This is a genomic window from Mycobacterium sp. SMC-11, from assembly GCF_046250095.1.
Lineage (GTDB): Bacteria > Actinomycetota > Actinomycetes > Mycobacteriales > Mycobacteriaceae > Mycobacterium > Mycobacterium heraklionense_A.
In genome coordinates this window covers 3,259,147-3,484,174 of sequence record NZ_CP176430.1, presented here as the reverse complement: position 1 = coordinate 3,484,174, position 225,028 = coordinate 3,259,147, and the positions used below count along the sequence as shown (strand labels likewise).

The window sequence follows — 225,028 nt, the reverse complement described above, 5'->3', positions numbered from 1 at the left end:
GTTGATGCCGATGCTTACCAGCTCCGTGATCCGTCGAAGCCGCGCAAGATCGTCATCGCTGTAGCGACGCGTCCCACCCGCGGTGCGCGCCGGGGTGAGCAGGCCGCGGCTCTCGTAGAGCCTCAAGGTCTGCGGTCCGATACCCGACAACTCGGCCGCCACCGAGATGCCGTATACCCCAAGCCCGGATCGGGCATTCATCTCGTCGACCACTGTGCATCCGTTTCCACTCGTCGAAAAATCTCTCGTGCACCCTCTTGCAGGAACCTACCACCGGTGCTATATAAAAATCTATGCCGACAGACATAGATGATCTGTCGCAGATCTAGGAGGTGGAGATGATGTTGATGCGTACCGACCCGTTCCGTGATCTCGACCGCTGGACCCAGCAGGTACTGGGCACCGCGGCGCGGCCGGCGGTCATGCCGATGGATGCCTGGCGTGACGGCGACCAGTTCATCGTCGAGTTCGACCTACCCGGCGTGGCAGAGGATTCCCTGGATCTCGATGTCGAACGCAATGTGCTGACGGTGCATGCCGAACGTCCGGGGCTGGATCAAAGTCGCGAGATGGTGTCTGCCGAGCGGCCCCGCGGTGTGTTCAGCCGCCAGCTGTTCCTCGGTGACAATCTGGACGCCGGCCAGATCCAGGCCAGTTATCAAGACGGGGTGCTGAGGCTGGTAATTCCGGTCGCCGAGAAGGCGAAGCCCCGGCGGATCAAGATCGCCAGCAGCCACGGCGAACGGGCCATTAACGCCTGATTGCGAGAGGCCGGGCGGCGGCCTGCTAACCGGTGAAGGAGGTGTGCGCGATGACCACCGACACTTTGACCGCGGAGGCGCTCGACGAGGCGGAGAGCGTTGTGCGCGCCGAATGGCTGCGCCTGTTGACCGCCGCAGTGCCTGGCCGCTGGACCGCGGTATCCACCGACATGCCCGTCGCCCGGCCTCGCCCCCCGAAGCTCCTCTTATGCGGCGCCGCGTGCGAGCCGCGTGATGCCTCGTTGCCGTCCGGCCGCCGACATCGGTCGGCCACGCGGCGGCGCACCAGGAGAGTATGGCCGACGCAGCGGTCCCCTCCGCGACGCAGCCGGGCGGTGAATCGTGCGTCGCTCACAGCTATCCGACGATTGTGAGTGTGTTCGACGCAGACCGGGGACTGCGCGCGCATCGCCACGTAGGTGGCAGCGAAATACGCTGAGCCGCACACGATGTCACCGCGGATGTCGACGGGGCCACGCTGCCGTCACTGCTCTCTCCGGCAGCGGGCCTCGCCGGCCTGACCGACGGCGATCAGCACGCCTTACGTCGTCGTCTCGATGCGGATGTTGGCGAACTCCAGCAGGTTGACCAGCCGGTGCACGACTGCTCGGTCGCTGCGCAGTAAGGCCCTTCGGCCGTGGGCGGCGCAGTAACGGTCGAGCAGGCAGAGCTGCCGGTGACCGACGAATTCCAGTTCCCGCGCATCGATCTCGAGGGTGTCGTGCGACAGCAGCGGCAGGACCCGCTGCAGGGTGGTCAGGAACAGCGGCTCGCTGGCGGCGTCGAGTGTGCCGGCCAGTGCGATCGCGTTGCGCCCAGCGGGCTGCGCATACAGTTGAAACGGCACCGAACCAGGTCCGGCCGCCGGGTGCAGGCACAACAAGCCGGCTGCGGCGTCACCAAGTTCGGCCACGTTGTAGCCGCACATCACCGCAACCGGCAGGGTCGAGATTCGCCGATCACCGAGGAATTCCAGAGCCGCCTGCGCGTCGCGCTGTGCGGGTGTGCGCACCACCGGCGTGACGTCGATGACGATACGTAATCCGCTGTAGCCGTCAGCGACCGCGGCGACTGCAGCCGTCGCATAACGCTCGGTCATACGCTCGGCGTCGACGACCCCACCTTGGAACAGGAAGTGCTCCGGCACGGTCTTGACGTGTACCTCGCGGGCGTCGTTTCCGAGGCCGGCCGCGGCCAAGGCGGCCCGCATCGTGGCGGGGTCGTCCGCGCCGACATAGCCGACGCGTTGGTCGAGGTTCAATCCATCCGCGACGTATTCCGCAGCGCGGAACAGGAACTCCCCGGGATCCCGGTATTCCCAGCCGATGTGGCCGAACTCGCCCGACCGGTCCGCCCGATACGCCCTCATCACGCCGACTTCCTCATCCGTAGATGCGCTTGCACCGTGGTTCCGCTCGCCGCGGTGTGAATGCGTACCAGGTCGGCGGTCGCGTTGACCACGAACAGTCCGCATCCGTGGTCGTAGTCGCTGATAAGCGGCCGCCGCCCGGCCAGTCGATCGGTCAAGCGGCCGGCATTGCGTACCTGACAGATCAATTGGTCGCCCGCTGCCCACAGCAGCAGCGTGCACGGGCCCCGGCCATGCTGCAGGCTGTTGGATGCCAGCTCGTTGACGACCAACTGCAGATCTGCGACATCGGCGGCGGCGAAACCGAACCAGCGGGCGTACTTGGCGGCGAACTGACGCGCGCCGGCCAGATCGGTCAGTCGGTGCAAGGTGCAGCTTGCCGCCGTAGCACTGCCCGGCAGTGGCTCGTTGTAGCGCTCCCACGCGGCGTCGGGAGCGAAGCCGGAACTGGTGCGCTCCGGGTACCCGGAATGCCCCAGGCTCGGATGCGTGATCTCGGCGTCGACGAGCATATCGGAGTCCAGATGCGTTGCGTCGTAAGGGCAGAGCATGGTGAGGTCTCGACCGGTGAACGCCTCGTTGACCAACGCCTCATGTTGCACGCAGGCCGGGTACTCCAGGTTGGACCGGCCGCTCCAGATCGGCTCGCTGACCATCCGTATCGGTCCCGAAGGGTGTCGGGCTGCAAACGCCCCCAGCACACCACCCAGAATGTGAGCGGGGTTGCGCCCGACCTGGGTCATATCGGACAGGCTCGCCGACTCGGCTGCGCCGGCCGGCAGGGCATTGCGCACTAGCGAGAGGTTTGGTTCTGGCACCGCCACCAGGATCGGGAGACCGGCGGCCACGGCATCGGCGACGTAGGGCACCAGGTAGTCGAGATAATCCTGTGGGGAGCGGTAAAACAGCGCGATATGCCTGAAGGAGCCGCGATCAGCGTCGGCGGCGACAGTCATCGAGTGTGCCCCTGTCATCCAACGCGCCGAGCTGCCTCGACCCCGACTGTGCGAGGCGCGGTCCCAATGTTTGCGCTATCCCGCAGGTTGGCATCAATACCAGTAACGCCGACCCGCGACCGGACGACCGACGGCGCCCAGAATCCACAGTGCGGCGCCGACGATCAGCAGAATGACGCCGATCGTCCAGAGGATGTTGATCTTGAAAATGAGCGCCAGAATAAGCAGGATCACTCCGAGGGCAATCATCACCAATCCCTTCTAGACAATCAAACCGACCGCACCAAGCGAAGAAGGTTGCGGTAAATGACAATCGGACACAACCGGGTTGAACCCGAGGTAGTTCAATGGGCCCGCCAATGTGGTGACAGCGATGGTTCCGGCAGTTGCGCAACTCGTTTGACTGCCGTGGAAATAGTCGCGCTGCCATGCCGCAAAGACGCCGATCAGCAGCCAGATCAGCACAATCGTCCCGGCCAATCCACCGAATCGCATCCGTCCTCCATTCATCTGTACCCCGATCAATTCCCCGTTCGACCGCTGTCGAAACCTGGCAGACCTCACGCGAGCCGGGCGATGTTTGACCGCGAAGGCGGCGGGGTACTGCCGGGATTCGGCGGAACATCGGCGAACGAACGGGGGCGCAGATGATGTTGCTGGAAACCGGCGAATCCGGTGTGCGGGCGGGCAGTCACGCGGAGTGGATCGGCGAAGCCGGTGACATTGTCGATCGGATGCTCCGCAACGTCGCGCATGGCCGCTTCGAAAGATCACTATCGGCGATGACGGCGTTCGCCGCGATCGTCACGACCGCCGAGATCTATCTCGAGCATTACAAGGCCGGCTTCGGCAACAAGTGGATGTGGAGCCCGGTCCTGGTTACACCGCCGGTGGTGGTCGCCGGGATCGGTGGGGTGTTCTCGCGCCGCTGGGCCAAGCGCTGGCTGCCGTTGACCGCAGGGGTGTACGCCGCCAACGGCCTGCTGGGGGAGTACCTGCACGCTCGCGGGGTGTCGCGTAAGCCCGGCGGCTGGAAGATGGCGTCCTACAACGTTCCGATGGGGCCGCCGATCGCAGCGCCCGGCCTGATGGCGATGGTCGGCGGGATGGGTTTGCTGGCCGCGGTGCTGCGCCGCGAACGCTGAGGGGCCGGCAGCCATGGCCGACACCTCCCGCCCCGACCACCTGCCGAACTTACGGGCCGATCGCCAACCGCCGCATCCGTCGCGGCTGCCCCGGCAACGCCGCGGCGTCACGCCGCAGATGATCGGGCGCTATCCAGACTTCGACGTGCTCGCGTCCAAGGACCGCTGGGATGAGGCCACCAGGAAAGTGGTGCTGGCCCGGCTGCAGCCGCCGGGTCCGCTGCGGTTCTTCGCCGCGGCAGAGGAGCCCACCCTGCGGGCATTCTGTGACATCGTGCTGGCACAAGACGCCGAACCGCGGGTTCCGGTAGCCGAATTCGTCGATGCCAAACTGGCCGACGGTCAGCTGGACGGCTACCAGTACGCCGATATGCCCGACGATCGGGACACCTGGCGTCTGGTGTTGCGCGGCTTGGACGAAGCCGCCGGGCAGCGGTACGGCAAGGCGTCGTTCGCTCAAGCCGAGATCCCCACCCAACTGGCTCTGGTCGACCAGTTCTCGCGAGGCCGATTACAGGGCGGCGCCTGGTCGCGGCTGAACGAGACTCGAGCATGGTCGGTGTGTATGCGGATGACCCTGTCGGCGTTCTACTCCCATCCCTGGGCGTGGAACGAGATCGGCTTCGGCGGCCCGGCCTACCCGCGCGGTTTCATGCGATTGGGCGGTCCGAGCGGTCCGGCGGCGGTGCGTGAGCCGTTCGAAACCCGCGGTGCCATCGACAAAGACCCGGTTGAACTGGTGCAAGAAGAGGATTCGTAGTGGGCGACTTCTGGCGCGGCCTGCTCAAAGGATCGCTGGGCCCACCCGACAACGACTCGCGGTTCCTGCTGGACGTGCAGTCGCGGGAGCTGCCCGGCGAGAAGACGATGCGCCGGTATGCAATCGATGACGAGGTCGACCTGGTGGTCATCGGCGCCGGAGCCGGGGGATCGGTGCTGGCGCAGCGACTGGCACGGGCCGGCTGGCGCACCGTGATCATTGAGGCAGGACCGTTCTGGCATCCCGACACCGACTGGGTCTCCGACGAAGCCGGAGCGCATCCGCTGTACTGGACGCAGAAGCGCATTATCGGCGGCGACGACCCGATCGAGTTGGGCAAGAACAATTCCGGTCGGGGCGTCGGTGGCTCGATGGTGCATTACGCCGGTTACTGTCCACGCTTTCACCCGAGCGATTTGCGGACATTCAGCCTTGACGGCGTCGGTGCGGACTGGCCGATCGCCTACGAGGACATTCGTCGTCACTACGAAGTACTCGAGGCCGAATTGCCGGTCGCGGGGCAGAACTGGCCTTGGGGGTATCCGCACCGTTACCCGTCGTCGCCGCACCCGATCTCCGGTGCCGCGTCCAAGCTGTGGGAAGGCGCCCGCAATCTGGGTATCGAGATGCGGGTGGGTCCGGTCGGAATCGTCAACGGCACCTTCGGAAACCGCCCGCACTGTATCTACCGTGGCTACTGCTTGCAGGGCTGCAAGGTCAACGCCAAGGCCAGTCCGTACGTCACCCACCTGCCCGACGCGCTGGCACACGGTGTGGAGATCCGTGCGGACTGCATGGCCTCGCGCATTGAACTCGACGACACCGGAGCGGCGCGTGGCGTGGTCTACTACGACAACAACGGTGCCGAGAACCTGCAGCGCGCAAAGGTCGTGGCGGTCGCCGGGTACTCGATCGAAACCCCACGGCTGCTGTTGAATTCGACCAGCCCGCGGTTCCCGCACGGGCTGGGGAACAACTCCGATCAGGTCGGCCGCTACGTCATGGTCCAAGGCGCTGCGCAGACCGCGGGCCGATGGCCGCAGGAGCTGCGGATGTATAAGGCCCCGCCGCCGCAGGTGACCAGCGAGCAGTTCTACGAAACCGACACCGCCCGAGGATTCGCCCGCGGATTCTCCATCCAGACCGTGTCGCCGCTGCCGATCGGCTGGTCGGAGCACGTGCTCGCCGACGGACACTGGGGCCGAGCGATGCGCGAATATATGCGCGACTACAACCACTGGAGCACGATCGGCGTGCTCAACGAACTGCTTCCCCTCCCGAACAACAGGATCACCCTGGCCGACGAAGTCGATGGCTACGGGATCCCGGTGGCCCGAATGGACTACACCCGCTGTGACAACGACAAGGCCAATATGGCCTACTCGACCCGGGTGATCACCGACATCCTGCATGCGGCTGGCGCCCAGGACGTATTGACCATCCAGCGCTACGCCCATCTGATCGGCGGCGCTCGGATGGGCACTGCGCCGGAGAACTCGGTCGTCGATGCTGACCACCGGGTGTGGGGGGTGCCCAACCTGTTCATCTCGGACGGCTCGGTCTGCCCGACGCAGGGATCTGCCAACCCGGCGCTGACCATCATGGCGCTGGCTTCTCGGCTCGCCGAACGTCTTGCCGGCAAGCGCATCTCGCAGAAGGGAGCCCAGATATGACACAGACCGTTGTCGCCACCGGAGCCAGTGCGGGGATCGGCCGGGCCGTCGCGCAGTTGTACGGCAAACGTGGCGCCAATGTCGCCCTGCTCGCGCGCGGTGAAGCAGGCCTGCGCGGCGCGGCGCGTGATGTCGAAGAGGCCGGGGGCACCGCGCTGCCCATTCCCACCGACGTCGCCGACCCCGATGCGGTGGCGGCCGCCGCCGATCGTGTCGAGGCCGAATTCGGGCCGATCGACACCTGGATCAACGTTGCCTTCGCATCGGTCTTCGCGCCGTTCACCGAGATCGGGCCCGCGGAGTTCAAACGCGTGACCGAGGTCTGCTATCTCGGATTCGTCTACGGCACCATGGCGGCGTTGGCCCGAATGAAACCCCGCGACCACGGCACGATCGTCCAGGTGGGCTCAGCACTGGGGGAGCGGGCGATCCCGCTGCAGTCGGCGTACTGCGGCGCGAAGCACGCCGTCAACGGCTTCACCGAATCGGTGCGTTGCGAGCTGCTGCACGACGGCTCGAAGGTCAACATCACGCTCGTCCAGATGCCGGCGGTCAATACGCCGCAGTTCTCCTGGGTGCTGTCCCGGCTTCCCCGCCACCCGCAACCGGTGCCACCGATCTACCAGCCGCAGCTGGTGGCCAAGGCGGTGTTGCGGGCCGCCGACCATCCCCGACGCAAGCAGTACTGGGTGGGCGAGAGCACCGTAGCCACCTTGCTGGCTCAGCGCTTCGCGGCGCCATTGCTCGATCGCTACTTGGCCCGCACCGGCTACGACTCGCAGCAGACCGGCGAGCGGGTCGATGGCGACAAGCCGTACAACCTCTGGCAACCGCTCGACGAACGGCCGGGCAGCGACCACGGTGCGTGCGGGGCGTTCGACGACTCCTCGCACGCGCACAGCCCGCAGATCTGGGCGTCCCGGCACCCTGGACTGGTCGCCGGCGCCGCGACCGCCCTGGGGATGGCCGGAGCCGGCGTACTGGCTGCGCGGCGGCCGCGATGACCCGCACCCGTTGAGCTGCCTCACAAGATCGGCTTACCGCCGGTGACAGCTACCCGAGCCCCGGAGATGTAGCTGGCTTCGTCGGAGGCAAGCAGCACGTAGACAGAGGCCAGCTCGGCCGGCTGGCCGGCGCGACCCAGCGGCACGTTCTCACCGAACGATGCCACTGCGTCCGGTGGCAGGGTTGAGGGAATCAGTGGGGTCCAGATAGGACCCGGAGCCACGCTGTTCACCCGAATACCTCGGTCGCCGAGGAGTTGAGCGAGACTCGCCGAGAAGTTCGCGATTGCCGCCTTTGTCGCCGCATACGGCGCGAGCGTCGGGTTCGGGGTGTCGGAGTTGACCGAGGAACTGCCGATGATCGACGCGCCGGCGCTCATGTGCGGCAACGCCGCCTTGGTCAGATAGAAATAGGCCCCGACGTTGAGCCGGAACGTGTGATCCCACTCCTCGTCGCTGATCTCTTCGATGGTGTTGTGCGTCATCTGGTAGGCGGCATTGCTGACCAGCACATCGATGCTGCCGAACTCGTGTGCGGCGCAGTTGATGACCTCCCGGCAGTGCTGCGGGTCAGACAGATCCCCACGCACCAGAACGCATGTGCGCCCAGCCTCTTCGACGTAGCGGGCGACGTCTCGTGCGTCGTCATCCTCGTCGAGGTAGGCGATGAGGACATCGGCGCCCTCGCGGGCGAAGGCGATCGCGACGGCGCGCCCGATACCGCTGTCGCCGCCGGTGATGACCGCTTTCTTGCCGGCCAGTCTGCCCGCACCCCGGTAGCTGGTCTCGCCGCAGTCGGGAACCGGCTCCATCTCCGTTTGGCGTCCGGGTGGGCGTTGTTGTTGTTCAGGAAATCCCATCAGCAGATCCCGTACGCCTCAGGTACCGGGCGGCGGCCCGGCCGTCTGGGTGTCCGGGTCGTCGTCGGCGGGCGGCTCCGGGTCGCGCCACTCTTCGACTCGGCTGGACCGGTTGCCCTGCAGCGTGCCGCGCAGTTCGGCCTTGAGACGGTCATCGTCGCGTGGGCTGTGTTTCGCACTCTGTCGTTCCATCAGTGGGTCACCTCCTGTGGCTTGTCACTAGCAGCGCCTACCCGCAGGAGGAGTCAGGTAACCCTCGGTTGGACAGGAAGGCGCTGTGCGGTTGCGGGTCTAGGAACGGTTTCCGGCGGGTATGCGGAGGAGGACGACGAAAGGATGCCGGCGATGGCTGGGAGAAAAGGCCAGAAGGCCGAGGCGGACGTCGAAGCCGACGCCCACCAGGCGTGGTCGCGTGCCGGCAAGGCCGAAGACGGTACCTATGTCGGGCGTACCAGCCCCGATGATGCCTTCGATGTCGGCGAAACCGGCGCCGAAGCCAGAAGCGACGACACCTGACGACATCGAGGGGTTTGACGCCCGGGCGCGATGGCTAACCTCCGCCCATCATGGCTTCGGATACAGCAGGTGCCGGGATCGTTGTCGGTGTCGATGGGTCGTCGGCATCGCGGGCCGCCGTGCGATGGGGAGCCCAGGAGGCCCAGCGCCGCGCGCTACCGCTGACCCTGGTGCACGCGGCGTCGACCCAGTTGTCTCCCCTGATGGCCCGATGGATCGTGTTCGGTCAACATGAATTACCGCACCGGCGCGTCCAGCGGATCGTCGATGACGCCGTTGGAGTCGCCACCCACAGCGCTTCGGATGGTGCGCCCGCGCAGCTGAACACGAAAGTGGAGTTCGCCGATCCGGTTGACGCGCTCGAGGGATTGTCCCGGCAAGCCGAGCTGGTTGTCGTCGGATCGAGCGGCCGTTGGCGGCTGCGGCACCTGTTGTTCGGCTCGGTCGGCTCGGAGCTGACGCCGCGCTGCCACTGCCCACTGGCTGTCCTGAACGAGGACGACCTGGCGATGCAGCAGCCCCTAGACGCCTCAGACGCCGCGGCACAGGGCGACCCGACGGGCTGGTGACCGGCTCTCCGCTCAGGCCGGGGCCGCCGGCTGCGGGTAGCGCAGCACCGCCGCAACGCCGTCGGTCGGGTCCACCGCCGCCTCCGCCGTCACGACATCCGCACCGATCGCGATCGCTCCCCAGGGCAGTGCCTCGTCGGCACGCAGCGTATGTGCCGGTGCGGCACCGTAGTCGGAGAGCATGTCCGGGTTCGCTGCGGTGACCGTCAGCCCCGCGTCGGCGACCACTGTCGCATCGCCGATGTCGCCGACGATCAGCGTCTCCACCGCACCTTGGCTCAGCCCGGCGCATACCGCCGGCAGACCTTGCGCTGCCAGGCCGGACCCTCGGCCCGATTCGGCGGTGAACCGTTCTACCGCGGCTTGGATGACGGCGAGTTGGCGTCGCAGACATTCGGCTTCGATGGCGTCCTGGATCTCGCTCGGGTCATGCCGACTGTGTCGGGCCCCGATCCCCAGCTCTGTGGTCAGGCCTGCGACCCGCTTCGGCAAAGCCTCCAGCAGCGCCGAGCGAGCTTGCACCTCGCCGACCACGAACACGAGTTCGGGCCCCTCGGCGAGTTCGGCTACCCGGGCGGCGACGGCGCGGACATTCTTGCGGGCGGCCTCCTGAGCGTGCGGCTGCGGATCACCGTATCCCGGGGTTTCGGCACCGGCGGCCTTGTGGACCGGATAGCCGCCGCCGTCAACGGTTTCCGTGCGCAGCGCTCCGCCGGCGTGCACGGTGATGTCGGCACCGGTTTGGTCAACCTCGGCCAATACGTAGTTCGGGTACTCGAAGCCGTGCTCGAAGACCGGGATGAGGTAGGGAAGCTGCGACAGTCGGACCGTTGTGGCGGTGGGAGCCTGCAGATGCTCGTTGAGCAGCACACCGTCAGGGCAGGCGATCACCGCACGACCACTCTTGCCGACCGGCGGGCGCAAATCCATGACGGCGCGTTCGATATCACTGATGATCTGCTTGCCGACGCCCTGACGAGTGAGATCCTCGCTGACCTTGCGCCAGGTCAGTTCGAGTTTGGGGGCCGCGTCCTCGGTGTCGTGTGAATCCTCGAAGTACACCGAGATGAATGGGGCACGGCCGGTGAGCAATTGACGGAAACGTTCGGCATTCACGAGTATCCGGGTTGCCCGATCGGCGGAACGACAAACGTGGACGCACCCGAAATGGTTGCTCAGCCGTTTCAGGGGGTAACCAACCCCGATCGCAGTCGCTGATTGGAGGTCTCATGCCCAAGACGACGAAGAGCGGCACCGCCAAACGCGGCGAGTTGCCCAGCACGCTGCAGCGCTCCGGCGCCAAGGCGCAACGCACCTTCGCCAAAGCGCACGATGCCGCCGCCAAGGAATACGGCAGCGAGCAACGTGCGCACCGGGTCGCCTATGCGGCGCTCAAGCACAGTTTCGAGAAGGTCGGCGACCATTGGGAGCCCAAAAAGAAGCGCGGCCCGTCGGATAAGCGCGCGGCCGGGGGCGGCCCGAACAACTCCGGACCGTCCGCGGAGGGCGTCGATGCCAACGCCAGCAAGCAGCATCTGCTGGACGTCGCCCGCCGGCTGGACATTCATGGACGCTCGACGATGCGGAAATCCGAACTGGTCACGGCGATCAAGAAACACAACCGCCGTGTCCGCGGTAAATAGCCGGCTCGCAAGAGCCTTCGGCGAAACGCTACGTGACGCTGACTGCGCGGACCGCCCAAGAGCAGCTGGCCGAGGCAGTGTGTACGGTGAACGCCGCCCAGCATGTACCTGGTGACTACGTGGCGTGGATGTTCGCAGCGCTTGCCGTGCTGGCTGCCGCTATCGGATTACCGCTGACCTGATACACGGTGTAAGGCGCGCGGATCAACGGCCGGGCCACATTGCGTACCGCCACGCCACCGGCGGTGCGGCCCTTCTCGGTTCCGGCGTGGGCATGGCCGTGCACAGCCAGGTCCGCTCCGGCGTCGTCGATAGCCTCGGCCAGCAGGCATGAGCCCAGAAACGGATAGATCTCCGGCGGCTCGCCGTACAGCGTGTCGGCGACGGGGGAGTAGTGCAGCAGCGCGATCCGATAGTCAGTGCGCAGCGCGCGCAGGCCGTCACGCAGCTGGTCGGACGCAGTTTGAGTGGCGCCGACGAACGCCTTCATCTCCGGCTCGCCGAAGGCCGTCGCGCATCTGCCGGCGAAGCCGCCGCCGAATCCCTTCACGCCGGCGACGCCCACCCGCTGCTGCTGCACGTGCACGGTGTGGATCTCGCCCTCCAGCACGGCGATCCCGGCGTCGCGCAAGGCCGCGGTGATCTCGTGCTGCTGATTCTGGTGGTAGTCGTGGTTGCCGAGCACGCACACCACCGGTACCGGGCAATCGCTGAGCTCGTCGGCGACCACCTGGCCCTCGGCGGCGGTCCCGTGCCGGGTCAGGTCCCCGGCGACCACCAGCATGTCGGCCCGGGCATCGATATCGTGCCAGTGCATAGTGCCGCGCGAGTCTTCGCCCAGATGAATGTCGCCGACGGCCGCAACCCGAATCACCCGGTCACCTGCTCCGCGGGTTCGAACAGCTGCACCACTTCGATCTCGTTGAACACGTTGCGCGGACCGACGATGCGCCGCACAGCCGATTCGATCGTGGCTCGGCGTTGCGGGCCGTTGACCGACCCGGTCAGCCACACCGAGTCGTCGTCGATCTCGATCCCGATCCCCAGCTCGCCGATCTCGGGGTCTTCGGCGAGCCTCCGGCGCACGACGGCGACCAGATGGGCGGGCGGCTGCGGCTGGGCGGTGTGGTCGTCTTCGACGATCGACAGCCCACACAACAGGTGCCAGAAGGCCTCGGCGAACGGGGAGTTCCGCAGCCGCCGGCGCACCTGCGGCCACTCCACCTGTTCGCCCAGGATTCGCGCGACAATAAGAAGCTCAGCGAAATCGCAACGGTGACAGTCCAACACCGCAAGCTTCTGCACCATCAGATCCGTGGCGGTGATGACCCGAACGATCACCGAACCGACTTGGATCGGCGGTGCGCTGGCGATGGTGTCGGCGCTGATCGGGATCTCGCCGAGGTGATGGATCAGGTCCACCAGCACCTCGCCGTCGAAGACCTTGAGCAGCCAGTCTTCCGGCGGCTGCACACGTGACATGCCGGCCTCGGCGAGCACTATCGCCGCCCGCTCGGCTTCGGAGGGCTCGACGAGCAGGTCGATGTCGTGGTGGGAGTGCGGCCCGCCGCGGGCATATACCGCCGCGCCGCCGGCCAGGGCGAACGGCACGTCGGCGCGATGCAGCGCACCGACTGCCCGGGTCAGGGTGCTCAGGAACGTGGACTCATCCATGCGCGCCCCGCCCGTTGGCCAGGCCGGCGATCGGCGTCTGATCCAGGTGCTCCAGCAGATCCTCGGCGTTGTCGAAAACTACCGCCGCACCGGCCGTTTCCAATTCGGCGCGGGAGACGCCGCCGCTGAGCAGGCCGATGCCGGGAACTCCGGCGCGCACGCACGCCTGGGCATCCCAGACCGCGTCGCCCACAAAGACGGCGCGATCCGCCGTTGCGCCGACCCGGTCCAGTGCTATCTCGATGATGTCCGGATTCGGCTTCGCGACGTCCACATCGGCCGAAGAGGTGACCGCCGCGACAAGGTCGTCGCAGCCGAGCGCCTTGCGCAGCACCGCCAACTCGTCCTCGGGTGCCGAGGTGGCCAGCACCACCGGAAGATCAAGAGCGGCTATGTGTTCCAACAGTTTGCGGGCGCCCGGTAGCGGCGACAGCAAGTCCGATGACTGCAGGTAGTACTGCGAATGCAGGTCTTTTAGTCGCCGGCGGATGCCGTCGGGTGCGTCGTCGGACAGCAGGCGTACCAACTCGGATCCGTCCATTCCGATGGCACGGTGGATCCGCCACGACTCCACCTCGTGGCGTAGCTCGGCGAACGCACGCCGCCAGGCGTGCACGTGCAGGTAGTTCGAATCGACCAGGGTGCCGTCGACGTCGAACAACACAGCCGATTGGGCGCTCACGCTCTTCCCCTCTCGCTCGCGGACGGTCCTGGCCGTTTGCGGATGACCCGCCTGGGATACCCACCCAGGGACTTCCCAAATACCGACGAGAGGAAAAGCGGTGGCTACCGAGGACCGTGACGGCAAGCAGCGACAACTCGACGATTACCGGGTCGACCGGCAGTCTGGATACCTCACAACTCAGCAGGGGGTGCGCGTCGACCACACCGACGACGCTCTGACTGTCGGGGAGCGTGGGCCGACACTGCTGGAGGACTTCCACGCCCGGGAGAAGATCACCCACTTCGACCACGAGCGGATTCCCGAGCGGGTGGTGCATGCCCGCGGGGCGGGAGCCTACGGCTATTTCGAGCCCTATGACGACTCGCTCGCGCAGTACACCGCGGCGCGATTTCTGACTACACCGGGCACCAAGACTCCGGTGTTCGTGCGGTTCTCCACCGTGGCCGGCTCGCGCGGTTCGGCCGACACCGTGCGTGACGTACGCGGGTTCGCCACCAAGTTCTACACCGAGGCGGGCAACTACGACCTGGTGGGCAACAACTTTCCGGTGTTCTTCATCCAGGACGGCATCAAGTTCCCTGATTTCGTGCATGCGGTGAAACCCGAGCCGGACAACGAGATTCCGCAGGCCCAGTCCGCTCACGACACGCTGTGGGACTTCGTCTCGCTGCAGCCCGAGACGCTGCACGCCATCATGTGGCTGATGTCGGACCGCGCCCTGCCGCGCAGCTACCGGATGATGCAGGGCTTCGGCGTGCACACCTTCCGCTTCGTGAACACCAGCGGCGAAGGGACGTTCGTGAAGTTCCACTGGAAGCCGAAGCTGGGCGTGCACTCGCTGATCTGGGACGAGTGCCAGAAGATCGCCGGCAAGGACCCCGACTTCAACCGACGCGACCTGTGGGACGCCATCGAGGCCGGGCAATTCCCGGAATGGGAACTCGGGGTCCAGCTGGTCGCCGAAGCCGACGAGTTCAAGTTCGACTTCGACCTGCTGGACGCCACCAAAATCATTCCCGAAGAACAGGTTCCGGTGCGCCCGGTCGGCAAGATGGTGCTCAATCGCAACCCGGAGAATTTCTTCGCCGAAACCGAGCAGGTGGCGTTCCACACCGCCAACGTCGTACCGGGAATCGACTTCACCAACGACCCGCTGCTGCAGTTCCGCAACTTCTCCTACCTGGACACGCAGTTGATCCGGCTCGGCGGGCCGAACTTCGCTCAGCTGCCGGTCAACCGGCCGGTGGCGCAGGTGCGCAACAACCAGCACGACGGCTACAGTCAACACGCGATTCCGCAGGGGAAGTCCAGCTACTTCAAGAACTCGTTGGGTGGTGGCTGCCCAGCCTTGGCGGACGAGGGCGTGTTCCGGCACTACACCGAGAAGCTGGACGGGGCCAAGATCCGCAAGCGCGCCGCGAGCTTCGAGAACCACTACGGCCAGGCACGGATGTTCTATCGAAGCATGACCGAGCCCGAGGCGAAGCACATCGTCGCCGCCTACGCCTTTGAACTGGGGAAATGTGAACATGTCGAGATTCGGCAGCGCGCCGTCGAACAGCTGAGCCTGGTCGACCATGACCTGGCGCGCCAGGTGGCCGAGAAGCTGGGCCTGGCCGCACCCGAGGAGCAAGCCGTCGCCGAGGTGCCGCTGTCACCGGCGCTCTCGCAGTTGAGTGATGCCGGTACCCCCGCCGGCGAACGTGCGCCCGGCATCGAAAGCCGCAAGATCGCAGTGCTGGCCGCCGACGGGGTGGACGTGGTGGGCGTGGAACGGTTCGTCGCGGCGATGCGGGAACGCGGCGCGATCGCCGAAGTGCTGGCGCCCATCGCCGGCGGCGAACTGGCCGGGGGCTCCGGTGGGCGGTTAAGTGTCGACCGAGCCTTCACGACGATGGCGTCGGTGCTCTACGACGCGGTGGTGGTGCCGTGCGGGCCAGAGGCCGTGCAAACACTGTCCGGTGACGGTTATGCGATGCACTTCGTCGCGGAGGCCTACAAGCACCTCAAGGTGATCGGGGCGTTCGGTGCCGGTGTCAACCTGTTGCCCAAGGCCGGTGTGTCCGAGCCGCCGGCCGAAGACACCGCGGTCGTCGTCGCCTCCGGGGTGGTGACGACGACGGCCGCGGCTGATGACTTGAATGACGAGTTCTTCGACGCATTCGCCGCCGCACTCGCCGGGCACCGTGCCTGGAACCGCTCCGCCGACGCGGTACCGGCCTAGATTCCTAGATCACGGCACCAGGCGCAGCGGCCGACCGGACCGCTGCACCTCGGCCAACGCGTCCGCCAGCGAGTCCACCAGTGGAAGTCGCGAGTGGGGGTCGCAGATCCGCAGCAAGGTAGACAGCGCGGGACTCGGGACCACCTTCAGTTTGGTCTGCGCGCTGGAACACTGCGTGGTGATCGACTGAAGAGCTGAAAACCCGCTGGTCCCAATGAATGTCAGTTCAGAGAGATCCACCACCAGCCACTCGCAGCACTCGGCGCAACGCTTGGCGTAGTCCGCGAATGGGTTGGCGTTCGCCGCGTCGATCTCGCCATTCACGGCAACGACGGCTCCGGTGCGACCCCAATGAACTGTGAACTTGGCGGTGTGGTTGCGCCAAACTTGAGTGGCTTCCGTTGCAGGAGTGGCGAATGCGTTCTGAGTAACCTTGCTGATCGTCATGTTGTGGCTCCATCAGTCGACGAATCGTGCTGTTGGATCACGTCAACGTAATCACTTCCGGGGCTGCGTTTACGCGGTGACGTTTCACTGCGGCTGTGAACTCAACCGGAGGAGTCAGACGTTACCGAGAACCGCTTCAATCGGTAAAGGGGTGACTGACAATTTCTGGAAAATCCCAGTGAAACCTTAATTTTCAGATTGTGAGCAGCGAGGAACGTCCCGCTGACCAGGCCGAAATCATGACGTCGGAGAGCCGATTTTCCACAGCGCCGAGAGCTCGGATACCGAATACGACATCGGTCTCCAAATGCGGATTGCGGTCCAACAGGTCACCGATCACGTCGTGGCGCACCACCTGTTCGTGTACCGCGTCGGCCTCGACATGCTCGGCGTAGAACGCCACGCACGGTTCCGGGGCACCCATCCGTCGCAGCGCCGCGACCAGGCGGCTCGAGCCCGGAGGGGAGGTGATCTCGGTGCCCGCGAAGTGTCCGGCGGCCGCTCCCCGCCATCGGCGATGCAGCCCGAACAGCGACATCAGATTCACCACCGCCAGCGACTCGGCAGGGACAACATCGAGATAGGCGAGGTAACCGGCATCCAGCCCGGCCGCGATGAGCAGGTCGGCGAAGAGCTGCTGGTGCACCCGCGGACCCCGCCCGGCGCCGTACTCGTCGAATTCGACCGCGACAAACGACGCTTTGGCCTGGCCGGTCAGGCGCGGGATGATCCAGGCGTGCGGATCGCCCTCCTTGAGGTGGTACAGCGACCGGTGGACGAAGTACTCGCGGGCCTGCTCCCAGCTGCCGTGATCGCGCAGGTACCACGAGGGTCCGTCGCCGTGCACGGGCTCGGTTGCCGCGGCATCCATTTCGGCATCGGCCGTCGCGTGGGGCGGTATCACTCCGACATCGCGACGCACGCGGTCGAGGAACGCGTGTTCGAGTTGCGTGCGTAGTCCCAACAGGTTGACGTCCCACTCCCAGCCGGGGTCAACATCGGCGAACCCGCGGTAATGCAACTCGTAGCAGAGGTAGAGCGCCAGTTGCAGGTCACGGCCGTATGGGTCGGTGTCGGTGGTCGGAGGGAAGGGCTCAGGGGCCGCGCCGGCAGGTCGACGCAAGAGCCCGCAGACGCTCGTAGACAACGGCCCGCACGCGGCGGGCAGGCGAGGTTCGGTGTGGATCGTTGCGGTGGGCACGCTTGCGGATACCCGCCACCTCGGCTGCTCCAAACGGCGCCGCGCCGTTTCGGTGATCGGCCGTTGGGTATTCCGGCAGCATGACACGCTTCGGCTATACCTTGATGACCGAGCAGAGCGGGCCCGCAGAGTTGGTCGGCTACGCCGTTGCCGCCGAGGAACGCGGTTTCGACTTCGCAGTGTGCAGCGATCATTTCTCGCCGTGGCTGGTGTCGCAGGGTCACGCTCCCAATGCGTGGGCGCTGCTGGGCGCGGTCGCGCACGCCACCCAAGAGATAGGTCTGTACAGCTACGTCACCTGTCCGACGATGCGGTATCACCCGGCGATCGTGGCCCAGCAGGCGGCCACCGTACAGATCCTCGCCGAGGGGCGGTTCACCCTGGGCTTGGGCAGCGGGGAGAACCTCAACGAACACATCGTGACGGGAGCGGGGTGGCCGAACGTGGCGCGCAGGCAGGCCATGCTCGGCGAAGCCATCAAGATCATCCGCGAGCTGCTGATGGGGGAGACGGTCGACCACGACGGCGACTATTTTCAAGTCGACCAGGCACGGTTGTGGGACCTGCCGGACATCCCCGTCGCGTTGGCCGTGGCCATGTCGGGGCCCAAGGGTGTCGACAGATTCGCCGCGGCTGCCGATCACCTGATCGCGGTGCAGCCCGACCGCGATCTGGTCCACTCCTGGCATACCGCACGGCAGGCGGCCGGGTTGGCGGGCGGGCGAATCATCGGGCAGCTACCGGTGTGCTGGGATCCCGACCGGGATCAGGCAATACAGCGCGCCCACCGGCAGTTTCGCTGGTTCGGCGGCGGCTGGTCGGTCAATTCTGAGCTGCCGACACCGGCTGCGTTCGCGGCTGCCACCCGCTACGTGCAGCCGCGCGACGTTGCCGGGGCCATACCCTGCGGGCCGGAACTGGACCCAATCGTCGACGCCGTCGGCGCCTACCGAGATGCCGGCTTCACCGACATCGCGCTGATCCAGATCGGCGGGGAGACCCAGGAGGCCTTCCTCAAGGAGGCCGCGGAGCCGCTGCTGGCGGCGCTGCGCGACTTCCCCTAGCGGCGATTGCGAGCGCGGCGGAGCCGGGCGTGGCAGGTCGCCGCCATCTGCGTAGCGGTGATTGCGAGCGCGGCGGAGCCGGGCGTGGCAGGTCGCCGCCATCTGCGCAGCGGGTTTCGGGTCGCAGCGCCGAGGGTACAAGGGGCCCCATGAGCGACATCAGCGACACCGATGAGGGAATCGATCAGAGGCGTACGACCCAGCCGCGGGCCGGACTGGTGTTCAAGGACCGCCGTGAGTTGCCGGGATTGGCCATGCTGTTGATGGCGGCACTGGCACTGGTGGGCTTCATGAGCGCTGCCGCGCAGCACGACGCCGGGTGGACGCTCGGCTTCGGGATCGCGGTCCTAGCGTTGGCGGTCGGCGGCTTGACCTGGGTTTTCGTCGGGCGAAGCCGCACCACCCACGCCGGCCATCACCGGCGTCAGACCTAGCGCGCCCGCAGCGAACCGGGACACCGCCTGTGCCCCGGTCATTGCTGCCTCGCTATTACCTGTACCTGGCCGGTGCCGACTGGCGATCTCGCCCGAGGCGGGATTGAGTGTCACCTCGGCCAACAGTTCGCCCGTCGTCGGCTCGCAGACCGCCCAGAGATAGCGCGAGTCGTCGGCCCAGCCGGATTCCGCCTTCGCGACGTAGTCCGGGTCGGTCTCACCGAGGTCGGCCAGGGTCACACGGTCGTCTATACGATCGTCGGCCCGTGGTATCCGCAGATACCACGGGCCGGCGTTGATCTCGACGGGTTCTATGGCTACTACTTGATCTCGCAGAGCACGGTGCCCTGCGTGATGGCCGATCCGGCCTCGGCCGACAGGCCGGTGATGACACCGTCCTTGTGCGCGGTGACCGGGTTCTCCATCTTCATGGCCTCCAGGACGACAACCAGGTCACCGGCGGCGACCTCCTGGCCCTCCTCGACGGCCACCTTCACCACGGTGCCCTGCATCGGTGCGGTGACAGCGTCACCGGACGCCGCCGCGCCGCCGTGCGCGCCACGCTTGCGGGCCTTGGGCTTCTTGCGGATGGCGCCAGCGGCACCGCCGGCACCGCCGCCCAGCGCCAGGTCACCCGGCAGCGACACCTCCAGGCGCCGGCCGCCGACCTCGACGACCACCTTCTGCCGCGGCTGGACGTCGTCCTCGTCGAGCGGCTCACCGCCGGTGAAGGGCTCGATGTTGTTCTCGAACTCGGTCTCGATCCAGCGGGTGTGGACCGTGAAGCCGTTCTCGTCGCCGACAAAGGCCGGGTCGCGAACCACCACGCGGTCGAACGGGATGACCGTGGCCAGCCCCTCCACATGGAACTCGTCCAGGGCGCGCCGGGCACGCTCGAGCGCCTCGGTGCGCGTCGCGCCGGTGACGATCAGCTTGGCCAGCATCGAGTCGAACTGGCCGCCGATCACCGAACCGGTCTCCACACCGGAGTCCATCCGGATGCCGGGGCCGGTCGGCGGGTCGAAGCGGGTGACCGGGCCGGGGGCCGGCAGGAAGCCACGACCGGCGTCCTCGCCGTTGATGCGGAACTCGATCGAGTGGCCGCGCGGCTCGGGGTCCTCGGTGAGGTCCAGCGTCTCGCCGTTGGCGATCCGGAACTGCTCACGCACCAGGTCGATGCCCGAGGTCTCCTCGGTGACCGGGTGTTCCACCTGCAGACGGGTGTTGACCTCCAAGAAGCTGATAAGGCCGTCCTGGCCGACCAGGTACTCCACGGTGCCGGCGCCGTAGTAACCGGCCTCCTTGCAGATCCGCTTGGCGGACTCGTGGATCTCCTTGCGCTGCGCGTCGGTCAGGAACGGCGCGGGGGCCTCCTCGACCAGCTTCTGGAAGCGGCGCTGCAGCGAGCAGTCGCGAGTACCCGCGACGACGACGTTGCCGTGCTGGTCGGCGATGACCTGAGCCTCGACGTGGCGCGGCTTGTCCAGGTAACGCTCCACGAAGCACTCGCCGCGACCGAAGGCCGCAATCGCCTCGCGGGTGGCCGACTCGAACAGCTCGGGAATCTCTTCGAGTGTGCGCGCCACCTTCATGCCGCGGCCGCCACCGCCGAACGCGGCCTTGATGGCTACCGGCACACCGTGCTCCTTGGCGAACGCCACCACCTCGTCGGCGTCCTTGACCGGGTCCGGGGTGCCGGGCACCAGGGGAGCCTTGGCGCGGGCAGCGATGTGGCGCGCGGTGACCTTGTCGCCGAGGTCGCGGATCGACTGCGGGCTCGGCCCGATCCAGATCAACCCGGCGTCGATCACGGCCTGGGCGAAGTCGGCGTTCTCGGAGAGGAAGCCGTACCCGGGGTGAATCGCGTTGGCGCCCGACTGGGCCGCGGCGTCGAGGATCTTCTCGAACACCAAGTAGGACTCGGCCGAGGTCTGCCCACCCAGGGCGAAAGCCTCATCGGCGAGCCGGACGTGGGGTGCGTCGGCGTCGGGTTCGGCGTACACGGCCACGCTGGCCAATCCGGCGTCGCGCGCGGCGCGGATCACCCGGACTGCGATCTCCCCGCGGTTGGCGACGAGCACCTTGGAGATCTTCGAGCTGGCATGGTTCGCCACTGGCCCTCCTGATGGCATGTATAAGAAATGTCTTTAAGAATCTAGCTTCAGGCAGTGTAAAGCGCGACCGCTGAACCTGTTCCAGTGCCCCTTACGCGGCGCGTAAATGCCGCTTGATGCGGGTCAACATGGCCGACATACCCCGTAGTCGCAGGGGGCTGATCAGTGCGGCGAGCCCGAGCTGTGACGCGAAATCCTCCGGCACGTCCAGGATGACGTCGGCCGGTTCGCCGTCGAGACCGGCGGCCCAGATCGATGCGAAGCCGCGCGTCGTCGGCGCCTCTGGAGGCGCGCTGAAATACAGCCGCACCCGTTGCGGGTCGGCGGCATCGACATGCATGAACAACGGCGACTGGCACTCGGGTACCGGTTCCATGGCCGATTCGGTCAGCTCTTCGGGCAGTTCGGGCAGTTCGTCGGCGAATTCGATCAGCAGCTTGAGCTTGTCCTGGCCTTCGACTTCGGCGAAGTCGGACACCACCTGCGCCAATCCCTGCGGCAGGCTCATCAGCTGGCTCAGGCCGCCCCGGCCCCTGGGGCCGGACCGGGTTCGGGTCCGTCGACGATGGGCACGCGCACGGTGTTGCCCCACTCAGTCCAGGAACCGTCGTAGTTGCGGACGTCCTCGAGGCCGAGCAGATGGGTCAGAACGAACCAGGTGTGGCTGGAGCGTTCCCCGATGCGGCAGTAGGCGATCGGCTTGTCGTCGGGCTTGAGAAAGGCGTAGAGCGCCTCGAGCTCCTCGCGCTTGCGGAACCGGCCGGCGTCGTCGGCAGCCTTGCTCCATGGCACTGAGACCGCAGTGGGGATGTGGCCCCCGCGCAGCACACCCTCCTCCGGGTATTCCGGCATGTGGGTGCGTTCGCCGGTGTATTCCTGCGGCGAGCGCACGTCGATCAGCGGCACCTGGCCGATGTTGGCCAGTACGTCGTCCTTGTAAGCCCGGATGGGGGCGTCGTTGCGCTTGACGACGGGGTAGCCGGTCGTGGTCTTCGACGGCACGTCGAGGGTGGTTTCGCGGCCCGAGGACACCCACAGGTCGCGCCCGCCGTCGAGCAGCCGCACGTCTTCGTGTCCGAACAGGGTGAACACCCACAACGCGTAGGCGGCCCACCAGTTGGACTTGTCGCCGTAGATCACCACGGTGTCGTCGCGGGAGATGCCCTTGCGGTTCATCAGGTCGGCGAACTGCTCGCCGGTGATGTAGTCGCGGACCGGGGAATCGTTGAGATCGGTGACCCAGTCGATCTTGACCGCGGTGGGAATGTGGCCGATGTCGTAGAGCAAGACATCCTCGTCGGACTCCACCACGACGAGGCCGGGTGTGCCCAGATTTCCCGCGAGCCAGTCGGCTGTCACCAACCGTTCCGGGTGAGCGTAGGACTGCAGGGCGGGGCTGGGGTCGGCAGGCACTGGCACGAAACCGAGCCTACCGGGCGGTAACCGTTGTGCCACTCCCATGGCCGGAAATCCTGTGACTTCAGCTGCGCGAGACCTGGCTCAGGTGACCGGGTTGGCCGCCCACAGCGCTGCGACCGAGACTCCGGCTGGGCGCAGCAGCCGACGCAGCATGGGCAGGCTGATACCGATGACACTGGAGGGATCGCCGTCGACGCCGTCGACGAACCAGCCCCCCAAGCCATCCAGGGTGAATCCGCCGGCGACCCGCAATGGCTCGCCGCTGGCCAGATAGGCCTCCAGGTCATCGTCATCCGGTCGGCCGAACCGCACTGTGGTGACGGCCGTTTCGGTGATCTGATGGGTGATCTCGTTGTCGCGCAACCGGATCAGGCTGTGGCCGGTGTGGAGCTGCCCGGAATTCCCGGCCATCTCGCGCCAGCGGATGCGGGCCTCATCGACCGTCGGAGGCTTGCCGCACAACTTGCCGTCGATGTAGAGCATTGAATCACAGCCGATCACAACGCAATCGGTGCTTACCGGTGGCTGCAACGTGGAGGCAACATGGTCCGCTTTAGCGGCGGCCAGGGCGCCGGTCACGGCATCCGGGGACGCAGTAGCGGGCAGACCGGCCATCACGGCGTCCTCGTCGACACCGGAGACCACCACCAACGGGTCGATCCCGGCGCCGCGCAGGACGGCCAACCGGCCGGAGGAGGCCGAGCCGAGGACCAGCCTCGTCACCGGCTGGTCACCGGCGCATGTGGGTGCGTTCCAGCAGGGTGATCCGCTGCCAGCTGAACAGCGGAAGCCGCAGCTTGTCGACCGGGTGGCCCCACAGATTGCGGTCCCGCGTGCCGGATTCGGCGCTGCCGCCGCCCGCCGTGCCGAGCACCGCGACCAACGCCGCGATCTCGGCGTCGGTGGGGTTGCCCCGCAACACCTTGATGAGTGGCTCGGCCGCCACAGGAGTCTCCTCGACCGCGGTGGTCGCTTCGTTCTCTTCGCTCACAAGCTCGCTCGTGCCGCTCACAGGGGAATGTTTCCGTGCTTCTTGGGCAGCGGCTGGACGATCTTGCGTTCCAGCAGTCGCAGCGACGTGGCGATGTAGCCGCGGGTGTGCGACGGCGGGATCACCGCGTCGACGTAGCCCCGCTCCGCGGCGACGTAGGGGTTCACCAGCGTGTCCTCGTACTCCTGCTGGAGCTGCAGGCGCAGCGCGTCGACGTCGTCGCCGTTCTTCGAGGCCTCGTTGAGCTGCTGGCGGTAGACGAACCCGACCGCGCCGGAGGCGCCCATCACCGCGATCTGGGCCGTCGGCCAGGCCACGTTGACGTCAGCGCCCATCTCCTTGGACCCCATGACGCAGTACGCGCCGCCGTAGGCCTTGCGGGTGATGACGGTGATCTTGGCGACGGTGGCCTCACCGTAGGCGTAGAGCAGCTTGGCGCCGCGCCGGATGATGCCGTTGTATTCCTGCTCGGTACCGGGCAAGAAGCCGGGTACGTCGACCAGCAGCACGATCGGGATGTTGAAGCAGTCACAGGTCCGGATGAACCGGGCGGCCTTCTCCGAGGCGTTGATGTCCAGGCAGCCGGCGAACTGGGTCGGCTGGTTGGCCACGATGCCGACGGTGCGGCCCTCCACGCGACCGAAGCCGACGATGATGTTCTGCGCGTAACCGGCCTGGACTTCCAGGAACTCGTCGTCGTCGAGGATCCGGGTGATGACCTCGTGCATGTCGTACGGCTGGTTCGGCGAGTCCGGGATCAGCGTGTCGAGCTCGAGGTCCTCTGCGGTGAGGTTGTCCTCGATGGCGCCCTCGGCGGCCGGCACCGGGAAGTGCGGCGGGTCGGCGTAGTTGTTCGGCGGCAGGTAGCTCAGCAGGTCGCGGACGTAGTCCAGCGCGTCCTGCTCGCCGGAGGCGACGTAGTGCGCGGTGCCGGACTTACCCATGTGGGTGTGTGCCCCGCCGAGCTCCTCCTGAGTGACCTCCTCGCCGGTGACGGTCTTGATCACGTCGGGGCCGGTGATGAACATCTGGGAGGTCTGGTCGACCATCACGATGAAGTCGGTCAGGGCGGGGGAGTACACGTGGCCGCCGGCCGCCGCGCCCATGATCAGCGAGATCTGCGGGATCACGCCCGAGGCCAGGATGTTGTTGTGGAAGATCTTGCTGTACAGGCCCAGCGAGACCACACCCTCTTGGATGCGGGCACCAGCGCCGTCGTTGATCCCGATCAGCGGCCGGCCGGTCTTCATGGCCAGCTCTTGGACCTTGACGATCTTCTCGCCGTAGACCTCGCCGAGGCTGCCGCCGAACACGGTGGCGTCCTGGCTGAAGATGCAGACCTCGCGGCCGTCGATGGTGCCGTAGCCGGTCACCACACCGTCGCCGAGCGGACGCTTGTCGGCCAGGCCGAAGTTGGTGCTGCGGTGCTTGGCCAGCGCGTCGAGCTCGACGAAAGAGCCCTCGTCAAGCAGGGCGTAGACCCGTTCCCGAGCGGTCAGCTTGCCCTTGGCATGCACCTTCTCGACCGCGGCCTCACCGACCGGGTGCAGGGTCTCCTCGGTCCGACGCTTGAGGTCGGCGAGCTTGCCCGCAGTGGTGTGGATGTCGACGACATGCTCGGCTTGCGCCTCTACGTGGGCCTCACCGGAGTGCTCAGTAACACTGGTCATAAGAAATGATCTTAAAGTGCGGGCCATCGGATCGCCCGACCGGACCGGTTAAGGAACGTCGTCGCCGTCTGGGCCGTCGGTGTCGATCGCCGCCTGTGAGGGCGTGCCCTTCACACAGGGGGCGGGGTCATTCGGGTTGCACATTCCGGGTGCGGCCCAGTGGGCCAACACCGCGTCCCACGTGGCGCGGGCTTGCGGACCCAGGAATCCTTTGATGGGGGTCATACCGTCACGGTCCTGGTTACCCAGCGCCACACCACGATGTTGGCGCGCTGGTCGTCGCTGTAGTTGCCGTCGGGGTGCAGGTAGTCGTTGCGTCGAAGACTTGGACGACCTCGTCGCGATTGTTCGAACGCATGTACTAAAGAGTAGCTCCGGGGTCCGACAGGTCGCAGAAAGTATCCACAGCCAAAACGGCTGTGACGCAAGTGAATGCAGTGACGCAGCCTCATTCAGGCGCCGGATCAGGCGGCTGCGGTGCCGGGCTCGGGCGGTTCGGTGACTTCCTTGACGAAATCGCCGAGGTAGCGGATCGCCCGTCGCCCCTCGGGCAGTACATCGGCCGCCAACGGGAAGTCGTGAACCTGGCCCTCCCACAAATGCAGATCGCAACGCACACCGGCCGTGTCCAGCCGCTGCGCCATGGCTTCGGCGTCGGGCAACAGCAGCTCGTCGGTGCTTGCGTGGATGGCGACCGGCGGCAGCAACGACAGGTCGGCATCCATCGGCGACGCGGCGCGGGCGCGAAGCAGGTATCGGGTGAAAGCCATCAGCGCCTCGCACGGGAACATCGCACAACGCCGGGCGTTGCGGTGCTGAAGCTTTGCGGTGGGATCTGCATCGGTGAATGGTGAAACCGTCGCTATACCAGCAGGTTTCACTAGATCGGACTGCGCGGCCGCCAGGGCGGTCATGAAGGCCAGGTATCCGCCCGCGGAATCACCGGCGATCACGATCTGGTCCGGGTCGTAGCCACGGCGAAGCAGCCAGCGCAGCCCGCTCAGGCCGTCGTCGACGGCATCAGCGATCCGATGTGCGGGCAACATCCGGTAATCGATGTTGAGAACGCTGGCATCGGCCGCTCGGGACAATCGAGTTACCAGTGAACGATGCGTGTTGAGCCCGCAGGTCAAAAACGCCCCGCCATGTAGATAGAGGATGGCCCGCTGCCTCGAGGCGCCGGCTGCCTGAACCTGTTCGGCGACACAGTAACCCAGGCGAAATCGCTCGACGCGCGCTGCCTGCCGGTGCGGCACCAAACCGGCCAGTCGATCGACCGATGCGAGCGGCCACGCTAAGTCCGGCCGAACTGCCCACGCGCGCACCAGGTTCTTGACGACGAATCGACTGGCCAACGACACAGCGACCGATTGTGCGCTGTGGCGGCGGTGAATTCGCCTCGTCAACAATCCCCCGGTGACCATGTCGATCACCTCCTCCATCCATTCGGTTACCCGTGCGTCGGGCGTTTCAACCGGTGTGGCTGCAGCGCTGGTGAGTAAGCTGACGAAATGAGTCTTGCGCCACGGCCGCCCCTGGATGTGACCGCTCTACGGGGCGGCCTGACCGGGCCGAACGGGCCGTGGCGCGTCGTCGATGTCGTCGAGGACACCGGTTCCACCAACGCCGACCTGCTGGCCCGCGCCGCCGCGGGAGAAGACATCGCCGACGCGGTGCTGCTGGCCGAGCACCAGACCGCCGGCCGCGGACGTCACGGTCGACACTGGAGCGCCCCGGCGCGCAGCCAGCTCTCACTGTCGGTGGGGGTCGCCGCAGACACCGTGCCGACCTCGGGTTGGGGTTGGCTGACTCTGGCCACCGGTGTCGCGGTCGCCGATGCGATCGCCGAAGTTTCGGGCCTGCAGGTCGGCCTGAAATGGCCCAACGATGTCATCGCCGGTGACGGCAAGCTCGCCGGAATTCTGGCCGAGGTGGCCGCTCCGAAGCAGGTGATCGTGGTAGGGCTCGGGCTCAACGTGACCATGACCGCCGAGGAGGCCCCGGATCCGGCGGCCGTCTCACTGGCCATGCTCGGAGCTACGGTGGTTGACCGAAACCTCTGGGCCGACAAGGTTCTTCGTCACCTCGCGGATCGGGTCGCGGCCTGGCGGGCGGCGGGCGGAGCCGACGACGCACTGGTGTCGGCCTACCGGCGGCACAGCTGCACCCTGGGGGCCCAGGTGCGCGCCGACATACCCGGCGGCCAACGCGTGGAGGGGGTCGCCGAGGCCATCGACGACACCGGCCGCCTGGTGATCAACACCGGGGATGGCACCGTCACGGTGTCGGCCGGTGACGTCACCCGACTCCGGCCGACCGGTTAGGGCCCGGCAGTGGGTTACCCGGAGAACGTGCTCGCCGAGGACGAGCAGCTGGTGTTGCACCGGCACCCGCACGTCAAACGCCTGATTCTGCCGGTGCTGGCGCTGTTGCTGGTCACCGCCTGCGCCGCGTTCGCCGCTGGGTTCGTCAACACGCGGGCCTGGGATCCGACTGCCAAGAACGTCGTCTTCGGGGTGATCTGGGCGATCTGGCTGGTGGTATTCGGCTGGCTGACTCTCTGGCCGTTCCTGAGTTGGCTGACCACGCATTTTGTGGTCACCGACCGACGCGTGATGTTTCGGCACGGGTTGTTGACCCGCAGCGGCATCGACATCGGCTTGGCGCGGATCAACAGCGTGGAGTTCGTACATGGGTTCATCGACCGGATCTTGCGAACCGGGACGCTGATCATCGAGTCGGCGTCACAGGAACCGTTGGAGTTCTACGACATTCCGCGCGTGGAGCAGGTCCACACGCTCCTCTATCACGAGGTTTTCGACAGACCGTCCGGCGGCGGTTGATGACGGGCCGGACGCCGGAACAGCGTCACCACGCCGGTGTCCGGGCCGCCCTCCAGGGCGTCTTCGATCGCCTCGGCGAGCGCGCCGGTCTCGATCGTCGCATCGAGCGCGGCGTCGGTGCTGCGGGCGAATTCGTCGGGGAAGACCCAGCGGCGAAACGCCCAGAACCGGAACGCCATCTGCAGCAGATTGCCGATGATGTAGGCCGAGACGAAGTCCGAGAGGTTCTCGATGGTCAACGACACCATGGGCGCCCGCAGCCCAAGCACGTAGCTGGAGAACCACAACGGCGCCATGGACAACACCACGCCGACGCCGCTGACCCCGAAGAACAGCAGCGCCTCGTGGTGCCGTTCCCGGCCGCCGCGGTCCTTGAAGCTCCACTCCCGGTTGAGGATGTAGGAGGCGATCACCGCGACGATCCCCGAGATGACCTTGGCCGTGACCGGCTTGGGCGACAGGATCGTGAGCTTGAGCGTGTAGAACAGCGCGGAGTCGATCAGGAATGTGGTCGCGCCGACGATGGCGAACTTGATCAGCTCATGATGGCGTTCGGCCAGCGGACGGATCACCCGCGGCAGGCGGGCAATCGTGGCGTCGGTAAAAGACACAAGTTGCCAGTGTACGGACTCGGCCCCATCCGCGCCTAACGACTGCATAACGACCTCGCGGGCACCACGGCAGCGACCCGCGCACTTGTGATCGGCGGGTGCCGACGTGACACGATATTGGCCGTGTCGAACCCCCCAACCACTACGCCGCCCGCAGGCGGACGCAGCCCCCAGGTCACCATGGTGGGCGGCGGTCAGCTGGCGCGGATGACTCATCAGGCCGCGATCGCGCTAGGGCAGCGGCTGCGCGTGCTGGCTGCGGCGGCCGACGAGCCGGCCGCCCAGGTCACCCCGGACGTGGTGATCGGATCGCACACCGACCTCGATGACCTGCGCCGGGCGGCCGCCGGTGCCACCGTGCTCACCTTCGATCACGAGCACGTCCCGGGTGAGCTGCTGGAACAGCTGATCGCCGAGGGCGTCAACGTCGCGCCGCCGCCGGCGGCGTTGCTGCACGCCCAGGACAAGCTGGTGATGCGCCGCAAGCTGGCGGAGCTGGGAGCGCCGGTGCCGCGGTTCGCTGCGATCGAGACGCCCGAGGATCTCGATGACTTCGCCGCCCTGACCGGTGGCCCGATGGTGGTGAAGGCGGCCCGGGGCGGCTACGACGGGCGCGGGGTGTCCATCGTCGACGACGTGGCCCAGGCCCGGGCGGTCGTTGCCGACTACCTGGCCGCAGGGGTGCCGGTACTGGTCGAAGAGCGGGTCGCGATGCGCCGCGAACTCTCGGCGCTGGTGGCCCGGTCACCGTTCGGCCAGGGCGCGGCATGGCCGGTGGTCGAGACCGTGCAGGAAGACGGAATCTGCGTGACGGTGATCGCGCCCGCACCCGATCTGTCGGACGAATCCGCAGCTGCTGCACAACAATTGGCGCTTCGGTTGGCCGATGAACTGGGCGTGGTCGGGGTGCTGGCGGTCGAGCTATTCGAAAGCGTCGACGGGCAGGTGCTGGTCAACGAGCTGGCGATGCGACCGCACAACTCGGGGCACTGGACCATGGACGGCGCGGCCACCAGCCAGTTCGAACAGCATCTACGTGCGGTGCTGGACTATCCGCTCGGTGCCACCACACCGGTGGCGGCGGTGACCGTGATGGCCAATGTCCTGGGCGCCCCGCAAACGCCGACGATGACCATGGACGAGCGGCTACACCACCTGTTCGCGCGCTATCCAGATGCCCGAGTCCACCTCTACGGCAAGGACGAACGACCCGGCCGCAAGATCGGCCACATCAACCTCCTGGGTGAGGACACCAAGGACTTGGCGAACCTGCGCGAGCGGGCCGAAAGCGCGGCACACTGGTTGTCGCACGGGGAATGGAGCGATGGATGGGATCCGCATGAGTGAGCACAAGCCCGGACCCCGGGTCGGCGTGATCATGGGCAGTGACAGCGACTGGTCGGTGATGGAAGAAGCGGCCCTGGCGCTGGCTGAGTTCGAGATCCCGTTCGAGGTCGGGGTGGTCTCGGCGCACCGCACCCCGCAACGGATGTTCGACTACGCCCGCGACGCCGCCGGCCGCGGTATCGAGGTGATCATCGCCGGGGCGGGCGGTGCCGCGCACCTGCCCGGGATGGTGGCTTCGGCCACACCGCTGCCGGTGATCGGGGTGCCCGTTCCGCTGGCCCGCCTGGACGGCATGGATTCTTTGCTGTCAATCGTGCAGATGCCAGCCGGTGTGCCCGTGGCCACCGTTTCTATCGGCGGCGCGCGCAATGCGGGTTTGCTCGCAGTGCGTATTCTGGGCTCATCCGACGCCGCGCTGCGGGCCCGTATGGAGGCCTTTCAGGACCAGCTGGCGCAGAGCGTGCTTGCGAAGGACGCGATGCTTCAAGGTAAAGTTACCGGCGAGTAGCTTAGGAGGCTGAGATGGCTGGGTGGGCCGGGAATCCCTCGTTTGATCTGTTCAAGTTGCCCGAGGAGCATGATGAGTTGCGGGCGGCGATTCGGGCGTTGGCGGAGAAGGAGATCGCTCCGTACGCCAAGGATGTCGATGAGCAGGCCCGGTTCCCTGAAGAGGCTTTGGCGGCGCTGAACGCCTCGGGTTTTAACGCGGTGCACGTCCCGGAGGAGTATGGCGGTCAGGGTGCGGATTCGGTTGCCGCCTGCATTGTGATCGAAGAGGTCGCGCGGGTGTGTGCGTCGTCGTCGTTGATTCCGGCGGTGAACAAGTTGGGCACGATGGGGTTGATCTTGTCGGGTTCTGATGAGCTCAAGGCGCAGGTGCTGCCGGGCTTGGCGGCCGGTGAGGTGATGGCCTCGTATGCGTTGAGTGAGCGGGAGGCCGGCAGTGACGCTGCGGCGATGCGCACTCGCGCTAAGGCTGATGGGGATGACTGGATTCTCAATGGCTCCAAGTGCTGGATCACCAACGGTGGTAAATCCAGCTGGTACACGGTGATGGCGGTGACCGACCCCGACTTGGATGCCAACGGGATCTCGGCGTTCATGGTCCACATCGACGACGAGGGCTTCACCATCGGGCCTAAGGAGCACAAGCTCGGGATTAAGGGTTCGCCGACTACTGAGTTGTATTTCGAGAATTGCCGTATTCCGGGGGATCGGATCATTGGTGAGCCCGGTACGGGGTTTAAGACGGCGTTGCGGACGTTGGATCACACGCGTCCGACGATTGGTGCGCAGGCGGTTGGTATTGCGCAGGGTGCGTTGGATGCGGCGATTGAGTACACCAAGGATCGTAAGCAGTTCGGGAAGAACATCGCCACGTTCCAGGGTGTGCAGTTCATGCTCGCCGATATGGCGATGAAGCTGGAGGCTGCGCGGTTGATGGTGTATTCGGCGGCGGCGCGTGCCGAGCGTGGGGAGACCGGGTTGGGTTTCATCTCCGCGGCCAGCAAGTGTTTTGCCTCGGATGTGGCGATGGAGGTCACCACTGATGCGGTGCAGTTGTTCGGTGGGGCGGGCTACACCACGGATTTCCCGGTGGAGCGGATGATGCGTGATGCCAAGATCACCCAGATCTATGAGGGCACCAACCAGATCCAGCGCGTCGTCATGAGCCGACACCTCCTGCGCTGACGCGGGCGATGACAAACCGGATCGACATCGTCCGCGCGGCGCGGCATGCGTTCATCGACACGGTCGACGGGCTCACGGACGCTGAATTCGATCACGGCACCACCCTGTGCGCCCAATGGTCGCCGCGTGACGTGCTGGCCCACCTGATCGGTACCTCCGAGATCGGCAGATACCTGCGCGCACCGTGGCGGCTGCACAAGATCAACGCCGAAGTCGTCGCGGCGGGACGTGGCCGCGACCGGGCCGAATTGATCGCCGCGGCCCGGCGCTGGGCGCAGGTACCCGATCGCGCGGTGGCCGGGCTGCTGCTCGGCGACTTGGCGATGCATCACCAGGACGTGCTGCGCGGGCTAGGGCGTAGCCGCGAGATCCCGCCGGTTGAAGAGGCCGCGATCCTGGCCGAGGGAGTGAGCCTGACCGTGCAGAAGCTGCAGCCGACCCTGCTCCGGTATCGGGTCGAACCCACCAACGGGATCGGCCGGCCCCGTGGCCGCGGCACCGTTGTCCGCGGCACCGCAGAAGCGCTGGGTCTGTGGCTCGGCGGCCGCAACATATCCGATGTCGAGATCGGCTGAAGCCGTTCGCGCGCATCGGTGAACGCACGAATGCGACAGCCCTAAGATTGGCAATCGGCGCTGTCCGCCCCACCTAGGAGAGGCTTCATGCCAGGACTTCTTCCCGACGTCGACCCCGACGGATTGCTGGAGTACTCCGTCGTCTACACCGACCGGGCCATCAACCACATGTCCGCACGCTTCCAGGACGTCATGAACGACGTCTCGGCAATGCTGCGCGAGGTGTACCACGCCGACGCGGCGGTCGTGGTGCCCGGCAACGGAACGTGCGGCATGGAAGCGGTCGCACGCCAATTCGCCAACGACGCTGACGTGCTCGTCGTCCGCAACGGGTTCTTCAGCTACCGGTGGAGTCAGATCCTCGCGACCGGCCGCATCACCGACCGCGTCACCGTGCTCAAGGCCCGCCCGACCGGTGACGGCGACCAGGCGCCCTTCGCTCCCGCGCCCATCGAGGAGGTCGAGGAGGCGATCACGCGGATCCGGCCGGCGGTGGTGTGCGTGCCGCACGTGGAAACCGCCAGCGGAATCCTGCTGCCCGACGACTACCTGACGCGCATTGGCACGGCGACGGCTGCGGTCGGCGGCCTGTTCGTCCTGGACTGCATCGCCTCCGGCGTGGTCTGGGCGGACATGGCGGCCCTCGGGGTGGACGTACTGGTGACCGCGCCACAGAAGGACTGGAGTGCCGCGCCCGGCTGTGCCATGGTCGGCCTGTCCAACCGCGCCCTGGAGGCCATGGAGCGCACCCAGAGCACCAGCTTCGCGCTGGACCTGAAGAAGTGGCGCGAGATCATGGTGGCCTACGAGAACGGTGGCCACGCCTACCACGCGACCATGCCGACCGGCGTGATCAGCAGCCTTCGCGACGCCATGGCCGAGACCCGCGACCGCGGCTTCGGCGCCGTGCGCGAGCAGCAGTTCGCGCTGGGGCGCAAGGTTCGTGCGCTGCTGGCCGAACGCGGCTTCCCCAGCGTGGCCGCACCGGGCTTCGAAGCACCCGGCGTGGTGGTCAGCTACACCACCGACCCCGACATCCGCACCGGGCGAAAGTTTCTGGCCCAGGGCCTTCAGACCGCAGCGGGAGTCCCGCTGCAATGCGATGAGCCGGCGACGTTCAGCACCTTCCGGATTGGGCTGTTCGGTCTGGACAAGTTAGCCGATATCGAGGGAACGGTGGCGCGACTGAGCTCCGCGATCGACCGGATCGCCTTGGCCTGAGCCGATGTCAGAAGGTAACGCCGGAACGTCGAGCATCTACCTCGCCGCCGCCGAGGGCGGCTCCGGCAAGTCCGTGCTCGCGCTGGGCCTGCTGCACCTGCTGGCCGCGTCATCGACGCGGGTGGGCGTCTTCCGGCCGGTCGTACGATCGCTGGACCAGCCCGACGGGCAACTCGAACTGCTGCTCGCCCATGCCACCGCCAGCATCGACGACCACAGTGCCTGCCGGGGCGTGACCTATCAACAGGTGTTCGCCGACCGTGAGGCGGCGCTGGGCGAGATCGTCGCGCGATTCCACGAAGTCGCCCGGCACTGCGACACCGTACTGGTAGTCGGCAGCGACTACACCGACGTCGTCAACCCGAGCGAGTTGAGCTTCAACGCCCGCGTCGCGGTGAACCTGGGGGCGCCACTGGTGCTGGCGATCAACGGCCACAACCGCGACGCGCAGGCCGTCGCCGACATCACCGAGCGCTGCCTGACCGAGGTGGCCGCGGTACACGCCCATCCGGCAGCGGTGATCGCCAACCGTTGCGACCCGGACCGGCTGGCCGAAGTCACCCAGGCGATTTCGGTGCGTCTGGCCGGCGCAGACGTTTCGGCGTTCGCTGTTCCGGAGGTGGCGCTGCTGTCGGCGCCGACCATGGCCGAACTCTGCACGGCACTGGAGGGCACCGTCTACAGCGGTGACCCGGAGTTGCTGCGCCGCGAGGCGCTCAGCGTGATGGTCGGTGGCATGACCGCCGAGAACATTCTCGATCGACTGTCCGAGGGGCAGGTCGTGATCGTGCCGGCCGACCGCTCCGACGTACTGCTGGCCTTGGTGAACGCCCATGAGGCACAAGGCTTCCCATCCCTGGCGGGAATCATCCTCAACGGGGGCCTGCTGCCGCACCCGGCCATCGACAAATTGGTGAAAGGGCTGCGGCCCACGCTGCCGCTGATCGCCACCAGCCACCGCACCTACGACACCGCCGAAAAGGTGTCACACACCGGCTCGCGGATCACCGTCGGTGCATTGCGCAAAATCGACACCGCGCTTGCCCTGGTCGCCGAGCACATCGACGGCGCCGAGCTGGCCGAGCGAATCCGGGTGCCGGCGTCGACCGTGATCACCCCGCAGATGTTCGAGTACCGGCTACTGGAACGGGCCCGAGCCGACCGGCGGCACATCGTGCTGCCGGAAGCAACCGACGACCGGATCCTGTTGGCAGCCGGGCGGTTGCTGTCCCGCGGGATCGTCGACCTGACCCTGCTCGGCGTGGAAGGCGCGGTGCGTCAGCGCGGCGCTGAGCTGGGCGTGGACCTGGACGCCGCGCGGGTGATCGACCCCGAGACCAGTGACCTGCGGGACACCTTCGGCGCCGAATACGCCCGGCTGCGCGCGCACAAGGGCGTCACCGAGGACCGTGCCCGCGAGATCATGCGCGACATCTCCTATTTCGGCACCATGATGGTGCACCTGGGAATCGCCGACGGAATGGTGTCGGGTGCGGTGCACACCACGGCGCACACCATCCGGCCGGCGTTCGAGATCATCCGCACCGCGCCCGGGGTGTCCACGGTGTCCAGTGTGTTCCTGATGTGCCTGTCCGACCGGGTACTGGCCTACGGCGACTGCGCGGTGGTACCCGATCCGACCGTCGAGCAACTCGCCGACATCGCCATCTCCTCGGCGGCCACCGCGGCCGCGTTCGGCATCGACCCCCGAGTCGCGCTGCTGTCCTACTCGACCGGTGAGTCCGGTTCCGGAGCCGGCGTGGACAAGGTCCGTGCCGCAACGCAATTGGTGCACGAGCGTCGCCCCGATCTGCTCGCCGACGGTCCGATCCAATACGACGCCGCGGTCGACGCGGGAGTCGCGGCGGCCAAGATGCCGGACTCGCCGGTGGCGGGGCGGGCCACCGTACTGGTGTTCCCCGACCTCAACACCGGCAACAACACCTACAAGGCGGTGCAACGCAGTGCCGGTGCGATCGCAATCGGTCCGGTGCTGCAGGGACTGGCCAAGCCCGTCAACGACCTGTCCCGCGGGGCGCTGGTCGACGACATCGTCTACACCGTGGCCATCACCGCCATCCAGGCGCAGGGAGTGACTCAATGACCACAACCGCACCCGGTTTGGTGCTGGTGCTCAACTCCGGCTCGTCATCGATCAAGTTCCAGTTGGTCGATCCGGTGGCCGGGACCGCCTTGCTGTCCGGGCTGGTGGAGCAGATCGGCGAGCCGGACAGTCCGGTGGCCGACCATGCCGCCGGGTTGCATCAGATCCACCGGCAGCTCGTCGACTCCGGCATTGACCTGGCTGCCGTCCGCGCCGTGGGGCACCGGGTGGTGCACGGCGGCAAACTGTTCCACGCGCCCACCCTGATCACCGATGATGTGGTGGCCGAGGTGGCACGGCTATCTGAGCTCGCACCACTGCACAATCCGGCCAACGTGATCGGGATCGCGGTGGCCCGCAATGATTTTCCCGACGTACCCCATGTAGCGGTGTTCGACACCAGCTTCTTCCACTCCTTGCCGGCGGCCGCCGCCAGTTATGCCATCGATCGTGACGTTGCCGCCCGATACGGCATCCACCGCTACGGATTCCATGGCACCTCACACGAATACGTCTCCGGTGAGGTCGCCGCCGTACTGGGCCGTGACCCCGGCGAGCTAAACATCATCGTGCTGCACCTGGGCAACGGCGCTTCGGCGTCGGCAGTGCGCGGCGGCAAGGCGGTCGAGACCTCGATGGGTCTGACCCCGCTGGAGGGCCTGGTGATGGGGACCCGCAGCGGTGACATCGACCCGGGCGTGCTGTTCCACCTCAACCGCACCGCCGGGATGGGTGTCGATGAGCTCGACGAGTTGCTGAACCGCCGCTCTGGGCTCAAAGGGCTGTCCGGGGTCAACGACTTTCGGGAGCTGCTGGAGCAGCGGGAGGCCGGCGGCGCGCTGGGTGAGGCCGCCGGGCTGGCCTACGACGTCTACATTCACCGGCTGCGCAAATACGTCGGCGCCTACCTGGCCGTGCTGGGCCGCGTCGATGCCATCGCCTTCACCGCTGGGGTGGGGGAGAACGCGCCCAGCGTGCGCGTGGACTCGCTGGCCGGCCTGGACGGGCTGGGCATCGTCGTGGACCCCGAACGCAACCGCACCGGCAAGGGCGCCCGAATCATCTCGGCCGACGGATCGCGCACCACGGTCTTGGTGGTTCCCACCAATGAAGAGTTGGCGATCGCGCGGGCGGCCTGGCAGTTCGTGTGAGCGTCGGCCGCGATCTGGATCCGGTGACCCCGCTGTGGCGGGCCGCGCAGGTGTTCCGGCTGCTCAGTTGCCTGTACGCGCTGGGATTTCAGCTCGCGATCAACGACGACCTGCGCCGGCCGGGGCTGGCCTGGGCGCTGTTCGCGGTGCTGATCGGCTACAGCGGCCTGTGCGCGGTCGGCTATCTGCGCGGATTCGCCCGTCGGCCGGGATGGGTGATCGCCGAGATCGGTGTGGTGGTAGCCCTGATGCTCTCCACCGAGGTGGTCGCCTCCCGGCAGTGGGAACTGGACAACCAGACCTGGCCGACGACCCTGTGGGCCAGCAACGCCACCATCTCGGCTGCCCTGCAGTTCGGTTCGACCGGCGGCATGGCGACCGCGGCCGTGGTGACCGCGGCCAGCGCTTTCGTCAAGGGCTACGTCAGCCTGAACTTCGGCCGCAACGCCACCATGATCGTCGAGCTGGCGCTTGGCCTGGCGGTCGGCATGGCTGCGCAGACGGCGCGGCGGGCCCACGACGACCTGCAGCGGGCTACCCGGCTGGCCGCCGCCACCGAGGAACGCGAGCGGCTGTCGCGGCACGTCCACGACGGTGTCATCCAGGTGTTGGCGCTGGTCACCCGAAAGGGGCGCGAAATCGGCGGAGCGGCAGCCGAGTTGGCTGAACTGGCCGGCGAGCAGGAACGCGCGCTGCGCCGGCTGGTGAGTTCCCCGAACGTGACCCCGAACGATGAAGCCACCGATCTTCGGGCGCTGCTGAGCCGTCGCGCGGACGATCGGGTGTCGCTGAGCCTGCCCGGCACTCCTGTGCTGCTGGACCAGCGCACGGCCGCCGAGCTCGACGCCGCCGTCGGCAATGCCCTGGACAATGTGCGGGCGCACGCCGGTACGCACGCCCGAGCCTTTGTGCTCTGCGAAGACCTGGGCGCGACGGTGACCGTCAGCGTGCGCGATGACGGTGTTGGCATCGCCGCCGGGCGGCTGGAAGAGGCTGCGCGCCAAGGACATGTCGGGGTGTCGAAGTCGATCGTCGGCCGGCTGGCGGCACTGGGTGGCAGCGCCGAGTTGCACACCGCGGCCGGGGAGGGAACCGAATGGGAACTCAGTATCCGACGGTGATGGTGGTCGACGACCATCCGATCTGGCGGGACGCCGTCGCCCGCGACCTGGCCGATTCCGGCTTCAGCGTGGTCGCCACCGCCGACGGGGTGGGCGCGGCGCGGCGCCGCGCCGCAGCCGTGAAACCCGACGTGGTGCTGATGGACATGCGCCTGGCAGACGGCGACGGGGTGGCCGCGACCACCGCGGTGCTCGAGGTCTCCCCGGCATCTCGGGTGCTGGTGCTGTCGGCCTCCGACGAACGTGACGACGTGCTGCAGGCGGTCAAAGCCGGCGCGATCGGTTATCTGGTCAAAAGCGCCTCACGAGAAGAGTTGACCGCTGCGGTGCACGCCACCGCAGCCGGCCGCGCGGTGTTCACTCCGGGACTGGCCGGGCTGGTACTGGGCGAATACCGGCGCCTGGAGCGCAGCCCGGACGCTGGGCCCGCCACCCCCGCACTGACCGAGCGGGAGACCGAAGTGCTGCGGTACGTCGCCAAGGGCCTGTCCGCCAAGCAGATTGCCGAACGGCTCTGTCTGAGCCATCGCACCGTCGAAAACCATGTCCAGGCGACATTCCGCAAGTTGCAGGTCGCCAACCGGGTGGAGCTGACCCGCTACGCCATCGAACACGGGCTGGACAGCTGACCGCCGAAATCGAGTAGTCCTACTCATCCGATTCGTGCCCGCAATGCGGCATCGTTGCTCGGGTGACCGAACCACATGCCGTACTGCACCGCCTTACCGCGGAATGCCACGCCTTGTCGTGGCAGCTCTACCGGGTCTCGACTGAACTTGCCGAACTGGACCGGGCGCTGCACACCCCGGCGCCCCAGATCGTCCCAACTGCACAGATGGCCCCAGCGGTTCTGCCGGTGCGGCCGGCCCCGCCGACCGTGGAACCGAAACCTGTTACCGGGGAGGGCGACTCGGGTTGGATCGGCAAAGTACTGGCCGTCGCGGGAGTCGCGGTGACGCTGGTCGGCGTGGTGCTGCTGCTGGTGATGGCCGCCCAAGCCGGCATCCTGGGCCCGCAGATCCGGGTGGCCGGTGGGTTCGTGCTCTCGGCCCTGCTGGTCGGTGCGGCATGCCGACTGCACAACCGGCCGGGCGGACGCACCGGGGCCATCGCGTTGGCAGCCACCGGAATCGCCGCGGCCTACCTGGACATCATCGCGATCACCGCCTACTACCAGTGGGTGCCCGCAGCCGTCGGGCTGGTGGTCGCGGCCACGGCCGGCGGGGCCGGCCTGGCACTGGCGCGGCGCTGGAATTCCGAACACCTCGGGGTGCTGGTGCTGGTCCCGCTGATCGGTCTGGCCCCGATCGTCACCGGCGACGTCGACCTGCTGCTGATCGGATTCCTGCTGGCACTGTCGGCGGCGGCGCTGCCGGTGCAGCTGGGCAAGGACTGGACCGGGATGTTCGCGGCCCGCATCGCGGCTGCCACGCTGCCCCTGCTGGTGGCGCTGGTCGGCATCGGCGGCGATGGCTGGCTGGTCGGCGGTGCCTGCGCCGTGGGCGCGCTGCTGGCCGTCGTCAGTGGGCTGATGGTGCTGGCGACCACCACCAGGCCGGCTGCGATCGCGCTGCTGACCGCCGCCGGAACCCTCCCAGTGTTGGCGGCCGGGGCCGCGGTGGACCCCGTGCCCGCCACCGTGCTGGCGGCGACGCTGTCGGTCATCATGCTCGCGATCGTCGGAGCTCATCGGGCACTGCCGCCGGTCGTCGTCCAGATCTTCTCGGCGCTGTCCGCGGTCGCCGCGCTGATCGCGGTGACCACGGCATTGCACGGCTCAGTGCTGGCCCCGGTGCTGCTGGCTATGGCCGTCGTCGTCGGGGTCGCCGGTCGGACCGTTGGCGTGGCCCGTTGGGTCGCAGCAGGATTCGGATTCGCGGGGGCGATCGTCTACCTGCACTACGCATCGCCGGACAACCTGATCAGCGCGACGGCGATGTCGAGCGCAGACACGGTGTCCACGCTGATCGCCAGCCTGCTGGCGATCGCGCTGGTGGTCGTCATGGCACGCGCATACGCGGGCGCCCCCAACACGAACCCCGCGAATACGCCGGTCCTGGCCGTGGTCGGCGGGGCGCTGAGCGGCTACGCCGTCACCGCGTTCACGGTCACCGCGGGTGTCGCGATCGGTGGAACCGGCGGTGGGTTCCTGACCGGCCACATGGTGGCCACCCTGTGCTGGATCGTGATGGCGGCGGTCCTGTTGCGCTACGCGTTGCGCCTCGACGACCGCGGCGCCCGCACCTGGGCGATCACCGCCGGCCTGGCGCTGACGGCAGCCGCCACCGCGAAGCTGTTCCTGTTCGATCTGGGCACCCTCGACGGCATGTTCCGGGTCGCGGCGTTCATCGCCGCGGGGCTGCTGCTGCTGGGAATGGGCACCGGCTACGCCCGCAGCCTGGCGCAGCAGGACGAGAGGTAACCGACGATGACCACCCTGCTGGGCTTCCCCAACCCCACCGAGCTGGCCGCGGCCACACCGGCCGGGCGCGATCGCGCCCTGGACGTCATGCGCATCAGCGCGCTGATCGGCGTCGTCGTCGGCCACACCGTGATGGCCACCAGCATCATCCGCGACGGCGTGCTGATTTGGGACAATCTCTTGACGGCCACACCCGCGCTGGCGTGGCTGACCTGGGTCTTCCAGGTCATGCCGCTGTTCTTCTTCGCCGGTGCCGCCGCGTGCCTGACCACGTGGCGCCCGGGCGGCGAATGGGGCGGCTGGCTGATGAAACGCTGCACCCGTTTGTTCCGGCCGGTCTTCTTCTATCTCGGGTTCTGGGTCGCCGCCCTGGCGGTGCTGCGCCCGCTGCTGCCGCAGCACGTCTACGAACCGGTTGCCGGCGTCAGTATTCAACTGCTGTGGTTTCTCGGTGCCTACGTGCTGGTGCTGGCCGCGATGCCGTTGCTGTACCGGATCACCACCGCCGGAACGCTGTTCGCTGGTGTCGCCGCGGTCTATGCGGCGATCGGCGTGGTCGACGCACTACGACTGCAGCACCCGGCGCTGGCGCCGATCGGCTATCTCAACCTCGCCGTCTGGCTCATCCCAGCCATGTTCGGTGTCGCCTACCGGCGAGCACTGGTGCCGCGGCATAAGGCGCTGGCGATCGCGGTGTTGATGGTGGCGATCGACGTGGTGCTGGTGCGGTTCGGGCCCTACCAACTGAGCATGGTCGGCACCGGCGACCACCAGTTGTCCAACACCAGCCCGCCGTCCCTGCTGCTGGCCGGGCACGCGATCGCCATGAGCGCGCTGGCGATCTGCGCCGCGCCGGCGATCACCCGATGGGCGCACCGGCCCCGGGTCTGGTGGTTGACCGCGGTAGGAAACTCCGGGGCGATGACGCTGTACCTGTGGCATATCCCGGTGCTGCTGGGTGTGCACCTGGTCTTCGACCAGCTGGGCTGGGCCCGCTACCCGGGTCAGCCGAATTTCGTCGCCATCAGCGTCGCGCAGTTGATCATCGTGGCTTCCGCAGTAGCGCTGTTGTTCGTGGTGTTGCGGCCGCTGGAGAACAATCCGCTGCCCGGTTGGGACGCGCCGGTCTCGGCGGCACGGCGCCGTGGCACCGCCGCAGGTCTGCTGCTGATGACGGCCGGAGCGGCAACGCTGGTCGCGATCAAATGGGGTCTCAAAGACGACGGGCTGATCTGCGTCGCGGTCATGCTGGTCGCGCTGATCGGTGCTCGGCTGCTGGTCTGCCGGGCCGGCACGCCGTCGTCGCACACCCGGTCGCGGTCCTGACTCGGCGGCGGGGGAGTACCGGTCGCAGCGCATCCGCCCGTACCAGGCCCGCTCGCGGCGGGCCGCGGTACAGTGTCGTCCTGTGAAATTCGGCCGATCAATTGTGCTGCCGGCCCTGCTGGCTGTTGGCGCACTGACGGTTTCGGCCTGTGGCGGCGGCTCGGATCAATTGGTGTCCGCCGAGGACCCGGCGGCAGGAGTGAACTGCGGGGGCAAGCAGGAGTTGCATGCCGGCGGCTCGACCGTCCAGGCCAACGCGATCGAGCAGTTCGCTTACGCCTATTCCCGGGCCTGTCCCGGGCAGGCGCTGGTCTACGACGCCAACGGCTCCGCCACCGGTGTCGATGACTTCATCGCCAACGAGATCGACCTGGCCGGCTCCGAGGTGGCCATGGACGCCGCCAAGTCGCAGCCGGAACGGGCCGCGGAGCGGTGCGGCTCGCCGGCCTGGGACCTGCCGCTGGTGTTCGGTCCGATCGCCGTCACCTATCACATCAACGGGGTGAACAGCCTCAGCCTGGACGGGCCCACCCTGGCGAAGATCTTCAACGGCAGCATCGGCAGCTGGGACAACCCCGCGATCAAGGCGCTCAACGCCGGCGTCGCGCTGCCCGCACTTCCCATCCACGTGGTGTATCGCAGCGACCGGTCACCAAGCACCGCGACTTTCCAGAAGTACCTCGACGTTGCCTCAGACGGATCCTGGTACGCCGGCGGCGGCGACATGTTCAACGGCGGCATCGGCGAAGGCGCCACCGGCAACAACGGTGCCGCGGCGGTGCTGCAGACCACCGACGGATCCATCACCTACAACGAATGGTCGTTCGCGGTCGGCAAACAGCTGCCCATGGCCCAGATCGTCACCGCGGCCGGCTCGGCACCGGTGGCGATCTCCGCCGAATCGGTCGGCAAGACGATCGCCGGGGCGAAATTCGTGTCCGACGCCAACCCCGACAACGACCTGGTACTGGATACGGCGTCGCTCTACCGGCCGGCCGAACACGGCGCCTACCCGATCGTGTCGGCGACCTACCAGATGGTCTGCTCGAAATACCCCGACGCCGCCACCGGCACGGCCGTCAAGGCGTTCCTGCAGGCTGCGATCGGTCCAGGCCAGGACGGGCTGGACCAGTACGGCTTCATTCCTCTGCCGCCGTCCTTCAAAACCAGGCTCCAGACTGCGGTCAACGCGATCTCGTGACTATTTGCGGCGTCGGCGCCGGTTAGTCTGGTAGCCAATCTTTCGCCGCAGTGCGCGGCACTGTGGTCGAAGGGAGCGTCGTCGGTGAACAATCCCGAGCCGGGTTTGCGGACCGGATCGCGGTTCGGCCCCTATCAATTGGGGCGGTTGCTCGGCTACGGCGTCGTCGGTGAGGTCTACCGGGCCGAGGACACCCGCAACGACGAGACGGTGGCGCTCAAGCTGATCTCCGAGTCGCTCTCTGCCGACGAGGCGTTCCGTGGCCGACTGGAGGACGAGGCAGAAGCCGCCGGGCAGTTGACCGAGCCCCATGTGGTGCCGATCCGCGCCTACGGCGAGATCGACGAGGTGCTCTACCTCGAGACCGGTCTGATCGACGGCACCGACCTGGCCACCGCCTTGGCCGACGGAGGTCCCCTGAGCCCGCCGCGGGCGGTGGCCATCGTGCGGCAGGTGGCCGCGGCCCTGGACGCGGCCCACAACGCCTACGTCGTCCACCGCGACGTCAAACCCGACAACATCCTGCTCACCGAGGACGACCTGGCTTATCTGATGGACTTCGGGGTTGCCGCGGCCATCGCCGAACCGGGCGTGCGGGCCAAGCCGGCGGTCGGAACCCTGCGCTATATGGCGCCCGAGCGTCTGACCGGCGAGCAGGTCACACACCTCGCCGACATCTACTCGCTGGCCGCTGTGTTGGCCGAGGCACTCAGCGGGGTATGCCCGTTCTCGGCGGAGACCCTCGACGAGGCGATCGAAGAACGCCGCACCGCCGAGCCTCCGCAACCGAGCAAGCTGCGCCCGGGGCGCGTTCCGGCGGCCATCGACGCGGTGCTGGCCCGCGGGCTGGCCCGCAAACCCGAGGAGCGTTACAGCAGCGCCGGTGAGCTCGCCGCCGCTGCCTACCAGGCGCTGACCGAGCCCGAACGCCACCAGGTGTCCCGGATCCTGCGGCGCGGCGAACCCGCACTGCACCTGCCCGGCGGCCTGGAACCCGAGCCCAGATCCGAGGGCCGAGGTGGCGGCGCAGCGTCGGCCGGCGTGAGCCGGGCCGGATGGGCGCCGACCGACATCGGATTCGGTGCCGCCTTGGGCACCGGTCTGGGCGGCCCGCCCCCGGCGCCGTTCCCGATGTCACCGCTGCTACGCAACGACCTGCAGACTCCGACCACGGTCATGCCCACCCCGTCTCGACGGTGGCGGCTGCCCCGCAAGCCGGTGCTGGTGGCGGCCGCGGCGGTTGCCGCGGTCACCGTCGTCGCCGGCATCGGGCACGTGGTGTCGGAGCCCTCGTCGGCGACGCCGGTGGCGGCACCCCCGCAGGACGTGCTGCCGTTCACCGACCTGGACTTCCGGCTCTCGCCGGGTGGGGTGGCGCTGGACGGCGACGGCAACGTCTACGTCAGCAGTGAAGGCATCCACGGCCGGGTGGTGCGCCTGGCCGCCGACTCGGCCGCCTCGACGGTGGTGCCCTTCAGCGACCAGTACCAGCCGCGCGGCGTGGCGGTCGACGGCATCGGCAACGTGTACTTCTCCGATGTCAACAATCGGGTGGTCAAGCTCGGCGCGGACTCCGAGACGCACACGGTGCTGCCGTTCGCCGGCCTGGACGACCCCGACGGGGTGGCGGTGGACTCCGACGGCGGCAACGTCTATGTCGCCGACCGCGGCAACGACGTGGTGCTGCGCCTGGACACCGTCACCAACACGCAGACCACGGTGCCGTTTGTCGGCCTCAACAAGCCCGACGGGGTGGCAGTCGACTCCGCCGGCAATGTCTACGTCACCGACACCGCCAACAACCGGGTGCTCAAGCTGGTGGCCGCCTCGGGCGAACAGGTGGTGCTGCCCTTCGCCGGGATCGTCGCCCCGTGGGGTATCGCGGTGGACGAAGCCGGCGACGTGTACGTCACCGAGCACAACCGCAACAAGGTCGTGAAGCTGGCTGCCGGGGCCGCGATCCCGGTGGTACTGCCGTTCACCGGACTCAACGCCCCGTTGGACGTCGCCGTGGACAAACGCGGCAATGTCTACGTCGCCGACCGCGGTAACGACCGCGTCGTCAAGGTGGTCTCCAACAGCTGAGTGGCGCCTGAGGCGCCGGCGCTGTGACGGCTGCCTCACCGAAACGCCAGGTAACATTTTTTGCGTGGACAGTAGCGTCGTGGGCCCCGCAGCGGGCGTCGCCAATCCGGTGATCGACGCCCCGGGCACCACCATCGGGCACCACGACCACGATCACGATCACAGCGGGCATGCCCACGGCGTTCCCGTCGTTCGCGATGCGGGTTGGCACCGCGCAGCGACCTGGGCTCGTCGGCTGGCCTGGGTAAGCCTGGTCCTGGTGGGAATCGAAGGCGTGGTGGGCCTGTGGCAGGGCCTGGCCGCCGGTTCGATCGCCCTGACCGGCTGGGCGCTGGGTGCTATTCCCGAGGCGCTGGCCGGGGCCGTGGTGATCTGGCGATTCACCGGTGCCCGCACACTGTCCGAGACGGCGGAGCGACGCGCGCAGATCGGCGTGGCGATCTCGTTCTGGATCAACGCCCCCTATATCGCCGCGGAATCGATACGCCACTTCGTCGGCGACCACCGCAGCGAAGGCAGCGCCATCGGCATCGCGGTCACCGCTGCGGCCGTGCTGGTGATGCCGATGCTGGGCCGGGCCCAGCGCCGGCTCGGCACGCGGCTCGGCTCGGCGGCGACCGTCGGTGAGGGAGTGCAGAACTATCTGTGTGCGATCCAGGCCGCCGCGGTTTTGGTCGGTCTGACTCTCACCACTCAGTGGTCCGGCGGTTGGTGGCTTGACCCGCTGATCGGTCTAGGGGTGGCCGCCGTTTCGGTGTGGCAGGGCTTCCGCTCCTGGCGCGGCGAGGGCTGTGGCTGTTAACGGCTGCTAACGGGCTATTGCGCCTACCGACGCTAAGTCCCGACTGCCCTGGAGCTGGTGGTGGTGCTCGACAGGAACAGTCGGGACCTCGACAGATTACGGCACAGACGGCACGGACGCCATCGGCGTCGCCGCCTCGACGCCCAGCCGGTAGCGAATCAACCGCGAGCTGTTGGCGACGACGGCCACCGACGACGCGTTGTGCAGGATCGCCGCGAGCACCGGTGACAGTGCTCCGCCGGCGCCGATCAACAGGCCGGCGGCGTTGACCGCGATCGACATGCCGTAGTTCTGCCGGATCACCTCAACGGCACGTCCGCCCAGGTCCCGGACGTCGAGCAGCCGGCGCAGGTCGTCGTTGGCCAAGGCGACATCGGCGGTCTCCACCGCAACGTCGGTACCGGCCAGGCCCATCGCGATCCCGATGTCCGCAGCGGCCAATGCCGGTGCGTCGTTGACGCCGTCACCGACCATGCCCACCACGTAGCCCTCGTCCTGCAGTCCGCGGACCACCTGCAGCTTGTCCTCCGGCAGCACCTCGGCTCGCCATTCGTCGATGCCGAGTTCGGCCGCCACCGCTGCCGCGGTCTCCGGGTGATCGCCGGTAAGCATAACGATGCGGCGAACACCCTTGGCGCGCAACGCCTCAAGCACCTCGCGTGATTCTGGTCGTACCTCGTCACGCAGACTGATCAACCCGACCAGGGTGCCGTCGACTGCCAGCAGCAGCGGGGTCTCGGCCTGCGCGCGCAGCTTGTTGACCCAGTCCGCCGCCTTCTTGGAGATGCGAACCTTCTCCGAGCGCAACAGGTTCGGGCTGCCCAGCAGCAGGGTGCGGCCGTCGGCCCAGGTGCGGATGCCCAACCCCACCAGGACCTCGCACTCCTCATGCGGCGGGATACTGATGTGACGTTCTTCGGTGGACCGAATCACCGCTTCGGCCAGTGGGTGACGCGAATGCAGCTCCGAGCTAGCGGCATAGGCGAGCACCTGTTCGGGCTGCCAATCCTTGTGGATGGCAACGATATTGGTCACCACCGGACGGCCCACTGTCAGCGTGCCGGTCTTGTCGAACACGATCGCTTCCACCCGGCCGGCCTGCTCCAGATGCGAGCCGCCCTTGATCAGGATGCCGCGCCGGGCGCCGTTGCCGATCGCCGCACTGATCGCGGTCGGCGTGGCCAGCCCCACCGCGCACGGGCAGGCGATCAACAGCATCGTCATCGCGCGGCGGACATCGCCGGTGAGCACCAAGGTGATCGCCGACAGGATGAACGAGGCCGGTACGAAGCGCCGCGAGAAGTTCTCGCCGACGGTCTGGATCGGTGCGCGGTCGTGCTGGGCCTCCTCGACGCGGCTGATGATGCGGCCGATCACGGTCTGGTTTCCCACCGCGGTGGCCCGGACCACCACTCGGCCGCGCACCACTACCGACCCGGCATGCACTCGCGTCCCGGCGATCACGCTGACCGGCAGGGTCTCGCCGGTGATGGCCGATTGGTCCACGATTGCTTCGCCGTCGATGACCTCGCCGTCGACCGGGATCGCCACGTGGTCGTGGATGATCACCTCATCGCCGATCTGCACTGTGTCGATGGGCACCTGCACTTCGGTACCGTCGGGCAGCCGGACCCAGGCGGTGTCCTGGTTGCCGCGCAACAGATCCGAGATGGCACGGCGGGTGCGGCGCAGCGTCAGATCCTGCAGGTACTCACCGATATTGAGCAGCCACAGCACGGTCAGCGCGACCACGTTCTCCCGAAGCACCAGGCTCGCCACGGTCGCGGCGGTCACCAGTGCGTCGGTGCCGGCCTTACCGGACCGAATCGAGCGCAGTGCCCCCCGCAGGAAGGGGTAACCCATGAAGACCGTGGCGCCGGTCGCGACGAGCTGACCGCTGGGGCCCAGCAGCGGCGGCCGGGCGAAGACGTAGCGGCGCATCCCCAGCAGTGCCAGCGCCGCGCCGCCGATCACCATGCGCAGCACGTCGGTGTTGCTGACGTCGGCCGAGCGCGGCGTGCGGGCGGGGATCAACTCGGCGGCGACGGTGGCCGCAGATGCGATCGCCGCGAGGATCTCCGCGGTGTCACTGCGTTTGGGGGAGTACCAGACCACGACCGAGCCGGTACGCGGATAGGCGTGCACGGTACGTACCCCGTTGACGCGGCCGGCGGCCTCTTCGGCGGCCACCGCACGCCGTGAATCGCCACGGACCCAGGCGACCTGCACCCGCATCCGGCCGGCGGCATCGGAGATGACCGTCAACTCGTCGTCGCCGGCCGGCACGGTCGCTATGGCGCCGCTGCCGTTCATCGCTGCGCTCCCCATCGTCGGCGCCGGGTGGTCAGTGGTCGTGGTCGTGCGCGACGGCCGCTGCCGGCGGGGTGGATTCCTCGCCGATGCGCTCGCGAGCCTCGGCGACCACGTCGGCCACCTTCAGTCGTGCCGACTCGGCGACCTCTTCGGCTCGCCGGGTTCCGCGCAGGCTCCACTCGGTGGCCGTCACCGCCGCCTCATGCAGCGGGGCCTTCGCCAGTGCCCGGCGGGCTACTTCGTAGGCGCTTACCCCGACCAGTCCGGTGAACACCGTCGACGCCGCTTTCACCAGCAATCCCTGCACTGCCATGAGTCATCTCCTCTTTCGTCCGGCGGGTTCTTGCGGGCAAGAGTATCAGCATATAAGCATTTATGCATGTATCGCCGTATGGCGATTTCGGCGCGGTTGCGCCCGCTGTGCGGGAACAATCGCGCCGAAATCGCGTCAATCCAGGTTTCGGGTGACCTTCTCGCTGGTCCGGCGGCGCTCCTGCAGGTCGGGGTCGGGGTTGGTGACCTGCACCAGGGACGCTCCCACGGCGAACACGGTCAGCATGTTCTCGATCAGCGCGGTCGGGTTGTTCCAGTCCTTGGTCGACCACGCCCGGTCCGACGATGTCAGTCCCAGCGCTGCCGCGCACTTTTCGCACGCCGCCAGCACGTCGTCGGCCGACGAGCCGGCCAGGGCGGGGCCGGGGGCGCGTTCGGCGATGATCTGGTCGCCGTGCACCCGCACCGCGGTCGCGTAGTCGGTGACGCCCACCGGCAGGTCGGGAGCCGGCCGGCCGAACGGGTCCAGCGACAGCACCACCACCTCGCCGCCGGTGGTGGCCACCGCCGCGTCGGCCTCGTCGAGCCGCTCGGCGGTGCACAGCGCGATGTCGGCATCACCGTCCGGCGCTTCCAGCAGCACCTCGGCCCCGATCCACCAGGCGCCGAACAGCACCGCCGCCGTCTGCCAGTGCGCGGGCAACAAGACCGCGATGCGACTGCCGGCTGCAGCACCCAGCTCGTCGCGCAGCAGGTTGCCGGTCTTGGCCGCCCAATTCGCCAGCGTCGCCGCGGACAGTTCGATGCGCTCGGCGGAAGCGTCGTCGTAATAGGTGATCCGTGGCCCCACCGGGTCGGCGCGCATCATCGGATCAAGGATCGCCGAGCTGAGGTTGATCACCGCAGCGACGTTAGTTCACGCACTGCGGATCGTTGGAACCCGCGGTCAGAATCGGTGGCGCAACCGGGATTTGGGGCGCCTCGTCGTCGTCGTAGCTGGAGATGCCGGCCGCCTGCGCACTGCTGCCGCCGGAGCCCATGCCCGATCCGGGCCCGGTGTAGTCGTTGGCCAGCACGACGCGCACCGAACCGGTGGGGACCGACTCGTTGGACACCACCGGCAATCCGCCCAGATCCCTGGCCACCGCCAGTGCGCCGGGGTCGTCGGCCGAGGCGGCCTGCACCTGGCTGGTGGGCACGTGCCCGGACTCGTTGTTGCCGACCGATCCGGTGCCGAACCCCTTGGCGTTGAGCACCCCGGAGACCGCGGCGGCCAAGCCGTTGATGTCGGTGTCGTTGAGCACGCTGGCGGTGGTCTGTTCCGGGTTGTAGGCCAGCAGCTCGGTCTTGCCCTCGTCCTGATCGTGCAGCAGCCCCGCGACCCAGTCGGCCACCTGGCCGGGGTCGACGCGCACCACGCTCTGCATACCGTCGTCGCTCCAGCCCGACTCCTCGAGCACCGGGATGGTGGCGAACGCCACTTTGCCCGCGGCCAGATCTTGGGCCTTGGTGACAAAGTCGATCACGTCCCAGCCCGCCGACAGCACCACCGACCGCTGTACCGCGGCCTGCAGCCGCGACAGGGTGCCGGGGCTGGACAGGGTCTTGCCGGAGATGACTTGGTGCGCCAGCGACGCCATCACCGTCTGCTGGCGCCGGACCCGGTCCAGGTCCCCGTGCGGGAGTTCGTGGCGCTGCCGCACGAAGCTCAGTGCCTGGGCGCCGCCGAGTCGCTGCCAGCCGGCCGGGAAGTCCGCGCCGGAGAGTTCCTCGTACACCGGTTCCTTGAGGCAGACGTCCACGCCGCCGAGGGCATCGGTGATCAGCGCGAACCCGAGCAGTCCGATTTCGGCGTAATGGTCGACGGTGACGCCGGTCAGATCGGCCACCGTCTTGATCAGGGCCTCGCGGCCCGCCTCGGTACCGCGCGCCTGCGCCTGGATCGGGTCCATCCCGGATGCGACGAGCGCGTCGGCGGTCTCCAGCCGGGTGGCTCCGTACACGCCGTTGATCTTGGTCTTGTCCAGCCCGGGTGCCGCCACGTAGGAGTCGCGGGGGATCGAGATCGCGGTGGCCGACTTCCCGTTGTTGGGAATCCGGACCAGGATGATCGTGTCGGTGTTGGTGGCCTCGTCGTCGCCGACGCGCAGCGCGGCCAGCTCCTCCGGCGTCAGCGGATTGCCGTGAGCGTCGGTGCGGCTGTCCATCCCGACCAGCAGGATGTCGACCGCGCCGTCGGATCCGCCGTTGCCCAGCGCCAGGGACGAGACGTGGAAGATGCCGTCCTCGAACGACCGGACTTGGCTCCAGGCCACCCCGGTGCCCAGGACGATGGCGACGGCTGCCACGGTGGCAATCACACGAATCACACGTTGCGCAGGCATCACTTCAGATTACTTGCGTAACTGCTGTATCGGCGGTAGCCGACTGCGGCGTGCCAGACCGGCGGTTCAGCGAGGCTCGACGGAGGAGAGGTGAAGCTGGGGCCGCCGCATTGGGTCGGCGGTTCAGCGAGGCTCGACGGAGGAGAGGTGAAGTTGGGACCGCCGCATAAGCTCGACGCTCATGCGGATTGTGATCACCGGCGCCGGCGGCCAAGTCGGCACTTTTCTGAGCTCCCGCGCCGCCGAGACAGGCCATGACGTGCTGGCCCTGACCTCGGCGCAGTGCGACATCACCGATGCCGCCGCGGTCGACGCCGTCGACTTGCGGGCCGGGGACGTGCTGGTCAACTGTGCGGCCTACACCCAGGTCGACGCCGCCGAGAACGACCCCGAGCGTGCCCACGCCGTCAACGCCGCCGGGCCGGGCCACCTGGCGGCCGCCTGCGCGCGGGCCGGGGCCCGGCTGATCCACATCTCCACCGACTACGTCTTCGACGGCGACTTCGGCGGCGCCCCGCCGCGCCCGTACGAAGTGGGCGATGCCACCCGGCCGCTGTCCGTCTACGGCGCTACCAAACTTGCCGGTGAGAACGCGGTGCTGGCGGCCTCTCCGGATGCTCTGGTGGTGCGCACCGCGTGGGTCTACACCGGCGCCGCCGGCGGCTCCGACTTCGCCGCGGTGATGCGCGAAAAGGCCGCGGGCGACGGGGACGTGCAGGTGGTCGATGACCAGATCGGGTCCCCGACTTATGTCGGCGATCTCGTCGATGCGCTGCTGGTCCTGGCCCATGCCCGGCCCAGCGCTCGGGTGTTGCATGCCGCCAATGCCGGGGCCGCCAGCCGGTACGAACAGGCCCGGGCGGTGTTCGCCGCGGTCGGGGCCGACCCGGACCGGGTACGGCCGGTCAGCAGTGCCGCGCACCCGCGCCCGGCGGCCCGGCCCGCCTACTCCGCGTTGTCGGGCGCCGAGTCGGCGCGGGCCGGCCTGGCACCGCTGCGCCGGTGGAGCGATGCACTGTCCGCCGCCTTGGCCAGATAACCTCTACGCCGTGAGTGAGGCCCTACCGGTGGTGACGGTGACCTATTCGCCGGGTTGGCATCTGGACCGATTCCTGGCATCGCTGTCGCTGGCGACCGACCGCCCGGTGCGGGTGGTGATGGCCGACAACGGATCCACCGACGGTGCACCGGAGGAAGCCGCGGAGCGCTACCCCAACGTGCAGCTGCTGCATACCGGGTCCAACCTGGGCTACGGCGGAGCGGTCAACGCCGGGGTGGCCCTGCTGGACTCCGAGGGCGGCGAACGCAGCGAATTTCTCATCGTGGCCAACCCCGACGTGCAGTGGGGTCCGGGCAGCATCGAAGCGCTGCTGGACGCGGCCGCCCGTTGGCCGCAGGCGGCGACGCTGGGTCCGCTGATCCGGGAACCGGACGGCTCGGTGTACCCCTCGGCCCGCCACCTGCCCAGCCTGATCCGCGGCGGCATGCACGCCGTGGTCGGTCCGGTGTGGCCCAACAATCCCTGGACCCGCGCTTATCGGCAGGAACGGCTGGAACCCAGCGAGCGGCCGGTCGGGTGGCTCTCGGGAGCCTGCCTGCTGGTGCGCCGGGCCGCGTTCGACGCGATCGGCGGCTTCGACGAGCGCTACTTCCTCTATATGGAAGACGTCGACCTGGGGGACCGGCTAGGCAAGGCCGGCTGGCTCAACGTCTACGTGCCCTCGGCCGAGGTGTTGCACCAGAAGGGCCACGCCACCGGCAAGGACCCCGCGCGCAACCTGGCCGCCCACCACCGCAGCACCTATACCTACCTCGCCGACCGGCACACCGGCTGGTGGCGGGCCCCGCTGCGCTGGAGCATGCGGGGCGCGCTGGCGGTGCGCTCACACTTGGCGGTGCGCAACGCCCGCCGCACCTTGACGAAGGGACACCCGTGACACTGAGCCAAGTCGACGCGGTGGTCCTCGTCGGTGGCAAGGGGACCCGGCTGCGGCCGCTGACCCTATCGGCGCCCAAGCCGATGCTGCCGACCGCGGGTCTGCCCTTCCTGACGCACCTGCTGTCGCGGATCGCCGCCGCCGGCATCGAGCACGTCATCCTCAGCACGTCGTATAAGCCGGAGGTGTTCGCCGAGGAGTTCGGCGACGGCTCCGCGCTGGGCCTGCAGATCGACTACGTGACCGAGCAGGAGCCGCTGGGCACCGGCGGTGGTATCGCCAACGTCGCACCCAAGCTGCGCCATGACACCGCGATGGTGTTCAACGGTGACGTGTTGTCCGGGGCTGATCTGACCGAGTTGCACGCGTACCACCGCGAGCAGGGCGCCGACGCGACCCTGCACCTGGTCCGCGTCGGCGACCCGCGTGCCTTCGGCTGCGTGCCCACCGACGACGGACGGGTCACCGCATTCCTGGAGAAGACCGAGGACCCGCCGACCGACCAGATCAACGCCGGTTGCTACGTGCTGTCCCGCGACGTCATCGACCGCATCCCGCGCGGGCGCCCGGTGTCGGTGGAGCGCGAGGTGTTTCCGGCGCTGCTGGCAGACGGTGTGAAGGTCTGCGGATACGTCGACACCAGCTACTGGCGCGACATGGGCACCCCGGAGGATTTCGTGCGCGGGTCCGCGGACCTGGTGCGCGGCATCGCGCCGTCACCGGCGTTGGGCGGCCGGCGCGGCGAGGCGCTGGTGCACGACGGTGCCTCGGTGGCGCCGGGGGCGGTCCTGATCGGCGGAACCGTGGTGGGCCGGGGCGCCGAGATCGGCCCGGGCGCCCGCCTCGATGGCGCGGTGATCTTCGACGGGGTGAAAGTCGAGGCCGGCAGTGTGATCGAACGCTCGATCATCGGGTTCGGCGCCCGGATCGGGCCGCGGGCGCTGATCCGCGACGGGGTGATCGGCGACGGCGCCGACATCGGGGCCCGCTGCGAGCTGCTGCGCGGGGCTCGGGTGTGGCCCGGGGTGTCGATCCCCGACTGCGGAATCCGCTACTCCAGCGACGTCTGAGCCGGTTCCCGGCTGACTCTGCGCTCAGGGCGCACCCTTCTCGCACTTTTCCGCCATAGACGCAGAGTCAACGGTGGATAGTCGTAGTCATGTTCACCAAGGTCCTCGTCGCGTGCCTGGCAGCGGTAGCCATGGCGCCGTCGGCAGCTGCCGATCCGCTTGACCCGATTCCCGGTAACGGCGTCTATCAGGTCGGCACCGATATCGCCCCTGGCCTGTATCACACTGGCGGTTCGGGTTCGGCCTTCGGCGTATGGATCAACAACGTACCGACGCAAGAGTCGATGTGTTCGTGGTTCACCTACAGCACACCCGATGCGGCCAAGGACCATGTGGTCCAGACGAATACGTCCATCGGTCCGATGTACGCGAGCATTCCCGTCACGGTCAAGGCCTTCGAGTCGCAGAACTGCCAGCCCTGGACGCGGGTCACCGACTCCCAATGAGCCCGCGGGCAGGGCTACCTGACCGCCCGCGCCACCAGGTGCGCCAGCGCGTCGTCGGCGTCCGGCGGTAGCGCGTCCACCGGCCACCAGCGCAGGGCAAGCGACTCGTCGCTGATTCCGATCTGTGCATCCGCGGGCGCATGCGCCACGAACTGCAGGTCTAGGTGCCGGGTCGGCACACCCAGCGAGCAGGTCACCGGATGCACGTGCACGGCCGCCAGCGCCGGATCCATTCGCAGGCCGGTGATGCCGGATTCCTCGGTGGCCTCGCGCAGCGCGGCCGCGACGATGTCGGCGTCGGTGTCCTCGCAGTGCCCGCCGAGCTGCAGCCAGCGGCCCACCCGCGGGTGCAGCGTGAGCAGCGCGCGCTCACCGGTGTGGTCGAGCACCAGGGTAGATGCGGTGATGTGGCCGGGAACGCATTCGCGCCGGCAGGCGTCGGGGCGGGCAGCCAGAAACGCCAGCATCGCATGCCGCAGCGAGTCCTGCGCCGAATCGGGTGCGGCCCAAGCGCTCAGCGCTGCGACAGCGGAGTCGTGCAGACTCATCGCCGCACCAGCATATCGCCGACGTCGGCCGGTGCACGGGGCTCGGGCGGTTCGGTGGGGTAGCCGATTGCGATGGCGCCCAAGGGTTCCCAGTCGGGCGGCAGATCCAGTTCGGTGCGGACCAGCTCGGGGGTGAAGATGGTCGAACCGATCCAGCAGCTGCCCACGCCGCGTACCGCCAGCGCCACCAACAGGCCCTGGACGGCGGCGCCGACGGCGACCGTGAACATGGTGTGCTCGGCGGCGGTGCGGACGGAGTCGGGGTAGTGGTGGGCGCCATCGGGCACCATGATCGGGATAACGACTTCGGGTGCGTCATAAAGGATCTGCCCACGCGAGACTCGGGCCTCAATGGCCTCGGGGGTTTTACCGTCGCCGGTCAGATCGGATCGCCACTGCTGCGCCATGGCATCGAGCAGCCGAGTGCGCACGCTCGGGGTCTGCAGCCACACGAACCGGACCGGGCGGGTGTGATGTGGCGCCGGGGCGGTCAGCGCCTCGGCCATGGCGTCGGTGATCAGTTGCGCCGGAACGGGTTCCGCGGCGAAGTTGCGCACGGAGCGGCGCAGCAGTTGAGCCTGCCCGCGCCCCACCTCGATGGCCTCCGCGGTGCCCAGCCAGAACAGGTCCTCGGAGCCGGAACGCACCAATGCGGCTGCGGTGGAACCGTTGTCGGGGCTGGCGACACCACGCACCACCGCCACCGGGACGTCGGTGAGCTTGCCCTTGACCAGGTCGGCGGCCGCGGCGAGTTCGTCAGCGACGGCGACCTCGGTGACCACCAGTTCGTTGCCGTGCCGGTCGACGGACCCGGCGTAGCCGTTGAGAACGGACAGTCCCGACGCGCCGATCGCGACGTCGATCTGGCCGTTGCGCCAGGCGCGGCCCATGGTGTCGGTGATCAGCACTGCCACGCTGACGCCTAGACGTTCGGCCAGTCCGGCGCGCAACGCGGCGGCGCTGCCGTCGGGATCGACAGGTAACAGCGCGAGTTCGTCGGAGCCGACGTTGGAGCCGTCCACACCGGCGGCGGCCTGCACCAGTCCGAGGCGATTCTCGGTGATCCAGGTACGGCCCTTGCGGGCCAGTACGCGTACCGCCTCGGCCTCGACCAGTTGGCGGCGCAGCGCATCACGTGCCTCGGCGTCGTGTGGCGCCGGCACGATGCGGCCTTCGCACTTGGACACCACCTTGCTGGTGACGACCACGATGTCCCCGTCGGCCAGCCACGGTGCGGCGTCGGCCAGCGCGGCCGCGAGATCGTCGCCGGGCCGAAATTCGGCCAAGCCAGTCACCGGCAGGATCTCGACCTTGGCGGCGCTGCCGTGCTCGGTCATCGCACTCCCGCGAGATCCAGTCCGGTGCGGACCATTTCGGCGGTGGCCGCCGGATCGGTCATCAGCAGCGGGGCGGCGCGGACGGTCACGCCGGCGATGTCGGGGCCATCAGGGGTGTCGAGGGACTCGCCCTCGTGCACCAGCCAGTAGTCCAGGATCCCGGTTCCGCTGCGGGCGCCGTAGTGCTCGCCGACGGCCCGGGAGGTCGAATCCAGTCCGATCACGCTCAAGCAGACGTCGGCCATGCCGCGCAACGGCTTTCCAGCGATGATCGGGGAGTAGCCGACGACCGGTGCCGCAGTGGAGCGCAGCGCCGCGCGGACACCCGGAACCGCCAGGATGGCGCCGATGCTGACCACCGGATTGGAGGGGGCCAGCAGCACGATGTCGGCGCCGGTGATGGCGTCGACGACTTCGGGTGTGGCCGTGGCCTTCTCTGCGCCCACGAAGCCGAACCCGTGGGTGGGAACCTGGGCGCGGTAGCGCACCCACCACTCCTGGAAGTGAATCGCGCGCTGGGTGTCGTCGGTTGGATCGGTGATGACGACGTGGGTTTCGCAGCTGTCGTTGGTGACCGGCAGCAGTCGCGCTCCCGGTTGCCAGCGCTCGCACAGCGCCGAGGTCACCTCGGTCAGCGGATAACCGGCGCGCAGCGACTGGGTGCGGACCAGGTGGGTGGCCAGGTCGCGGTCGCCGAGGCCGAACCAGTCCGGCTGCATCCCGTAGTGGGCCAACTCCTCCATGGCATGCCAGGTCTCGTCGCGGTGACCCCAGCCGCGCTCGGCATCCACGCCGCCGCCGAGGGTGTACATGCAGGTGTCCAGATCGGGGCAGATGCGCACCCCGTGCATCCAGGCATCGTCGCCGACATTGACGACCGCGGTCAGTTCGTGTGCGTCGGCCCCGTTGCCAGCTGGGGATTCGGCGAATTGGCCCAGACCCAGTAGTTTCTGGACGCCGAGCAGGAACCGGGCGCCGCCGACCCCACCGACGAGAACGGTGACCTTCACAGCGCACGACAGTACCTTTGGCGCCGCTGCGGCCGGTGTGGCGGACCGGCGTCGTCGCGGTATCGGGGGGCGCGGTAAGACACGCCGAGGGGCGAGTGTGGGGTAGATGACACGGACTCGCCGGTCTCGGACACGTTGGAAATCGATCACGGGATGGTAAGGAATTTGGCCGATCAGCTTGACCGGGCTGATCAACCCGTGTCTAATCACACTAGTGTCATTTCCCGGTTGGCCAGCCGATTTCGGTGTCGCAGACCGAGATTCGATCACATGTTCGAATCGGGATGGTCAATATCTTCCGATTCGGCCGACATATCAGGATCGCGCTACAGGTGAGGAGGCGGAGCATGTCCTATGAGCACCTTTGGGGCGTGATGGGGGGAGCACCGCACGCCGGTGCCGAAATGGCTGAAATGGCTGGGCCGAGCGGGTTGGAGGCGATGCCCAGTCGCCCACATCTGAGTCTGGTTCCCGCGCCCGAGGACTACGACGAGTTCGACCCGTTCGACCCCGCGACAGCCACCAATGAGCAGTGGCAGGACCGCGCCCTGTGCTCGCAGACCGACCCCGAGGCGTTCTTCCCGGAGAAGGGCGGCTCGACTCGGGAGGCCAAGAAGATCTGCCAGCGTTGTGCGGTTCGCAGCGAGTGCCTGGAGTACGCCTTGGCTCACGACGAGCGCTTCGGTATCTGGGGTGGGCTTTCCGAGCGTGAGCGCCGCCGCCTCAAGCGCGGCATCATCTGAGTAAAGGGCTAGTCGTCGATCGTCGGGTCGATGACGGCGGGCTCGACATCCAAGTAGGTGGCGACTTGAGCCACCAGAATCTCGTGCAATAAATCACCGAGTTCTGTGCTGTCGTTTGCGCGTTGCTCGATCGGCTTGCGGAACAGCAAGATTCGGGCGCGTGTCGGGTTTCCCCGAACATCCACCCCGGCCGGAATCAACCGGGCCAGCGGAATTGGCCCGTCCGCGACCACCTCTGGGGGCCACTGCACACTATCGGGATCCTTGGCGGCGATCCGCGGGATCTCATCGACGGCGACGTCCAGGGCCGTCAACCGTTGCTTCCAGCGTTGTTCGATGGGCTCGTAGGCCTCCAGCACGGCCATGTCGAACCGTTCGGCGCGGGTGCGCCATCCCGGCACGGTGGGCGGCAACAGCGGCCCGCGGGTTTCGCGGCCGCGCCAGCGGCGACGCGTGGCGATCACGCTGACGATGGTAACGGTTGTGCATAGGGTGCCGGCGCCTTGCGCGTGTCCGGCGCTGCGGGGGCGAGCGGCCACGATAGCCTCACGGGCGTGAACGTTCCTCGTCGTTGCTGCCGGCCAGGGTGTCCGCACTATGCGGTGGCGACGCTGACGTTCGTCTACTCGGACTCCACCGCCGTGGTCGGCCCGCTGGCGACTGCCGCTGAGCCGCATTCCTGGGACCTGTGCTTCAACCATGCGGGCCGGATCACCGCCCCGCGCGGTTGGGAACTGGTCCGCCACCCCGGCCCCTGGGTTTCGCCTGAAGAGGATGACCTGATCGCGCTTGCCGAGGCGGTTCGTGAGCGCGAATCCGGGCGGGCTGCCCCGGCCAACGGGTGGTACCCACAGGCCAATCCAGGCGACGCCCCGACCCGCGGAGCGCCCACCGCCGGACCCGGTGGTGGTGTGCTGGCACCGCCCGGTCCGCCCGGGAAGACCAATGGTCGACGCCGTGGCCACCTGCGTGTGTTGCCAGACCCTTCGGACTGATCGCGGGTTCCGGGCTAGGCTTGAGCGTCAAGAGTCCACTGCGTCAGGAGCCCTGTCCATGTCTCGGCCCGCTGCGGCTGTCCACCGTGTGATCAAGGCGTACGACGTACGCGGCCTGGTCGGTTCGGAGATCGATGAAACCCTCGTCACCGAGGTCGGGTCCTCGTTTGCCCGGCTGATGGCCGAGGAAGGTGCCCGCCAGGTGGTGATCGGCCACGACATGCGGGACAGTTCGCCACTGCTGTCTGCGGCGTTCGCCGAGGGCGTGGTTGCCCGCGGCCTGGATGTGGTCCGGATCGGGCTGGCGTCGACCGACCAGCTCTATTTCGCCTCCGGGGCGCTGGACTGCCCGGGCGCGATGTTCACCGCCAGCCACAACCCGGCCGCCTACAACGGCATCAAGCTCTGCCGCGCCGGTGCCAAGCCGGTGGGCGCCGACACCGGCCTGGGCCGAATCCGCGATGAGCTGATCGCCGGGGTCGACCCGGCCGGCGACGGCCAAGGATCGCGCGGCAGCATCACCGACCGCGACGTGCTGGCCGACTATGCCGCATTCCTGCACTCCTTGGTGGATATCTCCGGCCTGCGGCCGCTGCGCGTGGCCGTCGACGCCGGCAACGGCATGGCGGGCCACACCGCACCGGCGGTGTTCGGATCGGTCGGCGCGATCACGCTGCTGCCGCTGTATTTCGAGCTGGACGGCAACTTCCCCAACCACGAGGCCAACCCGCTGGATCCGGCAAACCTGGTGGATCTGCAGGCATTCGTAAGCGAGCAAGGCGCCGATATTGGCCTGGCCTTCGACGGCGATGCCGACCGGTGCTTCGTGGTCGACGAGCGCGGTGAGCCGGTCTCGCCGTCGGCGGTGACCGGCCTGGTGGCGGCCCGCGAATTGGCCCGCGAGCCCGGTGCGACGGTGATCCACAACCTGATCACCTCGCATGCGGTGCCGGAACTGGTCGCCGAGCGCGGCGGCACACCGCTGCGGTCGCGGGTCGGGCACTCCTACATCAAGGCGCTGATGGCCGAGACCGGGGCAATCTTCGGCGGGGAGCACTCGGCGCACTACTACTTCCGGGATTTCTGGGGCGCCGACTCGGGCATGCTGGCCGCCCTGCACGTACTGGCCGCGCTCGGTGAACAACAGCGGCCGCTGTCGGAGCTGACCGCCGACTACCAGCGCTACGCGGCATCGGGTGAGATCAACTTCACGGTCGCCGACGCGCAGGCCTGCGTGGATGCGGTGGTCGGGTCTTTCGGTGACCAGGTGTCGTCGGTGGACCACCTCGACGGCGTGACCGTCGACCTGGGTTCGGGCAGCTGGTTCAACCTGCGCAGCTCCAACACCGAGCCGCTGCTGCGGCTCAACGTCGAGGCGCCCGACGCCGCCGCGGTGGACGCGGTGGTGGCCCGGGTCGCCGCGCAGATCGAGACCGTCACCGCCGCGGAGAAGTCCCGTCCGTGACCGCGTTCTCCGGCTCCTTCTCCACCGTCGACCTCGATGACACCGAGGCCCTGCTGGCGGCTGACCGCGACGGCGCACTGTGGGCCGCATCGATGGCCGGCGCGCAGGTCCGCGCGACCGCCGCGACGGTCGATGAGGGGGCCTTGGACGCTGTCCGCAGCGAGAGCCGTGACTACCCGCCGCGGACGATCATCTGGCTGTCCACCCGCGGCACCGCGGCCACGGCCGGGGGCCTGCTTAACGCCGTCCGCGGCGATTCGGCGCGCGCACCGCTGGTGCTGGCGGCCGAGGTGCCGTCCTGGATCGGATCGCTGGACGTCCTGATCGTCGCGGGCGACGACCCGGGTGACCCGGCGCTGGTCGCTGCGGCCGCGGCCGGGGTACGTCGCGGTGCGCGGGTCGTGGTTGTCGCGCCCTACGAGGGGCCACTGCGTGACGCCACCGCCGGCCGCGTCGCCGTGCTGGAACCGCGAATCGCTGTCTCGGCGGAGTTCGGCCTGCCGCGCTACCTGGCCGCCGGGTTGGCCATCCTCGACGCCCTGGAGGGTGCGGCCGCACCGACCGACTTGGGGGCGCTGGCCGACGAGCTCGACGCCGAGGCGCTGCGCGACAGTGCCGCGCGTGAGCTGTTCACCAACCCGGCGAAGATGCTGGCCGACCGCATCGTCGGCCGCGACGTTGCGTTGACCGGTGACTGCGCGGCGACCCTGGCGCTGGCGCGGCACGGCAGCGCGGCGATGCTGCGGATCGGTCGGACCACAGTGGCGGCGACCGGGTTGGCCGACGCGGTGAGCGTGCTGCGGGCGCAGTCCGCCGGTGGCCGCGATGTCGCCGACATCTTTCACGACGAGCAGATCGATGGCCCGGCCGCCGACCGGTTGCGGGTACTGGCCCTGACGCTGGCCGCCGAACGGACCGTGGTGGCGGCCCGCATCAACGGCCTCCACGATGTGGACCTGATCGCAGCCGGGGATGTGCCGGTGGCACCGGGTGCCTCGGAGGAAACCGCAAGCCCAACGGAGGCGTTGTCGCCGAGCGGCCCGGCGCGGGCCGAAGAGCAGCTTGCGGTATTGGCCGTGCGGTTGGAGATGGCCGCCGCCTACGTGAGACTTTTGCGGGGTTGACGGGAACAGTGGAACAACTACGCGGTGCGATACGGACCTACGCCTGGGGCTCGAGGACCGCTATCGCCGAGTTCACCGGTCGGCCCGTTCCGGCTGCGCATCCCGAGGCCGAACTCTGGCTGGGGGCACATCCGGGGGATCCGGCCTGCCTGGAGACCGACACCGGCGAGGTGTCGTTGCTCAACGTTTTGACCCATGACCCGGAGGGCCAGCTGGGCCCGGTGGCTCAGGCGCGCTTCGGTGACCGGCTGCCGTTTCTGGTCAAGGTGCTGGCCGCCGACGAGCCGCTGTCGCTGCAGGCCCACCCCAGTGCCATGCAGGCGATCGAGGGCTACGAGCGCGAGGAGCGGCTCGGCGTCCCGGTGTCCTCGCCGATCCGCAACTACCGCGACACCAGCCACAAGCCCGAACTGTTGGTGGCGCTGCAGCCGTTCGAGGCGCTGGCGGGCTTCCGGCCGGTGGCGCGCACCATCGAGCTGCTGAGGGCGCTGGCAGTATCCGATCTGGACCCGTTCATCGACCTGCTCGGCGGCCAGTCCGGCAACGGTCAGTCCGATGTGCAGTCCGACGCCGATGGACTGCGGGCGCTGTTCACCACGTGGATCACCGCGCCCCAACCCGATCTGGACGTGTTGGTGCCCGCCGTGCTGGAAGGGGCCATCCAGTACCTCAGTTCTGAGGCCGGCGAGTTCTCTGCCGAGGCCAAGACGGTGCTCGAGCTGGGGGAGCGGTATCCCGGGGATGCCGGTGTCCTAGCTTCGCTGCTGCTCAACCGGATCAGCCTGGCACCGGGGGAGGCCATCTTCGTATCGGCCGGAAACCTGCACACCTACCTCCATGGCGTAGGTCTGGAGGTGATGGCCAACTCCGACAACGTGCTGCGTGGCGGGCTGACCCCCAAGCACGTCGACGTCCCCGAGTTGCTGCGGGTGCTGGATTTCACCCCCACCACCGAGGAAGCGTTGCGGCCGGCCACCTATGCCGAGGGACTCGAGGTGGTCTACCAGACGCCCGCCGAGGAATTCGCGCTGTCGCGACTCACGCTCGACGGCGTCCACCTGGGACACGAGGTGGACGCGCCGGCGCGCCATGACGGTCCGCAGATTCTGCTGTGCACCGAGGGCTCAATCACCGTGCACGCCAAGTCCAAGTCGCTGACGCTGCACCGAGGGGAGTCGGCCTGGGTGCCCTGCGACGACGGGCCGATCCGGCTGCTCGCCCAGAAGCCAGCCGCCCTGTTCCGGGCGACGATAGGACTGTGAGTGTCGTCCTCGGGTAGTACCAAGGCCATCGTCGCGGCCTTGGCGGCCAACGGCGGGATCGCGGTGGCGAAGTTCACCGGTTACCTGATCACCGGTAGCGCCGCCATGCTCGCCGAGGCCGTGCACTCGGTGGTCGACACCTCCAACCAGGCGCTGCTGCTGTTCGGCCAGCGCGCCGCCGCCAAGGCACCCGATGCGCTGCATCCCTTCGGGCACGGCCGCAGCCGCTACTTTTGGTCGTTCGTGGTGGCGCTGGTGCTGTTCAGCCTGGGCTCGATGTTCGCGCTGTACGAGGGCTACGAAAAGGTTCGCCACCCGGTCGAGCTGAGTTCCCCGCTGGTGGCGATAGCGATCCTGCTGGTTGCTATCGGCTTGGAGACCTACAGTTTTCGCACCGCAATACGCGAGTCGCGCCCGCTCAAGGGCGAGGGCAGCTGGTGGCGGTTCCTGCGCACCTCGCGTAATCCGGAGCTGCCGGTGGTCCTGCTCGAGGACGCCGCGGCGCTGATTGGCTTGGCACTGGCGCTGATCGGGGTCGGGCTGAGCGTGGTCACCGGAAACCCGGTGTGGGACGGTGTGGGAACCCTGGGCATCAGTGCGCTGCTGGGAGCGGTCGCCGTCTTCCTGATGGTGGAGATGCATAGCCTGCTGATCGGCGAGGGCGCCACCGCCGCCGAGGATCAGGCCATTCGTGCGGCGCTGGAGGGAACAAAGAACGTCACCCGCCTGATCCACATCCGCACCCAGTACCTGGGCCCGGACGAGATGCTGGTGGGGGCCAAGATCGCCGTGGTTCCGAGCCTCGATCTGGCCGGAGTCGCGGCCACCATCGATGCCGCCGAAGCCAATATCCGTGCGGCTGTGCCCACGGCGCTGGTCATCTATCTCGAGCCGGACCTGGACCGGACGCCTGTGCCACACTCGGTGGACCAGAAAGGTTGATCGCTTTGTCCAAACTTTCCTTTCCGCAGCTCACCGCCGCCTGCCAGGCCGGCGGCGGCAGCACCCTGACCGTGTCCACCGAGCTGGCGCCGGCCGGGGGACCGCACGCCGCGGTCAGCCCGGCTCCCCGCGCCGGGCGTTCAGCGTCGGCCGTAGAGACCCGGCTGATCGACGGGGAACCGACTGCGACGGTGCTCATCGATGACAACCAGAGCCAGGTCCAGCGCGTGGAAGCCGCGATCCTGCAGGGCATCCACGCCCAGCATCCGCTGCTGAGCCGGGTGCCGCGGATGGAGGTCTCCTACGAGGGCGGCCGGTTGGTCTACACCGATCTCGAACTGCCGCAACGCATTTTCGACGGGCACTTTCTCACCGGCTCCATCGACGGCAAGCCCGCGATCGCACACCCGGCCTACCGCGTGGCCCGAGAGAGCACACCGGACAACGCCCGTGCATTGTTGGAACTGAGCCCCGGCAGTCTGATCTTCGGTGCGATCGACGCCGCCCTGGGCACCGGTCAAAGCCGTTTCCGCGGAGTGCTGTCCGGTGAGATCATCGGCGTACTCGTCGACGGTGCATCGGCCGATTCCCGTGCGGTGTCCGACACCGGAGTGTGCTGCAGCCGGATTATTCGCACCCAGGTGCTCAGCTTCGCCGCACTGCGGCAGCTGCGGTTCGACTGCGGCCCCGCCGGCGACGAGGCGGGCCGCATCCTGCTGGCCGCCTACGCGCTGGCTGGGCTGGCGCGTTCCAACGCCGAACTGAGCATCCGGGCCAACTGCGACCTGGTGGAAACCGGCCCCACCACGCTCAAACTCGATGCCCGCGATGGGGAATTCGTCGAGTTGGCCGCGTTGTCGATCGCCGAGGCCGACGAGCTGCTGGAGCGGGCTCTGGTGGAGGCCTACCGGGAGGCCGACATCACCTGGCGCGGTCAGGTGCTGCACGTCACCGGTAACTCCGCGGCCTACACCGCCGCCCAGAACGGCGGAGCGCCGCAGGACACACCGGTCGTGCATGCGCCCCGGCGGTTTCGGTTGCCGCACTTCATCGAGAGTCGGCTGACCACGCCGAACTGAGGCGGGCCTGTTTGGCTCCGATGAAGCCGGGTACCGACACAGGTGTCAGAGCGGCGAGCGCTCGGCTGAGACGTCCCAGCCGAGCGCTTGCGCATTGCTTCATTTCTGATGTCAGTGGTCGTGGTCGTGGTCGTGGTCGTGGTCGTGGTCGTGGTCGTGGTCGTGGTCGTGGTCGTGGTCGTGCGGGTGGCCGGTTCCCCCGGCGCCCCCTGTGCCGCCGGTGATGCCGTCGGCTGCCGCGCCGGCCTGACCGGTCTGGCCCGCCAAACCGCCGGACGCACCGCCGGTGCCGCCGGTACCGCCAGCACCGCCAGGTACGAGGATGTTGTCGTTCTGGTGCAGGACGCCGTTGCCACCGCTGCCGCCCGCCCCGCCGTCGCCGCCGGCTCCGTGGGAGTTGATGTTGTCCCCGCCGTGACCACCCGCGCCGCCCTTGCCGCCGGCCCCGTAGGCCAGGGTGTGGTCCGGCAGCGTGACGCTTCGGCCATCAGAGTCGCCGCCATTGCCGCCGACGCCACCGCGACCACCGTCACCGGTGTTGCTAGCACCACCGGATCCGCCAGCGCCGCCATCACCGCCGGAGTGGCTGCCGTCGCCTCCGCTACCGCCAGTGCCACCCGTGCCGCCGAGCCCGCTGTCGCCGGTCCCGCCGTTGCCGCCGACGCCGCCCTCGCCGCCGATGATCCCGCTGCCGCCGGCGCCGCCGCTGCCGCCAGCGCCGCCGACACTGCCAGCGCCTCCGTTGCCGCCGACGCCGCCCGCAGCGCCATTGGAGATGAAGTCGGCACCATCCACAGCACTATCGCCACCGGCGCCGCCATTACCACCGGCGCCGCCGACACCGGCGTTGCCACCGCTGCCCATGATCCATCCGCCGTTACCGCCGCCTCCGCCGGAACCGCCGTTTCCGCCGGCGCCGCCGACTTGGGCCAGCTGGCCGTTGGCGCCCGCGCTGCCGTTCCCGCCGACACCGCCGGCACCACCGGCACCGCCACTGCCGAAGAGCAACGCACTGCCTCCCGCCCCACCGGCGGCACCGATGCTGCCGTTGAGACCATCGGCGAGCGTGCCGCTCCAACCCGCACCGCCCGCACCGCCCGCACCGCCGTCGCCGAGAAGCCAGCCACCGGCGCCACCGGCGCCGCCGGCAGTGGCCTCGATCAGGGTGCTGCCACCGTAGTAGCCAGCCTCCAACCCAGCGCCGCCGACGCCGCCATTGCCGATCAGACCGGCGTTGCCGCCCGCCCCGGCTGTGGTGAGCAGATTGTCAATGTAGGTGGCGTCGCTGCCGGCGCCACCATTGCCGTAGAGGAACCCGCCGTCGCCGAGGTCGCCAATGCCGGGTAGCCAGCCGAATAGCGAGGTGTTGCTACCGGTAAAGCCATCGATCCCGTCTCCGACCAATAACCGACCGAAAACGGCCTCGTAGAGTCCGAAACCATTGATCAGATCGGTGATGAAGTCGCTCAGGCCTGCGTCGGCGGGGCCGGCCGTATCGACCGATGCAGCGCTGACATCGAGAAAATCCACCAGCCAGTCGATATCGGCGTGCGCGCTCGGTGCAGCCGCCACCGGTCCCAGGCCGAACGCCAAGAATGCGCTGACTGCGCTGCCGGCACCGAGAACACGACGGCGCTCCCGGATCCGCTGCCGAGCCTGGTCACGACTACTCATGTGTACTCCTTCATTTGCGTTGTATCCGAAGCCAAATCGGGCGGCCGAAAGAAGCGTTCATTGACTGCAGGCGGCATGTGCTGGGCGCGGGGGCGCCAGATCAGGGTTTTGTCCTTCGAACGCTTCGAGCAACCTGTGCCAGAACTTATCGATAATGAAAATCATTGTCAATAAGAGATGAGGGGGTGCTCCGAGCATGTTCGAACGCCCGCGCGCTACGGGGCGTGAGTCCAGGCGGCCTGGGCTTAGCTGCAATCGCCACTGCGCCCGGTATCGGCCGAAACCGTTGGAGGGGCGTGCTATTCGGCGCTGGCCACGGCGAACTGAGTCACCGGGATTCGGCGACGGATTCCCAGAAGGATGTCAGGGCCGCCGCGCCACGCACCGGATCCTGGGTCATCCACCAGTGGCCAAGCCCGTCGAGCACTTCGGTATGCGCGCCGGACCGGTGCGCCGCGCGTCGCCGGATCTCCTCGGATCCGACATAGGGGTCGCCGGTGGCCAGTAGGGAAAGGCCCGGACGGGCACGCGCGCGCTCCAGCCCGCCGCCGGTTTGCGCCATCGCGCCGGGGCCTTCCACCGAGCGGTACAGCAGCAGGGTTGCCCGCCCCATCTCCGGGCCCTGCGCCTGCGCCATCGACTTGGCGATATCTGTCGGCAGCGTGGCCGACCACAGCGCGGTTCGGTCTGCCACTGTCCCGCCGAGCATGTTGGCGACCAGCCGTTCGCCCTTTCCGGAGGTGCGCCAGATTTGGGCGGTCTCGGGCCAGACGTAGTCCGGGTCGAACACACCGATGATGTCGGTGGTCCAACTGCGCACCAGCTCGGGGCGATGCATCGCCAGATTGACGACATGGACGCCGCCCCAGTCGTGCCCGACAAGGTCGATCGGCTCATCCGGACCGCCGAGGGCTTCGAGCTCACTTTCGAGCCAGTCGCGGTAGGCCAGGTAGCTCGCTGAGAAGTGTTGCGGCAGTGGGGCACCGAATCCCGGCGGTGACAGCCGTACGACATCTCGACGGTCGAGGGCATCGACCAGTGGGTCCCAGATCGCATCCGATTCCGGGTTGCCGTGCACCAGCACTACCGACATGAGCGAGTTCAGCCAGGCAGCTCGATGGCGGCGAAGTTCACCGTCGCGGTGGCCGCCAGCTGATCGTCGTCGCCTCGGTAGATGTCGACCTGGGCCACCACCGAACGCCGGCCGGTACGCAGGATGGACGCGACGGCCCGGGCCGGCCCGACCTTGATCGGCCGCAGGTAGCGGATGAACAGATCCGTCGTAGCAATGCCGTTGCCGAACTGCGTGCTGCGCGCGGCGAGCTGTCCGGCCGCCACGTCGGCCATGGTGGCGATCAATCCGCCCTGCAGCCCGCCGGACGTGTTGACCACCCGTTCGTCGACCGGCATCTGCAGTGTCAGCGTGCCGTCGGCCGACGGCACCTCCTGCAGACCGAGTTGGTCGAACAACTCCCGGATCGATTGCGGCGCGGTCATGGCGTCGGCTCGCCCGCCTCGTCCCAGGCCCGCAGCAAGGTGCACAGAATCTCTTCGGCGCGGCCCAATCCCGCCAGGTGGCTCTCCCCGGGAATCGGGTAGAGCCGGGCGTCGGGAAGCAGCGCCACCACGTGCTTGCCGTGCGAGAACGGGACGATGTGGTCGGCGTCGCCATGCCACCAGTGCACCGGCACCTTGATGTCGGCGAGCCGGAAGCCCCAGGGACGGGCGAACAGAATGGCATCGGCGATCGGGGCGGCGAGCTGCTTGCGGGAGCCGTTGAGCAGGTCATCGAGGAACATCGCCTTGAACTCGGGGCGAGACAGCATCTCGCGGTCGCCCTCGGGGGAGAGCCGCGCGTAGAGCTCCAGCGCCGGCGACGCGACCGGCCGGATCATTCGGATCAGTCCGGCGGCCAGCACGCTGATCGGTCGCCCGGCGTGGTCGAGTACCGGCTCGGCGAGCCGGGCCAGCCGCATCAGGTTGCTGTCGATGGCCTCGGGGCCTACCGCCGGGGCGACGCCGCCCAGCACGCCGGCCGCCACCACCCGCTTGGGCATGGCCGCCGCGCACGCCAGCGTGTAGGGGCCGCCGCCGGAGAGTCCGATGACCGCCATCTTGTCGATCCCGAGCGTGTCGGCAACGGTGCGCAGGTCGTCTGCGAACTGAGAAACCGTCTCGTACTGGAAGGGGGTCGAGGAACCGATGCCGGGCCGGTCCACCCCGATCAGGCGGATGTTAGCTTCGGTGGCGTACAGCCGTGCCTCGACGGGAATCTGCCGGCGGGCGCCGGGTGTGCCATGCAACCAGAACATCGCCCGGCCCTGTGGGGCACCGAATTCGGCGAAGCCGAGCTGACGGTCCTCGCCGACGGCGATGTTCCCCTCCATCTGAGGACGGGCGATGTCATAAGCCATGCTCGGAGTCTGGCACGTGCCCAGCAGCCGGGACACCCCAGGTCGCGGGCTCGGTCATCGGCATCGACATATCGGTGGGCTGCGTGCGGCCGCGCAACGTCGCCGAACCGTAGTGCGCCCAGCGCGCCCGCTCGTCGTGGTCGGCGCGTTCCAGTGCGGTCGCCGAACACAACACCCGGGCCGGGACGCCCTTAGCGCGGTCGGCCAGCCGCGCGGCCTCGTTGACGGCGTCGCCGACCACCGTGTACTCGTAGCGGTTTTCGCTGCCGATGTTGCCGGCGAACACCGGCCCCGCCGACACCCCGATCCCGAAATCCACCAACGGCAGCCGGCGAAGCCGGGCGATCAGGCTGCGAGCCGTGGCCAGCGCAGCCGTGGCCGCGTGAACGGAGGGGACCGGAGCGCCGAACACCGCCAGTGCCGCGTCGCCTTGAAACTTGTTGATCGAACCGCGCTGTGCGTCGACGGCGTCCACCACGATGCGGAAGAAGTCGTTGAGCACGCCGGCGACCTCGTCGGGCGGATGGGTGGCCGCCAGTTCGGTGGAGCCCACCAGATCGATGAACAGGATCGCCGCCTCTTGGACCGAGCCGGCGAGCGCGAGATCCTGCTCGACGGCCAGCCGGGCGACATCGGAGCCGACGTGGCGACCGAACAGGTCCTGGAGCCGGTCGCGTTCGGCAAGGCCGGCCACCATGCGATTGAATCCGGTTTGCAGCCGCCCGATCTCGGACTGTTCGTAGACGCCGACCGACGTGGTCATCTCGCCGCGCTCGACCCGGGCCATCGCGTTGACGACTTCGCCGACCGGGTCGGAGATCGATCGGGACACCAGGATCATGGCGCGCACCCCGAGCAGCACCGCCACCACGCACAGCACCAGCACCGGAATCTCCACCGACGAGTCCGGGTCGATGATCCAGCCCATCTGCCGGCAGACGATGAGCGCGATGATGGCCGCCGAGGGCATCGCACAGGTGATGAACCACATGGTCACCAGGCGGGCCAGTACGCCGGGGGCGGTCGCGCGGACGTCGGACCCCTGCCAGGCCGCGGCCACGATCGGCCGGAAGGTGCGTTGGGTGAACAACATGCTGGTGCTCAGCGATGCGGTGCCCCCGAACACGATGATCGTGCCGAGCAGCACGATCAGGCCCATGTTGTGGGAGTGGATCGCGGCCATGCCGATCGCCCCGCCGATCAGCCACGTTCCGAGCACTATCACCGACTGCCGGCGCAGGATGTTGATGGCCGAGCGGCGTTGCCCGCGGTCGGGCGGCGCTCCTGCGGTGTACCAGCGCACGGACGGCGCGATGCTGGCGCTGCCCGCGGCGACGACGGACAACGTCCCCAGCGTTACCAGTACCGCCACCAGCACCAGGTTGGGCACCGACAGCAAGGTGGAGTCGGTCAGTGGGGTTTCACCGTTGAGCGAAACCACCACCGCGATCGCCTCGGCGCTGGTCAGCAGGTGGGCGAAGGCCAGTCCGGCCGCGTAGTCGCGAACGCGGACAGCGGTACGCGGCCGCGCGCCTGCGCCCGAACCTGCAGTCGTCATCGCGGTCGTGCCCATCCCTGAGTGCGTTGTGCACTCAAGTTATACGGATCTGCGGGATGACGAGGGGCAAGCGCTAACCTGACGACGGTGAAACGCATCCCTTACGCCGAGGCCTCCCGGGCGCTGCTGCGCGACTCGGTGCTCGACGCGATGCGGGAACTGCTGACCCGGCGGGACTGGTCATCGATCACGCTGGCCGCGGTGGCCGAGGCGGCGGGGGTCAGCAGGCAGACCATCTACAACGAATTCGGCTCGCGCCAGGGATTGGCGCAGGGCTATGCGATCAGGCTGGCCGACCGCCTGGTCGACGCCGTGGACCGGGCCATGTCCAACAATGTCGGCGACATCCACGCCGCGTTCTTGGAGGGGTTCCGGTCCTTCTTCTCCGATTCGGCCGCCGACCCGCTGGTGATCTCGTTGCTGACCGGGGCCGCCAAGCCGGACCTGCTGCAGATCATCACCACCGACAGCGGCCCGATCATCGCCCGCAGCTCAGCGCGGCTGACGTCGTCGTTCATGCACAGCTGGGTCAAGGTCAGCGAGGACGACGCCGGAATCCTGGCCCGGGCCGTCGTGCGGCTGGCCATGAGCTATGTCTCCATGCCGCCCGAAGCCGACCACGACGTGGCTGCCGACTTGGCGCGACTGTTCACCCCCGCGGCACAGACCTACGGCGTCGTCGACGCGGAATGACCCGGCCGAGCAGACTTTGGCCTGCGCCGGTAGCTTGTAGCGGAGCCAATTCACCGAACCTAACGGGGGCGTACTGATGAGTTTGACCGCGGACAGCCGCAACGGCATCGACTACAAGGTCGCTGACCTGTCGCTGGCCGATTTCGGCCGCAAGGAGATCCGGCTGGCTGAGCACGAGATGCCGGGCCTGATGGCGTTGCGTCACGAGTACCACGGGGTCAACCCGCTCAAGGGCGCCCGTATCACCGGTTCGCTGCACATGACCATCCAGACCGCGGTGCTCATCGAGACCTTGGTCGACCTCGGTGCCGAGGTCCGTTGGGCGTCGTGCAACATCTTCTCCACCCAGGACCATGCCGCCGCGGCGGTCGTCGTCGGGCCGCACGGCACCGTCGAGGAGCCCAAGGGCACCCCGGTCTTCGCCTGGAAGGGCGAGTCGCTGGAGGAGTACTGGTGGTGCGCTGAGCAGGCCCTGACCTGGGACGGCGAGCCGGCCAACATGATCCTCGACGACGGCGGCGACGCCACCATGATGGTGCTGCGTGGCGCCCAGTACGAGAAGGCCGGCGTGGTTCCGCCCGCCGAGGAGGGCGACTCCCACGAGTGGAAGGTCTTCCTGGGCACGCTGCGCGAGCGCTTCGAGACCGACAAGACCAAGTGGACCAAGATCGCCGAGTCGGTCAAGGGTGTCACCGAGGAGACCACCACCGGCGTACTGCGCCTGTACCAACTGGCCGCCGCCGGTGAGCTGGTGTTCCCGGCGATCAACGTCAACGACTCGGTCACCAAGTCCAAGTTCGACAACAAGTACGGCTGCCGGCACTCCCTGATCGACGGCATCAACCGTGGCACCGACGCGCTGATCGGCGGCAAGAAGGCCCTGGTCTGCGGCTACGGCGACGTGGGCAAGGGCAGCGCGGAGTCCCTCAAGGGCCAGGGCGCGCGGGTGACCGTGACCGAGATCGACCCGATCAACGCGCTGCAGGCGCTGATGGAGGGCTACGACGTCCAGACCGTCGAGCAGGCCATCGGCGACGCCGACATCGTGATCACCACGACCGGCAACAAGGACATCATCACCCTCGAGCACATGAAGGCGATGAAGAACCAGGCCATCCTGGGCAACATCGGTCACTTCGACAACGAGATCGACATGGCCGCCCTGGAGACCTCCGGCGCCGTGCGCGACAACGTCAAGCCGCAGGTCGACGTCTGGACCTTCCCCGACACCGGCAAGTCGATCATCGTGCTGTCCGAGGGCCGGCTGCTCAACCTGGGCAACGCCACCGGCCACCCGTCGTTCGTGATGAGCAACAGCTTCTCCAACCAGGTGATCGCTCAGATCGAGCTGTGGACCAAGGGCGACGAGTACGACAACGAGGTCTACCGGCTGCCCAAGCACCTGGACGAGAAGGTGGCCCGCATCCACGTCGAGGCCCTGGGCGGCACGCTGACCAAGCTGACCAAGGACCAGGCCGAGTACATCGGCGTCGACGTCGAAGGCCCGTACAAGCCGGACCACTACCGGTACTGATCTCTCCGCCGAGCAGTCGTGAAAGCCCCCATTTCCGCGCGAAATTGGGGGCTTTCGCGACTGCTCGCGGGGGTGGGTGAGCCCGTACCGTGCTGATCGCGATCGAAGGCGTTGACGGCGCCGGCAAGAACACCCTGGCCCAAGGGTTGCGCACGGCCTTCGAGGGGGCCGGCCAGTCGGTGGCCACGTTGGCATTCCCGCGCTATGGCGTCTCGGTGATCGCCGATGTGGCCGCCGAGGCGCTGCACGGACAGCACGGCGATCTGGCCGACTCGGTGTATGCGATGGCGATGTTGTTCGCGCTGGACCGCGCCGGCGCCAAGGACGAGATCGACACGCTGTGCCGCGGAAACGACGTGGTGATCCTGGACCGGTACGTCGCCTCCAGCGCCGCCTACAGCGCCGCCCGGCTGCACCAGGACGCCGACGGAGAGATGGTGGGCTGGGTGCGCCGGCTGGAATTCGGGCGGCTCGCGCTGCCTGCTCCGGACTGGCAGGTGCTGCTCGACGTGCCCACCGAACTCGCCGCGCAACGGGCCCGGCACCGCGAGGCGCACGACGCCACGCGTTCCCGGGACAGCTACGAGCGCGACGACGGCCTGCAGCGCCGCACCGGCGAGGTGTATCGAGGGTTGGCCCACGCCGGGTTTGCTGGACGCTGGCAGGTAGTCGGCCCGACGGTCGATGCGGCTGCTCTGGCGGCCGAAATGCGCGGGTAACTCTGCGAAACGCGCGTGTGATAGCCACGTTTTGTCACGTTCTGGTGACACCATGTACGCCATGAGGCAAAGGATTCTTGTCGTCGACGACGACGCGTCGCTGGCCGAGATGCTCACCATCGTGTTGCGTGGGGAGGGTTTCGACACCGCGGTCGTCGGTGACGGCACCCAGGCGCTCACCGCGGTGCACGAGCTTCGGCCCGATCTGGTGCTGCTGGACCTGATGTTGCCCGGCATGAACGGCATCGACGTCTGTCGGGTGCTGCGCAAGGACTCCGGTGTCCCGATCGTGATGCTCACCGCCAAGACCGACACCGTCGACGTGGTGCTCGGGCTGGAGTCGGGCGCCGATGACTACATCATGAAGCCGTTCAAGCCCAAGGAGCTGGTGGCCAGGGTGCGGGCCCGGCTGCGCCGCAACGACGACGAGCCGGCCGAGATGCTCTCGATTGCCGACATCGACATCGACGTGCCGGCGCACAAGGTGAGCCGGGGCGGTGAGCAGATCTCCCTGACGCCGCTGGAGTTCGACCTGCTGGTGGCGCTGGCACGCAAACCGCGGCAGGTGTTTACTCGTGAGGTGCTTCTCGAACAGGTCTGGGGATACCGCCATCCGGCGGACACCCGACTGGTGAACGTGCACGTCCAGCGCCTGCGGGCCAAGGTGGAGCAAGACCCGGAGAACCCGACTGTGGTGCTGACCGTCCGAGGAGTGGGTTACAAGGCCGGACCTCCGTGATCCCCACCGGGGAGCGGCGGAAGTGATCTTCAGCTCCAAACGGCGCCCCCGGCGGTCGGGTCCACTGCTGCTCGGTGTGAACACCCTGCGCCGCGCGGTGCAGGTCGCCTGGCGTCGTTCGCTGCAACTGCGGGTTGTGGTGCTCACGCTGGGCATGTCGGCGGTGGTGATCTTGGGTCTGGGTTTCGTGTTGACCAGCCAGATCACCGACCGGGTGCTCGACGTCAAGGTCCGGGCGGCCACCGAGCAGATCGTGCGGGCGCGGGTCACCGCCGGTGGGATCGTCGGCGGTGAGGAGGCTCGTTCGCTGACGTCGAGTCTGCAGCTGGCTCGCAACACGCTGATGTCCAAGACCGACCCGGCTGCCGGCAGCGGCACGGCGGGCGCGTTCGACGCGGTCCTGGTGGTGCCCGGCGAAGGGCCGCGCGCGGCGACTACTGCCGGACCGGTGGATCAGGTTCCGGCCGCGCTGCGGGAATTCGTCAAGGCCGGTCAGGTCAGCTACCAGTACGCGACCGTGCACGTCGAAGGCTTTTCGGGTCCGGCGCTGGTGATCGGGACACCGACGACGTCGCGGATCACCAACCTGGAGCTGTATCTGATCTATCCGCTGGGCACCGAACGCAACACGATCAGCATGGTGCGCGGCACGATCGCCACCGGCGGCCTAGTGCTGCTGGTGCTGCTGGCGGGTATCGCTTTGCTGGTGTCGCGGCAGGTGGTGCTTCCGGTGCGGTCGGCTTCGCGGATCGCCGAGCGGTTCGCCGAGGGCCATCTGTCCGAACGGATGCCGGTGCGCGGCGAAGACGACATGGCCCGGCTGGCGGTGTCGTTCAACGACATGGCCGAGAGCCTCTCGCGTGAGATCACCCAGCTCGAGGAGTTCGGCAACCTGCAGCGCCGGTTCACCTCCGACGTCAGCCACGAACTGCGCACCCCGTTGACCACCGTGCGGATGGCCGCCGACCTGATCCACGATCACAGCGAAGACCTCGAGCCGTCGCTGCGGCGCTCGACGGAACTGCTGGTCAGCGAGCTGGACCGGTTCGAGTCCCTGCTCAACGACCTGCTGGAGATCTCGCGGCACGACGCCGGTGTGGCCGAATTGTCCGTGGAGTCGGTGGACCTGCGTTCGACGGTCAACAGTGCCCTGGAGAACGTGGGGCACTTGGCGGCCGACGCCGACGTCCAGCTCAAGGTGGATATGCCCGGCGATCAGGTGATCGCCGAGGTCGATCCGCGCCGGGTCGAGCGCATCCTGCGCAACCTGATCGCCAACGCCATCGACCACGCCGAGCACAAGCCGGTGGTGATTCGGATGGCCGCCGACGAGGACACGGTGGCCGTCACGGTGCGCGACCACGGCGTGGGCTTGCGACCGGGCGAGGAGAAACTGGTGTTCAGTCGGTTCTGGCGCGCCGACCCGTCTCGGGTGCGGCGCTCCGGTGGGACCGGACTGGGTCTGGCGATCAGTGTGGAGGACGCCCGGCTACACCAGGGCCGGCTGGAGGCCTGGGGCGAGCCGGGCAAGGGGGCCTGCTTCCGGCTCACCCTGCCGCTGGTGCGCGGACACAAGGTCACCACCAGCCCGCTGCCGATGAAGCCGGTGAGCGCCGCCGAGCGTCGGGAGCGTCGCCAGCGGGCCCGCGAGCACGCCGAGAGGATCGGATGATGCGCCGCAACAGGATCGCGACGCGGATGCTGGCCCTGGCAGGGACGGCGGCGCTGGTCGGCGCGCTGGCGGGGTGCGCCGGGGTGCCCAGCACGTCGGCGCCGCAGGCGATTGGCACGGTGGAGGCGCCGCCGCCGTCGGTGCTGCCCAAGCCCACCCCGGGGATGGATCCCGATGTGCTGCTGCGGGAATTCCTCAAGGCGACCGCCGATCCGGCCAACCGGCACCGCGCGGCGCGGCAGTTCCTCACCCAGGAGGCCTCTGACTCCTGGGACGACGCCGGTAGCGCGTTGCTGATCGACAACGTGGTGTTCGTCGAGACGCGCAGTGCCGGCCGGGTCGCGGTCACGATGCGCGCCGACATGCTGGGGTCGCTGTCGGACATGGGGGTGTTCGAGACCGCTGAGGGCGCCCTGCCGGCCCCGGAGCCGATCGAACTGCTCAAGACCTCCGACGGTTGGCGCATCGACCGGCTGCCCAACGGGGTGTTCCTGGACTGGCAGCAGTTCCAGGCGACCTACAAGCGCAACACGCTCTACTTCGTAGACCCGACCGGCAAGACGGTGGTTCCCGATCCCCGCTACGTGGCGGTGTCCGATCCTGACCAGTTGGCGACCGAATTGGTGTCCAAGCTGATCGCCGGCCCCCGTCCGGAGATGGCGGGGGTGCGCAATCTGCTGTCGCCGCCAGTGCGACTGCGCGGGCCGGTGACTCGCGCCGACGGGGGCAAGAGCGGGGTCGGCCGCGGCTACGGTGGCGCGAAGATCGATCTGGACAGTTTGTCGGCCACCGACCCGAACACCAGAAAATTACTTGCCGCGCAACTCATCTGGACGCTCGCCCGAGCTGATATCAAGGGTCCCTACGTGATCGACGCCGATGGTGCGGCGCTCGACGACAGGTTCCCCGACGGGTGGACCACCTCGGATGTGGCCACCACCGATCCGGGCGCCTCCGACGGGGCCGGTGCGGGAATACATGCGCTGGTGGGTGGTTCGCTGCTGGTGTTGGACGGCCAGCAGGCCAACCGGGTGCCGGGCGCATTCGGCCGCGAGCCCGATCAGGAGTCGTGCGCGCTGTCGCGCAATGGCCGCCAGGTGGCCTCGGTAGTGGTGCACCCCGGTGACCCGGAGGCCACCCTGTGGATCGGTGATCTCGGCGGCGAGGCGGTACAGGCGGCCGAGGGGCACACCCTGTCGCGGCCCAGCTGGTCGTTGGACGAAGCCGTGTGGGTGGTGGTCGACGGCAACAACGTGCTGCGCGCCATCCAGGAAGTCGCAACGGGCCGCCCGGCCCGGATCCCGGTGGACTCCGGCGCGGTCTCCGCGCGGTTCCCCGGGCCGATCAGCGAGCTGCAACTGTCTCGCGACGGCACCCGGGCAGCCATGGTGATCGGCGGACAGGTGATCCTGGCCGGCGTCGAACAGATGCCGGGCGGCCAGTTCGTGCTGCACTACCCGCGCCGGCTGGGCTTCGGGCTCGGCTCCTCGGCGGTGTCGCTGAGCTGGCGCACCGGCGACGACATCGTGGTGAGCCGATCCGATCCCAAACATCCGGTGTCCTACGTCAACATCGACGGGGTCAACTCCGATGCGCCCAACGGCAACCTTCAGCTGCCGGTGTCGACGATCGTCGCCGACCCGTCCACGGTCTACGTGGCCGATCCGCGCGGCGTGCTCGCGCTGTCGTCCGCGGCGGCCGAGGACGAGCAGAGCTGGTCGCCGCTGGGGCCGTTCATGGTGGCCGGCGCGCTGCCGGTACTGCCGGGCTGAGCGACAGAACCCCCGCGCCCCGCCTCTCATCGCCCGCCCGCATCGCGCAGGCAGGGCCAGAAGTCCCGAGTCAACGGCGCAGTTGCGGGTCTTCATGCCCTGGTCGGACCGCCGGCATGCGGAGGATCGTGAATAGCGCAAGGTCCTCTTGGGCTCAGCGGAAATCGGGCTCGGGGCCGCCAGAAGAAAGGGGCCGGACCGTGGATGAACAGCCTGCGGGCTACCCGGACGCCGCGGCGGTTCGGGAGACCATTCGAACCGCGTTAATACTGGCAGCCCGAGCGCCATCGGTGCACAACTCCCAACCATGGCGCTGGCGGGTGGACCCGGCGCCGTCGGCGCCCCGGCTGGACCTGTACGTCGAGCCCGATCTGCAGCTGCGCAGCGTCGACCCCGACGGCCGCGGAATGATCTTGAGCTGCGGCGCGGCATTGCACCACTGCGTGGTGGCATTCGCCGCGTTGGGGCAGCAGGTCAAGGTCCATCGGTTGCCCGACCCGGCACAGCCTGACCTGTTGGCCTCGATCGAGCTGGGCCCGCCTTGCCCGCAACCCGATCTCTGCCAGGTCGATGTCGCGCTGGCGGCGGCGATCCCGCGCCGGCGCACCGACCGCCGTAACTTCAGCGGCTGGCCGGTGGCCGGCGCCGACATCGCATTGATGGGCGCGCGTGCCGCCCGGTCGGGCGTGATGCTGCGCCGGGTCGACGCCCTGGACCGGCTCAACGCGGTGGTGGCCCGCGCGGTGTTCGAGCACCGCACCGACTACGACTACCTCGCCGAGTTGGCGACCTGGAGCGGGCGCTACGGGTCGGTGGCCGGCGTTCCGGCGCACAGTGTTCCGGCGCCGGATGCCGGCGCCCCGATTCCGGGCCGGTTCTTCGCCGGGCCGGCACTGGCCCAGCCGCCCGGTGCCGTCCCGGCCGAGGACCGTGCCGTGATGCTGGCGCTGGGCACCGAGACCGACGACCGGCTGGCGCAGCTGCGATCCGGTGAGGCCACCAGCGTGGTGCTGCTGACCGCGACCGCGTTGGGGCTGGCCAGCTGCCCGGTCACCGAGCCGCTGGAGATCGCCGAAACCCGCGCCGCCGTGCGCCGCGACGTCTTCGGAACCAGCGGTTATCCGCAGATGCTGCTGCGGGTCGGCTGGGCGCCGATCAATGCCGATCCGCTGCCGGCAACCCCGCGGCGCTTCCTCAACGACACCGTCCAGTGGCTGGCCGCCGACACCCGCAAGGCCCAACCGCGAGAAGCTGACGGGCTGGCCCTTTACGCCTGAGCCGCACCGGCGATTACGACACCAGGGGAGCGGACCAGCGCAGCACCGTCCCGCCACCGGGGGCCGATGTGACGCTGAAGGTTCCGCCGGCCTGCTCCGCGCGCTGCCGCAGGTTGGCCAGGCCGCTGCGGTTGACCACCTCGGGCAGCCCGCGGCCGTTGTCGGTGACCTCGATGCTCAGGTCGTCTTCGACCTTGATCTGCACGGTCACCGCGGTGGCGCCCGAATGCCGGACCGTATTGCTGACCGCCTCGGCGACCACCGCCTCGGCGTGATCGGCCAGACCCGGCTCCACCACCGACAGCGGGCCGACGAACTGCACGGTGGTGTGCAGTCCCGATCCGGAGAACTGGGCCACCGCGTTGTCCAGTCGCTGCCGCAACGGTGTTGCCGCGGAGGCGACGCCGTGCAGGTCGAAGATCGTGGTGCGGATCTCGCCGATGATTCCCTGCAGGTCGTCGACCGCGTCGGAGAGCCGGTGCTGCACCGCGGCGTCCCGGCTGCGTGGAATGGTGCCCTGCAGGGACAGTCCCACGGCGAAGAGTCGTTGGATCACATGGTCGTGCAGGTCGCGGGCGATCCTGTCCCGGTCGGTGACCACGTCGAGTTCGTGCATGCGGCGCTGGGTGGTGGCCAGCTGCCAGGCCAGCGCAGCCTGGTCGGCGAACGCAGCCATCATGTCGAGTTGCTCGGTGTTGAACGGGGGCGTGGTGCTGTGCCGCATCACCACGACTACGCCGGCCACCGCGTCGGCGGCACGCAGCGGAAGTATCAGGGCGGGCCCGGCCGCACGCACACCGCTCAACGTCAGCTGGTCGACTCGGTGCGGCTCCCGCTTCGAGAAGGCCTCGCCGACGGGGGAGCCGGTCACCGGGAGGGTTTCCCCGGACAGGCAAGCCATTGTCGGCCCGATGGTTTCGACCACCAGGAGCTCGCTGATATCCGCTTCGGCGGCGTCCTCGTCCAGCGGGATGGCCACCAGCGCCGACTCGGCACCGGTGAGCTTGCTGGCCTCCTCGGCGATCAGCCGGAACACCGTGGAGGGGTCGGTTCCCGACAGCAGTTCGGTCGCGATGTAGTGGGTGGATTCGATCCAGGACTGCCGCGCCTTGGCCTGGGCGTACAACCGGGCGTTGGCGATCGCGATCCCGGCGGCGGCGGCCAGCGCCTGAACCAGCACCTCGTCGTCTTCGCTGAATGGCTGCCCGTTGGCCTTCTCGGCGAGGTACAGATTGCCCACGACCTCGCCGCGCACGCCCACCGGCACGCCGAGGAACGTCCGCATCACTGGATGGTGGGGCGGAAAACCTATGGCGGCAGGATGTTTGGAGAGGTCGTCCAGTCGCAGGGTTTGGGGTTCGTCGATCAGCAGACCGACCACCCCCACCTGCTGGGGCAGCCGGCCGATCTTGACGAACGTCTCGTCGTCGATGCCTTCGTAGACGAACTGCTGCATTCGGCGGTGGCGGTCGTGTACTTCCAGCGCACCGTATTGGGCCTCGACCAGATTGGTGGCGGTCTGCACGATGGTGCGCAGGGTTTCGTCGAGTTCCAAGCCCGAGGTGACGGCCAGCATCGCTGCCAGCAGCCCGTCGAGGCGGTCGCGGCCCTCCACGATCTGCTGGACCCGGTCTTGCACACCGACCAGCAGTTCGCGCAACTGCAAATGAGAAAGTTTGTCGCGCAGCGGGTTCGGGCCTTCCTCGGATGCGTCGTCAGTCATTCCGTGCGCGCTCGAGTTTGGTGGCGAAGACCGCCGCTTGGGTACGACGCTCCATGCCCAGTTTGGCCAAAAGCCGTGACACGTAGTTCTTGACGGTCTTCTCCGCCAGGAACATCCGGTCGGCGATCTGCTTGTTGGTCAGTCCTTCGGCAAGCAGACTCAGCAGTGTCCGTTCCTGTTCGGACAGACCCGACAGCGGATCGGGTTTGGCGGCGGCGCCGCGCAGTTTGGCCATCAGGGCTGCCGCGGCACGGTTGTCGAGCAGCGAGCGCCCGGCGCCGACTTCCTTGACCGCGTTGGCCAGCTCCATGCCTTTGATGTCCTTGACGATGTAGCCGCTGGCGCCGGCCAGGATGGCGTCGAGCATCGCCTCGTCGGAGGTGAAGGAGGTCAGGATCAGGCAGCGTAGTTCGGGCATTCGCGACAGCAGGTCGCGGCAGAGTTCGATGCCGTTGCCGTCCGGCAGCCGGACATCGAGCACGGCGACGTCCGGAGACAGCACCGGAATGCGGGCCATGGCTTCGGCCACCGAACCGGCCTCACCGACCACCTCCAGTTCGGGATCGGCGCCCAGTAGATCGATCAGGCCACGCCGCACCACCTCGTGATCGTCTACCAGAAAGACCCTGACCACATCGCGTCCTCTCACCCGAAGCCGTCGTCGCGGCGCGCACGCAGGCACTGCCCACGGTAGCGGCGCCGTCCGCGGATTCCCAGGGCCCAAAGCCCCGATCCGGGCACGGGTCGCTCATCGGGCCTGAATTACGCTTCATGCCACTCGGCCCGGACGTAGGAGATCCCAGTGGACGCCTCTGCCCTCAACGCGTTGTTCGACCTGACCGGACGCACCGCCATCGTGACCGGCGGCACGCGCGGCATCGGACTGTCGGTCGCGCACGGGCTGGCCGCGGCCGGCGCCAACGTGGTGGTGGCCAGCCGCAAGCCCGACGCGTGCGAGCAGGCCGCCGAGCAGCTGCGCCAGGCCGGCGCGCAGGCCATCGGGGTGCCGACCCATCTCGGTGACGGCGCGGCGATCGAGGCGCTGGTCGATGCCACAGTCGAGCGGTTCGGCGGAGTCGACATCGTCATCAACAACGCCGCCAACGCGCTGGCGCTGCCGTTGGGCGAGATCACCCCGGAGGCGTTGAACAAGTCGTTCGCGGTCAATCTGCAGGGGCCGGTCTTCCTGGTTCAGGCGGCGCTACCGCACCTTCGCAAGAGCGAGCACGCCGCGATCGTCAACGTGGTGTCGGCCGGCGCCTTCGTCTATTCGCCGGCGACGTCGATGTACTCGGCCGCCAAGGCCGCACTGGTTTCCTTCACCCGGTCCATGGCTGCAGAGTTGGCGTCATCGCGGATCCGGGTCAACGCGATCGCCCCCGGACCGGTCAACACAGACATGGTGCGTAACAACCCGCCGGAGTTCATCGCAGCACTGCAGGCTGCCACGCTGCAGCAGCGCATTGCCGAACCCGACGAAATGGTCGGTCCGATACTGCTTCTCGTCTCCGACGCGGGCAGTTACATCACCGGCCAGACCATCCACGCCGACGGCGGGATGGTCGCGCGGTAGTCGGCGGCGTCGGTCAGGTGTTCCGCTTGGCGGCGCGCAGCGCCTCGGCCGCGCCGCCCAAGAACGGGGTGATGATGTCCACCGGCAGCGGGAACACCACGGTGGAATTCTGGTCGGCCCCGAGCTCCAAAAGGGTTTGCAGGTAACGCAGTTGCAGCGAGGCCGGGTTCTGCGAAAGCCGCTCGGCGGCCTGGCTGAGTTCCTCGGAGGCCTGTAGCTCGCCCCGCGCGTTGATCACCTTCGCCCGGCGCTCGCGCTCGGCCTCGGCCTCGCGGGCCATCGCCCGTTGCATCGACTCGGGGATCTCCACGTCCTTGATCTCGACCACCCGCACCTGGACGCCCCACGGCTCGGTCTGCTTGTCGATGATCGTGCGCAGGTCGGCGTTGAGATCGTCGCGGTGCGCCAGCAGCGTGTCCAGATCCGCTCGCCCCAACAGGGAGCGCAGCGTGGTCTGGGCGATCTGCGAGGTGGCCACGGCGTAGTTCTCCACCTCCATGATCGCCTTGAGCGGGTCGGTGACCTGGAACATCACCACGGCGTTGACCCGGGCCGGAACATTGTCGCGCGTGATCACCTCCTGCGGGGGAATAGTCAGGGTGACCACCCGTTGATCGACCCGAATCATTTTGTCCACCAAGGGGAACAGGAACTTCAGTCCTGGCTGGTAGAGCGGGCGGGCATGGCCCATCCGGAACACCACACCGCGTTCGTACTCGCGCACCACATTCAGCGCAAAATATGCCAGCACGGCAAGTGCCACGATGGCCAGCGCCAGCACGGTTATCAAACCCTCACTCACTTGAGCTGCTGCCTCCTGCTCGACGCGTCGTCGGAAAAGCTGCCCCACCGGGTGGAGTACCGGTCGATCGCGGCCTCGACCTTCAATGCCTGATCTTCGGCGACAGATCGGTGCGGCCGGTCATCGGGGGCGTTACTAGGGGTGTTCCACAGGTGCCGCAGCAGGGGATAGCCGCCGGCCGCCACTACGGCGATAGCCGCGGTCAACACCAACACGTCGGCGGCCGAGTGGTTTACGAACAACGTCGCCGCCGGCAGGATGATCCCGAAACCCGCTACCGCGCAAGCGATGCCTCGGTGAAACCGGCCGGTTTCCGAGTGCGGCCACGGGTCAACCGCCCGGCTGATCTCCCGGCCGTGGGGCGACGTGGTGCAGGTCCGCTTGACCGGGCAGGAGTTGCAGACCGACGGCGTCGCCCGGTACCGCATCACGCGATTGTCCGGGTCGAACGAGGTGGGCCAGAGCCACTGATCCTGCGGGCACTTCCACGCGTCATGGTCGTCGTGGTAGACGAACTTGCCGGTGCGCCACTGTGCGGCGCGTTCGGAGGTCCGCTGCGCCATCCGGTCGAAGCCCCAGGCGAAAGCCAGCAACAGCAGCGCGTAGCCGGCAACCAGCCATACCCATGTCGCCGGCCCGGTCATGCTCAGTCCTTGCCTGCGGCTGCGGAGTCTGCCTGGACCTCGACGTAGAGCGGGTTCTCCGGCAATTCGTCGACCGTCTCACCGGAGCGGAAGTTGCGCAGCGCAATCCAGGCGATCCAGACGAACGGCACCACACCGGCGCCGATCAGGATCGCGTCACCGGGCAGGCGCATCCATTCCAGCAGCGCATTGCCGGGCTGGGTGATGTAACCCAGCGAACGCGCTTCGAAGTAGCCCGCGTTCACCGAGTGGAACAACTGCAGCACGCCCAGCGGCAACAGGGTGACGAACACCATCCATGCCAGGCCGATGTTCATGCCCCAGAACGAGATCCGGGCCAACTTGTTCGGCCACTTGTCCGCCGGGATGACGTAGCGGAAGGCGAACATCGCCAGGGCGACCGCGAGCATGCCGTAGACCCCGAACATCGCGGCGTGTGCGTGGTTGGCGGTCAGTGCGGTGCCGATCTCGTAGTAGGACACCACCGGCAGGTTGATCAGGAACCCGAAGATGCCTGCGCCCAGGAAGTTCCAGAACCCCACGGCAACCAGGAACATCACCGCCCAGCGGGCTGGGAAGTTGTTCTGCTCACCGGCTTCCTGACGGGCGCCCAGTTGCAGGAAGGCCCAGGCCTCCACGGTCAGGAACGTCAGCGGGATGACCTCGGCGGCCGAGAAGAACGCGCCCAGTGCCATGTGCTCTACCGGTGTGCCGGAGAAGTACAGGTGGTGCATGGTGCCGATCACGCCGCCGGCGGAGTACAAGATGATGTCGAGGAAGATGACCAGCAGTGCGACGCGCTCACGGACCACCCCGAGCTGGACGAAGATGTAGGCCACCATCGCGGTGGTGAACAGCTCCAGGAAGTCCTCCACCCATAGGTGCACCATCCAGAACCGCCAGAAGTCGGCGACCGAGAAGTGCGTCTCGCTGCCGGCCAGCAGGCTGGCCGCGTAGAACGTGGGGATGGCCAGCCCGGTGAAGAAGAACATCCAGGGCAGGTTCATCTTCGAGGTGGTGGCCAGCTTCGCGCGCATGCCACGCCAGATGATGACGATCCACAAGAACAGGCCGACGATCAGCAGCACCTGGAAGAGGCGCGGCAGGTCCAGGAACTCCCACTGCTGGGACAACAGGGTGCCCGGCTTGATTACCCCGAAGATCGACAGTGCCTCGAAGGCCAGTGAGCCGAACACCACCACGGCCAGCGCGCCCAGCAATCCGTACACCAGGACTGACTGCTTGCCGGGTTCGCGGCGGGTGATGAAGGGCACCAGGAAGATTCCGCCGGCCAAGAACGCCGCCGCGGTCCAGAACAGTGACAGCTGCAGGTGCCACGTTCGAGCCAGGTTGTAGGGGAGGACCTTCGCGAGGTCGATCCCGTAGAACTCCGACAGATCCGCTCGGTAGTGCTCGACGGCGCCGCCGAGCAGGACTTGGGCCAAGAACAGCACCGCGACCACGGCGAAGATCCAGATTGCGGCGCGCTGCGAGCGGGTCAGCGGCACCTCGCCGGGCTGGCGGAAGTGCAGCTTGGTCATCTCCGTGCCGTGCCAGCCGATGTTCTGGCTCCAGCGACCGTAGACGGTGAACATGATGCCGATGCCGCCCAACAGCATGATCAGCGACAGCACCGACCACACCACCACCGATCCGGTGGGCCCGTTGTCGACGCGCGGCTCCGAGGGCCAGTTGTTGGTGTAGCTGTAGTTGTGGCCGGGCCGATCGGCGGCCGACGCCCACGCGGTCCAGGCGAAGAACGAGGTCAGATCGCGGATCTCACCGGGCTCGGTGATCATGTGCGGCAGCAGGCCGTATTTGGTGGAGGCTTCGCCGAAGTAGCCGGCGTAGTGCTCCTCGATGTCGTTGAACGCCTGGGCCTGTTTGTCGGTGAACACCAGTGTCTTGGTGTCCGCGTTATAGCGGTTGGTCCGGAACTCGGCGACCACGTCGTCGTGCGGGTTCGCCACGCCCTGCGCCTTGAACTGATCGGCGACGTCTTCGGTGGCCAGCCGCAGATATTCGGCGGTGTAGTCCGGGCCCAGGTAGGCGCCGTGGCCCAGCACCGAGCCGTACTGCATGAGGCCGCGGGCCTGAAAGAGTTGCTGGCCGCGGGTGATGTCGGCACCGGTGAACAGCTGTTGGCCGGATTCGGTAACGACCTTGTCCGGCATCGGCATTGACGCCGTGTACGTGCGATAGGCCAGGATGCCCATCACCAGGAAACCGAAGATCATGACCAGGGCCACGCCCTGCGCCCAGCCCTTGCCGACCAGCGCCTCGGCACGGCCGGATTCGGTGGTGGGCGCGCCCACCTGTGTCGCATCGGTGCTCATGGACGGGACGCTAACAGTATCGAGGATGAAAATTCGCGAAACTGTTAGTGCCCACACGATTTTGGGGTCTGGCGTTAGTTTCTCTGTTGACTAAATGCCCCTTGACGCCGAGGTACGACATACCGTAGTAGCGGTCCGCTGTGCGGGCCGGAAAGGACACCGCCATGCCCCGACTCCGCGAGATCCCGCGCGCCGAAGTGACCGACGAGCAGATCTTGTTCTTCTATGACCGACTGTTCGGCGCGGGCGTAGATCCCGAGTGCTCTGAAGCTCCCGCCGGCCACCGCACCATCCACGGGACACCGGGGGACTGGTGGACGGTGTTCGCCCAGGCGCCACAGGTGTTCTCCCACGCCGTGCGCGGATTCGCCCTGTACCGCAACGCCTCGCTGGATCCGCTGCTGCGCGAGCTCGGTCAGGCCCGCGCCGGCTATGCCCGCGGCAGCCAGTTCGTCTTCTCCCAGCACTGCAAACAGATGCGGTCGCTGGGCATGCCCGAGGAGAAGATCGCCGCGTTGCCGTCCTGGCAGGTCAGTGACCTCTTCTCCGGGCTCGAGCGCGCGGTGCTGGCCTACACCGATGCCCTGGTCTACGACGGCGGCCGGGTGGCCGACGAGATCTTTGCGGTGCTGCAGGCACACCTGTCCGACCGCGAAATCATGGAGCTGACCTACATCACCTGCATGTATGACATGCATGCAACCATCTGCCGTGCGCTGCGGCTGGAGTTCGACGACCGCCCGGAGCCGATCGCCGAGGTCCAGGTGCCCGAGGGCGTCGCGGTGGCCGACCTGTCGGCGGACCTGGCCGGGGACTGACCGGGGACTGTCACACCCCGGGGGCAGCATCGGTGTGTGCTTGACGCGGTGCTTCCCCTGCAGTGCGGTGGCTGCGGTACACCCGGGACCCGATGGTGCGCCGTCTGCGCCGCACAGCTGGCGGTCGGGCCCGACGCACCGCGGGTGATCGCCCCGCGGCTGGATCCGCAGGTCCCGGTGTTCGCACTGGGCCGCTACGCCGGGGCCCGCCGGCAGGCGATTGTCGCGGTCAAGGAACGCGGCCGCAGCGACCTCGTCGCTCCGCTGGCATCGGCATTGGGGGCGGCGCTGCAGCGGCTGTTGTGCTGGCAGATGGTGGACCTGCCGCTGACCATCATCCCGGCGCCCACCCGCCGCAGCGCCGCGCGACGGCGCGGCGGCGACCCGGTCACGCGCATGGCCGCGGCGGTCGCCGCGTGCCATCTCGGTGTGACGGTCGCGCCGGCCCTGCGGATGCGGGCGCTGACCCGCGACTCGGTCGGTCTGGGCAGCGCCGCCCGGGAACGCAACATCGCCGGCCGAGTCCTGCTGCGCCGGGGTGGGCTGGCGCAGCTCTCCGCAGCGGGCGATGTCCTGATCGTTGACGACGTCGTGACCACCGGGGCCACTCTGGCCGAGTCGGCGCGGGTGCTGCGTCAGGCCCGGGTGCCGGTTTCTGCCGCGCTCGTAATCGCATCGGTATGAGACGGGTGTCAAATGGGTGCGCCAAACCGGTGGCATGTATCCGGCGGCATGGCTACGGTCGTCATCAAGGGCCGGGGGACCTTGAAGGAACGTGGTCGAGACGACAGGAGAGTGTCGAGCATGGCAAATCAATTTGTCGAAACCAGCGCGGCGTCAGTCGACGTGGAGGAGCGGCCCGATCAGTCGGGCGCCGAGATTGTGGTCAAGGGCCGTAACGTCGAGATTCCAGACCATTTCCGGGTTTACGTCGCGCAGAAGCTGGCCCGCGTGGAGCGGTTGGACCGCTCGATTCGCCTGTTCGATGTCGAGCTCAAGCACGCCAATAATCGACGCCAGCGAAAATCCTGCCAGCAGATCGACATCACCGCGCACGGTCGCGGACCGGTGGTCCGTGGGGAGGCGCGCGCCGACAGTTTCTATGCCGCATTCGAGGCCGCGATCGACCGACTGGAGAGCCGACTGCGCCGCGACAAGGGCCGTCGCAACGTGTCCTACGGCGACAAGACGCCGCTGTCGGTAGCGGAGGCCACCGGTGTCACCAACTTGGACCCGGAGTTCCTCGCCGCCGCATTCAACCGGGACGGCACCGCAGAACCCGACCACCGCGAGGCGATCGCGCACAGTGATGGACACGAGCATGAGCCTGGCCAGATCGTGCGCACCAAAGAACACACCGCGACGCCAATGTCGGTCGACGACGCGCTCTACGAGATGGAGCTCGTCGGCCACGATTTCTTCCTGTTCCAGGACAAGGAGACCGACCAGGCGTCGGTGGTCTACCGACGGCACGCCTACGACTACGGCTTGATTCGTCTGGTCTGAGCACTGCCTTCAGGGGCTGCGTTGGCGGCGCATTGCCGCCCTTGGCAACGGTGTCACCTACCATGGGTGACGCTCGTAATGCCGAAGACTGAGTAGGGGACATAGCCGTGCTGTCCAAGTTGCTGCGTTTTGGTGAAGGCCGCATGGTCAAACGGCTCCGAAAGGTCGCGGACTACATCGACACCCTCTCCGGGGACGTCGAAGCGCTCACCGACGCGGAGCTGCGGGCCAAGACCGACGAATTCCGTCAGCGGCACGCCGACGGCGAATCCCTCGACGACCTGCTGCCCGAGGCTTTCGCGGTAGCCCGTGAGGCGGCGTGGCGGGTGTTGACCCAGCGGCCGTTCCACGTGCAGTTGATGGGTGGCGCGGCGCTGCACTACGGCAACGTCGCCGAGATGAAGACCGGTGAGGGCAAGACCCTGACCTGTGTGCTTCCGGCCTACCTCAACGCGATCTCCGGCAAGGGCGTGCACGTCGTCACGGTCAATGACTACCTGGCCAAACGCGACAGCGAGTGGATGGGCCGTGTGCACCGCTTCCTCGGCCTGGAGGTCGGGGTGATCCTGTCGCAGATGACCCCGGACGAACGGCGCGTGGCCTACAACGCCGATGTCACCTACGGCACCAACAATGAGTTCGGCTTCGACTACCTGCGCGACAACATGGCGCACTCGCTCGAACAGCTGGTGCAGCGCCCGCACAACTTCGCCATCGTCGACGAGGTCGACTCCATCCTGATCGACGAAGCCCGCACCCCGTTGATCATCTCCGGGCCTGCTGACGGCAGCTCCAACTGGTACTCCGAGTTCGCCCGGATCGTGCCGCTGATGGAGAAGGACGTCCACTACGAAGTGGACCTGCGCAAGCGCACCATCGGTGTGCACGAGCTCGGGGTGGAGTTCGTCGAGGATCAGCTGGGCATCGAGAACCTCTACGAGGCCGCGAACTCCCCGCTGGTCAGCTACCTCAACAACGCGCTGAAGGCCAAGGAGCTGTTCAACCGCGACAAGGACTACATCGTCCGCAACGGCGAGGTCTTCATCGTCGATGAGTTCACCGGCCGCGTGCTGGTGGGTCGGCGCTACAACGAGGGCATGCACCAGGCCATCGAGGCCAAGGAGCGGGTGGAGATCAAGGCCGAGAACCAGACCCTGGCCACCATCACCCTGCAGAACTACTTCCGGCTCTACGACAAGCTCGCCGGCATGACCGGCACCGCCGAGACTGAAGCTGCCGAGCTGCACGAGATCTACAAGCTGGGCGTGGTGCCGATCCCGACGAACAAGCCGATGGCGCGCATCGACCAGATCGACCTCATCTACAAGACCGAGGAGGCCAAGTTCCTCGCGGTCGTCGACGACGTCGCCGAGCGTTACGAAAAGGGCCAGCCGGTGCTGATCGGCACCACCAGCGTGGAGCGCTCGGAGTATCTGTCCAAGCAGCTGACCAAGCGTCGCGTCCCGCACAACGTCCTCAACGCCAAGCAGCATGAGCGCGAGGCGCACATCATCGCCGAGGCGGGCCGGCGCGGCGCCGTCACGGTGGCCACCAACATGGCCGGCCGCGGTACCGACATCGTGCTCGGCGGCAACGTCGACTTCCTGGCCGACCAGCGGCTGCGCGGTCAGGGCCTGGACCCGGTCGAGACCCCGGACGAGTACGAGGCCGCCTGGGACGCGGCGCTGCGCGAGATCAAGGCGGAGGCGGCCGCCGAGGCCGAGGAAGTGATCGAGGCCGGCGGTCTTTACGTGCTGGGCACCGAGCGGCACGAGTCGCGGCGTATCGACAACCAGCTGCGTGGTCGTTCCGGCCGCCAAGGTGACCCGGGCGAGTCACGGTTCTACCTGTCGCTGGGCGACGAGCTGATGCGACGGTTCAACGGTGCGGCACTGGAGTCCCTGCTGACCCGACTGAACCTGCCCGACGACGTGCCGATCGAGGCCAAGATGGTCACCCGGGCGATCAAGAGCGCCCAGACCCAGGTCGAGCAGCAGAACTTCGAGATCCGCAAGAACGTCCTGAAGTACGACGAGGTGATGAACCAGCAGCGCAAGGTGATCTACGCCGAGCGCCGCCGCATCCTCGACGGCGAGAACCTGGCCGAGCAGGCCCACGACATGCTCGTCGATGTGATCACCGCCTACGTCGACGGCGCCACCGCCGAGGGCTACGCCGAAGACTGGGACCTCGAGCAGCTATGGACGGCGCTGAAGACCCTGTACCCGGTGGGGATCGACTATCACGAACTGCTGCACGCCGATGACGTCGGCGAGGCTGATGATCTGACTCGCGAGGAACTGCTCGAAGCGCTGCTGGCCGACGCTGAGAACTCCTACGCGGCGCGGGAGGCCCAGGTCGATGAGACCGCCGGGGCCGGCGCTATGCGCGAGCTGGAACGCGGTGTGCTGCTGAGCGTGCTGGACCGCAAGTGGCGCGAGCACCTCTACGAGATGGACTACCTCAAGGAGGGCATCGGACTGCGGGCGATGGCGCAGCGTGACCCACTGGTCGAGTACCAGCGGGAAGGCTTCGACATGTTCCGCGGCATGCTCGACGGGCTCAAGGAGGAGTCGGTCGGCTTCCTGTTCAACGTCGCCGTCGAGGCCGTCCCGAAGCAGACGGTGGCACCGGTGGATGCCCCCGAGGGGCTGGCGGAGTTCGGGTTGCGCGCCAAGGGAATCGACGGCGCCAACGGTGCTGACGGCGCCGACGGTGCGGCCGGGCTGACGTATTCGGGCCCCGACGAGGACGGCTCCGCGCAGGTGCAGCGCTCGCGCGACCTGCAACCCGCGGGAGCGACATCGCGCCGGGAGCGGCGCGAGGCGGCCCGCCGCGAAGGCCGGGGTTCCCGGCTGCCGAAGGTGCCGCGCAAGAGCTGAGGCGCTAAGCCCTCAGGCCGATAGCGCCGACCCGGCGCTAGCCGATGTGCAGGGCGACGATCCGCCAAGCCGGGCCTTTTCCGCCGATGGCGGGGCCGGGGATGGACTCGACGCGGCAGGCCAGTGCATGCGTACGTCGTCCGCGCCGGTAGGTGCCGAAAACCTCCACCGCGCTGGCCGGTTCAGCTGAACCTGCCGGTTGCACGCGTATCCGCTGCAGGGTGGCCGGCTCAACCCGGCCTGCCGGTGGCGCCGGGCGAGCCGACACCACCGAGTCGGCCAGCCCGGTGGCAAGCAGCGGATGCAGATGCGTCGACGGGCGGCGCCCGTCCACCACTTCCAGGACCCGGCGCAGCGCGGCGTCGGCGAACACCGCGGCCGACCGCAGCGGTGCCGGTAACACCTTGCGTGCGGGCCGATCGGGTCGCGTCCTGGGGGGATGCCCGGGGCGCGGCCGGACCGACGGCGCCGACCCCGGTGGGTGCGCGGGCCGACTCGGCATGGCCGGGCGGGCCGGCGGTTCGTAGTCGAGCATCGGCGCGACGGCCGAGCGCGGGGGTGAAGTGGGATCGATGGGCACGGCAGCTCTCCAAGGTCGGTCCGGGCGGCGGGCCTGCTGGAGAGTGGCAGGGCGTGTGCGGCGATCATCGCACAATCGCGGCTCCGGCGTATCCGCGTGCGGCGCCGCCCAGTGGCGGGCTACCGTGAGCGGCAGTGTTTTTCTCCGATCCGGGGCTGGTGCGGTGCCCGGCCGGATCGAGCCAGCAGGGAGGACGGGCCACGATGGTGAACCGGCTATCGGCGTCGGAAGCCTCTTTCTACCGGCTGGAGAACACCACGACGCCGATGTATGTGCAGTCGCTGTTCATTCTGCGGAACCCGCGGGGCGGGCTGGGCTACGACAAACTGTTGGAGACCATCGAGCAGCGCTTGCCGCAGATCCCGCGCTACCGGCAGACGATCCGCGAAGTCACCATGAGCCTGGCCCGCCCGGTCTGGGTGGACGACCATGGGTTCGATATCACCTACCACGTAAGGCATCTCGCGGTACCGTCACCTGGAAGCGATCGCCAGCTGCACGAGCTGATCGCACGGTTGGGTCAACAACCGCTGGATCGGTCTCGGCCGCTGTGGGCGACCTATCTGATCGAGGGGCTGGCCGACAACCGGATCGCCATCTACGTCAAGTCTCATCAAGCGCTGGTCCACGGCATGGCGGCGCCGGCGTTGGGGCACGTCCTGGTCGACCGGACGCAGCGCCCGCCCCCGTTCGATGAAGACATCTGGGTGCCGCGCGACGAGCCCGGCGCCGTCGAATTGGTCCTCGGTGCGGTCGGGGACTGGATGGCGGCTCCGCGCACCCAACTGCAGGCAGTGGGGTCGACGGTCGGCAGCCCGTTGACGTGGGCAGGCCGCAAGGCGTTCGATGCGGTCCGGGCCATCGCGCGCGGTGCGGCCCCGCAGAGCCCACTCAACACCCAGGTCTCGCAGAACCGCCTGTTCACGGTGGCGAGCGGTTCGCTCGAGGATTACCGAACGGTGCGGGCTCGCTACGACTGCGCCATCAATGATGTGGTGCTCGCCGTGATCACCGGGGCACTGCGGAACTGGCTGCTGGCCCGCGGCGAACCGGTCGGATCGACACGCACCGTGCGGGCCCTGGCGCCGCTGTCGGTGTATCCCGACCACGAATTCGACTCCGCGGGTCAGCCGATCGGTGCCGTGACGCCGTTCCTGGTGGATCTTCCTGTCGGCGAACCGAATCCGGTAGTCCGGCTTTCCCAAATCGCCTATGCCACCGAATCGCATCCCACCTCGACCGGGCTGGTGGATGCCCGCACCATCTTGACCGTGGCGGGCTTCGCCCCGCCAACCCTGCACGCGATGGGTGTTCGGGTCGCGACCGCGTTCGCCGGATTCTCCGGGCGGGTGTTCAACCTGCTGATCACCAATGCGCCGGGCACTCAGCGGCAGCTCTACATCTGCGGCGCGAAGCTGCTGGAGACCTACAGTGTGCCCCCGTTGTTGCCGAACAAGGCATTGACGATCGGGGTGACGTCTTACAACGGCACGCTCTACTTCGGTGTCAATGCCGACCGCAAGGCGATGAGTGACGTAGGAATGGTCTCGGCACTGCTGGACGAGGCGCTGGCCGAACTGCTGGAGGCAGCACAGTGAGCGACGACGAATTCGAAGCCGCTAAGAAGCGGCTCGCCGACGACGTGTACGAGAAGGAATTGCTGCGTCTGCAAAGCGAATTCGTCAAACTTCAGGAATGGGTCCGCGACACCGGCACCCGCGTGGTGGTGATATTCGAGGGCCGTGACGCCGCCGGCAAGGGCGGTGTCATCAAGCGCATCACCGAATATCTGAGCCCGCGCACGGTGCGGATCGCGGCACTGCCGGCGCCCACCGAACGTGAACGTGGCCAGTGGTACTTCCAGCGCTACATCGCGCACTTGCCGGCGCGCGGTGAGATCACGCTCTTCGACCGATCCTGGTACAACCGGGCCGGGGTGGAGAAGGTGATGGGCTTTTGTACGCCCGAAGAGCATGAGCAATTCCTCAAGCAGGCGCCGGTCTTCGAGCAGCTGCTGATCGACGACGGAATCCTGTTGCGCAAGTACTGGTTCTCGGTATCCCAGGAAGAGCAGCTGCGCCGGTTCCGTAAACGGCGCAACGATCCGCTGCGGCAGTGGAAGCTGTCGCCGATGGACCTCGAGGCACTGCACCGCTGGGAGGATTACTCGCGGGCCCGCGACGAGATGATGGCCCGCACCGATACCGCGTCGAGCCCCTGGTACGTGGTCGAGTCAGAAGTCAAGACACACGCCCGGCTGAACATGATGGCGCACCTGCTGGCGTCGATTCCCTACCGCGAGGTGGAGCACCAGCGGGTGGACTTGCCGAAGAAGCCCATCGTCACCGGCTTTTACAAGCGCCCCGACCGCAGTCTCTACCGTTACGTGGACGACTACGCCGCCACGTTGCTGGGCGACGCGTGACCCGTCCCCCGCAAGCGGGAGGTGCCCCCCAGCGCCCGGCTTCGCCGCGCTTGCGATCACGGCTGTGCCTGGTGGCCGTGACCCGTCCCCCGCAAGCGGGAGGTGCCCCCAGCGCCCGGCTTCGCCGCGCTTGCGATCACGGCTAAGGTCTGGCTCATGCGGGTTTACATCCCGGCGACGCTGGCCATGCTGGCCCAACTGGTCGCCGACGGTTCATTGCGTCCGGTCAGCGGGACGGCGTTCGCGGTGACCCCGGCGCTGCGGGAGTCCTACGCCCACGGCGACGACGACGAGCTGGCCGAGGTGGCAATCGGAGAGGCGGCGCTGGCTTCGCTGCGGCTACTGGCCGGTGCGGACGCCGATCCGGCCGGTGAGAAGTTGCCCACCCGCCGGGCGGTGCTCGTTGCCGAGGTCGAGGGAGCCGCCGTTCGCCCCGACCTGGACGCCGCCGTGGTCCGGTTGGCGGGGCCGGTCGCGATGAGTGACGTGGTTGCGGCATACGTGGACAACGCTGCGGCCGAGCCCGCCGTGCTCGCGGCAGTGGCGGTGATCGATGACGCCGACCTCGGAGACGAGGACGCCGAGCTGACCGTCGGTGACGCCCAGGACCACGACCTGGCCTGGTACGCCACCCAGGAGCTGCCGTTCCTGCTCGACCTGCTCTGATGCCGCCCCGGCGAGGTTACGGTACCGTAGGTTTATCAATCCGCCGGTAACAAGCAGGGAAGTTTTCGTGAGCAAGAAGCGTTCGACGATCGTTGCGCAGATCGGCGACACCAAGCGGCCGACCGCCGCCGGGGCCGACCGTCACCCGGTCTGGAATGCTGTGCGCCGCATCGCAACACAGATCACCACTCCGCTTCTGCCGGACGACTACCTGCGCCTGGCCAACCCGTTGTGGTCGGCTCGCGAACTGCGCGGACGCGTGGTGGAGGTCCGCCGGGAGACCGCGGATTCGGCGACGCTGATCATCAAGCCTGGTTGGGGTTTTCAGTTCGACTACCGGGCCGGTCAGTACATCGGCATCGGTCTGCTGGTGGACGGACGTTGGCGCTGGCGTTCCTACTCGTTGACATCCGCGCCGGTGACCGGGGCGCGCACCGTCTCCATCACGGTCAAGGCGATGCCGGAGGGCTTTCTGTCCAGTCACCTGGTGGACGGCGTGGCCCCGGGAACCGTGGTGCGGCTCGCCGCGCCGCAGGGGGAGTTCGTGTTGCCCGACCCGGCGCCGGCCACGGTGTTGTTCGTCACCGCCGGATCCGGGATCACGCCGGTCATGGCGATGTTGCGGTCGTTGGCCCGCCGGGGACCCATCGCCGATGTCGTCCACTTACATTCGGCGCCCACGGCGGCCGACACGCTGTTCGCCGACGAGCTGGCCGCTCTGGCACGTGATCACCCGGGTTACCGGTTGCTGTTGCGCACCACTCGAGACCAGGGTCGGCTGGACTTACGGGGACCGGAAAGCCTCGACGCCGAGGTGTCCGACTGGCGCGAGCGTCAGACCTGGGCGTGCGGGCCGGCGGCGATGCTCGGCGACGCCGAACGTGTCTGGGCTGCTGCCGGGATCGCTGACCAACTGCACGTCGAGAGGTTCGCGGTGGCGCGCACCGCGCCGGCCGGCGGCGGTGGCACCGTCACCTTCGCGGCCAGTGGCAAAAGCGTGACGGCCGATGCGGCGACGACGCTGCTCGAGGCCGGCGAGAGCGTCGGGGTGTCGATGCCGTTCGGATGCCGGATGGGCATCTGCCAGTCGTGCGTGGTGACGTTGGTGGGCGGACACGTTCGCGATCTGCGCAGCGGTGCCGATCACGAGCCGGGAACCCGGGTGCAGACCTGCGTCAGCACGGCAGCCGGCGATTGCGAACTAGACGTCTGATGATTACCCGCTGGTAACCTACGGGGACGTAGGTTACGATAGCGTAGGTATAGATGGTGATGCGTTTCCGAAGGGCGGTCTGATGGCGGTAACCGACGTCGAGGTGTTTGCGCACCTCAGCGACGCCGATGTGGCGAATCTCGCTGCAGAGTTGGACGCCATCCGCCGGGACGTCGAGGCCAGTCGCGGTGAGCGCGACGCCCGCTACATCCACCGCACGATCGCTGCCCAGCGGGCGCTCGAGGTGACCGGCCGGGTGCTGCTGGCGGCCGGTAACCGGCGCTGGGCGCGTTGGGCCGGCACCGCCACCCTGGGCGTGGCCAAGATCATCGAGAACATGGAGATCGGCCACAACGTCATGCACGGGCAGTGGGACTGGATGAACGATCCAGAGATCCACTCCACGGGCTGGGAGTGGGACATGGCCGGCGTCTCCAAGCACTGGCGCTTCACCCACAACTTCGCCCACCACAAGTACACCAACATCCTGGGCATGGACGACGACGTGGGTTACGGCGTAATCCGGGTCACTCGTGACACTCGCTGGCAGCGCTTCAACCTGCTCAACCTGTTCTACAACGCCATGCTGGCGATCGGGTTCGAGTGGGGAGTCGCGTTGCAGCACTTGGAGATCGGCAAGATCTTCAAAGGTCGCGACAGCCGCCAGGCGACCCTGGTCCGGCTGCGGGAGTTCGGCGACAAAGCCGGCCGGCAGGTGTTCAAGGACTACGTGGCGTTTCCGGCCCTGACCTCGCTGTCGCCCGGCGCGACGTTCGTCTCGACGGTGAAGGCCAACGCGATCGCCAATGTGATCCGCAACCTGTGGGCCAATGCGATCATCTTCTGTGGTCACTTCCCCGACGGGGCAGAGAAATTCACCAAGACCGACATGGTCGGCGAGTCGCAGGGACAGTGGTATCTGCGGCAGCTGCTGGGCAGCGCCAACATCGATGCCGGGCAGCCGATGAGGTTTATGAGCGGCAGCCTGTCGCATCAGATCGAACATCACCTGTTCCCCGACCTGCCGAGCAACCGCTACCCCGAGATCGCGGTGCGGGTGCGTGCGGTGTGCGAGAAGTACGACCTGCCCTACACTTCCGGGCCGTTCCTGGTGCAGTACGCCAAGACCTGGCGCACCATCGCCAAACTGTCACTGCCGGACCGCTTTCTGCACGACACCGCCGACGACGCACCGGAGACTCGCAGCGAGAAGATGTTCGCCGAGCTGGGGTCGGAATTTTCGCGCGTCGACCCGGTGACCGGTCGTCGCCGTGGGCTCAAGAGCGCCATCTCCACGGTGCGGGGCTGGCGTCGTGACAAGAAGGTCGGCCTGGCCGCCTGAGCTCACTGGCGCCTGATTAGATCCCGTATCGCGTATGCCGCGCCACGACGGATCGTGGCGCGGCATACGCGAGTGCAGCAGACCAGTCGGCCCGGGGGCCTACCAGGTCAGCCGCCAGCCGGTGGCCGGCCGACCATCATCGGCCGGAATCCGTAGCGGGGGGTGCCAAAGGCGCCGAGCCCGCCGCGGCCGCCACCACCGGCGCCCGCCATCGGCATCCCGCCTAGGGCGCTGTGGCCGGCCTCGCCGGCGACGGTCCCGGCGGAGCTGGCGTAGCTGGCCAGTTGGACCGGGGCGGAGTGGACCGCGGCCGCCGGAAGGGCTGCGGCCCAGGTCGGCGGCACCGAAAGCGGGCCGACCAGCGAGGCATGGCCGATGGTTCCGGCGGCCCCGGCGACTCCGACACCGAGGCTCTTGGCCGCGCCTTCGGCTGCCTTGGCGGCGCCTTCGGCGACCTTTTCGACGGCTTTGGTTGCTGGGACCAGCGAATGCGACAGGCCGTCCATGTCCTTGAATGCGGTGGTGAAAAGTCGCATGGGCGACACCATCCGGATGAACATGTCGAACGGGCTGGACGCACTCAGCGTGGGCGATCCGGTCAGGCCCCGCATCAGATCGCCGAGCATGCCGTTGAAAGTGATGGTCGATCCGTCCCAGGTGATTGGATTGAGCAGATCTTCGATCAAGTTGGATGCGCCTGGGCCAGCGAGGCTGCCGAGCTGACCGGGCAGCGTCGTGGTCAGGGCGGTCAGTGTGTCGGCGTCGGTCGCAGTCGCTGTTCCGGCGGCAAGGGCAACGGCGGCCTCCTGGGCTGCCACCCCAGCCGGGTTGACGGTGGGGGCCGGCGCCGTGAACGGCGTCAACTGCGATGCGGCCGCCGATTGTCCGGCATAGCCGTACATGGTGGTGGCGTCCTGCACCCACATCTCGCCGTAGGCGGCTTCGGTGGCCGCGATCGCCGGCGTGTTCTGTCCCAGGACATTCGTCGCCATCAACGCCATCAGCGTCTCGCGGTTGGCCTCGACCACCGCCGGCGGAACCGTCGCGGCGAAAGCCGCATCGTGAGCAGCGGCCGCAGCACCCGCTTGGGCTGCCACCTGCTCAGCCTGGGCGGCGGCCCGGTTGAGCCACTCCAGGTGCGGTTCGAAAGCCTTTGCCATCGCGGCCGCAGCCGGCCCGTGCCAGTCCGCGCTCAAGTCGGCCAGCACAGTCGCGTAACTGGCGGTCGTGGTGTAGATCTCGGCGCCGAGGGTCTCCCAGGCGCGGGTCGCGGCCCACAGCGGCGCCGAGCCGGCGCCGGCGTACATCAGGGCGGAGTTGATTTCAGGCGGCAGTGTGCCGAAGTCCATAGCGTGACCTAGCTCTAGGAGACCGCAGCCGCGTTTGCGGCCTCGGTGGCGTCGTACGAACGAGCGCTGATGTTCAACACCATTTCCAGCATCTGCCGCATGGCCGCGGCTTGGGCGCTGACCTGCTGGTAGAGCTCGGCGTGCGCGGCGAAAGTGGTGGCAGTCAGAAGCGACACCGGGTCGGCACCCGCCGGGGTGATCTGGGTGGTGGGGGCAGCCGCCGCTGCGTTTCCGGCTTCCATGTCCGCGGTGATGGCCTGCAGCTCTCGGGCGCTCGCGGCCAGTACCTCTGGCTGGGTAACAACGGTCGACATGTCTATCTCCTTTTCGCCTGCAAACGCGTACAGGGACTTGGCAGGAACCTTCCAGGACATTGACAGGATAGGGAGAGGTTTGTCGGTCTGAGAAGCGCCGACACTTGTTGTTCACCGACCCTTACGCTCGTCTTTCGCCGATGTGGAGCCAGTGTTCATCGGGCAGTCGGAGGCGTTAATTGCATGACGCCTGCCGTTCACTTTGGGTCCGCGGCGTACACCCTTTGACGGCGGCCAATGGCCGATATCTCAGCGGCCGCGGACGTCGGTCGGAGTCGCCCTGGCCGCTTGAGCGGTGCTCACGCGTGTGACTCTCACGGCGTGACACCCCGCGAGAGCGTCGCGAGATTCACTCTCGGCCTTGTGAAAAGCGCGTCAGCCCTCGCGCAGCGCCGTCAGTAGTCGGCGTGCTGCTTCGACCCGGCGCTGCGCCGCGCCGGTCAGATTGTCCAGTGCGCATTCGGGATCGGCCGGCGGGCCCAGGTGGCCGCAGCCGCGTGGACAGTCGTCGATGGTCTCGGCGAGGTCGGAGAACGCCAGAAGCACGTCGTCGGGTGCGATGTGGGCCAGGCCGAACGAGCGGATGCCCGGGGTGTCGATCACCCAGCCCGAGCCCTCCAGTCGCAGTGCCACTGACTGGGTGGACGTGTGCCGCCCCCGGCCGATGTCAGTGACTCGTCCGACGGCCCGATCAGCCTCGGGGACAAGGCGATTGACCAAGGTCGATTTGCCGACGCCGGAGTGTCCCAACAGCACGGTCACCTGGGATTCCAGGAGGAGAGCGACGGCGTCGAGCGGGTCGTCGCGGCCCGCGGTGACGATCGTGAGGTCCAGGTCGGCGAACTGGCCGGCGAAGGGTGCCGGGTCGGCCAGGTCGGTCTTGGTCAGGCACAGAATCGGCGCCAGTCCGCCGGCGTAGGCGGCGATCAGCGCCCGGTCGACCAGACCGGTCCGCGGCGGGGGATCGGCCAGCGCCACCACGATCAGTAGCTGATCGGCGTTGGCGACCACGACCCGCTCGGTGGGGTCGGTGTCATCGGCGGTGCGCCGCAATACAGTTCGCCGTGGTCTGCGCCGGACGATGCGGGCCAGGGTGTCGGGCCGGCCGGACAGGTCGCCGACCACGTCGACGCGGTCGCCGACCACGATCGGGGTGCGCCCCAGCTCGCGGGCACGCATCGCGGTGACCTGCAGATCGGCCGGGCCGTCCGCGGCGTCGAGGACACAGCCCCAGCGGCCGCGGTCGACGCTGACCACCATGGCGGACTGGGCATCGGCGTGCCCGGGACGGATCTTGGTGCGCGGCCGCGAACCGCGGCCGGAGCGGACTTTGACGTCGGATTCGTCGTAGTCCTCCGGTTTCAAGCGCCGGCCCCCGCGTCGGCCAGCATGTCGGCCCACATCCGGGGAAATGCGGGCAGCGTCTTGGCGGTGGTCTCGATGTCCTCGACCTCCACGCCGGGGACCCGAAGCCCGATGATCGCTCCGGCGGTGGCCATCCGATGGTCGGCGTAGGAATGCCAGATTCCGCCGTGCAACGGGGTCGCGGTGATCAGCAGGCCGTCGGGGGTCTCGGCGCTGTCGCCGCCTAGCCGGTTGATCTCGGCCGTCAGTGCCGCCAGCCGGTCGGTCTCGTGCCCGCGCAGATGCGCGATGCCGCTCAGTCGCGAGACCGAGCCCGGGGCGGCCAGGGCAGCCAGGGCCGCCACCGTCGGGGTGAGCTCGCCGACGGCGCGCAGGTCCACGTCGAAGCCGCCGTAGCTGCCCGGGCCCTCTACCTGCAGGTGCTCATCGGCGTGGCTCACCCGGGCTCCGGTCGCGCCAAAGATCTCGATGATGGCGTCGGAGGGCTGTACGCCGACGGCCGGCCAGCCGGCGATTCGCACGCGGCCTCCGGTGACCACCGCGGCCGCCAGGAACGGGGTGGCATTGGACAGGTCCGGTTCGATCTCCCAGTTGCGGGCTGCGGCCGTCGCCGGGGTGACCCGCCAGCGGTTCGGAACGGTGTCATCGACATCGATTCCAGCCTGGCGCAACATTGCGACCGTCATCGCGATGTGGGGGGCGGACGGCAGGGTGACCCCGGTGTGCAGCACGGTCAGGCCCTCGTCGAAGGCCGCGGCGGCCAGCAGCAGTCCGGAGACGAACTGCGACGACCCGGAGGCGTCGATTTCCACGGTGCCGCCGGCGACGGAGCCGGATCCATGGATTCCGAAGGGCAGGCCGTCGCCCTCGACCGCGATACCCAGGCTGCGCATCGCATCCAGCAGCGGGGCGATGGGCCGGGCCCGGGCCTGCTCATCCCCGTCGAACGTGACGGTGACGGTGCCCAGCGCGGCCAGCGGCGGCACGAACCGCAGCACGGTGCCGGCGAGGCCACAGTTCAGGCGGATGTTCGGTTCGGGGTCGATCTTGCCGCTGACCGTCACGTGGTGGGCCACTGCCTCCACCCGCAGGCCCAGGGCACGCAGGGCGTCGAGCATCAGGTCGGTGTCGCGGCTGCGCAGCGCGCCCGAGAGGGTGGAGACACCGCCCCCGCGTCCCGCGGCCAGCGCGGCCAGTACCAGGGCCCGATTGGTCTGCGACTTCGAGCCGGGCACGGTCACCGTCGCGTCGATGGGGGCGGTGGGCATCGGTGCCGGCCAAGTCGTCACGGTTTCATCCTGCCAGCGCTTGGCTCCAGAGCTGGTATCGGCGGTTCAGCGAGCCTCGACGGAGGAGAGGTGAAGCTGGGACCGGCGCATCGGCCCGGCGGTTCAGCGAGCCTCGAAGGGGTTCTTTGCCGCCTGGCTGCCTGGTATCACCCATCTGTTTACCCAGGATCATTAGTGTCTGCGGCATGGCTCTGGCGTCGGGCTCGATTTTTGCTGAGTACACCATCTTGAAACTGGTGGGTGCTGGCGGGATGGGCAAGGTTTACCTTGCGCAGCACCCCCGGCTGCCCCGACGCGAAGCGCTGAAGATTCTGCGTCGTTCATTGAGCGCCGACGACGAGTACGAGGAGCGGTTTCGGCGGGAGGCCGAGGCCGCCGCAGTGCTGGTGCACCCCAACATCGTGCGAGTTCATGACCGCGGCGAGTACCGCGGCCGGCTGTGGCTGTCGATGGACTACATCGAGGGTGAGACGCTCGGCGAACTCATCACGCGCAAGTTCCCGGCCGGGATGCCGGCTCAGATCGTCATCCCGATTGTCGCGAGCATTGCCGATGCCCTGGACTACGCGCACGGGCAGGGCGTGGTGCACCGCGACGTCAAACCCAGCAACATCTTGGTGACCGAGGACGGCGACGACGTGCCGACCGCCGTGCTGGCCGATTTCGGCATCGCCCGGCAGCTGAGCGGCCCCACGGGGCTGACCGCGAGCAATCTGGCCATCGGCACTATCGCCTATGCCGCACCCGAACAACTCATGGGTGCCGAAGGTCTGGAACGCGCTGACCAGTACGCCTTGGCGGCCACCACCTTCCAGATGCTGACCGGAGCACCGCCGTATCAGCACGAGAACCCGGTGACGGTGATCAGCCACCACCTGAACACACCACCGCCGCTGCTCAGCGATCGGCGTCCCGAGCTGCAGCAGTTCGACGACGTGCTTGCCGCGGCGCTGGCCAAAGATCCCGCCGAGCGATTCCGGGACTGCTCGGACTTCGTGGCAGCCCTGGCCGAGCAGCTTGCCGATCCCGACTCCGATGACGAGTCCGACTCCGCCAAGACCATCGTGCGGGGCGTTCCGCGGGCCCTGCCGGCACCTCCGCCGAGCCGGCTGTCGAAACTGGCCCGACCTGCTGTCCTGGTGCCCCTGGGCCTTGCGGTGGTGGGATCGGTGGCGGCCCTCGTCCCGCGCCTGCTGACCGAGGAGCCGGCCGACACGGCGGCGGTCGCCGCCGGTGACGTACCCGCGGCGGCCGTGGCGCCACCGCCCAAGGCCCCCCCGTTTGAGGGGACCTACCGCGTCGACGCCAACCGGGCAGGGGAGAAGTACAACGGCGTCCCCAACCCCGAGCCGCCCAACGTGAGCACTTGGTGGGCCGTCAAGTCGTCCTGTGACGCCTCGGCGTGCACGGCGTCTGCGGCGATGCTCGACGCCAAGGACCATCGGAAGACGGTGAAGACGCCCTCGGGCGGCAATGAATTGGCCCTTGAATTCACCGGCGACACCTGGCGGTCGCAGCCGCAGACCGTGCACACGCCGTGTATCGGTGCCGACGGACGACAGGACAATCAGACGACCACCCAGGTGCTCACGCTGGAGCCGACCATTCCGGGCGTCCTGCACGGCGCAATGGTGGCCACCGTGGAGAGCAACGAGTGCGGCCAGCGTGGAGCCCAGATCTGGGTTCCGGTGGTAGCCAGTCGATTCGGTGATGTTCCCGCGGGTGTCAACCCGTCCGTTGAGATGGCCAAGCCGGCCAAGCCGGCCTGATCCTCGCCTGATCGTCGATCACCTGGTCGACACATCTCGGGGTAGGTCTGAAGGCCCGATTCTGCATCACTACAAAATTTGAGTGCGCCCTATCGCACGCGCTATCCCCATGTCGCTTCCGGGTAATTCAAGGTTGCTCGACAGCATTCGCATGGCCGAGCAGCTGGCGCAGAGTTCGCCACGCTGGATGACCTTTTCGGCACCTTCGACATCTTCGCCTCGGAGTTGGCTGATGGCGATCTTCTCAACGCCATCGGCCTCCCGCTCGCCTTTGACCTGGGAATACTGCCGATCGCGTTGCTGGGCGCCCTGATCTGACCTACCCAGCGCCTACCCGGCGCTGGGCGGCCGGTTCATCACCCGGTGGCGGTAGCCGTACCGGGGAACGAACCGGAAGCCGGTGGGTCCGCCGTTGGCGGCGGCACTGGCCCCGGGCAGACCCGCCATGCCGGCCAGCCCTGCCATCCCGCCGCGCGGCATTGCGCCGGCCTCGGCAGCGGCCACCCGGCTCGAAACCAGCGTCGCCGCAGCCTGATTGGCCGAAGTAGGAGCCACCGGCCAACTCTGCGGCACCGACAACAAGCCGACCTGGATGCCCCGGCCCACGGCGACCGACGGCGACGCGGCGCCGAAACCCGGGGTGTAGGAGGCTGCGGTTCCCGCCTTCGCGACGTCGGCGACCTTCGCCAGGTCTCCCAAGAATGTCCTGACGTCTGCCACGGCCTGACCCGATACCTCGTGACCGTTGAGGCCCTGGCCGACCATGTCGACGAGCCGGAACGGTCCCATGGCCGAGTTGGTGTAGCCGGTGAGCGTCCGGATCGGAGTGACCAGCTGTTGCAGGAACGCGGTCCAGGCCGCCGAGCCGGTGGGCGGTGCGGTGCCCGTACCCGCAGCCGGGACCGAAGGCGCCCCGGTGGCCGCGCCCGACTGAGCGAGCGACTGCAAGGAGGTCAGCCCCTGCGACGTCGCTTGGGAGGTAACCTGCGACGCCGCCGAGTTGCTGACCGCCTGGGTGGTCGCGGTGGCCTGCCCCGCTTGCGCACCGGGGTTGGTGGTCTGCGGCGGCGAGGTGAACTCCGTCAATTGCGAAGCCGCCGCGGAACCACCCGCGTAGGCATACATGGCGGCGGCGTCTTGAGCCCACATCGCTGCGTAGTGGGCTTCGGTCGCCGCGATGGCCGGGGTGTTCTGGCCGAAGAAGTTGGTGGCGACCAACATCATCAGCTGCGCCCGGTTGGCGAACACCATCTGTGGCGGCACCGTCATCGCGAACGCGGCTTCAAAGGCGGCCGCCGCGGCCTTGGCTTGCATGGCCGCCTGTTCGGCTTGCGCCGCCGTCGCCTTGAACCAGGTGGTGAACGGCAGTGCCGCAGCGGCCATGGCGGCCGCCGATGGCCCGCGCCACGGACCACTGGTGAGGTCGGCGATGGTCATGTCCACCGCGGCCGCGGTCACGCTCAACTCTTGGGCCAAGACATCCCAGGCCCCTGCTGCTGCCAACATCGGACCGGAGCCGACTCCCGCATACATCCGCGTGGAATTGACCTCCGGAGGCAGCGCCCCGTAGTCGATCACCAAGTCCCCTCGGGCCTATCCGCCGAACGGACGACGTGGCATGACGGTCAACGCGGTTCCGTAGCGCGGACCGCCGAAACCGCGGAAGCCGGCGCCGGCCGCACCCGCGGCTGGGATACCAGGCATTCCAGGCATTCCCGTCGGCGGTGCGATCGGAGCACCACCGAGGATGCCTCCCGCGGACGGCAGCGCCGCCGCGGCAGCGGGACCGACCGGCACCCACGAGCCGCCAGAGACCGGGCCCAGGGTGGACGCTGCCGCCATCGGCGGGGCCCAGGCCGCCGGGACCGAGAGGCCACCGACCGCGCCGGCGGCACCGGTGGCCGCGTTCGCCGCACCGGAGGCCGCGCTGGCGGCACCGGAGGCCGCACCGGCAGCCCCCGACGATGCTGCTTTCGCGCCGTCGGCAAACAGCTTTTGCAGGCCGAGCACACCGCTGACGCCACGCCACACCGCACAGACGTTGTTCGACTGCAGGTTTGCGTTGGTCACCAGTTGGGTCATCAGCTGGTTGCTCAGGTTGTAGTTCGGGTCGTTGAGGACGTCCTGAGCCGGGTTGCCGGTGCTTTCGGCCGAATTCACCAGGCTCTGCAGGACGCCCGAAGCCTTGGTGGCCTGGGTTGCCGTGGCACTGCCGGCCGCCGAGGCGACCGCGTTGGCGTTCGCGGCGTCACCGGCCGGGTTGGTCGGGTTGGGCGGCGCGGTGAACTCGTTGAGCTGGGTCGCGGCGCTGGACTGGGTGTGATAGCCGACCATCGCCATCGTGTCCTGGGCCCACATCTCGTTGTGCTCGGTCTCGGTGGCCGCGATCGACGGGGTGTTCTGCCCGAGGATGTTGGTGGCGACCAGCTGCTGCAGGAGTTCACGGTTCGCGGTGACCGCAACCGGCGGCACCGTCTGCGCGTGTGCCGTCTCGTAGGCGGCCGCCGCGTTGCGGCCCTGAGCGGCGGCCTGCTCGGCCTGCGCGGCGGTGAGCTCCATCCAGTTGATGTAGGGCGCGGCTGCGGTGGCCATTGCCGCCGAGGCCGTCCCGAGCCATTCCTCGGAGGTCAGCTGGTTGATAACCGCCCGGTACTCGGCCGCAACAGATTTCAGTTCGGCGGCCAGCGCACTCCACGCCGACGCTGCCACGACCATGGGCTCCGAGCCGGGCCCGGAGTAGATCATGGTGGAGGTCACCTCAGGCGGCAACGACAAGTAGTTCATCGCGGTGACCTAACCGGCCGCTGCTGCGTTAGCAGCCTCGGTTGCGGCGTATGCGTTGGCTCCGCTGCTCAGGGCGTTCACGAACATCTCGTGGACGGCCACCGCCTGCGCGCTCACGGCCTGGTAAGCCTGGGCGTGGGTGGCGAACTGGGCGGCGGTCAGCGCGGATACCTCGTCGGCGGCGGCCGGCACCACGCTGGTGGTGGGTGCCGCGGCCGCGGCACTGTGCGCGGCCATCGACGAACCGATGGCCCGCAGGTTGGCGACGGCGGCCAGCAACGCTTCGGGTTGCGTTGTGACGAACGACATGAAGGCTCCTCGTCGAGGTCTTTACCCTTTTCCGCGATCGCCATATTGCGGATCGCGTACGCCCTTGAGCGCAGACCCGACGCTATGCGATCAGACGGCCGATACACAGCCGCGAAGGGCACTTTTCGGAGACTGTCAGCAGTTGTTCATTGACAGTTGGAAAAGGCACCCGAAACATTCACCGAGCAGCCCTCTGGCGTTGGTTTGCCTTCACCTGTTGTTCACTTTGGCGACGCCGCGTCAGCTAACAGTCGCAGGGTGGATTCGCGCCCCGGCGCGCTGGCCGGGTCGGTGCCCCGCCGGGCGGATGCGACCGGATTGAGCATCAACTCGTCCACGCCGAAGCGGTCGGCCAGTTCCCGCAGTTGCGTGAGCGCCTCGGCCGGCGTTCCGATGACCGCACGCGAGAGCTCGCCCTGTGCGACGCGGTGTTGCTGCGGCGTCAGGGCCGCCTGCTGGGCGTCCTCGACCAGTTCCAGGCGGCCCGGTGGTTGCCCGGTCGCCGTCTGCGCTTGCAGCCGCAGGTAGGGAAGAATCAAAGCCGTTGCCTCGTCGTGTGTTTCGGCAACCACGGTGTTGACGGTCAGGAAAGCGGCCGGCTCGGCGGCAAGCTCGCTCGGGACGAACTGTGACCGGTAGCACGCCAGTGCCTCGTCGGTGTGCTCGCCGAACAGGTGATGGCCGAAAACGTAGGGCAGTCCCTGGGCTGCGGCGACTCGAGCCGACTGCATCGAGGAGCCCAGCACGAATACGCGCGGCCTTGTCAGCGCGTGCGGAGTCGACCTCAGGACGTAGCTGCGATCCGCCAGCTGCACGGACACTCCCGCCGTGCTCAGCAGGGCGATCACGTCGGCGAGATTGTCTGGGAAATCGTCAATGTCGCGATCACCGCGGCCGGTGGCTCCGCGCAACACCGCTGATGCCACCGGATCGGCGCCGGAGGCACGCCCGATGCCCAGGTCGATGCGGCCGGGATGGGCGGCCTCCAGCAGCGCGAACTGCTCGGCCACAGCCAGCGGCGCGTGATTGGGCAGCATCACTCCGCCCGAACCCACGCGGATACGCGAAGTGGCGGCAGCGATCATCGCGGTCAGCACCGCCGGGCTGGTGGCGGCAACCGACGGAATGTTGTGGTGCTCGGCAACCCAGTACCGGGTGTAGTCGAGATCGTCGGCGATCTTGGCGAGTCGCATCGTCGCCGCCACTGCATTCGAGGTGGACTGGTCGGTGCGGACCGGCGTGAGATCGAGGACGGAGAGGTGCACAGCGGCGATCTTGCCATCACCGGGACGACTGACGCCGTTCGTACACCGCGCGTTCGGCTTTCGTTAACCGGACTCACGCACAGTTGTGGGCGATGAACAGCGATACCGAGCTCGGCGGCGCGCCGCCGGCAAGCCCCCCGGAGCCGTGGGAGATCGGCCGTCCGCAGCCGGTAGTGCAGCAATTGGTGGCGTGCGGAGCGCTGCGCGGGGAAGTTCTCGACCCCGGAACCGGCTCGGGTCACCACGCGATTCACTATGCGGCTCATGGCTATTCGACCACGGGGCTCGACCATTCTCCGGCTGCCATCGCGGTCGCGCAGCGTAACGCCGCGCAAGCCGGTGTGACGGTGGATTTCCAGGTGGCCGACGCGGTTGACCTCGTCGGGTTCGACGGCCGGTTCGACACCGTGGTTGACAGCGCGTTCTACCACCTGTTCCAGGACGATGAAGAAACTCAGTTGCGCTACGCGCGCAACCTGCACCGGGCAACCAAGCCTCAAGCCCGGCTGTTCATGTTCGAAGCCGGCCGTCACAACGTCAACGGTTGGCAATTGGACGGGTTGTCGCCAGAGCGCTTTGGCCCGCTGCTCGAATCCGCCGGCTGGCGTATCGACCACATCGGGACCACGACCTATCAGGGGACGTTCGATCCCGCTGCCTTCACCGACATGATCGCGGTGATGGAGTCGATGGGCCGCGAGGACCTGGTGGCAGGTGTCCGCGCGCTGGCCGAGCGGTTCGCGTACCTGCAACCGCTGCTCGAAGGCAACCTGGTGCACATGCCGTTCTGGGCGGTCGCGGCCACCCGGATCGATTAGCTGCCACCATGAAGGTATGTGCGGGCGTTTCGCGGTAACCACCGATCCGGCGTTGCTGGCCACGCGTATCGATGCGATCAACGAGATACCGGCCGACGCAGACGCCGGCCCGAACTACAACGTGGCACCCACCGACGGCGTCGTGACCCTGGTCAGCCGGCACGCTGGGCCGCATCAACCCGGCGGTTCAGCGAGGCTCGACGGAGGAGAGGCGAAGCTGGAACCGCCGCATCAACCCGGCGGTTCAGCGAGGCTCGACGGAGGAGAGGCGAAGCTGGGACCGCCGTATCAACCCGGCGATGTACCGACGCGGCGGCTGCGGCTGATGCGCTGGGGTCTGGTTCCGTCGTGGGCTAAAGCCGGTCCCGGCGGGGCCCCGGCGTCCGGCGGTCCGTTGCTGATCAACGCCCGTGCCGACAAGGTCACCACCTCACCGGCGTTCTCGGCGTCCGTCGAGCGGCGCCGCTGCCTGGTGCCGATGGACGGCTACTACGAATGGCGCGCTGAAGGGCCTCGAACCGGAAGAGGGGCCCGCAAGACACCGTTCTACATCCACGGTGACGGCGCGATGCTGTATGCGGCCGGGCTGTGGTCGGTCTGGCGCCCCAACCGGGTGTCCGACGCGGTGCTCAGCTTCGCGATCATCACCACCGCGGCCGTCGGGGAACTTGCCGGCATTCATGATCGGATGCCGTTGCTGTTGCCCGAAGATCGTTGGGACACTTGGCTGGACCCGGATGCTGGCGTCGACACCACGCTGCTTTCCCAGCCGCCGGACCTGACCGGGATCGCGGTGCGCGAGGTCTCGACGCTGGTCAACAGCGTGCGAAACAACTCACCCGAGCTGATCGCACCGGCCGAGCCGCAACCCGAGCAGGCCCAGCTGTTCTAACGTCCGACCAGGCTGCGCTTCTCCAGCGCGTACTCCTCGTCGGTGAGAATGCCGGCGTTGCGCAGTTCGGCCAGCTCACGCAGCTCAATGTCGGCGCCCATCAGCAGGCCGAACGCCGAGGACGCGGGCACCTCCGGCAGCTCGTCGGGCCGTGGTACCGGCGGCGGGGTGACGGTACCGGCAGTCGGGATGCGGGCCCCCCGGGTGGCGCCGGCCCCGGCCCGTCCGGCCACCCCGGCAGCGGCCATCCCCGCCGCGGGGATCACCGTCTCACCGGCGGCCACGGCCGGAACAGCCGAGGTGGCGGCGGCGGTCCCGACGGACACCAGCGACATGCCGATCTGCGGCGCCACCACCGCCGGCGCGGCCGACGCCCAGGCCAGGGGCACCGACAGCCCGCTGATCGAGGTCGCCGAGGCGAAGTTCGCCGAGACCGGCAGCGCACCGGCCATGGCGGCGCGCAGCAATTCCTGGCCCACCTCGGCGGCGCCCATCGCGTCGAACAGGAACGTGCCGAGCGCGTCGACGCCGAACGTGCCCATCGAGTCGACAACCAGCTCGACACCGGCGATGCCGACCTCCATCGCGGGTTCGCTGATCAAGAGCGCGTCGGCGCCGATGGCCTCGGCCACGGCCGACGAGGACTCCAGCGCATGGGTGAGGGTGGTGATAGCACTCTCACCGTGACCCTCGGAGGTGGTGGCGGCCGCATGCATGACGGCCGCTGACTGCGCCGACGTAGCGGCGGAGTTGGTGGTGCGCGGTGGCTGCTGGAACGGGCTGAGCCTGCCGGCGGTGGCGGCACCGGCGGCATAGCCGTACATGGCGGTGGCGTCCTGGGCCCACATCTCGTAGTAGTGGGCCTCGGCGGCGGCGATCGCGGGCGTGTTCTGGCCCAGGAAATTAGTCGCGACCAGGGTCATCAGCAGGCTGCGGTTGGCGGCGATCACCGGTGGGGGCACGGTCATGGCGAAAGCTGACTCGTAGGCGGCGGTGGCGGCGCGGGCCGCGATGGCGGTCTCCTCGGCCTGGATCGCGGCGGTCTGCAGCCATTGGGCGTACGGCGCTGCGGCGGCGGCCATGGCCCGTGCACTGGGGCCTGCCCAGCCGGAGCTCAGTTCGGTGAGCACTGAGGTGTAGGCGAGGCCCGCGCTGTGTAGCTCGGCGCCCAGCGCATCCCAGGACGACGCCGCGGCCAGCAAGGGGCCGGCGCCCGCGCCGGAATACATCCGGCCGGAGTTCACCTCCGGTGGCAATAGTGCGAAATCCATGGGTGTTACCGGCCGAGGAGGCGCTGCTTTTCCTGGGTGAACTCTTCTTCGGTGAGGATCCCGGAATCGCGCAGATCGGCCAGTTCCCGAAGCTCACCGGAGATCCGCGTGATCGGCCCGTTCAACGGCCGCACCGGCGGTTGCTCCGGCTTCTCGGCTTGGTTGCGCTGTTTGACCAGGGCGCGCGGAGCCCGTTTGGGGGTGGCCTTCGGGTTCGCGGTGGCCGCTGCGCGGCCCCGCCCCAAGCCCGCGGTGGCCCGACCGGCCAGTCCGGCGGCGCCGATGGCGGCCAGCGGCAACGCGGAGGCGCCCGCCGAGGCGGCGGGCAGTGCAGCTTGTGCGGCAGTCGGCAAGGCGCCGCCGACCTGCTGGATCACGGTGGTCGTCGGCGCCGCGGTGGCCCAGGCCTGTGGCACCGACAGCCCGCTGAGCGTGGCCGCTTCACCCAGTTCGGCGCTCACTGGAGTGATCGCGCTGGCCAGGGCCATCTCCGGGAGCAGTTCGCTCTCGATCTCGCCGACGCCGATCAGGTCGATCCCGAAGGTGCCGGCCGCGTCCACGCCGAAGGTACCGGCCGAGTCGATGACGAAGGTGCCGAACAGGCTGGAGGCCAACGCCACGTAGGAGGCCGCCAGCCCAGGCTCCATTGCCGCCGCCGACCCGATCGAACCCGTCAGCGTCGCATTCGATCCCGCGGCCGCCGATCCCGGCGCGCTGAGGCCCTGCAGGGCCTGGGTGATCGCGGAAACCGCGCTATCGGCGTGGCTGCCCGCCGTGGTGGCGGTGGCCTGGCCGACCGCACCAGCCTGGTTCGCCGTGCCGGCGGAATTGGTGGTGCGCGGGGGCTCGGTGAACGGGACCAGCCTGGTGGCGGCGGCGGAGCTGGTGGCGTAGCCGTACATGGCGGCGGCGTCTTGGGCCCACATTTCGTAGTACTGGGCGTCGGTGGCCGCGATGGCGGCGGTGTTCTGGCCCAGATAGTTGGTGGCAAGCAGCGACATCATCTGGGTGCGGTTGGCGGTGACCGCCGGGGGAGGCACGGTCACGGCGAACGCCGCGTCGTAGGCGGCGGCGGCCGTCCGGGCCGACGAGGCGGTGTGTTCGGCCTGGGCGGCGGTGGCGTGCATCCACTGGGCGTACGGTGCCGCGGCGGCGGCCATCGCTGCGGCGCTGGGCCCAGCCCAGCCGGCGGTCAGCTCGTCGATCACCGAGTCGTAGGCCACCCCCGCACTATTCAGTTCCGCGGCCAGAGCGCTCCAGGCGGCGGCAGCGGCCAGCAACGGCTGTGCGCCTGCCCCCGAATACATCCGGCTCGAATTGACCTCTGGCGGCAGCATCGCGAAATCCATTGTCAGACAATCCTGTTGGTAGTAGGCGTCATGGTGCCTCCTGAATTTCCCGGTTCGCGCCGCTGCGAGGGGTTGCGGGGCGCACTCGGACACGCTGACCGTAGACAGTCAACTTGAAGTGAACCTGAAGAACGCCGCGGCGGGCGTAAGCCGCGCCGGTCGGCTCTCCCCATCGCGGCGTGACGGTGTTATCAATGGACCATGGCCGATTCCCGGTCCGCCGACCGTCGCGGCGGTACTCCCTTCAGCGTGGGAACGCCTCGGGTTCTGGTCGTCGAAGACTCCGAGACCATCCGCGAGATGGTCAGCGAGGCGCTGGCCGACGCCGGCTACCTCACCGACACCCAGCCCGACGGACACGGCCTGGAGGAGGTGCTGGACGGATTCCGTCCGGATCTGGTGGTCCTCGACGTCATGCTGCCGGGACGCGATGGCTTCGCGCTGATGGATGTGATCCTGCGCTGGGGCGAGGTGGGGGTGGTGCTGCTCACCGCGCGTGACGGCTTACCCGACCGGCTGCGCGGTCTGGACGGCGGCGCCGACGACTACGTGGTCAAGCCGTTCGAGCTGGCCGAACTGGTGTCCCGGGTCGGTGCGGTGCTCCGCCGACGCGGCCGGTTACCGGCTGCCGTGCAGTTCGGCGATCTGATGGTCGATGTCGACGCCGGAGTGGCCTCCCGCTCGGGCACCCCGCTGGGTTTGACCGCCACCGAACTGCGCGTGCTGGTCTACCTCGTCGAACAACGCGGCCGCATCGTCAGCAGCGCGCAGATCCTCAACGCCGTGTGGGGCTATGAGGCTTACGACCCCAACCTGGTGCAGGTCCACATCAGCGGGTTGCGGCAGAAACTCGAGGCGCACGGACCACGAATCCTGCATACGGTGCGCGGGATCGGTTACCGGCTGGAACTTTCGGGTTCATGACCGCCACCCCCTCGCTGCGCCGCCGGCTGACGGTGATGGTGCTGGCGCTGCTGGTCATGCTGATGCTGGCGATGGGCCTGGTGATCAATGCCACCTTGACCGCGCTGGCAACGCGCAGCGTGCACGAACGACTGGCGGCGGCTACCGCGCGCGCGGATTCCTTGGTAGCACTGGGCATCTCGGCTGAACAGATGTCGGAACAACTCAACGGCGGCATCATCGCCGCACTGGTGGTCACCGCCGACGGCACCAGCTACGGTGACCCCGCGATCGAACCAGATGCGACCACCGGATCGAAGATTCCGGCCCCGCCGCTGGAGCCCGACGACACCGCGACAGTCCTGGTGCATCCCTTGGCCAACGGCGACCGGGTGATCCTTGTCGCCGACACCACGGAGTCCGACGAGACGCTGCGCAGGTTGCGGCGCTTGATGATCGAGGCCGGTCTGGGAACCTTACTGCTGGCATCGACCCTGCTGGCCGGGGCAAGCCGTGCGCTGCTGGCGCCGCTGGACCGGCTCACCGATCTCGCCCGCGACATCACCACCGGGGACCGGGGCCGGCGACTGCGCCCCGACCGTCCCAAAACCGAACTGGGCCGGGCGGCAGAAGCTTTCGACGACATGCTCGATGAGTTGGAGGACTCCGAGAAGCGGGCGCAGCGCGCCGCGCAGGGGGCGCAGCGTGCGGAAGCGGCGGTGCGGCGTTTTCTCGCCGACGCTGCCCATGAGCTACGCACCCCGATAGCGGGAATGCAGGCCGCCGCGGAGCAGATCGCGGGAAACGTCAGCGTGCATGTCGGCCAGTCCATCAGCGAGGACGCCATCGAGCCCGAGGTTCTTCGTCAGCATCGTCGCGCCAGTCTGCTGCTGGCCGAAGCGCGGCGGGCCACCCGGTTGGTCACCGACATGCTGGACCTGAGCTATATCGATGCCGGACTGCCGTTGGAACTCAAAGAGATCGACCTGGTCGGGATCGTCGACACCCAACTGGATCGGGCGGCGTTGCTTGCCCCGCAACTGCGAGTCAAGCGTAGCGGCCTGGACTCGGTGACCGCCTGGGTCGACCCCACGCGAGTCGCGCAGATTCTGTCCAACCTGCTCGACAATGCACGCCGCTACACCCCGCCCGGTGGGCAGATCACCGTCGACGTCGGTGAAGAGGGCTCCGGTGTCGCGGTGGTCGTCACCGACACCGGCGTCGGGGTGCGTGCCGAGGATGCCGAGCGGATCTTCGACCGGCTGGTGCGCCTGGACAGCGCCCGAGGCCGCGACCACGGCGGGGCGGGCTTGGGGCTGCCGATCGCCCGGGCGCTGGCCGTCGCGCACGGCGGGACGCTGACGTGCGTTCCCCACGATGGGGGCGCCCGATTCAGGCTGGTCATCCCGAGAGGCGAGTCGCGCCCCAGCGGCTAGCTGCGCCGCAGCAAGGGTTGGGTGCTGCACCGGAACGCGCCGCCCAGTGACCGGCTGATTCCGAACTCGACGTACTCGACTGTGACGCCACGGCGTTCCAATTGCTCACCGACCCAACCAAAGACGGGGTCGGTGACGTAGACGTCGGGGGAGATCGGCAACCCATTGGTGGCCAGTTCCTTGGCCTGCGCCAGCGAAACCGGTATCCGATCCCAGGACTTGAGCGCGGCGGGAACCCCGTCGATCAGTGCGTCTTCGCACACCACCAGCAGGCCGTCGTGGATCAATCCGAGTGCACAGTCCAGGTGCAGGATGTCGGGGACCAACCGGACCACCTCAACGGTGTAGCCCCGCGTAGCGAGCAGCTTGGCCAGCCAGCGCGCGCCGAGTGCATTCGACGCAAGACCCGATGTCCCCACGAAAACCTGCCGGCCGAGAACCAGGACATCGCCGCCCTCTAGGAACGGCCCGGGCCCCAGCGTCGTGTCGTCGTCGGCGGCGATCTCGGGAGCCGGGACGGCGACATAGTCGCAGGGGGCGGGATACACCCGCTCGAGCAGGATGTCGCGGACCGGCAACACCTCGCGGCGGCGATGCCGAAACCGCAGGGAGCCCTCGATCACGACATCTCCGATGGTGAAAAACGGGTCGCGGACAAAGAAATTGGCGTATCCGTCGGATCCTGCCGCGGCCTTCTCGGCCGCGGTCAACATCCGCGGCCGTAGCACTTCCACACCGTGCCGGTGCAACACCGCCGCTAGATTGCGCCGTTCCTGCAGCCACAGTTGCGCCCGCTGCGGGCAAGCGATGGCGAAATCCTGTCCAGCAGCCACGTTTTCGGCCGATCCGGCGGAAAGGAATTCCAGGTCGGAATCCGGGGTGTCTTCCGGCAGCGCCAGTTCGGACTGGGCGAGCACCACGGTGCGTAGCGGTGCGAACTCGCTTTCGACGAAGATGTCGGTCACAGTTGCCTCACCGGGCGGTACTAGGGCTGCACGTATCCCGGTGGGTTGACGGTGTCGACCCACAGGTCCACGCCCAGGTCGCTGCCGGGCACACAGTCATAGACCGACAGATCGGTGACTCCGGAGTCCACCAGTACGTCCTCGCACAGCAGGGAGTTGCCGGTGTATTCACCGGCGGGCTTGGTCACGATGGCGTACGCGGCGTCGGCGTAGATGTCGGGGGTACGAGAGCGCGCCATCGCCTCGTCTCCACCGAGCAGATTCTGTACCGCGGCGGTCGCGATCATGGTGCGCGGCCACAGCGTGTTGGAGGCGATACCGTGCCCGCGCAGTTCCTCGGCCATGCCGAGTGCACACAGCGTCATCCCGAACTTGGCCATCATGTAGGCGGTGGGCTTGAGCCATTGCGGCTCCAGCCGGATCGGCGGGGACAGCGTCAGGATGTGCGGATTATCGCGGCCGATCATGTGCGGAATGCAGGCCTGCGACACCGCGTAGGTACCGCGCACCTCGATGCCGTTCATCAGATCGAAGCGCTTCAGCGGCACTTCGAGGATCGAGCCGAGGTTGATCGCCGAGGCGTTGTTCACGCAGATGTCGATGCCGCCGAAGCGTTCGACGGCGGCGGCCACGGCCTCTGCCACGGAGTCTCCGTCACGGATGTCGCCGACGATCGGCAGCGCCTGCCCGCCGGCCTCTTCGATCTCGGCGGCCGCGGTGTAAATCGTGCCGTCGAGCTTGGGATGCGGTTCGGCGGTCTTGGCGATCAGCGCGACGTTGGCGCCGTCGCGGGCGGCGCGCTTGGCGATCGCCAGGCCGATGCCACGGCTGGCACCGGAGATGAACATAGTTTTGCCGGAGAGAGGGCCTGAGTTGGGCATGGCTGTCAGCCTATGCCGCGGCGGCCCGCTGCGCCTGACCGGCGAGCAACGCGGGCCCGATCGAGGTGACCCGGCGCTTTTCGGCCTGGCAGCCGGCTTACGACGTAAACTGAGGCACCAATCGCCACGGAGATGAAGGGGTGGTCTGGTGGATGGCGGGGTGGACGCCGCGGCTGCGGCAATGGGCGACGGCCTGCGTTCGTCGTCGCAGTTGAGCCGCGACGGGATCCTGGAAATGGCCATCGACTTCATTGACCGCCAGGGCCTGTCGAAACTGACGATGCGTGCGCTGGGTGCGGCCTGCGGGGTCGAGGCGATGGCGCTCTACCGCTACGTGCACGGCCGTGGTGACCTGCTCAGCGGCGTCGTCGATCACATCATCGACCGGCTCTATGCCGATCAACTCGCGGCGAGGCGCCAGGAAGACGGCTGGCAGGACTACCTCATGCGGCTGGCGCATGGTGTACGCCAGATCGCACTCGACCATCCGGAGGTTTTTCCCCTGGTGGCAACCCAGGCGCCGGAGGCGCCATGGGTTCGGCCGCCGCTGCGCAGCCTGCGCTGGATGGAGAGCTTTCTGGACACGCTGATCTCCTATGGATTCGACGATGCCGCCGCGGTGGCGGCCTACCGCTCATACACCACATTCCTGATCGGTCACCTGCTGTTGGAGGTGTCGGCACGCGGCGCTGAACTGCATCCCGATGAGGCCCTCCTCGATGACAGGGGCGAGCGGTCGGCACGCGACCTGACCGACTACCCGCACCTGCTGCGCCTGCAGCCGATGTTGTCGCAGGACCGCAGCACAGCGGAGTTCGAGGAGGCGCTGGAGGCCATGCTGGACCGGCTCGAACTGCTGCTCGCCCGGCGCTGAGGCAATCGCCCCGGGGAGGTTTACGTTGTAAACGCCGTGGGTATTGCTCGTGTTGCAACGGCACATGAGGGAGGAACTCACGATGGGATTGGCAGACAAAGCCAGGAACGCCGCACAGGATGTCGCGGGCAAGGCCAAAGAAGCCGCCGGCAAGGTCACCGGTGATGACGACCTGAGGAACGAGGGCAAGGCTGACCAGGGGAAGTCGAGCCTGAAGAAGGCCGGCGAGAACGTCAAGGACGCCTTCCGGGACTAGCAAGCGAGCACGCCGCCCCGTGCGCCGATCACGGCGCGCGGGGCGGTGGCGCGTCCGCGGTCGGAGCGAGGTGTGGCGGGACGGCAACACGATCCAAGAAAGCCCCGCGGATCGGTTTACAACGTAAACAATCCGGCGTAGCTTCAACCGCATGCTGTTCGGTTTACGCCGTAAACTCAGCCGTTGTGTCGTGTGGCGCCGCAACGGGACCGCAGCGCAGCGAACGGAAACTATTCCGGCCGCCGCGATGACGGTCCGTGGCGTCATTGCCGAGGCGTGCGTCAGCGAGGCTTTCGCCGCCCCGGAGCTTCCTGCGGAAGAAGAGCTGCGCTTCTTGGTGGAGCGTCGCGGCTCAGCGCTGCTGGTTCACGCCGCGGGCAGCGTCGATGCGTCCAATATCGCCGTCTGGCGGCGCCTGGTCGCCGAAGCCGCGGAGGTGGCCACGGCTCCCGGACCGCTGATCATCGATACCAGCGGACTCGAATTCATGGGCATCTGCGCATTCGCGGTGCTGGTCGACGAATCGGCCAGATGCCGCCGGCGTGGCATCCGGCTCTGCCTGGTCAGCGACCAACAACTCACCGCCCGGGTGGTGGACGCCGCGGGTATCGATGCCGAACTGGCGTTCGCCGCGACCGTCAACGACGTGCTCGGTGACGCACCGCGCGACGATCCAGGTCCGGTCCTGGACGGCTGAACGGTGACCACCGCGGTCACAGCGCCTGAATGTCCGCGGTGATCGCACCGGTCAACCGGATCAGATCCGCGGGTGCCAGCGCCACATCCCACCCGCGTTGGCCCGCGCTGCACAGCAGCCGATCAAAGCCCAGCGCCGAGGCGTCCACCACCGTGGGCAACGCTTTGCGCTGTCCGAGCGGCGAGATCCCGCCCAGCACGTAACCGGTGGCCCGCTGTGCCGCCGCCGGGTCGGCCATGGCGGCCTTGGGCACCCCCAGGGCAGCCGCGACCGCCTTCAGTGACAGCTTCGCCGGTACCGGCAGCACCGCGACCGCCAGGCCGTGTGGGACTGCGATCACCAGTGTTTTGAAGATCTGCTCGGGCCGCACACCGTCCGGCCCCTCTCCGGCGAGCCGCTCGACGGCTTCGGCTCCGAAAGCGCGCTGGTCCGGCGCATGGTGGTAACGCATCACCTCGTGGGGCACCTGTGCGGCGACCAGGGCCGCGATAGCTCGGGTTGCTGCGCGACTCACCGCGCCAGGATACGGGCGGGAAATAGCACCATGGCCGACGCTGTTGAGTAAGGCAGTTCGTGTGGTGGCTGGGTCATGCCGTCGATCACGGCCCTAGGATCGGAAAGGAGTCGCCGATGTCAACGGCGATCGGTCTGCTGGAACGCGATCTATCGGCTGGGCTGGTTGTGGGCACCGCGACAGAAGGGACAGCAGCGATCGAGATGGCTGACGCCGAGAGTGCGCCCGGTACCGGAACCGAAGCTTCGACCGAAGCCAAGGCGCCGGTGCGTTCCGATGAGACCGACGAGCAGCTGACCGCTCGGTTCGAACGCGACGCGATCCCCATGCTCGATCAGCTCTACGGCGGTGCGCTGCGCATGACGCGCAATCCTGCCGATGCCGAAGACCTGCTGCAGGAGACCATGGTCAAGGCCTATGCCGGGTTCCGCTCGTTTCGGGAGGGCACCAACCTCAAGGCCTGGCTGTACCGCATCCTGACCAACACTTACATCAACAGCTACCGCAAGAAGCAGCGCACCCCTGCCGAGTACCCGACCGACGAGATCACCGATTGGCAGCTGGCAGCCACGGCCGAACACTCTTCGACGGGACTGCGCTCGGCCGAGGTGGAAGCGCTGGAGTCGCTGCCGGACACCGAGATCAAAGAGGCGCTACAGCAGCTGCCCGAAGAGTTCCGGATGGCGGTGTACTACGCCGACGTCGAAGGATTCCCGTACAAGGAGATCGCCGAGATCATGGACACGCCGATCGGCACGGTGATGTCGCGATTGCACCGCGGCAGGCGACAGTTGCGCAGTCTGCTGGCCGATGTGGCCCGCGACCGTGGATTCATTCGCGGCGGCCAGGCTTCCGAGGAGGTGTCGTCGTGACCGAACCCTCGCGGGACTGCAACACGCCGCCGGGCGCCGGAGGATCCGACGCCAACTGTTCTGAGGTGATCGCCGAAGTATGGACACTGCTCGACGGCGAATGCACCGCCGAGACCAAGGCCAAACTGCGCCAGCATCTCGAGGAATGCCCGGGCTGCTTGCGGCACTACGGGGTCGAGGAACGGATCAAGACGCTGATCGCCCGCAAGTGCAGTGGTGACAAGGCTCCGCGGCGTCTCTACGAACGGGTGCGGCTGGAGATCAGCCGGACCACGATCATCCACCGCGAGGGCTAAAGCGGGTCGCTGTCATGGCCACCACATAGCCCGATAACCGCAGCAAGCCCGGCCAAAGGCCGGGCTTGCAATCAGCTGTGCTGGCGTCGCTGAGCTAACGCCTTAGGCGTTGGGTCGCTTGCCGTGGTTGGCTTTGCTGTGCTTGCGATCGCGCTTCTTGCGGCCACGTTTTGCCATGATTGGCCCTCCTAGCAGGTATTCCGGCTGGCCAGTCTCTCATACCGCCGGGTGTGACGCGGTGGCGGGGCCTGGAATCGGCCCGGCCACCGCGCCTCCCTCAGCCTCAGTGAAAGGTCCGCGCGCCCGCCAGCGTCTGCGGCACGAGCGCCGGTGGCGTCGGCGGGGCCGGCGGGGTTTCCAGCGCGGGCACCGCGGACATGGGTGCACCGGGCGGCGTCAGCGAACTGACATCGGTCGGCATGATCGAGCCCACCCCTGGCACCACCTTGTTGAGCATGCCGTTGAGGACCTGCAGGAAGGAGTTCGCGGCGTTCACGCCGGCCGCTGAGCTTCCAGCAGCCGGTCCGGGCATGCCGAGCGGGCTGGGGGTGCCCAGCGCGCCGGGTACGCCGAGCGGGCTGGGGGTGCCGAGGGGAGCAGGGGTGCCGAGCGGGGCCGGAATCGGCATGGGGTCATCGACCAGTGCCGGGGCCGCTTTGGCGGATGCGACACCGAAACCCAGGGTGGCCAGCGTCATGGCGCCGGCGCAGATCAGTGTCAGCCGCACTCGCGGCTGGGCAAGACGGTTTACAAACAACGCGCTACTCCTCAAGTTCGATGGCGACTCGTGCCGCGTCACGGCGATTTCGTCACGCGTTCAAAACACTCGAGTAACGGTGCTATGCAATTGTCACAGGAGAAACACGACATGATCACGGATCGAACTCTCTAAGTCCTCTTATTTATCTTGGAGTTCGCTTACCCGAGCGCCCTGCCCGATGGCCCGAGGGGGTTGTGGTTCGATAGGGCCTAGCTTTTTTGATGTACGCAATCGTTGACTGGGTGATGAACGAGGTGAAGATGGCCGAGGACGTTCGCGCGGAGATCGTGGCCAGCGTGCTCGAGGTCGTGGTCCACGAGGGCGACCAGATCAACGAGGGCGACACCGTGGTGCTGCTGGAGTCGATGAAGATGGAGATCCCGGTGCTGGCCGAGATCGCGGGCACCATTAGCAAGGTGGCCGTGCAGGTCGGTGACGTGATTCAGGCCGGCGACCTGATCGCCGTGATCAGCTGATCGCTGCCGCTGTGACCGGCGCAAGCTAGCCGATGTCCACCCTCGGTGACCTGCTCGCCGAACACACCGTTCTGCCCGGCAGTGCGGTGGACCACCTGCATGCCGTGGTCGGGGAGTGGCAGCTGCTGGCGGACCTGTCGTTCGCCGACTACCTGATGTGGGTGCGCCGCGACCCCGATGCCGACGGTGCGCTGGTGTGCGTGGCGCAGTGCCGGCCCAACACCGCGCCCACAGTGTTGCTGAGCGACGCCGTCGGCACCATCGTGGTGCCGGAGTGGATGCCGCTGGCGGTCGCGGCATTCGAATCGGGCGTCATCGGGCGTGAAGGTATTGCCGGACAACGCAATATGGAAGCGGTGCCGGTGCGCCACGGCGACCGGATTGTGGCCGTGCTGACCCACCAGACCGCGTTGACGGGCGGCCGGGAGTCCAGCCGCTTGGAGGCGGCCTACTTGGACTGCGCGGCAGATCTGGTGCACATGCTCTCCGAGGGCACTTTCCCCGACGTCGGGGACATCGCGGTGTCGCGCTCGAGTCCGCGCGTGGGCGACGGCTTCATCCGGCTGGCCGTCGACGGCACGGTCCGTTACGCCAGCCCGAACGCGGTGTCGGCCTACCACCGCATGGGCCTGGCCGCCGAGCTGGCCGGTCACGACCTGGTGGCCATCACCCGGCCGTTGATCTCCGACCCGTTCGAGGCGCACGAACTGGCCGAACATGTGCGTGAGTCACTGTCCGGTGGATCGAGCATGCGGTTCGAGGTCGACGCGGCCGGAGCGGTGGTGCTGTTGCGTACCCTGCCGCTGATCGTGCACGGCCAGCCGGCGGGGGCGGCGGTACTGGTTCGCGACGTCACCGAGGTCAAGCGCCGAGACCGCGCGTTGCTCTCCAAGGACGCGACGATTCGAGAGATCCATCATCGGGTGAAGAACAACCTGCAGACCGTGGCGGCGCTGTTGCGTCTGCAGGCTCGCCGCACGGCCAGTACTGAGGGCCGCGAGGCGCTGCTGGAGTCGGTGCGGCGGGTGTCGTCGATCGCATTGGTCCACGAGGCGCTGTCGATGTCGGTCGATGAGGTGGTGAACCTCGACAAGGTGCTCGACCGCATCCTGCCGATGATGAATGACGTTGCCAGTGTGGATATCCCGATTCATGTCGCCCGGATCGGGTCGATCGGGTCGCTGGACGCCGACCGGGCCACGGCGTTGATCATGGTGATCACCGAACTGGTGCAGAATGCGATTGAGCACGCCTTCGAGGCAGAGGCGGACCGGCGGGCGGTGACGATCCGGGCCGAACGTTCGGCGCGTTGGCTCGATGTCGTGGTCCACGACGACGGCCACGGGCTTCCCGATGGGTTCCGGCTGGAAACCTCCGACCGGCTCGGCCTGCAGATCGTCAACACGCTGGTCTCAGCGGAACTCAACGGTTCGCTGACCGCGCAAGACGCGCCAGGCGGCGGGACCGAGATGGTGCTGCGCATTCCGGTCGGCGGTCGCCGGCTCCGTCAGGCGTTGTGAGGCAGGTCCCGACACAAAAATGACGCGGCCCCGACCAGGTCGGGGCCGCGTCATTTTTGTCTGAGGTCAGACCCCGCTGCGCGCCCGAGTCCGAGCGTTGCGGCGCTTGAGCGCACGCCGCTCGTCTTCGCTCATGCCGCCCCACACGCCGGCGTCCTGGCCGGTTTCCAGCGCCCAGGTCAGGCACTCGGTGACCACCGAGCAACGGGTGCAGACCTGCTTAGCGGAAGCAATCTGGGCGAGAGCCGGCCCGCTGTTTCCCACCGGGAAGAACAGCTCCGGGTCCTCGTCGCGACAGACCGCCTTGTGGCGCCAATCCATAGGTCTCCAACTCCTTACTTTGGGCGCAGCGGGGTGCGCTAGTGCTTTTCGACTGTGTATAAGCGGCGCAAGAAATGGTTACGGCTTGCATCCGATCGCTCGATCGTTTCACAGCCTGGACAGATGTCAAGGGTGCGCTTTATCACGTGGCCAAGGTCACGTTTGCGAGGGGCTGCTCCCAGCTTGCCCGTGCGGGTGTACTACAGTGGACTTAACTGTGCGCTCATCGGCCGATTTGAGCGCCATCGCCGCAGGTCAGCGGGCTTTATCTACCGGAGGGGCGACGACGTCCAGTGCGTCGGGAACCGCCCGGAACGTCATCGTGGTACGTAGCCCGAGATATTCGCCATCGATCTGAGTGGCTATCGGTGTGTCGCCGGCATCCACCCGCAGGGCGAGCACGTCGTCGTCGCGGATGAGCTGTTTGGCGCGCAGCTTGGGCCGTTTCGACAGCATCTGCCGAACTAGCCTCAGCGTGGGTAGAACTTTCATGCTGGTGGTGGCGAACACGCCCATGCCCGACTCGAAGGTGGTGTCGGGGTTGGTCCACACGCACCGCTCGTCGGCATAGGTCCACGGCGCGCAGTTCGAGACGAACACGAAGTGCACCCCTTCGACCGGCTGGTCATCGCCCAGTTGCAGTGTCAACGTCGGCGCACGGCGGGTGGTGGCCAGTACCGCGGGGACCGCCGCGCGGATATAGCGCAGCGGGGTGACGGCGTGGCCCTTCTCGCGTTCGGCTTCCACCGCGGCGACCACCTCGCCGTCGACTCCCATGCCGGCATTGAGGACCGACCACCGCTCGCCGCAGTCGATGAGACCGATCCGGCGCCACGCGGTACGGCCCGCGGGGTGGTTGATCAACTCGATGAGCTGGTTGGTGGCGGCGATCGGGTCGGCCGCGATGCCCAACGAACGCGCGAACACGTTCGCCGATCCACCGGGCACCACCGCCACCGCGGGCAGGTGCGCCGGTGGCGGTGAACCAGGTGCCCCGAGCAGGCCGTTGACCACGCCGTGCACGGTCCCGTCGCCGCCGTGCGCGATGACCAGGTCGATGCCGTCCCGGGACGCGGCCTGGCTGATCTCGATGGCATGGCCGCGATAGTCGGTGTGCACCACGGTGAGATCGAGGCGGCTCTTGAGCGCGTGGGCGAGCAGGTCGCGCCCCGCCGGCGTAGTGGATGTGGCATTGGGGTTCACGATCAGCACGGCACGCACGGGATACGAGTCTATGGGCATCCGGCAGATGGGACCGGGTGGTTACGCTGGCGGCGTGAAAGCCGTCGCTGACTCACCGCGCGCTGTACTCGGCGCGGGCCTGATTGTCGCTGTGCAGGGCGCGGCCGCGCTGGTTGTCGCGGTGGTGCTGGTGCTGCGGGCGTTGGCCGGCGCGGATCAGCATGACGCCAATGGCTACGGCACTGCGGCGTGGTTCGCCTTCGTCGGTGTCGCCGTGTCGGCGGCGGGGTGGGCGCTGCTGCGGGGCCGGCGGGTCGGGCGCGGCGTAGCGGTGTTCGCCAACCTGCTGCTGTTGCCGGTCGCCTGGTATCTGGGGGTGGGCTCACACCGTTGGGGCTACGGCGTGGTGGTCGGCGTGGCGGCCGTGGCGGTGCTGGCGGCGTTGTTTAGTCCGGCGGCGCTGCGCTGGGCGGAACGGCGCCCATAGCCGACAGGATCGTGCCGAACTTCGTCACGGTTTCGGCCAGTTCCTCGTCCGGATCGGATTCGGCGACGATCCCGCCGCCGGCATGGGCTAGCGCGGATCGACGGTCGGCGGACAGTTGCGCGCAGCGGATCGACACCACCCAGCGGCCGTCGCCGGCGGCGTCGCACCAGCCGACCGCGCCGGCGTAAAAGCCCCGGTCGCCCTCCAGTTCGGTGATGAGGTCGACCGCAGCGGCGGTCGGAACCCCGCCGACGGCGGCGGTCGGGTGCAGTGCCAGCGCCAAATCCAGTGCAGTGGTGGAGGAGTCGCGCAGCCGGCCGGTGATCGGGGTGTTCAGGTGCCACACCGCGGAGGTGCTGCTGAGCTGTGGCTCTGGCGCGACATCGAGTTCGGTGCACAGTGGCCCGAGGGCCGCCCGCAGCTGATCGACGACCAACTGATGCTCGTGGCGGTTCTTGCCGGACTCGGCCAGCGCGGCTGCGTTGGCGGCGTCGACGTGCGCGTCTGGGGAGCGCGGCGCCGAACCGGCGAAGGGCCGGCAGGTGACCCGGTCGCCCTCGCGGGCAACCAACAGTTCGGGACTGGCGCCGACCAGGACCGTGCCGGCGTAGGCCTGTCCGGCCGCGCTCAGGTCGACCAGATAGCCGTAGCCGCTCGGATCGGCGGCGACCAACCGGCGCAGGAGGGTGCCGGCATCCAGTGGGGCATCGGCGACCAGGCGCAGCCCGCGGGCCAACACCACCTTGTGCAGGGCATTGCGTGGTGCGGTCAGTTCGTGCAGGGCCCGGCGGATCCGGGCTCGATGCTCGTCGGGCTGCGGAATCTGGGCGGCGATGCGGACCGCCGGTAATGCCGCGCCGCCTGCGAGCGCCAGCGCGTCATCGCGTCGCACCTCGCGCGGAACGAACAGGGCCGCGGCAGCTCCCGGGCGGAAAGGCAACGCCCCCACCACTATTGGGGCCTGCCCGCAAGACAGTGCAGCCTGGGCGGCGGTGACATCGGCGAACCCGGCCGTCATCGCGTCGGCCGACAACGTCCCGGAGGGGCCGGAAAGGACGAACGTCGGTCTCGGCAACCCTCAGGCTCCCGGTCCGGTCAGACCGAGCGCGATGAGCTGACGCACACCGTGCTCGAAGCCGCACACCGCCATCGAGGCCGCGGCCATCGCGAATCGCGCTCCATCGACCAACGGCAGCTCCAGCCACCGCGTGATCACCGCCCGGGAGAAGTGGCCATGTCCGACGAACACCACATCACGCGAGGCGAGCTGCCGCAGCGCCAACGCAACCATGCGGTCGGCGCGGTCGCTGACCTGCGCCACCGTCTCACCGCCGGCACCGCCGTGTGTCCAGATCAGCCAGTCGGATTCGGATTCGCGGATCTGCGCGGTGGTCAGCCCTTCGTAACGGCCGTAGTCCCACTCGGTGAGGTCGTCGGAGATCTCATCGACGTGCAGTCCGGCGAGCTCGGCGGTCACTTGGGCGCGGCGGCGCGGGCTGCAGAGCACCAGCGGGTTGTCCAGCGCAAGCTTTGTCAGTGTTGCTCGGGCGGCGACGGCTTGGCGCCGGCCCACCTCGGTCAACTCCAGATCGGTGCGCCCGGTGTGCCGACCGCTTTGGGACCACTCGGTTTCCCCGTGGCGCAGCAGCAGAAGTCGGTGCTCCTCGATCCCCACGCCCGTCGATTCTGCCCGACGGCGGACACCGAGCGGCGTTTGGTGCTCCGCGGAGCCAAGCCGTGCCAGTATGTCGGTGTGACGGGGATGCGGATCTTGGCGGTTGCCAACCAGAAAGGCGGCGTGGCCAAGACCACGACGGTGGCTTCGCTGGGTGCGGCGATGGCCGAGCTGGGTCGGCGGGTGTTGCTGGTCGACCTTGACCCGCAGGGCTGCCTGACCTTCTCGCTGGGCCACGACCCCGACAAACTGCCGGTGTCGGTGCACGAAGTGTTGCTGGGCGAGGTGGAGCCCAACACGGCATTGGTGCCCACCGACGAGGGAATGACCCTGCTACCGGCCAACATCGACCTGGCCGGCGCCGAGGCGATGCTGCTGATGCGGGCCGGCCGCGAGTATGTCCTGGCGCGGGCGCTGGCCAAGCTGGAGGACGAGTTCGATGTGGCGGTCATCGACTGCCCGCCGTCCTTGGGCGTGCTGACCCTCAACGGTCTCACCGCGGCCGGCGAGGTGATTGTGCCCCTGCAATGCGAGACCCTGGCGCATCGAGGCGTCGGCCAGTTCCTGCGCACCGTCTCCGACGTCCAGCAGATCACCAATCCCAAGCTGCGTCTGCTGGGGGCCCTGCCGACGCTCTACGACTCGCGCACCACGCACAGTCGCGACGTGCTGCTCGACATCGCCGACCGCTACGAGCTGCCGGTGCTGGCCCCGCCGATCCCGCGGACGGTGCGTTTCGCCGAGGCCAGCGCGTCGGGCGCCTCGGTGATCGCCGGACGGAAAAACAAGGGCGCGCAGGCATATCGGCAGCTGGCCGAGGCGTTGCTCAAGTACTGGAAGAACGGCAAGCCGCTGCCCACCTTCACCCCCGAGGTCTAGCGGGCCATCGTTTTTAGCCCAGCGCGACGACGGTGTCGCCGCGCTGCTCCAACACCGTCGGGCCCGACACCGCCGGAAAGACCGTCGAGACCCCGGGTGGGCGGCTGACCGGGATGATGCGTTCCGGCGCGCCGGTGTCCTGGTCGAAGACGCCGACTCCGTCGGTCACCGGTATCAGTAGGCGATCGGCCATCCGCGCCGCCGGCCCCAGCGGCACCGCGGCGCCCGATGCCGGAACGGTGTAGCGATAGGTCAGCGTTCCGGAGTCGAACACCATCACGGCGTCGCCGGTCCACCAACAGATCAACCCGGTGGGCCGCGAGACCGGCAATGCGGCGCTGGCGGCGGTGGGTTTGGCCGGCAGCATGGTCTTGGCGATCGTGGTGCCGGTCTGGTCGACGACCTCGATCCGGGGCTGCGGGGTGGGCAGATAGACCGCGGTGTTGGCGCCGGCATCGGAGTCGGTCACCGCAAGCACCCGGGCGCCGGAGTCCGCGGTCACTCCGCGTTCGGCGATGTGCTGGGTCTCGGGCTCGTCTTCTTCCTTGCCCGCGCGCAGCAGGGTCAGTTGCAGGTCGGACTGGCCCGCGCAGGACTCCAGTACCGAGACCGCCGAGGAGGCCGCCGCTGCCGAGACCAGGGTGCAGCCCTGCCCGCGGCCGCGCGCCGAGGGTTTCACCCGAGCATCGATCTCCCCGTAAGACATCACTCGGACCAGGTCCGAACGCCACAGTTCCAGGCGGGTGGAGCCGGCGGAGAGCACCGCGCTGCCCTCGGAGGAGACCCGCACGGCCCGGTCGGCGTAACTGGTGCGGGCCGGCCCGCGTAGGCCGTCGGCGGCGACGACCGCGCTGACCTGGCCGCACCCGCGGGAATCGGGATAGACGGCGACGGCGTAACGGTAGATCCAGGACACCGCGCACAGGTCGACGTCGCGGGAGTAGCTCCAGCGCTCCTCACCTGTGGCCGGGTCGCGGCCGCTCATCCGCGGACCGTCGCCGGTGATCACCGTGCCGGAGACCAGCACCGGCGCCCAGGTTGCCGGGCTGGCCGCTGTCCACAGCTGCGACAGCGCCGCGGGCACCATCGCCGCCGACGGGGGATTGGTCGCCGAATCCGATGCTGGCCGGCTGATCGTGGCGCGAGCATCGCTCGTCCACCAGATGACCACTCCGACGACGACGATCACGACCGCGATCAGGGCCGCCGCGACCAGATCACCGGAGGTGCGGCGCTCGGGTCGCACCATCTGGGCGGCCTAGCTCAGCTGCCGTTCGCGGCAGCGGCCGCGGTCTTGTTCGGGCGACGGCGGCGGCGACGCCGCGGCGTGGCGGGCCCGGTGGACTCGGGGGTCGTAGCGGTGCCGGCCTCACCCGCCTCGGTGTTCTGCGGGGCGCTGTCGGCGGCGTTCGCCTGACCACCCCGGGTGCGCCGGCGAGACCGGTTCGGGTTGCGGGGCGCACGCTCGCGGTCCGCCGCGGTCTCACGGGTTTCGCCGTCGGACCGCTTGGCCGGTGACCGGCGTGCCTTGCCGATCGAGCCGCCGGCGTCGGTGGGAATGTTCAGTTCGGTGAACAGGTGCGGGGAGCTCGAGTAGGTCTCCGCGGGGTCCGGGCAGCACAGGTTGAGGGCCTTGTCGATCATCGTCCAGCGGGCCAGCTCGTCCCAGTCGACCAGGGTGACCGCGACGCCGGTGCGTCCGGCCCGGCCGGTGCGGCCGATGCGGTGCACGTAGGTCTTCTCGTCGTCGGGGCACTGGTAGTTGATGACGTGGGTGACGTCGTCGATGTCGATACCGCGGGCGGCCACATCGGTGGCCACCAGCACGTCGATGTCACCGCCGCGGAACTGCTTCAAGGCCTTCTCCCGGGCCACCTGACCCAGGTCGCCGTGCACCGCGCCCACCTTGAAGCCGCGCTCGCCCAGGTCGTCGGCGACCTTCTGGGCGGTCCGCTTGGTGCGGGTGAAGATCATCGTGGCGCCGCGGCCGCGGGCCTGCAGCACCCGCGCTACAAGTTCGGCCTTGTCCAGCGCGTGGGCCCGGTAGACGAACTGCTCGGTGGCGTCGTGCACCGCCGAGGAGTGCGGCGCCTCGGCGCGGATGTGGGTGGGCTGGTTCATGAAGCTGCGGGCCAGCGTGATGATCGGTCCCGGCATGGTTGCCGAGAACAGCATCGACTGCCGGTCGTCGGGGATGCGGGACAAGATGCGCTCGATGTCGGGCAAGAAGCCCAGGTCCAGCATTTCGTCGGCCTCGTCGAGCACCAGCACCGACAGGCCACCCAGCTGCAGGTGTCCCTGCTGGGCCAGGTCGAGCAGCCGGCCCGGGGTGCCCACCACCACGTCGGCGCCGGCCTGCAGCGCCTCGATCTGCGGCTCGTAGGGCCGGCCGCCGTAGATGGCCTGCACCGACAGCGGACGGTCCCCGGCGGTGAGGTACTTGGCCGCGTCGGCCAGGTCGCCGGAGACCTGGATGCACAGTTCACGGGTGGGCACCACGACCAGCGCGCGGGGTGCTCCGGTCAGCGGCCGGTCCGGGCTGGTGGTGACCCGCTGCAGCAGCGGGATGCCGAAGCCGTAGGTCTTGCCCATGCCGGTGCGGGCCTGGCCGATCAGGTCGTCGCCGGCCAGGGCCAGCGGCAACGTCAGCTCCTGGATCGCGAAGGCGTGCTCGATGCCGTCCTCGGCCAATGCGCGGACGATCTCGTCGCGAACGCCCAGTTCGGCGAAGCTCGGAGGGGTGGTGGGAACGGTGGTAGAGATCAGTGGGGTCATGCGCGGGCAGATGCCTTTCGAAGTCGGCGCGGTATGTCAGTCGATCGCGGTGCGGGTCGGGGCGCACACACTGGAGACGGTCGATACTTTGCCCATTTTCGAAGGCACCGCCGGGGGCCCTGCACTCGCCGAGGAGGCGGGCCAACCACGTGTACGCACATTGCGCGGCAGCGCCGAATAGGCACTGCCTGGGGCTCATACTACCTGGTCGGGCCGGGCATCGGTCCATCGCCGCGGAACGCATACAGTGTGGTGATGAATTCGGTTCCCTCCGCCGACGCGGAAGCGCAGTCTTCCCCGCCGCGGCTGTCCGCCGATCATCCCGGTGTCAACGAGCTGTTCGCGGTACTGGCCTATGGCGAGGTGGCCGCGTTCTACCGGCTCACCGACGAAGCTCGGATGGCGCCAGATCTGCGCGGCCGGATCTCGATGGCGGCGATGGCCGCCGCGGAGATGGGCCACTTCGAACTGCTCCGCGAAGCGCTCGAGTGCCGCGGTGTCGATGTGGTCGCGGCGATGTCGAAATACGCTACTGCCCTTGACAATTACCATCGACTGACGATGCCCAGCACCTGGCTGGAGGCATTGGTCAAGACCTATATCGGCGACGCGATGGCCGCCGACTTCTACCTGCAGATCGCCGACGGGCTCCCCGACGAGGTGGGCGATGTGGTGCGCGCGGTGCTCGCCGAGACCAAGCATTCGCAGTTCGTCGTCGACGAGGTGCGCGGCGCGGTCACGGCCAGCGCCAAACAGCGCAGCCGGCTGGCGTTGTGGTCGCGTCGCCTGCTCGGTGAGGCGATCACCCAGGCCCAGTACGTGTTGGCCGACCGCGACGAACTGGTCGATCTGGTGGTGTCGGGGGCGGCCGGGCTGGCCCAGCTGGCCGGGTTCTTCGATCGCCTCCAACACACCCACGACGAACGCATGCGCGAGCTGGGCCTGGCTTAGCGAGCGCGGCGAGAAACCAGCGCAGTGACTGGCGAGCCTGCCCGCGACCTGCGAGACCTGGCGCGGCTGCGGCGCGTGCGGGACCGGATCGACCGCGACTACGCCCAACCGCTGAACCTGGACGCATTGGCGCGCGACGTGCACCTGTCCACGGGGCACTTGTCGCGACAATTCAAGCTCGCCTACGGCGAATCGCCGTACTCCTACCTCATGACCCGGCGGATCGAACGCGCGATGGCACTGCTGCGGCGCGGCGACATGAGCGTCACCGAAGTCTGTTTTGCGGTGGGCTGCTCGTCGCTGGGGACCTTCAGTACGCGCTTCACCGAACTCGTCGGAATGCCACCCAGCCGCTATCGGGCGCAGACCGTGCACCTCACTGAGGGCATCCCGTCGTGCCTGGAAAAACAGGTCACCAGACCGATCAGGAATCGAGAAGCCCCGGCCGGCGCGCTGCACCTACCGTGACCGCTATGGATATCACCATTCATTCGAGTTTCCTGCCGCACGACGACCCGGAGGCCTCCCTGGCCTTCTACCGCGACGCGCTGGGTTTTGAGGTACGACTCGACGTCGGAAAAGGCAAAATGCGCTGGATCACGGTCGGTCCCCCCAAGCAGCCCGATACGTCGATCGTTCTGTGCCCGCCGGCGGCCAACCCCGGGGTCACCGACGCTGAGCGCCGCGTCATCACCGAAATGATGGCCAAGGGGACCTACGGCACGCTGCTGCTGGCCTCCGACGATCTTGACGGCGCGTTTGATCGGCTGCAGGCAACGGACGCCGAAGTGGTCCAAGAGCCCACGCAACAGCCATATGGCGTGCGGGACTGCGCGTTCCGTGATCCCGCCGGCAATATGGTCCGTATTCAACAGCGCTGAGAAGTCGGTTATCGCCGAGGGCGAACGGCCGGTGCGCACCAACCGGGCCGTCGTCCACTAGCCTGCTTAGCAACGCCCAACGCAAACGAAAGGGGCAGGCGTGGAGGTCAAGATCGGGGTCACCGATAGCGCGCGCGAACTGGTCATCAACAGTGCGCAGACGCCCGATGAGGTCGAGAAGCTGGTCGGCGCCGCGTTGGGCAAGGGCGCAGACGGGGCTGGACTGCTCGCCCTCACCGACGAGAAGGGCCGTCGCTTCCTGGTGCAGGCAGCCAAGATCGCCTACGTGGAGATCGGTGTCGCCGACAGCCGGCGGGTCGGTTTCGGGATCGGTGCTGACGCCGCTACCGGGTAAGGGGCACGTGTGACAGCCCGCCCCAGGCGAACGCCACCGTCCCGTCGACGGCGTCGTCCTTGGAGATCGGGCGGTCACTGTCCAGCCAGTACCGGGCGCAGTCGACGCTGATCGCGACCAACCCGACCGCGACCATTCGGGCGCGGTGCGGGTCCAGGCCGGAGTCGTGGCTGACCAGGTCGAAAATCGCGTCGATGCAGGACTCGGTGGCTACTCGTACCTGAACCGCGACCTGCGGCTCGGCGACGTTGTCGTTCTCGAAGATCAGCCGATAGCCCTGGCTGTCGTGCTCGATGAAGTCGAAGAATGCCTGCACCGCCGACCGCAGCCGCTGCCGGTTGTCGGTGGTGGTCCGCAATGCCTGACGGACGCCGGAGACCAGGTTCTCCACGTGCCGGGCCAGCACCGCCAGGTACAGCTCCAGCTTCGACGCGAAGTGCTGGTAGAGGATCGGTTTGCTGACCCCGGCCCGCTCGGCGATCTCATCCATGCCGGCTGCGTGGTAACCGCGGTCGACGAATACATCACTGGCGGCGATCAGCAGCTGACCCCGGCGCTCGTCGCGGGGGAGCCGGCTGCCTCGACGGCCGCCGGTGGTCGCCGCCTTGGCGCCGCTCGAGCGACGGCCGGACGGCTGGGCGCCGTCCCGCTCTGCCGTGTCGATCGGTTTGCTCATCGACTCCTCAATCTGGTTCGGCCGGCTCCTGGGACCTGGGTCCGCGACGGCCGGTGCGTGAGAGCGAGACTACGCGCTGCGCCCGTCACTTCCACCAGCGACATCCGACAATCGGCTGTCGATCGCCATTTCGAACTCCTCGCAGCGCGCCTCCTGGCGTGCCGCAGAGTCCCAGCTCGCAGACCTTGTGCCATTCTGGGACCGTGACCTACGACCCGGGGCGGAGCGGCGGCGGTCGAGCCCCGGTGCTGCGGGATCGCTTCCGAGAGCCCCTGCGCGCCCAGCGTGACCCGCTCGCGGCCGGTGCTGGGCGGCTGCGGTCTGACCGTGATGTGCACCGCCAGTGGCGCAAGCAGACCTGGCTGGGCCGGTTCGTGTCCACCTACGGCTGGCGCGCCTATGCGCTGCCGGTGCTCATGGCTCTGACCGTCGTGGTGGTGTATCAGACCGTGACCGGCACCGGAGTGCGCACCCAGGCTGCCGACGACACGGTCCAGGGGCCGCCGACGATCGGATCGGCGGGCACCTCGATCATCGGCGCACCACCGCGTGGCCTCACCGAGTTCGACGTCAACCTGCCGACCGGCGTGCTGCCCAATGGCGGTCCGTTCACCGAAGCCGGCGACATGTCCTGGCATGTCATCCCGGGCACGGAGCCGGCATTCGGTCAGGGCACCGAGAAGGTGTTCGCCTACACCATCGAGGTGGAGAACGGCATCGACACCACCGCATTCGGCGGTGACGAGGCGTTCGCCCGGATGGTCGACCAGACCCTGCGTAACCCCAAGGGATGGACGCACACCCCGCAGATCGGGTTCGTACGGATCGACGCCAGCAGCCCGATCACCCCCGATTTCCGCATCTCGCTGACGTCGCCGATCACGGTCCGGGAGGGCTGCGGCTACGAGATTCCGCTGGAGGCGTCCTGCTACAACCCGTCCTACGGGGCCAAGTCGGAGCCGCGGGTGTTCATCAACGAAGCCCGCTGGGTTCGCGGTGCCGTGCCCTTCCAGGGCGACATCGGGTCCTACCGGCAGTACCTGATCAACCACGAGGTGGGCCACGCCATCGGCTACCAGCACCATGAACCGTGCGATAAGCAGGACGGGCTGGCACCGGTGATGATGCAGCAGACGTTCGGCACCTCCAACGATGACGCGGCGAAGTTCGACCCGGACTGGGTCAAGCCCGACGGGAAGACCTGCCGCTTCAACCCCTGGCCGTCTCCGATTGCCTGAGCCGGTTAGCTGCCCTTCGGGAAGCTTCGCCCGCGGTTTGTCGTTGCCCCCACCAGCTGCTGTGATGGATTGGCGGATGCGACGTTGAGGAGATTGCCCGGTGCCGATATCACTGCCGCCGCTGGTGGAGCCGGCCGGCGAGCTGACCAGGGATGAAGTAGCGCGCTACAGCCGCCACTTGATCATTCCCGATGTCGGCGTGCAGGGGCAGAAGCGACTCAAGAACGCCCGCGTGTTGGTGATCGGTGCCGGCGGACTGGGCGCGCCGACTCTGCTGTATCTGGCCGCCGCCGGCGTCGGCACCCTCGGGATCGTCGACTTCGACGTCGTCGAGGAGTCGAACCTGCAGCGCCAGGTCATCCACGGGGTCTCCGACATCGGCCGCACCAAAGCCGAAAGCGCCCGGGACTCGATTGCCGAGGTCAACCCGCTCGTACGGGTGCAGCTGCACCAGGTGCGGTTGGACCGGTCCAACGCCGTCGAACTGTTCGCGCAGTACGACCTGATTCTGGACGGCACCGACAACTTCGCGACCCGCTACCTGGTCAACGACGCGGCGGTGCTGGCGCACAAGCCCTACATCTGGGGCTCGATCTACCGCTTCGAGGGGCAGGTGTCGGTGTTCTGGGAGGACGCGCCAGACGGGCGCGGCCTCAACTATCGCGATCTGTATCCCGAGCCCCCGCCGCCGGGCATGGTGCCTTCGTGCGCCGAGGGCGGAGTGCTCGGGGTGCTGTGCGCTTCGATCGGGTCGGTGATGGGCACCGAGGCGATCAAGCTGATCACCGGTATCGGAGAACCGCTGCTGGGACGGCTGATGATCTACGACGCGTTGGAGATGAGCTATCGCACCATTGCGATCCGCAAGGACCCCGCCACGCCGGCGATCACCGAGTTGGTCGACTACGACGCGTTCTGCGGCCTGGTTCCCGAGGAGGACGCCGCCGCGGCCGACGGGTCCACGATCACTCCGGCCGAGCTGCGTGAGCTGCTGGATTCCGGCCGACAGCTGGCACTGATCGACGTGCGCGAGCCGGGAGAGTGGGCGATCAACCGCATCGAGGGTGCCCAGTTGGTCCCGCAATCGATGATCAACACCGGGGAGGGCCTGGCGAAGCTCCCGCAGGACCGAATGTCGGTGCTGTACTGCAAGACCGGGGTCCGTTCGGCCCAGGCCCTGGCCACTCTGAAGAAGGCCGGCTTTGCCAACGCGGTCCACTTGCAGGGGGGAATTGTGGCGTGGGCCAAGCAGATGCAGCCCGACATGGTGATGTACTAGCGGTTTATGCGGTGACCCGCCGCGCCCGGCTCCGCCGCGCTCGCGATCACCGCGGCTAGTCTTATCGCGTGACCATCGAGCCGCCGCCCGAACATGTGCTGGCGACGTTCGGTATTCGCAACGTTTCGCCCACACCGCTTGGGGCCGGCTGGGAAGACGGCTGGAAGTGCGGGGAAGTGGTCCTGTCGATGGTCGCCGACCATGCCAGGGCCGCGTGGTCGGCGAAAGTACGCGAGACCCTGTTCGCCGACGGCATCCGCCTGGCCCGCCCAGTGCGTTCCACCGACGGACGCTATGTGGTGTCGGGTTGGCGCGCGGACACCTTCGTCGGCGGCAACCCCGAGCCGCGCCATGACGAGGTGGTGTCGGCGGCGGTTCGGCTGCACGAAGCCACCTCCAAGTTGGAGCGGCCCCGATTCTTGACGCAGGCACCGGTGGCGCCGTGGGCCGACGTCGACGTGTTCATCGCCGCGGACCGGGCGGCCTGGGAGGAACGGCCGTTCGCCTCGCTGCAGGCCGGTGCACGGCTGGCACCCGGCTCGGTGGACGGTCAGCGGTCGATCGACCTGATCAACCAACTTGCCACCTTGCGCAAGCCCACCAAGAGTCCCAGCCAGTTGGTGCACGGCGACCTATACGGCACGGTGCTGTTCTCCGGCGCCGCGGCGCCCGGCATCACCGACATCACGCCCTACTGGCGGCCCGCCTCATGGGCTGCCGGGGTGGTGGTGGTGGATGCCCTGTCGTGGGGTGACGCCGACGACGGGCTGATCGAACGGTGGGAAACGCTGCCTGAGTGGCCGCAGATGTTGCTGCGCGCGTTGATGTTCCGTCTTGCCGTACATGCGTTGCATCCGCGCTCGACCGAGGAGGCTTTCCCCGGGCTGGCCCGCACGGCCGCGTTGGTCCGCCTGGCGCTCTAGCTTTCTCGCTTCGCTTCGCTGTGCTCGCCGAACGTGTACACAGCGCGAGATTTCGGCCAATTTTTCGCGCTCAGTACACGCTCGCCGAATGTGCCGCCGTCAGAACCGGTGTCGCAGCGTGCGCAGATCCACTTTCCCGTCGACCGCCAGGACTCCTTCGGTGCGAAGCCGTTCCAGCTGCTCGGTACGTAAGTGGTCCGCCGGTCGTCCCGACGCCGGGAGCACCCGGTGCCAGGGCAGGTCGGTGCCGTCGATCCGCAGAATCCAGCCCACAATGCGGGGACTGGAAAGCCCTGCCGCGGAAGCGACGTCGCCATAGGTGGTGACCCGACCGGCGGGCACGCTGATGATCAGCGCGCGTACCAGCTCGACCTGTTCGTCGGTGACGGCCGCCACGGATTGCGCTCCTAGCGCCGGGCCAGCTGCGCGCGGATCACGGCGGCAGCCTCGGCGGGACGGGCCTGGTCGACCATGTGATTGCAGTCGAAGTCGACCAGCTGGAAGTTCGCGCCCAGCCGATCGCGCAAACCATCGATGAGCGCCGCTTCCACATACGGCGGTGAGGTGCGGGTGGCCCGCACCACTGTGGTCGGCGTGGATTTCGGCAGCACCACCGCGCGGGCCAACTCGCTCCAATACGACATCACCGCGGGCACGCTGATACGCCAACCGAAGCGGCCCGAGGGCAGCGCGACCAGATGCTCATCGAGTTCGACGTCGAGTACCCGGGGATCCACATCGGACCAGGCGCCGTTCTCTTTCTCGGCGCGCGCCTCGGCAGGGTCGGGGTAGTCGGGGGAGGCCAGCATCGCGGCGGCGATCGTGGCCATCCACTCACCGTCCAGGCCGATCGCCGGGTCGAGCAGGATCAGCGCGTCGACGAGATCGGGCCGTGCCGCGGCCAGATGCAGCGCTATCGCACCGCCGAAGGAATGCGCGACCACCGGAACCGGGCCGTCAGCGGTGCCCTCCAGCAGCGCTACCAGCGCCGCGACGTTGGCGTCGATGCTCCACGGGGCCGCCCACGACGAGTGCCCGTGGCCGATCAGGTCCGGTGCGGCGACGGCAATGTCGGACAGCTGCCCGGCCACGTAGCGCCAGCGCGCCCCGTGACCGGTCAGCCCGTGGACCGCCAGGAGCCCCACCGGTCCGTCCGGGCCGTAGCGGTGCACATGCAGTCGATGATCGGGATTCACCCGTCGATGGTGCCAGCCGCGCCCACACTTGTCGGAGGGCAGTGCTCTCATAGGCGGCATGCCAGACGATTGGGGATCGCCCACCGCGCAGGCCGACGCGGCGCTCGATCCGCGTGCGCGTGGCGTCTTGCAGGTGCGCGGCGGACCCGGTACCGGCAAGACCCGCCTGCTGGTGGAGGTGGCCACCGCCCACGTCGCCGCCGGTGTGGACGCCAATTCGGTGCTGCTGCTCACGGGCTCGGGCCGGCTTCCCGCGGCGGACCGCGGAGCGCTGACCGCGACATTGCTGGCTGCCGGCGGGCCCGACGGCGGCCAGGCGATCCGGGAACCGCTGGTGCGCACGGTGCACGGCTATGCCTTCGCGGTCCTGCAGCGCGCCGCCCGGCGAGCCGAGGCCACCCCACCACGGCTGGTCACCGGCGCGGAACAGGACAGCGTGATCCGGGAGCTGCTGGCCGGGGACGGAGCCGGGGCCTGGCCGCCGTCGCTGCACGCGGCACTGGCCACCGACGGCTTCGCCACCGAACTGCGGGACTTGATGGCACGCTGCGCCGAACGCGGCGTGGACCCGGCAGAGCTGACCAGGTTGGGCAAGCGCTGCCGCCGCCCGGAGTGGACGGCCGCGGGCCGGTTCGCCCAGCAGTACGAGCAGGTGATGCTGCTGCGTGCCGCCGTCGGTACGGCGGCGCCCCAGGCCACTACACCGGCGCTGGGCGCAGCGGAATTGGTCGGGGCGGCGCTGGAGGCGTTGGCGACCGACCCGGATCTGCTCGTCGATGAACGCAACCGGATCCGGCTGCTGCTGGTCGACGACGCCCAGCAACTTGACCCGCAGGCGGCCCGGTTGGTCCGGGTGCTCGCCGCCGGCGTGCACCGGACGGTGATCGCGGGCGACCCCGATCAGGCCGTGTTCGGCTTCCGCGGTGCCGAACCCACCGTCCTGCTGGGCGACGACGCGCAATCCGACGGCGCCGCGGTGCCCGTAGTGACGCTGACGACGTCGCACCGCTGCGCCCCGGCGGTGGCCAAGGCCATCAGCGCCGTCGCCGCGCGGCTGCCCGGGACCAGTGCCACGCGCCGTATCGAGGGCACCGGACCCGACGCCGGGGCGGTGAGCGTGCGCACCGCGGCCAGCAGCCACGCCGAGGCTGCCTTGATCGCCGACATCCTGCGGCGCGCCCACCTGATCGACGGAGTGCCGTGGTCGCAGATGGCGGTGATCGTCCGGTCGGTGCCCCGGGCGGCCGCGCGGCTGCCCCGCACCCTGGCCGCCGCCGGGATCCCGGTCCTACTGCCGGCCAATGGTGGGTTGCTGGCCGAGCAGCCCGCGGTGGCTGCCCTGCTCACGGTGCTGGAGTGCACTGCTGACGTCGTGGACGGAACTCGGGCGCTGGCCTTACTCAGTGGGCCGATCGGGCGAATGGACCCGATCTCCCTGCGGCAACTGCAACGCTCCCTGCGCCGCGGCGCGGCCCGCCCGGGAAGTCCGTCCGATGCCTATCCCGGCGACCGTCTCGCGGCAGTGCTTACGGGCGCGCCGGGTGAGCTGCCGGCCGCGCACGGCCGCGCGCTGCGCCGGGTTCGCGGGGTGCTGCAAGCCGCGGCCCGCAGCCACGCCGACGGCCGCGACCCGCACCACACGCTGTGGCAAGCCTGGAATCGCTCAGGGCTGCAACAACGCTGGCTGTCGGCCGCCGAGCGCGGCGGTACCGCCGGCGCACAAGCCGGTCGGGATCTGGATGCGGTCACCGCACTGTTCGACCTCGCGGAGCAGTACGTGGCGCGCACGGCCGGTGCCACCCTGACCGGGCTCGTCGAATACGTCACCGCCATGCAATTGGGCGCGCCCCGCGCCGAGCCTGCGACAGGCACGGAGGCGGTCGGTGTGCTCAGTGCGCACGCCGCACTCGGGCGCGAATGGGATCTGGTGGTCGTCGCCGGAGTCCAGGAAGGGCTGTGGCCCAACACCGTTCCGCGCGGTGGCGTGCTCGGAACCCAGCGGCTCCTGGACACCCTGCACGGCTTCGGGGAAGAGGTCTCGGCTCGGGCCCCGCTGCTTGCCGAGGAGCGCCGGCTGCTAGTGGCGGCGCTGGGACGGGCGCGGCGCCGGCTGGTGGTCACCGCTGTCGACGGCGACGGGGACGGCGGCACCGAGGAACAGCTCCCGTCGGAGTTCTTCGCCGAACTCGCAGCGTGCGCCACCGATGAAGGCCACCGAGCGCCGGCATCGCCGGTGGTGGCTCCGCCGGTGCTGTCGGCGGCCGGGCTGGTGGGTCGACTGCGCGCCGTGGTCTGCGCACCGGAGGCCCAGGTCAGCGAATCCGAACGCGCTGACGCGGCAACGCAATTGGCGCGACTTGCCCAGGCCGGGGTGCCCGGTGCCGATCCGCAGAGCTGGCACGGCGCGGCGCCGTTGAGCACCGAGGAGCCACTTCGCCAACCCGGCGACGGGCCGGTCACCCTGTCGCCGTCGGCTCTGCAGAGCCTGCTGGACTGTCCGCTGCGCTGGCTGGCCGAACGCCACGGCGGCACCGACGGCCGCGACCTGCGCTCGACGATCGGATCGGTGATACACGCGCTGGTCGCCGAATCGGCGGGCAGTCCGCAGGAACTGCTCACCGAGCTGAACCGGGCATGGCAGCAACTGCCGTTCGCGTCGCAGTGGTACTCGGCCAACGAACTCGACCGGCATCGCGCCATCATCGAGACGTTTCTGGCATGGCGGGCCCAAACCCGTGGCGAACTAACCGAAGTCGGCACCGAGGTCGGCTTCGACGGAGTGATCGACGCCGGTGAGGAGGGGGTTCGGCTGCGCGGCCGGATCGACCGGGTCGAACGCGACGCCGCTGGCCGGCTGGTGGTCGTCGACGTCAAGACCGCGAAAACCCCGGTCAGCAAGGACGACGCGCAACAGCACGCCCAGTTGGCCGTCTACCAGCTGGCGGTCGAAGCCGGGCTCATCGGGCCCGACGAGCAGCCCGGCGGGGGCCGGCTGGTCTATCCCGCCAAACCTGGAACCGTCGGCGCCACCGAGCGCGAACAAGACCCCCTCACACCCGACACCGGTGAGCAATGGCGGGAGCGGATCGCGCAGGCGGCCACGGCCACCGCCGGCCCGCAGTTCACCGCCCGCGTCAACGACGGGTGCCGGCATTGCCCGGTCCGGCCGATTTGCCCAGCCCACGACGGCGGGTGCGGCGCATGAGAAACCACTACGACCCCGCAGAACTGGCAGCCGCGCTCGGGTTGCACCAGCCCACCGAGGAGCAGGCCGCGGTCATCGCCGCCCCGCCGGGCCCGTTGGTGGTGATTGCCGGTGCGGGTGCCGGCAAGACCGAGACGATGGCCGCCCGGGTGGTGTGGCTGGTCGCCAACGGCTACGCCGACCCCGGCCAGGTCTTGGGCCTGACCTTTACCCGCAAGGCGGCCGGCCAACTGCTGCGCCGGGTTCGATCCCGCTTAGCGCGGTTGGCCGGTGCCGGACTGATGGCGGCCGAACCGAATAAGCCCGGCGCGAAAGCCATCGACGGCGCCCCGGCCACGACGCCTGTGGTGAGCACCTATCACGCCTTCGCCGGCGCGCTGCTGCGCGAGTACGGGCTGCTGCTCGGCATCGAGCCCGACACCCGGCTGCTCACCGAGACCGGGCTGTGGCAGCTGGCGTTCGACGTGGTCAGCGGTTATCCCGGGGAACTGCACACCGATCGGGATCCCGCCGCGGTCACCGCGATGGTGTTGCGGCTGGCAGGCCAGCTCGCCGAACACCTGGTGGACACCGACGCACTGCGCCACACCCATGTGGAGTTGGAGCGGCTGGTGCTCACCCTGCCGCCGGGCCCGCGCCAGCGCGCCGAACCCAACCAGTCGCTGCTCAAGATGCTCGACACCCAGACCGAACGTGCCGAGCTGGTGCCGCTGATTGAGGCCCTACACCAGCGCATGCGGGCGGAACGGGCAATGGATTTCGGCGCCCAGATGGCCACTGCCGCGCGCCTGGCGCAGTCAAACGAGGCCGTCGGCGCCCGGTTGCGCGCCACCTACCGGGTGGTGCTGCTCGACGAGTACCAAGACACCGGGCACGCCCAGCGCATCGCCCTGTCGTCGCTGTTCGGCGGCGGTGTCGACGACGGCCTGGCGCTGACCGCGGTGGGTGATCCGATCCAGTCGATCTACGGCTGGCGCGGTGCCTCGGCGACCAACTTGCCCCGATTCGCCACCGACTTCCCGCTCTCCGACGGCAGCCCGGCGCCCACCCTGGAGCTGCGGACCAGCTGGCGCAACCCGCCAGAGGTGCTGCACCTGGCCAACGAGATCTCCGCGGAGGCACGCCAGCGTTCGGTAACGGTGCAATCGCTCCGACCGCGCCCGGCCGCGCCCCCCGGCGACGTGCGGGTCGCCCTGCTACCCGACGTCGTCACCGAAGTCGAGTGGGTCGCCGAGGAATTGCAGCGGCGCTACCGGAAGGCCAACGCCGACGGGGTTGACCCGCCCACCGCCGCCGTGCTGGTGCGGCGCAACGCCGACGCCGCACCGCTGGCCGAGGCAATCCGCGCCCGCGGCGTCCCGGTGGAAGTGGTGGGGCTGGCCGGGCTGGTGTCTGTGCCCGAGGTGGCAGACCTGGTCGCGATGCTGCGGCTGATCCAAGAGCCGACCGCCGGCGCGGCGGCGATGCGCGTGCTTACCGGCCCGCGCTGGCGGTTCGGCGCCGCCGACCTGGCCGCGCTGTGGCGACGCGCCGGCGAGCTGGCCCGGCCCGAGCAATCCAGTGCGCCGGTATCGGCCGCGGAGATCGCTGCCACGGCCGGGCCCGATTCGGACACCGCATGTCTGGCCGACGCGCTCGCCGATCCTGGTCCGGCAGAGCGCTATTCGGCCGCCGGGTACCGTCGCATCGTCGCTCTTGCCGAGGAACTGACGTTGCTGCGCGGCCATCTGTGGCATCCGCTGCCCGACCTGGTCGCCGAGGTACGCCGGGTGCTGGGCCTGGACTGCGAGGTGCTCGCCGCGCAGCCGGTGGCGGCAAGTGCGGCGGGTACCGAACAACTCGATGCCTTCGCCGATGTGGTGGCCGGTTACGCCGAGGGTGCCGGGGCACAGGCCGCGTTGCCGGGTCTGCTGGCTTACCTGGATGCCGCCGCGGTGGTGGAGAACGGACTGGCGCCGGCGGCACCGGCCGTCGCCGCCGACCGCGTCCAGATCCTCACCGTGCATGCCGCCAAGGGGCTGGAGTGGCAGGTGGTCGCGATACCGCACCTGGTGGCGCGGGTTTTTCCGTCGACCGCGTCGCGACGCAGCTGGCTCTCCGACGCCGCTGAGCTGCCGCCGCTGCTGCGCGGCGACCGGGCGCAGCCGTTTGGGCCCGGCGGTTCAGCGAGGTTCGACGGAGGAGAGGCGAAGCTGGGACCGCCGCATGAACCCGGCGATCACGGCGTACCGCTGCTCGACACCGATGCGGTCACCAACCGAAAGCAGCTGTCCGACGCCATCTCCGAGCATCAGCGCCGCCTGGATCAGCGGCGCGTCGACGAAGAGCGCCGGCTGCTCTATGTCGCTGTCACCCGGGCCGAGGACACCCTGCTGGTCTCTGGCCACCACTGGGGACAGGGTGAGGCCAAGCCGCGCGGGCCGTCGGATTTCCTCGCCGAGATCAAGGCGGTGATCGACAGCTCGGCCGACGAGGGAACGCCCTGCGGGATGGTCGAGCATTGGGCGCAGGCTCCGGCCGACGGAGAGAAAAACCCGTTGTGCGACACCGTAAACGAAGGAGTGTGGCCGGCCGACCCGCTGGACGGCCGGCGCGCTGATGTCGAACGCGGCGCGGCACTGGTCGCCGCGAAACTGCGGGCCGGCGAACTCCAGGATGGCGAACCCCAGGACGGCACGGCCTCGGCTAACCCGTGGGCCGCCGACGTGGACGCCCTGCTGGCGGAGCGGGCCACAGCCGCAACCCCGCAGGCTCGCACCCTACCCAACCAGCTCTCGGTAAGCGGGCTGGTCGAGTTGAGCCGTGACCCCGACGGTGCGGGGCAGCGTCTGAGCCGCCGGCTCCCGGCCCGGCCAGACCCGCATGCGTTGTTGGGCACCGCATTTCACGACTGGGTTCAGCGACTCTACGGCGCCGAGCGGCTCTTCGAGCTCGAAGACCTACCCGGCGCGGCCGACGCCGACACCGCCCGCGCCGATGCGCAGGAGCTGGCCCGACTGCAGGCGGCGTTCCTGGAATCGCCTTGGGCTGCCCGTACTCCCACCGCCGTCGAGGTGCCGTTCGAGATGGCCATCGGCAGCCGGGTGGTGCGCGGCAGGATCGACGCGGTGTTCGTCGAGCGTGACGGCGGCGTCACCGTGGTCGACTGGAAGACCGGAACGCCCCCCGACGGACCTGAGGCGCGCCGGCACGCCGCCGTCCAGCTGGGCGTCTACCGGCTGGCCTGGGCCGCGTTGACCGGCTGCCCGGCATCGCAGGTACGAGCCGCCTTCCACTATGTGCGTTCCGGGACCACCGTCGTCGCAGACGAGCTGCCCGAACTGGCTGACCTGGCCGCGCTGCTGAACGCCTGACGACGGGTGTGGTTACAGTGGGTCCGTGCGTCAGGCTGACCGATGACCGCCCGTCGTGGCAGGAGCTAGCTGGCGGCGGCTGCGGCGTCTTGACGAGACGCTGACCGCCCAACCCAGTTATGCGCTCGTCGGCGTGTTACGTATGCCGCACGGGCAGTCCAGCCCCGGCCGCACCGTCTATCGCCGAAGCCTGATCGCGCTGGCGGCACTGCTGGTGTCGACGCTGTTCGTCTACGTCGACCGCGACGGCTACCAGGACGTGCAGGGCGACCGGTTGACCTTCCTGGACTGCCTCTACTACTCGGCGGTGACGCTGTCGACCACCGGATACGGCGACATCACGCCCGTCACCGAGTTCGCCCGCATGATCAACGTGCTGGTCATCACCCCGCTGCGGATCGCCTTCCTGATCTTGCTGGTCGGAACGACCGTAGAGGCGTTCACCGAGACCTCCCAGCAGGCGTTCCGCATTCAGCGTTGGAGGAAGAGAGTGAAAGACCACACCATCGTCATTGGGTACGGAACCAAGGGCAAGACCGCGATCGCGGCGATGCTCGGCGACGACGAGACCACCCCGAGCGACATCGTCGTGGTGGACAACGACCGAGCCGTGCTCGAACGCGCCAAGACCGCCGGGTTGGTGACCGTCGACGGCGATGCGACCCGCTCGGATGTACTGCGGCTGGCCAGCGCCCAGCGCGCGTCGGCGATCGTGGTCGCCACCGGCTCCGACGCCACGGCGGCGTTGGTGACGCTGACCGCCCGCGAGATCGCCCCGCAGGCCACCATCGTGGCGTCCATTCGAGAAGCCGAGAACCAGCACCTGTTGGAGCAGTCCGGCGCCAACTCGGTCGTGGTGTCCTCGGAGACCGCCGGACGCTTGCTCGGCATCGCCACCACCACGCCTCGGGTGGTCGAGATCATCGAGGACTTGCTCACCCCGGATGCCGGCTATGCCATCGCCGAGCGTGAGGTGGAGCAGCAGGAAGTCGGCGGATCGGCCAAGCATCTCAACGAGATAGTCCTCGCCTTGGTGCGCGAGGGTCGGCTGCTGCGACTGGATGCACCGGAGGTCGACGTGATCGAGGCCGGTGACCGGCTGCTCTACGTGCGTACGGTGGCCAACCAGTGACGATCGCGGCGCGTCGGCGCGGGGAGGAATGATGGGCAATTTCCAGCTGCGGCAGGTGCCCCTGCTCTCACGGGTCGGGGCTGATCGAGCCGACCAGTTGCGTACCGACACTGACGCGGCCGTCGCCGGCTGGTCGTCCGCCGCGCTGCTGCGTGTTGATCCCCGCAACCAGGTATTGGTCGCCGGCGGCCGGGTGGTTCTACACGAGGCCAGCGACCTGGGCGATACGCCACCGTCGGATGCGGTGTTCCTGGGTCGTGTCGAGGACGGTCGGCACGTCTGGGCGGTCCGCGGCGCGCTGCAGGCACCGGTCGGGGCCGACGTCTCGGTGCTGGACATCCGTGCCACCGGTGACATCTTCGACGACGTCAGCGCCCAGTTGGTGTCGTCGGCCATCGCGCTGCTGAATTGGCATGACCACGCCCGGTTTTCGGCCGTCGACGGCACGCCGACCAAGCCGGTGCGCGGCGGCTGGGCGCGGGCCAACCCGGTCACCGGGGTGGAGGAGTTCCCCCGCATCGACCCGGCAGTGATCTGCCTGGTGCACGACGGCGCCGACCGCGTTGTGCTGGCCCGCCAGCACAACTGGCCGGTGCGGATGTTCTCACTGCTGGCCGGGTTCGTCGAGGCCGGCGAGTCGTTCGAGACCTGCGTGGTCCGCGAGGTTCACGAAGAGGTCGGGCTGGCCGTGCGTGACGTGACCTACCTGGGCAGCCAGCCGTGGCCCTTCCCGCGGTCGCTGATGGTCGGCTTCCACGCCGTGGCCGACCCGGGGCAGACCTTCGTCTTCAGCGACGGCGAGATCACCGAGGCGGCCTGGTTCACCCGAGACGAAGTGCGGGCCGCGCTGTCTGCCGGGACCTGGAACAGTGGCGATCCCGACGCCAAACTGCTGCTGCCCGGCTCGATCTCGATCGCCCGGACCATCATCGAGTCCTGGGCTGAAGCGAGCTGACGGGTCTAGCCGCCGAGGCGCTCCAGCTTCGCCTTGACCTCACGCCCGGTCGGGTTCGTGAGCGTCGAGCCGTCGGGGAAACGAAGCGTCGGCACCGTGCGGTTGCCGCCGTTGGCTGAGCTGACGAACTCCGCCGCCGTGGGGTCCAGCTCGATGTCGATCTCCTCGTAGTCGATCCCGAGGTTCTTCAACGAGGCCTTGAGCTGCCGGCAGTAGCCGCACCACTGGGTCGTGTACATGACGAGCTGGTTCATAACTCCCCAAACCTAATAGGTCGCCAGCTGATTCCCGAATCGGCGTCGGGGCCCGTCGGGGGTGCCTGCCAAGATGGACGCCATGGATGCGCTCATCGCCGGCCTCGACGAGGAGCAGCGCGCTGCGGTACTGGCGCCGCGCGGCCCGGTGTGCGTGCTCGCCGGCGCCGGGACCGGCAAGACCCGCACCATCACCCACCGCATCGCCCAGCTGGTCGCCGGCGGTCACGTCGCGCCCGGACAGGTGCTGGCAGTGACGTTCACCCAGCGTGCCGCCGGCGAGATGCGGTCGCGGCTGCGCGCACTGGGAGCGGCGGCCGGGGCGGGGGCGGCCGCCGGGGTCGGCGGAGTGCAGGCGCTGACGTTCCACGCCGCCGCCCGGCGGCAGTTGCGCTACTTCTGGCCGCGGGTGGTCGGCAACACCGGCTGGGAACTGCTGGACCGCAAATTCGGGGTGGTGGCCCGCGCCGCCGGCCACGCGGGGCTGCGGTTGAGCAATGACGACGTCCGCGACGTGGCCGGCGAGATCGAGTGGGCTAAGGCATCCCTGATCGGGCCGGAGCAGTACCCCACGGCGGTGGCCGCGGACGGCCGGGATATTCCGCTGGATGCGGCGAAGCTGGCCGAGGTCTATGCCGGTTACGAGGCGCTGAAGGCCCGCGGCGAAGTGGCGATGCTCGACTTCGACGATCTGCTGCTGCACACCGCCGCCGCGATCGAGAACGACGCGGCGGTGGCCGCCGAATTCCGGGACCGCTACCGCTGCTTTGTCGTCGACGAATACCAGGACGTCACGCCGCTGCAGCAGCGGGTGCTGTCGGCCTGGCTGGGGGAGCGCGACGACTTGACCGTGGTCGGCGACGCCAATCAGACCATCTATTCGTTCACCGGCGCCTCGCCGCGCTATCTGCTGGACTTCACTCGCCGATTTCCTGAGGCTGCGCTGGTGCGCCTGGAGCGGGATTACCGGTCCACGCCCGAGGTGGTGTCGTTGGCCAACCGGGTGATCGCCGCCGCACGTGGGCGGGTGGCCGGCAGCAAGCTGAAGCTGATCGGCCAGCGCGAATCCGGTCCGACGCCGACCTTCCGCGAGCATCCCGACGAGGTCGCCGAGGCCGCGGCGGTGGCCAAGTCCATCGCCCGGCTGATCCACGACGGCACCTCGCCGGCCGAGATCGCCGTGCTGTACCGGATCAACGCGCAGTCCGAGGTCTACGAGGAGGCGCTCACCGAGGCCGGCATCGCCTATCAGGTGCGCGGCGGCGAGGGGTTCTTCACCCGCCAGGAGATCCGTCAGGCGCTGGTCGCCCTGCAAAGGGCCTCCGAAAGAGCAGCGGAACGGGGCGCCGACGGGCCGCTACCCGAAACCGTGCGGGGCGTCTTGGAACCGCTCGGTCTGACTACCGAGCCCCCGACCGGGGCCAAGGCGCGCGAGCGCTGGGAGGCCCTGGGTGCGCTGGCCGAGCTTGTCGACGACGAGGTGGCCCAACGCCCGGACCTGGACTTGCCCGCGCTGTTGACCGAACTGCGGATGCGCGCCGACTCCCGGCACCCGCCGACCGTGCAGGGCGTCACCCTGGCATCCCTGCATGCCGCCAAAGGCTTGGAGTGGGACGCGGTGTTTCTGGTGGGCCTTGCCGACGGCACCCTGCCCATCTCGCATGCGCTGGCGCACGGCGCGGACAGCGAGGCAGTCGAAGAGGAGCGCCGACTGCTCTATGTCGGCGTCACCCGTGCCCGGATCCACCTGACGCTGAGCTGGGCGCTGGCCCGCGCCCCGGGCGGGCGGGCCGGCCGCAAGCCGTCGCGGTTCTTGAGCGGTATTGCCCCGCAGGCCGACGCCGCCACCACACCCACCAAGCGCCGGGCCCGTGGCGCCCCGAAGTATTGCCGCATCTGCAACAAGGCGCTGGACACCCCGGCGGCCATCATGCTCAGCCGCTGCGAGACTTGCGCCGCCGACGTCGACACCGAGTTGCTGGTGGCGCTCAAGGACTGGCGTTTGCGCACGGCCACGGAGCTGAAAGTGCCTGCCTACATTGTCTTTTCGGACAACACCCTGACTGCCATCGCCGAGATGCTGCCCGGCGACGAGGCCGCTCTGGTGGCTATCCCGGGCATCGGCGCGCGCAAGCTGGAACAGTTCGGCTCCGATGTGCTGGAGCTGGTCCGCAACCGGGGCTGAAACCCGGGTCCCACCACTGCCGGCGGTAATTCGGTTGTGGGTCGGTGGGCCGAGCCGCTAACCTCGGATCCCATGACCACGATCAGCGTCCTGTGGGTAGCCGGCGCGCGCCATGCCGCCGCTGCCAAGGCGGCGCTGCGCCATGCCGCAGTAGCCGCCGCCGTAGACGCGTCCGTGCATCGGGGTTCGCCCTAACAGCAGCCCCCGCCCCCGATGGCCACGGACCCACCAGGATCCGTGGCCATTATTTTTGCTCGGCAGACCGCCGACCGGCCCGGATCAGAACCCCACGAACCGACCGGAAAGCAGGTATGCACCATGTCGAGAACCCTGAAGTTGCCGTGTAACAGCGATCCAGACCTGTGGTTCGCCGACGACCCGGCCGATCTGGAGCGGGCCAAGGCACGGTGTGCTCAGTGCCCGATCCGCCAGCAGTGCCTGGCGGCGGCGTTGCAACGCGCCGAGCCGTGGGGTGTGTGGGGCGGTGAGATCCTGGACCGGGGCAGCGTCATCGGCCGCAAGCGGCCGCGCGGCCGTCCGCGTAAGGAGCCGGTGGCCGCGTAAGCGGCCGCAGCATCAGGCCGACGGACCGACCGCGATGTCTTCGGGATCGGTGAAGCCGGGCACCAATTCCTCGGAGAGCCGCTTGACCGGCACGTGGGCATCGAGCTGACACATGATCGCCGTGGTGGATCCGAGCACCCGCATCGGCATCGCGAGTTTGGGCGGCAGATCCAGCTGCCGCGCGGTCTTGAGCTGCTCGACGGGGCGCTCCAACTGCTTGCCGGCGATCCGCATCAGCCACTTGCGGCTGTAGTGGAACACCTCGACCTCGACGGGCTCGACGTACTGGCGCAGCATCTCGTCGATCTCGCGCACCGAGACGTTCTGGCCCTTCTGGATGAAGCCGCCCTGGCGCATGACCGCGATGACCTTCTCGTAGTCCTTGTCCCGGGCGTACCGCACCGCGGCACCCAGCTCCGGCGGGAACCCGCCGGGCATCGGCGCTACCGCACCGAAGTCGATGATGCCCATCCGGCCGTCGGCCAGCAGCATGAAGTTGCCGGGGTGGGCGTCGCCGTGGATCAGCTCCAGCCGGCGGGCGGCGTCCCAGGTGAACTCGGCCAGCCGGGTGCCCATCAGGTCGCGCTGCTCGACGGTGCCGTTGCGGATGATCTCGGCCATTCCGACGCCGTCGATCCACTCCTGGATCACCGTCTTGGGAGCGCTGGCCACGACATTGGGGATGTGGAAGTGCGGGTGGCCGGTATAGGCCTTGGCGAAGATGCGCTGGTTGTCGGCCTCCAGCCGGTAGTCCAGCTCCATCTCGGTGCGTTCGATCAGCTCGTCGATGACGCCCTTGACGTCCACGCCGGGGGCGAGCTGCTTGAAGATGCCGGTCAACCGCCGGATCGTCTTGAGGTCGGCGCGCAGCGCCTCATCGGCGCCGGGGTACTGGATCTTGACCGCTACGGGCCGCCCGTCGGCCCACACCGCCTTGTGCACCTGTCCGATGCTGGCTGAGGCGATGGGGGTGTCGTCGAAGTCGGTGAAGCGCTCCCGCCACTTGGTGCCCAGCTGGGCGTCGAGCACCCGGTGCACCTTGTCCGCGGGCAGCGGCGGAGCGTCCTTCTGCAGCTTGGTCAGCGCCTCCCGGTAGGGCTCGCCGAACTCCTCGGGGATGGCCGCCTCCATCACCGACAGGGCCTGGCCCACCTTCATGGCGCCGCCCTTGAGCTCACCCAAGACGGTGAACAGCTGGTTGGCCGCCTTCTCCATGAGCTCGGCGGTGACCTCGTCCTTGGACTTGCCGGTCAGCCGCTTCCCGAGCCCGAGTGCTGCCCGGCCGGCAAAGCCGACGGGCAGGCTGGCCAGCTTCGCATTGCGCGCTGCGCTTCCGCGTTTGATTTCTGACACGTGTCCATCATCCATGACGTTGTTGTGGTGCCGGTCACCGCGGTGACAATTTTCGGTGCCGGATGGGACCTCAGCAATCGCATAGCGGGTGGCGGACCCAGCGCCGTCTCATCATCGATCCGGTGGCCAGATCCAGCTCCAGGGTGGCGTCCAGCGTCGGAGGAGCAGTCAGGTCCGGGCGGGCTGCAGCGCCGCGCACCGCTGCGATCACCCGATCGACTTGGTTCAGTGCCAGCGCCGCCGTCGCCAGCACGGTTGCCCGGTCGGCGTGGGCGGCGGTGTGGCGTAGCTGTGCCGCCACCGCGGGCCAGGCGGAGTCCCGGTCTCGCCGGTGCAGATCGGCGCACCGCAAACAACTGGTGACTCCCGGCAGGACCAGCGGGCCGACCACTCCGGTGCCGTCGCGCACCCGAACCGGCAGGTGCGGCACCCGCGCGGCGTGCAGCTCACGTACCAACCGCGGATCGGGAACCAGGTAGTCGGCCAGCACCACCAGATCGGTCCCGGCGGCGCTCACCGTGGCGTGCGGGTGACTGCTGCGCCGGACCACGGCGCTCGAGCAGCGCAGCGACTCGACCAACAGATCCGACAACGGCCCGCGGCCGTGCACCCGCAACGAGACCGTGCGGCACTGACGGCGGGTGGCGGCGCCGCGGACGGCGACACGAGCCGCCACCAGCGCGGCCAGCAGGTCGTCCAGGTCCGCGGTGTCCACGTGGCCGTGTTGGGCGGCTTCCTGACGCAGCGCGGCCACCGTGGTCGGGATCTGCATTGTGCGTAAGACGGTGGCCAGCGCGGTGGTGCTTAGCCCGCGGGGCGGCCGCACCAGCACGGCACGTCGCGGATCCCAGCCAACCTGAACGGCACCGTCGGGGCGTAGCAACACCGGCAGCGCCGGATCGAGGCTGTAGGTGGAGGTCTCGGAACCAGCCCTGGTCACGCAGGCGACCCTGCCACGCCGGGCGGTGACGGTCCTCCCGTCATCCACAGGGGGCAGAAACGACGCGCCGCGCGGCCTCCACAGCGGCGCGGCGTTGGCGTGCGATGACGGCGCGGTCGGTGAGGGTCTCGTACGGGTCGGGGGAGTGCGCCCAGGCCAGGCCGATACCGAACAGCAGCGCCAGTAGATCGAGGGGCTCCCAGGAGCTGTCCACGTGCCCGTCGGTCTGGGCGGTTTCGATGGCGGTGACCGCGTGCTCGAAGAGCGCCTGCCCGTCGGCGTGGGGCTCGTCGAGGGCCAGTCCTTCCAGGCGGGCCCAGGTGATCATGCGCAGGTGTTCGGGGCTGTTTCTGCCCAGATCGTAGACGTCGCCGGCGAATTCGGGCACCGCATCGGGGCGCAGGGTGACCGACCGATAGAAGGCTGCCACGTCGGTGTCCACCACTTCGCGAAACAGTGCTTCCTTGTCGCCGAAGTGGGCGTAGAGGCGTTCCTTGCTGGCGTGTGCCTCGCGGGCGATGCGGTCGATGCGTGACCCGGCCAGACCACGGTGAGCGAACTCGGCGCGGGCAGCGTCAAGGATCTGACCGCGCAGCTCGGTGGCGCTCCTTCTCACAGCAAGATCATAACCGTACGAACTAGTTCGTTCTGTAATGTGAGGACATGCACGTGCTCCTAGACACTGACGCGATCCTGAACCATCCGCCGCGAGTTGAAGCCATGCGGCGCGCTGTGGAGGCCGTCGCCGACGCGGTCACGCCCGTCGTCGAGGCGTACCGCCCCTACGTCGAAGGGCTCGAGAACCTTCCCGCCGATGGTCGATTTCTCTTGGTGGGCAACCACACTCAAACCAGTGTGGAAGCCCTGCTGGTTCCGTTCCATGTTCGGCGGGCCATCGGCAAACGGGTGCGGTCACTGACGGACCGGCAGTTCGGGCGCATGCGGGGCCCGGCCCGTGATCTGCTCGCCGCGGCGGGGGCTCTGGTGGGGGCGCCTGAGCCCGTCCGCGAACTGATGCGCCGCAACGAGCCCATTCTGGTGTTCCCGGGCGGCGGCCGCGAGATTCCGAAGTTCAAGGGGGAGGAGTACACCCTGCGTTGGCAGGGCCGCGCCGGATTCGCCCGCCTCGCAGTCGAACACGATTATCCGATCGTTCCGGTGGGGCTGGTGGGTGGCGACGACGTCTACCGGAGCCTGAGTCGTCGCGGCGGCAGCTGGGAGCGCTTCAGCACGGCGGTGTCGCGTCGGCTCTCCGGGCCCCCGGACATGGTTATGCCGTTGCAGCACGGGATCGGCCCCACCCTTATCCCTCGACCGCAGCGGATGTACTTGCGCTTCGGCGCCCCCATTGAGACCACCAAGCCAGCCCGCGTCTCGAGCGAGAAATGGGTTGCCACCGTGCGGGAGAAGACTCAACAGTCACTCGAGGGGATCTTGGCCGACCTGCTCGACGTCCGCGCCGAGGACCCCTACCGCCACCTCAACCCGTTGGCTTGGCGGCAAGCAATCTCACCGCCAGAAGCCGCCGTGCCTCAGTCGCCGGCGTCGTCGGGATTACCGGCTTCGCGCTGAAACTCGGCGATCGCCTGGTCGATAGCCGAGTCGACGTCGCTGGAGCCGCCGATGATCCGGTCGATGAATGCGGCCGGCTCGTCGAGATCGGCGGACTCGGGCAGCAGATCGGGGTGCTGCCATACCTTGTCTCGGGCGTCGGCCCCGACCGCCGTGGTCAACCGCTCCCAGAGCACCGCGGCCTCGCGCAACTTGCGCGGGCGCAGCTCCAGACCGACGAGCGTGGCGAAGGTCTGCTCGGCCGGGCCGCCGGTGGCGCGCCGGCGGCGCAGCATCTCCGAGAGCGCGGCGGTGCCCGGGATCCGGTCGCCCAGTGCCGCATTGACCACGGTCTGGACCCAGCCCTCGATCAGGGCCAGCAGGGTCTCGAGGCGCTCCAGAGCGGCGAGTTGCTCCGGGGTCGACTTGGGTTCGAACACGCCCTGGTTGAGCAGTTCGTTCATCGCCGAGGGATCGGTCATCGCCGCCGGATCGAAGCCCTGGGCCAATTCCTCGATGCCCCGGATATCGATCTTCATGCCCCGGGCGTAGGCCTCCACCGCGCTGAGCAGCTGGTTGGACAGCCACGGCACGTGGGTGAACAGACGGTGGTGGGCGGCCTCACGGGCGGCCAGGAAGGTGACGATCTCGCTGCGCGGCTGCTCCAGGCCGCCGGCCAATTCCTCGATCGCGCCGGGCAGCAGCGCGGCCACTCCGCTGGGCCCCAGCGGTAGGCCGATGTCGGTCGAAGTCAGCACTTCTCCGGACAACCGTCCCAACGCCTGGCCCAGTTGGGAGCCGAACGCTAATCCGCCCATCTGCGACATCACCGACAACAACGGGCCGGCCATGCTTTTGGCCTCTTCCGGCAGCGCCGAGGCCCACACCGACGAAACCTGTTCGGCCATCGGGTCACACAGTCGCTGCCAGGTGGTCATGGTGTGCTCGACCCAGTTCACCGGCGTCCAGGCGACCCCACTGGTGGTGCCGGCCGGCAGTGAAGTCGCCCCGTCGAGCCAGGTTTCAGCCAGGTGCACCGCATCGCCGATGGCGGTCGCGGTTGAGGCGGTGACGGGCGCTACCGAACCGATCGACTTGATCGCGACCTGTCGCGCCAGGTCGTAGTTCACCGGCCCCGCCGGTCGGCCGTCCGCGCTGACCCGGCCGGCACCGCTGAACATCTGCCCGAGCTGGGTAAAAACCTGGCCCAGATCGGCCATGTTGAAACCAGCACCCATCCCGAACGGGTCGGAGGGCCGGGAGCCTCGCTCGCGGTCGGGGTCGTCCCCAGAAGAGAAACCGAAGGGCAGATCAGCCATAGATACAACCGTACTCACCGCCAACGTCCGGCGGTACGACACGGGGCCACCAGTGGTCGGGCCGTTACCGCCTGGGCATGGGCCGTTTACCATACCCGGGGTGAACAGGCGGATTCTGACGCTGTTGGCGGCTGTGCTGCCGGTGGTCGCGTTCGGCGTGCTGCTGACGGCGGTGACGGTGCCCTTCGTGTCATTGGGACCGGGTCCGACGTTCGACACCCTCGGCACGATCGACGGCAAGCAGGTGGTCGACATCGAGGGGACCACCACACACCCGACGACCGGCCACCTCAACATGACCACGGTCTCCCAGCGCGACGGCCTGACACTGGGGGAGGCGTTGGCTCTGTGGCTGTCCGGACGTGAACAGCTCATGCCGCGTGACCTGGTCTATCCGCCCGGCAAGTCCCGTCAGGAAGTCGACGAGAGTAACGACGCCGACTTCCGTGCGTCCGAGCAGAGCGCCGAGTACGCCGCGCTGGGCTACCTGCGCTACCCATCAGCGGTCACCCTGGCCGACGTCCAAGACCCGGGGCCGTCCGCCGGCGCGCTGCAGCGCGGCGACGCCGTGGACGCCGTCAACGGCCAACCGGTGTACACCGTGCAGCAGTTCACCGCGCGGCTAGCCGACACCAAGCCCGGCGAGAAGGTTGTCATCGACTACCGGCGCAAGAACGCCGCACCCGGCACGGCGCGGATTACGCTCGGAGAGAACAAGGACCGCGCCAATGGATTCCTGGGCGTGTCCGTCCTTGATGCGCCGTGGGCGCCGTTCACCATCGACTTCAATCTGGCCAACATCGGCGGCCCGTCGGCGGGGCTGATGTTCTCGCTGGCTGTCGTGGACAAGCTGACCAACGGCACCCTGGCCGGGCCGAACTTCGTTGCCGGCACCGGGGTCATCAAGGCCAACGGCCAGGTGGACGCGATCGGCGGGATCGCGCACAAGATGATGGCGGCCCGCGAGGCCGGCGCGACGGTGTTCCTGGTCCCGGCCGACAACTGCTACGAGGCCAGAAACGACGACAAGGGTCTGCAACTGGTCAAAGTCGACAGCCTCGCCCAGGCGGTGGGCGCGCTGCGAACCATCACCGACGGAGGTCAGCCGCCCTCTTGCTGAGTGTTCGTTGGCTACAGTGGGGCCGTCAGGAACAACTGAGCTAGGGAGCGTGGCACGTGGGGATGCGGCCCACTGCGAGGATGCCGAAATTGACCGCGCGCAGCCGGATCATGGTTGGCAGCGCCTTCGTCGTGATCGCGCTGTTGCTGTTGGGGCCGCGGCTGATCGACGGCTATGTCGACTGGTTGTGGTTCGGCGAGCTGGGCTACCGCTCGGTGTTCGTCACCACGTTGCTGACCCGCCTGATCACGTTCGTCGTGGTGACGTTGCTGGTCGGCGGCATCGTGTTCGCCGCGATGGCCACCGCTTTCCGGGTCCGCCCGGTCTTCGTCCCCAGCAACGGCGTCAACGACCCGGTGGCGCGGTATCGGACTACGGTGCTGTCGCGGCTGCGGCTGTTCGGATTCGGAATCCCGGTCGGCATCGGTGTGCTGGCCGGCATCGTCGCGCAGAGCTACTGGGTGCGTATTCAGCTGTTCCTGCGGGGCGGTGACTTCGGGATCACCGATCCGCAGTTCGGCAAAGACCTGGGCTTCTACGCCTTCGACCTGCCGTTCTACCGGCTGGTGGTGGGGCTGCTGCTCGCGACGCTGTGTCTGGCCACCATCGCGAACCTGACCACGCACTACATCTTCGGCGGTATCCGACTTTCCGGCCGGGCGGGCGCCCTGAGCCGCCCGGCCCGCATCCAGGTGGTCAGCCTGATCGGGACCCTGGTGCTGCTCAAGGCCGGGGCCTACTGGCTGGATCGCTACGAGCTGCTCAGCCACACTCGAACCGGCAAGCCGTTCACCGGAGCCGGTTACACCGACATCAACGCGGTACTGCCGGCCAAGATGATTCTGCTGGCGATCGCACTGATCTGCGCGGTCGCAGTGTTCTCGGCGATCGTGCTGCGCGACTTGCAGATTCCGGCGATCGGTCTGGTGCTGTTGCTGCTGTCGTCGGTCGTGGTCGGTGCTGGCTGGCCGCTGATCGTCGAACAGTTCAGCGTCAAGCCGAACGCGGCGCAGAAGGAGAGCGAGTACATTTCGCGCTCGATCACGGCGACCCGGCAGGCCTACGGTCTGACCGAGGATGTGGTCACCTACCGCGACTATCGCGGTGACGCGCGCGCCACCGCCGCGCAGGTGGGCGCCGATGCGGCCACCACCTCCAACATCCGGTTGCTGGACCCGACCATCGTCAGCCCCGCGTTCACCCAGTTTCAGCAGGGCAAGAACTTCTACTTCTTCCCCGACCAGCTCACCATCGACCGCTACCGCGACGACGAGGGCCAGCTGCGTGACTATGTGGTCGCCGCCCGCGAGCTGAACCCGGATCGACTGATCGACAACCAGCGCGACTGGATCAACCGGCACACCGTGTTCACCCACGGCAACGGGTTCATCGCCTCGCCGGCCAACACCGTGCGCGGTATCGCCAACGACCCCAACCAGAACGGCGGGTACCCGGAGTTCTTGGCCAACGTCGTCGGTGCCAACGGCGGCGTCGTGTCCGACGGGCCGGCCCGACTCGACCAGCCGCGCATCTACTACGGGCCGGTGATCGCCGACACCGCCGCCGACTACGCGATCGTCGGCCGCAATGGCGCCGACCGTGAGTACGACTACGAGACCAACACCGAGACCAAGAACTACACCTACACCGGTACCGGTGGTGTGGGCGTCGGAAACTGGTTGGCCCGTAGCGTGTTCGCCGCGAAGTTTGCCGAGCGCAACTTCTTGTTCTCCAACGTGATCGGCGCGGACAGCAAGATCCTGTTCAACCGTGACCCGGCCAGCCGGGTGCAGGCGGTGGCGCCCTGGCTGACCACCGACTCCACGGTGTATCCGGCGATCGTCAACAAGCGGCTGGTGTGGATCATCGACGGCTACACGACGCTGGATAACTACCCCTACTCGGAGTTGACGTCGCTGTCGTCGGCGACCGCGGACTCCAAAGAGGTCGAGTTCAACCGGCTGTTGCCGGACCGGCGGGTGTCTTACATCCGCAACTCGGTGAAGGCCACCGTCGACGCCTACGACGGAACGGTGAGCCTGTACGCCCAGGACGAGCAGGACCCGGTGCTGCGGGCCTGGATGAAAGTGTTCCCCGGAACCGTCAAACCGAAGGCGGAGATCTCACCCGAGCTCGCCGAGCACCTGCGCTACCCCGAAGACCTGTTCAAGGTGCAGCGCATGCTGCTGGCCAAGTACCACGTCAACGACCCGGTGACCTTCTTCTCCACCTCGGACTTCTGGGACGTGCCGCTGGACCCCAACCCGACCGCCAGCAGCTTCCAGCCGCCGTACTACATCGTCGCGAAAAATCTTGTGAAGGGCGACAATTCGGCATCCTTCCAGCTGACCAGCGCGATGAACCGGTTCAAGCGTGATTACTTGGCCGCCTACATCAGCGCCAGCTCGGATCCAGACACCTACGGCAAGCTGACCGTGCTCACCATTCCCGGCCAGGTGAACGGGCCCAAGCTGGCCAATAACGCGATCACCACCGATACCACGGTCAGCCAAGACCTCGGCGTGATCGGACGCGACAACCAGAACCGCATCCGGTGGGGCAACCTGCTGACGCTGCCGGTGGCGCAGGGCGGACTGCTCTACGTCGAACCGGTCTATGCCTCACCAGGTTCCAGTGATGCCTCGTCGTCGTACCCGCGCCTCATCCGGGTGGCGATGATGTACAACGACAAGATCGGCTACGGGCCGACGGTCTCCGACGCACTCACCGGCCTGTTCGGGCCCGGTGCCGGTGCGGCGGCCACCGACATCGCACCCACCGAGGGCGGCGCTGCCGCGCAGGGGACGCCACCCTCGGCGACCCCGCCGGTTGCGGCGGTGCCGACGCCCCCGGCTGCCGAGGTCGCGTTGTCCCCGGCCAAAGCCGCGGCGCTGCGCGAGGTCGAATCGGCGCTCAATGCGGTGCGCGACACCCAGCACCGTGGTGACTTCGCCGCCTATGGTGCGGCGCTGCAACGCCTCGACGACGCGATGGCCAAGTTCAACAGCGCCAAATAGGTACGCGGTGCGCTCAGGCGCCGTGGTGTCAGCGACGAGTGGCGCCCAGCGGCATCGTCGGCTCGTGGTGTGCCGCCGCGCCGAGTGCGGCGCGTGCCTTGGCGTTCCAGTGATGTCTGGGGGCCAGCGCGGACAGCTGAGCCAACCGGATGAACTGGCGCAGTGACCATCGGTCGGTGGCGCTGACAGTGATCCCGGTGAGTTCCACGGCGCGGGGGTGCTGCAGGGCGCGGATGGCCGGTTGGGGGACGGTGCGCATCCACCAATCGGTGGGCGCGAAAATCTGCTCGCGGAACGGCTCGAAGTGTTCGCCGGCCGCCAAGTGCGAGCGGCAGTAATCCTCGAAGTACTCGACGAATTCCGGCCAGGTCGCGGGCATCGGCCGGGTTGATACGCCGTATCGGCGATACCACGCGCAGCACTCCTGGTAGAGCTGCTCATGCTCGTCGGCGTCGAGCCGACGAATGAAGGTGTTCACCATGACGACGAGGGACTCGACATAAGCGCTGTGCTGAAAGTGGAACGTATCGGGATTCAGGGCGTGGTACTTATGGCCGAGATTGTCGACGCCCTTGACATGCTCGTGGGCGAACCGCATCTGGGGCCGCATGTCCACGTCGGTATAGGCGTAGTTGACGGCTTGGGTGAAAGTGCGTTTCTTGTGCAGCCAAATGCGTTTGCGCATCAGAGCATGCTCGTTGATGCCGGCGGCGATGCCGGGATGCAGCAGCAGCAGACACACCGCCCTGGGGAGCACGAACAGGTAGCGTCGGTCGGCCAGGAAGTGCCACAGCATGCTGTCGGGTCCCAGGCCGTCGTGGTGGTCAGCCATCAGATCAGTGCCTTGTCTCGGCGGATGCGATGGCGAACGTCGGCCATCAGCACGGTGTAGTTGACGGTTCGGATGAATCGGGGAATGAAGCGGTTCACGAATGATACGAACAGGAAGAGGTTTTCGAACTGGCGTTGCTCGGTCGGCGACCAGGGCACGCCGAGCAGCTCACGAAAGAGCGGTGCCAGAAAGCCGATAGTCAGGAACCGCAGCAGGGGCGCCAGGGGCGCCCGCAAGATCGGGTTGATCATCTTCAGGTCGACCAGCCGCATGAGGTAGTCGCGGACGATATCGTCCATCTGCAATGTCTGACAGGTGGTGTTCCAGTAGGCGTCGAACTCGGCGCGGGTGGGCGGCCACTGATCCGGGGTGACCTGCAAGGTGGTGCCGAGTGGCCAGGCGTGGTGATAGAACCCCTCCGCCTGAGCCTGGGTCATCTTGCCGCGCAGCAGCTGATAGGTGTCCTCGTAGAAGACGAATAGGCATGCGGCGACCCATAACTGCAGATTGGGATCGAAGGCGTTGTATTGGACCGGGCTGTCCGCGGTGGAGCGAACCTGCCGGTGTGCGACGTTGACGGCGTCACGGTAGGCAGCGCGTTCCTCGTCGTTGCCCAGCACAGCGACAGCCATGTACTGGGCGGTGGTGCGCAACCTCTTCCATGGATGTTCCATCAGCGCACCGGATTCCACCCGGCTCTCCACGACCCCGTGGCCCACTCCCGGCAGGCTCAACTGCATGACGACGTTGGCGGCTGCTGCGGCAGCAGACCAAAAATCCAGCGCCTCAGTGAGATTGACGGGACCATCGTCGAAGCGTGGCGTGTACTGATCGATGTGGATTCGGGTCTCGGCCGCGTGCGGGGATGGTGACTCGGGAGAGACGCCGAGAATTCTCATGGCCAGATCGATGATCCGTACCAAAAACATCATCTCGAGCGGCCTCCGTTGTTGCGGGGCGACGTTGCCCTTCGCGGTCACTGCATACAGACGTTAGCGATCAGCAGCACCGGCCACGCCACGATCGATCCAAGAAAGGACACTACGAGGTCCAGGCCTCGCATGCCGTGCAGCGCAGCGGTGTGGGTCAGCGTCCAGATCAATCCGATGGTCAGATACGGCGTGCCGAGGATCAGGCCCAGGCCGATCAGCTCTCCGATGGGAATCCGGTAGGTGAGCAGGCGGCCGACGTTGTCGAGAAATCCGGGCATCGGTTGCCCCTCCCGCTGTTGTGGCCTCGGAATGCAGCATGGCATAGCGGGGTTGGGCCGACAAGGACGAGATGAATCGACACCGGTCGGGCGACGGCGCCAATGCCAGACCAGGCGATTTGGCGGCTTGGGCACCCGTTGGGTAGTGTCGTACTTACCGACGCGGGGTGGAGCAGCTCGGTAGCTCGCTGGGCTCATAACCCAGAGGTCGCAGGTTCGAATCCTGTCCCCGCTACTAAAGAAAATGGCCCCCAGGCGAAAGCCTGGGGGCCACTTTCGTGTTATTGCTGTCCGCTCATCCGACTACACGCTCACCCAGCCCACACGTCCTCGACGTAGCGGTCGGACTCCACCAGGTCGATAAGCCAGTCGCGGGCTTGGCTTTCGTCGCCGCCGGTGCGCGCGCGGTAGATGTCGATGAAGGCCTGCCGCACCGCCGGCGCCATCTGGGCGCCGTCACCACACACGTAGACGTGAGTGTGCTTGGTGGGATCGCCGAGCAGCTCCCACACTTCGTCGGCGTCGGCGGCGATCCGGTCCTGCACGTAGCGCACACCGTCCTGCGGTGCGCGAGAGAACGCGGGACGCATCCGGACTACCCCCGCCGCTTCGGCGGCCTCGAACTGCTCGCGGAAGATGTAATCCACGTCTGGATTTCGGACGCCGAAGAAACACAGGGCCGGCGCATACGGCGCCCCCTCCTGTTTGGCCGCCAAGCGATCGCCGAGGAAGCCGCGGAACGGGGCAACACCTGTACCCGCGCTGACCAGAATCACATTCTTCGCAGGGTCGGCACCCGCACGAAACGCCTGGCGGGCCGGGTCGACCCGCGCCCGAATCTGGGTACCAGGGGAGGCGGCGGCCAGATGATTGGAGGCCACGCCCTGGAACAGTCCATGCCCGGACCGGGCCGGCGCATCGAGCACGCTGACCACCAGCCCGACCAGCCCCGGTGTCAGGCGAGAGGACGACGCGATGGAGTAATGCCGGGGTGTCATCGGCTCCAGCAGTTCGAGTAGCTCGGCGCCCGTCAGTTCGCACGCTGGAAACTCCACCAGGCACTCGAATGGGCTCAGCGGGCAGGGATCGGCCGATGCGGCGAGCTGCTCGAGGCGTTCACGCTCGGGCGGGCACGGGTTGGATGCGGCCAGACGCCGCAATTGGCTCGGCGTAACCGGCTTTCGCAGCTCCACGAAGTGGGTGAGCAATTCACGCGCGCTGACCTCCCGATCGAGTGCGATCAACCGCCGCGAAGTGCGCCGAGGATTGATCGACAGCCGCCGTTCGGCTTCGATGCCGAGAAGCTCGAGCACCGTGGCGACGAGATCTGGCGGATTGTCCGCGAGGACTGTCAGGTGATCACCCGTCTGGTACTCAATTCCCTCGGGAAGGACAACGCGGACAAAGTGTTTTGCTCCGCCCAGGATCGCGTCGTCGCCCACCAAGGCGGTGTTGTCCAGGACGGTCATCGGTGTCACTGCGAAGCGGGCGTCGAGCGCCGCGGTGACCGGGCCGATGATGGGGTGCATGTCGTAGAGCGGTTCGTCGGTGTCGGTGACCGGCGCCGCGTCCGGATCGCCGAAGTGCTCGCACAGCGCTGCGTGCAACGCCACCGAGAATTCTTCGACCGTGCCGTTGAGATCCCCTGAGGTATCGGCGGAGGTTAGCGGGATCAGCGGCCGGGCGCCCAGTTCGGTCAGGCGTTCATCGATGCGCTTGGGTACCGCCTGATACGTGTCGGCCCAGTTGCGATCCCCGACACCGAGTACCGCGACGTACGGAGCGCCCTCGAGTGCGGCGTCCTCGCCGAGCAGCCAGGCGAGGAAGGCGCGTGCGTCGTCGGTCGGCTGACCGTTATAGGACGCGGCGACGATCACGACCGCATCGGTGTTCGGCAGGGTTCCGGCGAAGTCGTCCAGGGGCGCCACCGTGGCGATGCAGCCAAGGTCGGTGGCCTCTTCGGCAAGCTGCTTGGCCAGTGCGCGGCAGGTTCCAAGATTCGAGCCGTGCAGCACGGCCAACGTGGTGCCGGCTTTGACGGCGGAGCTGGCCCCGGACGTGTTCCGTTCGGGTATCGGGGCGGCCAAGGCCGTTGCGCCGCGGCGGTCTTCAGGTATTCGCCGGATCAGGTCGAGGTGGAAGCCCATCGGGCGCCGGCTGCGCTCGCTGTCGAACTGCAGCACATAGTGTTGCGAGTCGATCAGGCGATAACGGTGGATCAGCCGGGCGATCATCATGGTGGCCTCGTGCAGCGCGAACTGGCGTCCGATGCAGGATCGCGCTCCGGTGCCGAAGGGTTTGAACACCGCACCGGGCCTGCCGGCAGAGCGGGCGGCGTCGAACCTGTCCGGATCGAACAGTTCGACGTTGTCACCCCATTCCGGCTGACGGTGAAGCGCACCCGTCAGCACGCTGACGGCCTCGCCCTTCCTGATCGGGTATTTTTTGCCAATGACGGTGTCCGCCAAGGCCGTTCGGTCGAAGCCAAGTACCGGCGGGGACAACCGCAGCGTCTCGTTGATCACCTGCCGCAGATACTCGAGCTTTCCGATGTCGTCGTAGGTCGGCAGATAGTCGTCGTCCACCCCGAACACGGCATCGACTTCAGCCACGGCGCGCGCCAGCACTGCCGGATGGTGCAGCAGGTTGTAGAGCACGGTGGGCATCAGTTCGGATGTGGTCAACTGACCGGCGATAAGAAACGTCATGATCTGGTTGCGGATATTGTCCGTACTCAGCAGTGGCCCGCCGCCGGAGTCGCTCGCGAGCATGACGTAGAGCAGATCGTCGAGTTCGGGCGTGGGGGTGGCTCGGTGCTGCTCGATCAGCTCGTCGAAGCTGCGATGCAGATGCTCCAGTTCGTGGTCGAGGTCGGCGATGCTCTGGGTCTCTGCGAGCTTGGTCAAGGCTGCGGTGAAACTCTGCGGGATTGGGGCAAGGCCTTCATGGCTGAACGAGTCGAATCGTGCTCCGAAGCCGGCAAGGGCAACGGTGTCCATCGCGAGCTTCTGCAGGTCGGTCGACGCGTCCGCCGGCCGATGCCCGACGCAGCCATCCCAGCGCTGGATCAGCTGGGTGCCTATGTCGAGCATGGCGCCGTGGTAGTTGCGTAGCCCGGCATAGCTGAAGCCGGGCATCAGGACGTCGTGGGCGGTCTGCCAATTCGGTTCACCGTGGTAGGCGGTGAACAGGCCGTCGCCGGCGAGCTGGCGGACTCGCTCCAAGGGGCGCATCGGGTTCTTGGCGAACCGGTTCTCGTCGCACAGTTCTTCGACCAGCGCCCGCGAGCACGCGTACAGCTTTCGCACCCCGCTGAAGTCGGCGTAGAACAGCGGACCGTGGAGTTCGCCGAGGATGTCGATGGGCAGTGCATAGGGGCGGCCGACGAGGTCAGACCGTGATGGCAGCGGTCCCTCGGCGGACGGAACGTTGTCCAGTTCCGGGGGCAGCGACGCGGTGAAGTCGGCCATATCGGGCAGCATAGGCCGCTGGTGGATCCTGTTCCGGGGCAATGGCGATCATTGGCCTAGGGTTCATCTGACGCGGGCGTCCCGTGTGGCGGTCGGCGGAAGGTTTCGGCGAGGCGCTGTTCGTCGGCAGGCGTCTTGGGTCGCTGCAGCTCGTACAAAGGAAACGACAGTTCACCGTGAGGCCGGTAAGTCGATGAAATCCGGGCGACTGGTCACATCGTGAACCTCAAGTTGCGGGCGGCGCGGTCGCCGAGTTCGGGGTCGCCTTTCCAGGTGATGGCGCCGGAGTCGATCTGGGCCTGCGGGTCGATGCGCCCGCACGCCAGTTGGATGAAGGTCGTGGAATCGGTCACCACCGTGACATCCGGATTATTCAGGTGGTCAACAGTTTTGGCTCGGCCATCCACGGCGACGTGCAACTGGCGGGTGATCGGTCCGGTGAGATCGAAGGTGATGCTCTTTCCGTCGGGTAGGCCCACTTTCTTGCCGACGATGTAGCCCAAGGAACCGGCTACCTCGGCCAGTGCGATCTGAGCGCCGAGGCTTGCGTCATCGGTGGTGCGGCCCAGCGGGCTGGTGATGTCTCGTTCGTGCACCCAGAAGTCGAAGACCCGGATCTCCAGGAACCTGCCGTAGGTGGCTGGGCCGACCGGAGTCCACGACGGTCGCATCAGATCCGCGTCGGACAACGCGGCCAGGTCGCCTCGGCGGCGGTCGTAGATCGCGCGCACCAGTTCGCGGTACGCGGTGGTGTTGGTGTCAGCGTCGCGCAGGAAGTCCGCGGCCTTGTCGAACGGCGGCGGGGTGCGATCGTCGTCGGGCAGCCACCCCGCCATTGCCGCCTCGATGCCGGTGACGTGGTTGATCACGTCGCGAACCGTCCAGTCCGGGCACAGTGACGCAGCGCCCCACTCGACGTCGCTGAGATCGGTGCAGAGGGCTTCTATCGCGGCGTAGCAGTCCCGCAGTGCGGTGGAGATGCTGCCCACGCTGCCGGCTTCCGGTGTGTTCAACGCCGTTCTCCTTCGCGACCAGGGCACTTCGCGTCTGTCACGAGCATCCGGCAAGCACGAGCAGATATCAAGGAATGGCGAACGCTGGGTGCCCTCAGATCACCCACGGTGCGATCAACGTCATCGCCCCCAGGCCCACCAACCCGATGACGAACGCCACAATCGTAAAGCCCATCACCTGACGGACATTGAGCTTCGCGATCGCCAGCAGTGGCAGGAGCCAGAACGGCTGGATCATGTTCGCCACGCCCTCACCGACGGCAACGGCCATCGACACCAGCCCGAGATAGGCCGGCGACTGCTGGCCGATCGCCAGCGCAGAGTCGACGGCGATCGGGCCCTGCACCGCCCAGTGCCCGCCGCCGGACGGCACGAACAGGCTGATGACCACCGAGCCGATGAAGGTCAGGAACGGCAGCGTGTATTCCGTCGCGCCGTTGACCAGCGTCTGGGCCAGCAGCGTCTGCAGGGGCGTGGACCCCTCGGCGCCCTGATACGCCAGTAGCCCGACCAGGCCGCCGTAGAGCGGATACTGCAGCAGCAGCGGGCCCGAGACCTTCGCGGCACCGGTGAATGCCCGGATGAAGCGAATCGGCGTGCGGTGCAGCAGGGCGGCGGTGATGGTGAACAGCATGATCATCGAGGAGATGTTCAGCGCGCAACCACTGGCCACGAAATACGTGATGCCCGCCGCGAACAGCAGCACGTTGAGGATCCACTGATTCTCCAGCCATTCGGCGAACGTCGCGCTGCGCTGGCCGGCAATTTCCGGCTCTTCCTCGAACGCAGCGGGATCCGGCGCAAGAGCTTCAGCCGGCTCCATTCGCCATACTGCGAGCGCGAGCACCCCCAACACGATGAGCGCCGAGAGCCAGCTGTACGGCTGGAAGATGGTCTGGCTCAACGGCACGGTGAAGCCGGCGATCTTGTGGATCACGTTGATGGGGCTGCCGGAGTCGGTGTTCGCCAGCGCGATCGACGACGAGAGACCCTGCGTCCAGACGATGAAACCCATGAACGCCGCGGCGATCAGGTAGCCGAAATGCGAGTCGGGGAAGCGTCGCGCCACCTGCCGGGCGACCAGGGCACCGGCCACCAGGCCCAGGCCCCAGTTCAGCAGGGACGCAGCGGCACTGACGGTGAAACAGAGCAGCGCTCCCTGCACCTGGCTGCGCGGCAATGCGGCGATGCGGACGATGGCCTGCTTCAGCACGGGCGCTTCGGCCAGCGTGTAGCCGGTCACCAGGATCAGCACCATCTGGCAGGCGAACGTGAAGATGTTCGCCTGCCCCCACACTCCGGCGTACCAGGCCTGCAACATGCCGTGGGCCGACGCACCGCGCACTAGGGCGGCGACCAGGCCGGCGACGATCAGGGTGAGGATCATCGCGAACAGATACGGGTCGGGCATCAGGCGTTCGACGTAGCGGACACTGAGCCCGGTGAGCGATTGCATGACGCCTCGGCGTTGGGGCGGCTGCTCGGTCATCGCGCCATCTGGCCGTAGCTCGGTCATCGCGCCAACCTCTCGTCTGAAAGCCGCTCGCACCGCGGTCGCTCATGCGTGTGCCACGATAAATGCCGCGGGCGTCCGGGCCGGCGTCTTTCAGCGCATGGTGGCGTGCAGCGCGTCGGTCATCGCCTCGATGGCGGCCTCGCGCTCCAGCGGCCAGCCGTCGACCAGCCACAGGTGCATGAAGGAATCGACCATGGTGTACATCATCGCGATGGCCAGCCGCAGCTGTTCCTCGGTGGCACCGGGCATGGCATCGGCCTCGATCCACTCGGTGACGTTGTCCTCCATGGTGGCTCGGTGCGCCGCGGCGAACTCCGGGTCGGCTGCCCGGGCCTGGTGCAGTGCCATGTAGAGCTGTGGTGCGGAGGTGTGGAAGTCGACCACCTTCTCGAAGAAGGCCTTGATCGAGGGCCGTCCCGACCTGCCGCCGCGCGGGGCGTCCTGCTGGGACCAGACGGTCATCCGGGTGTTCCGCAGTTCGCGCAGCACCGCGGCTTTGGAGTCGAAATGCAGATAGAACGTCGCCCGCCCGATCCCGGCCCGGCGAACGATGTCGTCGATGGTCACCGCGACGTAGCCGCGCTCGGCGAACGCCTCCAACGCGGCGGCCATGATGTGGTCGCGGGTCATGATGCGGTGTCGGTCACGCATGGTGAGTCGCGGTGCAGCGGATGTCATTTCAGGATGACCCCCTCCAGCTGGCCGGTGGATCGCCACGCGTTCAGCATTTCGAAGAACTCGACCGGCTTGCCCCCGAAATTGGTCGACAGCATGCCGTGCGGATTCTCCCGGTCGCCCTCGGAACTCAGGTAACTCGGCGTGCACTCGGCGTAGAAGGCCTTGGGCTTCTCCGACGCCTGGTCCATCGCGGCCAGCCACTGGTCCTCGGCGGCCTTGGTGGCTTCGATGGTGCCCGCGCCCCGGTGCACGAATGTGCTGACCAGGTAGGCGAAATGGCGGGCTCGCTCCTCGGCGGTGTGGGTGTAGTTGGGGGAGACCCCGGATTGGGTGTAGCCCAGGAAGAAGCAGTTGGGAAAGCCGTGGGTCTGCAGGCCGTGCAGTGTCCGCATGCCTTTGGCCCACTTGTCGCTCAGCCGCACGTCGTCGCGGCCGACGATCTCGAAACCGAGCCGGCGGGTGAACTCGGTACCCACCTCGAAGCCGGTCGCGAATACCAGTGCGTCGAGTTCGTATTCGATGTTGTCGACCACGACGGCGGTCTCGGTGAACCGATCGACGCCGCGGCCATCGGTGTCGACCAACGTGACGTTGTCCCGGTTGAACGTATCGAGGTACTGGTCGTGGTAGCCGGGGCGCTTGCAGTTCAGCCGATACCACGGTTTGAGCGCTTCGGCGGTCTTGCGGTCGCGCACGGTGTCGTCGATTCGGGCGCGCAGCCGTTGCATCGCCACGTAGTCGGCGTGGAACAGGAAGTCGGCGATCTCCTGCGGCGTCATCTGTCGGCCGAGGCGCTGAGTCTCGCGGATCACCGCGGGCTCACTGAGTTCCAGTGCCTTCTGCGTCCAGCCGTCGTTGGTGAGGTCGAGGTCCATCTCCACCCCGCAGGTGACCCGGGTGAAGTTCTCCATGCGTTCGCGTTGCCAGCCCGGCTGCAGGCTCGCCGCCCACGCCGGGTCGGTGGGTCGGTTGCCCCGCACCGAGACGGTGCTCGGGGTGCGTTGGAAGACGTAGAGCTGCTGCGCCCACTCTCCGAGGTGCGGGATGCACTGCAGCCCAGTGGAACCGGTGCCGATGACGCCGACGCGCTTGTCGGACAGTTTGGTCAGCCCGCCGGATTCGTCGCCGCCGGTGTAGCCGAAGTCCCAGCGGCTGGTGTGGAAGGTGTGTCCGCGGAATTCGTTGATGCCGGCAATGCCCGGCAGTTTCGGCCGGGTGAGCGATCCGGGCGAGACCGCGACCAGCGTGGCGGTGAACGCGTCTCCGCGATCGGTAGTGATCTGCCAGTGCTTGGCGGCGCCGTCCCAGTGCAGGCCGGTGACCGTGGTGCCCAGCAAGGCGTTGTCGTAGAGGCGGTAGTGCTTGGCGATGTTCTGGAGGTGCTCGCGGATCTCCGGGCCGTGCGCATAGCGCTCGGTGGGCACGTAATTCAGCTCTTCGAGCAGTGGCAGATAGATGTAGGACTCGACATCGCACTGCACTCCGGGGTAGCGGTTCCAGTACCAGGTGCCGCCGAAGTCGCCGGCGGTGTCGATCATCCTGATGTCGTCGATCCCGGATTCCTGGAGCCGCGCGGCGGCGATCAGGCTGCCCAGCCCGGCGCCGATGATCGCCACCTGGACGTGGTCGTGCACCGGGTCGCGCTCGACACGCTCGGTCCACGGGTCGTCGGCGTAGTGCGAGAAATCGGCGGTGACCTCGATGAACTGGCCCACGGCGTCGGGCCGCATCCGTTTGTCGCGTTCGAGTGCGTACTTCGCCCGCACCCACCCGGGGTCGTAGTCCGCCGGCTGCGGTCCCAGGGAGCTGGCCGTGGGTGGCATCGCCTCGTGCTCCTCGTGTCATCGAGATCTCACTGGACAGAGTGTCCAGTGAATAGACTAGGCGATAGCTAGCCAGACGCAACGTATACCGTCAGCGGCGAGCCAGGGGTGAGGCTGGCAGAGCGGCGGCGATGTCGTCGAGCGCCCGGACCGCGTCGTCGAACGGCCAGCGGATGAACTCGTGGATCATGCCGGCATAGCGATTGACGGTGGTGGGGACGCCCGCTTCCTGGAGTCGGGCGCCGTACTGTTCGCCCTCGTCGCGCAGGGCGTCGAATTCCGCGGTGACGATGAACGCCGGAGGAAGCTGCTCGAGGCTGGGTGCCAGCAGCGGCGAGACGTGAGCATCGAGCTTTTCGTGATCGCCGTTGAGGTAGTGGTTCATGAACCACTGCTGGGTCGCTCGACTGATGTTGCCGTACTGTCCCGCGAATTCTTGGATGGAAACGTTCGATCGCCGAAAGTCCAAGTCCGGGTAGATCAATACCTGGTGCGTGATTGCCGGGCCGCCGGCATCGCGAGCCATCAGCGCGACCACAGCAGCGAGATTTCCGCCGGCACTGTCACCGGCGACAGCGATGTTCGTGCCGTCGGCGCCGATTTCGCCGCCGTGCAGGGCCACCCACTGCGTGGCAGCGAAGCCGGCGTTGATCGCTGCCGGGTACTTGTGCTCCGGGGCCAGGGGATAGTCGACCGAGACGACGACCCGGCCGGTGCGGTTCGCCAGCGCCCGGGCCAGCCCGTCGTGGGTGTCGAGGTCGCCGAGCACGAAACCGCCGCCGTGGAAGAAGACGATCACCGTGCGCCGTTCGCCTGGCTGGGGGTGGTAGATCCGAACCGGCAGGTCGCCGGCTCGCGTGGAGATGATGCGGTCGCAAACACGTGCGACGGCTTCGCCGGTGCCCAGGGCTTGGGTCATCAGACGCATGGCTTGCCGGACCTGCTGCGGACTAAACGTGTGCAGGTCGGCAAAGTTGCTTCCGGCCAGGCGTTCCAAATGGGCTTGGACCTGCGGATGTAGTGGCATGGGCACTCGGTTTCCTTTCCTTGGCGGCGCTTCGCCGCTAGTGTCTGACTTGAACCACGCTTCAAGTCAAGGGGATGGTGATGCTGGACATTGCTGAGGTGGCGAATCGGTCCGGTCTGGCGTCATCGGCGCTGCGGTTCTACGAGCGGCGCGGGCTGATCAGCTCCGGTGCACGCAACGGCCTGCGTCGCACCTACGAACCGGCGGTGCTTGACCGGCTCGCCTTGATCGGCTGTGCCAAAGCGGCCGGATTCACGCTTGCTCAGATCGAGCGGTTTCTGCGGGCCACACCCAGCGACACCGAACTACGTGCACGAATGGCTGAGAAGGCCCGCCAAGTCGATGACGAGATCGCCCGCCTCACCCGCATGCGCGACAGCCTCACCCACGCGGTGACCTGCACCCATACGCCCCTGGTCGAGTGCCCGGAGTTCAAGGCGCGCATCAGCGAGACCTAGCGGCTGGTCAGTTGTAGGGGTGCCGCCGCCGTTGCGCACTAGAGTCATCCCCGTCGACAGGGGAGGTCAGATGCCGTTTGAAGCGCACCCGGACCGACGAAAGATCGCCTCGCTGCTCGCCATCGCAGTCGTGTTCGTCCTGATCGGGGTGCGGTTGGCCGGGGGATTCGGGCCGGTCGAGTCGATCCGCGGCTGGTCACCGCAGGCCCTGCACGTCTTCGGCTGGATCGCGATCGTCTTCTTCGGTTTCGGTGTGGCGGTGCTGGTATCGCGGTTGTTCTCCTCCGGTGTTGAGGTCCGCATCGACGCAGAAGGTGTCTACGGGCGGCGCAGCGGCAACCGGGTGATCCCGTGGAACGCCATCGAGCGCATCACCACCGCGGATACCGGCCGGGTGCAGCTGGCGCACTTGTTCCTCGACGACGCGTCAGCGATCCCGAGCCCTAAGCGGCTGGGCGCCAAATCCTTTGGCCACGTCACGCTCTCGCTGCAGGGCACCGACGGCAAGCTCAGCGACATGCGTGCCGCGTTCGACTACTTCGCGCCGGGCAGGCGGGACGACTCCGCGGGCTAGTCGCCCATCCGCAGCACGATCGCAGCGGCCACATGTGCTACTACTGCCTAGCATCCTTCGATGAGAGGTTCCGCCATGGCCGGTCTGTATCACGCCGCTGTTGTCTTTCTGATCGTCTTGACGATCGTCACCTTCGCCAGCAGCTTCTGGTTCACCAACCCTTATGGCCGCTTCGCCAGTCCGGACGACCGCTTCACGCTGCCGGGAAAGATCAGCTGGCTGACGTTCGAATGCCCCCAGTGGTGGGCTTTCACCGTGACGTTCTGGCTGGTGGCGCACTCGCATGGGGCGCCGGCGATCGTGTTGTACGCACTATGGCAGTGCCACTACCTCTACCGCGGGTTGATCTATCCGCTGAGCCGCAAGGGCGATGACAAACGTTTCCCCATCTCCGGCATCGCCTTCGGCTTCGTCTTCAACGCCGTCAACGGGTTTGTCAACGGTTACGCCGTTGCGCTGGCCCCGCACTTGCAGCAGGAGCGCTGGTTTGTCGATCCCCGCTTCATCGTCGGCCTGGCCGTGGCAGTGATCGGCTGGGGGATCAACTTCCAGGCCGATCGCATCCTGATCGGCCTGCGCGCCGATGGCAGCAGCGGGTACCGCATCCCCTACGGCGGGGTGTATCGCTGGGTGTCCTCGGGCAACTACTTCGGTGAGCTTGTCTTATGGGCGGGCTGGGCGATCATGGCGTGGACGCTTCCGGGCCTGATCTTCCTGCTCTTCTCCATCGCCAACCTGGGGCCCAGGGCGATGGCCACCCACAAGTGGTACCAGCAGAAGTTCCCCGACTACCCGCCTAACCGCAAGGCGATCATTCCCGGCGTGCTGTAGCTGTCCGCCTCAGATATAGAGGCGGACAGCGGAAATCGCGCCACGGTGCGCGCCCTCTTTGGAGAACTCGAACAATCCCACCCCGCGCCGGCCATCCAGGTGCACCGTCGCTGTGACGGTATGCCCTGCGGCCAGGAGCTTTTCGACCTCCAGGTGCTGTGCCGTCGAGACGAAATCGGCAACCGAGGTCTCCGAAACACCGTCCAGGCTCAGCTTGGCATGGGGAGTCAGCAGCGCCGAAACCGCGGCCGCATCACCCTGCGCGAGCGCCGCGACAAGGGTTTCGACCCGACGCTTGCCACGCTTGCGCACCCCGGCAAGGCCGCGCAGGAATCCAGCACAGCCCGAAAGCCCTTGGTGCCGAAGCAGCTGGGGTCCCAGAATCACCGAGGCCAGCAGGCCGCGGCCACCGGAGGTCAGCAACTGTCCGACCATCTTCTGTAGCTCCCAGTGCGCGAACAACCGCTGGATCTTCAGGGAGCCGTCCGGCGCCTGCGCGACCAGGTCGTAGCGCAGGTGCATCGGGATATGCATAGTGACACCTGTTGACATGGTGGTGTGCACCGTGAGGTCTCGTAGTACCGACATGCCCGCGACCACGTCGTTCTGCACGTCGAAGGCGATGGTGTTGGGTGCGATGAAGGTGTCGAAGAACCGCCCGATGGCCGCGGTGCCGATATGGGGAGTCGACCCGACGGGATCGTTCACCTGCCCGTCGGCGGCGAAGATTCCGACCCACGCCGACTTGTCGTGTACCGCGACAGCTTTCGGTGATTGCTCGACGGCCTCGAGCAGGGCACTGGCACTGTGCGAAGAACGCTGGTCCGGCATCGGATTCCTCTCGTTTCGATGACCTGGAGGGCCGTCAGTCGCGCATCCGCAGCACGACCTTGCCGGCTGCGGTGCGATTCTCCAACGCGGCCAACGCATCGGCGGCCCGATCGAGGTCGAACACATCCGGTTGCGGCGCCGCCACTTTCCCGGAGGCCAGCAGCGGCTCCAACGCCTCCCACTGGCGCTCCAGCTCGCCAGGATGCGACATCACCCACGCACCCCAACCAACGCCGACGACATCGATGTTGTTGAGCAGCAGCCGGTTCACCTTGACCGTCGGGATGTCGCCACCGGTGAAGCCCACCACCAACAGCTTGCCGCCGGGGGCCAGCGAGCGCAGCGAATCGGTGACACGGTCACCGCCCACCGGGTCGAGCACCAGGTCCACGCCGCGCCCGCCGGTCAACTCGGCCACCGCCTCGCGGAACCCATCGGCGAGCACCGTGTCGGTGGCGCCGGCAGCCCGGGCCACCTCGGCTTTAGCCTCGGTGGAGACCACCGCGATCACCCGGGAGGCCCCCAGCGGTCCGGCCAGCCGCAGCGTGGAGGTGCCGATCCCTCCGGCGGCCCCGTGCACCAGCACCGTGGCGCCTTCGGTCAACCGGCCGCGCGTGGTCAGCGCGAACAACACGGTCAGGTCGTTGAACAGCAGCCCGGCACCGGCCTCGAACGACACCGTGTCCGGCAGCTTGAACACTTGCGTGGCGGGCACCGCGATCACCTGCGCCATCCCGCCGTTGAGCATGGTCAAGACCGCCACGCGGTCACCGGCGCGCACATGCGCGCCGTTCGGGGCGCTGCGCACCACACCGGCCGCCTCGCCGCCCGGCACGAACGGCAGCTCCGGCTTGTGCTGATAGAGCCCGCGGGACTGCAGCACGTCGGGAAACGCCACCCCGGCGGCGTGGACGTCGATGACCACCAGGCCCGCACCGGCCGGCTCGTCGAGATCGACTACCTGGGCAGCTGCCGGTCCGTCGAGTTGGGAAATCTGTACCGCGCGCATGGGCGAACCCTTCGTCAGTAGTCCTTTCGGTGAAAACCTAGTCCACGCAGGCGTATGCTCGCGATGCGGCAGCGTTGCCGCATTTCCGATGAGGTGGCGATGAGTGCTCAACGGTCCGGTCGGCGGCGAAGTGTCGGCAAGTTCCCGGCGGAGCTGCCGCCGGCCCGAACCATAGCGGTCCGGGCGGCCGACGGAACAAAGCTGCACACCCAGGTCTTCGGGCCGGCCGACGGTTATCCGATCGTGCTGGCGCACGGCATCACCTGCGCTATCGGGGTGTGGGGCCACCAGATTGCCGACCTGAGCGCCGATCACCGGGTGATCGCCTACGACCACCGCGGCCACGGCCGCAGTGGAGTGCCCAAGCGCGGCGGATACAGCCTGACGCACCTGGCATCCGATCTGGACTCGGTCCTGGAGGCCACCCTGGCGCCGGGGGAGCGTGCCGTCATCGCCGGACATTCGATGGGCGGCATGGCGATCAGTGCCTGGTCGGACCGCTACCGGCACCGGGTGCACGAGCGTGCCGATGCGGTAGCGCTGATCAACACCACCATCGGCAACCTGCTGGCCGAGGTCGAACTGTTCCAGGTGCCACCGCCCCTGCAGGCGGCCCGGGTGCAGGCAGCACGTCGCGGGTTGCTGGCCTTTGGCAACGTGCCGATCGTGGGCCCGGCGAATCTGGCGGTGCGGCGATTCGTGCACATGCTGGCCGTCGGTGGTGAGGCCGATCCGTGGGTCACCTCGTTGATCTGCGACCTGTTCGCCAAGACGCCCGCGGCCAGCCGTGGCCACTGGGTGCGGGCGCTCATCGACGCGCTCGGTCCGGCATCCTTCATCAACCTCGATGGTCTGACCGTGCCCACCCTGGTCATCGGCAGCACCCGGGACCGGTTGTTGCCGCTGCGGGCATCACAGCGGATCGCCGACACCGCACCCAATCTCGCGCGGTTCGTCGAGGTCAGCGGGGGACACTGCTCGATCCTCGAACACCCTGCAGTGGTGAACCGGGAGCTTCGCGAGCTGGTGGATCTGGCCACCGGATCCGCGGGCGGTTTGGCCGTCGGTTCCGAGATCAGTTCGTAAGGCCGCGGAACCGCGTTGAAAGTACTCACTGCCCTCAGCGGGCTGACCGGTGTCGTCGATCAGGCGCGCGAGCTGCGTGACGCCGGGGTCAGCGGGGTCTTCACCTTCGAAGGCCCGCACGACGTGTTCGCACCGTTGACGCTGGCCGCCGGTGTGGGCGGCCTGGACCTGATGACCAACGTCGCGATCGCGTTCCCTCGCAACCCGATTCACTTGGCGCACCAGGCCAACGATCACCAGTTGCTCAGTGGGGGGCGATTCGTTCTGGGGCTGGGAACGCAGGTGCGTGCCCAGATCGAGAAGCGATTCGGCGCCGCCTTCGATCGCCCGGTGGACCGCATGGTCGAGCTCGTCGCGGCGCTGCGGGCGATCTTCGAATCCTGGAACACCGGCGCCCGCTTGGATTTTCGGGGCGACTACTACCGGCACACGCTGATGACGCCGACGTTCAGCCCCGGCCCGAACCCGTACGGCCCACCGCCCATCTATGTCGGGGCGCTCGGGCCGCGGCTGACCCGTGCGGCCGCCGCGCACGCCGACGGCCTGCTGGTGATGCCGTTCTCCACTAAGCGATTCCTGCATGAGAGCACCATGTCTGCGGTGCGTGCGGGGCTTGCCCAAGCCGGACGTCGCGCCGAGGATTTCCGAGTCGTGCCGGAGATCATCGTGGCCACCGGCGCCACCGACGCCGAGCGGGAGGCCGCCGAAGCCGCCGCTCGGATGCTGCTCGGCTTCTACGCGTCGACTCCGGCGTATGCGCCGGTGCTGGCCGCGCACGGCTGGCAGGATCTGCAGCCCGAGCTCAACGCGCTGTCCAAGCAGGGCCAATGGGCGCAGATGGGCGCCCGGATCAGCGACGAGATGCTGCACACCATCGCCGCATGCGGTACGCCGGCACAGGTGGCCGCGCGCATCCGCGACCGGGTCGACGGAATCGCCGACACGGTCTGCGTCTACCAGGCTGCGCCGATCGCCCCGGCGGTCGTCGGGGCGATCGTCAGCGAACTGAGTTAACGCTAGGGCGCCATGGTGACCCAGTCGGGGAACCCCGTCGGGTCATGGCGGCCCAGCACACCGTGCTCGTAGAGTCCCCAACCCTCGACCGGGGCGGCGTCGCCCTCGCGGCACACCGCGCGCCCCACGTGATCGATCATCCCGAAGCTGGTGCGCCCGAGGATGCCCGGATCGGTCATGTCATAGGTCAGGCGCTCGGTGAACTTCTCGCCCTTCCACTCGCCGTGCAGCCAGTCGATGTCGCCGCCGTAGCCGCCGCCGACGTGAATAGGCACCGGCAGTTTGGATTCCACTTCGAACACCACCGGGGTGCCATCCGGGCGGGTGGCCTCGATGGTGGCTCCGGTGGCGATGCGGGTGCCCGAGCGGTAGCGGGTGGAGATCCGTGGCCAGCCCAGCTGTTCGACACGGCCGTCGCGCCAGACCCGGCTGCAGTCGTTGAGCGAACGGAACCCGTTGGGCTCCTCCTGGATGATCATCACCACCGCGAAGTCCTCGAACGCCATCGGCAGATACAGCCACCACATGCCGTCGAACGGCGGGTCGGCGGGCCGGCCCGCCGGTTCACGTTCACCGACCGGGCGGATTCCCCAGGAGCGGTCGCGGGACCCGATCCAGACCTCCGGGTCGACGGCGATCTCCTCGCCGTCGATCACGATCTGCCCACTCCAGGAGCCCAGTTGAGCGAAGCGTTGCGCGTCCAGGGTCACCCGGTTGCCGGTCCGCAGGATGTGCCGCTGCTCCTGCACCGGGTCGAACAGGCCCTCCCAACGCAGATCCAGCGCGATGCCCTCGGTCTCATCCATGACCACCCGCAGGGAGCGCAGCGGATCGGTGACCTCGATACGGTAGGCACCGATACGCTGATTGAGCCGGTCCTGGTCGATGGCGTCGGACAGGTGCACCGCGGTCTGGGTGTCGCCGCGGCGCAGGAGTACGTAGGCGTCCTTGACGCCGAGGTTGGGGTAGTAGCCGCACCCGGTGATCAGGAAGATATCTCCGGTGCGGTCATGGGCATTCAGATAGCACCGGTCGTAGAAGTTGCGATCCGAGGAGCCCGGCCAGGCGATCGGCTGCGGCAGTTGGTGAACCGGGAATTCGTCGAGTGGGCCCAGCATCAGCTCTGTTCTCCGATCAACTTCTTGAGCAATCCGGCGTGATAGAACAACGATTCGGGATTCTCGGGTTTTTCCATCTCCCCGAAGTGCACCCGACGGGCCCCGGTGCGCATGAACACGATCGCCCACATCACGCCGGCGTAGACGTAGAACCAGTGCAGGTCACCGAGTTCGACTCCGGTGAGCTTCTGATAGCTGGCCCGCACGTCGTCCTCGCGCAACACCTGCGGGAGCCCAGGGAGCCCGGCCAGTCCAGCGAGTTCCTCGAACACCAAGTGCGCGAAGATAACCCACGATACGTCGAGCTCGCGCGGCCCCAGGGTCACCATCTCCCAGTCCAGCACCGCGACCGGCTGGAAGTCGCGGTAGAGCACGTTGCCGACCCGCGAGTCGCCCCAGCACAACACCGTCTCGCCGGCAGCCACGTCGTCCGGCCAGTTCTGCTCCAGCCAGGCCAGGGCGCGGTCCAACAGTGGCGAGCGCCCCATGTCGGGCACCGCGAACTCGTACCACTGCCGCACTCCCTCGAAGTGACGGCGCAGCGCGGTGCTCCCACGCGACCCGTCGTCGAGGAAGGCGAAGGTCTGCTCGGCATTCGGGATGGCGTGCAGCTTGGCGAGCACTTCGACGGTGGAGTCCTGCAGGGTCCGCTGCTGCTCGGCCGTCGCATCGGCGAACCAGTTGCCGCCAAAGGTATAGGGCATGACGTCGGGTGGCACCTCGCCGTCGACCCGGTCCATCAAGAAGAACGGCCGGTCCAGCACGTCTCCGGTCGGTTCGAGCCAGCGGACCTTCGGCACCGGGACGTCGGTAAGTTCACCCACCAGCCGCATGACCTCGAACTGGTGATCAAGTCGGTAGGACGGAAACACCGGAACGTCTTCGGCGGCGGGGCCCACCCGCATCACCCAGCGCTGTTCGACCGGGGCACCGTCGGCCGTCCAGCGGCCGGTGAGCATGATTGTTTCCGACGACATGCCGTTGGTGTCGACGCCGCTTTCCACGGTGATCTCCGGCGTGGCCGCGCCCGGCAACTGCGTGGCAAGCCAGCGAGACATTACCGTGGGCAGGGTGGTGACATCGCGGCTAGAACGTTGGATCCGGCCGACGTCCGTCTCCACAGTCGGTTGCTCGACCACGGTTGTATCCTCCGTTAGGGTAATTACGATACGACAGGTAGCGTTATGAAAGCAGAACCTTCAGCGGTTGACAAGGGGTCCGGCGCCGGACGGCCTCGTGACCCCCGCATCGACGCTGCCATATTGCAGGCCGCCGTGGAACTGGTTGTCGAAGTTGGATATACGAATCTGAGCCTGGCGGCCGTCGCCGAGCGCGCCGGCACCACCAAGACCGCGCTGTACCGCCGGTGGCCCAGCAAGGCCGAGCTGGTGCACGAGGCCGTTTTCTCGGTGCCGCCGAGTGCGGTGTCCGCGGCGCCTGGTGATGCGGCCGGCGACCTCCGGGCGATGATGGCCGGTGCGCGCGACGCGTTCACCAACCCGGTGGTGCGTGCGGCGCTGCCGGGCCTGATCGCCGACATGGCGACCAATGCCGAGTTGACCGCGCGCATCCTGGAACGCTTCCAGGGCCTATTCGAGGTGATGCGCCACTGGGTGGCCGACTCGGTGAGCCGCGGCGACGCGCGACCAAGCGTGGACCCCGACCGGCTGGTCGAAATCATCGGCGGCGCGGCGCTGCTGGCCATGATGTTGCGCCCCGACGACGATCTCGGCGATGACTGGGTGCAACGGATCGCTGACATCATCGCCCACGGTGTGATGGCATAGACCCATGGCTCAGCCGTTCGGGCCCACCGGGCCGCAGCCGTTCCCGCAAGACTGGTCATCGCTGCTGGTGTTGGTGCCGCATCCCGACGATCCCGAGTACGGCACCGCCGCCGCGGTGGCCAAATGGACTGCCGCCGGCAAGACCGTCCGCTACGCGCTGGCCAGCAGCGGGGAAGCGGGCATCGCCGGCATGGAACCGGCGCAGGCCGGGCCGCTGCGCGAGGAGGAGCAACGGCGGGCGGCGGCCCTCGTGGGGGTCCCTGACGTCGACTTCTGGGGCTTCCCGGACAGCAACATCCGCAACACGCCGGAGTTGCGCGCCAAGATCGCCTCGGTGATCGGCGAGACCCGCCCCGATGTGGTGATCGCGATATACGGCGGTCCCGAGTTCGCACCGGGGCGGCCCAACCAGCGCGACCACATTGAATTCGCCGCCGCGGTCACCGACGCCTGGGACACCATGGCGGACCCGCCACGCTGGCTGTTCCAAGGCGGCCCGGAGCCCACCCACGTCGAGGACGTGGACGACTACCTCGACGTCGCAGTGGAATCCCTGGCCTCCCACGAGGTCTACCTGTCGGTGCTCGACCCCGCCACGCCGGTGCACGAGCAGGCACGCCGGGTGCTCGACATGACCAACCCGGCCCACGCCGGCCGCCGGATGGCCGGGTTCCGGCTGCAGCGGAGCACCGACGCGTGACAGGCACCACCGCTGCGCTGCGGATCGGCGTGCTCGGAGCGGCGCGGATCACTCCGGAGGCACTGCTCAAACCCGCCGCCGCCAACCCAGAGGTCGTGGTCAGCGCGGTAGCCGCGCGCGACATCGGCCGGGCTCGGGCGTTCGCCGCCAAACACGGCATCGGCCGGGTGCACGACAGCTACAACGCGCTGATCGCCGATCCCGAGGTCGACGCCATCTACAACCCGCTGCCGAACCACCTGCACGGCAGATGGACGCGCGCCGCGCTGGACGCCGGCAAGCACGTGCTGTGCGAGAAGCCGTTCACCGCCAACGCCGCGGAAGCCCGCGAGATGGCCGCGGCGGCCGCAGCCTCTGACCGGGTGGTGATGGAGGCCTTCCACTACCGCTACCACCCGATGACGGCGCGCATCGAAGAGATCATCGCGTCGGGGGAACTCGGCGAGCTGCGGCAGGTGGACACCGCACTGAGCTTCCCGCTGCCCCGGTTCTCCGACATCCGCTATCACTATGCGCTGGCCGGCGGGGCGCTGATGGACGCCGGCTGTTATGCGGTGCACATGGCTCGCACCTTCGGCGGAGCTACCCCGGAAGTCGTTTCCGCGCAGGCGAAGTTGCGCGATCCGCTCGTCGACCGGGCTATGACGGCGCAGCTGCGGTTTCCCGCCGGGCACACCGGGACCATCCGCTGCTCGCTGTGGTCATCGAACCTGCTGCAGATCAGCGCCCGGGTGATCGGCGAGCACGGCGAGCTGCGAGCGCTCAACCCCCTTATGCCGCAGTACTTCCACCGCTTGCGGGTCAGCTCACCCAAGGGCAGGCGCGTCGAACGGTTCACCCACCGGGCGTCCTATGCCTACCAGCTCGACGCTTTCGCTGACGCGGTGTTGCGTGGCGTGCCGGTGCGCACCACCCCCGAGGACGCGATCGAGAACATGACGGTCATCGACGCGATCTACCAGGCTGCCGGACTTCCGCTGCGAGAGCCGGGCTAGGCGCTGCCCGGGTCGCCGCGTCAGGCCTTGTGGCCCGGTTCGAGATCGTCGACGTCGGAAAGCGACAGCAGGTCATCGTCGCTCTGGGCGGCATATCCGGCCACGGGTTCCAACAGGTAGCCCATATGGTCACCGAGGTCGATCCGGCGCAGTGTCTTGCCGACGAACCAGGCCGGCGCATCGTCGAGGATCGGCATTCCCGCGGGACCGCTGTGCCAGGCGCAGTGCTCGAACTTGTCGATGACGTCGCCGGTCTGACTGCCGAACAGCCGGGCCAGCTCGATATCACGGCGCGCCAGGACGTGAACGGCCAAGTGCTCGGACTCGGCAGCCACCTCGAAGGTGTGGTTGCGCTTGGACATTCCCACCAGAAATCTTGGCGGTTCGATGCTGGTCTGGGTGGCGAACCCGACCAGACACCCGGAGGCGCGCTGATCGGTCGCCGTGGTCACCACGAACATCGTGTAGTCCAGCATGGTGACCAGCTGCTGAAATGACTCGTCGTGCATCTCTCCATGTGTACCCGCCGCGCGACGGGCATGCTGCGATTACTGCGCGAATTGGGTTGCGGCGTTAACCAGGTCGAGCAGCGGCTGCGGCAGCACCCCTAACAGCACGGTGATCGCGGCGCACAGTGCGATGGCTGCCTTGCTCCACACGCTGGGCAGCACCAGGTGCGGTGGGTCGGCGGGGGAGTCGGTGAAGAACATCAACACGATCACCCGGACGTAGAAGTAGGCAGCGACTCCGCTGGCGATCACGCCGACCACCACCAGTGGTGCCGCGCCGCCCTCGGCAGCGGCCTTGAACACCGCGAACTTGCTGATGAATCCACTGGTCAGCGGGATACCGGCGAACGCCAGCAGGAACATCGAAAACAGCAGGCCCACAACGGGGTAACGCCGGCCCAAGCCGGCCCACCGGGACATGTCGAGTTCCTCTTCGCCGCTGGAGCTGCGGATCAGGTTTACCACCGCGAAGGCGCCCACCGTGGAGAAGCTGTAGGCGACCAGATAGAACAGCGTCGCGGAGATACCGGCGGGGATCGCCGACAGCACACCGGTCAGCACAAAGCCCGCATGGGCGATCGAGGAGTAGGCCAGCATCCGCTTGACCTCGGTCTGGGTGATCGCCGCGATGGTGGCGACCACCATGGTCAGCACCGCGATCAGCCACAGTAGTGGACGCCAGTGGTCATGCAGGGCAGGCAATGCGACGTAGAGGATTCGCAGCATCGCGCCGAACGCGGCGACCTTGGTGGCTGCCGCCATGAAACCGGTGATCGGCGTCGGCGCCCCGACATAGACGTCGGGAACCCATGAATGGAACGGCACCGCACCGACTTTGAAGAACAAGCCCACCAACAGCAGCCCGGCGCCGATCAGCGCCAGCGGATCGCTGCGGTGGGCGAACAACTGCTCACCGATGTCCGGCAGCGTCAGCGTCCCGGTGGCGCCGTAGAGCAATGCGGCGCCGAACAGGAACAGCGCCGAGGAGAAGGCGCCCAGCAGAAAGTACTTCAGCGCCGCTTCCTGCGAGAGCAGACGACGGTAGCGGGCCAGTCCGCACAGCAGGTACAGGGGAAGTGAGAGCACTTCCAGCGCCACGAACATGGTGACCAGGTCGTTGGCGGCGGGGAACACCATCATGCCGCCGACCGCCAGCACGGTCAGCGGGAACACTTCGGTCTGGGTCACCCCGGCGCGCGCCGCGTCGAGTTCGGCGACGCTGTCCGGCACGGCCGACGCCTGCGGAGTGAACGCGTCCAAGCCTGCACGTGCGGGGGCCTCGGGCGCTGTCGCCGCGCCCGGGCCCTCGGGAATGCCCGCACCGATGTTGCGCTCGGAGATGAACAGCACGGCCATGATCCCGACCAGCACGATGGTGCCCTGCAACACCAGTGCTGGGCCGTCGACGGCCAATGCGCCCAGCACCGCGATGCGGCCACCGGTCGGCAGGCCACGGCCCACCGCGACGATGGCGGCGAATGCCGCGGCCAAACCGCCGACAGCGAGCAGGACCTGCATCACGTAGCGCGCCCGGCGCGCGACGAACGCCTCGAAGAGCACACCGGTCACCGCAGTGCCGAAAACGATCAGCAGGGGCAGGATGAGGCTGTATTCGACGGATGGGATTGGCATGCCCGCCATGGTCAGTGCGCCCCCTCAGCGGTCAGTGGTGCCGGATCGGTCTGGCCGATCGTGGTCAAGGTGTGCTCGACGCCTGGATTGATGATGTCCAGCGCGGGTTTGGGGTAGAAGCCGAGAAACAGCAGCAGCGCGATCAACGGTGTGACGACGAGCAACTCCCGCGGCACCAGATCGCGGATGCGTTCATTGCCCGCCGTGACCGGGCCGGTCATCACCCGCTGGTAGAGCCACAACATGTAGATCGACGACAACACCAGCGCCGTGGAGCCGACCGCCGCCGCCACCCAATATCGGTTGAACGTGCCGACCAAGACCAGGAATTCACTGATGAACGGCGCCAGACCGGGCAGCGACAGGGTGGCCATCGCGGCGACCATGAAGGTGCCGGCCATCACCGGCGCCACCTTCTGCACGCCGCCGTAGTCCGAAATCGCCCGGGCGCCGTCGCGCCGGGCCACTAGGAACCCGGCGATCAGGAACAGCGCCGCCGTCGACAGCCCGTGGTTGAGCATGTACAGCGTCGAGCCGCTCTGCCCTTGGGTGGTCATCACGAAGATGCCCAGAATGATGAACCCGAAGTGCGAGATCGAGGTGTAGGCGATCAATCGCATCATGTCGCGCTGGCCGATTGCCACCATGGCGCCGTAGACCACACCGATGACCGCCAGCACGATGATGGCCGGACGGAAATAGGTTGATGCGTCGGGGAATAGCTGCAGGCAGTACCGCAACATCCCGAAGGTCCCCACCTTGTCCATCACCGCCATCATCAGCACCGCGGTCGCCGGGGTGGACTCGACCGCCGCGTCGGGCAGCCACCGGTGCAGCGGCCACAGCGGGGCCTTGACCGCGAAGGCGAACATGAAGCCGGCGAACAACAGCTTGAGTACGCCCGGATCCACCGTGGTGGTCGCCGGGGAGAAGATCGAGACCAATTCACGGAAGTCGAAGGTGCCGCCGGAGGCGCCCTCGCCGGAGCTCACCACGTACACCCCGATCACCGCGGCCAGCATGATCAGACCGCCGAACAGGTTGTACAGCAGGAACTTCAGGGCCGCTTGGGAACGCTTGGCGCCGTTCCCGAATCCGCCGATCATGAAGTACATCGGGATGAGCATCGCTTCGAAGAACACGTAGAACAGCAGCACGTCCAGCGAGACCAGCGAGATCAGTACCATCGCCTCGACGGTCAGCGTCAGCGCCGCGAACGCGTGCGGACCGCGGCTTTTCTGCTCGGCTCTCTGACCGTCATTCCAACCGGCCAGCATCAGCAGTGGCACCAGCCCGGCGGTCAACAACGCCAGGATCACCGCGATACCGTCCACCCCGAGGGTGTAGCTCGCCCCGAAAGCCGGTATCCAGGAGTGCGATTCGACGAACTGGTAGGGGGCGGCCACTGGGGTGGTGTCGAAGCCGACGGTCACCACGATCGCGATCGCCAGCGTCGCAAGGCTCACCAGCAGGCCGGTCCACTTCGCCAGTCCTGCCGCGCGGGCGGGCAGCACGATGACTAACCCGGCACCGACCAGCGGTACCAGCCACAGCAGGCTCAGCCAGGGCAGGCCTCCGGTCGCGTTCACAGCTGCACCGCCATCACAAGGGCGATGACCAGGACCGTGCCGGCCAGCATCGTCAGCGCGTAGGAACGCACGAATCCGGTCTGCAGGCGCCGCACCAGGTATGACGCGATCGCCACCAGCCCGGCCGTCATGTTGACCGAGCCGTCCACCACCCGGTCGTCGACGGCGACCAGGCCTTGTGCCAGTCGGTTACCCGGACGCATGAGCACCTCCTCGTTGAAGGCATCGCCGTAGAGATACTTGCGGGCCGCCACCGTCAGTGCCGACACGTCGGTGGGCGCGGTGATCGGTATCGGCTTGCGGCCATACATGTTGAAGGCCACCGCAACACCGAGCAGGACCACTCCCAGGGTGATCGCCCCGGTGAGCCAGGCCGGGATGGCGTGCGCGTGCTCGGCAACCGGCGCTACTCGGGTGACGACCGGTTCCAGCCAGTGCTCCAGGCGCCCGCCGATAGCCAGCGCGGCGCCGGCGAACACGGCGCCTAGAGCCAGCACGATCATCGGCCAGGTCATCACCCGGGGGGATTCGTGCGGGTGTTGCAGCGCGCGTTCGGTGCTCACCTCGCTCTCGTCGGCGGCCCAGCGGCGCTCGCCGCCGAACGTCATCAGCATCACCCGGGTCATGTAGAAGGCGGTGATGCCGGCGCCGAGGATGGTGACCGCCCCTAGCACCCAGCCGCGCGTGCCGCCGGAGGCCAGCGCGGCCTCGATGATGGCGTCCTTGGACCAGTAGCCGGCGAACGGCGGCACCCCGATGATCGCGAGATAACACAGCCCGAACGTCGCGAACGTCACCGGCATGAAGCTGCGCAGGGCGCCGTAGCGGCGCATGTCCTGTTCGTCGTTCATCCCGTGCATCACCGACCCGGAGCCCAGGAACAGCCCGGCCTTGAAGAAGCCGTGGGTGAGCAGGTGCATTATCGCCACCGCGTAGCCGGCCGGGCCCAGGCCTGCGGCCAGCACCATGTAGCCGATCTGGCTGACTGTGGAGGCGGCCAGTGCCCGCTTGATGTCGTCGTTGGCGCAGCCGATGATCGCCCCGAACAGCAGCGTGATGGCACCGACTACGACCACTGCCAGGCGGGCGTCGGGGGACAGGTCGAACACCGGACCGGACCGCACGATCAGATAGACGCCGGCGGTCACCATGGTGGCGGCGTGGATCAGTGCCGACACCGGGGTGGGGCCTTCCATGGCGTCGAACAACCAGGCCTGCAACGGAACCTGCGCGGATTTGGCACAGGCACCCACGAGCAGCAGCAGGCCGATCGCGGTGGTCAACCCGCTGGGGCCGGCGTCGCCGACCGCGCCGAACAGGCCGTCGTAGGACAGCGTGCCGAACCCGGCGAACATCACGAACATGGCCAGCGACAGCCCGATGTCGCCGACCCGGTTGGACACGAACGCCTTCTTACCGGCCGCGGCCGCCACCGGCTTGGCGTACCAGAATCCGATCAGCAGGTAGGACGCCAGGCCGACGCCTTCCCAGCCCACGTAGAGACCCAGGTAGTTGTCGGCGACGACCAGCAGCAGCATCGCCGCGACGAACAGGTTCAGGTAGGCGAAAAAGCGCCGCCGGTCGGGGTCGTGCTTCATGTAGCCGGTCGAGTAGATGTGGATCAGCGCGCCGACGCCGCTGATCAGCAGCACGAAGCAGATTGACAGCTGATCGATCAGAATCCCGAAATCGACGTGCAGGGCACCGACTGGCACCCAGCTGAACAGGTGCGTGTGGATCGCTCGGTCCTCGCCGTCGCGGCCGAGCATTTCGGTCAGCAGGGCCAAGCCGATCCCGAACGAGCCGAGCACCGTGGCGCAGGCCAGGAGGTGTCCCCACCTATCGGTGCGGCGCCCGCCGAGTAACAGGATCAGCGCACCGGCCGTCGGTAGGGCCACCAGCAGCCAGCTCAGCTGGCTCAGATTCGTCATAGAGCTCCCCAACTCCTAGCCGCGCAGTAGGTTCGCGTCGTCGACCGAGGCGGATCGCCGGGCCCGGAAGATCGTCATGATGATGGCCAGGCCGATCACCACCTCGCAGGCGGCGACCACCATGGTGAAGAACGCCACCATCTGGCCGTCGAGCTGCGAGTGCAGTCGAGCGAAGGTGACGAACGCCAGGTTGGCGGCGTTGAGCATCAGCTCGACGCACATGAACATCACCAGTGCGTTGCGCCGCAACAGCACTCCGGTGGCGCCGATGGTGAACAGCATCGCCGACAGGTACAGGTAGTTCTCCGGATTCACTGGTCCGACTCCTCGGTGTTCGCATGCGCGGCGTTGCCGGTGGCGCCGACCCAGCGGTGCGTCAGGGTGTCCGACACCGACAGCTCGGAGTAGGTGCCGTCGGGTAGGCGCGCGGCGATGTCGACGGCGTTGTGGCGGGCGTAGACGCCGGGGGTGGGCAGCGGGGTGGCCCGCCGGCCGGACTGAAAGCGCTGGATGGACAGCTCCCGCTGCGTCATTCGCGGCTGCAGCCGCTCGCGGTGCGTCAGCACCATGGCGGCGAGCACCGCGGTGATCAGCAGCGCGCTGGTGAGCTCGAACGCCCACAGGTACCGGGTGAAGATCAGCGCCGCCAGACCTTCGACATTGTGCTGGCTCAGGTCCGCCGAGCCGATGCCGGTCGCCGCGGGCGTGCCGATGCTGCGCAGGTGCATTGTGGCGCTACCGATTCCGGCTATCAACAGCATCCCGAAACCGATCCCGGCGAACGTGGCGGCGATCCGCTGGCCACGCAGGGTCTCCACCAGGGACTCTGCGGAGTCGACACCGATCAGCATCATCACGAACAGGAACAGCATCATCACCGCGCCGGTGTAGACGACGATCTGCACTACGCCGAGGAACATGGCGTCCTGGACGAAGTAGAACACCGCCAGGATCAGCATCGTCATCGCCAGGAACAGTGCCGAGTACACCGCCTTGGCGGCGGTGACGACGCCGATGGCGCCGATGACGGCGATGGCGCCCAGGACCCAGAACGCCACCGCTTCCCCGGTCGAGGTGCGGACGACGATGTCGGCAGCGAGCAGCGTGGTGCCCATCAGGCTTTGCCCTGCTTGACTCGGTCGAGCATCACGAACAGGTCTGGCTCGGCATCGAGTCCGGCCGGGCTGACTCGGCCCAAGTAGTAGTCCTTTTCGGTGGCACCGGGTGGCATCGCGTGTGGCGGCGCGACCATGCCGGGTTCCAGCGGCGCCAGCAGCTGGTCGCGTTCCCAGATCAGTTCGGCGCGGTTGTCGGCGGCCATTTCATACTCGTTGGTCATGGTCAGCGCGCGAGTGGGGCAGGCCTCGATGCACAGTCCGCACCCGATGCACCGCAGGTAGTTGATCTGATAGACCCGCCCGTAGCGCTCACCGGGGGAGAAGCGCTCCTCGTCGGTGTTGTCGGCGGCCTCCACGTAGATCGCGTCGGCCGGGCAGGCCCACGCACACAACTCGCATCCGATGCACTTCTCCAGCCCGTCCGGATGACGGTTGAGTTGGTGGCGGCCGTGGTAGCGCGGTGCCGTCGGCTTCTTGCGTTCGGGGTAGCCGTCGTTGATCGGCCGTTTGAACATCGTCTTCCAGGTGACGCCGAACCCGGCCAGGGCGTCTCGCAGACTAGCCATTGACGTCCTCCTTGATCCGCGATGAACTGCGTTGCGGCAGCGGTGGTGTCGGGAATGAACCTTCGGATGCGATGAGCTGTTGTGGGGGAGTCGCCGGCGCGGATCGGTCGAGGCGGCTGTTCAACGCGCTGAATTTTCGATGCAGCGCCAGGAGCAGCACCACGGTGGCCAGCGTGCTCATGCCGGCCAATACCAGCTGCCAGTGCTCGTAGCCGTCGTTGCGCAGGCTGCGCAGCACCGCGGCGAGCATCACCCAGGCCAGCGCCACCGGGATCAGGATCTTCCAGCCCAGCGCCATGAACTGGTCGTAACGCAGCCGGGGCAGGGTGCCCCGCAGCCAGATGTAGACGAAGATGAAGCCCCACAGTTTGGCGGTGAACCACAGCAGCGGCCACCAGCCGGTGTTGGCGGCCGGCCACATGTTGAACGGGAACGGAGCGTGCCAGCCGCCGAGGAACAAGGTGACGGCGACGGCTGAAACCGTTGTCATGTTGATGTATTCGGCGAGGAAGAACAGCGCGAACTTCAGCGACGAGTATTCGGTGTGGAAGCCGCCGACCAGCTCGCCTTCCGCCTCGGGCAGGTCGAACGGGGCCCGGTTGGTCTCACCGACCATCGCGGTCAGATACACCATGAACGAGGGCATCAGCAGGAACGCGAACCATACCCGATCCTGGGCTGCCACGATGCCCGACGTCGCCATCGTCCCCGCGTAGAGGAACACTGATGCGAACGCCAGGCCCATTGCGACTTCGTAGGAGATCACCTGGGCTGTGGAGCGGATTCCGCCGATCAGGGGATATGCGGATCCGGACGACCAGCCGGCCAGGACGATCCCGTACACCCCGATCGAGGACATCGCCAGAACGAACAACACCGCGATCGGCAGGTCCGCCAGCTGCAAAGCGGTCCGGTGACCGAAAATGCTGACTTCCGGCCCGAGCGGGATCACTGCGAACGCGGTGATCGCCGGCACCGTCGAGATGATCGGTGCCAACGCATAAATTGCCCGGTCGACGTTGAAGGGGGTGATGTCCTCCTTGAGCGCCAATTTGATCGCATCGGCCAGGCTCTGCAGCCAACCCTTGGGGCCGACCCGGTTGGGTCCAGGGCGCATCTGCATGCGGCCCACGACTTTTCGTTCGATGACGATCGCCAGGACCACCGTCAGAATCAGGAACACGAAGACGCCCAGCGCTTTGGCCAGCATCAACCACCAGGGATCGGTCATGGTCTGCGTCCAATCTGTACCGTTGCGCCCGGGGTGACCCCCAGATCCCGGTGCACTGCCGAGCCGTGCGAATTCATCGGCAGCCACACCACGCTGTCCGGCATCTCGGTGATGACCAGCGGCAAGGTGATAGTGCCGTGCTCGGTGCTGACCGAGACCGGTTCGCCTTCCGCCACGCCGATATCGGCGGCGGTCGATGGCGACAGGCGCGCCACCGGTGTGCGGGCGGTGCCGGCCAGGTTCGGTTCACCGTCCTGCATGCGGCCCTCGTCCAGCAGCATGCGCCAGCCGGCCAGCACGGCTGCGCCGGAGCTGGGCTGCGATGGTGAGCCCGCGGCGACGTCGGGGTCGGCGACTCGCTCGCCGGACCAGGCACCCAGCCCCGCCAGCTCGTCGCGCGCTGCTTCCAGCGTGGCCAGCCCCAGCGCGACGCCCATCTCCTCGGCGATCACATCGAGCACCCGCCGGTCGGGCAGGGCGCCGGTGTCACCCAGCGCGACACCGAACCGCCGGTGGCGGCCCTCCCAGTTGACATAGGTGCCGGATTTCTCAGCGGCGGCAGCGACCGGCAGCACCACGTCGGCGCGTTCGGTGACATCGCTGTGTCGCAACTCGAGGCTGACCAGAAATTCGACCGTGTCCAGGGCGGCCAGTGCCGCTGCCGGATCGGCCAAGTCGGTCGGCTCCACGCCGGCGACCACCAGTGCTCCTAACCTTCCGTCGGCCGCCGCCGCCAGGATGGCGTCGGTGTCACGCCCGGCCTGCGACGGCAGGTCGTCGGGGCCGTCGAGACCCCAGGCCTGCGCGACCTCGGCCCGCGCCGCCGGATCACCCAGCGGACGTCCGCCGGGGAGCAGGCCGGCCAGCGCACCGGCGTCCAGTGCGCCGCGTTCCCCGGCGCGGCGTGGCACCCAGGCCAGCTTCGCGCCGGTGGCGTCGGCCAGCCGGGCCGCCGCCGACAGTGCTCCCGGTGAGGCCGCCAGCCGCTCGCCGACGAGCACCACCGCGCCCGGGCGGCGCAGCGATTGTCCGACGTCGCCGGCGTGCAGGCTGTCCAGCGCAGCCGCCTCGCCGCCGGGAACGGTTGCCAGCAGGGTGCCGAACATCTTGGCCAGTCCGCGATCGGCGAACGGTGCCACGCTGAACACCTTGGTGGCGTTCTTGCGGGCCGCCTTGCGCAGCCGCAGGAAGACCATCGGTGCCTCTTCCTCGGGCTCCAGACCGGCCAGCAGCACCGCCGGCGCGGCCTGCAGGTCGGCGTAGCTGACCTCGATCCCGTGGCCTGCCACCCGAGCGGCCAGGAACGCGGCCTCCTCGGCGGACTGGGCGCGCGCCCGGAAGTCGATGTCATCGCTGTGCAGCGCCACCCGGGCGAACTTGGCGTAGCCGTAGGCGTCCTCGGCCGATACCCGGCCGCCGACCAGCACGCCGGTGCTGCCGCGCGCGGCGGCCAGGCCGCGCGCCGCGACCGCCACAGCGTGCGGCCAGGAGGTGGGGACCAGGTTCCCGCTGTCGTCGCGGACCAGCGGTGTGGTGATCCGGTCGCTTTGGGTGGCGTAGGTGAACGCCCAGCGGCCCTTGTCGCAGTTCCATTCCTCGTTGACGTCCGGGTCTTCGCCGGCCATCCGTCGCATCACCTTGCCGCGACGGTGGTCGGTGCGTTCGGCGCAGCCGCCGGCGCAGTGCTCGCAGACGGTGGGCGTGGACACCAGGTCGAAGGGGCGGGCCCGGAACCGGTAGGAGGCACCGGTGAGTGCGCCCACCGGGCAGATCTGCACCGTGTTGCCCGAGAAGTAGGAGTCGAACGGCGTGTCGGTGTAGATGCCGACCTGCTGCAGGGCGCCGCGATCCATCATCTCGATGAGCTTGTCGCCGGCGATCTCGTTGGCGAACCGGGTGCAGCGTGCACACAGGATGCAGCGGTCGCGGTCCAGCAGCACTTGCGAGGAGATGTTGATCGGCTTGGGGTAGTGGCGCTTGGTTTCTTCGAAGCGAGTCTCGGTGCGGCCGTGGGACATCGCCTGGTTCTGCAGCGGGCACTCACCGCCCTTGTCGCAGGTCGGGCAGTCCAGCGGGTGGTTGATCAGCAGCAATTCCATCACCAGGTGCTGGGCCCGGTCGGCCTCGGCGGAGGTGTGCTGGGTGCGCACCACCATGCCGTCGGTGGCGGCCACCGCGCACGACGGCTGCGGCTTGCGTTGGCCCTCCACCTCGACCATGCACTGCCGGCACCAGGCCACCGGGTCCAGCAGCGGGTGGTCACAGAATCGCGGGACCTCGATGCCCAACTGCTCGGCGGCCCGAATGATCAAGGTGCCCTTGGGGACCGTGACCTGTTGGTCGTCGATGGTGAGGGTCACCGACTCCTGGCCGTCCGGCTGAGAAGTTTGCGTCACGCCACACCGCCTGCTGCTCCACCTGGCACGAACATGCTCGCTTTCGGGTCGAACGGGCAGCCCCCCTCGAGGTGGGCGATGTATTCGTCACGGAAGTACTGGATCGACGACTTCACCGGCATGGCCGCGCCGTCACCCAAGGCACAGAACGACTTTCCGAACAGGACGTCGGCGATGTCCAGCAGGGTGTCGAGGTCTTCGGGGGTGCCGCGGCCGGATTCCAGCCGTTCGTAGATGGGCACCAGCCAGTAGGTGCCCTCACGACACGGTGTGCATTTCCCGCAGGACTCGTGCTTGTAGAACTCCGACCAGCGTCCGGCGGCGCGCACCACGCAGGTGGTCTCGTCGAAGATCTGTAATGCCTTGGTGCCCAGCATCGATCCCACCGATGCCATGCCCTCGTAATCCAGCGGGATGTCGAGGTGCTCCTCGGTCAGGATCGGGGTCGACGATCCGCCCGGCGTCCAGAACTTCAACCGGTGGCCGTCACGTATCCCGCCGGCGTAGCCGAGTAGTTCGCGCAGTGTGATGCCCAGCGGCGCCTCGTACTGGCCGGGCCGGTTGACGTGCCCGGACAGTGAATACAGGGTGAAACCGCGCGACTTCTCGGTGCCCATCGACCGGAACCACTCCGGCCCGTTGCGCAGGATCGACGGCACACTGGCGATCGATTCGACGTTGTTGACCACCGTCGGCGAGGCGTACAACCCGGCCACCGCGGGGAACGGTGGGCGCAGCCGCGGCTGGCCACGATAGCCCTCCAGCGACTCGATCAGCGCGGTCTCCTCGCCGCAGATGTAGGCGCCTGCTCCGGCGTGCACGGTGATGTCCAGGTCGAAGCCGCTGCCGCCGATGTCGGTGCCCAGCAGCCCCGCCGCATAGGCCTCGGCGACCGCGGCCTGCAGCCGGCGCACCACCGGCAGCACCTCGCCGCGGATGTAGATGAAGGCGTGGCGGGCGCGGATCGCGTAGCAGCACACGATCATGCCCTCGATCAGGACATGCGGTGTCGCCAACAGCAGCGGCATGTCCTTGCAGGTGCCGGGCTCGGACTCGTCGGCATTGACCAGCAGATAGTGGGGCTTTGCCGCTGCACCTTCATCGCCTTGGGGGACAAAGGACCACTTGGTGCCGGTGGAGAATCCGGCGCCGCCTCGGCCGCGCAACCCGGAGTCCTTGACCAGTTCGATGACCTCGTCGGGCGTCATCGCCAGGGCGCGCTTCATGCCGACGTAGCCGTCGTGGCGGAGGTAGGTTTCCAGCGTCCAGGACTCGGGTTCGTCCCAGTAGCTGCTGAGCACCGGGGTCAGCGGTGTGCCCTCGGGCGGTGTTCCTTTGGTAAGGGTCATTTCGCACCCCTATCGGCGTTGCTGCCGGGCTCCGGTGCCGTCATTCCGCGCTCGCGGGCCACCTGCAGGCCGGCCAGCGTCGCCGCGCCGGCACCGCCTTGGCCGTCGTCGGCGCGTTCGTCGGGGAAGCCGGCGAGAATCCGTTCGGTGGCCGCGAAGCTGCACAGCGGCATCCCGCGGGTGGGCCGCACCTCGGCGTCGTCGCGCAACTTGTCGACCAGTTCGCGTGCCGATTCCGGGGTTTGGTTGTCGAAGAACTCCCAGTTGACCATCATCACCGGCGCGTAGTCGCAGGCGGCATTGCACTCGATGTGCTGCAGGGTGACCGACCCGTCCGCAGTGGTCTGATCGTTGCTGACGCCCAGGTGTTCCTTGAGTTCGGAGTAGATGGCGTCGCCGCCCATCACCGCGCACAGTGTGTTGGTGCAGACGCCGACCAGGTACTTGCCGGTGGGATCACGTCGGTACATCGAATAGAACGACGCGACCCCGGCGACATCGGCGCTGGTCAGCCCGAGCAGCTCCGCGACGAACGACAGGCCGGCCGGGGTGACGTAGGTGTCTTGCGACTGCACCAGATGCAGCAGCGGCAGGATCGCCGAGCGGGGCTGGGGGTAGCGACCGATGATCTCCTTGGCGTCGGCCTCCAGTTGGGCTCGCACGTCGGGGGAGTAGCTGGTCGGCGCGCCGGGGTGGTTGAACTGATTGGGTTCTTCGGGCTGTCGGCCCAGCTGCAGAAAGACTCGGTTGCCGTCGGTCCCGGCGGTCGGCGGCATCAACCGGCCACGCCCGGTCTTGTTGACGCCGACCTTGTCGATCTCGCCGCCCGGCGCGCTCATCGGTCCACCCCGCCCATGACCGGGTCGATGCTGGCGACCGCGGCGATCACGTCGGCGATCAGCCCGCCCTCGCTCATGGCGGCCACCGCCTGCAGGTTGGTGAACGACGGATCCCGGTAGTGCACCCGGTAGGGGCGGGTACCGCCGTCGCTGACCATGTGCACCCCCAGTTCGCCGCGGGGCGACTCGACCGAGACGAATACCTGTCCCGGCGGCACCCACAGATCCTCGGTGACTCGCTTGAAGTGGTGGATCAGGCCTTCCATCGAGTGGCCCATGATCCAGCCGATGTGCTCGCGAGAGTTACCCTGCCCGTCCGGGCCGATGGTCAGGTCGGCCGGCCAGGCGATCTTGCGGTCGGAGACCATCACCGGCTCTCCGTGCAGCTTGGCCAACTTTTCTACACACTGCTCGACGATTTTCAGGGACTCCTTGATCTCTGCGATGCGGATCAGGTAGCGGCCGTAGGCATCACAGCCGTCATCGGTGATCACTTCGAACTCGTAGTCCTGGTAGCCACAGTAGGGTTCCGCACGTCGCACGTCATAGGGCAGTCCTGTCGAGCGCAGCACCGGGCCGGTGATGCCCAGCGCCATGCACCCGGTCAGGTCGAGGTAGCCCACGCCTTTGGTGCGGGCCTTCCAGATGTAATTCTCGGTCAGCAGGTCCTCGATGTCCTTGAGCCGCTTGGGCATCAGCTTGAGGAAGTCGCGAATCATAGGGATCGCGTCACCGGGCAGGTCCACCGATACCCCGCCGGGCCGGACATACTGGTGGTTCATCCGCAGACCGGTGATCGCCTCGAAGATATCGAGAACCAACTCGCGTTCGCGGAAACCGAACAGCATCACCGACAGCGCGCCGAGCTCCATGCCACCGGTCGCGAGTGCGACCAGGTGTGAGGACACCCGGTTGAGCTCCATCATCAAAACCCGGATGACGCTGGCACGCTCGGGGATGTCGTCGGTAATACCCAGGAGCTTCTCTACACCGAGGCAGTAGGCGGTCTCGTTGTAGAACGGCGACAGGTAGTCCATCCGGGTCACGAACGTGACGCCCTGGGTCCAGTAGCGGCTTTCCAGGTTCTTCTCGATGCCGGTATGCAGATAGCCGATGCCGCAACGGGCTTCGGTCACTGTCTCGCCCTCGAGTTCCAGGATCAGCCGCAGCACGCCGTGCGTCGACGGGTGCTGCGGCCCCATGTTGACGACGATGCGTTCGCCGGGGTCAGCGGCCTTGGCGGCCTCGACTACCTGATCCCATTCCTGCCCACCGACGTTGAGGACGGTGTGCGGTGTGTCGGTGCTCATTACTTGTAGGCCCTCCGCTGGTCCGGCGGCGGTATCTGTGCGCCCTTGTACTCGACCGGGATGCCGCCCAATGGGTAGTCCTTGCGCTGCGGGTGACCGTGCCAGTCGTCGGGCATCTCGATTCGGGTCAGCGAGGGGTGGCCGTCGAAGATGATCCCGAAGAAGTCGTAGGTCTCCCGCTCATGCCAGTCGGTGGTCGGGTAGATCGCAAAGAGCGATGGAATGTGCGGATCCGCGTCGGGGGCAGCGACTTCCAGGCGGACACGGCGGTTGTGGGTGATCGACCGCAGCGGATACACCGCGTGCAACTCGCGGTCGGCGTCGCCGGGGTAGTGCACACCGGAGACGCCGAGGCTCAGTTCGAAGCGTAGCGCCGGCTCGTCCCGCAATAGCTGGGCCACCGCCGGCAGCTGCGCGCGAGGGACGTAGAGGGTCAGTTCGTCGCGGTACACCACGACCTTCTCGATGGCGTCGGCGAATTCGATTCCGTTGCGCTGCAGCGCAGCGGTGAGGGTGTCGACAAGATCGTCGAAGTACCCGCCGTAGGGCCGTGGGGTCTCGCCGGGGAGTGCGGCCTCGGTCACGAGGCGCCCGTATCCGGACGTGTCGCCGGTGCCGGTCGCGCCGAACAGGCCGTGGCGGACCTTGATTACGTCTTCGGGTCCGTTTCGGTCCTCGCCGTTTGCCTCGCTCACCGCAGCAACCCCCTCATCTGCCAGGTAGACGGGGCCGACAAGGCGGCCTCCTCGGTCGCGGTGATCACCTGTTCCCGGTTGGCGCCCAAGGGCATCGAGCGAATCTTCTCGTGCAGCTTGAGGATTGCGTACATCAGCATCTCCGGCCGGGGCGGACATCCGGGCAGGTAGATATCGACCGGGACGACATGGTCCACGCCTTGCACGATCGCGTAGTTGTTGAACATTCCGCCCGACGACGCGCACACGCCCATCGACAGCACCCATTTGGGCTCCACCATCTGGTCGTAGATCTGGCGCAGCACCGGTGCCATCTTCTGACTGACCCGGCCCGCCACGATCATCAGGTCCGCCTGGCGCGGTGAGGCCCGGAAAACCTCCATCCCGAACCGGGACAGATCGTAGTCGGGCGCCATCGTCGACATCATCTCGATCGCGCAACAGGCCAGGCCGAAGGTTGCCGGCCACAGCGACCCGGTGCGGAAATACCCGGCCAGGTCTTCCACGGTGGACAGCAGGAGTCCGCTCGGCAGTTGCTCTTCTAATCCCATGTCTAAGCCCGCCTACTCCCACTCAATCCCAATTCAGACCGCCGCGCCGCCAGACGTAGGCGTAGGCGACGAACACGATGACGGCGAACAGCACCATTTCGATGAGGGCGAACATTCCCAGCCCGTCGAAGGCAACTGCCCAGGGGTAGAGAAAAACGATCTCGATGTCGAAGACGATGAACAGCATCGCGGTCAGGTAGTACTTCACCGGGAATCGCTGCCCGGACGGGGCATGCGGTCCGCTGACCGGCTGGTCTGTGGGTTCGATACCGCACTCGTAGGCTTCTAGTTTCGACCGGTTGTAGCGCGAGGGGCCCACCAGGGCGGTGGCGACCACGGAAAATACGGCGAATCCGGCGGCGAGCGCGGCGAGGACCAGGATCGGCAGGTAGAGGTTCATGCTCAGTGACGTAGTTCCCTTCCGGGCGCCGATGTGACTTCAGGCACAGCCTAGTCCGCTGCCACGAGGCGGTTGGGAAGAATCCGAAATTGCCGACAACTGTGACGGGCATCACCTGTAGCGGTAACGGCGACAGGGGAATTCGCCCCTGAGGCTGCCCTAACCCGCCGGTTCAGCGAGGCTCGACGCAGAAGAGGTGAAGCTGGGACCGGCGCATGAGCCGAGCGGTTCAGCGAGGCTCGACGCAGGAGAGGTGAAGCTGGGACCGGCGCATGGACCGAGCGGTTCAGCGAGGCTCGACGCAGGAGAGGTGAAGGTGGTGCCGCCGGATTAGCCCGGTGTCGGCGTGCGGAGTAGCCCCAGCACCGCCCGGCTCAATTCCATCGGGTCAATCGGGTGGGCCACCGCGGCGTCGGCATGTGACCATTTGGCCAGCCAGACGTCGTCGGCGCGGCCGGTGAGCACCACGATCGGCGGACACGGCGTGATCTCGTCTTTGAGCTGTTTGCAGATGCCCATCCCGCCGGCCGGGGCGGCCTCGCCATCCAGGATGGCCAGGTCGACTCCACCGGCATCCATCTGCCGGATCACCACCGGCTCGGTTGCGACCTCGACATAACTCAGCTCCGGTAGGTCCGGGTGCAGCTGCTTGCCCAACGCGGTCGTAACCCGTGCACGGGTCGCGGCGTCGTCACTGTAGACAAGGATTCGCAGCGCGGCATTGGTGTCGGACACGGTCCAGATGCTACTGCGCAGGTCCTGTCGATACATCGGGTTTGGAGCAGCACCGTCGAAGTGATTGTCGCGCAGTAACTCTAGGAGCTACTGGGCGTATCCCGGATGGTCGATCGCCAGCCGATGCTCCACCAGGGTGTACAGGCACGCGGTCAGCGCCTCGGGCCGGTCGTCGAGGTCACCGGCCCGGATGGCGGCGGCCAGCTCTGCCTCGTTCGCGAAGCCCAGCCCGGCCAGGGCCTCGGCCACGACACCACTGCTGGTGTCGCGTAGCTCCCGTTCGACGATACGCAGTGCGTTGGCCGCCACCCGCGCGTGAAACCTGACCTGGCTGTCGGTGGCGGCATCTCTGTCGCGATTGACCAGCGCAGTGTCCAGGAACTCGGTGACCGCGCCGACGAGTTCGGCCGCGGTGGGACGGCGCCCGGCGCTCATGGCCGGACTCCATCGAGCAGGCGCAGCACGTCCCATTCGGATTCGGAGACCCGCCGGCCGATGGTCGCCAGTTCCACTGAGCGGGTTTGACCGCTGAGGTGACGCTGTGCCTGGTAGCGGCAGATGATGCCCCATCGCAGCGTGCCCAGCAGTAGCCACCAGTTGAACCGGTCCGGATCGACGTGGTGCCCGCCGGCTTGCTCATAGGCGGCCAGAAGGGCGTCGATATCGCCGAGTCCACCGGCAGCGCGCTCCAGCGGCGCTCCGAACCGCCAGGCTCGCAGGCAGAACCAGGCCAAGTCCTCGAGGCCGTCGCCGAGGTGCACCAGCTCCCAGTCCAGCACTGCGGCCAGGTCACCCCCGGTGGAGACCATCAGGTTGCCCATCCGGAAATCGCCGTGGACGAGCTGCGTCGGCACCGGCGGTGGACGATCGGCGGCCAGCCGCCGAAACGCCCATTCGAAGGCGGCGGTGGTATCGGGCATGGCATCGAGCTGGGCGCGGCACGCGGAGAGCTGGTCTTCGGTGCTCAGCGCGACGCCACTCGGGTCGGCCCGGTGGATGGCGCTGAGTGCCTGCGCGCACTGGCGCAGCAGTTGGTCGCGGCCGGCGTCATCAAGCCGGCGTTCGATGCGGCGAACCACTGTCTCGCCCTCGATCAGGTCGCAGATCAGGTACGGATTCCCCAGTGCCGCAGGGGAATTATCGGCGACCAGCACATTCGGGACCGGTGCGCCGGCCTGGCCTGCGGCGCGCTGCGCCTGCGCTTCGAGTTCCATGGAGGCGTAGAGCTCCTCGAGCGGCCCGGTGCGCAGAATCAGTGACCGGCGCTCCTGGTTAGCGGCGACGGCATCGAAGGCCCAGGTGATCCGGCTGGCGCCGCCGGTCAGGGCGCGCAGGCCCTCGACTGCGACGGGTCCCAACACCGGCGTCAGCACATCGGCCAGCCGGTCGGCGAGCTGGTCGGCCCTCATCGCCGGCGGTCGAACCCGAACAGCCGCTGCGCGACCCGGCGGATCTGGATTTCCTCGGCGCCCTCGGTGATCCGGTATCGGCGGTGGTGCCGGTAGATGTGCTCGAACTGCTCGTGGCGGGTGTAGCCGATTCCGCCGTGGATCTGGATGGCGCGGTCGGCGGCTTCGCACACTAGCCGGTTGGCGCGGTAGTTCGCCATCGACACCTTGTCGGAGACCTCCAGGTGGTGGTCGCGGTCCAGGTGCCAGGCCGCGTAGTTCACCAGCAGTCGCACCATCTGGGCCTCGGTTTGCAATTCGGCCAGCGGCCACTGCACCGCCTGGTTGACCGACAGCGGCTTGCCGAACACGATGCGTTGCCGAGCGTATTCGGCGGCGCGGTCGATGCAGTACTGCGCGGCGCCCAGGCTGGAGGCGGCCTGGCGGATCCGGTTTTCGTGCAGGAAGGTCTGGGCCACGTCCAACCCGCCGTCGACCTCGCCGAGCACCGCTTCGGCGGGCACCCGCACATTGCGAAGTTCGACCTCGCCGTGGTCGGTGGGCATGTTGAAGGTCCACCAGTAGAACGGGATGGTGAACCCCGGGGTGTCGGTGGGCACCAGGAAAGCGGTGATGCCGCGCGCCGAGCCTGCCTCGCCGGAGGTGCGGGCAAACACCAGGTCGTGGGTGGCCCGATGCACGCCGGTGTTGAACCGCTTGCCGCCGTTGATCACCCAGGTGTCACCGTCGAGTTCGGCGCGGGTTTCCAGCCACGTCGCATCCGAACCGTGCTCGGGTTCGGTCAAGCCGAAGGCCATCGACCGCTCGCCGGTGATCATGGCTTGGGAGAACTCGCGGCGCTGCTCGTCTGTGCCGAACCGCTCCATCATGATCACCTGCGGGAAATTCCCGACGATAGACGACTCGTCCTGCAGGTCGTTGTGCAGGCCGAGGCCCTTGTGGGCCAGGTGTTCCCGGATCACCGCCATGTCGACGTTGGTTCCATCTCGGCCGCCCAGGGAGGCCGGTAGCCCGTACCGCAGCCAGCCGGCCGCATCCGCGCGGCGGCGCATCTCATCGAGCAGCTCTTCCCACTCGCGCCGCGGAACGCCGCCACGCTCCACATCGGTGCGGGCGAACTCGCGCCGGTGGTCGAAATACTGCATGTGCTCGGCCTGCAGCGGCGCGATCTCGCGCTCGATGAAGTCGTCCATCTCGGCAAGCACACCGGGAAGATGTTCGGGCAGTGTGAAATCCATGGCGATTCCTTCAGTTGTCAGCGATCAACGGCCGTACAGGGTCTTTCTCCAGATCGTCGACAGCGTCTCGATGGCGTCGCTGTCACTGATCCGCCATCCCGGCCCCGACGGGCCGACGAACACGACGGTGAAGTTCTCGAACAGCAGCGCGATGGCCGCCGCGATGTGGTCGGGGTCGAGCTCGACGCCGTAACCCTGCTGTTGTGCACGCCGCACCGAGGCGGCGACGATCTCCATACCGAACCGCCGGAACTCGTTCTGCAGCGCGGCGAATCGCTCGCTGGTCGCCGCCAGTTGCGCGACCGCGATCATGACGCCGATGTTCGGCTTGAACATGGCCCAGTAGGCGCTGACCACCGACGAGAAGAACTCGGTGTCCTCCGGGGACTCCGGCAGTCGCATCTTGAATCCGGACGGCTCGACCACCTGGGTGAGAAACGACTCGGCCAACGCGGCCAGCAGATCTTCCTTGTCGCGGAAGTACCGGTAGAGCACCGCCGTGGACTTTCCGGCGGCCGACGTGATGTCGGCCAGTGTGGTGCCGTGAAATCCGCGTTCGGCGAACAGTTCTCGGGCGGCCTGCTCGATCGCACCGCGGGTCAGGCGTCCCTTCGAACTGAGCTCACGCTGGGTGGACATCGAGGCGCTCAGACCCGCTTCCGGTCTCCGGCGGCCAGCAGGGCGCTGGGCAGCCCGTGGCCGACCACCCTGCTGGCCACGCCGGCCGCGGTGATCGCGGCATCCAGATCGATACCGGTGTCGATGCCGCTGTCGCCGAGCAGGTAGACCAGGTCCTCGGTGGCGATATTGCCGGTGGCGCCAGGGGCGAACGGGCAGCCGCCCAGGCCGCCGGCCGAGGCGTCGAGCCGGGTGATTCCCGCCTGAACCGCCGCGTAGGCGCAGGCCAGCCCGGAGCCGCGGGTGTTGTGGAAGTGCGCTCCCAGCGGGATGTCGCCGATGATCGGCTGCACCGCCGCGATCAGGTCGGTGACGCGCCGGGGGGTGGCCGTGCCGATGGTGTCGGCGATGGCCAGCCGGTCGATCCCGAAAGCGCTTGCCGAGGCGACGATGTCGGTGACGCGGCCGGGCTCGGTCGGACCTTCGAATGGGCAGTCCCAGGCGGTGGCGATGATGACCTCGACCGAGGCGCCGGCGTCATGGGCGATACCGGCGATGTCGGCGATGGCTGCGACCGCCTGCGCCGTGGGACGCCCCACGTTGGCGGTGCTGAAGGCATCCGAGGCGCACACCACGTACTCGAGGGACTTCAGCCCGGCGGCTACCGCCCGGACTGCGCCGCCGGGGCTGGCGACCAGCGCGGAGAACTCTAGTTCGGGGTAGCGCCATAGTTCGGTGGCCAGCTCGGCCGCATCGGCGAGGGCCGGGACCTTGGTCGGGGAGACGAAGGAGGTCACCTCGACCTCGCGCACGCCGGTGGCCGCGATCGCGGCCAGCAGTTCGAGCTTGGCGCTCAACGGGATCGGTGCCTCGATCTGCAGACCGTCGCGCAGCGCTACCTCACGGATCGCGACCTGGCTGGGCAGTGTGCTCACAGCACCCCCTCGGTGCGTAGGGCGTCGATCTGTGCACTGCTCTTGCCGAGCAGACCGGCGTAGACCTCGTCGTTGTGCTGGCCGGGTCGGGCTGATCCGGCGTTGCGGATGGTGCCCGGGCTCTCGGAGAGCACGGGCATGACACCGGGTCCCAGCACGGTGCGCTCGGCGCCTTCGTCCCAGTGCTCGGCGAGCATGCCGCGCGCCCACAGTTGCGGGTCTTTGACGACCTCGGCGACGGTGTTGATGGGACCGGAGATCACCCCGGCATCGCTGAGCGTCGCGATGATGGCGTCGGGCGCCCGCTGCGCCGCCCAGTCGCCGATGATCGCGTCCAACTCATCCTGATTGCGGCCGCGCGCACCGTGATCGGCGAACCGCGGATCGGTGATCAGCTCGGGCCGTCCCATGGCCTGGCAGAGCCGGGCGAACACGGTGTCCTGGTTGGCGGCGATCACCACCCAGCTGCCGTCGGCCGACTGGTAGATGTTCGACGGGGCGATGCCTTCCAGCCGGGTGCCTGACGGTCCGCGTACCACGCCGCCGACGTCGTAGTCGGGAATGGTGGATTCCTGGATGGCCAAACAGGATTCGGTGAGGGCGACATCGACCACCTGGCCTTCGCCGGTGACCGTGCGACGGTAGAGGGCGGCGAGGGCACCTTGGGCGGCGAACATGCCCGCGAGGCTGTCGCCAAGGGACAGGGCCAGCCGTGGCGGCGGACCGCCGGGAAACCCGTTCATGTGCCGCAGCCCGCTGGCTGCCTCGGCGACCGAGGCGTAGCCGGCCTTGTGGGCGTCCGGTCCGGTCTGTCCGTAGCCGGAGACTCGTACCAGGATGATTCCCCGATTGCGTTGACGCAGCGTGTCAAAGCCCAGACCCCAGCGCTCCAAAGTGCCGGGGCGGAAGTTCTCCACGACGATGTCGGACTTGTCGACGAGCTCGAGGAACAGCCCGCGGCCGCGTTCGGTACGCAGGTCGAGGGTGGCGGCCTTCTTGTTGCGGGCGTGCACGGTCCAGAAGAAGTGGTGCCCGTCGAGTTCGGCCTGTCCCCAGGTGCGCAGCGGATCGGGTTTGCCGGGCAACTCGATCTTGATGACCTCGGCGCCCATGTCGCCGAGCAGTCGTCCGGCGAACGGCCCGGAGATCAGCGTGCCGAGCTCCAGAACCCGGATTCCGTCGAGCGCACCCGCGGGAGTTGGCGTCATACCGTCGAGCCTACGAAATCATGCTGGGTCAGCCAATCACTGACGATCGTCACGGCCTGTCGCAGCGCGTCACGCTGATCCGGTCCGGCGTAATAGTGGTTGGCCCCGGGGATTTCGTGCATCGCCTTGTCGCTGGTGCCGATCGCCTCGAAGAGCCGGCGGGTATGGCTGGGAGTGCAGGCGTCGTCGGCCATGTTGCCGATCACCAGGGTGGGCACCGCGATGTCGCGACCGCAGTCCACTCCGTCGCCGTGGGCGTCGTCGTAGCTCCACTGCGACAGCCAGCTGCGCAGCGTGCAGAACCGGGCCAACCCGACCGGGCTCATGTTCACCACCGCGGGCTCGCCGAGGTAGCAGCTGCCGGGGGTGCGGTCGTTGGGATCGACCGCGGGGTCCAGCCAGCGCGGGTCGGCCATGGTGCCGTGCACGACGAACCCGAACTCCTGATCGCGCAGGCCGGCCTCGGTGAACTCGGCGAGCTTCGCCTTGACCCAGCTGGTGATCCGGCGATTGCGGTCGATCTGGGCGGCCCGGTAGCGGTCCAGGAACTCCGCGCTGTAGGGCGGCTGGTTGGGGTTGTCCGGGTTGTAGAGATCCAGTTCGGGGTCGCGTTTGGTCGGGTCGGACTCGTCGAGGATCGAGGCGTCCAGCCATTCGGTCAGCGTGCCGTGGCGGCTGATGTGGGCGGCCAGCAGCATCACGCCGTCGGCCGGGATCAGGTTCAGCTTGGTCAGGTCGGGTCCGTCACCGGACGGGCTGGCCGTCACCGTCGGGTGCTGTGCTTGCTGTTGGTAGAACAGCGACAGCGAGCCCCCGCCGCTCCATCCGGCCAGCACCACCTTGGCGTAGCCGAGGCGGTTCTTGGCGTCGGAGATGCACTGGCCGAGGTCTTCGACCACCTTCTCCATCAGCAGCGCCGAGTCGGTGCCGCGGAATCGGCTGTTGCAGTAGATGACGTGGTGCCCGGCGCGGGCCAGCGCATTGACCATCGGAAGGTAGGCGCCGCCGCCGATCGGATGCATGAACACCAGCACGGTGTCACTCGGCGCGTCCTTGGGCCGTAGCAGGTAGCTCTCCAGCACTACCAGTTCGGCGACCCCGCCGTAGACGTCACGGACGCCCGAATTGTTCTGGTAGGCAATCAGGTAGGGGATTCGCTCGTAATCGTGTTTGGCGGTCATGCGTGCTGTCCTAGGTCGGCGGCGAGAACTTCGGGGGAGGGGATGAGGCGGCGGCGAGTGTCGATGGCGATGACCTGCCAGTCCACCCGCTGATAGTCGTCGAATTTTCGGCGCGACCGTTCGCGGGCCTTCTCCGGCGCACCGTGATGCACGCCTTGCGGCGCGTGGCTGATCAGTCCGGGTGGCATCGGGATTCCGTAGAGCGAACCACCATGGAAGAACGCGATCTCGTCGTAGTCGACGTTGCGGTGATACCACGGGGTGCGTTCGGTGCCCGCCACTCCTTCGGCGGGCTTGGGCAGGAAATTCATCACGTACACCCCGGTGGCCTGCATGAACAAATGCACCGTCGGGGGTAGGTGCACGCTGTCAGACGTCACCACGTTGTAGTCGGCGATGTTGAACGAGAACGCGAAGTTGTCGCCGCGCCAGCCTTCGACATCGATCGGATGATGTTGGTAGTGCAGCGTTGTCGGGCCGCCGTCATGGATCAGCCGGACCTGGTAGCTGTCGCGTCCATCGTCGAACGGATCTGGGTTGAAAGGGGCCGGATCCGGGATGACGACCAGGGAAGGGTCGAACGGGAAGTGCCGGCCCAGCGGACCGGGCGGTGGAACCCGAAACTCGTCGGTGGCCTCGATCATCAGCAGTGTCGTTTCGGCCGCGGGCAGTTGTCGCCAGGTGGTCGCCTTGGGCAGATACAGCCAGTCGCCTTCGCGGTAGTCCAGCGGGCCGAATTCGGTCTCCAACCGCCCGGATCCGGTGTGCACGAAGCAGAGCAGGTCGCCGTCGACGTAGCGGATGTGAAACGGCATCGGGGCCGAGCGCCGGGACAGCCGGATGCGGCAGTCGGCGTTGCTGAACAGCAGTAGCGGATCGCCGGCGGCGTCGGTGGCGTCGGCCGGCTGCAGGAGTGCGGCGAGCACATCGACGGGCCGCAGTGGGCCGTCGGCGCGGTAGGCGGTTGGGTCGTTGCGCCGGTACATGTTGGCGGTGCGGCCGGTGAAGCCGCCACGGCCCAGCTCGTCGTCCTTGAGGCCGTCGAGATCGGCGTGCAGGCGATGCGGTGTGGTGCCTTTGCGCAGGTGGACGAAGGATTCCATCGGCGACTCCCGGGGAGGTCATGCGGATATCGGGCCAGAACTAAAAGTAACGTTACTTTTTGTTTTGGTCCCGGGCAAGAGCCCCTCGTGAAGTCAGCGGCCGACGAACTCCGCGGTGCTGCGGGTCAGGAACGCCTGCACCCCGATGGCGGCGTCCTCGCTGGCGAACAGCTTCTGCACGGTAGGCACCAGGGCAGCCTCGGCCGCGGCGTCGCCGTCGCGCACCGCCTGGCGGGCGCTGCGCAGGGTGGCCTGCACGCCCAGCGGCGCCTGCCGGGCGATGGTATGGGCGATCTCGATGGCGCGGGTCAACTGCTCGCCGTCGGCCACCACCTCCTGCACGATGCCGATGCGATGGGCCTCGCGGGCATCGAAGGTGTCGGCCGTCAGGATCCACCGCATGGCGTTACCCCAGCCGGCCGCCCGAGGGAACCGGATCGTGGCCCCGCCGAAGGGGTATATGCCACGGGCGATTTCCAGTTGTGCGAAGGTGGCCGATTCGGCGGCGACGGCGATGTCGCCGGCCAGCATCAGCTCGATTCCCAGTGTCAGCACCTTGCCGTGCACGGCGGTGACGACCGGTTTGGACAGTTGCCGGCCGTCGACCTGCCACGGGTTGATGCCGCCGTCGGGAACGTGCGAGACGTTGTTGGCGATGTCGCCGGCGACGCTGGCTAGATCCAGGCCGGCGGTGAACATCGGCCCCTCGCCGTAGAGCACGGCGGCGCGCAGGCTGTCGTCGGCGTCGAATTCCCCGTAGGCGGAGGCTAGTTCACGCAGCATTGCGGAGTTGAACGCGTTGCGTTTGTCGGGCCGGTTGAGGCCGATGATCTGCACATGCCCGTCGCGGCGGACGGTCAGGTTTTCGTAGCTCACTCGTGTCCTCCCTGAACGCTGGGGTGCGTGCGCTAGACTAAATCGTCTAGACTAGATCGTCAAGAGTGGAGGATTCGATGGCGGCTCCGGCAAAAGCGCTGACGCACAAGGAGCGACTGCTTCGCCAGGGCATGAGGTCGTTTTATGCGTCCGGGTTTCACGGCACCACTGTCGACGCCATCTTGGCCGCCTCCGGGGTGCCGAAGGGCTCCTTCTATCACCACTTCGGTTCCAAGGACGCGTTCGGCCTGGCGGTGCTGGATCGCTACATGCACATGCAGCTAGACGCGCTGGCCACCTGGTCCGACGATGAATCTCTCAGTACCACTGAGAAACTCACCGGCTACTTCGCCGAACTCACCCAAGCGTTCGTGCGGTCGGGCTTCCAGCGTGCTTGCCTGGCCGGCAAGTTCTCCACCGAGCTAGCGGCCGACTCCGAGCCGTTCCGGGCGTCCCTCGGTGCCGCGCTGGACGGTTGGCATGGCGCCCTGAGGGCGCTGATGCGGGCCGGTCAGGAACGCGGCGACGTGCGCGACGACCGTTCCGCCGACGAGCTTGCGCATGGCGTGCTGGCGCTGATTCAGGGTGCGTTCGTCATTGCGCTGTCGGCGCGCGACACCCGGGCGCTCGAGGCCGTCAGCGCCAGCTTCGGGCCTTTGATTCAACCGCCGGCGTAGGGCGCGAGCAGACACGAAGGCCCCCATTTCAGCGCGGAATTGGGGGCTTTCGCGACTGCTCGGCGAAGGAACGCTACTTCAGCTCGGCCGACGACAGGCCCAGCAGCCGGCGGGCCACCACCAGCAGCTGGATCTGCTGGGTGCCCTCGAAGATGTCGAGGATCTTCGAGTCGCGGCTCCACTTCTCCAGCAGCATCTGCTCGGAGTAGCCCAGGGTGCCGGCCATTTCGACCGCCTTGAGGGTGATGTCGCTGGCGACCCGGCCGGCCTTGGCCTTGCCCATCGACGCCTCTTTGGAGTTGGGGATGCTGTTGTCGGCCTGCCACGCCGAGCGCAGCGTCAGCAGGTTAGCCGACTCCCAGTCAGCCTCCATCCGCAGGAACTCCGCGGCCGGCGCGCTCTGAGCGTGTGCCGGCTTGTCGTAGGAGATCTCGATGCCGGCGGCGGTCAGCATCTTGCGCAGCTCTTCGAGCGCGGCCCGCGCGACACCGACGGCCATGGCGGCCACGATCGGGCGGGTGTTGTCGAAGGTCTCCATGACCCCGGAGAAGCTCTTCTCGGTGTTGATCTCCGGGCTGCCCAGCAGGTTGTCCTTGGGTATGCGGGCATTGTCGAACCGGATCACCGCGGTGTCGGAGGCCTTGATGCCGAGCTTGTGCTCCAGGCGCTCGACGATGACACCGGGGTGCTCGCGGGGCACGATGAACGATTTGATCGCCGCCCGCCCCAGCGCCTTGTCCAGCGTCGCCCACACCACGATGTGGGTGCAGCGTGATCCGGCGGTGACGAAGATCTTCTCGCCGTTGATCACGTACTCGTCGCCGTCGAGGGTGGCCGTCGTGGTCACCGCGGCCGAGTCGGAGCCGAAGCTCGGCTCGGTGATGGCCATTGCGGCCCACACCTTGCCCAGCCGGGCGAGCTGCTCATCGGTGGCCACGCCGGAGATCGCCGCGTTGCCGAGGCCCTGGTACGGCACCGACAGCATCAAAGCGACATCACCCCAACTCATCTCGAGCACCTGCAGCATTGCCGCCATGTTGGCCGCGTTGCGGTTACCGGTCTGCTCGCCGGCGTCGCGGAAGGCCTCGGCGCCGGCCATCGCGTTGCCGCCGGCCCCGGAGACCCCGTCGAACAGGGTTTCCAGGGTGTCCAGCTCGACCGGGTAGGCGTGCTCGCGCGCGTCGTACTTGCGCGAGATGGGGCGCAGCATTTCGGCGGCCCCGGCATGGGTCATCTCAATGACTTCCTGCAGCTTGCGGGGCAGTTCCAGATTGATTGCCATGATCAGACTTTCGTGTTCGCAGCGGAGTTTGCTTGATGTCTTGGATGACTCAGATGACCAGGACGCCCTCGGCGACACCGAGTGCCCGCAGATCGCGGTACCAGCGCTCGACCGGGTGTTCCTTGGTGTAGCCGTGGCCGCCGAGTAGCTGCACCCCGTCCAGACCGATCTGCATGCCCTTGTCGGTTGCGATCCGCTTGGCCAGCGCGGCCTCCCGGATGAAGGGCAGGCCCTGCTCGCAGCGCGAGGCGCCGCGCCAGGTCAGCAGCCGCAGGCCATCGAGCTCGATGGCGATGTTGGCGCACATGAACGCCACCGACTGGCGGTTGGCGATCGGCTCGCCGAACGCCTCGCGCTCCTTGATGTAGGGCATCACGTGGTCGAGCACCGCGTGGCTGGTGCCGACCGCCAGCGCCGCCCAGCCCAGCCGGGACAGCGCGATGGCCTGCGAGTAGTCGGAATCGGTCGCGGCTTCCTCGCCGAGGCGGGCGCTCAGCGGCACCGAAACCTGGTTCAGCTCGAGCTGGCCCAGGGCGGCGGCGCGCAGACCCATGCTGGGGTCGGCCTTCACCGTCAGGCCCGGCGTCGAGGACTCGACGATGAACAGCGCGGGCTTGCCGTTGAGCTGGGCGGCCACGATGAACAGCTCAGCGTCGGCGGCGGCCACCACCAACGACTTCACGCCGTCGAGCCGGTAGCCGCTGGGCGTGCGCACCGCGGTCGTCTTGAGGTTGGTCGGGTCGAACAACGGCTGCGGCTCGACGATCGCGACACAGGCCTGGGGGACCTTCTCGCCGGCGAACTCGGGCAGGTAGGTGGCCTGCTGGTCCGCGCTGCCCCAGTGGGTCAACGCCGAAGCCACCCCGCCGGGGGCCAGGATCGGCAGCGCCAGGCCCATGTCGCCGTAGCCCAGCGCCTCGGCGACCAGCACGTTGGTGACCGCGGAACGGTGTGCGGCGATCCCGTCGAAGTCCTCCGGGATGTTGATCGCGGTGATGCCCAACTCGGCGGCCTTGCCGAGCAGCTCGCGCGGGTAGTCGAGGGCTTCGTCGGCGTCGTGGGCGGCCGGGCGCAGCAGCTCGGCCGCGAATTCCTCGACCGTGTCGATGATCATCTGCTGGTCATCATCGGGGGTCAGGTCGAAGTAGTCGCCACCTTTGCTGCGGGCGGGGGCGCTGAGCCGCGCCGGGGCCTTGCCCAGGCCCTGGACCTTCTTGAACTGGCGGGTGGAGGCTCCGGCGACGGAGAACACCGTCTTGACGCCGTAGTTCAGCCCTCGGTTGAGCGGTTGCCGCAATCCGTAGCGGTCCAGAAAGTCCTGGCTGACCAGTGGCGTGACGAACGACAGTGCGGCCGCGATCGGGCTGCGCTTGTGCGGAACCGACCCGACGCCGCTGGCGCGGCTGTTGAGCCGGACCTTTGAGCCGTTGGTGGCGGGGGCGATATCAGTCATGTCAGAGCCTCACTCGATGGAAGGTATCGATGAGGCCACCTTACTCCGAAGTAAGATGACTCAGAAGTAAGGTGTGACCAAGTCGTCACCGGCCCCGCCGGGCGTCCGCTTACTCCGGCGTCAACGCCGCCAGCACCTGCCGGTGCAGGGCGGGGTTGGCGGCCACGGCGCAGTTGCCGTGCGGGCCCGGGTTACCGGACAGGTCGGTGAACACCCCGCCCGCTTCGCGCACCAGGATGTCGACGGCGGCCAGATCCCAGACCGACACCGCCGGCTCGATGGCGGCGTCCACAGCGCCCTCGGCGACCAAGCAGTACGCCCAGAAGTCGCCGTAGGACCGTGCCCGCCACACCGCCTCGGTCAACCCGAGGAACTGCTCCCGCAGCCCGCGCGCGGCCCAGTAGTTCAGCCCGGCGAACGTCAGGCTGGACGAACCCACGTCGGCCACCGAGGACACCGACAGCGGTCGGGCCGGCGCGCCGGCGTGCGACCCGAACGCGCCCTGGCCGCGCGTCGCCCACCAGCGCCGGTGCAACGCCGGGGCGCTGACCACCCCGAGGATCGGCACGCCGTCCTCGAGCAACGCGATCAGGGTGGCCCACACCGGCACCCCGCGTACGAAGTTCTTAGTGCCGTCGATCGGGTCGATGATCCATTGGCGCCCAGTGAAAGTGGCGGTGCCACCGAATTCCTCGCCGAGGATCTGGTCGTCGGCACGCTCGGCGACCAGCACTTCGCGCAGTGCGGTTTCGACCGCCTGGTCGGCGTCGGTTACCGGGGTCAGGTCGGGCTTGGTGTCGACCCGCAGGTCGAGTGCGCCGAACCGCGCCAGCGTGATTTCGTCCGCCCGGTCGGCCAGAGCCAGGGCCAGTGTGAGGTCTTCGTGAAGCTGCGAGTCGAGATTGTCGTTGATCTGCGCCATGGCGAAAGTCCTACCATGGCCGCATGTGGGAGTTCGGGGCACTGCTGTTGCTGTTGGCGGTTCTGGCGGTGTTCCTCGCGCCGCGGTTCCTGCGCTCGGGGCCGGGTGCGGGCGCCCAGGACGGCACCGTCCTGGTCACCGGCGTCAGCCCGCGGCCCGAGGCGACCGGCGCGCAATACGTCACCATCACCGGTGTCCTGCATGGACCCACGGTCGATGAGCACGAGGTCTACCAGCGCTACGCGATCGACGTCAGCAAATGGCCGAGCGTGGGTGACCTGCTGCCGGTGCGGTATTCACCGCGCAATCCGGACAACTGGAATCTGAGCGGGCCGACAGGAGACTGACGTCGGCGACCACTAACCGCGGTGGCCGAGGCGACAGTGGCGGCGGCGTGGGCTACCTTGGTAGCGCTATGCGCCATCGGAAGATGCATTTGCATCCCGCACTGCGACACATCATCGGTGTCGCAGTAGCTGTTTCATGGCTTCTCGGTGTTGTTTCATGCTGTCATGCGGCGCAGTCAGGGACCGAGATCCCCGGAACGCCTTCCTCGGTGATCAGTGCGGTCGGCTACGCCTCCGATCATGCGGTCGCTACTGCAGGACACGGTGCCACGCTGACCCATTTGTGTGCTCATAAGTGCGCTGATCTGGGTGCTGCCGTATTACAGGCATGCCAAGCGGCCGGTTTTGTCGCGCTGTTGGTCATCGTCGCGGTGGCGGCGATGGTCGCCCCGTTCGCCGGGCCGGTGATGGCTGGGACACGGGATCCCCCGCTTCCTGTTAGAGCTGTCAACGATTACCTGGGCCGAAACATCTTGGCCCGCATCTGCATCTGTCGTTGCTGATAGGTCAGCGCTAGAGCGGTGCACTTCGGTGCGCCCGCCGACTCTGGCGCTGTGCCTATTCACTTTCCTTTGCCGCGCACTGTTCGCGGCTGACGATGCAGAAACGAGAACCACATGAACATTGCGCGGTACATTCTTGCGCCCAAATCCAGGCCGAAGGCCGTGACCATCGGAGCTGGGGGTAGCGGGCTGCCTTCACTAACCGTGCTTGCCCGGCGAGGCCGGCAAGCCACACGCCTTGTCGCCGTAGAGGTCATGGCATGAGGTACCCCGAGCACGCCGGAATGACGGGGATGGCCGACATGGCGGGGCCGCCGACCTGGGTGACGGTGACCGGTTGGTTGGTCACCGTCGTCGGCGCACTCATTGCGTTGGTCATCCTCGCCGACATCTACCTGCGCCGGTATCGGCAACCGATACCGGCGATGGGCGCCGTCTGGGCCATCACCGCGATCTATGCGGGTCCGCTGGCGCTGTGGGCCTACTGCAGATGGGGACGGCCGTCCACGCCACGATGGCAGGAGCAACATGGACGCCGCCCGAAGTTGGGGCGGCCGGCCACCGTGGCGCTCCACACCATCCCTGGCGGCGTGGCCTCCTTCATCGGCCACGGTCTAGCGGTGCCCATAGTCATGGGTGCCGGCATAACCATTGCCGGTAGGGCCGTGTGGCCGATGGTCCTGCTGATCGCCGTTTTCGCGCTGCCGCTGCTGACCGCCTTCGAATACCACGTCCTGGCGCATTCCGCGGGCGACCAAACGGTGCGCAGGCGGTTGTGGAAGGCCGTGCGGATCTCGGTGCCGGCGGTCCTCGCGTTCGACGTCGGCATGGGTGCCGTCATGATGCTGGTGGCCTTCGTGTTGCACTACGGCCACGCGACGATGGCGTTCTGGCTGCTCATGTGGGTCGGAATGTGGTTGGGCTTCCTTACCGCATATCCGATCGTGTGGCGGATGACCGTGGCCGAATCCAACCGGTAACTACCGCGAGTGTGACTCCGGCACTGGCACTGTGCAGCACGTCAGGTCGCCGGAGTCACACTCGGGACACTGCTCGTCCGAACTCAGGCCATGCCCGATCCGCAGCATCTCGGCGACGTTTGCCAGCTTGACCCGGGGCCGGCCGTGCGGCTCACCGGTGGAGCGCTCGTGGGCGTCGATCAGCTGCCAGTGCTCGGCGGTGACCAGTTCCGGTTGGCGCGACAGCAACCACCGGTGCAGTTGGGCTTCGTAGTCGTCGTCGACGTCGGGAAGCCCGGTTTGCCCTGCCCGGGCGGCCAGATCGGCGGCAAGGGTGTCGACGGTGGCCTGCGAGTCGCTCTTGTTGGAACCGATCACCCCGGATGGCCCACGCTTGATCCATCCGACCACGTACTGATTGCTGGTGCCTTCGATGCGGCCGTCGGTGTGCGGAATGGTGCAGCTGCGTTCGTCGAACGGCAGTCCCGGCATCGGCACGCCGCGATATCCGACCGAGCGCACCACCAACTGGGCCGGCAGAACCTCGCGCTCACCGGTGTCGTTGGCGCTGACCCGACCGTTCTCGTCGGTCGTCAGCTCGTTGCGTCCCAGCACGATTTCCTCGACCCGGCCGTCGCCGCGAATCTCGATCGGAGATGTACAGAACCGGAACACGATCCGGCGATGGCCCGGGCGCAAATCACGTCCGACATAGGTGCGCAGCACCTTGACGTTCTGCTTGGGATGCTTGGCGGCCGCCTCGATGTCTTCGTCGGTGATGCCGGCGAACTCAGCGGCGTCGATCACCACGTCGACATCGTCGAGACCCTTGAGATCGCCGAGTTCGCGTAGCTCCGGGCTGGTGAAGGTGGCCTGCAGCGGGCCGCGCCGACCGATGATCACCACCTCTTCGATGCCGCGCGGACCCAGCCGGTCCAGCGCGTGGTCGGCGATATCGGTGCGGCGCAGCTCGTCAGGCTGGCTGACCAGGATGCGGGCCACATCCAGGGCCACGTTGCCGTTGCCTACCACGATGGCGCGCTTGCAGGTCAGATCCGGTGCATGGTCGGTGAAGTGCGGGTGGGCGTTGTACCAGCCGACGAAGTCCACCGCGGCGACGCTGCCGGGCAGATCTTCCCCGGGAATACCCAGCTGCCGATTCGACTGCGCGCCGATCGCGTAGATCACCGCGTCGTAGCGCTCGGCCAGTTCCTCGGGCATGACGTGCTCGCCGACGGTGACGTTGCCGTAGAACCGGAACCGAGGATCGGCTGCGGTCTTCTCGAACTGCGCACTGATCGACTTGATCTTCGGGTGATCCGGCGCCACTCCCGAGCGCACCAGGCCCCACGGCGTCGGCAGCATCTCCAGCATGTCGACGCGCACGTCGACCTCACCGCCGGCAGCCAGCTTCAGCAGCGACGCCGCAGCGAAGTAGCCGGAGGGACCGGAGCCGACGATCGCGACGTGGTAGGGCCGCATCCTCGAACCTTCTTTCGGAGTCGGAAGTCGTTCATGCACCCGCGTAACCCCGATGCTAGAGGTAGCTCGCCGACGGCCGCCGGTAACCTCGATAAACGTGGAACCAGACCGCCAGCCCGACATCGACGCCCTCAACACCACTTTGACCACGGTGGAGCGGGTGTTGGATGTCGACGGACTGCGCAGCCGTATCACCGATCTCGAACGCGACGCGTCCGACCCGAATCTGTGGGATGACCAGACGCGCGCCCAGAAGGTCACCAGCGAGCTGTCACACGCGCAGGCCGAGCTGCGCCGGGTAGAGGAGCTGCGCCAACGCGTCGACGACCTCCCGGTGCTCTACGAGTTGGCGGCCGAAGAAACCGGCGCCAGCCAGACTGAAGCGGTCGCCGATGCCGACGCTGAACTGGCCAAGCTCCGCGAGGACATCGACGCCATGGAAGTGCGCACCCTGCTCTCGGGTGAGTACGACGAGCGCGAGGCGCTGGTCACGATCCGCTCCGGTGCGGGCGGCGTGGACGCCGCGGACTGGGCCGAGATGTTGATGCGGATGTACATCCGCTGGGCCGAGCAGCACAAATACGGCGTCGAGGTTTTCGACACCTCCTACGCCGAAGAGGCCGGGATCAAGAGCGCCACGTTCGCGGTGCACGCGCCCTTCGCCTACGGCACCCTCTCGGTGGAGCAGGGCACCCACCGGCTGGTGCGGATCAGCCCGTTCGACAACCAGGGGCGCCGGCAGACGTCGTTCGCCGAGGTCGAGGTGCTGCCAGTGGTGGAGACCACCGATCACATCGACATCCCCGAGGGCGATGTCCGGGTCGACGTGTACCGCTCCAGCGGGCCGGGCGGGCAGTCGGTGAACACCACCGACTCCGCGGTGCGGCTCACCCACATCCCCACCGGGATCGTCGTCACCTGCCAGAACGAAAAGTCGCAGCTGCAGAACAAGGTTTCGGCGATGCGGGTGCTGCAGGCCAAGCTGATGGAACGCAAGCGGTCCGAGGAGCGAGCCGAGATGGACGCGCTCAAGGGCGACGGCGGCAGTTCGTGGGGCAACCAGATGCGCTCCTACGTGCTGCACCCGTACCAGATGGTCAAGGACCTGCGCACCGAATACGAAGTGGGCAACCCGGCCGCAGTGCTCGACGGTGACATCGACGGATTCCTCGAGGCCGGAATCCGCTGGCGCAACAGGCCCGAAGGCGACTGAGCGCATGGTCTTGGCCTTCTCCCCGGGACAGCGCTGGCATGACTTGTGGCGCGGTCAGATCGGCGAGTGGGTCATCACCAAGGGCTTGCGGATCGTCCTGCTGCTGATCGGGGCAGCACTGGCATCGCGGTTCATCACCTGGGCGGCACGTCGCGTCACTCGGCGGCTGGAGCGAGGCTTCCAAGCCAGCGACGCCCTGGTGCGTTCCGAAGCCTCCAAGCACCGTCAGGCTGTCGCCTCGGTGATCTCGTGGGTCTCGGTGGTGCTGCTGTGCGTGATGGTCGCCGTTCAGATCACCAGCATCCTCGATATTCCGGTCGGCTCTCTGGTGGGGCCGGCCGCGGTGCTAGGTGGCGCGATCGGTTTCGGCGCCCAAAAGCTGGTGCAGGACCTGCTGAGCGGATTCTTCATCATTACCGAAAAGCAGTACGGCTTCGGCGATCTGGTGCAGCTGTCGATGGCGGGCGCGCCGACCGAGGCGCTCGGGACCGTCGAGGAGGTCACGCTGCGGGTGACGAAGCTGCGCACCCCCAACGGCGAGGTCTACAACGTGCCGAACGGCAACATCGTCCGGTCGTTGAACCTGTCCAAGGACTGGGCGCGCGCCGTCGTCGACATCCCGGTGCCGACCAGCGCCGACTTGACCCGGGTCAACGAGGTGCTGCACCAGGTGTGTGAGAACGCCCGCGAGGCCGACGCCCCGCTGCGGGATCTGCTGTTGGACCAGCCGTCGATCATGGGGGTGGAGAGCATCGAGCTCGGTGTCGTCAACCTGCGGATGGTGGCCCGCACCCTGCCCGGCAAGCAATTCGAGGTGGGACGCCGGCTGCGCATCCAGGTGGTGCGGGCACTGGCGTCGGCCGGCGTGGTTACCGCCGGTGATGTGAAGCCGGTGGAGACGCTGTGAAACTCAGCATCAGAAAGCCCGATGACGCCCCGGCGAAGGCAGAGCCGGCGGACACCAAGCGATGGAAACTGCCGGCGCACTTGTTCGGCGGCCGGGTCCGCACCTCGACGGTGGCGCTGATCATCGCCTTTGTGGCGGTGTGGTGGGTCTACGACACCTACCGGGAGGAGCCGACGCCGCCGCCGGCCCCGCAGGTGGTGCCGCCAGGATTTATCCCCGATCCGGCCTATACCTGGGTGCCGCGCACCAAGCTGCAACAGCCGCCGGTGACCATCACCGAGACCGTCACACCCACACCGACCACCACCGAGCCCCCCGCCCCGCCGGAGCCGCCACCAGGCGAACCGCCGACCCCGACCCCGGTGCCGGGATTCCCGTTCTGCCCGCCGCTGTGTCCGCCGCCGGCCCCGGCTCCGCCGGAGGAACCCGGACCGATCCCACCGGCGCCCGAGCCGCCCGCTACGGCACCACCGGATGCTCGCCAGCCCGTTCCTGGGCCGCCTACACCCGCGTCCCCGCCCGGTCCGGGCGCCTCGCACGGTTAAACTGCGTGCCGTGATGATCACGCTCGACCATGTCACCAAGCAGTACAAATCGTCGGCCCGTCCGGCCCTGGACAATGTCAACGTCAAGATCGACAAGGGCGAGTTCGTATTCCTGATCGGCCCGTCCGGCTCGGGCAAGTCGACGTTCATGCGGCTGCTGCTGGCCGAGGAGACGCCCACGTCGGGTGACATTCAGGTGTCGAAGTTTCATGTCAACAAGCTGGCCGGTCGCCACATCCCCAGCCTGCGGCAGGTGCTCGGATGCGTGTTCCAGGACTTCCGGTTGCTGCAGCAGAAGACCGTGTTCGAGAATGTCGCGTTCGCCCTCGAGGTGATCGGCAAGAAGCCGGAGATGATCAACCGGGTGGTCCCCGAGGTTCTGGAGATGGTCGGGTTGTCCGGCAAAGCGAACCGGCTGCCGGGCGAGCTGTCCGGTGGTGAGCAACAGCGGGTGGCGATCGCCCGGGCCTTCGTCAACCGGCCCCTCGTGCTGCTGGCCGACGAGCCGACCGGAAACCTGGACCCGGAGACGAGTGAGGACATCATGGACCTGCTGGAGCGGATCAACCGCACCGGAACCACGGTGCTGATGGCGACCCACGACCACCACATCGTCGACTCGATGCGCCAGCGCGTCGTCGAACTATCACTGGGACGGCTGGTGCGCGACGAACAGCGCGGTGTCTACGGAATGGACCGCTGACGTGCGCTTTGGATTCCTGTTCAACGAGGTCCTGACCGGCCTGCGTCGCAACGTCACCATGACGGTGGCGATGATTCTCACCACGGCCATCTCGATCGGACTGTTCGGCGGTGGTCTGCTGGTGGTGCGCCTGGCCGACCAGTCCCGCAGCATCTACCTGGACCGGGTGGAGTCGCAGGTGTTCCTGAACCCCGACGTCGCCGCCGATGACCCGAACTGCGAGGGCCAGGCGTGTAAGGCGCTGCGTGAACAGATCGAGACTCGCGATGACGTGAAGTCGGTGCGCTACCTCAATTCTGATGACGCGTATGCCGACGCCATCCGCAAGTTCCCCGAGTTCAAGGACGTGGCGAGCAAGGACTCCTTCCCGGCGTCGTTCATCGTCAAGCTGGAGAATCCGGAGCAGAGCAAGGATTTCGACGCCGCGATGCAGGGCCAGCCGGGCGTGCTCAGCGTGCTCAACCAGAAGAAGTTGATCGACCGGCTGTTCGCCGTTCTCGACGGCCTGAGCAGTGCTGCGTTCGCGGTCGCCCTGGTGCAGGCGGTGGGGGCGGTGCTGTTGATCGCCAACATGGTTCAGGTCGCCGCCTACACGCGGCGCACTGAGGTCTCGATCATGCGACTGGTGGGTGCCAGTCGCTGGTATACCCAGCTGCCGTTCTTGGTGGAGGCGGTGCTGGCCGCGACGGTGGGCGTGATCATCGCGATCATCGGGCTCTTGGTAGTGCGAGCGGCGTTCCTCGACAATGCGCTCAGCCAGTTCTATCAAGCGCATCTGATCGCGCGGATCGACTATGCCGACATCCTCTACATCTCGCCGATCCTGCTGCTGTTGGGCGCGGCGATGGCCGGAGCGACCGCGTACGTGACGCTTCGGCTCTATGTGCGGCGGTAGCGATGGCTAAGAAAGCGGCGGACAAGGGCAGCAAGAAGAAGCCGGACAAACAGATCGTTGCGTCGAATCGCAAAGCACGCCACAACTACTCGATTCTCGACGTGTACGAGGCTGGGGTGTCGCTGGTGGGCACCGAGGTGAAGAGCCTGCGGGCCGGTCAGGCCTCATTGGTCGATGCGTTCGCTACCGTCGACGACGGCGAAGTGTGGTTGCGCAACATGCACATTCCCGAGTACCACCATGGGACCTGGACCAATCACGAGCCGCGCCGCACCCGCAAGCTGCTGTTGCATCGACGCCAGATCGACATGCTGATCGGCAAAATCCGCGACGGCAACCTCACCCTGGTGCCGTTGTCGGTGTATTTCACCGAAGGCAAGGTAAAGGTCGAATTGGCGCTGGCGCGCGGTAAGCAGGCCCACGACAAGCGGCAGGATCTCGCCAAGCGCGACGCGCAACGGGAAGTCACTCGGGCGCTGGGCCGGCGCGCCAAGGGCATGTGACCGGCGCCGTCCTAGCGCTGTTATCAGCGGCCGGCTTCGGGGTCAGCGATTTCGCTGGGGGCCTGGCCGCACGCCGCGTACCCGCACTGCGGGTGGTGTTGGTCTCTTACCCGGTGGCGCTGGTGTTGCTGGGCACTCTCGCGGTCGCGGTGGGCGGACCGATTCCCGCGGGTGCGATCGGCTGGGGCCTGGCCTCCGGTGTGGCGCTGGGGCTGGGTGGCTGGTGGTTCTACGCCGCGTTGGGTGCCGGGCCCATCTCGGTGGTGTCTCCGATTTCGGCGGTGCTGACGGCCGGGGTTCCGGTAGCGGTCGGTTTCGTCATGGGGGAGCGGCCCGGGACGGTGGCCGACGGCGGGATCGTGCTGGCGCTGTTGGCGGTGGTCCTGGTGAGCCGCCAAGCCACCGACGAAGACATCCGGCCGCACCGCTTCACCCGCAAGGTGGCCTGGCTGACCGTGGGAGCCGGCGTGGCGTTCGGGTTGGACTTCGTGTTCATCCACGAGGCGCCAGACGACTCCGGGCTGTGGCCGTTGGCGTTCGCGCGGGTGGCCGCCGCCGTGCTGGTGTTCAGTGCGGCGACCGGGGCGCGTGAATTGCGCGTGCCCACCGGCAGGCCGTTGAAGCTGGCGCTGGTGGCGGGGCTGTCGGACACCGCAGCCAATGTCGCGATGCTGCTTGCGCTGCGCGGATCGGACCTGTCGTTGGCCAGCGTGCTGATCTCGCTGTTTCCCGCGGTCACGGTGGTGCTGGCGATTGTGGTGCTGCGCGAGCGGGTCCACCGCGGACAGGTACTCGGCATGGTGCTGGCAGCGGTGGCGGTGGCGATGATCACCGCGCGGTGACGGTGCGACGCCGAAGGAATGAACGGGCGTGGGTCTGTCGTTGGAACCGCGTACCATGAAGTGTCCGCCGAGGTTCGGTGGCAATTACCCAAGACAGGGGGCTGAAAGGTTTCGACTGCGTGTGTCGAATCAAGGGAAGCGTGCCGGTGCAGGCAGGAGACCACCGTAAGCGTCGCTGTAAACAAGTAAGCGCCAAGGCACTTACGCCGGCTAAGGTCGCTCTTCAGAGCGACTTCGCCCTCGCTGCCTAAGCGAGGCGGGCCTGTCAGACCGGGAGCTCCCTCGGCCCGGACCCTGGCATCGACTAGAGGGATCCACCGATACGTCCGGTCGCGGGATGTATCGGGACACCAACAGCGACTGGGATCGTCATCTCGGCTTGTTCGCGTGACCGGGAGATCCAAGTAGAGACATAGCGAACTGCGCACGGAGAAGTCTTGAGGGAATGCCGTAGGACCCGGGTTCGATTCCCGGCAGCTCCACCGAAGCGGGACGGGCCAGGACGAAAGTCCTGGCCCGCCTCCGTTTCAGCTCAACCTCAACCGAGGCACCTGACTCTCGGTGGCGATTGCGCCGGGGACCATCCGCTCGGACTTATCCTGTTCGCGTCCCGCCCTGTGGCGAGGCCCCGATCACGATGTGGCCATCTATCGCCTTGAAAAGCTCGGCGGATAAGGAAGTAGGGGCCAGTGTTGACCGAGATGACGCGTAGATGACGGACGGCGCAGCCGACGGACTAGGACGCCTCCTGGGAAAGTCGGCAGTAATCACCGGGGCAGCCTTTGGCATCGGTCGAGCCACCGCCGCGCTCTTCGCACGCGAAGGTGCGCGCCTGGTTGTGACTGACCTTCAAGGCGAGCCGCTGCAGGCACTTGCAGCGGAACTGCGGCATGCCGGGGCGCAGGTTGAGACCGTCGTCGGCGACGTCTCGGTCCAGAATGACGCGGAACGGATGATCGGCGCGGCGGTCGACCGCTTCGGACGGCTCGATGTGCTGGTCGCCAACGCCGGCATCATCCCGCTCGGCGATGCACAGGAGGTGACCGCCACCGACTGGGACAACGTGATGGCCATCGATGGCCGCGGCATGTTCCTCACGTGCAAATTCGCAATCGAGGCAATGCTGCCAACCGGCGGTGGGGCGATCGTGTGCCTCTCGTCGATCTCCGGCCTGGCCGGGCAGAAGCGGCAGGCGGCCTACGGGCCCGCCAAGTTCATCGCCAGCGGTTTGACCAAGCACTTGGCGGTCGAGTGGGCCGACCGGGGGATCAGAGTCAACGCCGTTGCCCCCGGAACGATTCGCACCGAGCGAGTCGAACGGCTTCCGGAGGAGCCGGGTGGCTCTGAGTATTTGGCGGTGGTCGAACGCATGCATCCGATGGGCCGTATCGGCGAGCCGGCCGAAGTAGCCAGCGCCATCGTCTTCCTCGCTTCCGACGACGCCTCCTTCATCACCGGAGCTGTGCTGCCCGTCGACGGGGGGTACCTGGCGCAATAGCGGCCGGTTCAGGACCCTTGACAAACTCCCGCGCGGCAACTGACGATCACATACGGCGAGGTCACAGCCTCCCCGCAGGTTCTAGATCGGGAGCGCAACATGACCGCAGTGCAATCCAGGGCCGAGTCGATGATCACGGTGCACAACCCCGCGACCGGGGCCGTGTCGGGCACCGTGCCGATCGACGACCCTCAGACGGTGGCCGACAAGGCAGCCCAACTCATTTCAGCCCAACCGGAATGGGAGGCGCTCGGGCCGAGCGGCCGCAAGCGGTGGTTGTTGGCGTGGCAGGACTGGATTCTGGACCACGCCGATCACATCACCGAGGTGTTGATCTCCGAGACCGGAAAGTCGCACGTCGACGCCAGCCTGGAGGCGGTCGCCACGGCAGACGCCATCGGCTACTGGGCCAAGAACGCCAAGGAGTTTCTCGCCGACCGGCATCCCAAGGCGCACAGCCCGCTCTATCGCGTCAAGCGGTTCACCACCGCCTACCGTCCCTACCCGCTGGTCGGGGTCATCACGCCGTGGAACTTCCCGTTCGCGATGCCCGGTCTCGACGTGCCGCCGGCCTTGTCTGCCGGCGCGGCCGTGCTGCTCAAGCCCTCCGAAGTGACGCCGCTGTCGGCGGTCGAGTTCGTGCGCGGTTGGGCCGAGATCGGCGCACCGCCAGTGCTCGGCCTGACCACCGGCTACGGCGAGACCGGCCAGGCGCTGATCGAACACGCCGACTTCCTGCAGTTCACCGGGTCGGCGGCCACCGGGCGCAAGGTCGCGGTGGCCTGCGCGCAGCGATTGATTCCCTACGGCCTGGAACTGGGCGGGAAGGACCCGGCGATCGTGTTGGCCGACGCCGACCTCGACCGCGCCGCCAACGGCATTGCGTGGGGCGGAATGTTCAACTCCGGACAGGTCTGTGTGTCGGTGGAGCGGGTCTACGTCGAGGCGCCGGTCTACGACGAATTCGTCGCGAAGCTGGCGGCCCGGGTCGGTGAGGTGCAACAGGGCCAGGACGGTGACACCGGCGCCATGGCGACCGCGGCGCAACGTGACATCGTGGCGCGCCACGTCGACGACGCGACGGCCGCCGGTGCCCGGGTGCTCGCGGGCGGCAAGGCGACCGGTGTGGGGACCTACTTCGCCCCGACCGTGATCGCTGACGTGAACCCGTCCATGACGTGCATGACCGAAGAGACCTTCGGGCCGACCCTGCCCGTCATCAAAGTCGCCGACGAGAACGAGGCCATCAGGCTGGCCAACGACTCACCGTACGGATTGTCGGCCACGGTCTGGACAGGTAACAACCGCCGCGGCGAGCGGCTGGCGCGTCGGCTGGAAGTGGGCGCGGTGAACGTTAACGACGCTTTGGTCAATGTCTTCTGCCCCGGACTGCCGATGGGCGGCTGGAAAGAGTCCGGCATCGGCTACCGCGCCGGGGGCGCCTCCGGAATCATCAAATACTGTCGCCAGCAGGCTATTACGTCTCCGCGGCTGCCCACGAGTAAGTCCGAATTGCTGTGGTACCCGTCGTCGAAGCGTCGGATGGCGGTGGCGCTCGGGGCCATGCGTGCCTTCGGGGCACGGGGCCGGCGCCGGTTCGGTTCGCGGCCAAGCAATTAGGAAGGCGACCGCTCGTCCGAGTCGTGATCCCAGGTCTCGGGCAACAGGGGTACTACCGGGCCGGCGCCGAATACGTTGCCACGCAACCGGGCCAATCCTGCTGCTCCCGCGTCGCTTCGCTGCGTTGTCCCGGTGAATCCCAGTGCTCCCGCGCCGGACTCCGAGCCGGTGGATGTGGTTGTCGCATCGGGCGAGCCGGCCCCCAGCGTCATAGTGGCGTCGGCGTATTCCTTCATCTGGGTGCGACGCCGACGCCGGGACCGCAGCGGTGCGCGAGCTGCCGGCGCGCGAGCCGAGACCGCCGCGGAAACGCCGGCGCCCGGAGCCCTGGACTGGTCGCGGCCGGTCAGGGTGGGCCCGAAACCTTCGGCGTGGCCCCCGGTCACCAGATAGGCCAACGCTTCGGCGCCCCCCGCCGGTAGTGCCGGCCCGGTGGTCGTCGCACCGGCCGGGCCCGCGGAGGTCCCCGCCGAACCGGCGATACCGCCCCCGACCCCGACCGCAACGGCGACCGGCTCGTGGGCCGGTCGAGCCACGACCGGGTGCCGTATCGGGACGGGCTGTGGCGCGGGCTGTTCGATGACCGGCTCCGGCGGTGGCACCTGCATCGATGCGATGAAGTCGTTGATGGCGTTGATCAGCAACGGCAGCACGATCGGTATCCGAACCGGAATCGTCACGATGAACAGGAACGTCGACCAGAACACGATGTTCCAGAAGATGAACCAGAACCAGCGGTTGGCTTCCTCGATCGGATCCGTCGGCTCATCATCGTCGCCACCGATTCCGTTGTCGGCGGCCAGGATCGGCGGCGCGGGGTCCGCGCCGGGCAGCGAGGCCAGGGCAGCACCGGACATCGCCTCGTAGGTCGCCATAACGGTGGCCGCCTGCACCCACATGCGGGCGTAGTCGGCCTCATTGAGTGCGATCGGGATGGTGTTGATACCAAAGAAATTCGTGGCGGTCAGCACGCCGTGAAGGGTGTGGTTGAGCGCCAGCTCGGCCAGCGTCGGCATGGCGGCCAGGGCGGTGCTGTAGGCGGCCGCGACGACTTCGTGTTCGGTGCCGGCGCGGGCGCTGTCGATGCTGGCGCGCGTCAGCCACTGCAGGTAGGGCGCGTGCGCCGCGGTGTAGCTGGCGGCGCTCGGGCCATGCCAGGCCGCCGAGACCGCGCCCAGCACGGTGATCAGCTCGGCGGCCGCGGCAGAGTATTCGGTGCTCAGCGCCGACCAGGCGCCAGCGGAGGCCAACAGAGCACCGGGGCCGGGACCGCTGCTCAACAACGCGGCATGCACCTCCGGGGGAGATGCGATCCAACCACCGCTCACGCCACACACCAATTTCTACGAGCGAAACTGTAAATAATGTCAAGATAGCATTGCCTAAGCTAACTTCTAAGGCGTCGCGGGTGGTATGAACGGCGGCTGACGTGCGCCGTCGGCCGGCGATAGCCTGGGGTATGAGTCCCACAACCACGTTCCGGGTCGCCCGCGTCTACGACGAACCCAGTGCGCAGGACGGTGAGCGGATCCTCGTCGATCGGGTGTGGCCGCGGGGCTTCCGCAGGGACGATCCCCGGGTGGGGCACTGGTACAAGGACGCCGCACCGTCGAGCGAACTGCGCCGGTGGTACAACCATCAGCCCGAGCGTTTCGACGAGTTCGTCCGTCGTTACGAAGACGAACTGCAGACCGAGAAGGGCGCCGCCGGGTTCGCCGGCCTGCGCGCGCTGGCCCGCGGCAAGAAGACCGTCACGTTGGTGACAGCGAGCCGCGACGTCGACGGCAGTCAGGCGGCGGTGTTGGCCAAGCTGCTGGCCCGGCAGTGAACTAGCTGCGGCCCGCGGTGGTGATCGCCATCCCGATCGGAATGCTCACCACCAATGCCGCCAGGAAAAGCCGGTAGGTGAACAGGCCCCAACCCCGACGTGTGCTGCGCCGAACCCGGTAGAGCCACCAGGCCAGCACGGCGAACAGCAGCGCAGAACCCGCGTAGAACACCGCGACGTGGTCGGTGACGACGCCGACCACGATGGCGGCGCCGGACAGGTTGAACGCCGCGGCACCCAGCGTTGCCTCGCGCGGCGACGGCGAGGTGGCCGGTAGCAGCGCTTGGCCGGCCCCGATCGCCAGTTGGCCGGCACCGAGTACCAGAACCAGGTAGGCCACCGCCCAGACCCCGTGACGGGTGGGCGCCGGGGCGGCGATGGCGGCGGCTATCACGCCACCGACCACGATCGAGGTGGCGCCGGCTACGGCGAACGGTTTGAACGCGGCCCACTGCTCCCACAGCTGCAGCACCACCGGCCGCGGCGGCGACTGATCGGGGCCGCCGGTACGGGCCGCATCGACGGCGTCGTTCATGATCAAGCCTCCCGAGGAAGAGATTACCGAGGCTGTCTAAAGTTATCGGGTGACCAACGACTCCCCGGCCGCTAAACCGCGGCTGCAGCGGGAGATCTGGGTACTGCTCGTCGCCAACGTCTTGATCGCCCTCGGCTACGGGTTGGTGTCACCGGTACTGCCGGTCTACGCACGTCATTTCGGGGTGAGCATCTCCGCGACGACATTTCTCATCACCGCGTTCGCGCTGACGCGACTGCTCTTCGCGCCGGTGAGCGGCCTGCTGGTTCAACGACTGGGGGAGCGCTGGGTCTACGTGGCCGGCCTCTTGATCGTCTCGGTGTCCACCACGGCCTGCGCCTTCGTGCAGTCCTACGGGCAGCTGCTGTTCTTCCGCGCCCTCGGCGGCGTCGGATCGACGATGTTCTTCATCGCCGCGGTGGGCCTGATGATCCGGATCAGCCCGGAGGACGCCCGCGGTCGCGTCGCCGGGCTGTTCGCCACGGCCTTCCTGCTCGGCACTGTGGGCGGGCCGGTATTGGGCAGTCTGACAGCGGGTTTCGGCCTCAGCGCACCGTTCTTGTTCTACGGTTCGGTGCTGATCGTGACGGCCACCGGCGTCTTCGTCAGCCTGCGCCACTCGCATTTGGCCGAAGCCGCCGAATCGACCGGACCCACGGTGTCGGTGCGTACAGCGCTGGGGAATCGCGCGTACCGCTCGGCGCTGTTGTCGAACTTCGCCACCGGCTGGTCGGTCTTCGGTCTCCGGGTTGCGTTGGTGCCG

At 67.8% G+C, this 225,028-nt stretch carries 221 protein-coding genes, 1 tRNA gene, 1 other RNA gene and 2 pseudogenes (2 of these 225 running past the window's edge); 110 read left to right on the top strand and 115 right to left on the bottom strand.

Annotated features, from left to right (window positions below; all coding sequences use genetic code 11):
* Positions 1-201, bottom strand: the 5' portion of a protein-coding gene (locus tag ACKY0X_RS16550; protein WP_409426915.1) for a MerR family transcriptional regulator. It extends 186 nt beyond the left edge of the window; 201 of the gene's 387 nt are visible here — the first part of the coding sequence; it begins with the start codon at positions 199-201; its stop codon lies beyond the left edge, outside the window.
* A gap of 137 nt (positions 202-338) precedes the next feature.
* On the opposite strand from ACKY0X_RS16550, the gene ACKY0X_RS16545 reads away from it, so the two are divergent.
* Complete coding sequence (locus ACKY0X_RS16545; RefSeq protein ID WP_409426914.1) at positions 339-761, top strand: Hsp20/alpha crystallin family protein; 423 nt, start codon at positions 339-341, stop codon at positions 759-761.
* Positions 762-1,302: 541 nt separating this feature from the next.
* Here the strand turns inward: ACKY0X_RS16545 and ACKY0X_RS16540 are convergent.
* The 4 genes from ACKY0X_RS16540 to ACKY0X_RS16525 all read right to left on the bottom strand — a co-directional run bounded on the left by ACKY0X_RS16540 (position 1,303) and on the right by ACKY0X_RS16525 (position 3,581).
* A complete protein-coding gene (locus tag ACKY0X_RS16540) occupies positions 1,303-2,130 on the bottom strand; it encodes an MEDS domain-containing protein (RefSeq protein ID WP_409429670.1) in 828 nt (275 codons plus the stop codon).
* A complete protein-coding gene (locus ACKY0X_RS16535) occupies positions 2,130-3,086 on the bottom strand; it encodes an anti-sigma factor RsbA family regulatory protein (protein ID WP_409426913.1) in 957 nt (318 codons plus the stop codon). Before ACKY0X_RS16535 ends, ACKY0X_RS16540 begins: the two co-directional genes overlap by 1 nt.
* Before the next feature lie 93 nt (positions 3,087-3,179).
* A complete protein-coding gene (locus tag ACKY0X_RS16530; RefSeq protein ID WP_409429781.1) occupies positions 3,180-3,338 on the bottom strand; it encodes a hypothetical protein in 159 nt (52 codons plus the stop codon).
* A 9-nt stretch (positions 3,339-3,347) separates the two neighbouring features.
* Positions 3,348-3,581: a hypothetical protein gene (locus tag ACKY0X_RS16525; protein WP_109413498.1), complete on the bottom strand. Its 234-nt coding sequence runs from the start codon at positions 3,579-3,581 to the stop codon at positions 3,348-3,350.
* A 239-nt stretch (positions 3,582-3,820) separates the two neighbouring features.
* Between ACKY0X_RS16525 and ACKY0X_RS16520 the strand changes: the two genes are divergently transcribed.
* From ACKY0X_RS16520 to ACKY0X_RS16505, 4 genes are read left to right on the top strand one after another with little or no spacing between them, the layout of a single operon-like run.
* Positions 3,821-4,231 carry a hypothetical protein gene (locus tag ACKY0X_RS16520; RefSeq protein ID WP_409429669.1) on the top strand — a complete coding sequence of 137 codons (411 nt, stop codon included), beginning with the start codon at positions 3,821-3,823 and terminating at the stop codon, positions 4,229-4,231.
* 13 nt (positions 4,232-4,244) lie between these two features.
* The gene (locus tag ACKY0X_RS16515) at positions 4,245-4,991 is read left to right on the top strand and encodes a gluconate 2-dehydrogenase subunit 3 family protein (RefSeq protein WP_409426912.1); all 747 of its coding nucleotides are present in this window, start codon (positions 4,245-4,247) and stop codon (positions 4,989-4,991) included.
* Positions 4,991-6,664, top strand: coding sequence for a GMC family oxidoreductase (locus tag ACKY0X_RS16510; RefSeq protein WP_409426911.1), 1,674 nt, complete (start codon positions 4,991-4,993; stop codon positions 6,662-6,664). Before ACKY0X_RS16515 ends, ACKY0X_RS16510 begins: the two co-directional genes overlap by 1 nt.
* On the top strand, positions 6,661-7,668 hold the full coding sequence (locus ACKY0X_RS16505; protein ID WP_409426910.1) for an SDR family oxidoreductase: 1,008 nt from the start codon (positions 6,661-6,663) through the stop codon (positions 7,666-7,668). The genes ACKY0X_RS16510 and ACKY0X_RS16505 overlap by 4 nt, the downstream gene beginning before the upstream one ends.
* A gap of 20 nt (positions 7,669-7,688) precedes the next feature.
* On the opposite strand, the gene ACKY0X_RS16500 is transcribed toward ACKY0X_RS16505, so the two are convergent.
* Together ACKY0X_RS16500 and ACKY0X_RS16495 are read right to left on the bottom strand one after the other, a co-directional pair.
* The gene (locus tag ACKY0X_RS16500; protein ID WP_409426909.1) at positions 7,689-8,528 is read right to left on the bottom strand and encodes an SDR family oxidoreductase; all 840 of its coding nucleotides are present in this window, start codon (positions 8,526-8,528) and stop codon (positions 7,689-7,691) included.
* 18 nt (positions 8,529-8,546) lie between these two features.
* Complete coding sequence (locus tag ACKY0X_RS16495; protein WP_409426908.1) at positions 8,547-8,720, bottom strand: hypothetical protein; 174 nt, start codon at positions 8,718-8,720, stop codon at positions 8,547-8,549.
* A gap of 153 nt (positions 8,721-8,873) precedes the next feature.
* Here ACKY0X_RS16495 and ACKY0X_RS16490 point away from each other — a divergent pair, with 153 nt between their 5' ends.
* Positions 8,874-9,044 carry a hypothetical protein gene (locus tag ACKY0X_RS16490; RefSeq protein WP_409426907.1) on the top strand — a complete coding sequence of 57 codons (171 nt, stop codon included), beginning with the start codon at positions 8,874-8,876 and terminating at the stop codon, positions 9,042-9,044.
* A 50-nt stretch (positions 9,045-9,094) separates the two neighbouring features.
* A complete protein-coding gene (locus ACKY0X_RS16485; RefSeq protein ID WP_409426906.1) occupies positions 9,095-9,613 on the top strand; it encodes a universal stress protein in 519 nt (172 codons plus the stop codon).
* A gap of 12 nt (positions 9,614-9,625) precedes the next feature.
* Here the strand turns inward: ACKY0X_RS16485 and ACKY0X_RS16480 are convergent, their stop codons facing one another.
* Positions 9,626-10,729, bottom strand: a complete 1,104-nt coding sequence (locus ACKY0X_RS16480; protein WP_409426905.1) for a hypothetical protein — start codon at positions 10,727-10,729, stop codon at positions 9,626-9,628.
* A 113-nt stretch (positions 10,730-10,842) separates the two neighbouring features.
* Here ACKY0X_RS16480 and ACKY0X_RS16475 point away from each other — a divergent pair, with 113 nt between their 5' ends.
* Positions 10,843-11,256, top strand: a complete 414-nt coding sequence (locus ACKY0X_RS16475; RefSeq protein ID WP_046282948.1) for a ChaB family protein — start codon at positions 10,843-10,845, stop codon at positions 11,254-11,256.
* 115 nt (positions 11,257-11,371) lie between these two features.
* On the opposite strand, the gene ACKY0X_RS16470 is transcribed toward ACKY0X_RS16475, so the two are convergent.
* Genes ACKY0X_RS16470 through ACKY0X_RS16460 form a run of 3 tightly spaced genes read right to left on the bottom strand, consistent with a single transcriptional unit; the run spans position 11,372 to position 13,612 of the window.
* A complete protein-coding gene (locus tag ACKY0X_RS16470; RefSeq protein WP_409426904.1) occupies positions 11,372-12,130 on the bottom strand; it encodes a metallophosphoesterase in 759 nt (252 codons plus the stop codon).
* The gene (locus ACKY0X_RS16465) at positions 12,127-12,930 is read right to left on the bottom strand and encodes a nucleotidyltransferase (protein WP_409426903.1); all 804 of its coding nucleotides are present in this window, start codon (positions 12,928-12,930) and stop codon (positions 12,127-12,129) included. The genes ACKY0X_RS16470 and ACKY0X_RS16465 overlap by 4 nt, the downstream gene beginning before the upstream one ends.
* The gene (locus ACKY0X_RS16460) at positions 12,923-13,612 is read right to left on the bottom strand and encodes an HAD family hydrolase (protein WP_409426902.1); all 690 of its coding nucleotides are present in this window, start codon (positions 13,610-13,612) and stop codon (positions 12,923-12,925) included. The genes ACKY0X_RS16465 and ACKY0X_RS16460 overlap by 8 nt, the downstream gene beginning before the upstream one ends.
* 100 nt (positions 13,613-13,712) lie before the next feature.
* Here ACKY0X_RS16460 and ACKY0X_RS16455 point away from each other — a divergent pair, with 100 nt between their 5' ends.
* On the top strand, positions 13,713-15,839 hold the full coding sequence (locus ACKY0X_RS16455; protein WP_409426901.1) for a catalase: 2,127 nt from the start codon (positions 13,713-13,715) through the stop codon (positions 15,837-15,839).
* A gap of 9 nt (positions 15,840-15,848) precedes the next feature.
* Here ACKY0X_RS16455 and ACKY0X_RS16450 read toward each other — a convergent pair whose 3' ends face one another.
* Both ACKY0X_RS16450 and ACKY0X_RS16445 read right to left on the bottom strand, forming a co-directional pair.
* Entirely contained in the window at positions 15,849-16,286 is a 438-nt protein-coding gene (locus ACKY0X_RS16450; protein WP_409426900.1) for an STAS domain-containing protein, read from the bottom strand.
* Positions 16,287-16,479: 193 nt separating this feature from the next.
* Positions 16,480-17,487, bottom strand: a complete 1,008-nt coding sequence (locus tag ACKY0X_RS16445; RefSeq protein ID WP_409426899.1) for an iron-containing redox enzyme family protein — start codon at positions 17,485-17,487, stop codon at positions 16,480-16,482.
* Between the two features lie 80 nt (positions 17,488-17,567).
* Between ACKY0X_RS16445 and ACKY0X_RS16440 the strand changes: the two genes are divergently transcribed.
* Together ACKY0X_RS16440 and ACKY0X_RS16435 are read left to right on the top strand one after the other, a co-directional pair.
* A complete protein-coding gene (locus ACKY0X_RS16440; RefSeq protein ID WP_409426898.1) occupies positions 17,568-18,551 on the top strand; it encodes a TIGR03557 family F420-dependent LLM class oxidoreductase in 984 nt (327 codons plus the stop codon).
* Between the two features lie 149 nt (positions 18,552-18,700).
* Positions 18,701-18,985 (top strand): hypothetical protein, encoded by a 285-nt coding sequence (locus ACKY0X_RS16435; protein WP_409426897.1) that lies wholly within the window; start codon positions 18,701-18,703, stop codon positions 18,983-18,985.
* On the opposite strand, the gene ACKY0X_RS16430 is transcribed toward ACKY0X_RS16435, so the two are convergent.
* The 9 genes from ACKY0X_RS16430 to ACKY0X_RS16390 form a co-directional block, all read right to left on the bottom strand.
* The gene (locus tag ACKY0X_RS16430; RefSeq protein WP_409429668.1) at positions 18,899-19,300 is read right to left on the bottom strand and encodes a GNAT family N-acetyltransferase; all 402 of its coding nucleotides are present in this window, start codon (positions 19,298-19,300) and stop codon (positions 18,899-18,901) included. The genes ACKY0X_RS16435 and ACKY0X_RS16430 overlap by 87 nt on opposite strands.
* 5 nt (positions 19,301-19,305) lie before the next feature.
* Complete coding sequence (locus tag ACKY0X_RS16425) at positions 19,306-21,099, bottom strand: acetyl/propionyl/methylcrotonyl-CoA carboxylase subunit alpha (RefSeq protein ID WP_409426896.1); 1,794 nt, start codon at positions 21,097-21,099, stop codon at positions 19,306-19,308.
* Positions 21,100-21,190: 91 nt separating this feature from the next.
* On the bottom strand, positions 21,191-21,607 hold the full coding sequence (locus tag ACKY0X_RS16420) for a SufE family protein (RefSeq protein ID WP_409426895.1): 417 nt from the start codon (positions 21,605-21,607) through the stop codon (positions 21,191-21,193).
* An 8-nt stretch (positions 21,608-21,615) separates the two neighbouring features.
* Positions 21,616-22,518, bottom strand: coding sequence for a sulfurtransferase (locus ACKY0X_RS16415; RefSeq protein ID WP_409426894.1), 903 nt, complete (start codon positions 22,516-22,518; stop codon positions 21,616-21,618).
* An 81-nt stretch (positions 22,519-22,599) separates the two neighbouring features.
* Positions 22,600-23,241 (bottom strand): Maf family protein, encoded by a 642-nt coding sequence (locus ACKY0X_RS16410; protein ID WP_409426893.1) that lies wholly within the window; start codon positions 23,239-23,241, stop codon positions 22,600-22,602.
* Between the two features lie 7 nt (positions 23,242-23,248).
* Complete coding sequence (locus ACKY0X_RS16405; RefSeq protein ID WP_409429667.1) at positions 23,249-23,509, bottom strand: acyl-CoA carboxylase subunit epsilon; 261 nt, start codon at positions 23,507-23,509, stop codon at positions 23,249-23,251.
* Positions 23,510-23,526: 17 nt separating this feature from the next.
* The gene (locus ACKY0X_RS16400; protein WP_409426892.1) at positions 23,527-25,179 is read right to left on the bottom strand and encodes an acyl-CoA carboxylase subunit beta; all 1,653 of its coding nucleotides are present in this window, start codon (positions 25,177-25,179) and stop codon (positions 23,527-23,529) included.
* Between the two features lie 48 nt (positions 25,180-25,227).
* Positions 25,228-25,434 carry a DUF222 domain-containing protein gene (locus tag ACKY0X_RS16395; protein WP_409426891.1) on the bottom strand — a complete coding sequence of 69 codons (207 nt, stop codon included), beginning with the start codon at positions 25,432-25,434 and terminating at the stop codon, positions 25,228-25,230.
* 209 nt (positions 25,435-25,643) lie between these two features.
* Positions 25,644-26,603 (bottom strand): alpha/beta hydrolase, encoded by a 960-nt coding sequence (locus ACKY0X_RS16390; RefSeq protein WP_409429666.1) that lies wholly within the window; start codon positions 26,601-26,603, stop codon positions 25,644-25,646.
* 87 nt (positions 26,604-26,690) lie between these two features.
* Here ACKY0X_RS16390 and ACKY0X_RS16385 point away from each other — a divergent pair, with 87 nt between their 5' ends.
* Together ACKY0X_RS16385 and ACKY0X_RS16380 are read left to right on the top strand one after the other, a co-directional pair.
* Complete coding sequence (locus ACKY0X_RS16385; protein ID WP_409426890.1) at positions 26,691-27,503, top strand: biotin--[acetyl-CoA-carboxylase] ligase; 813 nt, start codon at positions 26,691-26,693, stop codon at positions 27,501-27,503.
* A 9-nt stretch (positions 27,504-27,512) separates the two neighbouring features.
* Positions 27,513-28,022, top strand: a complete 510-nt coding sequence (locus ACKY0X_RS16380; protein ID WP_409426889.1) for a PH domain-containing protein — start codon at positions 27,513-27,515, stop codon at positions 28,020-28,022.
* Here ACKY0X_RS16380 and ACKY0X_RS16375 read toward each other — a convergent pair.
* Entirely contained in the window at positions 27,986-28,633 is a 648-nt protein-coding gene (locus ACKY0X_RS16375; protein WP_409426888.1) for a GtrA family protein, read from the bottom strand. The two genes, ACKY0X_RS16380 and ACKY0X_RS16375, sit on opposite strands and share 37 nt — an antisense overlap.
* A gap of 117 nt (positions 28,634-28,750) precedes the next feature.
* Between ACKY0X_RS16375 and ACKY0X_RS16370 the strand changes: the two genes are divergently transcribed.
* The 14 genes from ACKY0X_RS16370 (at position 28,751) to ACKY0X_RS16305 (ending at position 45,680) form a co-directional block, all read left to right on the top strand.
* Positions 28,751-29,980, top strand: a complete 1,230-nt coding sequence (locus ACKY0X_RS16370) for a 5-(carboxyamino)imidazole ribonucleotide synthase (RefSeq protein ID WP_409426887.1) — start codon at positions 28,751-28,753, stop codon at positions 29,978-29,980.
* Entirely contained in the window at positions 29,973-30,488 is a 516-nt protein-coding gene (gene purE, locus ACKY0X_RS16365) for a 5-(carboxyamino)imidazole ribonucleotide mutase (RefSeq protein ID WP_046286902.1), read from the top strand. Before ACKY0X_RS16370 ends, purE begins: the two co-directional genes overlap by 8 nt.
* A 14-nt stretch (positions 30,489-30,502) precedes the next feature.
* On the top strand, positions 30,503-31,672 hold the full coding sequence (locus ACKY0X_RS16360) for an acyl-CoA dehydrogenase (protein ID WP_409426886.1): 1,170 nt from the start codon (positions 30,503-30,505) through the stop codon (positions 31,670-31,672).
* An 8-nt stretch (positions 31,673-31,680) separates the two neighbouring features.
* Positions 31,681-32,247, top strand: a complete 567-nt coding sequence (locus tag ACKY0X_RS16355) for a maleylpyruvate isomerase family mycothiol-dependent enzyme (RefSeq protein ID WP_409426885.1) — start codon at positions 31,681-31,683, stop codon at positions 32,245-32,247.
* Between the two features lie 87 nt (positions 32,248-32,334).
* Entirely contained in the window at positions 32,335-33,468 is a 1,134-nt protein-coding gene (locus ACKY0X_RS16350) for an aminotransferase class V-fold PLP-dependent enzyme (RefSeq protein WP_409426884.1), read from the top strand.
* Positions 33,469-33,472: 4 nt separating this feature from the next.
* The gene (pta, locus tag ACKY0X_RS16345) at positions 33,473-35,572 is read left to right on the top strand and encodes a phosphate acetyltransferase (RefSeq protein WP_409426883.1); all 2,100 of its coding nucleotides are present in this window, start codon (positions 33,473-33,475) and stop codon (positions 35,570-35,572) included.
* Positions 35,569-36,723 carry an acetate kinase gene (locus tag ACKY0X_RS16340; protein WP_409426882.1) on the top strand — a complete coding sequence of 385 codons (1,155 nt, stop codon included), beginning with the start codon at positions 35,569-35,571 and terminating at the stop codon, positions 36,721-36,723. Before pta ends, ACKY0X_RS16340 begins: the two co-directional genes overlap by 4 nt.
* Entirely contained in the window at positions 36,720-37,844 is a 1,125-nt protein-coding gene (macS, locus tag ACKY0X_RS16335) for a MacS family sensor histidine kinase (protein WP_409426881.1), read from the top strand. Before ACKY0X_RS16340 ends, macS begins: the two co-directional genes overlap by 4 nt.
* The gene (locus ACKY0X_RS16330; RefSeq protein ID WP_409426880.1) at positions 37,820-38,473 is read left to right on the top strand and encodes a response regulator; all 654 of its coding nucleotides are present in this window, start codon (positions 37,820-37,822) and stop codon (positions 38,471-38,473) included. The genes macS and ACKY0X_RS16330 overlap by 25 nt, the downstream gene beginning before the upstream one ends.
* Before the next feature lie 62 nt (positions 38,474-38,535).
* A complete protein-coding gene (locus ACKY0X_RS16325; RefSeq protein WP_409426879.1) occupies positions 38,536-40,266 on the top strand; it encodes a DUF2339 domain-containing protein in 1,731 nt (576 codons plus the stop codon).
* 6 nt (positions 40,267-40,272) lie between these two features.
* Entirely contained in the window at positions 40,273-41,592 is a 1,320-nt protein-coding gene (locus tag ACKY0X_RS16320; protein WP_409426878.1) for an acyltransferase family protein, read from the top strand.
* An 82-nt stretch (positions 41,593-41,674) separates the two neighbouring features.
* Entirely contained in the window at positions 41,675-42,793 is a 1,119-nt protein-coding gene (gene pstS / locus ACKY0X_RS16315) for a phosphate ABC transporter substrate-binding protein PstS (protein ID WP_409426877.1), read from the top strand.
* 84 nt (positions 42,794-42,877) lie between these two features.
* A complete protein-coding gene (locus ACKY0X_RS16310; RefSeq protein ID WP_409426876.1) occupies positions 42,878-44,878 on the top strand; it encodes a serine/threonine-protein kinase PknD in 2,001 nt (666 codons plus the stop codon).
* A 133-nt stretch (positions 44,879-45,011) separates the two neighbouring features.
* Complete coding sequence (locus ACKY0X_RS16305; RefSeq protein WP_065038895.1) at positions 45,012-45,680, top strand: cation transporter; 669 nt, start codon at positions 45,012-45,014, stop codon at positions 45,678-45,680.
* A gap of 96 nt (positions 45,681-45,776) precedes the next feature.
* Here ACKY0X_RS16305 and ctpC read toward each other — a convergent pair whose 3' ends face one another.
* The 4 genes from ctpC to ACKY0X_RS16285 all read right to left on the bottom strand — a co-directional run bounded on the left by ctpC (position 45,777) and on the right by ACKY0X_RS16285 (position 50,650).
* Complete coding sequence (gene ctpC, locus ACKY0X_RS16300) at positions 45,777-47,993, bottom strand: manganese-exporting P-type ATPase CtpC (protein WP_409426875.1); 2,217 nt, start codon at positions 47,991-47,993, stop codon at positions 45,777-45,779.
* Between the two features lie 31 nt (positions 47,994-48,024).
* Positions 48,025-48,306 (bottom strand): DUF1490 family protein, encoded by a 282-nt coding sequence (locus tag ACKY0X_RS16295; RefSeq protein WP_409426874.1) that lies wholly within the window; start codon positions 48,304-48,306, stop codon positions 48,025-48,027.
* Between the two features lie 135 nt (positions 48,307-48,441).
* Entirely contained in the window at positions 48,442-49,134 is a 693-nt protein-coding gene (locus tag ACKY0X_RS16290) for a TIGR03089 family protein (RefSeq protein WP_409429665.1), read from the bottom strand.
* A 43-nt stretch (positions 49,135-49,177) separates the two neighbouring features.
* Entirely contained in the window at positions 49,178-50,650 is a 1,473-nt protein-coding gene (locus ACKY0X_RS16285; RefSeq protein ID WP_409426873.1) for an LCP family protein, read from the bottom strand.
* A gap of 181 nt (positions 50,651-50,831) precedes the next feature.
* Between ACKY0X_RS16285 and rfbD the strand changes: the two genes are divergently transcribed.
* The 4 genes from rfbD to ACKY0X_RS16265 all read left to right on the top strand — a co-directional run bounded on the left by rfbD (position 50,832) and on the right by ACKY0X_RS16265 (position 54,103).
* Positions 50,832-51,689, top strand: a complete 858-nt coding sequence (gene rfbD / locus ACKY0X_RS16280; RefSeq protein WP_409426872.1) for a dTDP-4-dehydrorhamnose reductase — start codon at positions 50,832-50,834, stop codon at positions 51,687-51,689.
* 28 nt (positions 51,690-51,717) lie between these two features.
* Complete coding sequence (locus ACKY0X_RS16275) at positions 51,718-52,587, top strand: glycosyltransferase family 2 protein (protein ID WP_409429664.1); 870 nt, start codon at positions 51,718-51,720, stop codon at positions 52,585-52,587.
* Positions 52,584-53,657 (top strand): sugar phosphate nucleotidyltransferase, encoded by a 1,074-nt coding sequence (locus tag ACKY0X_RS16270; protein ID WP_409426871.1) that lies wholly within the window; start codon positions 52,584-52,586, stop codon positions 53,655-53,657. Before ACKY0X_RS16275 ends, ACKY0X_RS16270 begins: the two co-directional genes overlap by 4 nt.
* A gap of 89 nt (positions 53,658-53,746) precedes the next feature.
* Positions 53,747-54,103 (top strand): hypothetical protein, encoded by a 357-nt coding sequence (locus ACKY0X_RS16265; RefSeq protein WP_409426870.1) that lies wholly within the window; start codon positions 53,747-53,749, stop codon positions 54,101-54,103.
* Positions 54,104-54,117: 14 nt separating this feature from the next.
* Here the strand turns inward: ACKY0X_RS16265 and ACKY0X_RS16260 are convergent, their stop codons facing one another.
* Genes ACKY0X_RS16260 through cofD form a run of 3 tightly spaced genes read right to left on the bottom strand, consistent with a single transcriptional unit; the run spans position 54,118 to position 56,998 of the window.
* Positions 54,118-54,651: an NUDIX hydrolase gene (locus ACKY0X_RS16260; RefSeq protein ID WP_409426869.1), complete on the bottom strand. Its 534-nt coding sequence runs from the start codon at positions 54,649-54,651 to the stop codon at positions 54,118-54,120.
* On the bottom strand, positions 54,648-55,988 hold the full coding sequence (locus ACKY0X_RS16255) for a coenzyme F420-0:L-glutamate ligase (RefSeq protein ID WP_409426868.1): 1,341 nt from the start codon (positions 55,986-55,988) through the stop codon (positions 54,648-54,650). The genes ACKY0X_RS16260 and ACKY0X_RS16255 overlap by 4 nt, the downstream gene beginning before the upstream one ends.
* Positions 55,985-56,998, bottom strand: a complete 1,014-nt coding sequence (cofD, locus tag ACKY0X_RS16250; protein ID WP_409426867.1) for a 2-phospho-L-lactate transferase — start codon at positions 56,996-56,998, stop codon at positions 55,985-55,987. Before cofD ends, ACKY0X_RS16255 begins: the two co-directional genes overlap by 4 nt.
* Before the next feature lie 347 nt (positions 56,999-57,345).
* On the opposite strand from cofD, the gene ACKY0X_RS16245 reads away from it, so the two are divergent.
* Positions 57,346-57,741 carry a WhiB family transcriptional regulator gene (locus ACKY0X_RS16245; RefSeq protein WP_409426866.1) on the top strand — a complete coding sequence of 132 codons (396 nt, stop codon included), beginning with the start codon at positions 57,346-57,348 and terminating at the stop codon, positions 57,739-57,741.
* A gap of 8 nt (positions 57,742-57,749) precedes the next feature.
* On the opposite strand, the gene ACKY0X_RS16240 is transcribed toward ACKY0X_RS16245, so the two are convergent.
* Positions 57,750-58,202 (bottom strand): metallopeptidase family protein, encoded by a 453-nt coding sequence (locus ACKY0X_RS16240; protein ID WP_409429663.1) that lies wholly within the window; start codon positions 58,200-58,202, stop codon positions 57,750-57,752.
* A 93-nt stretch (positions 58,203-58,295) separates the two neighbouring features.
* On the opposite strand from ACKY0X_RS16240, the gene ACKY0X_RS16235 reads away from it, so the two are divergent.
* Genes ACKY0X_RS16235 through ACKY0X_RS16210 form a run of 6 tightly spaced genes read left to right on the top strand, consistent with a single transcriptional unit; the run spans position 58,296 to position 64,608 of the window.
* A complete protein-coding gene (locus ACKY0X_RS16235) occupies positions 58,296-58,736 on the top strand; it encodes a DUF3499 domain-containing protein (protein ID WP_409426865.1) in 441 nt (146 codons plus the stop codon).
* A gap of 58 nt (positions 58,737-58,794) precedes the next feature.
* Positions 58,795-60,201 (top strand): phosphomannomutase/phosphoglucomutase, encoded by a 1,407-nt coding sequence (locus ACKY0X_RS16230; RefSeq protein ID WP_409426864.1) that lies wholly within the window; start codon positions 58,795-58,797, stop codon positions 60,199-60,201.
* Positions 60,198-61,325: a TobH protein gene (locus tag ACKY0X_RS16225; protein WP_409426863.1), complete on the top strand. Its 1,128-nt coding sequence runs from the start codon at positions 60,198-60,200 to the stop codon at positions 61,323-61,325. Before ACKY0X_RS16230 ends, ACKY0X_RS16225 begins: the two co-directional genes overlap by 4 nt.
* Positions 61,326-61,333: 8 nt before the next feature.
* Positions 61,334-62,587 carry a mannose-6-phosphate isomerase, class I gene (gene manA, locus ACKY0X_RS16220; protein WP_409429662.1) on the top strand — a complete coding sequence of 418 codons (1,254 nt, stop codon included), beginning with the start codon at positions 61,334-61,336 and terminating at the stop codon, positions 62,585-62,587.
* Positions 62,588-63,529 carry a cation diffusion facilitator family transporter gene (locus ACKY0X_RS16215; protein ID WP_409426862.1) on the top strand — a complete coding sequence of 314 codons (942 nt, stop codon included), beginning with the start codon at positions 62,588-62,590 and terminating at the stop codon, positions 63,527-63,529. It abuts the gene before it with no gap.
* Positions 63,530-63,534: 5 nt separating this feature from the next.
* Entirely contained in the window at positions 63,535-64,608 is a 1,074-nt protein-coding gene (locus ACKY0X_RS16210) for a type I-U CRISPR-associated protein Cas7 (RefSeq protein ID WP_409426861.1), read from the top strand.
* A gap of 111 nt (positions 64,609-64,719) precedes the next feature.
* On the opposite strand, the gene ACKY0X_RS16205 is transcribed toward ACKY0X_RS16210, so the two are convergent.
* The 5 genes from ACKY0X_RS16205 to ACKY0X_RS16185 all read right to left on the bottom strand — a co-directional run bounded on the left by ACKY0X_RS16205 (position 64,720) and on the right by ACKY0X_RS16185 (position 70,254).
* Positions 64,720-66,282 (bottom strand): hypothetical protein, encoded by a 1,563-nt coding sequence (locus ACKY0X_RS16205; RefSeq protein ID WP_409426860.1) that lies wholly within the window; start codon positions 66,280-66,282, stop codon positions 64,720-64,722.
* A gap of 328 nt (positions 66,283-66,610) precedes the next feature.
* Complete coding sequence (locus ACKY0X_RS16200; protein ID WP_409426859.1) at positions 66,611-67,375, bottom strand: alpha/beta fold hydrolase; 765 nt, start codon at positions 67,373-67,375, stop codon at positions 66,611-66,613.
* A gap of 8 nt (positions 67,376-67,383) precedes the next feature.
* Positions 67,384-67,779, bottom strand: coding sequence for a PaaI family thioesterase (locus ACKY0X_RS16195; protein ID WP_046285641.1), 396 nt, complete (start codon positions 67,777-67,779; stop codon positions 67,384-67,386).
* Positions 67,776-68,696, bottom strand: coding sequence for an alpha/beta fold hydrolase (locus ACKY0X_RS16190; protein ID WP_409426858.1), 921 nt, complete (start codon positions 68,694-68,696; stop codon positions 67,776-67,778). Before ACKY0X_RS16190 ends, ACKY0X_RS16195 begins: the two co-directional genes overlap by 4 nt.
* The gene (locus ACKY0X_RS16185; RefSeq protein WP_409426857.1) at positions 68,686-70,254 is read right to left on the bottom strand and encodes an adenylate/guanylate cyclase domain-containing protein; all 1,569 of its coding nucleotides are present in this window, start codon (positions 70,252-70,254) and stop codon (positions 68,686-68,688) included. Before ACKY0X_RS16185 ends, ACKY0X_RS16190 begins: the two co-directional genes overlap by 11 nt.
* Positions 70,255-70,341: 87 nt before the next feature.
* Between ACKY0X_RS16185 and ACKY0X_RS16180 the strand changes: the two genes are divergently transcribed.
* From ACKY0X_RS16180 to ACKY0X_RS16150, 7 genes are all read left to right on the top strand, one after another.
* The gene (locus ACKY0X_RS16180) at positions 70,342-70,947 is read left to right on the top strand and encodes a TetR/AcrR family transcriptional regulator (RefSeq protein ID WP_409426856.1); all 606 of its coding nucleotides are present in this window, start codon (positions 70,342-70,344) and stop codon (positions 70,945-70,947) included.
* A 76-nt stretch (positions 70,948-71,023) separates the two neighbouring features.
* Positions 71,024-72,481, top strand: a complete 1,458-nt coding sequence (gene ahcY, locus ACKY0X_RS16175; protein WP_046285644.1) for an adenosylhomocysteinase — start codon at positions 71,024-71,026, stop codon at positions 72,479-72,481.
* An 89-nt stretch (positions 72,482-72,570) separates the two neighbouring features.
* On the top strand, positions 72,571-73,200 hold the full coding sequence (locus ACKY0X_RS16170) for a dTMP kinase (RefSeq protein WP_409426855.1): 630 nt from the start codon (positions 72,571-72,573) through the stop codon (positions 73,198-73,200).
* 52 nt (positions 73,201-73,252) lie between these two features.
* On the top strand, positions 73,253-73,939 hold the full coding sequence (gene mtrA / locus ACKY0X_RS16165) for a two-component system response regulator MtrA (RefSeq protein WP_013829915.1): 687 nt from the start codon (positions 73,253-73,255) through the stop codon (positions 73,937-73,939).
* 22 nt (positions 73,940-73,961) lie between these two features.
* Positions 73,962-75,611 carry an MtrAB system histidine kinase MtrB gene (mtrB, locus tag ACKY0X_RS16160; RefSeq protein ID WP_065038848.1) on the top strand — a complete coding sequence of 550 codons (1,650 nt, stop codon included), beginning with the start codon at positions 73,962-73,964 and terminating at the stop codon, positions 75,609-75,611.
* A 26-nt stretch (positions 75,612-75,637) separates the two neighbouring features.
* A complete protein-coding gene (gene lpqB / locus ACKY0X_RS16155) occupies positions 75,638-77,383 on the top strand; it encodes an MtrAB system accessory lipoprotein LpqB (protein WP_065038892.1) in 1,746 nt (581 codons plus the stop codon).
* 200 nt (positions 77,384-77,583) lie between these two features.
* A complete protein-coding gene (locus tag ACKY0X_RS16150) occupies positions 77,584-78,660 on the top strand; it encodes an Acg family FMN-binding oxidoreductase (RefSeq protein ID WP_409426854.1) in 1,077 nt (358 codons plus the stop codon).
* Between the two features lie 13 nt (positions 78,661-78,673).
* Here the strand turns inward: ACKY0X_RS16150 and ACKY0X_RS16145 are convergent, their stop codons facing one another.
* Together ACKY0X_RS16145 and dosR are read right to left on the bottom strand one after the other, a co-directional pair.
* Positions 78,674-80,383 (bottom strand): GAF domain-containing sensor histidine kinase, encoded by a 1,710-nt coding sequence (locus ACKY0X_RS16145; protein WP_409426853.1) that lies wholly within the window; start codon positions 80,381-80,383, stop codon positions 78,674-78,676.
* The gene (dosR, locus tag ACKY0X_RS16140) at positions 80,376-81,017 is read right to left on the bottom strand and encodes a hypoxia response regulator transcription factor DosR/DevR (protein WP_409426852.1); all 642 of its coding nucleotides are present in this window, start codon (positions 81,015-81,017) and stop codon (positions 80,376-80,378) included. Before dosR ends, ACKY0X_RS16145 begins: the two co-directional genes overlap by 8 nt.
* Positions 81,018-81,185: 168 nt before the next feature.
* Here dosR and ACKY0X_RS16135 point away from each other — a divergent pair, with 168 nt between their 5' ends.
* Entirely contained in the window at positions 81,186-81,956 is a 771-nt protein-coding gene (locus tag ACKY0X_RS16135; protein WP_409426851.1) for an SDR family NAD(P)-dependent oxidoreductase, read from the top strand.
* A 13-nt stretch (positions 81,957-81,969) separates the two neighbouring features.
* Here ACKY0X_RS16135 and ACKY0X_RS16130 read toward each other — a convergent pair whose 3' ends face one another.
* Genes ACKY0X_RS16130 through ACKY0X_RS16120 form a run of 3 tightly spaced genes read right to left on the bottom strand, consistent with a single transcriptional unit; the run spans position 81,970 to position 85,738 of the window.
* Positions 81,970-82,746 (bottom strand): slipin family protein, encoded by a 777-nt coding sequence (locus tag ACKY0X_RS16130; protein ID WP_396872779.1) that lies wholly within the window; start codon positions 82,744-82,746, stop codon positions 81,970-81,972.
* A gap of 8 nt (positions 82,747-82,754) precedes the next feature.
* A complete protein-coding gene (locus tag ACKY0X_RS16125) occupies positions 82,755-83,402 on the bottom strand; it encodes a hypothetical protein (protein WP_409426850.1) in 648 nt (215 codons plus the stop codon).
* A gap of 2 nt (positions 83,403-83,404) precedes the next feature.
* The gene (locus tag ACKY0X_RS16120; protein WP_409426849.1) at positions 83,405-85,738 is read right to left on the bottom strand and encodes a nitric-oxide reductase large subunit; all 2,334 of its coding nucleotides are present in this window, start codon (positions 85,736-85,738) and stop codon (positions 83,405-83,407) included.
* A 164-nt stretch (positions 85,739-85,902) separates the two neighbouring features.
* On the opposite strand from ACKY0X_RS16120, the gene ACKY0X_RS16115 reads away from it, so the two are divergent.
* The 4 genes from ACKY0X_RS16115 to secA all read left to right on the top strand — a co-directional run bounded on the left by ACKY0X_RS16115 (position 85,903) and on the right by secA (position 90,944).
* Entirely contained in the window at positions 85,903-86,556 is a 654-nt protein-coding gene (locus tag ACKY0X_RS16115; RefSeq protein ID WP_409426848.1) for a carboxymuconolactone decarboxylase family protein, read from the top strand.
* 36 nt (positions 86,557-86,592) lie between these two features.
* Entirely contained in the window at positions 86,593-87,240 is a 648-nt protein-coding gene (locus tag ACKY0X_RS16110; protein WP_409426847.1) for a ComF family protein, read from the top strand.
* Between the two features lie 120 nt (positions 87,241-87,360).
* A complete protein-coding gene (gene hpf, locus ACKY0X_RS16105; protein ID WP_409426846.1) occupies positions 87,361-88,062 on the top strand; it encodes a ribosome hibernation-promoting factor, HPF/YfiA family in 702 nt (233 codons plus the stop codon).
* Between the two features lie 107 nt (positions 88,063-88,169).
* The gene (gene secA / locus ACKY0X_RS16100) at positions 88,170-90,944 is read left to right on the top strand and encodes a preprotein translocase subunit SecA (protein WP_409426845.1); all 2,775 of its coding nucleotides are present in this window, start codon (positions 88,170-88,172) and stop codon (positions 90,942-90,944) included.
* Positions 90,945-90,981: 37 nt separating this feature from the next.
* Here secA and ACKY0X_RS16095 read toward each other — a convergent pair whose 3' ends face one another.
* Positions 90,982-91,524, bottom strand: coding sequence for an Rv3235 family protein (locus ACKY0X_RS16095; RefSeq protein WP_409426844.1), 543 nt, complete (start codon positions 91,522-91,524; stop codon positions 90,982-90,984).
* A 203-nt stretch (positions 91,525-91,727) separates the two neighbouring features.
* Here ACKY0X_RS16095 and ACKY0X_RS16090 point away from each other — a divergent pair, with 203 nt between their 5' ends.
* The 5 genes from ACKY0X_RS16090 (at position 91,728) to ACKY0X_RS16070 (ending at position 97,170) form a co-directional block, all read left to right on the top strand.
* Positions 91,728-93,122 carry a WS/DGAT/MGAT family O-acyltransferase gene (locus ACKY0X_RS16090; protein WP_409429661.1) on the top strand — a complete coding sequence of 465 codons (1,395 nt, stop codon included), beginning with the start codon at positions 91,728-91,730 and terminating at the stop codon, positions 93,120-93,122.
* The gene (gene ppk2, locus ACKY0X_RS16085; RefSeq protein ID WP_409426843.1) at positions 93,119-93,949 is read left to right on the top strand and encodes a polyphosphate kinase 2; all 831 of its coding nucleotides are present in this window, start codon (positions 93,119-93,121) and stop codon (positions 93,947-93,949) included. The genes ACKY0X_RS16090 and ppk2 overlap by 4 nt, the downstream gene beginning before the upstream one ends.
* Before the next feature lie 156 nt (positions 93,950-94,105).
* The gene (locus ACKY0X_RS16080) at positions 94,106-94,615 is read left to right on the top strand and encodes a DUF6912 family protein (RefSeq protein ID WP_409426842.1); all 510 of its coding nucleotides are present in this window, start codon (positions 94,106-94,108) and stop codon (positions 94,613-94,615) included.
* Between the two features lie 67 nt (positions 94,616-94,682).
* Positions 94,683-95,828, top strand: a complete 1,146-nt coding sequence (locus ACKY0X_RS16075; protein ID WP_409426841.1) for a ferredoxin reductase — start codon at positions 94,683-94,685, stop codon at positions 95,826-95,828.
* An 82-nt stretch (positions 95,829-95,910) separates the two neighbouring features.
* Positions 95,911-97,170, top strand: coding sequence for a fatty acid desaturase family protein (locus ACKY0X_RS16070; RefSeq protein ID WP_409426840.1), 1,260 nt, complete (start codon positions 95,911-95,913; stop codon positions 97,168-97,170).
* Between the two features lie 107 nt (positions 97,171-97,277).
* Here the strand turns inward: ACKY0X_RS16070 and ACKY0X_RS16065 are convergent, their stop codons facing one another.
* From ACKY0X_RS16065 to aroA, 4 genes are all read right to left on the bottom strand, one after another.
* Entirely contained in the window at positions 97,278-98,519 is a 1,242-nt protein-coding gene (locus ACKY0X_RS16065; protein ID WP_409426839.1) for a PPE family protein, read from the bottom strand.
* A 14-nt stretch (positions 98,520-98,533) separates the two neighbouring features.
* A complete protein-coding gene (locus ACKY0X_RS16060; RefSeq protein WP_409426838.1) occupies positions 98,534-98,833 on the bottom strand; it encodes a PE family protein in 300 nt (99 codons plus the stop codon).
* Positions 98,834-99,208: 375 nt separating this feature from the next.
* On the bottom strand, positions 99,209-100,198 hold the full coding sequence (gene rsgA, locus ACKY0X_RS16055) for a ribosome small subunit-dependent GTPase A (RefSeq protein WP_409426837.1): 990 nt from the start codon (positions 100,196-100,198) through the stop codon (positions 99,209-99,211).
* A complete protein-coding gene (aroA, locus tag ACKY0X_RS16050) occupies positions 100,195-101,487 on the bottom strand; it encodes a 3-phosphoshikimate 1-carboxyvinyltransferase (RefSeq protein WP_409426836.1) in 1,293 nt (430 codons plus the stop codon). The genes rsgA and aroA overlap by 4 nt, the downstream gene beginning before the upstream one ends.
* A 185-nt stretch (positions 101,488-101,672) precedes the next feature.
* Here aroA and ACKY0X_RS16045 point away from each other — a divergent pair, with 185 nt between their 5' ends.
* The gene (locus ACKY0X_RS16045; protein ID WP_409426835.1) at positions 101,673-103,256 is read left to right on the top strand and encodes a serine/threonine-protein kinase; all 1,584 of its coding nucleotides are present in this window, start codon (positions 101,673-101,675) and stop codon (positions 103,254-103,256) included.
* 330 nt (positions 103,257-103,586) lie between these two features.
* Here the strand turns inward: ACKY0X_RS16045 and ACKY0X_RS16040 are convergent, their stop codons facing one another.
* From ACKY0X_RS16040 to ACKY0X_RS16025, 4 genes are all read right to left on the bottom strand, one after another.
* Complete coding sequence (locus ACKY0X_RS16040; RefSeq protein ID WP_409429660.1) at positions 103,587-104,831, bottom strand: PPE family protein; 1,245 nt, start codon at positions 104,829-104,831, stop codon at positions 103,587-103,589.
* An 18-nt stretch (positions 104,832-104,849) separates the two neighbouring features.
* Complete coding sequence (locus ACKY0X_RS16035) at positions 104,850-106,040, bottom strand: PPE family protein (RefSeq protein WP_409426834.1); 1,191 nt, start codon at positions 106,038-106,040, stop codon at positions 104,850-104,852.
* A 9-nt stretch (positions 106,041-106,049) separates the two neighbouring features.
* Positions 106,050-106,349: a PE family protein gene (locus ACKY0X_RS16030; protein ID WP_125079330.1), complete on the bottom strand. Its 300-nt coding sequence runs from the start codon at positions 106,347-106,349 to the stop codon at positions 106,050-106,052.
* 221 nt (positions 106,350-106,570) lie between these two features.
* Positions 106,571-107,614, bottom strand: coding sequence for an LLM class flavin-dependent oxidoreductase (locus tag ACKY0X_RS16025; RefSeq protein WP_409426833.1), 1,044 nt, complete (start codon positions 107,612-107,614; stop codon positions 106,571-106,573).
* An 85-nt stretch (positions 107,615-107,699) separates the two neighbouring features.
* Here ACKY0X_RS16025 and ACKY0X_RS16020 point away from each other — a divergent pair.
* Positions 107,700-108,432 (top strand): annotated as a pseudogene (locus ACKY0X_RS16020) (class I SAM-dependent methyltransferase).
* A 16-nt stretch (positions 108,433-108,448) separates the two neighbouring features.
* The gene (locus tag ACKY0X_RS16015; RefSeq protein WP_409426832.1) at positions 108,449-109,324 is read left to right on the top strand and encodes an SOS response-associated peptidase; all 876 of its coding nucleotides are present in this window, start codon (positions 108,449-108,451) and stop codon (positions 109,322-109,324) included.
* On the opposite strand, the gene ACKY0X_RS16010 is transcribed toward ACKY0X_RS16015, so the two are convergent.
* Together ACKY0X_RS16010 and ACKY0X_RS16005 are read right to left on the bottom strand one after the other, a co-directional pair.
* Positions 109,321-110,595, bottom strand: a complete 1,275-nt coding sequence (locus ACKY0X_RS16010; RefSeq protein WP_409426831.1) for a PPE domain-containing protein — start codon at positions 110,593-110,595, stop codon at positions 109,321-109,323. The genes ACKY0X_RS16015 and ACKY0X_RS16010 overlap by 4 nt on opposite strands.
* A gap of 5 nt (positions 110,596-110,600) precedes the next feature.
* Entirely contained in the window at positions 110,601-111,944 is a 1,344-nt protein-coding gene (locus tag ACKY0X_RS16005) for a PPE family protein, SVP subgroup (RefSeq protein ID WP_409426830.1), read from the bottom strand.
* A 201-nt stretch (positions 111,945-112,145) separates the two neighbouring features.
* On the opposite strand from ACKY0X_RS16005, the gene ACKY0X_RS16000 reads away from it, so the two are divergent.
* A complete protein-coding gene (locus tag ACKY0X_RS16000) occupies positions 112,146-112,868 on the top strand; it encodes a response regulator transcription factor (protein ID WP_065038820.1) in 723 nt (240 codons plus the stop codon).
* Positions 112,865-114,283, top strand: coding sequence for a sensor histidine kinase (locus tag ACKY0X_RS15995; protein ID WP_409426829.1), 1,419 nt, complete (start codon positions 112,865-112,867; stop codon positions 114,281-114,283). The genes ACKY0X_RS16000 and ACKY0X_RS15995 overlap by 4 nt, the downstream gene beginning before the upstream one ends.
* On the opposite strand, the gene ACKY0X_RS15990 is transcribed toward ACKY0X_RS15995, so the two are convergent.
* Together ACKY0X_RS15990 and ACKY0X_RS15985 are read right to left on the bottom strand one after the other, a co-directional pair.
* A complete protein-coding gene (locus ACKY0X_RS15990) occupies positions 114,280-115,248 on the bottom strand; it encodes a dimethylarginine dimethylaminohydrolase family protein (RefSeq protein WP_409426828.1) in 969 nt (322 codons plus the stop codon). The genes ACKY0X_RS15995 and ACKY0X_RS15990 overlap by 4 nt on opposite strands.
* 20 nt (positions 115,249-115,268) lie before the next feature.
* Complete coding sequence (locus ACKY0X_RS15985) at positions 115,269-116,129, bottom strand: SDR family oxidoreductase (protein ID WP_409426827.1); 861 nt, start codon at positions 116,127-116,129, stop codon at positions 115,269-115,271.
* A 181-nt stretch (positions 116,130-116,310) separates the two neighbouring features.
* On the opposite strand from ACKY0X_RS15985, the gene ACKY0X_RS15980 reads away from it, so the two are divergent.
* The 3 genes from ACKY0X_RS15980 to ACKY0X_RS15970 all read left to right on the top strand — a co-directional run bounded on the left by ACKY0X_RS15980 (position 116,311) and on the right by ACKY0X_RS15970 (position 117,956).
* The gene (locus ACKY0X_RS15980) at positions 116,311-117,003 is read left to right on the top strand and encodes a TetR/AcrR family transcriptional regulator (RefSeq protein ID WP_409429659.1); all 693 of its coding nucleotides are present in this window, start codon (positions 116,311-116,313) and stop codon (positions 117,001-117,003) included.
* An 82-nt stretch (positions 117,004-117,085) separates the two neighbouring features.
* Positions 117,086-117,259, top strand: a complete 174-nt coding sequence (locus tag ACKY0X_RS15975) for a CsbD family protein (RefSeq protein WP_409426826.1) — start codon at positions 117,086-117,088, stop codon at positions 117,257-117,259.
* A 247-nt stretch (positions 117,260-117,506) separates the two neighbouring features.
* Entirely contained in the window at positions 117,507-117,956 is a 450-nt protein-coding gene (locus tag ACKY0X_RS15970) for an anti-sigma factor antagonist (RefSeq protein ID WP_409426825.1), read from the top strand.
* Positions 117,957-117,972: 16 nt separating this feature from the next.
* On the opposite strand, the gene ACKY0X_RS15965 is transcribed toward ACKY0X_RS15970, so the two are convergent.
* Complete coding sequence (locus tag ACKY0X_RS15965; protein WP_409426824.1) at positions 117,973-118,470, bottom strand: aminoacyl-tRNA deacylase; 498 nt, start codon at positions 118,468-118,470, stop codon at positions 117,973-117,975.
* 203 nt (positions 118,471-118,673) lie between these two features.
* Here ACKY0X_RS15965 and ACKY0X_RS15960 point away from each other — a divergent pair, with 203 nt between their 5' ends.
* Both ACKY0X_RS15960 and rsrA read left to right on the top strand, forming a co-directional pair.
* The gene (locus tag ACKY0X_RS15960) at positions 118,674-119,342 is read left to right on the top strand and encodes a sigma-70 family RNA polymerase sigma factor (protein WP_409429658.1); all 669 of its coding nucleotides are present in this window, start codon (positions 118,674-118,676) and stop codon (positions 119,340-119,342) included.
* The gene (gene rsrA / locus ACKY0X_RS15955; RefSeq protein ID WP_409426823.1) at positions 119,339-119,638 is read left to right on the top strand and encodes a mycothiol system anti-sigma-R factor; all 300 of its coding nucleotides are present in this window, start codon (positions 119,339-119,341) and stop codon (positions 119,636-119,638) included. The genes ACKY0X_RS15960 and rsrA overlap by 4 nt, the downstream gene beginning before the upstream one ends.
* 102 nt (positions 119,639-119,740) lie before the next feature.
* Here the strand turns inward: rsrA and ACKY0X_RS15950 are convergent, their stop codons facing one another.
* Both ACKY0X_RS15950 and ACKY0X_RS15945 read right to left on the bottom strand, forming a co-directional pair.
* A complete protein-coding gene (locus ACKY0X_RS15950) occupies positions 119,741-119,815 on the bottom strand; it encodes a 50S ribosomal protein bL37 (protein WP_011728008.1) in 75 nt (24 codons plus the stop codon).
* Between the two features lie 106 nt (positions 119,816-119,921).
* Entirely contained in the window at positions 119,922-120,395 is a 474-nt protein-coding gene (locus ACKY0X_RS15945) for a hypothetical protein (RefSeq protein ID WP_409426822.1), read from the bottom strand.
* 263 nt (positions 120,396-120,658) lie between these two features.
* Here ACKY0X_RS15945 and ACKY0X_RS15940 point away from each other — a divergent pair, with 263 nt between their 5' ends.
* A complete protein-coding gene (locus ACKY0X_RS15940) occupies positions 120,659-120,874 on the top strand; it encodes a biotin/lipoyl-binding carrier protein (protein WP_046284939.1) in 216 nt (71 codons plus the stop codon).
* A gap of 32 nt (positions 120,875-120,906) precedes the next feature.
* Positions 120,907-122,394 (top strand): sensor histidine kinase, encoded by a 1,488-nt coding sequence (locus ACKY0X_RS15935; RefSeq protein ID WP_409426821.1) that lies wholly within the window; start codon positions 120,907-120,909, stop codon positions 122,392-122,394.
* Positions 122,395-122,460: 66 nt separating this feature from the next.
* Here the strand turns inward: ACKY0X_RS15935 and ACKY0X_RS15930 are convergent, their stop codons facing one another.
* On the bottom strand, positions 122,461-122,715 hold the full coding sequence (locus tag ACKY0X_RS15930) for a WhiB family transcriptional regulator (protein ID WP_024443658.1): 255 nt from the start codon (positions 122,713-122,715) through the stop codon (positions 122,461-122,463).
* A gap of 255 nt (positions 122,716-122,970) precedes the next feature.
* Positions 122,971-123,936 carry a diacylglycerol/lipid kinase family protein gene (locus tag ACKY0X_RS15925; protein WP_409426820.1) on the bottom strand — a complete coding sequence of 322 codons (966 nt, stop codon included), beginning with the start codon at positions 123,934-123,936 and terminating at the stop codon, positions 122,971-122,973.
* 28 nt (positions 123,937-123,964) lie between these two features.
* Between ACKY0X_RS15925 and ACKY0X_RS15920 the strand changes: the two genes are divergently transcribed.
* A complete protein-coding gene (locus tag ACKY0X_RS15920) occupies positions 123,965-124,384 on the top strand; it encodes a hypothetical protein (protein ID WP_409429657.1) in 420 nt (139 codons plus the stop codon).
* Here the strand turns inward: ACKY0X_RS15920 and ACKY0X_RS15915 are convergent.
* On the bottom strand, positions 124,344-125,402 hold the full coding sequence (locus tag ACKY0X_RS15915; RefSeq protein WP_409429656.1) for an isochorismate synthase MenF: 1,059 nt from the start codon (positions 125,400-125,402) through the stop codon (positions 124,344-124,346). The two genes, ACKY0X_RS15920 and ACKY0X_RS15915, sit on opposite strands and share 41 nt — an antisense overlap.
* Before the next feature lie 60 nt (positions 125,403-125,462).
* Positions 125,463-126,059, bottom strand: a complete 597-nt coding sequence (locus tag ACKY0X_RS15910) for an acid phosphatase (RefSeq protein ID WP_409426819.1) — start codon at positions 126,057-126,059, stop codon at positions 125,463-125,465.
* 78 nt (positions 126,060-126,137) lie between these two features.
* Between ACKY0X_RS15910 and ACKY0X_RS15905 the strand changes: the two genes are divergently transcribed.
* Positions 126,138-126,938 carry a ParA family protein gene (locus tag ACKY0X_RS15905; RefSeq protein WP_409426818.1) on the top strand — a complete coding sequence of 267 codons (801 nt, stop codon included), beginning with the start codon at positions 126,138-126,140 and terminating at the stop codon, positions 126,936-126,938.
* A gap of 13 nt (positions 126,939-126,951) precedes the next feature.
* Here ACKY0X_RS15905 and ACKY0X_RS15900 read toward each other — a convergent pair whose 3' ends face one another.
* Both ACKY0X_RS15900 and ACKY0X_RS15895 read right to left on the bottom strand, forming a co-directional pair.
* Positions 126,952-128,187, bottom strand: coding sequence for a hypothetical protein (locus ACKY0X_RS15900; protein ID WP_409426817.1), 1,236 nt, complete (start codon positions 128,185-128,187; stop codon positions 126,952-126,954).
* Positions 128,188-128,201: 14 nt separating this feature from the next.
* Positions 128,202-129,713 carry a DEAD/DEAH box helicase gene (locus ACKY0X_RS15895; protein WP_409426816.1) on the bottom strand — a complete coding sequence of 504 codons (1,512 nt, stop codon included), beginning with the start codon at positions 129,711-129,713 and terminating at the stop codon, positions 128,202-128,204.
* Between the two features lie 255 nt (positions 129,714-129,968).
* Here ACKY0X_RS15895 and ACKY0X_RS15890 point away from each other — a divergent pair, with 255 nt between their 5' ends.
* The 4 genes from ACKY0X_RS15890 to ACKY0X_RS15875 all read left to right on the top strand — a co-directional run bounded on the left by ACKY0X_RS15890 (position 129,969) and on the right by ACKY0X_RS15875 (position 131,900).
* Positions 129,969-130,664, top strand: a complete 696-nt coding sequence (locus ACKY0X_RS15890) for a ferritin-like fold-containing protein (RefSeq protein ID WP_046285548.1) — start codon at positions 129,969-129,971, stop codon at positions 130,662-130,664.
* 24 nt (positions 130,665-130,688) lie between these two features.
* Positions 130,689-131,132 carry a helix-turn-helix transcriptional regulator gene (locus ACKY0X_RS15885; RefSeq protein WP_409426815.1) on the top strand — a complete coding sequence of 148 codons (444 nt, stop codon included), beginning with the start codon at positions 130,689-130,691 and terminating at the stop codon, positions 131,130-131,132.
* Positions 131,133-131,137: 5 nt separating this feature from the next.
* Entirely contained in the window at positions 131,138-131,545 is a 408-nt protein-coding gene (locus ACKY0X_RS15880; RefSeq protein ID WP_409426814.1) for a VOC family protein, read from the top strand.
* A 100-nt stretch (positions 131,546-131,645) separates the two neighbouring features.
* A complete protein-coding gene (locus tag ACKY0X_RS15875; protein WP_046285551.1) occupies positions 131,646-131,900 on the top strand; it encodes a DUF3107 domain-containing protein in 255 nt (84 codons plus the stop codon).
* Here the strand turns inward: ACKY0X_RS15875 and ACKY0X_RS15870 are convergent.
* Positions 131,890-132,576: a TetR/AcrR family transcriptional regulator gene (locus ACKY0X_RS15870; protein ID WP_409426813.1), complete on the bottom strand. Its 687-nt coding sequence runs from the start codon at positions 132,574-132,576 to the stop codon at positions 131,890-131,892. The two genes, ACKY0X_RS15875 and ACKY0X_RS15870, sit on opposite strands and share 11 nt — an antisense overlap.
* Positions 132,577-132,779: 203 nt before the next feature.
* Here ACKY0X_RS15870 and ACKY0X_RS15865 point away from each other — a divergent pair, with 203 nt between their 5' ends.
* From ACKY0X_RS15865 to ACKY0X_RS15855, 3 genes are all read left to right on the top strand, one after another.
* Positions 132,780-133,814 (top strand): DUF3152 domain-containing protein, encoded by a 1,035-nt coding sequence (locus ACKY0X_RS15865; protein WP_409426812.1) that lies wholly within the window; start codon positions 132,780-132,782, stop codon positions 133,812-133,814.
* A gap of 100 nt (positions 133,815-133,914) precedes the next feature.
* On the top strand, positions 133,915-135,093 hold the full coding sequence (gene moeZ / locus ACKY0X_RS15860) for an adenylyltransferase/sulfurtransferase MoeZ (protein WP_409426811.1): 1,179 nt from the start codon (positions 133,915-133,917) through the stop codon (positions 135,091-135,093).
* Between the two features lie 68 nt (positions 135,094-135,161).
* Positions 135,162-136,016 (top strand): TIGR02569 family protein, encoded by an 855-nt coding sequence (locus ACKY0X_RS15855; protein WP_409426810.1) that lies wholly within the window; start codon positions 135,162-135,164, stop codon positions 136,014-136,016.
* A gap of 99 nt (positions 136,017-136,115) precedes the next feature.
* Here ACKY0X_RS15855 and ACKY0X_RS15850 read toward each other — a convergent pair whose 3' ends face one another.
* Together ACKY0X_RS15850 and ACKY0X_RS15845 are read right to left on the bottom strand one after the other, a co-directional pair.
* Positions 136,116-136,412, bottom strand: a complete 297-nt coding sequence (locus ACKY0X_RS15850; RefSeq protein ID WP_308483906.1) for an MGMT family protein — start codon at positions 136,410-136,412, stop codon at positions 136,116-136,118.
* Positions 136,413-136,423: 11 nt separating this feature from the next.
* The gene (locus ACKY0X_RS15845; RefSeq protein ID WP_409426809.1) at positions 136,424-137,212 is read right to left on the bottom strand and encodes an alpha/beta fold hydrolase; all 789 of its coding nucleotides are present in this window, start codon (positions 137,210-137,212) and stop codon (positions 136,424-136,426) included.
* Positions 137,213-137,270: 58 nt separating this feature from the next.
* Here ACKY0X_RS15845 and ACKY0X_RS15840 point away from each other — a divergent pair, with 58 nt between their 5' ends.
* From ACKY0X_RS15840 to nudC, 4 genes are read left to right on the top strand one after another with little or no spacing between them, the layout of a single operon-like run.
* Positions 137,271-140,417 (top strand): ATP-dependent helicase, encoded by a 3,147-nt coding sequence (locus ACKY0X_RS15840; protein WP_409426808.1) that lies wholly within the window; start codon positions 137,271-137,273, stop codon positions 140,415-140,417.
* Positions 140,414-143,770 carry an ATP-dependent helicase gene (locus ACKY0X_RS15835; protein ID WP_409426807.1) on the top strand — a complete coding sequence of 1,119 codons (3,357 nt, stop codon included), beginning with the start codon at positions 140,414-140,416 and terminating at the stop codon, positions 143,768-143,770. The genes ACKY0X_RS15840 and ACKY0X_RS15835 overlap by 4 nt, the downstream gene beginning before the upstream one ends.
* 55 nt (positions 143,771-143,825) lie before the next feature.
* Positions 143,826-144,902 carry a TrkA family potassium uptake protein gene (locus ACKY0X_RS15830; RefSeq protein WP_065038803.1) on the top strand — a complete coding sequence of 359 codons (1,077 nt, stop codon included), beginning with the start codon at positions 143,826-143,828 and terminating at the stop codon, positions 144,900-144,902.
* 28 nt (positions 144,903-144,930) lie between these two features.
* Complete coding sequence (nudC, locus tag ACKY0X_RS15825; protein WP_409426806.1) at positions 144,931-145,857, top strand: NAD(+) diphosphatase; 927 nt, start codon at positions 144,931-144,933, stop codon at positions 145,855-145,857.
* A gap of 5 nt (positions 145,858-145,862) precedes the next feature.
* Here nudC and ACKY0X_RS15820 read toward each other — a convergent pair whose 3' ends face one another.
* Complete coding sequence (locus ACKY0X_RS15820) at positions 145,863-146,111, bottom strand: mycoredoxin (protein WP_046285727.1); 249 nt, start codon at positions 146,109-146,111, stop codon at positions 145,863-145,865.
* Positions 146,112-146,184: 73 nt separating this feature from the next.
* On the opposite strand from ACKY0X_RS15820, the gene ACKY0X_RS15815 reads away from it, so the two are divergent.
* From ACKY0X_RS15815 to ACKY0X_RS15805, 3 genes are all read left to right on the top strand, one after another.
* Positions 146,185-148,296, top strand: a complete 2,112-nt coding sequence (locus ACKY0X_RS15815; protein WP_409426805.1) for an ATP-dependent DNA helicase UvrD2 — start codon at positions 146,185-146,187, stop codon at positions 148,294-148,296.
* 72 nt (positions 148,297-148,368) lie between these two features.
* Positions 148,369-148,491 carry a hypothetical protein gene (locus ACKY0X_RS15810; RefSeq protein ID WP_409426804.1) on the top strand — a complete coding sequence of 41 codons (123 nt, stop codon included), beginning with the start codon at positions 148,369-148,371 and terminating at the stop codon, positions 148,489-148,491.
* Between the two features lie 123 nt (positions 148,492-148,614).
* Positions 148,615-148,860, top strand: a complete 246-nt coding sequence (locus tag ACKY0X_RS15805) for a WhiB family transcriptional regulator (protein ID WP_046285740.1) — start codon at positions 148,615-148,617, stop codon at positions 148,858-148,860.
* 12 nt (positions 148,861-148,872) lie between these two features.
* Here ACKY0X_RS15805 and ACKY0X_RS15800 read toward each other — a convergent pair whose 3' ends face one another.
* From ACKY0X_RS15800 to ACKY0X_RS15790, 3 genes are read right to left on the bottom strand one after another with little or no spacing between them, the layout of a single operon-like run.
* Positions 148,873-150,228, bottom strand: coding sequence for an ABC1 kinase family protein (locus tag ACKY0X_RS15800; protein ID WP_409426803.1), 1,356 nt, complete (start codon positions 150,226-150,228; stop codon positions 148,873-148,875).
* A 55-nt stretch (positions 150,229-150,283) separates the two neighbouring features.
* Entirely contained in the window at positions 150,284-151,153 is an 870-nt protein-coding gene (locus ACKY0X_RS15795; RefSeq protein ID WP_409426802.1) for a TOMM precursor leader peptide-binding protein, read from the bottom strand.
* A 40-nt stretch (positions 151,154-151,193) separates the two neighbouring features.
* Positions 151,194-151,769, bottom strand: coding sequence for a TetR family transcriptional regulator (locus ACKY0X_RS15790; RefSeq protein WP_065152353.1), 576 nt, complete (start codon positions 151,767-151,769; stop codon positions 151,194-151,196).
* 47 nt (positions 151,770-151,816) lie between these two features.
* On the opposite strand from ACKY0X_RS15790, the gene ACKY0X_RS15785 reads away from it, so the two are divergent.
* Positions 151,817-152,725 carry a lysophospholipid acyltransferase family protein gene (locus ACKY0X_RS15785; RefSeq protein WP_409426801.1) on the top strand — a complete coding sequence of 303 codons (909 nt, stop codon included), beginning with the start codon at positions 151,817-151,819 and terminating at the stop codon, positions 152,723-152,725.
* On the opposite strand, the gene ACKY0X_RS15780 is transcribed toward ACKY0X_RS15785, so the two are convergent.
* The gene (locus ACKY0X_RS15780) at positions 152,686-154,023 is read right to left on the bottom strand and encodes a zinc-dependent metalloprotease (protein WP_409426800.1); all 1,338 of its coding nucleotides are present in this window, start codon (positions 154,021-154,023) and stop codon (positions 152,686-152,688) included. The two genes, ACKY0X_RS15785 and ACKY0X_RS15780, sit on opposite strands and share 40 nt — an antisense overlap.
* A 100-nt stretch (positions 154,024-154,123) precedes the next feature.
* Here ACKY0X_RS15780 and ACKY0X_RS15775 point away from each other — a divergent pair, with 100 nt between their 5' ends.
* Positions 154,124-155,143, top strand: coding sequence for a PDZ domain-containing protein (locus ACKY0X_RS15775; protein ID WP_409426799.1), 1,020 nt, complete (start codon positions 154,124-154,126; stop codon positions 155,141-155,143).
* A gap of 56 nt (positions 155,144-155,199) precedes the next feature.
* The gene (locus ACKY0X_RS15770) at positions 155,200-158,160 is read left to right on the top strand and encodes a UPF0182 family protein (protein WP_409426798.1); all 2,961 of its coding nucleotides are present in this window, start codon (positions 155,200-155,202) and stop codon (positions 158,158-158,160) included.
* A gap of 28 nt (positions 158,161-158,188) precedes the next feature.
* Here the strand turns inward: ACKY0X_RS15770 and ACKY0X_RS15765 are convergent, their stop codons facing one another.
* The 3 genes from ACKY0X_RS15765 to ACKY0X_RS15755 all read right to left on the bottom strand — a co-directional run bounded on the left by ACKY0X_RS15765 (position 158,189) and on the right by ACKY0X_RS15755 (position 160,202).
* Complete coding sequence (locus ACKY0X_RS15765) at positions 158,189-158,992, bottom strand: oxygenase MpaB family protein (RefSeq protein WP_409426797.1); 804 nt, start codon at positions 158,990-158,992, stop codon at positions 158,189-158,191.
* Positions 158,992-159,891, bottom strand: a complete 900-nt coding sequence (locus tag ACKY0X_RS15760; protein ID WP_409429655.1) for an oxygenase MpaB family protein — start codon at positions 159,889-159,891, stop codon at positions 158,992-158,994. The genes ACKY0X_RS15765 and ACKY0X_RS15760 overlap by 1 nt, the downstream gene beginning before the upstream one ends.
* Positions 159,892-159,968: 77 nt before the next feature.
* On the bottom strand, positions 159,969-160,202 hold the full coding sequence (locus ACKY0X_RS15755; protein ID WP_065038881.1) for a hypothetical protein: 234 nt from the start codon (positions 160,200-160,202) through the stop codon (positions 159,969-159,971).
* 161 nt (positions 160,203-160,363) lie between these two features.
* Here ACKY0X_RS15755 and ACKY0X_RS15750 point away from each other — a divergent pair.
* A tRNA-Met gene (locus ACKY0X_RS15750) sits at positions 160,364-160,437 on the top strand.
* A gap of 76 nt (positions 160,438-160,513) precedes the next feature.
* Here the strand turns inward: ACKY0X_RS15750 and ACKY0X_RS15745 are convergent.
* The 6 genes from ACKY0X_RS15745 to ACKY0X_RS15720 all read right to left on the bottom strand — a co-directional run bounded on the left by ACKY0X_RS15745 (position 160,514) and on the right by ACKY0X_RS15720 (position 169,729).
* Positions 160,514-163,672 (bottom strand): cytochrome P450, encoded by a 3,159-nt coding sequence (locus tag ACKY0X_RS15745; RefSeq protein ID WP_409426796.1) that lies wholly within the window; start codon positions 163,670-163,672, stop codon positions 160,514-160,516.
* Between the two features lie 212 nt (positions 163,673-163,884).
* Positions 163,885-164,685 carry a maleylpyruvate isomerase family mycothiol-dependent enzyme gene (locus tag ACKY0X_RS15740; RefSeq protein ID WP_409426795.1) on the bottom strand — a complete coding sequence of 267 codons (801 nt, stop codon included), beginning with the start codon at positions 164,683-164,685 and terminating at the stop codon, positions 163,885-163,887.
* A gap of 94 nt (positions 164,686-164,779) precedes the next feature.
* Positions 164,780-166,201 (bottom strand): TIGR00366 family protein, encoded by a 1,422-nt coding sequence (locus ACKY0X_RS15735; RefSeq protein WP_409426794.1) that lies wholly within the window; start codon positions 166,199-166,201, stop codon positions 164,780-164,782.
* A gap of 90 nt (positions 166,202-166,291) precedes the next feature.
* On the bottom strand, positions 166,292-166,879 hold the full coding sequence (locus tag ACKY0X_RS15730; RefSeq protein ID WP_409426793.1) for a TetR/AcrR family transcriptional regulator: 588 nt from the start codon (positions 166,877-166,879) through the stop codon (positions 166,292-166,294).
* Positions 166,876-168,702, bottom strand: a complete 1,827-nt coding sequence (locus ACKY0X_RS15725) for a flavin-containing monooxygenase (RefSeq protein ID WP_409426792.1) — start codon at positions 168,700-168,702, stop codon at positions 166,876-166,878. The genes ACKY0X_RS15730 and ACKY0X_RS15725 overlap by 4 nt, the downstream gene beginning before the upstream one ends.
* A 91-nt stretch (positions 168,703-168,793) precedes the next feature.
* Positions 168,794-169,729, bottom strand: coding sequence for an alpha/beta hydrolase (locus ACKY0X_RS15720; RefSeq protein ID WP_409426791.1), 936 nt, complete (start codon positions 169,727-169,729; stop codon positions 168,794-168,796).
* Positions 169,730-169,809: 80 nt separating this feature from the next.
* Between ACKY0X_RS15720 and ACKY0X_RS15715 the strand changes: the two genes are divergently transcribed.
* The 3 genes from ACKY0X_RS15715 to ACKY0X_RS15705 all read left to right on the top strand — a co-directional run bounded on the left by ACKY0X_RS15715 (position 169,810) and on the right by ACKY0X_RS15705 (position 171,592).
* On the top strand, positions 169,810-170,187 hold the full coding sequence (locus ACKY0X_RS15715) for a MerR family transcriptional regulator (RefSeq protein WP_409426790.1): 378 nt from the start codon (positions 169,810-169,812) through the stop codon (positions 170,185-170,187).
* Between the two features lie 70 nt (positions 170,188-170,257).
* Positions 170,258-170,761, top strand: a complete 504-nt coding sequence (locus tag ACKY0X_RS15710; RefSeq protein WP_409426789.1) for an STM3941 family protein — start codon at positions 170,258-170,260, stop codon at positions 170,759-170,761.
* 75 nt (positions 170,762-170,836) lie between these two features.
* A complete protein-coding gene (locus ACKY0X_RS15705; RefSeq protein WP_409429654.1) occupies positions 170,837-171,592 on the top strand; it encodes a DUF1295 domain-containing protein in 756 nt (251 codons plus the stop codon).
* A 9-nt stretch (positions 171,593-171,601) separates the two neighbouring features.
* Here the strand turns inward: ACKY0X_RS15705 and ACKY0X_RS15700 are convergent, their stop codons facing one another.
* Both ACKY0X_RS15700 and ACKY0X_RS15695 read right to left on the bottom strand, forming a co-directional pair.
* A complete protein-coding gene (locus ACKY0X_RS15700; RefSeq protein WP_409426788.1) occupies positions 171,602-172,423 on the bottom strand; it encodes a nuclear transport factor 2 family protein in 822 nt (273 codons plus the stop codon).
* A gap of 34 nt (positions 172,424-172,457) precedes the next feature.
* Positions 172,458-173,432 carry an NADPH:quinone oxidoreductase family protein gene (locus ACKY0X_RS15695; protein WP_409426787.1) on the bottom strand — a complete coding sequence of 325 codons (975 nt, stop codon included), beginning with the start codon at positions 173,430-173,432 and terminating at the stop codon, positions 172,458-172,460.
* Between the two features lie 99 nt (positions 173,433-173,531).
* Here ACKY0X_RS15695 and ACKY0X_RS15690 point away from each other — a divergent pair, with 99 nt between their 5' ends.
* Both ACKY0X_RS15690 and ACKY0X_RS15685 read left to right on the top strand, forming a co-directional pair.
* Positions 173,532-174,518: an alpha/beta fold hydrolase gene (locus ACKY0X_RS15690; RefSeq protein WP_409426786.1), complete on the top strand. Its 987-nt coding sequence runs from the start codon at positions 173,532-173,534 to the stop codon at positions 174,516-174,518.
* Between the two features lie 15 nt (positions 174,519-174,533).
* Entirely contained in the window at positions 174,534-175,532 is a 999-nt protein-coding gene (locus ACKY0X_RS15685) for a TIGR03617 family F420-dependent LLM class oxidoreductase (protein WP_409426785.1), read from the top strand.
* A gap of 2 nt (positions 175,533-175,534) precedes the next feature.
* On the opposite strand, the gene ACKY0X_RS15680 is transcribed toward ACKY0X_RS15685, so the two are convergent.
* Both ACKY0X_RS15680 and ACKY0X_RS15675 read right to left on the bottom strand, forming a co-directional pair.
* On the bottom strand, positions 175,535-176,650 hold the full coding sequence (locus ACKY0X_RS15680) for a hypothetical protein (RefSeq protein ID WP_065040744.1): 1,116 nt from the start codon (positions 176,648-176,650) through the stop codon (positions 175,535-175,537).
* Positions 176,650-177,789, bottom strand: a complete 1,140-nt coding sequence (locus ACKY0X_RS15675; RefSeq protein ID WP_409426784.1) for a phosphotransferase family protein — start codon at positions 177,787-177,789, stop codon at positions 176,650-176,652. The genes ACKY0X_RS15680 and ACKY0X_RS15675 overlap by 1 nt, the downstream gene beginning before the upstream one ends.
* A 45-nt stretch (positions 177,790-177,834) precedes the next feature.
* On the opposite strand from ACKY0X_RS15675, the gene ACKY0X_RS15670 reads away from it, so the two are divergent.
* The 3 genes from ACKY0X_RS15670 to ACKY0X_RS15660 are packed head-to-tail and all read left to right on the top strand — an operon-like array spanning position 177,835 to position 180,132.
* On the top strand, positions 177,835-178,437 hold the full coding sequence (locus ACKY0X_RS15670; protein WP_406757564.1) for a TetR/AcrR family transcriptional regulator: 603 nt from the start codon (positions 177,835-177,837) through the stop codon (positions 178,435-178,437).
* A 4-nt stretch (positions 178,438-178,441) separates the two neighbouring features.
* Entirely contained in the window at positions 178,442-179,137 is a 696-nt protein-coding gene (locus tag ACKY0X_RS15665) for a PIG-L deacetylase family protein (RefSeq protein ID WP_409426783.1), read from the top strand.
* On the top strand, positions 179,134-180,132 hold the full coding sequence (locus ACKY0X_RS15660; RefSeq protein WP_409426782.1) for a Gfo/Idh/MocA family protein: 999 nt from the start codon (positions 179,134-179,136) through the stop codon (positions 180,130-180,132). The genes ACKY0X_RS15665 and ACKY0X_RS15660 overlap by 4 nt, the downstream gene beginning before the upstream one ends.
* 20 nt (positions 180,133-180,152) lie before the next feature.
* On the opposite strand, the gene ACKY0X_RS15655 is transcribed toward ACKY0X_RS15660, so the two are convergent.
* The 25 genes from ACKY0X_RS15655 to ACKY0X_RS15535 form a co-directional block, all read right to left on the bottom strand.
* Positions 180,153-180,641 carry a flavin reductase family protein gene (locus ACKY0X_RS15655; RefSeq protein WP_409426781.1) on the bottom strand — a complete coding sequence of 163 codons (489 nt, stop codon included), beginning with the start codon at positions 180,639-180,641 and terminating at the stop codon, positions 180,153-180,155.
* A 39-nt stretch (positions 180,642-180,680) separates the two neighbouring features.
* Positions 180,681-182,282 carry an NADH-quinone oxidoreductase subunit NuoN gene (gene nuoN, locus ACKY0X_RS15650; protein ID WP_409426780.1) on the bottom strand — a complete coding sequence of 534 codons (1,602 nt, stop codon included), beginning with the start codon at positions 182,280-182,282 and terminating at the stop codon, positions 180,681-180,683.
* Between the two features lie 2 nt (positions 182,283-182,284).
* Positions 182,285-183,862 (bottom strand): NADH-quinone oxidoreductase subunit M, encoded by a 1,578-nt coding sequence (locus ACKY0X_RS15645; protein WP_409426779.1) that lies wholly within the window; start codon positions 183,860-183,862, stop codon positions 182,285-182,287.
* Entirely contained in the window at positions 183,859-185,793 is a 1,935-nt protein-coding gene (gene nuoL / locus ACKY0X_RS15640) for an NADH-quinone oxidoreductase subunit L (protein ID WP_409426778.1), read from the bottom strand. Before nuoL ends, ACKY0X_RS15645 begins: the two co-directional genes overlap by 4 nt.
* A 15-nt stretch (positions 185,794-185,808) precedes the next feature.
* A complete protein-coding gene (nuoK, locus tag ACKY0X_RS15635; protein WP_024442457.1) occupies positions 185,809-186,108 on the bottom strand; it encodes an NADH-quinone oxidoreductase subunit NuoK in 300 nt (99 codons plus the stop codon).
* Positions 186,105-186,908 carry an NADH-quinone oxidoreductase subunit J gene (locus ACKY0X_RS15630; RefSeq protein ID WP_409426777.1) on the bottom strand — a complete coding sequence of 268 codons (804 nt, stop codon included), beginning with the start codon at positions 186,906-186,908 and terminating at the stop codon, positions 186,105-186,107. Before ACKY0X_RS15630 ends, nuoK begins: the two co-directional genes overlap by 4 nt.
* Complete coding sequence (gene nuoI / locus ACKY0X_RS15625) at positions 186,908-187,477, bottom strand: NADH-quinone oxidoreductase subunit NuoI (protein WP_065040628.1); 570 nt, start codon at positions 187,475-187,477, stop codon at positions 186,908-186,910. Before nuoI ends, ACKY0X_RS15630 begins: the two co-directional genes overlap by 1 nt.
* A complete protein-coding gene (nuoH, locus tag ACKY0X_RS15620; protein WP_409426776.1) occupies positions 187,470-188,708 on the bottom strand; it encodes an NADH-quinone oxidoreductase subunit NuoH in 1,239 nt (412 codons plus the stop codon). Before nuoH ends, nuoI begins: the two co-directional genes overlap by 8 nt.
* The gene (locus ACKY0X_RS15615; protein ID WP_409426775.1) at positions 188,705-191,104 is read right to left on the bottom strand and encodes an NADH-quinone oxidoreductase subunit G; all 2,400 of its coding nucleotides are present in this window, start codon (positions 191,102-191,104) and stop codon (positions 188,705-188,707) included. Before ACKY0X_RS15615 ends, nuoH begins: the two co-directional genes overlap by 4 nt.
* Positions 191,101-192,453 carry an NADH-quinone oxidoreductase subunit NuoF gene (nuoF, locus tag ACKY0X_RS15610; protein ID WP_409426774.1) on the bottom strand — a complete coding sequence of 451 codons (1,353 nt, stop codon included), beginning with the start codon at positions 192,451-192,453 and terminating at the stop codon, positions 191,101-191,103. Before nuoF ends, ACKY0X_RS15615 begins: the two co-directional genes overlap by 4 nt.
* Positions 192,450-193,229, bottom strand: coding sequence for an NADH-quinone oxidoreductase subunit NuoE (gene nuoE, locus ACKY0X_RS15605; RefSeq protein ID WP_409429653.1), 780 nt, complete (start codon positions 193,227-193,229; stop codon positions 192,450-192,452). The genes nuoF and nuoE overlap by 4 nt, the downstream gene beginning before the upstream one ends.
* Positions 193,230-193,288: 59 nt before the next feature.
* Complete coding sequence (gene nuoD / locus ACKY0X_RS15600) at positions 193,289-194,602, bottom strand: NADH dehydrogenase (quinone) subunit D (protein WP_409426773.1); 1,314 nt, start codon at positions 194,600-194,602, stop codon at positions 193,289-193,291.
* The gene (locus tag ACKY0X_RS15595) at positions 194,602-195,297 is read right to left on the bottom strand and encodes an NADH-quinone oxidoreductase subunit C (protein ID WP_409426772.1); all 696 of its coding nucleotides are present in this window, start codon (positions 195,295-195,297) and stop codon (positions 194,602-194,604) included. Before ACKY0X_RS15595 ends, nuoD begins: the two co-directional genes overlap by 1 nt.
* Positions 195,294-195,848, bottom strand: a complete 555-nt coding sequence (locus tag ACKY0X_RS15590) for a NuoB/complex I 20 kDa subunit family protein (RefSeq protein ID WP_024442466.1) — start codon at positions 195,846-195,848, stop codon at positions 195,294-195,296. The genes ACKY0X_RS15595 and ACKY0X_RS15590 overlap by 4 nt, the downstream gene beginning before the upstream one ends.
* Positions 195,849-195,870: 22 nt before the next feature.
* A complete protein-coding gene (locus ACKY0X_RS15585; protein ID WP_024442467.1) occupies positions 195,871-196,248 on the bottom strand; it encodes an NADH-quinone oxidoreductase subunit A in 378 nt (125 codons plus the stop codon).
* Between the two features lie 330 nt (positions 196,249-196,578).
* Entirely contained in the window at positions 196,579-197,019 is a 441-nt protein-coding gene (locus ACKY0X_RS15580; protein WP_409426771.1) for a hypothetical protein, read from the bottom strand.
* Positions 197,020-197,070: 51 nt separating this feature from the next.
* Positions 197,071-197,418: a DUF6285 domain-containing protein gene (locus ACKY0X_RS15575; RefSeq protein ID WP_409426770.1), complete on the bottom strand. Its 348-nt coding sequence runs from the start codon at positions 197,416-197,418 to the stop codon at positions 197,071-197,073.
* The gene (locus ACKY0X_RS15570; protein WP_409426769.1) at positions 197,415-198,392 is read right to left on the bottom strand and encodes a phosphotransferase family protein; all 978 of its coding nucleotides are present in this window, start codon (positions 198,390-198,392) and stop codon (positions 197,415-197,417) included. The genes ACKY0X_RS15575 and ACKY0X_RS15570 overlap by 4 nt, the downstream gene beginning before the upstream one ends.
* Positions 198,389-199,630 (bottom strand): acyl-CoA dehydrogenase family protein, encoded by a 1,242-nt coding sequence (locus tag ACKY0X_RS15565; RefSeq protein WP_409426768.1) that lies wholly within the window; start codon positions 199,628-199,630, stop codon positions 198,389-198,391. The genes ACKY0X_RS15570 and ACKY0X_RS15565 overlap by 4 nt, the downstream gene beginning before the upstream one ends.
* A 24-nt stretch (positions 199,631-199,654) precedes the next feature.
* On the bottom strand, positions 199,655-200,269 hold the full coding sequence (locus tag ACKY0X_RS15560; RefSeq protein WP_409426767.1) for a TetR/AcrR family transcriptional regulator: 615 nt from the start codon (positions 200,267-200,269) through the stop codon (positions 199,655-199,657).
* An 8-nt stretch (positions 200,270-200,277) separates the two neighbouring features.
* Positions 200,278-201,183: a hydroxymethylglutaryl-CoA lyase gene (locus tag ACKY0X_RS15555; RefSeq protein ID WP_409426766.1), complete on the bottom strand. Its 906-nt coding sequence runs from the start codon at positions 201,181-201,183 to the stop codon at positions 200,278-200,280.
* The gene (locus tag ACKY0X_RS15550) at positions 201,180-202,391 is read right to left on the bottom strand and encodes a CaiB/BaiF CoA transferase family protein (protein ID WP_409426765.1); all 1,212 of its coding nucleotides are present in this window, start codon (positions 202,389-202,391) and stop codon (positions 201,180-201,182) included. Before ACKY0X_RS15550 ends, ACKY0X_RS15555 begins: the two co-directional genes overlap by 4 nt.
* On the bottom strand, positions 202,388-203,572 hold the full coding sequence (locus tag ACKY0X_RS15545) for an alpha/beta hydrolase family protein (RefSeq protein ID WP_409426764.1): 1,185 nt from the start codon (positions 203,570-203,572) through the stop codon (positions 202,388-202,390). Before ACKY0X_RS15545 ends, ACKY0X_RS15550 begins: the two co-directional genes overlap by 4 nt.
* Entirely contained in the window at positions 203,569-204,675 is a 1,107-nt protein-coding gene (locus ACKY0X_RS15540; protein ID WP_409426763.1) for a homogentisate 1,2-dioxygenase, read from the bottom strand. Before ACKY0X_RS15540 ends, ACKY0X_RS15545 begins: the two co-directional genes overlap by 4 nt.
* A 93-nt stretch (positions 204,676-204,768) precedes the next feature.
* The gene (locus ACKY0X_RS15535; protein ID WP_409426762.1) at positions 204,769-205,551 is read right to left on the bottom strand and encodes a crotonase/enoyl-CoA hydratase family protein; all 783 of its coding nucleotides are present in this window, start codon (positions 205,549-205,551) and stop codon (positions 204,769-204,771) included.
* 77 nt (positions 205,552-205,628) lie between these two features.
* Here ACKY0X_RS15535 and ACKY0X_RS15530 point away from each other — a divergent pair, with 77 nt between their 5' ends.
* The gene (locus ACKY0X_RS15530; RefSeq protein WP_409426761.1) at positions 205,629-206,228 is read left to right on the top strand and encodes a TetR/AcrR family transcriptional regulator; all 600 of its coding nucleotides are present in this window, start codon (positions 205,629-205,631) and stop codon (positions 206,226-206,228) included.
* Between the two features lie 73 nt (positions 206,229-206,301).
* Here ACKY0X_RS15530 and ACKY0X_RS15525 read toward each other — a convergent pair whose 3' ends face one another.
* The 3 genes from ACKY0X_RS15525 to hisN all read right to left on the bottom strand — a co-directional run bounded on the left by ACKY0X_RS15525 (position 206,302) and on the right by hisN (position 209,885).
* Positions 206,302-207,510, bottom strand: a complete 1,209-nt coding sequence (locus ACKY0X_RS15525) for an acyl-CoA dehydrogenase family protein (RefSeq protein WP_046284557.1) — start codon at positions 207,508-207,510, stop codon at positions 206,302-206,304.
* 49 nt (positions 207,511-207,559) lie between these two features.
* Positions 207,560-208,963: an acyl-CoA dehydrogenase family protein gene (locus ACKY0X_RS15520; RefSeq protein WP_046284558.1), complete on the bottom strand. Its 1,404-nt coding sequence runs from the start codon at positions 208,961-208,963 to the stop codon at positions 207,560-207,562.
* A 109-nt stretch (positions 208,964-209,072) separates the two neighbouring features.
* Positions 209,073-209,885 carry a histidinol-phosphatase gene (gene hisN / locus ACKY0X_RS15515; protein WP_409426760.1) on the bottom strand — a complete coding sequence of 271 codons (813 nt, stop codon included), beginning with the start codon at positions 209,883-209,885 and terminating at the stop codon, positions 209,073-209,075.
* Between the two features lie 23 nt (positions 209,886-209,908).
* On the opposite strand from hisN, the gene ACKY0X_RS15510 reads away from it, so the two are divergent.
* Both ACKY0X_RS15510 and ACKY0X_RS15505 read left to right on the top strand, forming a co-directional pair.
* Positions 209,909-210,232, top strand: a complete 324-nt coding sequence (locus ACKY0X_RS15510; RefSeq protein ID WP_409426759.1) for a hypothetical protein — start codon at positions 209,909-209,911, stop codon at positions 210,230-210,232.
* 763 nt (positions 210,233-210,995) lie between these two features.
* A complete protein-coding gene (locus ACKY0X_RS15505; protein ID WP_409426758.1) occupies positions 210,996-211,715 on the top strand; it encodes a DUF4396 domain-containing protein in 720 nt (239 codons plus the stop codon).
* A 90-nt stretch (positions 211,716-211,805) separates the two neighbouring features.
* Here ACKY0X_RS15505 and ACKY0X_RS15500 read toward each other — a convergent pair.
* Positions 211,806-213,176, bottom strand: a pseudogene (locus ACKY0X_RS15500) (FAD-dependent oxidoreductase); the annotation flags it as partial.
* Between the two features lie 97 nt (positions 213,177-213,273).
* On the opposite strand from ACKY0X_RS15500, the gene prfB reads away from it, so the two are divergent.
* The 10 genes from prfB (at position 213,274) to ACKY0X_RS15450 (ending at position 221,902) form a co-directional block, all read left to right on the top strand.
* Entirely contained in the window at positions 213,274-214,389 is a 1,116-nt protein-coding gene (prfB, locus tag ACKY0X_RS15495) for a peptide chain release factor 2 (RefSeq protein WP_046284561.1), read from the top strand.
* A 4-nt stretch (positions 214,390-214,393) separates the two neighbouring features.
* Positions 214,394-215,296, top strand: a complete 903-nt coding sequence (locus ACKY0X_RS15490; protein ID WP_046284562.1) for a mechanosensitive ion channel family protein — start codon at positions 214,394-214,396, stop codon at positions 215,294-215,296.
* 8 nt (positions 215,297-215,304) lie between these two features.
* Positions 215,305-215,841 carry a hypothetical protein gene (locus ACKY0X_RS15485; protein ID WP_409429652.1) on the top strand — a complete coding sequence of 179 codons (537 nt, stop codon included), beginning with the start codon at positions 215,305-215,307 and terminating at the stop codon, positions 215,839-215,841.
* Positions 215,842-215,854: 13 nt separating this feature from the next.
* Positions 215,855-216,544, top strand: coding sequence for a cell division ATP-binding protein FtsE (gene ftsE, locus ACKY0X_RS15480; protein WP_046284564.1), 690 nt, complete (start codon positions 215,855-215,857; stop codon positions 216,542-216,544).
* A gap of 1 nt (position 216,545) precedes the next feature.
* Entirely contained in the window at positions 216,546-217,439 is an 894-nt protein-coding gene (ftsX, locus tag ACKY0X_RS15475; protein WP_409426757.1) for a permease-like cell division protein FtsX, read from the top strand.
* A gap of 2 nt (positions 217,440-217,441) precedes the next feature.
* Positions 217,442-217,942, top strand: coding sequence for an SsrA-binding protein SmpB (gene smpB / locus ACKY0X_RS15470; RefSeq protein WP_024442487.1), 501 nt, complete (start codon positions 217,442-217,444; stop codon positions 217,940-217,942).
* Positions 217,939-218,784 carry an EamA family transporter gene (locus ACKY0X_RS15465; protein ID WP_409426756.1) on the top strand — a complete coding sequence of 282 codons (846 nt, stop codon included), beginning with the start codon at positions 217,939-217,941 and terminating at the stop codon, positions 218,782-218,784. The genes smpB and ACKY0X_RS15465 overlap by 4 nt, the downstream gene beginning before the upstream one ends.
* Positions 218,785-218,881: 97 nt before the next feature.
* Positions 218,882-219,269: a transfer-messenger RNA gene (gene ssrA, locus ACKY0X_RS15460) on the top strand.
* A 227-nt stretch (positions 219,270-219,496) separates the two neighbouring features.
* Positions 219,497-220,282 (top strand): SDR family NAD(P)-dependent oxidoreductase, encoded by a 786-nt coding sequence (locus ACKY0X_RS15455; RefSeq protein ID WP_409426755.1) that lies wholly within the window; start codon positions 219,497-219,499, stop codon positions 220,280-220,282.
* Between the two features lie 99 nt (positions 220,283-220,381).
* Positions 220,382-221,902 carry an aldehyde dehydrogenase family protein gene (locus ACKY0X_RS15450; RefSeq protein ID WP_409426754.1) on the top strand — a complete coding sequence of 507 codons (1,521 nt, stop codon included), beginning with the start codon at positions 220,382-220,384 and terminating at the stop codon, positions 221,900-221,902.
* Here ACKY0X_RS15450 and ACKY0X_RS15445 read toward each other — a convergent pair.
* On the bottom strand, positions 221,899-223,230 hold the full coding sequence (locus ACKY0X_RS15445) for a PPE family protein (protein WP_409426753.1): 1,332 nt from the start codon (positions 223,228-223,230) through the stop codon (positions 221,899-221,901). The two genes, ACKY0X_RS15450 and ACKY0X_RS15445, sit on opposite strands and share 4 nt — an antisense overlap.
* A gap of 131 nt (positions 223,231-223,361) precedes the next feature.
* Between ACKY0X_RS15445 and ACKY0X_RS15440 the strand changes: the two genes are divergently transcribed.
* Positions 223,362-223,730, top strand: a complete 369-nt coding sequence (locus ACKY0X_RS15440; protein WP_409426752.1) for a DUF488 domain-containing protein — start codon at positions 223,362-223,364, stop codon at positions 223,728-223,730.
* A 1-nt stretch (position 223,731) separates the two neighbouring features.
* Here ACKY0X_RS15440 and ACKY0X_RS15435 read toward each other — a convergent pair whose 3' ends face one another.
* Positions 223,732-224,265: a hypothetical protein gene (locus tag ACKY0X_RS15435; RefSeq protein ID WP_409426751.1), complete on the bottom strand. Its 534-nt coding sequence runs from the start codon at positions 224,263-224,265 to the stop codon at positions 223,732-223,734.
* 49 nt (positions 224,266-224,314) lie between these two features.
* Here ACKY0X_RS15435 and ACKY0X_RS15430 point away from each other — a divergent pair, with 49 nt between their 5' ends.
* A protein-coding gene (locus ACKY0X_RS15430; RefSeq protein WP_409426750.1) for an MFS transporter crosses the window boundary here: on the top strand, positions 224,315-225,028 show its 5' portion. Its footprint extends 639 nt past the window's final position; the window shows 714 of its 1,353 coding nt (coding positions 1-714); it begins with the start codon at positions 224,315-224,317; the stop codon falls past the right edge of the window.

Bases quoted from the DNA above. Each gene is read 5' to 3' on its own strand.
- ACKY0X_RS16545 (WP_409426914.1), top strand. From the start codon at position 339: ATGATGTTGATGCGTACCGACCCGTTCCGTGATCTCGACCGCTGGACC.
- ACKY0X_RS16540 (WP_409429670.1), bottom strand. From the start codon at position 2,130: ATGAGGGCGTATCGGGCGGACCGGTCGGGCGAGTTCGGCCACATCGGC.
- ACKY0X_RS16535 (WP_409426913.1), bottom strand. From the start codon at position 3,086: ATGACTGTCGCCGCCGACGCTGATCGCGGCTCCTTCAGGCATATCGCG.
- ACKY0X_RS16525 (WP_109413498.1), bottom strand. From the start codon at position 3,581: ATGCGATTCGGTGGATTGGCCGGGACGATTGTGCTGATCTGGCTGCTG.
- ACKY0X_RS16520 (WP_409429669.1), top strand. From the start codon at position 3,821: ATGCTCCGCAACGTCGCGCATGGCCGCTTCGAAAGATCACTATCGGCG.
- ACKY0X_RS16515 (WP_409426912.1), top strand. From the start codon at position 4,245: ATGGCCGACACCTCCCGCCCCGACCACCTGCCGAACTTACGGGCCGAT.
- ACKY0X_RS16505 (WP_409426910.1), top strand. From the start codon at position 6,661: ATGACACAGACCGTTGTCGCCACCGGAGCCAGTGCGGGGATCGGCCGG.
- ACKY0X_RS16500 (WP_409426909.1), bottom strand. From the start codon at position 8,528: ATGGGATTTCCTGAACAACAACAACGCCCACCCGGACGCCAAACGGAG.
- ACKY0X_RS16495 (WP_409426908.1), bottom strand. From the start codon at position 8,720: ATGGAACGACAGAGTGCGAAACACAGCCCACGCGACGATGACCGTCTC.
- ACKY0X_RS16490 (WP_409426907.1), top strand. From the start codon at position 8,874: ATGGCTGGGAGAAAAGGCCAGAAGGCCGAGGCGGACGTCGAAGCCGAC.
- ACKY0X_RS16485 (WP_409426906.1), top strand. From the start codon at position 9,095: ATGGCTTCGGATACAGCAGGTGCCGGGATCGTTGTCGGTGTCGATGGG.
- ACKY0X_RS16475 (WP_046282948.1), top strand. From the start codon at position 10,843: ATGCCCAAGACGACGAAGAGCGGCACCGCCAAACGCGGCGAGTTGCCC.
- ACKY0X_RS16465 (WP_409426903.1), bottom strand. From the start codon at position 12,930: ATGGATGAGTCCACGTTCCTGAGCACCCTGACCCGGGCAGTCGGTGCG.
- ACKY0X_RS16450 (WP_409426900.1), bottom strand. From the start codon at position 16,286: ATGACGATCAGCAAGGTTACTCAGAACGCATTCGCCACTCCTGCAACG.
- ACKY0X_RS16440 (WP_409426898.1), top strand. From the start codon at position 17,568: ATGACACGCTTCGGCTATACCTTGATGACCGAGCAGAGCGGGCCCGCA.
- ACKY0X_RS16435 (WP_409426897.1), top strand. From the start codon at position 18,701: ATGAGCGACATCAGCGACACCGATGAGGGAATCGATCAGAGGCGTACG.
- ACKY0X_RS16420 (WP_409426895.1), bottom strand. From the start codon at position 21,607: ATGAGCCTGCCGCAGGGATTGGCGCAGGTGGTGTCCGACTTCGCCGAA.
- ACKY0X_RS16400 (WP_409426892.1), bottom strand. From the start codon at position 25,179: ATGACCAGTGTTACTGAGCACTCCGGTGAGGCCCACGTAGAGGCGCAA.
- ACKY0X_RS16390 (WP_409429666.1), bottom strand. From the start codon at position 26,603: ATGGTCACCGGGGGATTGTTGACGAGGCGAATTCACCGCCGCCACAGC.
- ACKY0X_RS16385 (WP_409426890.1), top strand. From the start codon at position 26,691: ATGAGTCTTGCGCCACGGCCGCCCCTGGATGTGACCGCTCTACGGGGC.
- purE (WP_046286902.1), top strand. From the start codon at position 29,973: ATGAGTGAGCACAAGCCCGGACCCCGGGTCGGCGTGATCATGGGCAGT.
- ACKY0X_RS16360 (WP_409426886.1), top strand. From the start codon at position 30,503: ATGGCTGGGTGGGCCGGGAATCCCTCGTTTGATCTGTTCAAGTTGCCC.
- ACKY0X_RS16355 (WP_409426885.1), top strand. From the start codon at position 31,681: ATGACAAACCGGATCGACATCGTCCGCGCGGCGCGGCATGCGTTCATC.
- ACKY0X_RS16350 (WP_409426884.1), top strand. From the start codon at position 32,335: ATGCCAGGACTTCTTCCCGACGTCGACCCCGACGGATTGCTGGAGTAC.
- pta (WP_409426883.1), top strand. From the start codon at position 33,473: ATGTCAGAAGGTAACGCCGGAACGTCGAGCATCTACCTCGCCGCCGCC.
- ACKY0X_RS16340 (WP_409426882.1), top strand. From the start codon at position 35,569: ATGACCACAACCGCACCCGGTTTGGTGCTGGTGCTCAACTCCGGCTCG.
- ACKY0X_RS16330 (WP_409426880.1), top strand. From the start codon at position 37,820: ATGGGAACTCAGTATCCGACGGTGATGGTGGTCGACGACCATCCGATC.
- ACKY0X_RS16320 (WP_409426878.1), top strand. From the start codon at position 40,273: ATGACCACCCTGCTGGGCTTCCCCAACCCCACCGAGCTGGCCGCGGCC.
- ctpC (WP_409426875.1), bottom strand. From the start codon at position 47,993: ATGAACGGCAGCGGCGCCATAGCGACCGTGCCGGCCGGCGACGACGAG.
- ACKY0X_RS16295 (WP_409426874.1), bottom strand. From the start codon at position 48,306: ATGGCAGTGCAGGGATTGCTGGTGAAAGCGGCGTCGACGGTGTTCACC.
- ACKY0X_RS16290 (WP_409429665.1), bottom strand. From the start codon at position 49,134: ATGATGCGCGCCGACCCGGTGGGGCCACGGATCACCTATTACGACGAC.
- ACKY0X_RS16285 (WP_409426873.1), bottom strand. From the start codon at position 50,650: ATGCCTGCGCAACGTGTGATTCGTGTGATTGCCACCGTGGCAGCCGTC.
- rfbD (WP_409426872.1), top strand. From the start codon at position 50,832: ATGCGGATTGTGATCACCGGCGCCGGCGGCCAAGTCGGCACTTTTCTG.
- ACKY0X_RS16265 (WP_409426870.1), top strand. From the start codon at position 53,747: ATGTTCACCAAGGTCCTCGTCGCGTGCCTGGCAGCGGTAGCCATGGCG.
- ACKY0X_RS16260 (WP_409426869.1), bottom strand. From the start codon at position 54,651: ATGAGTCTGCACGACTCCGCTGTCGCAGCGCTGAGCGCTTGGGCCGCA.
- ACKY0X_RS16255 (WP_409426868.1), bottom strand. From the start codon at position 55,988: ATGACCGAGCACGGCAGCGCCGCCAAGGTCGAGATCCTGCCGGTGACT.
- ACKY0X_RS16245 (WP_409426866.1), top strand. From the start codon at position 57,346: ATGTCCTATGAGCACCTTTGGGGCGTGATGGGGGGAGCACCGCACGCC.
- ACKY0X_RS16230 (WP_409426864.1), top strand. From the start codon at position 58,795: ATGTCTCGGCCCGCTGCGGCTGTCCACCGTGTGATCAAGGCGTACGAC.
- ACKY0X_RS16205 (WP_409426860.1), bottom strand. From the start codon at position 66,282: ATGAGTAGTCGTGACCAGGCTCGGCAGCGGATCCGGGAGCGCCGTCGT.
- ACKY0X_RS16200 (WP_409426859.1), bottom strand. From the start codon at position 67,375: ATGTCGGTAGTGCTGGTGCACGGCAACCCGGAATCGGATGCGATCTGG.
- ACKY0X_RS16195 (WP_046285641.1), bottom strand. From the start codon at position 67,779: ATGACCGCGCCGCAATCGATCCGGGAGTTGTTCGACCAACTCGGTCTG.
- ACKY0X_RS16190 (WP_409426858.1), bottom strand. From the start codon at position 68,696: ATGGCTTATGACATCGCCCGTCCTCAGATGGAGGGGAACATCGCCGTC.
- ACKY0X_RS16185 (WP_409426857.1), bottom strand. From the start codon at position 70,254: ATGACGACTGCAGGTTCGGGCGCAGGCGCGCGGCCGCGTACCGCTGTC.
- ahcY (WP_046285644.1), top strand. From the start codon at position 71,024: ATGAGTTTGACCGCGGACAGCCGCAACGGCATCGACTACAAGGTCGCT.
- mtrA (WP_013829915.1), top strand. From the start codon at position 73,253: ATGTACGCCATGAGGCAAAGGATTCTTGTCGTCGACGACGACGCGTCG.
- lpqB (WP_065038892.1), top strand. From the start codon at position 75,638: ATGCTGGCCCTGGCAGGGACGGCGGCGCTGGTCGGCGCGCTGGCGGGG.
- ACKY0X_RS16145 (WP_409426853.1), bottom strand. From the start codon at position 80,383: ATGACTGACGACGCATCCGAGGAAGGCCCGAACCCGCTGCGCGACAAA.
- ACKY0X_RS16125 (WP_409426850.1), bottom strand. From the start codon at position 83,402: ATGACCGGGCCGGCGACATGGGTATGGCTGGTTGCCGGCTACGCGCTG.
- ACKY0X_RS16120 (WP_409426849.1), bottom strand. From the start codon at position 85,738: ATGAGCACCGATGCGACACAGGTGGGCGCGCCCACCACCGAATCCGGC.
- ACKY0X_RS16115 (WP_409426848.1), top strand. From the start codon at position 85,903: ATGCCCCGACTCCGCGAGATCCCGCGCGCCGAAGTGACCGACGAGCAG.
- hpf (WP_409426846.1), top strand. From the start codon at position 87,361: ATGGCAAATCAATTTGTCGAAACCAGCGCGGCGTCAGTCGACGTGGAG.
- ACKY0X_RS16090 (WP_409429661.1), top strand. From the start codon at position 91,728: ATGGTGAACCGGCTATCGGCGTCGGAAGCCTCTTTCTACCGGCTGGAG.
- ACKY0X_RS16080 (WP_409426842.1), top strand. From the start codon at position 94,106: ATGCGGGTTTACATCCCGGCGACGCTGGCCATGCTGGCCCAACTGGTC.
- ACKY0X_RS16070 (WP_409426840.1), top strand. From the start codon at position 95,911: ATGGCGGTAACCGACGTCGAGGTGTTTGCGCACCTCAGCGACGCCGAT.
- ACKY0X_RS16065 (WP_409426839.1), bottom strand. From the start codon at position 98,519: ATGGACTTCGGCACACTGCCGCCTGAAATCAACTCCGCCCTGATGTAC.
- ACKY0X_RS16060 (WP_409426838.1), bottom strand. From the start codon at position 98,833: ATGTCGACCGTTGTTACCCAGCCAGAGGTACTGGCCGCGAGCGCCCGA.
- ACKY0X_RS16045 (WP_409426835.1), top strand. From the start codon at position 101,673: ATGGCTCTGGCGTCGGGCTCGATTTTTGCTGAGTACACCATCTTGAAA.
- ACKY0X_RS16035 (WP_409426834.1), bottom strand. From the start codon at position 106,040: ATGAACTACTTGTCGTTGCCGCCTGAGGTGACCTCCACCATGATCTAC.
- ACKY0X_RS16030 (WP_125079330.1), bottom strand. From the start codon at position 106,349: ATGTCGTTCGTCACAACGCAACCCGAAGCGTTGCTGGCCGCCGTCGCC.
- ACKY0X_RS16015 (WP_409426832.1), top strand. From the start codon at position 108,449: ATGTGCGGGCGTTTCGCGGTAACCACCGATCCGGCGTTGCTGGCCACG.
- ACKY0X_RS16010 (WP_409426831.1), bottom strand. From the start codon at position 110,595: ATGGATTTCGCACTATTGCCACCGGAGGTGAACTCCGGCCGGATGTAT.
- ACKY0X_RS16005 (WP_409426830.1), bottom strand. From the start codon at position 111,944: ATGGATTTCGCGATGCTGCCGCCAGAGGTCAATTCGAGCCGGATGTAT.
- ACKY0X_RS16000 (WP_065038820.1), top strand. From the start codon at position 112,146: ATGGCCGATTCCCGGTCCGCCGACCGTCGCGGCGGTACTCCCTTCAGC.
- ACKY0X_RS15995 (WP_409426829.1), top strand. From the start codon at position 112,865: ATGACCGCCACCCCCTCGCTGCGCCGCCGGCTGACGGTGATGGTGCTG.
- ACKY0X_RS15985 (WP_409426827.1), bottom strand. From the start codon at position 116,129: ATGCCCAACTCAGGCCCTCTCTCCGGCAAAACTATGTTCATCTCCGGT.
- ACKY0X_RS15980 (WP_409429659.1), top strand. From the start codon at position 116,311: ATGGGCGACGGCCTGCGTTCGTCGTCGCAGTTGAGCCGCGACGGGATC.
- ACKY0X_RS15975 (WP_409426826.1), top strand. From the start codon at position 117,086: ATGGGATTGGCAGACAAAGCCAGGAACGCCGCACAGGATGTCGCGGGC.
- ACKY0X_RS15970 (WP_409426825.1), top strand. From the start codon at position 117,507: ATGACGGTCCGTGGCGTCATTGCCGAGGCGTGCGTCAGCGAGGCTTTC.
- ACKY0X_RS15960 (WP_409429658.1), top strand. From the start codon at position 118,674: ATGGCTGACGCCGAGAGTGCGCCCGGTACCGGAACCGAAGCTTCGACC.
- ACKY0X_RS15940 (WP_046284939.1), top strand. From the start codon at position 120,659: ATGGCCGAGGACGTTCGCGCGGAGATCGTGGCCAGCGTGCTCGAGGTC.
- ACKY0X_RS15935 (WP_409426821.1), top strand. From the start codon at position 120,907: ATGTCCACCCTCGGTGACCTGCTCGCCGAACACACCGTTCTGCCCGGC.
- ACKY0X_RS15930 (WP_024443658.1), bottom strand. From the start codon at position 122,715: ATGGATTGGCGCCACAAGGCGGTCTGTCGCGACGAGGACCCGGAGCTG.
- ACKY0X_RS15920 (WP_409429657.1), top strand. From the start codon at position 123,965: ATGGGACCGGGTGGTTACGCTGGCGGCGTGAAAGCCGTCGCTGACTCA.
- ACKY0X_RS15915 (WP_409429656.1), bottom strand. From the start codon at position 125,402: ATGACGGCCGGGTTCGCCGATGTCACCGCCGCCCAGGCTGCACTGTCT.
- ACKY0X_RS15900 (WP_409426817.1), bottom strand. From the start codon at position 128,187: ATGGTGCGACCCGAGCGCCGCACCTCCGGTGATCTGGTCGCGGCGGCC.
- ACKY0X_RS15895 (WP_409426816.1), bottom strand. From the start codon at position 129,713: ATGACCCCACTGATCTCTACCACCGTTCCCACCACCCCTCCGAGCTTC.
- ACKY0X_RS15890 (WP_046285548.1), top strand. From the start codon at position 129,969: ATGAATTCGGTTCCCTCCGCCGACGCGGAAGCGCAGTCTTCCCCGCCG.
- ACKY0X_RS15880 (WP_409426814.1), top strand. From the start codon at position 131,138: ATGGATATCACCATTCATTCGAGTTTCCTGCCGCACGACGACCCGGAG.
- ACKY0X_RS15870 (WP_409426813.1), bottom strand. From the start codon at position 132,576: ATGAGCAAACCGATCGACACGGCAGAGCGGGACGGCGCCCAGCCGTCC.
- ACKY0X_RS15840 (WP_409426808.1), top strand. From the start codon at position 137,271: ATGCCAGACGATTGGGGATCGCCCACCGCGCAGGCCGACGCGGCGCTC.
- ACKY0X_RS15835 (WP_409426807.1), top strand. From the start codon at position 140,414: ATGAGAAACCACTACGACCCCGCAGAACTGGCAGCCGCGCTCGGGTTG.
- nudC (WP_409426806.1), top strand. From the start codon at position 144,931: ATGATGGGCAATTTCCAGCTGCGGCAGGTGCCCCTGCTCTCACGGGTC.
- ACKY0X_RS15820 (WP_046285727.1), bottom strand. From the start codon at position 146,111: ATGAACCAGCTCGTCATGTACACGACCCAGTGGTGCGGCTACTGCCGG.
- ACKY0X_RS15815 (WP_409426805.1), top strand. From the start codon at position 146,185: ATGGACGCCATGGATGCGCTCATCGCCGGCCTCGACGAGGAGCAGCGC.
- ACKY0X_RS15810 (WP_409426804.1), top strand. From the start codon at position 148,369: ATGACCACGATCAGCGTCCTGTGGGTAGCCGGCGCGCGCCATGCCGCC.
- ACKY0X_RS15805 (WP_046285740.1), top strand. From the start codon at position 148,615: ATGTCGAGAACCCTGAAGTTGCCGTGTAACAGCGATCCAGACCTGTGG.
- ACKY0X_RS15800 (WP_409426803.1), bottom strand. From the start codon at position 150,228: ATGGATGATGGACACGTGTCAGAAATCAAACGCGGAAGCGCAGCGCGC.
- ACKY0X_RS15785 (WP_409426801.1), top strand. From the start codon at position 151,817: ATGCACGTGCTCCTAGACACTGACGCGATCCTGAACCATCCGCCGCGA.
- ACKY0X_RS15780 (WP_409426800.1), bottom strand. From the start codon at position 154,023: ATGGCTGATCTGCCCTTCGGTTTCTCTTCTGGGGACGACCCCGACCGC.
- ACKY0X_RS15765 (WP_409426797.1), bottom strand. From the start codon at position 158,992: ATGGCTGACCACCACGACGGCCTGGGACCCGACAGCATGCTGTGGCAC.
- ACKY0X_RS15760 (WP_409429655.1), bottom strand. From the start codon at position 159,891: ATGAGAATTCTCGGCGTCTCTCCCGAGTCACCATCCCCGCACGCGGCC.
- ACKY0X_RS15755 (WP_065038881.1), bottom strand. From the start codon at position 160,202: ATGCCCGGATTTCTCGACAACGTCGGCCGCCTGCTCACCTACCGGATT.
- ACKY0X_RS15745 (WP_409426796.1), bottom strand. From the start codon at position 163,672: ATGGCCGACTTCACCGCGTCGCTGCCCCCGGAACTGGACAACGTTCCG.
- ACKY0X_RS15735 (WP_409426794.1), bottom strand. From the start codon at position 166,201: ATGACCGAGCTACGGCCAGATGGCGCGATGACCGAGCAGCCGCCCCAA.
- ACKY0X_RS15730 (WP_409426793.1), bottom strand. From the start codon at position 166,879: ATGACATCCGCTGCACCGCGACTCACCATGCGTGACCGACACCGCATC.
- ACKY0X_RS15725 (WP_409426792.1), bottom strand. From the start codon at position 168,702: ATGCCACCCACGGCCAGCTCCCTGGGACCGCAGCCGGCGGACTACGAC.
- ACKY0X_RS15720 (WP_409426791.1), bottom strand. From the start codon at position 169,729: ATGCCACTACATCCGCAGGTCCAAGCCCATTTGGAACGCCTGGCCGGA.
- ACKY0X_RS15715 (WP_409426790.1), top strand. From the start codon at position 169,810: ATGCTGGACATTGCTGAGGTGGCGAATCGGTCCGGTCTGGCGTCATCG.
- ACKY0X_RS15710 (WP_409426789.1), top strand. From the start codon at position 170,258: ATGCCGTTTGAAGCGCACCCGGACCGACGAAAGATCGCCTCGCTGCTC.
- ACKY0X_RS15705 (WP_409429654.1), top strand. From the start codon at position 170,837: ATGGCCGGTCTGTATCACGCCGCTGTTGTCTTTCTGATCGTCTTGACG.
- ACKY0X_RS15700 (WP_409426788.1), bottom strand. From the start codon at position 172,423: ATGCCGGACCAGCGTTCTTCGCACAGTGCCAGTGCCCTGCTCGAGGCC.
- ACKY0X_RS15695 (WP_409426787.1), bottom strand. From the start codon at position 173,432: ATGCGCGCGGTACAGATTTCCCAACTCGACGGACCGGCAGCTGCCCAG.
- ACKY0X_RS15690 (WP_409426786.1), top strand. From the start codon at position 173,532: ATGAGTGCTCAACGGTCCGGTCGGCGGCGAAGTGTCGGCAAGTTCCCG.
- ACKY0X_RS15680 (WP_065040744.1), bottom strand. From the start codon at position 176,650: ATGCTGGGCCCACTCGACGAATTCCCGGTTCACCAACTGCCGCAGCCG.
- ACKY0X_RS15670 (WP_406757564.1), top strand. From the start codon at position 177,835: ATGAAAGCAGAACCTTCAGCGGTTGACAAGGGGTCCGGCGCCGGACGG.
- ACKY0X_RS15665 (WP_409426783.1), top strand. From the start codon at position 178,442: ATGGCTCAGCCGTTCGGGCCCACCGGGCCGCAGCCGTTCCCGCAAGAC.
- ACKY0X_RS15655 (WP_409426781.1), bottom strand. From the start codon at position 180,641: ATGCACGACGAGTCATTTCAGCAGCTGGTCACCATGCTGGACTACACG.
- nuoN (WP_409426780.1), bottom strand. From the start codon at position 182,282: ATGGCGGGCATGCCAATCCCATCCGTCGAATACAGCCTCATCCTGCCC.
- nuoL (WP_409426778.1), bottom strand. From the start codon at position 185,793: ATGACGAATCTGAGCCAGCTGAGCTGGCTGCTGGTGGCCCTACCGACG.
- ACKY0X_RS15630 (WP_409426777.1), bottom strand. From the start codon at position 186,908: ATGGGCACCACGCTGCTCGCTGCCGACATCGTCGTCCGCACCTCGACC.
- nuoI (WP_065040628.1), bottom strand. From the start codon at position 187,477: ATGGCTAGTCTGCGAGACGCCCTGGCCGGGTTCGGCGTCACCTGGAAG.
- nuoH (WP_409426776.1), bottom strand. From the start codon at position 188,708: ATGACCGATCCCTGGTGGTTGATGCTGGCCAAAGCGCTGGGCGTCTTC.
- nuoF (WP_409426774.1), bottom strand. From the start codon at position 192,453: ATGACCCTTACCAAAGGAACACCGCCCGAGGGCACACCGCTGACCCCG.
- nuoE (WP_409429653.1), bottom strand. From the start codon at position 193,229: ATGCCGCCGACCGCCGGGACCGACGGCAACCGAGTCTTTCTGCAGCTG.
- nuoD (WP_409426773.1), bottom strand. From the start codon at position 194,602: ATGAGCACCGACACACCGCACACCGTCCTCAACGTCGGTGGGCAGGAA.
- ACKY0X_RS15590 (WP_024442466.1), bottom strand. From the start codon at position 195,848: ATGGGATTAGAAGAGCAACTGCCGAGCGGACTCCTGCTGTCCACCGTG.
- ACKY0X_RS15585 (WP_024442467.1), bottom strand. From the start codon at position 196,248: ATGAACCTCTACCTGCCGATCCTGGTCCTCGCCGCGCTCGCCGCCGGA.
- ACKY0X_RS15580 (WP_409426771.1), bottom strand. From the start codon at position 197,019: ATGTATCGACAGGACCTGCGCAGTAGCATCTGGACCGTGTCCGACACC.
- ACKY0X_RS15575 (WP_409426770.1), bottom strand. From the start codon at position 197,418: ATGAGCGCCGGGCGCCGTCCCACCGCGGCCGAACTCGTCGGCGCGGTC.
- ACKY0X_RS15570 (WP_409426769.1), bottom strand. From the start codon at position 198,392: ATGAGGGCCGACCAGCTCGCCGACCGGCTGGCCGATGTGCTGACGCCG.
- ACKY0X_RS15565 (WP_409426768.1), bottom strand. From the start codon at position 199,630: ATGGATTTCACACTGCCCGAACATCTTCCCGGTGTGCTTGCCGAGATG.
- ACKY0X_RS15560 (WP_409426767.1), bottom strand. From the start codon at position 200,269: ATGTCCACCCAGCGTGAGCTCAGTTCGAAGGGACGCCTGACCCGCGGT.
- ACKY0X_RS15550 (WP_409426765.1), bottom strand. From the start codon at position 202,391: ATGACGCCAACTCCCGCGGGTGCGCTCGACGGAATCCGGGTTCTGGAG.
- ACKY0X_RS15545 (WP_409426764.1), bottom strand. From the start codon at position 203,572: ATGACCGCCAAACACGATTACGAGCGAATCCCCTACCTGATTGCCTAC.
- ACKY0X_RS15540 (WP_409426763.1), bottom strand. From the start codon at position 204,675: ATGGAATCCTTCGTCCACCTGCGCAAAGGCACCACACCGCATCGCCTG.
- ACKY0X_RS15530 (WP_409426761.1), top strand. From the start codon at position 205,629: ATGGCGGCTCCGGCAAAAGCGCTGACGCACAAGGAGCGACTGCTTCGC.
- ACKY0X_RS15525 (WP_046284557.1), bottom strand. From the start codon at position 207,510: ATGGCAATCAATCTGGAACTGCCCCGCAAGCTGCAGGAAGTCATTGAG.
- ACKY0X_RS15520 (WP_046284558.1), bottom strand. From the start codon at position 208,963: ATGACTGATATCGCCCCCGCCACCAACGGCTCAAAGGTCCGGCTCAAC.
- hisN (WP_409426760.1), bottom strand. From the start codon at position 209,885: ATGGCGCAGATCAACGACAATCTCGACTCGCAGCTTCACGAAGACCTC.
- ACKY0X_RS15510 (WP_409426759.1), top strand. From the start codon at position 209,909: ATGTGGGAGTTCGGGGCACTGCTGTTGCTGTTGGCGGTTCTGGCGGTG.
- ACKY0X_RS15505 (WP_409426758.1), top strand. From the start codon at position 210,996: ATGAGGTACCCCGAGCACGCCGGAATGACGGGGATGGCCGACATGGCG.
- ACKY0X_RS15490 (WP_046284562.1), top strand. From the start codon at position 214,394: ATGGTCTTGGCCTTCTCCCCGGGACAGCGCTGGCATGACTTGTGGCGC.
- ftsE (WP_046284564.1), top strand. From the start codon at position 215,855: ATGATCACGCTCGACCATGTCACCAAGCAGTACAAATCGTCGGCCCGT.
- smpB (WP_024442487.1), top strand. From the start codon at position 217,442: ATGGCTAAGAAAGCGGCGGACAAGGGCAGCAAGAAGAAGCCGGACAAA.
- ACKY0X_RS15455 (WP_409426755.1), top strand. From the start codon at position 219,497: ATGACGGACGGCGCAGCCGACGGACTAGGACGCCTCCTGGGAAAGTCG.
- ACKY0X_RS15450 (WP_409426754.1), top strand. From the start codon at position 220,382: ATGACCGCAGTGCAATCCAGGGCCGAGTCGATGATCACGGTGCACAAC.
- ACKY0X_RS15440 (WP_409426752.1), top strand. From the start codon at position 223,362: ATGAGTCCCACAACCACGTTCCGGGTCGCCCGCGTCTACGACGAACCC.
- ACKY0X_RS15435 (WP_409426751.1), bottom strand. From the start codon at position 224,265: ATGAACGACGCCGTCGATGCGGCCCGTACCGGCGGCCCCGATCAGTCG.